The sequence below is a fragment of the Mucilaginibacter sp. P2_D11 genome, from assembly GCF_056404435.1.
On the sequence record NZ_JBFUEA010000012.1, the window covers coordinates 1 to 221,109 of the forward strand.

A 221,109-nucleotide genomic window follows, 5' to 3' on the forward strand; every position below is an offset into this window, starting at 1 on the left:
TGCGTAATGATCGATCTTAGTTGTAAGCGACAAATTTGCTATTAAGGCCTCGGGAATGAAGCCTAAGAGCTGTTTTACGGTGATACTATGATCTTTGAAAATGGCCATATCTCTTTGATTTACAGCATTAATATACTTAAAATCAACGATAAAAACAAATAAATAATTGACAATCAGATAGTTAAATAAAAAAAACAACACATCTCTAAACAAAAAAGTCGGAAGATTAATCTTCCGACCATTCGTGCCCAACCGGCGCCTTTTCCATTTTGAAAATTATTGAACATATATATAGAAGCCTCCATGGCTAGGAGACTGGTGGAGCCTCAGGGATTAGAATCAACCAATACGATTTTTACGTTGCCGCTGCCGGGGTTAGGGGTGGTTAAATTGCCGCTGTAGGCCTGGGCGTAAATGGTAAGCAAGCCGCGCTCGTGTATGTAGCTGTAGCTTACGCCGTTGAATACCTCGGGTATCTGTTCGTAAACACCATTGGTGAAGGATAGGTAAACCAGTACGCCGGCATTATCGTTGGCGTAGCTGTCCAGTTCGGGTACACTGATAGATTGTTTCCAGGTTTTGCCGTTATCAAGGGTTATCCAGCCGTTGGTGGTAACGCTTGTTTGGATGGTAAGGTTATTGTTGGGTGCAACTGAGTTATCCTTAACGCAGGATGATGCCGTCAATACAACGATTGCCAGGCATAAGATAGATAGAATTCGTTTCATATATTATTGTGGTGTTTATATCAGTAGGAATATTTTTAGGGCCGAAGGTTTAACAAGCCCGCAATTATTATATTTGGTAAAACCGCCCATCATGAAAAAGCTGCTTTACCTGCTGTTGCTCTTCGCCGTTTCTGCCCATGCCCAAACATTCAGGGTTACCATCGACCCGTCTTTGAAAGAGGCCGTGCTCGATGGCCGCCTATTGCTGCTGCTCTCGAATAATAACAAAGCCGAACCCCGTTTCCAGATTGGTGATAATGCGCAAACCCAGCAGGTTTTTGGCGTAGATGTGGAGAATTGGCAACCCGGTACCAGCCAATTGGTAGATGTGCAGGCCTTTGGCTACCCGGTAGAGCGGCTGAAAGACGTGCCCGCCGGCGATTATTACGTACAGGTATTGCTGCACAAATACGAAACCTTCCACCTTAAAACGGGTCAAACCGTAAAGCTGCCCATGGACAGGGGCGAGGGCCAGCACTGGAACATTGCGCCGGGTAACATTTACTCGCAGCCGGTAAAAATCCATATCAACCCAACGGCCAATAATGAAATTGCCCTCACCATCGATAAGATCATCCCGCCGATTGCCCAGGCGGCCGATACCAAATACATTAGGCACATTCGCATACAAAGCAAGCTGCTTACCGAATTTTGGGGCAGGCCGATGTACATCGGTGCCAATATTTTGCTACCTGGCGGTTTCGACGAGCACCCGAAGGTGAAGTACCCGCTGGCTATTTTCCATGGGCATTTCCCGGCTGATTTTGAGGGCTTCCGTACCGAAGTGCCCGACGCTAATTTAAAGCCCGATACCTCGGCCCGGTTCCATATCACGGGTTACAACCGTATAGAGCAGCAGGAAGCCTACGATTTTTACAGGCAGTGGACGGGCCCGAAGTTCCCGCGGGTATTGGCGGTAGAGATACAGCACGCCAATCCTTACTACGATGACTCGTACGCGGTTAACTCCGCAAACCTTGGCCCTTATGGCGATGCTATTACGTATGAGCTGATACCCGAGATAGAGAAACGTTTCAGGGGCATTGGCAAGGGCTGGGCAAGGTTTGTTTACGGCGGCTCTACAGGCGGCTGGGAAGCCCTGGCAGTGCAAGTGCTTTATCCCGATGAGTATAACGGCAGCTACGCCGCATGCCCCGACCCGGTGGACTTCCATCACTACACAACCATGAATATTTATGAGGATAAGAATGCTTATTTCCCCACCAGCGATTTTAAGAAAACGCCTCGCCCCGGCATGCGCGATTACCTTGGGCATGTATCGGCTACGCTGCAGGAAATAAACCAGCGCGAACTGGCCCTCGGCACCCGCAGCCGTAGTGGCGACCAGTTCGATATTTGGGAGGCCGTGTTTTCGCCCATGGATAAGGACGGCTACCCCAAACGTATTTATGATAAATACACAGGTGCTATAGATACCGCAGTAGCTGCTTATTGGAGGGATAACTTCGACCTTACCCACATCATTAAGCGCGACTGGCCCAAAATAGGCAACAAGCTGAAGGGGAAGATTCACATCTACGTAGGCGATATGGACAGCTATTACCTCAACAACGCAGTTTATACAGCCGAAGATATGCTGAAGAAGCTAAGCAACCCCACTTGCGGCTGCCAGGTAGACTACGGCGACCGCGCCGAGCACTGCTGGAACGGCGACCACACCCAGCCAAATTATATCAGCCGCCTGCGTTATCATCAAATGTTCATCAAAAAATGGGTTAGCGAAATTGCTTCGCGCGCGCCAAAGGGCGCAGATTTGAAGAGCTGGCGATATTAGGAGCGGCGATGTTCAGGTTGCCCAGCCCGGGCCTGTTTTTTCTATCACATCATCGTTGGTAACGATGTAATGCTCGTCTTGTTCGACAATTTGGATGGTATCGGTAATATTGCGGTGCATCTCCAGCAAATCGGTTAATACAATGGGGTTTAATACATTGTATTCGCGCCCCAATTTTAGAAGTGCAATGGCTCCCATTTCTAACGCTGCCCAAAAAAGTTGACGGTTAAGTTGAGTCAGGCCCCGCAAGTCGATACTCCTGAGTATCATTTCACCGCTTTCGTTGTAGAACAGGGCACCTCCCTCGTGGTCGCCTTCGTTAGGTACGCGCGTTTTCAGCCACGCCTGCAAAGCCGTGCCCCCATCTAAGCAATCCAGCTCCTTTATAGCAATCCTGATGACTTCGTCGTAGCCGGTCCACCTCACCGAGAAGTTTTTGCCATTTTCTAACGTAATGAAACCTAAAGCCATGCGGGTGCTAAATATTTTGTATGGCTAAAATGCTAAAAAGCCTTTAATAAGCGTTATGAAAACCCGATTTAAGTTACGCAAACATGCAAGACCTGGTAAACTATCAGATGTTGAACAGTGCCTTAATCATTATTATTCGCCCCGGCAGCTTATATGAGCTGGCTGTTAGTGCATTGGCAGAAAGGTAAAGCGCGTTGTAAGTTTTTACGTTCCCGAAATTTACAGCGCTGAGTTCGAAGTCAGTTTTCCATTTCATCGACCTGAATTTTACGTATGCATCTGCAAAAAAATATTTCAGATTGGGGTTGCCCTGCTGGCGGGTAAAATAATGTTCTCCGGATAACCTGAATTGCAGGGCATCTGAAGGGTCGTAGTTAATTGATGCCTGCTGTAGCAGCTGCTGTATGCGATGAGCCGATGCCGCCATTGAAGAATGGCTGGCCATTTGGGTTAGGGTGGCTTTGTAGCTAAAATTTACCGTGCCGCTTAGCTTGGTATCGGCACTCAAATTAAATGTTTCGGTTGTGCTGTTGAAGGGTAGCAACACATTATTCTGCAACAGTACAGAGCGGCTGCTTTGCCAGGTTATGGCGCTGCTGAAGGTAGTACTCAGCGCAAAGGAATATTTGCTGATGGAGCCGCTCAGTATCCACGAATCGGTACTGTTTGGATAAGGAAGCATAACCCCTTGCTGCAGGTTATTGGTGATTATGCTCGATGCGATGTTGTTAGAAGCCGTACGGCTGTAGAGCGCGCCCACGCTCCAAAATAACAGGGTTATCGCTTTGCGGTAGCTAAAACTACCGCCAATCTGCTGCATCTGCTTTTCGTTTAAGGGGGCATTGTTGGCTTGCAGCGTGCGGTAATCGGTAAGGATATAGCCCGGGTAAACATCCGCGATAGTACCGATGATATTGCGATAACTGTAATTAAAGTTGAGAAAGTTTTCTGCGCTTACCTGGTATTTCATGCTCAGCTGCGGATCGATATAATAGTGCTTCAGGTTCTTGCCTGAATAGTCGATCTGCTGGTACGTAAACGGTATGGCCAGGTGCGCTTTTAAAAACTCTCCGGGGAAATCGTACGATGCTTCGGCATAGATTTTTTTCCGGGTCCAGTCGAATTGATTGCGCGCACTGTCTGACAATAAATTAACGCTGTTGTTGTTTTGTACCACGTTCAGTTCAGAGGTCAGTTTTTGCGATTGCACGCTAAAGCCTGTGCGGTAGCTTTGGGTAAACAGGCCCGACGGGAGCCGGAACGCCATATAATTGTTGGTGTACCAACTGGGTATATTAACCTTTTGCACCAGCTGGGCGTAAGGCACATTGTTATTGAATATAGCCGCATTATACCCCGGATCAATCGACAGCTTTTCCGGCTCAGCAGAATGGCTGATATATGAATATGCCTGGATCATATGGCCCGACTTTAATGCTTGGATCAAATTGAGCTCATTTGAAAAGTTTAATAAATGATCCTGAAATAGCTGGTTAACCGGGGTGTTGTTTGTGGTTAGTGCAGAATAGCTGGCCGTATTTTGATGATCCAGCAGCAAGGCATCGTTCAGGTAATAGTTCGGGCGGTTCAAGTTCAGGGTAAACTGGGCGTGAAAGATATCAGGTACGCTGCGGTTGTGCTGTACCTCGTTGTACCTGATGGTATCGCCGGGCACGTATATGGTGCTTTGCTGGCTATACTCCTGCTTTTGCGTGTCGTGCACATAATAGGCATTAACCCTTAACTGCACATCGTTTTTGAGGTTGACGAGGTTGTTGATATTGAGGATGCCCGAGCGGTCGAATAAATACCGGTTTTGAGCGAGTTGCGGCGTGTTTGCGGCACCCAGCGAAAGCAGCGTTGCAGGCAATGCATTATCTATCTGTCGGTTGTATTCGCCCAGGTTATGCGATGCCAGGTCCTGCTGCACATCATAACCGGTATTGTTGCCCGCCAGGTAATTGATCGCTTTATAATTATGCTTAAACATCATGGCGTTCAAATTCACGTCGTAATTGCCCGGCAGCCCGGCACCGATGCTTTCCTGGCCCATCACATGCAGCTTTGCGCCCTTTTTGAAAGTAAGGTTCAGCGCCACATCCTCACTAGGCACCTTGTTTTGCAATACCCTGATCGGCTGGTTATTTTGGAGCACCTGCACCTGGTTTACCGCGCCTTGCGGGATGCTGTTGGAGGCAATGCTGTATTTATCGTCGAGCAGGTTATCGCCGTCGATATACAGCGCCGAGATGGGCTTATTATTATAACTGATGGTGCCGTTGGCGGCAACGGATACGCCCGGCAGCTTCCTGATAACCTCGCCTATGGTACGATCCTGCGGGTTGGCGAACTCAGATACTTTGTAGCTGAGCGTATCGCCATTGGTCTTTAAAAACGGGCGGTTGCTTTTGATTACCACTTCCTTTAACTCGTTTATTGCAGCCGCCAGCGTGAAATCCACAGCCGAATTTAACCCTGCAATATTTTTGATTGCTGCCTGATATCCGAAGCTCCGCACCTCAATGGTTAAGCTGTCCTTAACGCCTGCAGGTACTTGCAACATAAAGCCGCCTTTGCTGTCGGTTTGCGTGTAGACCACTATGGCGGTGCTGCGCTTTAGGTTTATTGTGGCAAAAGGAACCGCCTTACCAGCGGTATCCTTCACCGTACCCCTAATCGTTTGGCCGTAAATGCTAACGGGAAATAGGATGGCCGTCAGTATGAGCAACAGCTTACTCATTTCTTTTCCGGTAGTTCTATCGGGTTATTAGTTACCGGGCCGCGGGGGGCCGGGCCTGGTGCAATCCTGATGTTGTCAGTCTTAACGCCGGCCGCGCGATTGCCCGCCACCATCGCTTGCCCCACGGCGTTTGGGTTCTTCTTAATGGCTGCCTGTAGTTCGTCGAATTCTTTTTGCGTGGCTTTGATAGCCCTGGCCGGCGGCGCTATCAGATTGGGGTTATCATCCAAACCCCGCAATATCGGCGGCAAATCCTTATCGGGTACGCCTGCGCCGCCTATGGGTTTTACTTCTGCAAAAACCACTTTTTCCAATCCTTCAAACTGAAAGATTACTTCGTTTTTGGTATCATGGGCATCTACTATCACGCCCGGCAGGCCGTTCAGTTTCCAAGGGCCGACAGGTAACGGCAAATCAGGGCAAAACCATACGATGTAATCGCGGCCCTTAAAATGGCCGGTAGCTTTCTGGCAATGCAAACCGCCGAATGATGCCGTGTCGCTGCTTATCTGCCAGCTAATCGTCGGCATAGGGCCATCAACCAGGTACTCATTAATGGCCAGGTTGTCTTTAGTGAGCATTTTTTTGGCATTGGGGTATTGGTAATATTGCGTGCGCGAGCCCACGCCGCGTCGGTTTATACGCGGTTGCCCGTCCGGACTGCTGGCTACAGCGGCGGCCCAGGCATTCCTGAACTGCTGGTCTGCTATGAAGCCATCATAGCTTTTATAAGCGCTGGCGTTTTTGCCTACCAATAGTGCCATGTTTTCGGTGTAGGGATGCGCCCGGTCGGTGGTGTCCCCGATATGCGTAAATTTGTAATGGACAAGCACCCGCGCTGTGTCGGGCTTTTGGGCTTTGGCGGCCATAAACACCATTAACAAGGTGGTGGCCAGTAGTAATTGCTTCTTCATCATTCTTGATTTTTATGCAATACTATTTTCGGTACAGCGCTTCCTGAAAACTTTGGTGCCAACAAGGGTTAAGTGTGGCCAAAGCGGGGTTATTTGTTATCCCGGGATTTCAAAAATCCGGCGTTCGTACCAAATATTTCCCGAGGAGCGGCAGTCCGCTATATTTGTTCTATGCTTAAGAAAAGACTTTGGATAGAAATACTGCTGCACGTGTTGTTTTGGGTGGGCGTTTTTTTTGTGCTTACCTCATTGAATAGTTCTCACATACACATATGGGCTAAAAACGCTCGTATGGTGAGCGACCAGTTTGATGAAACCAACATCTCCGCGTACGTGTATTTGATATGGTTGTTCCTGGCGGTGCTGTTTTATGGCAATATCTTTTGGGTATTCCCCAAAGCGCTTAGATATAAGCGCGCTATTGTTAGCGTGGCTATTTGCGCCGCATGGTTTATCCTGATCTTTGGCGCGAACTACCTTGCGGCTGGTACCTTATTCGACCAGGCCAACCCAACTGTAGAACCACCGCCCCGACCGACCCCCAATGTCCTTGAAAAACAATATCACCCTAAGCTCGACCCCCAGATAAGACGAGATATTCCCCGCGGGCCCGATCCGAATAGTGTTGGCACCATTAACTTCATGATTCGCGACTGGCAGCACCTGCAACCGGTAATACTCATTGCTTTCCTGGTGATACTGGGGATATCGTTCGCTTACTTCTCCCTGAAGCAATGGGCCAAAAGCGAGATTATCCAGTTGAGCACAGAGAACAAATTCCTGCGCTCGCAGGTGAACCCGCACTTCCTGTTCAATACGCTCAACAACCTGTTCTCGATGGCACAGGCCAAAGGGAACGATGAACTGGCCGATGGCATTTCCAAGCTTTCGGGCATGATGCGCTATATGCTTTATGACAGCAATGCAGAAAGCGTTTTGCTCGGCACAGAGATTACGTACCTGGAAGAATGCATTACACTGAACAAACTGCGTTATGCCGACGAAGAGGCTACCGTAAGGTTCGATTATCCTGCGCAGGCCAATGGTGTCAGCATCGCGCCCATGCTGTTCGTTCCTTTCGTAGAAAATGCTTTCAAGCATGGGGTGGTCATTGGGCAAACCACAGCCATAACAGTCTCTATGCAGTTATCCGGAAAAACGCTGATATTTACCTGCGATAACGCGAACCATAACGCAATCAGGAAGATGGCTGGAGAAAAAAGTGGTATCGGGTTGGAAAATGTAAAACGACGGCTCGAATTGCTGTACCCCGGCAAGCATCGGCTGCACCTTTCCGAAACGGAGGAAAAATTTAGTGTGAACCTTGAAATTACCCTTGGATGATCAGCTGTATTGCTATTGACGATGAGCCGAAGGCGCTGGAAGTGATTGAGCGGTATTGCGGTAAAACCAGCCAAGTGAGCCTGAAGGCCTCCTTCCGCGAACCGGTAAAGGCTATCGAGTACCTGCAGCGCGAAAAGGTGGATTTGATTTTCTTGGATATCAACATGCCCGATATCAGCGGTATGGCTTTGCTCCAAACCTTATCACACAGGCCGTTGGTGATTTTTACCACAGCCTATAGCCATTATGCGGTAGAAAGCTATGAACTGAACGCGCTTGACTATCTGCTCAAGCCCATCACTTTCGAACGTTTCCTCATCGCCATAAATAAAGCCGCGGCCGCCCTGCCTTCCGAAGAAAGCACCATCTTCTTTAAAAGCGGGCCGCAAACCCACCAGGTTAAAGTAGCTGATATCCTTTATTTCGAAAAGGACGGCAATTACCTTACTGTCCATCTGAAGGATAAGCAGATCCTCATCCGCGAAAACATGAACAATGTTTTTGATATGGTGCCGGCCGCGGACTTTTTGCGGGTGCATAAGTCTTATGTGGTAGCCATCAGGCACATCACCATGATCGAAGTGCACCAATTAATTGCCGGGGGCGAAAAGATCTCCATCGGCAGCAGTTACCGCGAAGCGTTGCGCATGCGATTGCGGATGAGCTAATTTAGCGCGGGCAGGAAAATGGTCACCAGGAATTACGTAGCCGATGTAACGCATAAAACCTCTCGCGATCCATGCTGGTCCAAATAACAGTTTATTCATTCTTTTGCAAGTGTTCGCTTATTTGCCGAACTTCCTATTTATTTACAACCATCTTCAAAAGCATGAAAGACGCTAAAATCCAAACCTTACATCCCGATGCTGATAAAACAAACAAGCTTATTTCGTTGGAAAAATATGAAGTAATCAGGTCTGCTATTTTGGATATCCTGCAACAAGGGCCATTAAGTCATACCGACCTGATGGAAGCAATCCACCAGCACATAAACGGCCATTTTTCTGGAAATGCGCAATGGTACGGCGAAACCGTGAAACTCGATCTGGAAGCCAGGTGCCTCATACGACGAAGCAAAACCAAGCCACCCTTATACAGTTTGGTTTTACAGGATGATGCCGGATAAATAGAGGTCAAAACGAAAAGCCTCTCAGATTTCTCTAAGAGGCTTTCTTTTCGTGGTGGCAACTGTGCAAGTCTCGAACTACTTCCTGCGTGATTTGCGCCTAATACAGGTTAGACTGAAAACAATTTGGTTCAAATCGCATCCAATAATTTATATCTTTTTAATCAACAATAATTTATTTCATTTTTACAACTACTTTTCCTTTTGCGCGACCGCTTTCAACATATGCGATCGCTTCGTTGATCGACTCGAATGAGAAAACCTTGTCTATAACGGGTATTATATTGCCGGAGTTTATTAGAGAGGTGATTTCCTTTAACTGATTTCTGTTGGCTTTCATAAAAAGAAAAGAAAAGTACACTTTAAGCCGTTTTGCTTTCTTTCTTATTCCGGAACTCAGGAGGCGAATTATTAATTTCAGGAACCAGGATGCTCCGATCTCTTCCGCAAAATCGGAGTCTGGCGGGCCGGAGATCGAGATGATTTTGCCTCCTGGTTTTAACACGCGTAACGACTTTTCGAGTGTTTTCTGGTCTTGACTATTTAAAACCAAATCGTAATCTCTTAAAACCTCCTCAAAGTCGTTTTTTTTGTAGTCAATAATCACATCAGCCCCCAGGCTTTTCACTAAACCAATATTAGCTGCGCTGGTAGTTGTAGCCACAGTAGCGCCCAGGTATTTCGCCAACTGAATAGCAAACGTGCCTACGCCACCAGAGCCTGCCTGGATGAATACTTTATCCCCTTTCTTCACCTTTCCCTTTTCGATTAGTGCTTGCCAGGCGGTTAAGCCCACCACCGGGATAGATGCCGCTTCTACCATGCTTAGCTTGTTTGGCTTGATTGCTAAGTCAGCTTCATTAATAGCTATGAATTCTGCAAAAGTTCCAATGCGGTGATCTGCCGGCCGCGCATAAACTTCATCCCCAACTTTAAATTGTTTCACCGCCGTACCTACCTTAGTTATAACACCTGCTACGTCGTGCCCCAAAACGAATGGTGTTTTGTACGGCAAAATGAGTTTGAACTCTCCTTTCCTTATTTTAGAATCCAGCAGGTTTATACCGGCAGCATGCACTTCTACCAACACCTCGTCCGCTTTCAGTTCCGGAACAGCTATTTGCCCAATGCGCCCGCCATCCTTGCTTTTATATTTGTCTATAATGAATGCTTTCATTTTTTTATGTATAATGAGAATATTTTGTTAATTCTATTTTGAAGCGTTAACCGATTTCAGAATGGATTTCTCGAACACCTTATAGGAAAAATGTTGAAGCAAGAGTACGATTGATGACCCTTTTCCTACAGGGTAACTAAATTTTGGATTTTTTTCCTTCATTGCTTGCAGTACAGTAGCAACAACCGGCGCCGGTTCGGGTGCCTTATCCAATGTGCTTTTGGTATAGGCAGTGACCTTTTGCCGAAACGGGTTATAATCAGTGATATTTCCTGCTGCAACAGTTCCACCTTCGCCGATACTGGTTTTAAAACTCATCGGCTCAATCATGACAACTTTGATGTTAAACTGGTTTACTTCAAACCGAAGTGATTTGAAATAACCTTCGAGGGCATGTTTAGAGGCCGCGTAATAGGACACATACGGGAGCCCAACTAAACCCAGCAGGGAGCCAAGTGTAATTATTTTCCCATGTTTTTGCCTCCTAAAGTAGGGCAACAATTGGTTAGTTAATTTGATCGTTCCCCAAAAATTGGTCTCAAATTGCTGTTTACCTAACTCAATTGTGGTTTCTTCGGCAAGTCCGTTTAATAGGTAACCTGCGTTGTTAATCAGCACATCTAAAGTTTTGATCTCATTGAACAGCTGCTTGCCGAATGACGCTATGGAATGGTCATCATTCAAATCTAATGGCAGTAACTTAAATGGTAATTTTGCCTGGTGTTTTTCCGGATTCCGGCTTGTACCGATTACCTCGTAACCATTTTCGTGGAGCTTGCCGGCCACAAGCAGCCCGATGCCCGATGAGGCACCTGTTACTAACACTGTTTTTCCTTTTAATTGCATGATTTTTTATTTTAGACTTTTTAGTATATTTTATTATAATTCTTTATGTACTTAAGTATTGAGCTTTTTTGGCGAATCAGGATATAAAATATACTAAAAAGTATATTTTATATCAGAAAATTCACAACGCATAACTTTCTAACTCTTCTTTAAGGCTCTTGAGTAAACCAGTCATGGGTTTTGCAGTGTTCATGGCCCTACACATCACAACTGCACCTTCAACCGCAGCCACCGCCTTGAATGCATAAACAGCCGGATCGAGTTTGTCAGAGAATTCACCGCCTGCTATTCCCTGATTTAAAATACTAACAAACAACTCCTGTCCTTGTCGAATGATTCTCGCTATCTTTTCTTTAATGACGGGAAAGCTATCGTCAGATTCCACAGCCATATTTAACACAGGGCATCCGCCTTTAAGGTGGGTATTCAACGGGTCTTTATAAAAATCGAGATAAGCAAACACCTTAGCCTTGGCTGTTTTGCCCTTGCTGATAGTTGATAACATTTTCTCGCCGTTGGTATTCAGCATAAAATCAACAACCTGGAGGGCTAAATCCTCCTTGTTCTCAAAATGGCCATAAAGGCATCCTTTGGTCAGTTTGGCGGCAGCAAGTACGTCGTCTATATTAGCGCCGGATATCCCTTTTTGGTTAAAAATAGGGGCTGCCGTTTCTATGATGAATTGTTTTGTTCTTTCGGCTTTACTAAGCATGATTACGATTATCTTCGATGCAAAAATATACTAAAAAGTTTATTTTGGACTGATGAATCGATAAACTGACTGTTTATGACCCTAAAATGATTTTTATATAAAGTTTATTGTTGTGGGCAAAAGCACTGAACAAAGGATAAATTTTCATCTTGTTCAGTTACTTCGTGGCTGCTAAGGTTGAACCTGGGACACAAAGATTTTACTTTCTCTTGTGGAGGGAGGGGATATTACTTAAACCTGATCTTTCCGAAGCTTCCTCCAATTGGCAACTTTCGAACCAATTCCCGGAGTGAGTTGCACCGAATAGCAGACTTACATTTATAGTTTACTGGTTCAAATCACAAAACATTTTGATATATTCACTTGCCAGGTATTGCGTCGGTGAAGATTTAGATTTAATGTTAAAAGTTGTAATGGGACTATTCAATTTATTTAAGAAAAGCTCAACGGTAGCCCAAAATGAAGAGGCTAAAGACTTAGAAAATGGCCCTGAGGCGTTGATGTTCAAACTTCGTTTTTTAGAAAAACCTGAACTAGATATTGACGCAATTTCAACGGAGGTAAAGCAATACTTTACGGATTTTAAGCACTCTGAAGAGGAAAGTGTTTTCCTTTTTTCGTTCCCCGATTTTGAAGTGACCCTAATTGATGCAACGGGCCCGGCCCAATGTGCCGTTATTGTAAACGACGTTGCTGAATTACCTGAGGTGGCCTTTCAGCAAAATTGGCATTGGGACAGCGCAAATGAAACGGCAAAGAAATGCAAATATGAAGTTTTAGTTACCGACATGTTATCGCGAACGCTTCCGTATAAGCAACGATTAAAGCTCATTATGAATTTTTTAGTCGCGGTAGTCAAAGCGCTCGACCCAGATGTAGTTTATTCGATGCCCGGACAGAAAATAATTAACCCTCAGGAACTGATAAACAAATGGAGTCAATCGGAACCCGAGTTATTATATGGTATTTGTAACGTAAGGCTTTACAATATAACCGGAGGCGACAAAGAAGAACTTTTGATGGATACGATTGGCCTAAATTCACTTGGGTTGCCCGATTTTCAGATGAGGTTTTCTATTTTCGAAGCGCCCGTGATTGCCAATTTACTATGGAATAATGCTTACTACATCTACGAGCAAGGAGATATAATTGAAAATGGGAATACAATCGAAGGAATAGAAAACGGATCAAAATGGAAATGTGAAAAAACTATTGCACTGTGGACGCCTGAGAGAGTGGTTTTAGATATTCAAGCCAATTAAGAAACCGTAAGTAAAAAATCAGAAGCACTTATGTCAATAAAACCTCTCAGATTTCTTTAAAAGGCTTTTTTGTGGCTGCTGTACAAATTTCGAACTATTTTCGGTCTGATTGCGTTTAATCGCCGATTTGGATTTATAAATTTCATTCCAACATTGGAAGGATACCATAAAACTCATGTCATAAATTAAAGGTTAAACAATGATATTTTGCTTATCACATAAAGTCAATTTATTTAATAAGCATTATTCGTTCTTTCTCGCCGTGGATCGGTTATTGTGACGGCGATACCCATTGAACAGCAGCAAAGATGTCTCATGACAAGGGTGTAGATTTAGCGGCACCACCAGCGTTCAGCAGGTAATTACTGGAATCACATTTTACCTTAGAAAAAAAGCTTTTTTTTCTAAACATTTTCAAACACACATTGTTTGAAGAAACATTATATTGTTAAAACTCCCCGGACAACGCACATTTTCTTATAAGTAAATATATAATTAAATTTATAATTTAGGCACAACCATGAAATGGTATGTTAGCGCTCTTGCTGTTTAATTTTAATACTTAGTATCTGCTTTATTGAAAAAACTTTACTATCACAATTTATAAACCTAACTGTATGAAAGAAGATCTTTTAAATGAAGTTCTTGCCGGTACCCGGGTGATTAATGAGCACCAGACCGATGCGATTGATGTCAAGGAATTGCTCAAGGTATTGTCTCTGGTCAAAAATGGCAGATTGGATGTTCGAATGCCGGTTACGCAGGCGGGCATCAACGGCCGTATTTGCGAAGTGCTGAACGATATTATTGACATGAACGAGCGTTTTGTTGCCGAGATATCTTCGGCAGAAAGAACTATCGGTAAGCGCGGTAATCTGTCCAAACGCATTGAACTTTCTGATGCCAAAGGTGAATGGGCTAATGGCGTCAGTTCGCTAAACAACCTGATAGAAGACCTCACTTCCCCCACGCTGGAGATCGCAGGCATGATCAACTCTGTAGCAAACGGCGATTTATCTAAACATATTCCCCTGGAAATTAAGGGACACCCGCTAAAAGGAGAATTCCTGCGCATTGCTAAAGAATCTAACCAGATGCTATCCAAACTGCAATTGTTTTCGATGGAGGTAACGCGCGTGGCACGGCAGGTAGGTTCGGAAGGCAAGCTGGGCGAACAAGCCAAAATAAAAGGCGTGGCCGGCGTATGGGCTGAATTAACAGATTCGGTGAACCAAATGGCAGGCAACCTGACCGCCCAGGTGCGAAACGTAGCGGCAGTAACTACTGCCGTAGCCAAAGGCGACCTTTCGCGTAAAATCACGGTAGAGGCCAAAGGCGAGATATTGGAACTCAAGAACACCATTAATACAATGGTAGATCAGCTAAACTCTTTTTCTTCGGAAGTAACGCGTGTGGCGTTGGAAGTAGGTACCGAAGGTAAGCTGGGGGGCCAGGCCAAAGTGCCGGGCGTTGCGGGCACGTGGAAGGATTTAACTGACTCGGTAAACAGGATGGCGGGTAACTTAACTTCGCAGGTGCGGAATATAGCTGGCGTAACTACGGCAGTGGCAAACGGAGACTTGTCCAAAAAAATCACCGTGGATGTAAAAGGCGAAATGCTGGAACTGAAGAAAACTATCAATACCATGGTTGATCAGCTCAACTCCTTTGCCTCAGAAGTAACGCGTGTGGCGCTGGAAGTAGGTACTGAAGGTAAACTGGGCGGACAGGCGCGGGTGAAAGGGGTAGGTGGTGTGTGGAAAGACCTCACCGACTCGGTAAATCAGATGGGCAGTAACCTCACCGACCAGGTACGAAATATAGCCTGGGTAACAACGGCGGTGGCTAAGGGCGATCTTTCCCGAAAGATCACGGTAGATGCTAAAGGTGAGTTATTGGAGCTAAAGAACACCATCAATACCATGGTTGACCAGCTCAACTCGTTTTCTTTTGAAGTAACCCGTGTGGCGCGCGAGGTGGGTTCGGAAGGGCAGTTAGGCGGCCAGGCGAATGTGCCGGGTGTGGGTGGCACCTGGAAGGATTTGACCGACTCTGTGAACCAGATGGCAGGTAATCTCACCGGCCAGGTGCGTAACATCGCCGAAGTAACTACGGCAGTGGCGAAGGGAGACTTGTCTAAGAAAATCACAGTGGATGTACAGGGCGAAATGCTTGAACTCAAGATCACCATCAATACCATGGTTGATCAGCTGAATTCCTTTGGCTCGGAAGTAACCCGCGTGGCGCGTGAGGTGGGTTCTGAAGGGCAGCTGGGCGGCCAGGCAAATGTACCTGGCGTAGGGGGTACCTGGAAGGATTTAACCGACTCGGTAAATAAAATGGCAGATAACCTGACTTCGCAGGTGCGTAATATAGCAGAAGTAACTACCGCAGTAGCCAAAGGCGACCTTTCCCGAAAGATCACGGTAAATGCCAAAGGCGAATTGCTGGAATTGAAGGATACGATCAACACCATGGTGGATCAGTTGAGAGGTTTTGCCTCCGAAGTTACCCGTGTGGCGCGTGAGGTAGGTTCAGAAGGGCAATTGGGCGGCCAGGCGAATGTACCGGGTGTAGATGGCACCTGGAAGGATTTGACCGACTCGGTAAATAAAATGGCCGGTAACTTAACCGCCCAGTTAAGAAATATTGCGGATGTATCCATCGCGATAGCGAATGGAGACTTATCCAAAAAAATCACGGTGGATGTGCGTGGCGAGATCCTTCAATTGAAGGAAACCATTAATACGATGGTGGATCAGCTGCGTGGTTTTGCATCCGAGGTAACGCGTGTGGCACGTGAAGTAGGTACCGATGGTAACCTTGGCGGCCAGGCATTTGTGCCGGGTGTTGCCGGAACCTGGAAGGATCTAACGGATTCAGTAAACCAGATGTCGAGTAATCTTACATCGCAGGTGCGAAACATTGCCGAAGTAACGAAAGCAGTGGCGAGCGGTGACCTCTCAAAAACGGTAATCATCGATGTAAAGGGGGAGATAATGGATTTGAAGAACACCATTAATACGATGGTGGATCAGCTGAATTCCTTCGCATCAGAAGTAACCCGCGTAGCGCGTGAAGTAGGTACCGAAGGCAAGTTGGGCGGCCAGGCGCACGTAAAAGGTGTAGGTGGTACCTGGAAGGACCTAACGGATTCGGTAAACCAGATGGCCTCCAATTTAACCGGGCAGATTCGTGGTATCGCGAAAGTAGCCACTGGTATCGCCAAAGGCAATTTGAAACAGCGCTTATCAATTAATGCTTTGGGTGAGGTAGCCCAATTAACGGATACGATTAACGAAATGATTGATACGCTGGCGGTATTTGCGGATGAGGTAACCACCGTGGCGCGTGAGGTTGGTGTACAAGGGCGCTTAGGCGGCCAGGCCAGTGTACCGGGCGCTTCAGGCACCTGGAAGGATTTAACGGAGAACGTGAACCAGCTGGCGCAAAACCTAACGGTACAGGTACGTTCAATATCCGAAGTGGCTTCGGCAGTAACCAAAGGCGATTTAACCCGTACTATCCGTGTGGATGCTAAAGGTGAGCTGGAAGCTTTAAAAGATACCATTAACCAGATGATTGCTAACCTGAAAGGCACTACTTTGCGTAACCACGAACAGGATTGGCTCAAATCCAATCTGGCCAAATTTGCACAGATGCTACAGGGCCAGCGCGACAGGAATGCGGTGGCCAATAAGGTATTATCCGAATTGGCCGAACTGGTAAACGCCCGATACGGCGCTTTCTACATCTTAGAGCAACCTGAACTATCGGATGAACCAAAATTGAAATTATTTGCCGGTTACGCGCAAAAAAGCCGGAAGCTGATTGACCAGGAGTTTTCGCTCAATGAGGGGCTGGTAGGGCAATGTGCCACCGATAAGGAGCGTATCAGGCTATCTAATGTACCGAACGAATACCTGCAGATCAGTTCGGGCATAGGCAGTGCTGCGCCAATTGATTTGGTGATCTTGCCGGTATTGTTTGAAAACAATATCAAGGCAGTTATTGAGCTGGCTTCCTTTGAGAATTTCAGCGACACCCACATCGACTTTTTGGACCAGCTGACCGAAAGTATAGGTATCGTATTGAACAACATCGAAACCAATACCCGCACCGAAGAGCTGTTGGCACAATCGCAATCCCTGGCCAGTGAGCTCTCATCCCAGCAAGAAGAGTTAAGGCGCGCGAATGACGAATTGCATGATAAAGGCCGCTCTTTGGAAGAAAAAGCGGAGCAGCTAACCCTCACCTCTAAGTATAAATCGGAATTCCTGGCTAATATGTCGCATGAATTGCGTACCCCTCTGAATAGTTTACTGATACTGGCACAGCAGCTTTTTGAAAATCCGGAAGGTAATCTGACCGAGAAGCAACGGATGTTTGCCAAAACCATCCATTCCTGCGGGGATGACCTGATCCAGTTGATCAACGATATCCTCGACTTATCCAAAATAGAGTCGGGCGTGATTGCGGCAGACGTTATGCCGGTTAGTTTTAAAGAGATCACCGCTTTCGCCGAATCTACTTTTAAACCGATTTCTGAAGCCAAGAATCTTAAATTCGAGATTGAGATGGAGGATGGGTTGCCCGAACTGATGGAGACGGATATGCAGCGCCTGAACCAAATATTGAAGAACCTGCTATCTAATGCGTTCAAGTTTACCGAAAAAGGGCGGGTGAAGCTGGGTATTTTCAGGCCGGCACCCGGGCAGGAAAATCCGCTTAGCCCAAATGATTCTGTCATTGCCTTTTCTATCGAAGACTCAGGCATCGGCATTTCCAAAAATACGCAGGGTATTATCTTCGAGGCCTTCCAACAGGCCGAAGGTTCCACCAGCCGGAAATATGGTGGTACCGGCCTGGGGCTGTCTATCAGCAAAGGCTTTGCCGAGCTGTTAGGTGGCACCATTACAGTAGGTAGCGAACTGGGCAAGGGCAGTACCTTTACGCTTTTCCTGCCGCTCAAATATAAAGAAGAAAAATCGGCACAGGTTAAAGCAAAAGAAGCTTACCCCGTGGCGCATATACGAACCAACCTGATTGATAGTGCTGAACTGGCCATTGACGATGACCGTCATAACATTGTGGCGGAAGACAAAGTACTGTTGGTGATAGAGGATGACCTGCGCTTTACCAAGATCCTGATCGATAAGGCGCATGATCTTAACCTGAAGGTGGTCGTCGCGATCAGCTATCTGGAAATATTCGATAGTATCATTAAGTATAGCCCCGTTGCAATTACGCTGGATGTGAACATGCCCGAATCAAACGGCTGGAAGATACTGAAGCTTATAAAAGCAGACATTAATTTGAGGCACATCCCCGTACATGTCATATCGGGCGAAGATAATAAGCTCATGGCTTTGAAGTCGGGGGCCAGATCATTCAGTCTCAAACCGCTGTCCAATACTTCGCTGGATGAACTGATCTCCGGAATCGTTAACTTCCACCAGCAGGCCAAGAGAAAAGTATTGGTAATAGAGGATAACGAAGAAGAACTAAAGCGCGTATCAGAACTATTGACTAACGACCAAATAGAAATATTTAGTGCAACTACCGCCAAAAAAGCGCTGTCGGTACTGAAAAAAGATTTGTTTGATTGTATCGTGCTGGATTATGTGCTGCCGGATGCCAACGGTATGGAACTGCTACATAAGATTAATTCGCTGAAACAGGCGCAAACCAAGATCTTACTGCATTCCGCGCGTGATTTTACCCAAGACGAACTCATCCAGCTGAAACGGTTGAATCATAAGATCATTACCAAGACGGCTTCATCCCACCTCTACCTCCTCGAAGAGATTCTCGTGTTGCTGCATATCGATAAAAAATATATCAGCGAAAGTAAGCTGAAGATGATTAACAGCGTGCGGGATACCAAAGATGTTCTGGACAACAAAAAGGTGCTCGTTGTGGACGACGATGTCCGAAATCTGTTTGCCCTTACAGCCGTTTTTGAACGGTCAAAGATCGATGTAATAACCGCGGAAAGTGGCCGGGAGGCGCTGGAGATACTGAACAAGGATAAAGGCATTGATATCGTGTTGATGGATATCATGATGCCCGAGATGGATGGTTATGAAACAATTCAGATGATAAGGAAGGAACAGCGAAATAAAAGCCTGCCCATTATTGCTGTAACCGCCAAGGCGATGATCGGCGACCGGCAGAAATGTATTTCATCCGGCGCTTCTGATTATATCACCAAGCCAGTAAAAACAGACCAGTTATTAGCCCTGATGCGGGTTTGGCTGATCAAGTAATATTACACATAGCCCAATGCATGATGCGAGAAGAACCTGTGATTAAGATACTCCTGGTAGATGACAATGAGAATAACCTGCTTTCTATGGAGGTTGTGCTTGAAAAGGAAAAATATGCTTTTTCTAAAGCTACCTCCGGTAGGGAGGCGCTGCGGATATTATTGAAGGACGATGATTTTAGCTTGATTCTGCTGGATGTAAAGATGCCGATCATGGATGGCTACGAAACTGCCGAACTGATCTATCAACGGGATAAGTTGCGACATATCCCGATCATTTTTATTACCGCGCATGATTACGAGGAAGCCGCCATATTTAAAGGCTACAAGGCCGGTGCGGTGGATTTTATCCGTAAACCCTTTAATCCTGAAATGTTGCGGTCGAAGGCGGCTGTTTTTACCGACCTCTATCGTAAAAATCAATTGCTGCAAAGGCAGGAGGAAAAAATGCAGGCTATAAACCAGGACCTGATCCAACTAAACCAGGGTTTGGAACAGCGGGTTTTGGAGCGTACGATCGAGCTGGAGAGCCTCAACCAGGAGTTAAAGGCACTAAACTTGTCTAAGGATAAATTTTTGTCGGTGATCTCGCATGATCTGCGTAACCCGCTCACAGCACTGCTGGCCTCCTCCGAAAATCTAACCAGGAATGCTGAAACATTGCAGCCAGAAAAGATCAAGATGTTCGCGGGTATTATACAGCGAACATCCCATAAAATATTAGACCAGCTGAATGAATTGGTGGAATGGGCTAAGGAGCAACGCGAGAAGATAAATTTTGACCCCCAGGAACTGCACCTTCGCCGATGCATCAATGAATCGTTGGATCTGCTCCGGGAAATTGCGCAGCAAAAGGAACTAAGCCTGGAAAATCAGACGTCAGATGAACTGTATATTCACGCGGATGCACTAATGTTCCGCTCTATCTTACAAAACCTGGTTACTAACGCCATTAAATACACCCCGGCTGGCGGAGTGGTATCAGTAAGCGCTTCCGTAGTCGATGGCATGGTGGAGATATGTGTACAAGATACCGGAGTGGGTATGACGCAACAAACCCGGGCGATGCTTTTTGGAAATGCCAGCGCCGCTTCGCTGTTAGGTACCGCCAAAGAAAGAGGCAGTGGGCTTGGGCTATTACTGGTTAAAGATTTTGTTTACACGCATGGTGGCATGATCAGGGTCGACAGCGAATTGAAGAAAGGAACTTGTTTCCGTTTCACAATGCCAAAAATGAGGTAAGAGACGCTTTATCATTAATGATGTTTAGTTTATGACGCATTTTCAAAACAGAACGGTTGCGATTTTTGATGATGATGAAGATATACTCGCTATCTGTTCCTATATCCTTACCGAACTGGGTTGGACAGTACACGCTTTTAATGATTGCAACGATATTTTAAACAAACTGGCCGGTGTTCGGCCTGGCGTTATCTTCATGGATAATTGGATACCCGATGAGGGCGGGATCGTAGCAACACGCGTGCTAAAGGGTTCTGCCGATTTTAGGGATACGCCGGTAGTTTACTTTTCTGCCAACAGCGACATTGAAATATTGGCTCAACGTGCTGGTGCTGATGCTTACCTGGCGAAGCCTTTCGATATAGATGCACTTGAAAAAATGATCGCTAAAGTACAAAGGATCGATATGGCCGGATTGGGTTAATGAGGCCCCCTAAAAAAACGGTTTTGACGGATTAGAACATCGAACTAATCAATGAAACTGTGAGTGCTATTTTGTTGCTGTATCCACAGAGAAATTGGGTTGGTTTACACCAGGTTGATTTATAAAACCAAGCCAACGGGATTATCACGGATCGAGCACAGAAAAAGCCTCTAATCTTTCGACTAAAGGCTTTTTTATTTTGTGGTGAAGAGTAGTTTAATTATCATAAACCAATACTTATGCAAACAAGTATTGGTTTTATGATTGTCTACAAATTAAATTTCATCGGGATCGTATAAGAACAGTTTACTGCTTGTTCGCTTTGCATTCCAGGTATAAAGGCAGGACAATTACGCATTACTCGTAAAGCCTCCTCACTAAGGTCGTCATTAGGTGAACTTAAAACCATCAAATCAGTAAGCGAACCGTCTTTTCTTACTACAAAGGTCATAGCCACTGTGCCTTGTATGCCTTTGGCCTTAGCTGTTTTTGGATATACTATATATTTTTTAAAATATTCCGTTAATGCTTTAAATCCTCCCGGAAAAGACGGGGGCGATTGCACCGCGGCGAAGACCTTATCGGTGTTATTTGGATCACGAAGCTGCATTGGTGTAAAAGCAAAACCAATAGATTGTGCAGTCGGGTCATCCCAATGGACTTTCCCAAACCTTACTCCTACCACATAGTCCAATGATACACGGTGGCCATTGGCCTGAGCTGGCTTGATGGCCGGCAATGAATTCAAAAGGTGTAATACACTGCTATCTACAATCGGCGAAAAGCTTTTGACCAAACGTACATCATTTACTTGGCCATTGCTATCAATATGCATGCATGCTACGGCGTAATCAGGAGAATTGGAAGGTAGATTACCGGGTACAGCTATTTTTCCAGATATATAGTCACTTAGAAAACTGTCCTCCACGCGAGGTTGAAGTTCGTAGTTGATGTTGGATAATTTACCGAGTTTCGTAATTACCGAGTCTTGTTGCTGTGCTTTAGTGAAGCATGCCATTAATAAAAGTACAATTGATAATAAGGTTTTTTTCATTGAATTTACCGGTTGCTTACGCTTATTTGTATGTAGCCGGTAAAGACAAAAATAAAAAAAGCCCTCAGATTATTTCTGAAGGCTTACAAAACTTCTTGTGACATAGAGAGCATGTAGTCTTTTTTGTCCTATCAGTTGGGATCGAACGAGCGACAAGGGATTTCTGCTTCGTGTTTTTGAGTAAAGTAGTGTAAAGTAAAATATCGATCCTTTACCACTTTTGTTTTAACTATGCTACTGTAATTGTTTTAAATAAGGTGTAGCCATCGGTATTATTTCCTGTAATTGAATCAGCCATGTTTCCGTTTAGGCTATCTGAAAATATACTGTCCTGTGTGTTTGAGGTATCGGGAGCTCCGTTGTAACCATTTGTTGCATAAATCGCCGTGTAAGTGGAAACCGGAAAGGCAATTTGCGTTACTAAAAGTGAGCTTCCGCCCGGTGTTAATATTTCAACATGAATGTGTGGTGCTCTGCCCGGATACCAACCGGGGAATATGCTCAGGAACGACACCTGTCCATTTGTATTTGTGGTTTGCCTGCCGCGTAAATAATTCGCACTAGTTTGACTTGCATATTGAGAGTATAATCCGTCTTTATCACATTGCCAAACATCCACAAGTACGTTTGCAAGCGGAGCACAACCATTGCTTTGGTCATGTATAGTTAGGGTCATTAAAAGAGCAATACCTGTTCTGTCTCCAATGATACTTGCTCTTACATATTGAGCTGGAGTTTGTATGGGGAATGGCCCTTTGGTTTCGGTTGGCGAAATAGTACAATTACCACCGCCCGAAGTACCCGGATCGGTTGCATCTTCATCTTTTGAACAAGACGAAATAACAGTAGGTAATGCTATAATAGAACCTAACCCCCAAAGACTTTTCGTTAAAAAATGTTTTCTTTTCAAAGCTTTAATTTTCTATGTAGATATTAGTTTTTAAAACATGGGGTGTGGGTTGGCAGAAGTATCAGGAGCAGCCTGTATTACGTCCCAATGTTCAGCTATTTTGTTGTTTTCAACTCTGAAGAATTCCGCAATAGCTGATTATGCAAAGGTGCGACTACCCAATGCATAAAAATATTGAACAAGTTCAATAAATGGAATTTGCTTTATTTGTTGTGGATGAGTTTTTTACTTACAAACTCATGGCTGATACCCAGTTAATCTGCAATCTGATTGGTTTTTCCGGTTAACCATCAAATTTATTAAAAACTACATTTTTAGCTTCTAATGGCACTTTAACGCATAAAAAAGCCACTCAGATTTCTCTAAGAGGCCTTCGACTTTTTTTGTGGTACCAACTGGGATCGAACCAGCGACGCAAGGATTTTATTTTTTCTTTTGGAGAGACTCGATGTCACTTAAATCTTTTTGTCGTCCCGAAGCCTCCTTGTTCTTGATAAACTCTGAAACGTTGATGAATTTCACATCAAGCCCATCTACTTCTCCTTCGATTTTATTTGTGTATGCATCATCAAAGTCAACTCCGGAGATGGAATTTAAAATATCTATCCGCAATGGCGGGTACCCTAATTGCGTAACGTAATTATCTTTCAAAAAATCTGCCTTTGTAAGGCCTAACGATGCAAAACCAAAATCCTTTAACGCATCGACTAATTTGGCTGCATTTTGCTCACTTGGTTTAATCCAAATGTCCAGGTCGCCGGTATGCCTTGGTCTACCGTGGAACGCCAGAGCATGGGCATCAACTACCATGTAGTCTACCGAGTGTTGATTTAAGAGCGCAATAAAGTCTATAAAATCCTGTTCGAACATTACATTTTTCTTTGGCTAGCAACTTTATCCATTTTTTGAGGGAACGAACCATTGGCCCATGTAAAATAGTTTTTGCGTAGCCTAAAAACTTCGGCCAGTCTAGCGGCGGGCGTTTGCGCTAACCAAAAGGTTACGTCGAGCGTATCCTCATCTTCCATTTTTATATGGTTTGCTACCATGGCAATCTTACGGTTAAGCTTCATAGGATATTACGGTTATACCAAATTTACAAAAAAAGCACAACAAATGCTTGTTGCTCTGCTAACAAAAAAGCCTCTCAGATTTCTCTAAGAGGCTTTCGACTTTTTTTGTGGTACCAACTGGGATCGAACCAGTGACACATGGATTTTCAGTCCATTGCTCTACCATCTGAGCTATGGTACCGCGTTCCGTTTAAGGTTTGCAAATGTAGCGTTTTTTTTATTCCTGTAAAGTTTTTTTTCAATTTTTTGAGGAGACGGGTTGGAAGGTTGGAAGGTTGAAAGGTTGTAAGGTTGGTTTTCAGCGAATTAAAGGCGTAAGTTTTTTATTTTAACTTTCCAACACTTCAACTTCTATTCTAACCTGTGACATTTTTTTTAACATTGCAACTTTACAACTTTTAAACCTTTCAACATTTAAACAATCTTCACAAACTAATTTATACTTTAGCCTTTAATACTATGCATGCATAATGATTGGACAGGTAATTTTCATCATCATACTACTGGCGGCCGCTTACCTGTTTGGTAAGAACGTTGCAAAGGTAAGGCGCAATATATTGTTGGGTAAGGATACCGACAGGAGCGATAACCCCGGCGCCCGCTGGCGCATTATGGCCAAAGTAGCCCTTGGCCAAACCAAAATGGTAAAGCGCCCCACGGCTGCGGTGATGCACTTTTTCATATACGTAGGCTTCGTTATTATTAACCTGGAAGTGCTGGAGATTATGATTGATGGCATCTTCGGCTCGCACCGGATATTCTCCGGGCCGCTGGGCAGCTTATACGGGCTGCTGATCGGCAGCTTCGAGGTGCTGGCTTTGCTGGTGCTGGTATCTTGCGTGGTGTTTTTGGCGAGGCGCAACATCATCAAATTAAAACGCTTTAGCGGCACGGAGATGACGGCCTGGCCAAAATCTGATGCCAACTACATCCTCATTACAGAGATCCTGCTGATGACGGCCTTCCTCACCATGAACGCTGCCGACTATAAGCTGCAGGCCTTACATATTGGCCATTACGTTGCTGCGGGCAATTTTCCGGGGAGTGGCCTTATAGCGCCCTTGCTACCCTCCGGCGCAGCAGCGCTCGAATTCATCGAACGCGGTTGCTGGTGGTTCCACATCGTGGGGATACTGGCATTTCTCAATTACCTGCCCTATTCCAAGCATTTCCATATCCTTTTGGCATTCCCAAATGTGTATTACTCCAACTTAAAACCTAAAGGAGAGTTCAGCAATATGGCATCCGTTACCAACGAGGTTAAGGCCATGCTCGATCCATCTTTTGTGCCCGAAGCTACCGAAGTGAGCCGTTTCGGCGTAAAGGACGTTACCGACCTCACCTGGAAAAACCTGATGGAAGCCTACACCTGTACCGAATGCGGCAGGTGCACATCTGTTTGCCCGGCAAACATCACCGGCAAGCTGCTTTCGCCCCGCAAGATAATGATGGATACCCGCGACAGGTTAACTGAAGTGGGCAACAATATAGACAAACACGGCAAGGATTTCACTGACGATAATACCCTGCTGGATAATTATATCACCCGTGAGGAGTTGTGGGCCTGCACCACCTGCAATGCCTGCGTAGAGGCCTGCCCGGTAAACATAAACCCGCTGGAGATTATTACAGAGATGCGCCGCTACGTGGTGATGGAAGAATCGCAGGCACCGGCAAGCCTCAACAATATGTTCGGCAATATGGAGAATAACGGTGCCCCCTGGAAGTACAGCCAGGCCGACAGGTTGAACTGGGCAGAAAAAAGTTAGCAGTTCCCAGTGGGCACCGAGCAGTTTTAAAAGAGTAGATAAGAGTCGTTTACTCAGGGTTGGGCTGAGGTCTGAGTAAACGATGTGCGGATAAGAATTGATAAAGAAATTTTAAAATGGAAAAAGGTTACGAATTGTTTATCGAAAAAGTGGCAGCCTCTAAATTAGTATGGGGCTTAAAGGATAAGAAGGGCTGGGCAAATTCATCGTCGGCTGAGGATGAAGCCGTGGATGTGATCCCGTTTTGGTCGGACCGGGCATATGCAAAGGCTAGCGCTCGCGACGATTGGAAGGATTATACGCCTACGGAAATTCCCCTGGCTTTTTTCCTGGAGGAGTGGTGCGTGGGCATGGCCGAGAACGATACGCTGATAGGGACTAATTGGGACCCAAGGATGATAGGACAGGAGGCCCAGGCGCTGCAAATTGCGCTGGATATCCTCAACCAGCTAAACGTAATCAATTCGGCCATAAAATTTAGCAGTTACGCCAGCATCAACGAGTTTATTGCCGATATAAAGGAAGAAGAGTAATCGATTGCCGGTTTGCAGTTTTAAAATAGAAGATGGAAGAAACCCCAAATAAATCCGAGATCGAAATTTCGAAATCCGAAATATTAACTGTGCCCACCATGGCCCAAATGGCTGCCGAAGGCAAAACGCCCGAAATACTTTTTTGGGTAGGTTGCGCAGGCAGTTTCGACGAGCGGGCTCAGAAGATTACCCGCGATATCTGCAAGATACTGCAGCATACCGGCATAAGCTACGCCGTGTTGGGTACCGAAGAAAGCTGCACCGGCGACCCGGCCAAGCGGGCAGGCAACGAGTTCCTGTTCCAGATGCAGGCTATGACCAATATAGAGCTGCTGAATGCTTACGAGGTTAAAAAGATAGTAACAGGCTGTCCGCATTGCTTCAACACCCTGGCCAATGAATACCCCGGCCTTGGCGGCAAATATGAGGTGATACACCATACCCAGCTGATACAGGGCCTTATTGATGATGGCAAGCTGAAAGCCGAAGGCGGGGAAAGCTTCAAAGGCCGCCGCATTACCTTCCACGACCCATGTTACCTGGGCCGCGGCAACGGCGTTTACGAAGCCCCCCGCGCTGCTTTGGAGATTTTGGATACCGAACTGGTAGAAATGAAACGCTGCAAAAGTAATGGCCTTTGCTGCGGCGCCGGCGGTGCACAGATGTTCAAGGAACCCGAAAAAGGCAATAAAGATATCAACGACGAGCGCATGCTTGATGTGCTCGAAGCCAAAGCCGACGTCATCGCCTCTGGCTGCCCCTTCTGCATGACGATGCTAAGTGATGGCGTAAAGCATATGGACAAGGAGCAGGAAATAAAAGTGCTGGATATTGCCGAGATAACCGTGCGGGCTAACGGATTATAACTTGATAAAATGAAAAGAGTAAAAATCGCTTTTTTGTTGTTAACAATATTAAGCACACTTTTAGCAAACGCAAAAGTAAAGTCATCTGTTTCCACTTTTATACAAACTAAAAAAGAGGAAAAAGTCCTGATAGATAAAATACTTAAAATTGATGAGGCCAAACAATTAGCAAAAGGTCTGGGCAAAAGCAAAAAAACCGTCTTTGCGCTGATTACTGACAGAGTAACCTTGCCTAATTCAGACTGTGAAATATCTGTTGGTTATAAGGACGCTTCAGGGTATGATACCCAATACATTTTTCGTATCAAAAAAAAGTATATAACTAAATCCGAAATAGAACCGTATTTAGAGATATTGGATCTTGGTCAGGGCGCTTATGTGCCGCTATTTGTTTACCGGAAAAAGCAACATGCAGGAAGTTAGTTTAGAACTGCTTGGTTATAGGGAATGAGAACGCTTCGCCTGTTCATAACACTGTGTTTTGCGGCTACCACGTTAATGAATGCGGTTGGGAAGAGCGCGTCGGACAAAGGTCTTTCGCTTTATCAGCAAAGAAAACCCGAAGATTTTTTAGCTGATAAAATTTATCAGCTAAAAGAAGTACAGCAATTGGCGGCGGAATTTGACGCGCTAAATAAAAAGGGTATCAAAGTACGATTTGCTATTTTAGACCAAAGTGGCCCAACAAAAACTAATCCTTATTATTCCAGATTGGTTGGCAATAACGGCCAGTGGCGTTTTGAAACGCGAATGGATTTGCGCATTAAAGCCAATTTTTTAAAATACAAGAACTTTGAGGATGCCGTTGAAATATGGGCTTCAGTACAAGGTGTATATATGCCGCTTAGGCAGTGGCGGAGGCTTAAACAATAATTAGCCTATTACATCCCCTTCTTTTTCAAAAAAGTAATCGCCTCCTTCAAACTATCCAGCCTGCCCGGGCCCAAGTTGCTTACCGGGATCGTTAGCGATGTGGCTACCGAATCCAAATCGCCATTGGGGTCATCAAATGTTTGGATAATGATATCATCGGTAAGGGTGTGTATTTGGAGGCTGTCGGCCAGGGTATCGGCTGTAGCGCGCAGGTAATCCATGCCCCTGATGCGTTTGATATTGAAGGAATAATACTCCTGATTGCCCTGTTGATAAGTTTTCCGGATGCGGATAAAATGGTCGGTAGTGAGGGTTATTTCCCACTTGGCAATATCGGGTTCGCCCGATGGGTCATATGCTTCCGTTAAGGCCCTGTTGCTCCAGTTCACCCATGCCTGCTCATCCATAATAGCCACAAAGCCGTACAGCAGGGGCATTATGAGTAACGCGATACCAATAAAGGATGCTTTTTTCATCTTTGGTAGAAGTGATCTTAGCATGACAACAAACACTATCCCCAAGTTAATAAATTGAATAAATTTGCTTTATGGAATTTTCTTCACATTCGAGGGTTTGGGTGTACCAGTCCGACCGTAAACTAACCGATGCCGAAACCCTGCAAATACAGGTATTGCTGGATAATTTCACCACCGTATGGACGGCCCATAGCAACCAACTGAAAGCCAAAGCCGAAATCAGGTACAATCGCTTCCTTATTTTGTTTGTTGATGAAAGCCAGGCAGGCGCAAGCGGCTGCTCGATAGATAAATCGGTAAACTTTATGAAACAGTTGGAGCAGCAGTTCGGCATCAACCTGTTCGATAGGTTCAATCTGGCTTACCGCAGTGGCGAAGAAATAGTATCCGTGCCCCGCAATCAGTTTGAAGAGCTGCTGAAGCAAGGGAAAATCACCTCAGATACCATCGTTTTCAACAACCTGGCCCAAACCCTTGCCGATTTGCAAACCAAATGGGAAGTGCTGTTTAAAGATAGCTGGCATAAGCAGCTGTTTGGCGATTTGGTGGTAGCGTAAGCTAACTTACTTCGCCAGTATCTTCCTTATCCGCCCCGTCTCGCTCACATAAACATTCCCTTTGGCATCAACTGCAACGCCGTATGGCAATGCTGTAGAATAGGCGGTTGCGTGTATGCCATCGCCCGAGTAATTACCGAAACCGGTACCGCACACTTTGGATATCATCCCCGTGCCGCCATCTATTTTCCGCACCACGTTGCCTGCTTGCTCGGTAAAGTAAATGTCGCCATTGCTTATACATATACCTATCGGGTTGGCTACCCGTGCGGCAATAGCGTAGCCGCCATCGCCGCTGGTGGCCAAAACGCCATCCCCGCCTCTGGTAACTACGTTGCCCGAAATTGCCTCTATCTTACGGATGCGGTGAGTATAATAATCAGCAAAGTAGATATTGCCTCTTGTGTCCGTAGCGATGCCTGCCGGATTAATATCAGCAACCGATTTTTGTATGCCTTCGCCGTTGTATCCTATTACGCCGCTACCTGCAAAGGTGCTTATGTTACCATCGGCAGCGCTTATCATCCTTATCCGGTGGTTGCCCAAATCGGCCAGGTAAATGTTGCCTGCACCATCCAATGTTATGCCGTCCAGGCCATTGAATTGTGCGGCCACGGCAGGCCCGCCATCGCCGCTGAAACCACCTTGGGGTAAAATGGTGCAGCCTGCAATGCATTTAATTTTGCCGTCGGGCGTTACCTTGCTTAGCCTGCCGGGCGTTGCTTCTGTAATGTAAAGGTTGCCGCTTGCATCCTCTGCCAAACCCGTAGGGAAAGACAGCGCGACGGCAGTTGCATTAGAATTATCAGCGTACGTTGCAGTGAATTTATTATACTGGCCGGCCACAGTTGATGTGTTGCCATCGGCACTGATCTTGCGTACCACGCCGTTATATCGATCGCAAAAAATCACATCGCCATTTTTATCAACCAGCAGGCCACCACCAGCCGTTATCTTTGTAGTAGCGCCGGGCCCATCGGTAGAATACCCTGACACGCCTGTGCCCGCTAGGGTGCTTATTGGGGGTGAGGTTATAGCAGGAAGGCTGATTTTGATATAGGTTGCAACGGTGCCGCTTATATTGATCAGCAGGCTGTCCGCCGTTAATTTGCTCACCAAAAATACCGCATCCGCAGGGGCGTTAGGCACAAAGTAATTGTATATAACGGCATCGCGGTCGGTTCGCCAAAAGCCCGCCGCAGGTGCGACATTTTTGTTTAGGGTATCCCTGAAGAAAAAATGGTCGGCACCGAAATAAATATTGCCCGATGTATTGCTTGATGCGGGTACCCACCAGCCGGTAAGCAGGTTATCAGCTATGGGCGGTGGGGTGGTTACAGTGTCGGTACTTGCAGTGTCGGTAGCGGTGGTATCCGGATGGGTTGGCCCGCCTGGTTTATTCGGATATACTACCGGGTCCATCTTACATGCCGTAAAACAACATACTATGATAAACGCATACAACAGATGACAAACTTTGGCTGGCACGACGGTGTTAGGTAATTGGTAAACCAAGGTAGAATTTAATGTTTAACATATCAAATTTAATTTTAAATCGATTTAGCAAAATATTGAAATCTCGACCCAGATGGCAAGCCTAACCAGAATGGCAGTCTTAATTTAATCGTTACATCCCATTGCTTAGGAATTTGATGATTGCCTAATATTTTTTAAATTTGTTTATGACAACTTTCACCGTACAAGTAAAAGATAGCGACGCAGAGTTGGTATTAACTATTTTAAAGAAATTTAAAGCTAAAGTTATCGAGGCCCCTAAAGAAAGCGAACTTACTTTGGAGATAATTGATGCGTTGAAAGAAGTTAAGCAGATGCAGGAAGGTAAACTTAAGCCCTTAAGCCTTAAAGATATCTGATGCCTAATAAAATAATTTACTCTTCGCGGTTTATAAATAAAGCAAAAGATTTGAAAAAGAAGCATGCGTCCCTCGTAGCCGATTTGGAGATGCTTGAAACAAGTTTGCTTAATAATCCCTTACAGGGTGTAGCACTCGGGGCGGGCTTATACAAATTAAGGTTGGCTGTGACAAGCAAGGGTAAAGGCAAAAGCGGCGGCTATAGAATAATTACTTACCTCGTTAACGAAGCGGAAGACACTACCTTGATAAATATGCTTACGCTTTATGACAAAAGCGAAGAAAGCAGCATCAACAAACAGCTTTTACTAAAGTTCGTAAAAGAACTGTATTTATAATGTTCATCATCAACCTCCACTACATCGTGCCGCTGGAAGAACTGGACGCGCACATGACCGACCACGTAAAATACCTTAAAAAGTATTACAAGGCCGACGTGTTTATTATGTCGGGCCGTAAGGCGCCGCGCACGGGCGGTATTATCATCGCCCAGGCAGATTCGAAGGAGGCATTAGAAATGATAATTGCGGAGGATCCTTTCTACAAGCACGAATTGGCCGAGTTTACCATAACCGAGTTCCTTGCTTCGCAGGCTCATCCTGATATCAAAGAATTGCTGCGCGCTTAGTGCTTTACTGAGCGATATTGAAGGAGCCGACTACCAGGTGCTTGATGCCATCGGCATCATTGGTAGCCAGTACGCGGAAATAGCCCCTGATGTGATACGAGTCGCCTATCTTTTTAAAGGTGCTGGCTTTTACGGTTCCGCTGCCATCGTCGCTCAGTTTAAGGGTTTGGTACTCCATACCTAAAAGGTCGTTGGCGAACTGCCCCTCATTTATCGAGCTAAAATTTAGCTGAAAGGTCACTTCCGGGTCGGCCAGATTGGCAAGCAGGCTGGTATAACCCGAAGTTGCTACGCTGCCTATGGGCGTTACATCTGCGGTGGCTCCGGTAATCGTTACCGTTTCGCCGCCATCCACCTGGAAAACGATGGTATTAACCGCGCCGATAGGCACGGTGTAAGTAGCATCGGTAGGCGGGTTGCTACCATCATCCACTACTACCGGGGGCAAAACAACCGGGGGATCCGTCGTCACATCGGATTTTGGGTACACTGGCGCATCCAGTTTACAGCTGCTAAATAAAATGGTGGTTAAACAAAATATCGATAAAAACAGGGCGACGCGCTTTATCATAGGGTTAAACTGCTGGTCGAATTTACGATACTTTTTCTTAAAAGGAAATTTTCGGAGGCGAAGCCGCTGATTTAAAATACTTTAATGCCTGATAAATATTTGAAGGCGGTTTGTTTTTCGCAGCCTTTTTATACATTTACTTTTATCAACCCTAAATTATGGAAAAGTACGACAGCCGCGTTGATGCCTACATAGAAAAGTCGGCAGATTTTGCAAAACCTATCCTAAAACACCTGCGTGAGCTGGTGCATCGCGCCTCGCCCGGGATTACCGAAACCATGAAATGGAGCGCGCCGTTTTTTGAATATAATGGGGTGCTTTGCTTTATGATGGCTTTTAAGCAACATGCCGGTTTCGGCTTTTGGAAAGCCGACCTGCTGCCCGACCCGCACCAGATATTGCATACCGAGGGCGGCGAATCGGCAGGCAGTATAGGCAAGTTATTCACGGTTGCTGATATACCCGACGACGATATCCTCATTTGGTACATCCACCAGGCTATAGCTCAAAAAGGGGCCTTAAATGCTGCCAAACCCGCAGCGGCAAAAAAGGTTGCCACCAAACCCGCAGCCGTAGCCATGGATACCCCGGTTTACCTTGCCGAACTGCTCGGCCAAACCCCTGCCGCCAAAGAACACTTCGAAAAATTCAGCCCATCGCAAAAAAAGGAATACATCACCTGGTTTGAAGATGCCAAAAGCGAAGCCACCCGCGAGAAGCGTTTGAAGGAGGGACTCGAATGGATAAGCGAGGGCAAGACGAGGCACTGGAAATATAAGTAGTTAAACACTGTCCCATAACTGTCAGGGAAATTGAATATACCTGCTAAAAATAGGTGCGGAATGCTGCGGCCGAGGCCCGTCATTTTTTGCCGGAATTAATATGCATTACTTCAGTACAAAAAGCCGGGATATGCGCTGATTCCATTAAGATTTTTGAAGAAAAACACCGATTTTTCTCCGGTGATTTTGCGTAATGCTGTCTTAAAACTCCAGCGGCCCAAGCCTCCGCATGTTTTGCCGGATGAGGTATTGCCGGTGTTTTAAATAGGTACTCGGGTTGGTTGCCGACCATCTGAGCGGGCTTGGGAATATCACTGCTATGGCCGCCGCCTCGCGCGCGTTTAGCTGCGATGCCGGTTTATGGAAATAAGCCTGCGAGGCTGCTTCGATGCCGTAGATGCCATCGCCCATTTCTATCACGTTCAAATAAACCTCCATGGTGCGTTTCTTGCTCCAGAAAGCCTCTATCAGCACAGTAAACCATGCCTCGAAGCCCTTGCGTACGAAGGAACGTCCTGGATACAGGAAAACGTTTTTTGCAGTTTGCTGTGTAATGGTGCTGCCGCCGATAAGCTTTTTGCTTTTGGCGTTTTTTTGGATGGCCTTTTGTATGGCGTTAAAATCGAAACCGTGATTTTCCAGGAAAGTTTGGTCTTCCGCGGCAACGGCGGCACGTTTCATGGGGTCGGCAATATCCTCAAAATCAACCCATTGCTTATCTACTTTCCATGGTTTTCCTGCCGCTTTTTGTTCAAAACCGCGTTGTACCATGAGCCAGGTAAACGGCGGGTTTACGAAGCGGAAAAGGATAACGCCGAATAAGCTTAGGCCCACGAATGCTATAAATAAGAGCTTTACGATGCGGAATGCAAGACGAAGTATGCCTCCGTATTTCGATTTCGGATTCCGGAATTTCGATTTAGAGGGTTTGCTTTTTGCAGAGCGGGTATTAGGGGCCATTATGCTGTAAAGCTATGAAACAAAAAAGGTGTTCTGCAAATGCAAAACACCTTTTTGAAAAATTCGAAATTCTAAGTCCGAAATCCGAAATTGGAATTCCGAAATAAAAATTACTCAGCTACTACCTCGAAAGGCACCTGAACTTTTACTTCTTTATGCAGGTTTACGTTTGCAATGTACTCGCCAACGAATTTTGGTTCCTGATCGAAAGTGATACGGCGACGGTCAACTTCGAAACCTTCTTTCTTCAAGGCATCAGCTACCTGTATGGTATTGATAGCACCGAATATTTTGCCGGTTTCGCCTGCTTTAGCACCAATGGTAAGCTTAACGCCTTCCAAACGTGCAGCAATAGCGTCAGCATCTTTGCGTATTTTCTCTTGTTTGAATTGAGCCTGTTTCAGGTTCTCTGCCAATACTTTACGTGCAGATTCTGTGGCTAATATGGCATAACCCTTAGGGATAAGGAAATTACGGCCATAACCTGGTTTAACGTTTACTACATCGTCTTTATCGCCCAGGTTTTTAACGTCTTGTTTTAAAATAACTTCCATTTTGTAAACCTCCCGATTATTTTAATGAGTCTGTAACGTAAGGTAATAAACCAATGTGGCGTGCACGTTTAACGGCCTGGGCCACTTTACGCTGAAATTTCAACGAAGTACCGGTTAAGCGGCGTGGTAATACTTTACCCTGATCGTTGATGAATTTCAATAAAAAGTTAGCGTCTTTGTAATCGATATACTTGATACCGTTCTTTTTGAAACGGCAGTATTTCTTACGGTTATCCTCCACCTTTGGAGCGGTAACGTATTTAATTTGGTCGTTTGCCATTATTTGCTTTCCTCCACTTTAGCTGCAGGCTTTTTGTTGAAAGCGCCGCTGCGTTTTTTCTCGTTGTATGCTACTGCATGTTTATCCAGAGCAATGGTAAGGAAGCGCAAAACACGCTCATCGCGCCTTAATTCAACTTCCACTTTGTTAATTACTTCACCGGGAGCCTTGAATTCAGTTAAGTGATAGTACCCTGTAGTCTTCTTTTGAATAGGGTACGCAAGTTTCTTCAAACCCCAATTATCCTCCTGGACAATTTCGGCTCCGTTGTCAGTTAAAACTTTGCTGTATTTGGCAATAGCCTCAGCAGCTGTTTCTGTTGACAACAACGGGGTTAGAACGATCACGATTTCGTACTGTTGCATTGTTATACTTTGATTTTTAATTAAATACCCGCTATTACGGGGCTGCAAATGTAATGATATTAATTGGTTTTTAAAACGAATTTTAATTGTAATTTAATGGCCTGAAACAAACCGGCACTCAACACCAAACACAGCATGAAAAAACTTTTACTTTTATTAATAATAGCAGCCTTTTACACATCGGCAAAAGCACAAACGCCTGGCCAGGCCGAAAAAATAGTTACTGATACCATTTGTAGCTGCCTCTCAAAGGTAGACGTAAGCAAAATTACATCCAAGCAGGATGCAATTAACATATTTACCGAGTGCTTTGCCAAACGTACAGACCTTTTGATGGCAGTAGCCGACGAAAAGCACATCGACCCAACAGACCAAGTAGCTATGCGCCAGTTGGGTATTGATATTGGCAAAAACCTTTTGAAACAAAACTGCGATGCTTTTACCAAAATATCGGTGAAAATGGTGCAGAGTACTGCGCAGACCGAAGCTGGCGCGGGCGTAAGTTCGGGCGTGTTGAAACGGGTAGACTTGAAAGGGTTTAACTACATTGTGATAGCCGATAACAGCGGCAGCGAAAAATCTTTTTTATGGCTGCGGCAGTTTGCAGGCTCGGAAAAGCTAACTGTACCGGTTGCACAATTGGCGGGCAAAAAATTAAAAATCACCTGGCAGGAGATTGAAGTTTACCTGCCGCAGGCAAAAGGCTATTATAAGGTGAAGGAAATTACAGCAGTTGATTTTTTATAAACATTTGTTAACGCTTTTATCCGCGCTCAAAAAAAACTTATCGTCTGCTTAAGCGTATCTATGTTATAAGCAGTTTCAATTATGGAATTTTCTGAAAGCAGGTACCAACACGCAGGCACATTAGGGTTTATGTACGATAGGCTTTTCTTACAAAACCCAAACGAAGACGACGAAGTTTTAGAAGGCGACTGGAATGATGAAGAGGACGAAGACTTTGACGATGAGGTGGAAGCCAGGAACGACCTTAGCGAGATACGCGTAGGCGATGACGTGCGCGAACCCGACCCGGAAGACGATGACCACCTGCCGGATGATGATTTGCAATAGGCGACGGTATTAGATGCCATACCTGTTCAAAACCTCTTAGAAGGTTTAGGAACTCAACGCGCCTTTTTAATTTTTTCCAAAGCCCAGTATCCGATATTTACCGGAGAGTAAATAGATGCACCATTTAGTGGTGGCGTTAGTAAAAAATCGCGCCAGCCCACAATGATTTCTTTTAAATCGGCTGTCGGCATAGAAGAAACACCCTCACTCCATGTAGGATAGAAGTAAACAATATCTTTGTGAATTGTGATTAGCACCGGCGTGCTTCCGCTTTCTACTTCGCTATGGGGATTCGCTAATGCTTCCTCAATATCAGCTAATAATCCGCTATTAATATCTTCAACGGATTTCCATTCGTATAGTAGCCCGGTGATATCCATCGGCCCGTTTGAGCCCGGAAATTTATCTACTTCTCCGTCGTCAATCCTGTTTTGGAAATCAATCCCATATTTTCCGATTATCTCGTTAGTCATGATATTTGTCTGCATTAAAAATCCTATTCAAATATACCATTCCATTAAAATGTATCCTGGCTATTTTACTTAGCAAATTTCTTGCTACCTTTATACCTGTGGATAATTTTATTGTTTCGGCACGCAAATACCGCCCGGCTACTTTTGAAACGGTTGTTGGTCAGCAACATATCACCAATACGTTAAAAAACGCCATTAAAAATAATCAGCTGGCGCAGGCATTTTTGTTCTGCGGGCCAAGGGGCGTAGGCAAAACTACCTGTGCGCGTATTCTGGCTAAAACCATCAATTGTACCAACTTGCAACCCAATGGCGAAGCCTGTGGCACTTGCGATAGCTGCCGTGCCTTTACCAATGGCAACTCATTTAACGTTCACGAACTCGATGCAGCATCGAACAACTCGGTAGATGATATCCGCAGCCTGATAGAGCAGGTACGCATACCGCCACAAGCTGCACGTTATAAGGTTTATATTATAGATGAGGTGCACATGCTATCACAGGCAGCGTTCAACGCTTTCCTGAAAACGCTGGAAGAACCGCCTAATTACGCTATATTTATATTAGCCACTACCGAGAAGCATAAGATACTGCCAACCATCCTTTCGCGCTGCCAGATATTCGATTTCAATCGCATACGGGTAGAGGATATGGCCGGGCACCTGGCCAACATCGCGCAAAAAGAAAGCATCAGCTACGAAAACGACGGCCTGCATATCATCGCCCAAAAGGCAGATGGCGGCTTGCGGGATGCGCTCTCCATGTTCGACCAAATCGTGAGCTTCAGCGGCGGCAATGTTACCTACCGCTCGGTTATCGATAACCTCAACATACTTGACTATGATTATTATTTCAGCATAACTGATAGGCTGCTGGGCGAGGATAACGCCCAAACGCTGCTGCTGTTTGATGAGATATTATCTAAAGGATTTGATGGTGCGCATTTTATATCCGGCCTTTCCGAGCACTTCCGCAACCTGCTGGTGGGCAAGGATACTGCTACTATCAAATTGCTTGAGGTGAGCGAAACGATAAAAGCGCGTTACCTGCAGCAATCACAGGCGGCATCTGTTTCTTTCCTGCTATCCGCGATGAATATTGCCAACCAGTGCGATATCGGCTATAAGCAAAGTAAAAACCAACGGTTGCAGGTAGAGCTTGCGTTGTTGAAGATGTGCCACTTGCTTTCGGTATTCAACCTGGCCACCGCGCCAATGCCACAGGCAGTTGCTGCCCCGCAAGGGGAGCTAAAAAAAAAACCTGATACAGTAACAAAAAACGATACTTTACCGCCTGCAAACAACGATGAGGTGCCTTTGCTGCGCGATACCCCCGCTGTTTTTAACCGTATGCCGCCGCAGGAAACCGCTAAACCAGCGGTTGTCGCTTCACCTGTAGAGCTGGGGTCGCCCGCCGATAAACCCAAAGTATCTTTGATGGCCAATTTGCAATCGGGCGTTACAACCACCAAAATACCCAATTTCAAAGAGCTGGGTAAACAGGTGGAAGAGGCGCTGGCGATAGAAGAAGACCCCTATTTAAAAGGCGAGGACAAAGAGCCCTTTACCATCGACGAGTTTTTGCAGCTATGGACCAACCACGGCGCAAAGCTGAAAGCGGAGGGTAAATCGGCCAGTTTGTATAATATTTTTACATCGGTTACCCCCAGGGTACTATCGCCCGGCAACTTTGAGGTGCTTGTATCCAATAAAGTACAGGAAAAAGATTTCAGGGACGAGCGGCCCAACGTGCTTAATTTTTTGCGTACCACGCTGCGCAACTTCGATATAGAGGTAAACGCCCGTGTAGAAGAAACAACGGTAGTGCGCAAACCTTACACCTCGCTGGAAAAATTTCAGCACATGGCTGCCAAAAACCCGCAGCTGATGGATCTGAAGAATAAGTTTAATTTAGATTTCGATTAGATTGACATGAATTCCCACGAATTAAGCAAAAGGGACGGCTCTCTTAAAAGCCATCCCTTTTGTTCTCGTATTTTTGATTGGCAACCTTTTAATATTTCCAACCTTCCCCTAACTTACTTATCATTCTTAGGGTAACCTTCTTCGTCCAGGTCGTCGCGATCGTCTTCTGGCGTGTGGGCAAGTTTGGCATCCAACGGGCTTAGTTCTACTATTTTGCCGCTATCTATATGCATTCCGAGGCTTTCAGCGTCCGTCTCTATAGATCGCACAGCATCATATTCGCCCTTGGTATCGTAAGGGTTTGCCTCGTCGTAGCTGGAGTTGATATCGTCGCCGTTTTTCACGGCTGTGTCGTAGGGGTCGGGGTGGTCGTAATCAGGGTCGTCGCCTTTTACATCGTATTCAAAGCTGTCCTCGGCTTCGTTAAAATTAAGGTCGTCGCTATCGGCGGTATCCTCTGCGTTGTTTTCCAGATCTTCGTCCCTGTATTCAGGGTCGGTTTTCTGTCCGTTGTTTTCGTCGTTGGCTATCATAGGTTTTTGTTTTGTACACTATTATACATTAAAAACCCTGCCAAAAAGCCCGTGTTTACAACGCAGGGATCAATAATGTATTTGTTTGCGGTATGAGGTAACGCCGCCTATTGCAAATTTAAGAGATACGCTGTATTGTATCAGTATATCTTTGCTTTTGCCGGCTGCAAAGCCGTCCATATTATCGCCAAAATCGTGAATGTACGATGCGCCAAGATCCACCTTGAAAGATGGCTCGTTGTATTGGTTAAAGAATTTCAGTTCGTAACCCAGCCTCAAAGGCATCAGCAGTTCGTTGCTTTTATCAAGGCCATCGGTAAAAAAGCCGGGGGTGATTTCGGATGTACGGTGTACATATTTTAAATCATTGATGATATAACCTAAGCCGCCCGATACGTAAAGGTTCTTGATAGCGTTCATAAAGCCACTGCGCGAATAATCTATCAGCTCACCTGCCTGTAATTGCCCCCTGAATAAAAAGGCAGTGTAGCTGTTTTTAAAGGCCCTGCCCGATTTAGTATTTTCGTCCCCTCCCTCTAAATTCCCTGCCTGTATCTCTACTATATAATTTACAAACGGGGTTGAGTTGTATGTAAAGCCAACATTTACGCCTAATTTGTTTTTGAGGGTTTCGGCATCGCCGTAAACCTTGTTGACCGAACCGCCGAGGCTAAAATCGTACTGGGCATAATCGTAGCCAATTTGAGCTTTAGACAGGAGCGCGAAAGAGGTTAATAAAAGCGTAAAAAATGTTGTTTTGAAAAGCAACTTCATCATAATATAACAGCAGTGCTACAGGTAAAATAGCGGATAATAAATTTTTTATAAAACTTAGCGGCTACAACTTATACGGCAACACCGCCACTAAATTAATTGCCGGGGTTAAAATACACTATTTATTTTATTGTTTGCTTATCGGGAAAACGAATTTTCACAGCGGGCTATTGCAAATAATTTAAACAAAGCCCCTACATAACGCGGTTTTTTTAAAATTATGGCGGTATTGTGAAAATTTACAAATAAAATTTTATGTAAGTTTGAAACCGTTAAATCAAAATAATAACCATAGTAAGGTATGTCTAAAATTAAAGTACAAAACCCGGTAGTTGAGCTGGATGGTGATGAAATGACACGCATCATCTGGAAATTCATAAAAGATAAATTGATTATCCCTTATCTGGATGTGGATATAAAATACTACGATCTGGGTATCGAGTATCGCGATGAGACTGATGACCAGGTTACCATCGATGCTGCAAACGCCATTAAACAATATGGTGTGGGCATAAAATGCGCCACCATTACGCCCGATGAAGATCGAGTGAAAGAGTTTAGCCTTAAACAGATGTGGAAATCGCCTAACGGCACCATCCGTAATATATTAGATGGTACCGTTTTTCGCGAGCCGATAGTGATGAGCAACGTGCCGCGTTTAGTACCTAACTGGACAGCCCCAATATGCATTGGCCGCCACGCTTTTGGCGATCAGTACCGCGCTACCGACTTTTTAACAAAAGGCAAAGGCAAGCTTACCGTTAAGTTTACGCCCGAGGACGGTAGCCCCGAACAATCGTTCGAGGTGTTTAACTTTAAAGGCGATGGCGTGGCTTTAACCATGTACAACACCGACGAATCTATTATAGGCTTTGCGCATGCTTGCTTTAACCAGGCATTGATGAAGGGCTGGCCGTTATACTTGTCTACCAAAAACACCATCCTTAAAAAATACGATGGCCGTTTTAAAGATATCTTCGAAGAAATATACCAGGCAGATTACAAAACTAAATTTGCCGAAGCAGGTATTACTTACGAGCACCGCCTTATCGATGACATGGTTGCATCGGCCCTTAAATGGAACGGCAACTTTGTATGGGCTTGTAAAAACTACGATGGCGACGTACAATCAGACACCGTTGCGCAAGGTTTTGGTTCACTAGGTTTAATGACCTCTACCCTGGTTACTCCGGACGGAACCGTAATGGAAGCAGAAGCAGCGCACGGTACGGTAACCCGCCACTATCGCGAGCACCAGGCCGGCCGCCCAACATCAACCAACCCAATTGCATCTATTTTTGCATGGACACGCGGCTTAGAGTTCCGCGGTATATTGGATGGTAACCAGGAGCTTATCGATTTCTGCAAGGCTCTGGAAGAAGTTTGTATAGAAACTGTAGAAAGCGGCAAAATGACCAAGGATTTGGCCATCACCATAAAACCAAAGGTTGAACACGGTACCGATTACCTGTACACCGAAGAGTTTTTGGAAGCTATCGACGAAAATTTGAAAAAGAAGCTGGGTAAGTAATTATCCGCTTTAAATATTTGGAAGCCTGTCCTTGAAAAAGGATGGGCTTTTTTGATTGTAACCACTTTTTGTTACATGTCGTCTCAGCGGCATGAAAATCAACATCACGTGGCGGTATTGCCTCGCCTTTATGGCTTTTGTTTTTGTGTTTGGGCAATTGCACGAGATGGCGCACCTTACGGCGGCTTATTTTGTTTGCGGCCAGCCCGGCATCCAACTCGATTTTAATTTATGGACCTTGAGCAAGGATTGCGCGAACTCCCCATATGCTTACATACCAACCATATTTGGCCCGGTGTTTAGCTATCTGTGTATGTGGACCGGCTTTTTTATGTTACGGTCTGATAACAAAAACCTTTGGCCGGCTGCTTTTGTTTTGGTTATTGGTAACGTAGCCTTTGCACGCATACTTACCGCAGGCATGGGTGGGGGCGACGAAACAACTGTATTGAAAGTATTGCCTCAGGGCCAGCCCATTTGGCTTATAAAAGGACTTGGTTTTGCACTCGTTTTCTCTCTTGCTTTTCCGCCACTGTATGTAGTTTATAAAAGGCTGGCAAATAGACATCACGTTTGGGTATTGGTGGCTTTTTGCGCGCTGCCTTTAATTATAATGAAGGTTTACGAGTTTATACTGCTGGGCAAGGTTTTAAAAGCCGGCGTACTTACGCAAGCTCATTTTTTAGGCATAGCCGATTTTATTTACCTGCACACGGCCTTAATGGCTGTTATCGTACTTGTTTTTAGAAAAACCTTATTCGGGGCGTCACCAAAATCTTTAACTTAGCCGTCACTAACAAAGCATACCCATGTCAGCATTATATCCGCTAAAATTCAAAACCATCTACAAAGACAAAATTTGGGGTGGCCACAAAATAGAAACCTACCTGCATAAAGATATCGGCAGCCTGCCCAATTGCGGCGAAACCTGGGAAATATCGGGCGTAAAGTCTGATGTATCTGTAGTGGATGGCGGTGCGCTGGAAGGCCAATCGCTGGCTGCTTTGCTGGAGCAATACCAGGGCCAGTTGGTTGGCGATAAGGTGTACGCCCATTTCGGCAACATCTTCCCGCTGCTGGTTAAATTTATAGATGCTAACGACGACCTGAGCGTACAGGTGCACCCTAACGACGAACTGGCCAAAGAACGCCACAATTCTTTCGGTAAAACTGAGATGTGGTATGTGATTGAAGCCGACCCGGGCAGCACCCTTATTACCGGCTTCAACCGCGAAATGACCGAGCAGGAGTATGTGGATGCCTTAAATGGCGGCCACATTATGGATATATTGAATAAAGAAGATGTGGCCGCAGGCGATGTTTACTTTTTACCCGCCGGCCGTGTGCACACCATTGGCAAAGGCTTGCTTATTGCCGAAATACAGCAAACATCTGATATCACCTATCGCATTTACGATTTTGATAGGGTAGATGACAAGGGCAACAAACGTGAGTTGCACACGCAGGAAGCATTGGCAGCAATCGACTACAAGCATTACGACGAGTACAAAACGCTTTACATCCCCCAGAAAGACGAAACGGTGCGCGCAGTAAGTTGCCCTTACTTCACCACCAATATTATGGATTTTACCGAGGGGGTAACAAAGGACTATTCCTTCCTCGATTCGTTCGTGATACACGTTTGCGTGGCAGGCGAATACACCATTACGCACGATGGTGCCGCATATCCGGTAAAAATGGGCGAATGCATACTGCTGCCTAAAACCGTCGATTTAGTGGAACTGACCACTACTACCGGCTTCAAGATACTGGAAAGCTATATTGAATAAATTGACTTAATGGCAAGCACCTGCGCGCTTGCTTCTCATTACTTTACAGAGACGCGCTAACCCCCGCGTCTTTTTTTGTTTGGGAAGCACCCAAAACAAATTAGTTTAAACAGCCGAAGCCCGGCCTGGGCTGGTAAGAGTTGATGATTTCTGCAACGTGCGATTCGCTAATCGGCTTCAGGATATAATCTTTTATCATTGGATTATTTTTTGCACGGTTGATATCTTTAATATCAACTGAAGAGCTGATTGCGTACACGGATATTTTTTTCCCGATTAGGGATTTTATTTCCTCAAAATTTTGGGTAAACTCCCAACCATCCATCACCGGCATGTTGATATCCACGAATATCACATCGGGCAGGCTGCCGGCGTAGCTTGGGTCTTTAAGGTAGTCTATTGCCTCCTTGCCATTACTGAAATGAAGGATATGCGCAAAAACACCCTTTATTTCTATGAATTTTTTGAAGCCGTAAATGAAAATATCGTCGTCATCAATTATACAGGCTGTCACCATTTGTCGTTCAAAAATCATTCGTTATATAAATTTTATACCAGCCTTATAGTAAATTTTGTGCCAATATTTACAGTACTGTCTATGTCGATGGTGCCGCCGAGGGCTTCTATCTGGTTTCGGGTAATAAAAAGGCCAATGCCCTTGGCGTCTTTGTTTTGATGGAAGGTGCGGTACATGCCAAATAGCTGGTCGCCGTAGCGTTTCAGGTCGATACCTATGCCGTTGTCTTCAAATATCAGGTAAGTGTGTTTATCGTCTCTTTGCGTGTAGCAGTTTACTACAGGGGGGCGGTCGGGATGTTTATATTTAATGGCGTTGGTAAGCAGGTTCTGAAAAACACTCTCCAGGTAGGCCGGGATATAGCTTACCTCCGGCGCATCGTTAAAATCTGCGTTAATTTGTGCATTTGTGGCATCGATATTTGCCCTTAAGATGGCTTTAACGTTATCGAAGATAGTGCGGAACGCTACCAGTTTGCGTTCTTTACCAATTTCAGATTGTATCTTCACAATCTCATCCAGGTGGCCCATAGTGGCGCTGAGGCTATCGCTGATGGTTTTGATATGCGAAAATATCTCCTGCTTATCATTCTCCAGCCTGGTTTCTTCGAACAGGTTCACCATAAACTTAAGGTTACCCGCATGCGAGCGCAGGTTGTGCGATACGATGTAGGCGAAGTTTTGCAGGCGTTTGTTCTGGTCATCCAACAGGTTGATAGACGATTGCATGCTTAGCCCGCATTTCTTGATGATATCTATATCCTGGAAAATCCCCCTTACGGCAATGCATTTGCCATAGTTATCAATAACAGGCAAGCCTTTGGTACGTACCCAAATAACATTGTTTTTGGCCGTTTTGAAAAGCACCTCCAAATCGTAAGGTTTGCTTAGGTGTATAGCGTCTTCAATAGCTTTGGCAACAACGGGGCGATACTGCGGTTCAAAAAAGCTCAGGGCTTCCTCTATATCCAGTTTCACATCGCCATAAAGCTCGTAAATATTATAAATCTCGCGCGATAAATGCAGTGCCATGGTGGATGCATCAATCTCCCAGCCGCCCAGGCGGGCAATGCGGCCGGTTTCGGAGCACATGAATTCGGCTTGTGCAGCCTTAAATTCGGCAATTTTATAGTTATTGATATTATTCAACACACCGTAAACAAACTGGCCGTCGCCCTCATCGTGCTTAAGGGCCGAGCTTTCGAACCATTGGTATCCTCCTGCTTTGGTCAGCAGCCTGATATGTGCGATGGGGGTAGGGCCGGGGCCGGTGTAATGGGTGGCTTTTAAAAAGGTTTGCTTATCGTGGTAGTACAGGATGTTCTCGAAGAAGTTGTGGTATGAGCATTCGATTTCCCCGGGGGCGTATCCTAAAATAGCGTAGAACCCGTCAGACCATTTTGCTTTTTTGGTAACGGTGTTATACTCCCATACACCGGTATTAATATTGTTTATTAAACGCGCAAGATGAGCCGGGCTTTCTCCAAAGAAATTATGACACTCAAAAAAACTCATCTGTACTTAGTTCCCTGTTCTGTTTAAAATCAATAGTATCAATACGAATAAACATGCCAAAAAAGGGCCTTAGCCCTCAATACAACTCAGCGTTGTTGCAATCTCTTTATGTAATATAGACTTTACTTTAATTGGTATGATACTTATAGGGCTGCTAAATTATCAATTATATCATAATTTATATGCCTTATTATTAGCATTATATCACTAAATATAAACATACTTTAAAAAGTATGTAAAACACTTATACGGCGAAAAGTAATAAGAGTTGTAATTATTATGAGTGGTACTCATAGGCAATGTACCATTGCCAAATGGTTAAATATTTGCCGCGTAATTAACGTATTTAAAAGCAGGGCAACACCGGCAGCAGTAGGGGGCTCCCGTATATCGATTAGCGTATTTGTATCGTTTTTAAAAATGAGACTATAATGCGAAGCCAACTCTCAACTAAATTATATATTTAGCGGTGCCAATTATATTTTATGAAAAAGATACACTATAAATTCCTCTCGGCAATATTTATTGCCGCCCTACTTTCTGTTACAGCTTTCGCGCAAAAAGCGCCCGCCGGAAAAATATGGACACCTGCTAAGGCCAATGCCTGGTATGCGCAGCATAAATGGATGAGCGGCAGCGATTTTATCCCGAGCACGGCCATCAACCAGCTGGAAATGTGGCAGGCCGATACCTTCGATGCGGCTACTATAGATAAAGAGCTGGGCTACGCCGAAGGCCTTGGTTTCAATACCATGAGGGTGTTCCTCTACAGCCTTGCGTGGAAACAGGATAAACCGGGCTTTAAAAAGCGGATAGATCAATATCTGGCTATTGCCAATAAGCATCATATTCAAACCATGTTCGTTTTTTTTGACGATTGCTGGAACGCCGATGCCAAAATTGGCAAGCAACCTGCCCCAAAAACAGGCATCCACAATTCGGGCTGGTTGCAGGACCCCGGTAACAGGATTAAAGACGCAGGCATCTTCCCCGAACTGGAGGCTTACGTAAAAGATGTACTGACTACCTTTAAACACGATAAACGCATACTGCTTTGGGATTTGTTCAACGAGCCGGGCAACTCGGGCAAGCGCGAAGCGTCGATGCCTTTGCTGGTTAAGGTATTTGCCTGGGCCCGCGAAGTAAACCCTGATCAACCCGTATCTGCCGGCTTATGGGATTGGAGCTACGAAAAGCTGAACGCCTACCAGGCCCTTAACTCGGATGTGATCACCTATCATGATTATACCGACGAGAAATCGCACCTTAAAACAATACAATTGCTTAAAAGCCACGGCAAACCCCTCATCTGCACCGAATACATGGCCCGCACCCGCGGCAGCAAATTTGCCAACGTAATGCCCATGCTGAAGAACGAGAACGTGGGCGCGCTGAACTGGGGTTTTGTGATGGGCAAGACCAACACCATATACGCCTGGGACAACCCCATCCCCGATGGCAGCGAACCGAAAGAATGGTTTCACGATATCTTTAGGAAAGACGGAACGCCTTACCGCCAGGAAGAGGTTGACTTGATTAAAAAACTGAACGGCAAATAAAACGCTATGAAGAGGTTATTGGTTTGCTTTATCTTGATCTGCGCCGGGGAATACGCCCTGGCGCAGCGTAAACCGTAACGATTACGAAGTAGCCGACCGCCCGAGCGAGTTGGTAGATTTTTTCCAGTTTTTATTTTATAGAAATTCGGAAAATCAGGAGGAATTGACTGGCATGAACAATTCGCATCGCAGGTTTAAATTTGCCAAAATACCTTCAAAAACCTTCGTTTTTCTTCGATTTTTCGGTGTTTTTCTTACCTTTTCGGGTGTTTTTTGGGCTTTTTCGGGGAGGTATAAAAAAACGCCTTTATTTTAGCTTGTTTCGATAAGTATCTCATTTAGAGAAATTTATCTATTTTGTAGGTAATATATCAATTTCCAGCTTTTTCCAGTTTTTGCGCTGATTTTAGCTATAGATTTCCAGGAATTTCCAGCTTTGGAATTTCAAAATCAAGCTCATCGTTTAATCCGATGAATCATGGTTTAGACAATGCGCCAGGGATTGCAGTCCCCACAGCTGTGGGGAGCCATTGCGCGTAAGGCCTGCAGGCGTATAAACGGAAAGCCCGGCCCAAAGGGGGCGCCAAGCTGATCGATAAATGCGCGTCTGCCCGTCAGTAAAGCCGTAGTCAGTATTCCCGCACACCACTATCATGGCTTTCCCCTTACCACCAAGTGTTTGTCATATCAGCATAACAATTGCGCTTAAATGCCGCCGCGCCTAAACTTTTGAATTAAATTATCCGTTACTTTATATTCAAGAAAGGGTACAACATGCGCGGTTACGGATTTTCGAAGTTCACGCCCAACCAAATCCCCAAAGGCGGGTTTGAAGAATTACTGAAGTTATTTTTAGAATTGCTTAACTACACCGCCGGTGATGCAGGCGAAGCTTTGGCCTGGCTTAATGAGCTCGACAAGCAATACAACCTCACCAACGATGAGTATGGCATGGGCGATTTTATCGATGAGCTGAAGCAAAAAGGCTATCTGAATGAGGACAACCAAAGCGGCGAGATAAAGATCACCGCCAAAACGGAGCAAACCATACGGCAAGCTGCCCTGGAAGAAATTTTCGGCAAGCTGAAGAAATCGGGCAAGGGTAACCACCGCTCGCCGCAAAGCGGACAGGGCGACGAAAAGAACGCCGAGCGCCGCGAATTTGAGTTCGGCGACAGCCTGGACCAGATAGACATGACGCAATCTATTCAGAATGCGCAGGTGAACCACGGCATCGGCAACGATTTTATGATGACCGAGCGCGACCTGGAAGTGGAGGAGATGGACTACAAAACTCTCACCTCTACTGTGCTTATGATCGATATTTCGCACTCGATGATCCTTTACGGCGAGGATCGCATCACTCCTGCCAAAAAGGTAGCGATGGCCCTGGCCGAGCTTATCCGCACCAAATATCCTAAAGACACCTTGGACATCGTGGTATTCGGCAATGATGCCTGGCCCATTACTTTGCAGGATTTACCTTACCTACAGGTAGGGCCTTACCATACCAACACTTACGCAGGCCTGGAGTTGGCCACCGATATGCTTCGCCGCCGTAAAACGCACAACAAACAAATTTTTATGATAACCGATGGCAAGCCCACCTGCTTAAAGGAAGGCACCAAGTATTATAAGAATAGCATCGGGCTGGACAGGAAAGTGGTAAACAAAACCCTGAACATGGCGGCGCAATGCAAACGGCTAAAGATCCCTATCACCACGTTTATGATAGCGAAGGACCCCTACCTGCAGCAGTTCGTGCGTAAATTTACCGAAACCAATGGCGGCAAGGCCTTTTACAGCTCGCTGAATAACCTTGGCGAATACATTTTTGAGGACTACGCGAAGAACAGAAGGAAGAATGTGAGGTAAGCTCGAGAGGCAAGAGGTAAGCCCGAGAGTCAAGAGATAAGAATCAAGAGACAAGAAATAATAATCAAGTAAATATAATACTCATCGGTGAAATCATTTTAATCAAATGTAATCGGTGACAATAAAATCAAAAAGAAACGGTGTTATCGGTGAAATCAATTAAATCGGTGCAATCGGTGACAATAAAAACGAAGAATGAGTAAAAAAGATATAACAACACTTGGGCAGCTAAAGCAATCGGGCTACGTGAGCCGGTCGGTAAAGGATGAATTGCGGGCTAACCTGATTACCCAATTACAAAATAAAGAAGGCGGTTTTGAAGGCATCGTAGGTTTTGAGGATACGGTTATCCCCGATTTGCAGACGGCTATCCTATCGCGCCATAACATATTATTGCTGGGTTTACGCGGACAGGCAAAAACGCGTATTGCGCGGCTGTTGGTGAACCTGTTGGATGAGTACGTGCCGTATATAGCAGGCTCCGAATTGTTCGACGACCCATTGGCGCCTATCAGTTGGTACGGCCATAACACCATCGAAGCCCATGGCGACGAAACCCCCATAGCCTGGGTACACCGCAGCGAACGTTATACAGAAAAGCTGGCTACCCCGGATGTTACCGTTGCCGATTTGATTGGTGATGTTGACCCGATAAAGGCAGCCACCATGAAGTTGACTTATTCAGACGAGCGTGTTATCCACTTCGGTTTGATACCCCGCGCGCACCGCGGCATCTTCGTGATAAACGAACTGCCCGATTTGCAAGCCCGCATCCAGGTATCGCTGTTCAATATACTGCAGGAAAGGGATATACAGATACGTGGCTTTAAGCTGCGCCTGCCGCTAGATCTGCAATTCGTATTCACGGCCAACCCCGAGGATTACACCAACCGTGGTTCCATCGTTACGCCGTTGAAAGACCGTATAGAGAGCCAGATACTTACCCACTACCCACGCACGTTAGAAATATCGCGCAAGATAACCCAGCAAGAAGCCATGCTTACCAAAGAGCAGCGCAGTAATGTGGAGGCTGATGGGCTGGTGAAAGATTTGGTTGAGCAAATAGCTTTTGAAGCCCGCGCATCAGAATACATCGACAAGAAATCGGGCGTTTCTGCGCGTTTAACAATATCGGCTTACGAGAACCTCATCAGCAATGCCGAGCGCCGGATGATTATCAATGGCGAAAAATCGACCTTCGTGCGGATATCCGATTTCCTGGGCGTTATCCCGGCAATCACAGGTAAAATAGAATTGGTTTACGAGGGCGAGCTGGAAGGCCCGGGCAAAGTGGCCAATATCCTTATCGGCAAGGCCATCAAAACGTTGCTGCTGCAGTTTTTCCCCGATCCGGAGAAGACCAAGAAAGCAAAGGCACCAAACCCTTACGCCGAAATTATCAACTGGTTTGGCGATGGCAACAGCATTGCCTTAGTGGATGGCCTGCCCGCACAGGAATACAAAAAACTGCTGAACGCCGTACCCGGCTTGAAGGATATCGTGAAGAAATTCCACCCCAGCCTTAGCGAGAACCAATCCTTGCTTTTACAAGAATTTATTCTGCATGGCCTGGCCGAGTTTTCGCAGCTAAACAAAGGATTTTTAGATAATGGCTTTGCTTTCTCGGATATGTTCAATAGCTTGTTTAACTTGCAGCCCGACGACGATTTGGATATCGACGACGACCGCTACTAACCCGACTGTTTACCAGCTTTAAATTAATGCAGGGCCCGATTATTACCATTCTTATTATCATCGTTCTTTTAGCTATCGACTATTACATTTTGCGGGGGCTGCAAACGGCGTTCAAGAAAACAAAATTTATCCACAAGAGGTGGTTTAACCGTTTCTACTGGGGCTCATCGATATTTTTGGTTACGGCGCTGTTCTCGGCTATCTACGTGCAGATGGGCGGGGTGGGCGTACGCGGGGCGTTACTCTTCCTGTTCTTCATCACCTTTATCTTCAAGATATTTTACGTGCTGTTTATTTTGGTTGACGATGTACGCCGGTTTGTGGTCTACCTCATTCGCAAAAACAAAAGACAGGATACCACTACCGCCTCCCCTGATACTGCCACTGCTACCGTTACTGCCACTAACGAAGCCGCTGCAACTGCTACCGCTCCTGCAACTGCTACTGCCACACCCGAAGAGCCCACATTCAAATCCATCCCACGTTCGGAGTTTCTGATGAAAGCGGGTCTGCTTGCGGGCGCTATACCCTTGTATGGCATAAAGCACAATATGAGCAAGGGGCTGTACGATTACCAGCTGCAAAACGTAGATCTTTACCTGCCCAACCTGCCCAAAGCTTTCGATGGCATGCGCATAGGGCAGATATCAGACATACACTCGGGCAGTTTCCATAGCAAATGGCAAATGAAAGCCGGGGTAGAAATGCTGCTGAAACAAAAAGCCGATGTGATATTCTTTACCGGCGATTTGGTGAACAGCCAAACCTGGGAGGTTAAGCACTACATAGACGTGTTTAACAAAGTACGTGCGCCGCTGGGCGTGTACTCCATTTTGGGCAACCACGACTATGGCGACTATGGCGAATGGCCAACCCCTGCCGATAAAGTCAAAAATAACGCCGATATGATAGCCGCCCATAAAGAACTGGGCTGGGATTTACTGGTTGATGTAAACCGCCGCCTTAAAGTGGGCAACGAAGAAATCGGCATTTTGGGCATAGGCAACTGGGGCGAGATGAGCCGGTTCCCCAAATACGGACGCATGGAAAAAGCCGTAGTGAATACCGACGATTTGCCCGTAAAACTATTGCTCTCGCACGATCCTTCGCATTGGCGGGCTGAGGTAATACCCAAGTATCCGCAGATAGATGCCATGTTCAGCGGGCATACCCATGGCATGCAGTTTGGCGTGCGCACGCCCGATTTCCAGTGGAGCCCGATAGAATATGTGTACACCGAATGGGCCGGCCTGTATCGCGAAGCGCATCAGCAGATTTACGTAAACGTGGGTTATGGCTTTTTAGGCTATCCAGGGCGGATTGGAATATTGCCGGAGATTACTATTTTTACATTAAAAGCCGGGGCCGATCCATCTTTAAAAGCCTAAGAACTACCCCAGGGCCTGGCCTCAATGGTTGCCAATGAAAAACATTGCCCGTTCTGTATTTGATTTTATCCTGTTCAGTAACCTGTTCATGTCGCTTTGTGCGGTGGCGCAGGCGATGGTAACCTTCCACTTGATTGGTTCAAAACCCATACCGGCTGTTACCTGGCTGCTGTTTACCTCCACATTGGGCATTTACAATTTCAGCATACTGCTTACCAAACCCGCTAAACCCGAGGCTTCTCCCTACCGCCGCGTGCGCTGGTTCTTTGCGCATTATAGGTTAATGGTTACCTTCACCATCGTATCCCTGCTCTCACTTATCCCCCTGTTCTTCCTGCTTTCGATGGAAGCGAGGATATTGCTGGTATTCCTTTCCATCTTATCGTTTTGCTACAGCATACCGCTTTTTACTATAGGCGAGCATAAGTTCGGCTTGCGCAATATACCGGGTTTAAAACCGATATTGATTACCCTTGTATGGGCACTAAGCTGCGTTTTATTGCCGATTTTAGAAGCCGAAAACCTGCACCTTGCCGATGTATCCCTGCGTGATACGATGATTCTTATTGCCAAACGGTCGTTGTTTATCGGTGCGCTTACGGTACCATTCGATATCCGCGATTTGTTTCACGACAGGCAATCGGGCCTTAAAACCATCCCCGTTGCCTGGGGAGAGCGGAACGCCTACCTGTTTTGCCAGGTGCTGCTTGCCGGCTATGTGGTGCTGCTATTCATGTTCCGCAACAATGGTTTTAGTGTCGATTTCTTCGCGCTCAGCGCTACGGCTATACTCATGGGCTGGCTCATCTTCCGTTCTAAATGGGAGCGCAACGAGTACTACTATTTCTTTTACCTGGATGGGGTGCTGGTGCTGCAATATGTGATACTGGTGGCGTTTAATTTGGCGTTTGCAAATTAGATATTTTGTGATCTCGACGAACTGAAGCGTGAGGCGGTGAAAGAGGGCGAGGAGAAATCTTCTGCGTGCAACCGGTATAAACCAATGTTGACGAACAGAAGGGAGGGTCGTGAAAGGGCCCATGAATTGACAGGCCGATGAATCACCAAACGTTCCGATGGAACGTAATCGGTTTTTGGCGTTTTTCTACCAACCAAACATCCCGAAGGGATGAGGAAAGCAATTTCGTTCCATAGGAACGTGTGGTTGGTAGAAATAAAAAATGTCGGTTTGCTTACGTTCCATCGGAAAGTTTGGTGATTCTGTCTGTGATGGGCTATTGCTCGTGAAAGGGGGCGGGGCGAAGAGAAACTATCTCTTGAGCGATAGCGAAAAATCTTATACGGGACCCGAAAAAACAAGGGGCAAGCCTCTCGACTTACCCCTCTCTCTCAAAAGTATAACCAATTAACTGTGAAGCACAGGCTCTTTATTCCACGGGCTTGGTTGGCCGGGTTGCCGTTAGCGGCGTTAATTTCTTGAACATTTTGGCACCGTCGCCGGTAAGGCGCAGGTAGTAATCTGAAGAGCAGGGGGTGCCATCCTCATCCAGCGATTGAAAGCCGGAGCCTGTTGGTACAAATGCCTGGCTTTCGGCTGTTTTGGCTATCTGGTTACCCTCGTTGTATTCATCAAACATCGATATGTAGATGCCTTGTGCACCAAGGCGCGTCATGTTGTAAAACTGGCGCCACATAAAATCGCCGTGCGCGCGCTGGCGGGCGGATAGGTCGCCGGGTAATACGCAGGGCTGGTAATCGATACCGTTGGCGTTGCAATAGCCTTGGTCGGCGCGGTTGATGTTTGAATAGAAACCGTCGGACTGGTTGGCATTGCCAATCCTTCCCACCATCCATGGCGAAAGCATGTCGAATTGTTTATAGGCACTCAGGAACAATGGCCGCGAGTCGCTTTCCTGCTTTAACCAGTTGGTGGGGACGCCGCCAATAACGTAGCAGCCCTTGCTTTGGAACCATTTGATTACATCGATACATTGCGCAGCCGAAAAAGCGTGGTTGCTATCGTTAAAGCCGAAACCCCATATACATACCACGGGTTTGCCGTTCTGTTTAGCGTACATAGGCGAGGCCGTTAAGGCCGACATTTTGTTCGTCCAGTCTGTCTTCAGGTCGGTTTGCATACTGTTCCAGCCGCTTACATCGTACATGATGTAAAACTTAACGCCGTTTGCTTCGGCGGCAATCCTGGTTTTGGCGGCCATGGCATCGCGCACGGGGCCCTCTAAACCGCTTGGGTTAAAACGCTGCAGTGCCGCGCCATCAATGCCATAATCCTTCATCCATTTAAACTGCGTATTGATGGTTTGATCGCTAAACGACGAGAACAGCGTAGCAGGCTGCCCATTACCCAAATTGCCAAACTTGGTAGGGAAGGTGCTGGTATAATCGCGCACATCGGGCCAGGCCGAAATGGCTTTATTGGTTGTGGATGGCTGCTCCTCCCAGGTGTTGCTCCAGTGCCAGTAACGGTTTATGGGCGATCCATCGCCGATGGCGGCAAACCAGCCCTGGTAACCAACAATTACCTTGCCTACCACATCTCCCGGAGGCGATGGGGTAATATCTACCTTGGTGGTATCCTTTGGCGGGGTAACCGGCGTAGGATCGGGCTTGCTGCCTTTAGAGCAGCTGCTTACGGCGGCTATAAGGCCGGCCAGTATCAGGGTATTGAATGTGCTTCTTCTCATGGTTGCTTATTTATATTTTGGTTGATGATTTTGGCTAATTGATGTATTGCTAAAGCGCTGGCAGGCTGGTTAACCTGGTTATGGTGATGTTGCGGTAGTACGCCTCAGCGCCTTCTGATTGTATCTGTATTTTACCTTTCGAATAGCTTGTTTCAGGCCCTTCATTTGGCGATAGGCGCGAGTTTTGTAATACCAAAACCACATGCCCGTTAACCACATGGATGCTTTTATCGCCATAGCAATACAGCTCCAGGGTGTTCCACTCGCCGTTTGGCTTTTCGTAATTGCCGCTGTGCAAACAGGTGCTTGCAGGCGTACGGTTAGAGGTGAATTGCACCAGCGGACCGGCAGGGTCATAAACCCACTCCTTTTTAGCGAGATTTGGTTTTGTGCTTGCGTTGATATCCATCCCCACGCCAGCCAGCGAGTAATAGTCGCCCATATCACCTTCCTGCACCTGGAATTCGTGCCCACGCATCCAAACATTCCAAAACTGGCCATGCGGCCCGGTGGCGTGGTAAATAATGCCGTTGTCGCGTTTATCTTTCAAACGGGGTTCGTATTTTTGCTCTCCCCACTTAAATTCTACCTTAAGGTGATAGTTTTCAAACTCTTGCTTGGTGCTTAGGCCGCCGTACATCTGCCCGCTAATGTGCAATACCGGCTGCCCATCTATCATTTCTACCGTGAATACGTGCAGTGGGTCTTTATTCAAGCCTATTGGTGTGCCGTTCATGCCATCGCCCTTTCGGTAGCCGTCTAAAGCAACGCTGGTGTGCGGTACGCCTAAAAAGGTATCCCAGTATTTTAAGTCGGTTGTTAAAAGTGCCGTTGGCTTGCCCGATAATTTCTGTGCAAAAACGGGCGTGGCAATCACCTGCGAAACAATTACAAAAAGGGTTATATAGCGTTTCATGATTAATTTCCAGTTATTTTTTTGCGCCCGTAAGGTTGGTTTGTATCACCTTGCGGATGCTGCCATCGGCATTATAGTATAGTTTGTTTACACAGATGGAGCGCAGCCAATCGTTGCCGGATAGCGAGCTGTTATGGTAAAAGGCATACCATTGGCCCTTGAACTCTACGATAGAGCCATGGTCGGTGAAGCTATCCGTAGGGTCGATGTACACGCCGCGATAGGTCCATGGGCCAAGGGGGCTGCTGCTGGTAGCATAGCGCATGCGGTTATGCTTGCCCGCCTCGTTGAAGTTATCGGCGTAGGAGAGGTAATAAACGCCATCCTTTTTATGTACCCAACTGGCCTCGTGGAAATCGTTGAGGCCCTGCATGGTTTTCATTTCGCCATCTATCTCCATCATGTTATCCTTCAGCTTGCCGCCTTTGCAAACGTTGCCGCCGCCGTAATAGAAGTAGGCCTGTCCGTCGTCGTCTACAAACACACAAGGGTCTATCAACGATTCGAGGCCTTTGATGTAGCCCTGCGATTTAAAATCCTTTGCGGGGCTTTTGCTGGTAGCTACGCCAATTTTCCAGGTGGTGTTCCACTCATCGCCGCTGGGGTGCGGGTAGTAAAAGTAGTAAGTGCCGTTTTTATAGGCTGCATCAGGTGCCCACATAAAACCGCCATCCTTGCGGCCCCATTCTGCATCCGTAGCGCGGAAAATCTCGCCTTCATCGCGCCAGGTAAGCATATCGGCGGTGGAGTACACGTGGTACTGGTCCATCAGATCGCAGCCGCGGGGCGGGGCGATATCGTGCGATGGGTACACGTACAACCGACCATCGGCCCAAACATGTGCGGATGGGTCGGCAGTGAAAATATCGGTAACGAAGGGGTTTTTGAGGTCATCTCCCTTAGGGTCCTCTATCACCACCGGCGTTACCGGTTTATTATCTGTTCCGCCTTTTTTTGAGCAGGCTCCTAAGGCAAGGCCCGCCAGAAGGAGGGCGTTGATGAGTTTTTTATTCATTTTTAATTCATGTTATTTATGGGTTTTACAACCCCCTCTTTCACTTACATAGCCGTCAGACGAATCTGTTTCCTATCGCTCGCATATTTGACTCACCCCGACGGCCCGCATGCGCGGGCGTCGACCCTCTCTGCTTCGCAAAGAGGGTTGAAGAGAGAAAAAAATCTCCCCCATGTTTCCCCATTTCCCCATTTCCCCGTTTCCGCATAGCCGCCAGCCTAATCCGTTTCTTATCGCTCGCATATTTGACTCACCCCGACGGCCCGCATGCGCGGGCGTCGACCCTCTTTGCGAAGCAGAGAGGGTGGGGAAATGGAAAAGGGCAAAAAGCTTAACCTCAATGTCTCCCCTCCTGTTCCCGCAGGGTCTCTTTGAAAAAGGACCCTGCGGCACGAGGACATTCCCGCTCAGCATATCCGCCTGGCATACCCGCTCTGCAAGTTGCCGCAGGGTCCTTTTTCAAAGAGACCCTGCGGAGACTCATTCATGGTTTTTTAGTTGACCTTATTATCGGCCAATGTTTTTTTATAGGGACTGGGCACTACTTTTTGTATGGTGCCATCGGCATTGTAGAACAACTTGTCTACGCATATCGAGCGCAGCCAATCCTCCCCCGAAATAGCGCTATTGTGGTAAAACGAGTACCACTGCCCTTTGAATTTTACGATAGAGCCGTGGTTGGTGTAGCTATCGGTTGGGTCCATGTAAATGCCCTGATACGTCCAGGGGCCTAGCGGGCTTTTGCTGGTGGCATAGCGCATCTGGTTGTGCTTGCCGTCTACATCATGGTTATCTGAGTAGGAGAGGTAATACACCCCGTCTTTTTTATGCACCCAGGTAGCCTCGTGGAAATCTTCCAGGCCTTCCATTTTGCGCATCTCGCCGTCTATCTCCATCATATTGGCTTTCAGCTTACCGCCTTTGCTGGTGCCGCCGCCGCCATAATAGAAATAGGCCTGCCCGTCGTCGTCAACAAAAACGCAAGGGTCTATCAACGATTCGAGGCCTTTGATGTAGCCTTGCGATTTAAATGGGCCAATGGGGCTTTTGCTGGTGGCCACGCCTATTTTCCAGGTAGCGTTCCATTCGGTGCCACTTGGGTGGGGGAAGTAGAAGTAATAGGTGCCGTTTTTGTAAGCAGCATCCGGCGCCCACATAAAGCCGCCCTCTTTGCGGCCCCAGTCTACATCGGCGGCGCGTAGTACTTCGCCATGGTCTTTCCAATGCACCATATCATCGGTAGAATATACGTGGTACTGGTCCATCAGGTCGCAGCCGCGTGCTGGAAAAATATCGTGCGAGGGATATACGTACAGGCGGCCATCTTTCCATACATGGGCCGATGGATCTGCGGTGTACATATCGGTTACAAAGGGATTGCCTACGGCCGCTGCGGTTTTTTGCTGGGCCAGGCAATTTACGGTAGATATAATGCCGAAGCATGCGGCAAGGGCGGCTGCTTTAAACCACTTGCTTTTTTGCGGTGATGCTGTTAACAGGGTAGAAGTAGTCATTATACTATGGTTTATTAAAAAGCAGGGGGAGGGTTGCTCTCCCCTGCTTTTGTTTAAAAGGATTAGTATTAAGGTTGGGTAAGGTTATCTTTTCTCTTCGAAACGCAGATCATCTATCCCCGTGACCAGGTCGGCGTGATCTTTTGTTTTGGTGAAGAAGAAGATGCGGAAGTGATCTATCGCTTTATAATCTGCTCCGCCATCGCCGGTTTTATTGGCTTTATCAAAATCGAGCGAAATCTCGTTCCAACCGTTCTTTAAAGTTGGAATCAATGGAGCCACATCCCATGCCGATTCGTGGTCGTCTGATTTACCCGAGCTGGTAATCTCTATCGAGCCATCTTCTTTCAGCAAAGAAACATCGGAGATATACCACCAGAATTTGAATCTGCCGCTACCTTCGGTAAAGCTTGTGTTGATTGGCGTTGCCTGTTGTTTGATGAACTGCATAAAATCGTCGCCGTTTTTGATGGTGTTCTTAAGATAGCCGGTGCCTTCTTTCTTGCCCGAAGTTTCGAAGAAAGGCGTACCAACAGTTTCCCAGCCCGCAGGCTCGTCGGCATGGTCGAAAGAAACGGCCGGCGCAGGCGGCGCTATGCGGAAGCGCAGGTTATCTACGCCAGAAACCAGTTCCGCGTGGTCTTTGCCATCTGTAAAGAAGAAAATACGGAACTGTTTAAGGTTGGCCGGGTTAAAATCTCCGCCCGATTTGTTGGCTGTATTGAAGTTAAGCGCAATCTCGTTCCAGCCCGTTTTAAGCGTCGATTTGATATCAGCTATGTTCCATCCGTATTCTTCCTTATCGAAATCGCCCACGCTGTTGATCTCTATCTGGCCATCGGCTTTAAGCAACGATGGATCAGACAAGTACCACCAAAAAAGGAACTGGCCGTTTGTTGCGGTTAATTTGGTATCGAAAGCGGCAGCCGGTTTATAGATGAACTGCATAAAATCGTCGCCGTTTTTAATGCTGTTCTTCAGGTAACCGGCACCTTCTTTTTGGCCCGTGGTTTCTATAACCGGGTCGCCAACGGTTTGCCAGCCATCCTTAGCATCTACCGCCGTGTATTGTACTAATGAAAGATCTACCGGTACTACCGGCGGCGGTGGTGGCGGCGGCGGCGGTACCACACCAGATGTATCCCTTGATGTAAACTTCTCTTTTTGGCAGCCTGTTACCCCAAGCCCCATAACAAAGATGGCACATGCCATCGCAGTTTTTATTAGTTTCATTTCCTTTAAGTTTTAAAGTTTAAAAATTGGTTAAGGCCGGCCTGTTGTTATGCAGGCATGCCTGTTGTTCTTTTAAAAGCGCTGCTACCTCGTCGGCTTCGCGCCGGTGTATGTCCCCTCGCCATGGAACCATTTTGCACCCTGCCCGGTTAACCACAGGTAATAATCAGAAGCAAGCTCGTTCTCTATGCCTACGAATTTTAACCCTGTGCTCCCGTTAAGCGGTACATCGGCCGCCCTGGCTGCTTTAAAAATGGCAGTACCCTCATCTATCTCATCAAACATGGCTACGTACAAAGATTTTGCCCCGGTGTTTTTTGCCCCCGCAATCTGCTGCCATAAAAAGTCGCCTTTTAAGCGCGGGATGGCGTAGTAGATACTCGGATCTTTGTGCATATTGCCCCAGGTAAAACCGGGGAACACCAAGGGTACGTAATCAACCTTGTTGGCTTTGCACCATTGGATATCATCGTAAACGTTCTGCGCCTTGTAGCCTGCCGAATTGAAGCGGCCAACGGCCCAGGGCATCACCACATCGCATTTTTTGATGAGGGTGTGTAGCGCGGTCGATTTTTCGGTATCGTCGCCCAGGGTGCGCCAGTAGTATGGCACGCCCAGCATTACCGAGAACTTGTTGTCGCTGCCTTTCAGCTTGCCAACCAGTTTGCTTACGTCATCAATAGTGTAGCTGCGGCCATCGTTGAAACCCACGCCCCATATGGTAAGCATAGGTCTGCCGTTATGATACAGGAAGGTTGGGTTCTCCTTGTTATCGGCCAGTTTAAAGGTCGTCAGCAATTCGTTCCAGTCCTGCTCTACGTAGGCAACGTCGGCACTGCTGCATCCGCTCAGGTCGTACATTACACTTATGGCGCGGCCGTATTTCTTGGCGGCTTTCAGCGCATTGGCCAACACTTTGTTAAAGTGCCTTTTGCCTGCTGCGTTGGAGGGTTTTATCTCGCCCACGAAACGTTGCATATGCACGCCATCTATACCGTAATCTTTCATCCACTTAAAGTGCAGGTCTACGCTTTCTTCGTCGTAGGGGCTGTACAGGTAAGCATCCGAGCCATCGGCAAATTTGAATGGCGATTTGTAACGTTTGGTGTACTCGGTAATATCCGGCCAGAAATCTACATTGGTGTTGCCCGGGAAAAAGCCGCCGTTACCCTGGTAATGGTACCAGCCCCGGTGCGAGTCGTCGCCCTCGGCGGCAAACCAGCCCTGGTAGCCCGCCATCACCAAACCTGTGTAGCTTTTATATTGCAGACCGGTAAGGTCATAAACCTTATCGGTATTGGTAACCGGCGGCGTAACCGGCCCGGTTTCATCCGGCGTGCCCTTTTTGGAGCATGCCGATACAGCAACCGCTATGGCTATCACCGTGAATATTATGCTGAACTTCTTCATCCGTTGCGATATGTATTTGGCAAAAGGTTTATAAAACAGGCATGCGTTTTAGCATGCCTGTTTGCTTTTAATTATTGCGGAACGTTTATTTCTATGATGTCCGAAAAATTCGAGCTTTTGAAGCTGTCGTTCACACGAAGGCCCACCCTGGCGAAGAATTTTCGGCCCGGTACCAGGTTTGGCACTTCTATCGTAATCGATTTATCCGCCGCCGTCATATCGGCCCACTCTTTATTGATGCTCTTTTTGTACACATCAGAGTAGTCCCTGATAGAAGCACCCGCGCCCACCAGCTTAGTGGTATTGATATATGGTTGCGTTTCTATAATGGTGGGCATACCTGCACCTATGGGTGCCGTGATATCATACTTCAAGGTTAAAGTAGTACCGTTTAGCGTAGCCGTGAAGTTTTTGATTACGATGTACGGCGTAACGGTAAAGTCCTGCCTGGTGCCTTTGTTGATATCCACGGTGAGGGTATCATAAATTGGCCAGAAAGCGCCGCCCTTAGGTATAATCTTGTACTTGCCTTTGAACAGTTTGGTATCCTTAAACGTACCATCGAATTTGCTGGGTATCTCCTGCGGCGATGGCGTAGCGCTCCAGCTGATCTGCTCCAGCCTTATTTGGGTGCTGCCCTGCGAAGTAAGCAAATTGCCCCCTTCGGATGATATGATGTTGCCCTCTAGAGAGGCATCCGGCCCGTCGTAATTATCTATTTTAGTGCATGCTGTGGCCGCCACTACGGTTAAGCCTAACAACATCCTACTGATCAGTTTTTTCATATCTATCAATTTTAAGCGTTAGTAATTAGGGTTATTAGGGTACAGGTTGGGGTTTTTGCCCAGCTCGCCGCCCGGGATAGGCTCGTAATAGAAGCGCTTATCAAAGTTGTAGTTGCGCTGGTAAAGCTCCGGTTCGGCCAAAAAGATGTACTTGTTTTCGTTGAAAACGTAGTAAGGCATCAGGCCTTTGAAGCGGGCGTTGTTCAGCACCACGTCGGCAATTCTCCACCTTTTCAGATCCCAATAGTACTGGTTCTCGAACGCAAGCTCCATGCGGCGTTCTTTGCGCACTTTCTCCAGGTCGATAGAACCATAAGTTGCAGCGCCTGCTCTCGACCTGATGAGGTTGATAGAAGTCAATGCGTCGCCGGCGTTGCCCAACTCTATGGCTGCTTCGGCGCGGTTAAGCAATACTTCGGCGTAGCGCAGGTCCATCCATGGCTGCTCGCTGCGGTTAAGGTCTACCGCTGCCTGTGCTTTGGAGTAATCTACATATTTACGTACATAGAAGCCTGTACGGGTAAGCTCGTCGCCACCTGTCCACAAGCCGGTGAAACCGATAACCTGTTTGCCATTATAAAGGGTTTTGGTATCGCCAGATAGGATGTAGCTACGAGAATTGGTAGCTTTTGCCACCTCTGCAGCAGCCGTGCCGCTGAATGATGGGTAGATACCGCGCTGCATATCGAAAGTCAAGCCACGTAGTGTAGCGCCAGGGAAATATACAGTAGCCAATAAGCGAGGCTCAAGCCCGGCCATCAGTTCGGCGCGATCGTTGAAACGTTTTGGCGTGCCATCACCGTTGGTTATCGGCAAATCGCCCCAAAGCGAAACCAGATCAAGCGTAGGGTAGGAGCGCGAAAGCGCGTTAGCCGTCATATACCGGGGCGACATGGTAGCGTCCCAGCTATGGGCCGTATTGGTAGCAATAGAGTATTGCTTTACGAAGATAGACTCGGGGCTGTCGCCGGTTTTCAGGAACAGGTCGATGTAGTTTTGAACTTTATCTGGGTTTTTGTTGTAAAGCGAGTAATGCCCTTCTAACAGCTTGGCAGCCTCGAAAGCTTTGGTGAAGTAACCGTTTGCCTTGCCCGCATCTATGCCTACATAACCGCCTGAGCGTGCTGCGCCATCAACAAAGTTTACCGAACCGTATTTGGCTATAGTACCTGCATAAAGCATGGCACGTGATTTTAAGGCTGCCGCCACATATTTGTTTGCGCGACCGGCAACGCTGGTTTCGGCCATCATCTGGTAGCCTAAATCAAGCTCGGCACCAATGAAATCCCAAACTTGTTCCTCCGTGTTGCGGTGTACCTGTAATTCTTCCAGCGGTGCGCCCGGGTCTTGCGGCTCTGTAATAATAGGTACGCCACCATAGCGTTTAGCAAGGCCGAAGTAGTAATATGCACGCAGGAAGTGGCCCTCGCCCAAGATCTGGTCCACACGGGTTTGGGTAAGCTCGCCTGCATGGTTGGGGATTTCTTTAAGCAGGATGTTCACGCTGCGGATATCGCCGTATGGCCAGTAGCCGAAGCCGCCGCCAATATCGAAACCGCCGAAAGGCCCCACTTCTTCGCCCGTTACCGATGCGGAGTTATAAAAGTTCTCCCAATCGTTACCGCCATTGCGGAAACCACCATCGGGACGGTATTTGAAATCTTCGATGGGCAGACCGCGGTACACGGTAGCCAGGAAAGAGTTAACCCCCGCTTCGCTGCCGAAGATAACATCAGCGCCCACGATATTGGTTGGCGGGATATCTAATTTTTGGCACGAGGTTACTGACACCCCCGCGCAGATAGCTACCGCTGTGATTATTTTATGTATAATTTTCATATGTCAAATAATTAAAAGGAGATGTTTGCGCCCAGGTTAAATGTTCTGTTCATTGGGTAGGTGTACCCGCCTAAGGCCACGCCGAAATCTTCGCCCGGCCTTGGGCCCTGGTGCTCAGGGTCGTAGTTCTTAAGGCTGGTAAAGGTGAACAGGTTGTAGCTGTTTGCATAAACCCTCAGCCTTTTCACACCTACGCGTTTCAAAAGGTTTGTTGGCAGGGTGTAGCCCAGTTCAAGCGATTTTACCCGCAGGTAACTCGCATTCTGTATGGCCTTGGTGCCTTTTGCATCAGGCGAACCCATTGCAGGGTAAAAACCGGATACCCAAACGGTGTTAGGGTCGTAAATGTTGGCTGTTGGGTCGGCGGTGTGCCAGCTATCCAGGAAACGGGTTAACGCGCTGCGGTTGTACATCAGCGGAGACGCAAACTGTTCGCCGTATTGTACGTATATGCCACTGGCACCTTGCAAAAGAACATTGATATCGAAACTTTTGTAGTTTACGCCAATGTTTAGGCCGTAGTTATAAAGCGGGATATCCTGTGTAGCAATAGGGTGATCATCCTTGCCATCTATCTGGCCATCTTCGTTCCAGTCCTGGTAATAGTAATCGCCGGGAACTACGCCGTTGTTGCCACCACCGGTGTTTACAGGATAGTTGTAAATTTGATCGTAGTTGGTGAACTGGCCTTCGTAAGTAGGGCCCCACCATATATTGGTGTACCGGTTTGCCTGGTTGTTTTTCCAGTTTTCGTAAGCATTGCCAAAGTTGCCCTGTAAAATGGTGCGACGCTGTCCACGGGTGGCGCTCACGTTAGCTGCAAGGTTCAATCCTACCTGGCCAAATTTTTGGTGGTAAGCAATGTTGAAATCTAAACCCTGTACCCTATCGCTGTTAAAGTTTATCTGTGGTACATCGGCACCTACGGTACCAGGCAGGGCGGTAGCAGGGGTAGCCTCTAAGCCGGTACGGTCGCTGCGGAATACTTCGAAGCTGCCATCAACAGAACCTCCGAACAAGGTAAAGTCTACCGCGATGTTCTTTTTGGTGTTTACAGCCCAGCTTAGGCCGGCGTTACCCAATTTTTGCGTAGCGCCGTTAACCGCGCCACTGCCAAATATATAAGAGCCTACCGGGTAGTTGTACCCGTTAACATAGTTGAAAGGGTTACCGCGCTCATCACCGGTTTGGCCCCATGATGCTCGTAACTTTAAGCTCGTAATTATGTTTTCTGATACCAGTTGACGAAAGAACGGCTCTTTGGTAACAACCCAGCCCAGTGATACGCCCGGGAAAAATCCCCACTGATCTGGCCCCGGCTGGTATTTGTTAGAACCATCACGACGGAAAATGAACTCGGCCAGGTACTTTCCTTTGTAATCGTAATTAAAACGACCTATGATACTGCGGGTGCCAATATCATACAAGCCGCCGGTGTACATACCGCCTTGCTGGGCGTTGTTGGCTAAACCGCCAAAAAGGTAATCGATAGGGAGCTCGGTATCGCGCTGTGCGTAAAAGTCGTCACCTGTTTGGTGGCTTTGTTCGTAAACTAAGGCAGCCGATACGTTATGATCTGTAAAAAATGTGTTTACATAGTTTAATGATAATTGGCTTTGCGTGTTTTGCCTGGTGTAGTACTCGCGGTGTATTTGCGATGGGCTCTGTGCTATGGTTGGTATGTAGCTGTCGTTATCGGCTTTGTAGGTATAAAGCGTGTACGAACGGCGGATGATGTTATTGTCATCGTTACCATAATCAAGGTTGAACAACGCTTTGGCGGATAAGCCGGGAACGCCGGGTATCTGGTACTGCAGGTTCATCTGACCGGTAAAGTTCTTTTTCTTGAACTTGCGGAAGCCGCCCTTATCTGAGTCAGTTACTACACCGGGGTTCATGTTATCGTCTATAACGGCAGGGTACAGCGGGTTATCGTTAGCGAAAATCTGCTTGATAGGGATTTGGTTCCATGCGTATTTGTAGATGGTCCACTGATCCTGGTAGGGTTGATTTTTTTCATCCATCCAACCACTGGCAAGCACCTGGCCGGTTAGGCCTTTGGCAATGTTCATGGTAACGTTTGAGCGGAAGTTATATTTGTTGTAGTTAATATCGCCCGATTTAAACACACCATCCTGTTTCTGGTAACCGAAGTTGAAGAAGTAGCTTATCTTTTCGGTACCCCCGTTGATGTTGAGGTTGTGCTGTATTTGCGGCGCCCATTCTTTAAAGGCCTGGCCAATCCAGTCTGATGATTTGCGGGTGCCATCCAGGTATGGTTGAATATCGGCGTATGAATAAACCGGGGGGGCAACACTTACAAAGTTGTTATCAAAGTTGTGTTTGCCTTTTTCGTTGGTGAGCAGCATAAAATCAACCGCGCCAACGCCTTCTGGCATGCCAACGAATTGTTGGTATTGCTGGTTAACCGAATAGTTAAGATCGAATTTGCCCGATTTGTTGCCTTTTTTGGTTGTAACCAAAATAACACCACCAGATGCACGAATACCGTAGATAGAGGCCGCAGCATCTTTCAGTACCGATAAGTTCTCTATCTCGTTAGGGTCCATACGGCCTAAAATTGCCTGATCATTTCCGCTGATCACCCCGTCTATTACGATTAAAGGCGCTGTTTGAAAGCCGCGGATGTTTAAGTTGTTGGCATAACCGCCGGGCTCTGATGTACGTTGTACAATACGTACACCGGGTATTTTACCGCTAAGCATGTTTACAACGCTTTCGTTTTTGGTAAGTACCAGTTCTTTGCTTTTTAGGGTAGATACCGAACCGGTGATGGTTTCGCGTTTTTGTGTGGCGTAACCCACCACAACAACCTCATCGAGGTTATTGTTGCTGGTTTTTAGTGCAACCGTTCCGTCTTTAAGATCGCTTACCCGAATCTCCTGGGTGGTGTAACCTATATAAGTAAACTGCAGCACAGCGCTGGTGCTGGGCACGGTGATGGTATATTTACCATTCAAATCGGTAACGATACCTGTTGTGGTGCCCTTTACTTTTACACTTACCCCCGGAAGTGTGGCCCCGTCGGCAAGGTCTGTCACTTTCCCGCTAATAGTAGTTTGCTGGGCTAACAAACTAAGCGGTGAAAGGAGGAGAAGTACAATTAAGTATTTTAATTTTTTCATATTTTTCTCGTTAATGTTTAGGATTGATTGGGTTGGTTTGCCTGGCTGGGGCAATAAATTGTGCGTGCAGCAATTTACTTACGGGGGGTTAAGGTCGTAATTGTACATAGTTGTATAGTTGGTTTGATACATCGCCTGCTGCCAATGGTGGGGCTGCAAGCGCGATAATTGGTTTAATATTATGCTACAAAAGAATAGGCGTTCATTAATAAAAAATAAATAATAGATTAATTTCAGCTATAAAAAGGCCCGTTATTAGTGTTTTGAACTGATTTTTAGGGCTTGGTAGCTTTTTTTTGATAAAAGGCGATGAAATAAGCAGGGCGTAAAAATGGCTGTATAAACGACAAGTAAAAAGGCCCTCAGTGGGGTGGTGACAGGTGCGGGCATAGGTTACTTAGTGTATTGAATACGCAAAGGCTGCGGGTAATGGCATGCGGACCGGACAGCAAACAGCCCCATAACTGCCTGCTAATGCAAACGGTTACGGGGCTGTATGATATTTGTCTGAACTGAACCGGGATTAAACGGATTTAAAGGATTTTTCCGATTTTAAAAAATAGAATCAAAATCCTATAAATCGTATGAATCTGCTTAACGGCAAAGCCTTCTTGAGCACCGTTAAAAATAAACATCCGCGAAAAATCCCGGTTCAGACGCTTTTATGCCACGATATTCACTATCCTGCCTTTTACCACGATGACCTTTTTAGGCTCTTTGCCATCCAGGTATTTTAACACATCCGCATGCGCGCGTATGGTGGCCTCAATCTCCTCGTTGCCGAGGCTTAACGATAGCGGGATATTGGTTTTCATTTTACCGTTAATGGATATAGGGTAGCTAAACTCATCCTCTACCAAATAGGCCGGGTTGAATTTAGGGTATGCGGCGTAAGATATGGTACCTGCCGGGTTACCCAGCAAAACCCAAAGCTCCTCGCAAATATGCGGCGCATAGGGTTCCAGCGTGATCACTAAATCTTGCAGGATGGCGCGTTTGTTACATTTCAGGTCGGTTAATTCATTCACCGCAATCATAAAGCTGGATACGGAGGTATTGAACGAGAAACGCTCTACATCCTGCTCTACCTTCTGGATAATCTTATGCAAGGATTTTAGCTCTGCTTTGCTTGGCTCGGCATTGCTTACGTTAAAATTCCAATCCGCATCGTGGAAAAGCCTCCAGAATTTACGCAGGAATTTAAACACACCTTCAATGCCGTTGGTATTCCATGGCTTGCTTTGCTCCAGTGGGCCAAGGAACATTTCGTACATGCGCAAGGTATCTGCGCCGTAACGCTCAATCAAATCGTCAGGGTTAACAACGTTGTACTTGGATTTCGACATTTTTTCGACTTCCCAACCACAAATATATATGGCTCGATTCTCATCGTGAGGGTAAGAAATTGACTTATCTTCCAATATAATTATCGCTTCATTATATTCTTTACGCCACTCTCGAAATTTGTTAATATCTAAAACGTCCTTAGTAACAATATTTACGTCGACGGGAAGTCCATAACTCGAAAATGATGAAAGCCTACCTTTCAGTGTTATTTTTATGTTTAAAGCGTTCAGCGCTATTTCTACGGTTTCGTTTAAATTTTTATCCTTATCCTTACCCGATGTTAAATCTCTAAATTTATCAAAAAGGTTTTTTGATAAATAATACATCTCAACGGTATCATCTCTATAATCAAGTACTAAGCGATACACAAAGTTACTCCGGCCCTGTATCATCCCCTGGTTAATCAGCTTTTTAAACGGCTCTTCCTCGGGCGTCTTGCCGATATCCTTTAAAAACTTGTTCCAGAAACGGCTGTACAGCAAGTGGCCGGTAGCGTGTTCACTCCCGCCAATGTAAAGGTCGACTGCTTTCCAGTATTCAATGGCTTCTGCAGATGCAAACTCCTCATTGTTTTGGGCATCCATATAGCGGTACCAATACCAACTGCTGCCCGCCCAGCCGGGCATGGTGCTTAGTTCGTATTCACCTTCAGGGTGTTTCCAGTCGGTGGCACGTGCTAATGGCGGCTCGCCTGTTTCCGTAGGTAAGTATTTATCAATCTCGGGCAATATCAATGGCAACTCGCTTTCATCAATTAAGTAGGGCAAGCCATCCTTAAAGTAAACCGGAACGGGTTCGCCCCAGTAGCGTTGGCGGCCAAAAATGGCATCCCGCATCCTGAAGTTTACCTTTGCTTTGCCCAATTTTAGTCCTTCCAATGTCTTAATAATAGCGTAAGTCGCATCTTTGTAATCTAAGCCATTAACAAAATCAGAATTTACATATTTGCCTTCCTTGGTAGGATCAGCTTCAAGTTCGATGTTTTGTGTGTCGAGAATTTGCACTATCGGCAAATCAAAATGCTTCGCGAACAAATAATCGCGCTGGTCGCCGCTTGGTACGGCCATTACAGCGCCTGTGCCGTAACCGGCAAGCACGTAATCAGCAATCCATAGCTGTATCTTCTCACCGTTCAGTGGGTTCAATACATAGCTGCCCGTAAATGCGCCCGATACGGTTTTTGTATCGGCCATACGATCAAGCTCGCTTTTCTTTTTGGTTTTGGCAATGTATTCCTCTATATCTTTTTTCTGCCCGGGCGTGGTTAAAGCAGCAACCAATTCATGCTCGGGTGCTATTGCCATAAAGGTTACGCCGAAAATGGTATCAACCCTCGTGGTAAATACTTCGATGTAATTAGTATCAAGCTCTGCGAGGTGGGCAGATTTATCCAAGGGGAACTTCACACTCGCCCCAACGCTTTTGCCTATCCAGTTGCGCTGCATTTCTTTCAAGGGTTCCGGCCAGTCAATGGTGTCCAAACCATCCAACAAGCGCTGGGCGTATGCGGTGATGCGCATGCTCCACTGCATCATTTTCTTTTGCTCAACAGGGTAGCCGCCGCGCTCGCTAAAGCCGTCTTTTACCTCGTCGTTTGCCAACACAGTGCCCAAAGCGGCACACCAGTTTACGGTACTTTCTCGCAGGTAGGTGAGGCGGTATTTCAACAGTTCTGCTTGTTGCTCCTGTTCGGTGAATGCTTTCCACTCCTCGGCGGTAAAGCTCAATATCTCTTCATCGCAAACGGCGTTGATGCCCGCGCTGCCTTTGCTTTCAAAATGCGCAATTAGGTCGTCAATCGATGCCGCTTTATCCGCATCTTTATTATACCAGCTGTTGAACAGCTGCATAAATATCCACTGCGTCCATTTATAATAACCAGCTTCGCTGGTGCGCACTTCGCGACTCCAGTCGAACGAGAAACCTATCTGGTCCAGCTGGCGGCGGTAGGTGGCAATATTATCTTCGGTGGTCACCGCAGGGTGCTGTCCGGTTTGTATGGCGTATTGCTCGGCCGGCAGGCCAAAGCTGTCGTACCCCATAGGATGCAACACGTTAAAGCCCTTAAGGCGTTTGTAACGCGCAAAAATATCAGAAGCTATATAGCCCAGCGGATGGCCCACATGCAGCCCGGCCCCACTTGGGTAAGGGAACATATCCAGCACGTAGTACTTGGGTTTGTCGGTTTTATTTTCGGCTTTAAAGGTGTGGTTATCGGCCCAAAACTGTTGCCACTTTTTCTCTATATCCTTAAATTGATAGTCCATTTTATTAATTGCGCATGTGCGGGCACGAAAATAATAAAAATGAGCGGCTAAATGTGCAGATGTGCAGATTTCAGATGTGCAAATGAGCGGCTAAATATGCAGATGTGCAGATTTCAGATGTGCAAATGGGTAAGAAAGGCATGTAGATGTGCAAATTCTGATGCTCCCTTGATTGACAAAATCAGTAATGCTGTGGTGATGTTTCATCTGCACATTTGAAATCTGAAATCTGCACATCTTTCGGTTCAGACAAACACTACCTTTACCTTATGCAAAACAACCTGCAACAACTATACGGCAATATCGATATCTACCTGTTCGACCAGCTACTGAAAGGGCGCTTCGACGGCTGCCATAAGGTGCTGGATGTGGGCTGTGGCGGCGGGCGCAACATTGTTTACTTTTTGCAGAACGGCTTTGAGGTTTACGGTATCGACCCAAACCCGGATGCATTGACCGGGGCAAAGGCCTTATCAGCAATGCTTGCCCCGGCTAATTCCGCAGGGAATTTTACTTGCTGCCCGGCGGAGGATTTGCCTTTCGCCGATGCCTCCTTTGATTTGGTTATCTGCAGCGCGGTTTTGCACTTTGCGCAGGATAGCAACCATTTCGATGCCATGCTGCGCTCCATGTGGCGTGTGCTAAGGCCCGGCGGCTTCTTGTTTGCGCGACTGGCATCGGATATAGGCATAGAAAACTTGGTTATACCGCAGGGCAATAGCCGCTACTTGCTGCCCGATGGCAGCGAGCGTTTCCTGGTAAACGAACAAATATTATTGGAATACACCCAGGTACTCGGCGGGAAGCTATTCGAGCCGATAAAAACCACCAACGTACAAAACCTGCGATGCATGACCACCTGGTGCGTAAGGAAAAATGATGCAGGTGATGCACATATCCTATAGCGCTCGATACATAATATAGGTGTCTACCAAACCTAATTGCTGATGCCGAAAACCGTTTGGCGTTGTTCCGATGATGGAAAACCCCTGTTTTTGCCAAAGCTTTACCGCCGTTGCATTGGTTGATACCACGAAGTTGAACTGGATACCCACGTACCCCGCTTCCGTGGCCGTGTCTACAGAATGCCGGCAAAGCATGCCGCCTACGCCTTTTTCCCTTGCGCCGGGATGCACCATATAACCGCAATTGCCCGTATGGTTGCCCAGGCCAGGCTGGTTAGGCTTAAGGTAGTAAGTCCCCACAACCCGGCCATCCTCGATCGCTGCAAAAGTTTGCATATTGGGTGCAAGCCAGTATTCCATCATGCCGTCGCGTGTGGTTTCGGGGTCGAATGCGTAGGTATCGCCGGATTGTATTACTGTCGAGAATATTTCCCAGATGCCATCGTAATCTGCCGGGATGGCTTTCCTTATTTCTATTGCCATGGTTTGGTGTGTTACCGATGCTTCAAATTTGGGGTATTGCCGGCTTTAAATCAAGTTTGGCGAGGCAAACCATAAAAAAGCGACAGGCTCCCCAGCCCGTCGCTTTCTGAAAACTAAATTATCCACTTTTTATTTGACGCCGCGGGTAGATTCGAACTACCGTTGAAGGTTTTGCAGACCTATGCCTATCCTCTCGGCCACGCGACTTTATGCTTTTCCTGTTATTTATTCGGCTGTGGTGTTAAGCGTAAGTAGGGTTTCACCTCTACAAAGCCCTTGGGGAACTTGGCGGGGATATCCTCTGTTTTGATGGATGGCAGCACCACTACCTGCTCGCCATCTTTCCAATCGGCCGGGGTGGCTACGCTGTGGTAAGCAGTAAGCTGCAGCGAATCGATCACGCGCAGTATCTCCTGGAAGTTGCGGCCGGTTGATGCGGGGTAGCTGATGATCAGTTTTATCTTTTTATCGGGGCCGATGATGAACAACGAGCGCACGGTAGCCGTAAGCGATGCGTTGGGGTGTATCATGTCATAAGCGAGGGATATCTCGCGGCTTTCGTCGCCAATAATTGGGAAGGTCACTTCCACGCCCTGGGTTTCGTTGATATCGTTTATCCACCCCTTGTGCGATTCGGTGTTATCCGTGCTCAGCGCAATAACTTTTACGTTACGTTTCTCAAACTCATCTTTAAGAGATGCTGTTTTGCCTAGTTCGGTGGTGCAAACAGGGGTGTAATCTGCAGGGTGGGAGAATAATACGCCCCAGCTATCGCCCAGGTATTCGTAAAAATCAATGTCGCCAAGGGATGTTTGTGCTTTAAAGTTTGGGGCCTCATCGCCAATTCGTAAGCTCATAGTTGTAAGTTTTAATTTTAATATTTTTTATAGCAATATTACGCTATCGGTTAATCAATAGTAAAAACTTATCCAATAAAATTTGAGGAAGAAAGGGGAGCCGCCGGCAGATAACGGCATCATTACGAACGCCGTTTGTCTTTTAAATCAGCTTATCTGTCTCCGCATTGGCGGAGCAGGAATTAGCACCTTACACCAGGCGCGAAGCCGGTACAGGTTGCTAAGACATCATAGGGCCTTTCCCTCTGTCTTTCTGGATAAGTATTTTTAAAGAACGATTATATCACAAAAGTAGCTATAAAAACTACAATTCCTATAGATTTTGTTATTTATCTCGGGTGAATCTGTAACTAACTGAAAATCAAAACATAAAATGACTTATATTGTATCAAGCCCACACGTTATGAAAACTGCGCTACCACTTCATCAACATTATAAACCGGGTTGGCACCGCGCTGGGTAGTTCGGCTATGATATGCGTTTAATTTTCATCGAACGTATAGTTAGCGATTCGCCAATTTCTAAACCACCCGTATCACTTAGCTCAACGCCGGTCATAGCTTCTGACTCTGGGAATATAGCAAGGTCATCAACGAACTCTCTCATGGTAACTTGCTTTTCACCATTAATGTCAAATCGCCGGGCAAATAAATCTTCTACAAATTTTTGGACCCTGTTACGCCTTCGTTTCATTTGTAAATGGCACCTGAGCTATTATCTTACGAAAACTGTGCTACCACCTCATCAACATTATAAACCGGGTTAGCGCCGCGCTGGGTGGTTACATAGGCACCTACCGCGCAGGATTTTTCAAGCAGGGCTTGCATGGGGGTGCCGTTAAGCAAGCCCGTAATAAACGTTGCCAGGAACGAATCGCCCGCCCCAACGGTATCCACCACGCAAACTTTGCAGCCGGGGTGCTCGTAATATTGGTAATCGTTCCAAATGATGGCACCATGCTCGCCGCGGGTTACGCAAATGATTTTAGTGTGGAACTTGCTTTGGAACTCCTCTATCTTTTGTTTCAGGTCGCCGCTGCTGCCGTGTATAAGCAACTCGGCTTCTTCTTCGTTCATTTTGATTACGTCGGCACGGGCAGCCAGCGTTTCGATGGTGTTCATGGTAAAATGCGGCGGGCGCAGGTTCACATCGAATATTTTAAGCGCGTCGCTCTCATCAAGCACGTTGAGCAGGGTTTCGAAAGAAGCTTGCTCGCGGCAGGCCAGGCTGCCAAAAACGATGGCGCCTACTTTTTTAGATGTAGCTTCTAAAGGTTCGGTAAAGCCTATATTATCCCAGGATACAGGTTGCGGGATAATGTACGTGGCGGTGTTATTTTCATCCAGCTGTACAGTTACTTCACAGGTAGGCAGCTTTTCGTCGCGCTGTATCAAATCGCTGAAAAGGCCATTCTCCTGAAGGAAGCCCGTTAGCTCATTGCCCGAGGCATCGGTGCCTACGCTGCTGGCAAACCATACATTGTTGCCTTGCTGCACCAGGTGGCGTGCTACGTTCATAGGAGCACCGCCCGCTTTTTTAACATCGCCAAAGGCATCCCATAAAACTTCGCCGTAGCACAAGATTTGTTTGTTCATAAATTGATTGAGGGCTGAAAGATGAAAGCATAAAGCTAAAATATTTTTTGACACGATTTAGCGATTGAAGGATTTGACGGGATTTTTTTAATTGCCTGAACCATGATTTGCTTGATTACCGGATTATGGGACTATTCCGATTGCGAAATTTTATCGGGGTATCCCTTAAACAAGCAAATCATGGTTCAGAAAAAGGACAGCTGGATTGATTTTAATCCTGTCAATCCTTAAATCCTTTAATCGTGTTATCTTTTAATCATGGTTCGGAAGCGTTATATTAGTTGAATGAAAAAGCAAATTCTCTTCTCTTTTCTCCTGCTTCTGTGTTCCTGCTTCGCTATAGCGCAAAATAAAGATAAGCAAGCCATCGCCAAACTAATGGCCGACCAGCAAACCGCCTGGAGCAAAGGCGACCTGGAGGGCTTTATGCAAGGCTACTGGAAGTCTGATTCATTAATGTTCATTGGCAAGCGTGGCCCGGCTTACGGCTGGCAGGTTACGCTGGATAACTATAAAAAGGGCTACCCCGATAAAGCTGCAATGGGCGAGCTTACCTTTAGGCTGGATAAGATAGAGCTGCTGGGTAAGAACGATGCCTTTGTAATGGGTGCCTGGAGCCTCAAACGAGAGAAAGACGCACCCGGTGGGTATTTTACGTTATGGTTCAGGAAGATTGATGGTCAGTGGAAGATTGTGTGTGACCATACGAGTTGATAAAGATGGCGATCATTCAATAATACCGACAGTATGCTGCACCTGATTTTCGATAGCTGGATAGCTAGCCTCTTTAGGCTTATAGGTGTTTGCGTGCTTTTTACATTGGGATACTTCAAGCAAATAATCCGCCCGGGGGCTAAAGCTTATTCTTTCAGGAGTATTTACTATATGGAGTATGACAAGGAGGATGAATTCAAAAAAGGCATGGAGCGGGCAGGACAGCAAATGGCAGGGTTGATGTTCGTTCTGTTGCTATTGGCAATTTATGCGCTAATTTGATTGAGGGAAAAGCAGGTTTGTTAAACCGCCAGGTGAAATCGAACCGGCAGAAAAGAGATCCAGACATTGATGCCCGTGCCTTTTTTATATAGTTGTCAACCTATCTTCTGAATTTTTTGCGGGGACTTCGGCTGGTATGAAAGACGGCGTAAACTATTACGTCACGCTCTATAATTTCAAATACAATAACATAAGGGAAGGTCTGTAAAACTATCTGACGAAAGTCTTTTTTGATTTTTGCATATAACAATGGCCAGTCTTCAATTTTATCGAAACAGCGCTGCAATTCCTTTAAAAATAATTCGCCTAATCCTTGTTGCTGTTCTTCGTACCAATCGTATGCCTCCTGAGCCATTTTGATTGCCCGGGGTTTTATAATCAATTGAGGCATTACAATTCTCGTTGCCTTCTAATTATTTGCATAGCCTCGTCTCGGGTGTAAGATTTGGTTTTGCCTGTTAAATGTAATTCTTGCTCATGCTCTAAAATGTCGAATTGTTCTTCAGACAATAGAAAGGCATCTTCTTCATCGATATCTCTTTCTAATAAAGTATAAATAGCTTTTACTTTGTTGTCCTCTGCATCCGCCAGATAACTCATTAATTTTTGCCGCATGGTTAATGTAGTCATAATGTTATACCCTTTAAACAAAGCTACTTTTTTTTGAGCATAGCACAAAAAAAGCACCCCACAAAAAAGGCCCGAACATAAATCCGGGCCTTTTCAATATCAGTGTGAAAAACGATTACTTATGGGTAATGCCTTCTGCAAGTACAGTTACTTTATTGTTTAAAGCTTCTACTACGCCGCCTTTAATAAAAAAGGTATCTTCTTTACCGCCTTCCCTTACAACCAATTTGCCGTCGTTAAGGGTAGAGATGATAGGCGCGTGGTTATTCAGTATCTCGAAAGAGCCTAAAGTACCGGGCAGGCTTACCGAAGTAGCTTCACCTTCGAAAACTTTTTTATCAGGAGTAAGGATTTCTAATGTCATGTTGTGTTAGATTCAAGAATCAAGAGTCAAGATGCAAGATTTTTTTCCTGTCCTGATTCTTGATTCTTATTTCTTGATTCTATTAATTATTAGCTTCTGCTAATAATTTCTTGCCTTTTTCAATAGCGTCTTCGATGCTGCCCACAAGGTTGAATGCTGCCTCAGGGTACTCATCTACTTCGCCATCCATAATCATGTTGAAACCTTTGATGGTATCTTTGATATCAACCAATACACCTTGTAAACCGGTGAACTGCTCTGCCACGAAGAATGGCTGAGAAAGGAAACGCTGAACACGGCGTGCACGAGACACGGTTAATTTATCTTCTTCAGAAAGCTCGTCCATACCTAAGATGGCGATGATATCCTGAAGTTCTTTGTAACGCTGTAAGGTTTCTTTAACACGTTGAGCAGTGTTGTAATGCTCATCGCCCAGGATAGCTGCGCTAAGGATACGTGAGGTAGAATCCAGTGGATCCACCGCAGGGTATATACCAAGCTCGGCAATTTTACGCGAAAGTACGGTTGTAGCATCTAAGTGGGCAAATGTTGTTGCCGGTGCAGGGTCGGTCAAGTCATCCGCAGGTACGTAAACGGCCTGTACAGATGTAATTGAACCACGTTTTGTAGAAGTAATACGCTCCTGCATGGTACCCATCTCGGTTGCCAAAGTTGGCTGGTAACCTACCGCAGATGGCATACGACCTAACAAAGCCGATACCTCAGAACCTGCCTGGGTAAAGCGGAAGATGTTATCGATAAAGAAAAGGATATCGCGGCCTTTGCCTTCTTCGTCACCATCGCGGAAGTACTCTGCAAGGGTAAGACCTGATAGCGCCACACGTGCACGTGCACCTGGGGGCTCGTTCATCTGGCCGAAAACGAAGGTTGCTTTTGATTCTTTCAAAGCTTCAGCGTCGATTTTTGTCAAATCCCAGCCGCCAGCTTCCATGGAGTGCATAAACGCATCGCCATATTTTATAATGCCCGATTCAAGCATCTCGCGCAATAAGTCGTTACCTTCACGGGTACGCTCGCCTACGCCTGCAAATACAGATAAACCTGCATAAGCTTTCGCGATGTTGTTGATCAGCTCTTGAATTAATACTGTTTTGCCTACACCGGCACCACCAAACAAACCAATTTTACCACCTTTTACATAAGGCTCCAAAAGGTCGATAACTTTGATACCTGTAAACAGGGCTTCAGTTTCGGTTGATAGGTCCTCAAAACGCGGAGGCGTGTTGTGGATAGGGCGACCATTGGTTTTGTCAAGGTTAGGGATACCATCGATAGCATCACCAACTACGTTAAATACACGGCCTTTAATGGCATCGCCAACCGGCATTTTGATAGCAGCTTCGGTATCTAAAACATTCATACCGCGCAGTAAACCGTCGGTAGAGTCCATCGCAATTGCGCGCACACGGTCTTCGCCTAAGTGCTGCTGAACTTCTAAAATGATTTTTTGTCCGTTGTCTTTAGTGATCTCAAGCGCATCGTAAATCTTAGGAAGATGTGCGTCATTAGCGAAACTTACGTCAACTACCGGACCGATGATCCTTGATATTTTTCCAATGTTTGGCATATATTACCTGGTGTTTTAAAGAAATTTAAAATGAAACGGAACCCCTTTTATCAAATAAAGGCACTATTTCAGAGGCGCAAAGTTAAGGTTTATTGCCAAATATTTAAATAGTTATGGTAAGATTTTTTTGGTGTTTTTATTAATACTATTTCTGTAAGTTTGACGCCCAATTATAAACCAAATTTTCTGTACGCAAATTCTTAATTAATGAAAAAACTTTTACTGCTATTGATGTGGTGTGTCCCTGTTTTTGCTTATTCGCAGGGTTTCCAGGTGAACCTGGGCGGCCAGAAACAGATAGGCATGGGCCATACGGGCACCGGTCTGCTGCAGGATGGGGCCTCTATTTTCTTTAACCCGGGCGCGGTTGCTATGTTGCCCCAAAATTCAGTTTCTGCCGGTATCAGCCCGCTATGGTTTAAATCCGGCTTCAACCCATCGGGTACCAACGACAAATATTTTACTAAAGACCGCGTAGCTACGCCTATACAGGCTTACGCGGTTTGGGGGCCAAAATCGGCTAACTGGAAATTTGGCCTTGGCGTTTATACGCCATTTGGCGGCCTTACCGATTGGGGTACCACCTGGGCCGGTAAATATTCGGTGCAGAGCCTGGACCTGAAAGCAATATTTATCCAACCAACTTTTAGCTACAAATTAACCAATGCTTTAAGCATCGGCGCAGGCTTTGTTTACAACCATGCCAGTGTTGACTTGAGGAGGGCGATACCATTGGCAGATGCTAACGGAAACCCCGGCCAGGCGAAACTGGAAGGTACAGGCAAAGGTTACGGCTGGAATGCCGGGCTCTTCCTGAAAACAAAATCGTTTACAGCGGGGCTTGATTACCGCTCTAAGGTGAATACCAAACTAAAAAACGGCGATGCAGTATTTACCGTGCCATCATCGGTACAGGCAAACTTCCCGCAGCCTAATACCTTCAGCTCGGGCATACCGTTGCCGGGAACATTCTCATTGGGCCTCGGCTTTTATCCAACCCAAAAATGGACCGTTGGTTTCGATGCGAACTTTGTGGGCTGGAGCAGCTTTAAAGCGCTGGAATTTGATTATGCTGCCAACACTTCAACACTTGCAGACACTTATTCGCCACGTAACTACGAGAACGCGTTTGCGCTGCGTACAGGTGCCGAGTACAAGTACAGCAATAAACTGGCCCTGCGTTTTGGCGGCGGTTATGCTACCACGCCTGTTAAGGATGGCTATGTAACCCCCGAGGTGCCCGATGCCAACCGTTACTATCTTACCGGTGGCGTAGGTTACAAACTGGCCAAACGTTTGGATATCGATCTTTCCTTTGAGTTTGAGCACCTGTTTACCCGCACCCAAACCAATATCGAAACGCAATTATCCGGAACGTTCCACAGCAATGTGTACATCCCCGGCGTGGCCCTTTCTTATCATTGGTAACCTATAGTATCTAAGCACATGAAATCGATAAAAAATTACATATACATATCTGCGGGCTTGCTGTTGCTCGCTTCCTGCAAACCATCAGTAGACGTTCCCAAACCAACGTCAGGCGCGGCAGATTTTAGCCGTTATATTTCTGTAGGTAACTCCTTAACCGCAGGGTACGCTGATGGGGGTTTATATCTGGAAGGGCAACTAAATTCATATCCAAGCATCATTGCCAAGCAAATGGCACAGGTGGGCGGCGGTGCCTTTGCGCAGCCATTGTTCAACGCCGATCAATCGAACGGTTCGGGTTACATCAAACTAATGGGCTTTACTGCCACCGGCTCGCCCATTACTGCGCCGGTTACCACCAACCTTGCGGTGAGAGGGACGGCCACCATACCGGGTTTCGGTACGGTGGTTTTATACACCAAATACACCGGCGAAATAAACAACTACGGTGTGCCTGGCGTTAAAATACAGCAAATAACCTATGCCCCTTACGGTAACCTGAACGGCTATTTTGAAAGGATGTTGCCGGGCAACGCAGGTACAAATTCTACTACATACATAGATTTTGCCACCGCCAAGCCTTTTACGTTCTTCACCAACTGGCTGGGCAGTAATGATGCTTTGCTATATGCTTCTACAGGTGGTGCCGGAGATGTACTTACGGATAAAGCAACATTTACAGCTCTATACAACCTTTCGATATCGAAACTAACTGCAACTGGCCAAAAAGGTGCCGTAGCAACTATCCCAGACGTTACCTCGGTGCCTTACTTTACTACCGTAACTGTTGGCGCAATTTTAGCCAGCGTACAAAAGGCTAATCCTGCGGTTGCCGCTTTATATATCAATGCACGTGTCGATACTTTAACCACAACTTATGCTGCACGTGCTGCTACCGCAGCTGATTTGGTGGTACTGACTTTCCCTACCAGCAAAATAGGCCAGCCTGTAAGTTCGCCGGCTGGTACCGTGCCTTACGGCTTAACGCCATACGCGCCTATCGAAAACCAGTATGTGCTGGATGCTAATGAAATAGCTTTAACCAAAGGTTGCGTAAATTCGTACAATGCCACCATCAAAGCAGCAGCTGCATCAAAAGGCTTAGCGGTGTTTGATGCCTTTACCTTCCTTAATAATTTAAAGGCAAATGGTTTAGTGATAGATGGAGTAAACCTAAGCTCAAACTATATCAGCGGGGGGATATTTTCGCTGGATGGGATCCACCTAACGCCAAGGGGCTATGCTATTGTGGCCAATGAATTTATTAAAGCCATCAACACGAAATACGGATCAAATATCCCTAAGGCGAACGTATCGGCTTATAATGGGGTGAAGTTCCCTTAACCAGTTTGCAGTTAGCAGTTTGCAGTGGGCAGTAATATGTACCAACTGCAAACTGCCAACCAAATCTGCCTACTGCCAATTGATTACGATCTTCCCCATATGTTCGTTGCTTTCCATTAGTTCGTGGCCTTTGGCGGCTTCATTGGCGGGGAATGTTTTGTAGATAACAGGTTTTATTTGCCCGGATGCTAGTAGCGGCCAGATATGCTCCTCTAGCTTGCCGGCGATGGCGCTCTTGAATGCCACCTCGCGAGAGCGGAGCATAGAGCCCGTTATTACCAGCCGCTTCCGCATCACTTCGGATAGGCTGACTTCTACCTTGTTGCCTTTTATGGCGTTTATCATTACCAGCCGGCCATCGTTTGCCAGGCATTGTATGTTTTTGGCGGCGTAATCGCCGCCGACCATATCAAGTATCACATCTACGCCTTTGCCATTGGTAAGCTGATGGATGGTATCGCCGAAATTTTCTTTATTATATTCGATGGCCTTATCTGCGCCCAATGCCTCGCAGAATTTGCATTTCTCATCACTCCCTGCCGTTACATAAACTTTGCTGCCCAATGCCTTGGCCATTTGTATAGCAGTAACGCCAATGCCGCTGCTGCCACCGTGCACCAGCAAACTTTCGCCGGGCTGTAGGTTGCCTCTGTCGAACACGTTGCTCCAAACAGTAAAGAAGGTTTCGGGGAGAGAAGCAGCTTCGGCAAAGCTTAAGTTATCAGGAACGGGAAGGCATTGCCCTTCGGGAGCGGCGCAGTATTCGGCATAAGCGCCGCCTATAACGAGGGCGCAAACCTTATCGCCTATTTTCCATCGGCTAACTTCAGCACCAACCTCGGCTATTATGCCGGCAAGTTCCAACCCGGGGATGTCTTTTGGGGCACCATCAGGCGGCGGGTAGTTGCCTTTCCGCTGGAAAACATCGGGCCGGTTTATACCTGCAGCTATTACTTTTATCAAAATCTCACCAGCGGCATAAGTGGGTATCGGGCGCTCCGCAAGCTGTAATACTTCCGGGCTGCCGGGGCGGGTGATGATGATGGCTTTCATGTGTAAATTTGTTTCGCATGTAATTACATCATCAATACAGGTTTGTTTTGAAGATATAAAGTGCAGCTATTTTGGAGAATAGAGCTTTAAACCGGGAATGAACTTAAAGTCTTTTAGGTTGTAGGTGAACAATTCTACATTGTACATTACGCTCATTGCACCGATAATTGCATCGGGAATTTGCAAGTTGTGGGATAATTTGTATCTGTTTATCAATTCAATTGCATGCTTGGATACATCGTTGTCGAAATGCAAAATGTTGTAATTCTTAACTTTCTTTTGCATATCGGCCATTTCTTTTTTGTCCCGCATACCGCGATACAATTCCATAACCGTAACACTTGGCATAAGTATCTGATTGTTCCCAATTAAGTTAAGTTCGTGGATAGTATCAGGGGTGTTTTTGAATAGTGATATGAAAATATTGGTATCACAAATTACCGGGTTCAAATCCGGTCCCCCCAAGCTTCTTTCCGTAATTCCTCCAACGTGATATCCCTGCCTTCCCAAATACCAGCTAAAGCCATAAAATCCGGGCGTTCAGCATAGGTTATCGGAAGCTCTTTTGTAGTTGTAATAGACACGGTTTTTGCTGGCGTACTAATACTCATATTGAACACCTTAGCAAGATCTTGCAAAGCTTTAAATGCTTTTTCGCTTTTATATTTTATAATTACTTCGGGCATGGCGTAATCTTTATACACAAATGTAATTATTATTCGCCAAATGCTTATTTGCTGAGCGTAAAACTTCGGGGCCGCCGGGGTGGGTGATGATGATGGCTTTCATGGTTTTTTCTTTTCTTCGATTAAATCCCACAGATTGCCATAGAGGTCTTGAAATACCGCTACCGTGCCATACGGTTCGTCCCTTGGTTCTCTAACGAACATTATGCCCGCGCTTTGATACTGCCTGTAGTCGCGCCAAAAATCGTCTGTGTATAAGAAAAGGAACACGCGCCCACCGGTTTGGTTTCCAACCCTGGTTTTTTGTTCATCTCCCGCCGCCTTCGCCAGCAGCAAACGGAAATCCGAATTTGGTAGAGCCACCAATACCCATCTTTTTACCTCATTTAAAACGGTATCTTCTAATAAAACGAACCCGAGTTTTTGGCAATAGAATTCAATGGCTTCGTTGTAGTCTTTTACCAGTAAGGCCATTTGTCCAATTTTTTGTGCCATAGTAGCTTAGATCACCGCATTACTTATGCATCGCCTTTAAAGATTTCCCCGAAAGAATTATAGCCGAGCTATCAGCAATAGCTAAATCAGCCTTTTCAGCAAATCCGTGGCCAATGTCTAGTATGGTATAATCTTTAAGATTTGCTGCTACGTAGCCAAAGTGCATGTTTTTAGAACCCTTTAATTCTGGCGCCATTTCAAATAAAACCTGGCTGGAATCTGCCTGTGTTATCCGAAGTGTGTCGAAACTTTGATTATAACTTTCTACTTCCAGTCGCGATTTTCCTTTTAAATTTACGGATATGTTTGCCTGCCTTAATTTCTGCAGCTCAAAGTTGGTATCGGCACCATCTACAGATAACAGTTCGGGAGCAAACAACCGTACCAGCACCCGGTTTTGCATCCAGTTTTTTTCGCCCTCATTTTTGTATTTGTTAGGGAACACTAAGTGCAGCGTGTCGTTTTTTACATAAGCCTTAAACGTTACATCTTTTTTATAGGCGTCCCAATAGTTGAGCACCCTTACCGATGCGTGTTTGCTTTGTTGAAAAACTATTTGCGTGATATTGCCACCCTCAATCTTCAGGTGTTTAAAAGGCTGTTCCAGCACCTTGTTGTAATTCCAATAGGTATCGCTTTTATCAACTTTGTCGTACACGTTTTTAAATGCCAGATCGGACACTACGACACCTAACAACATCACGGCGAATAATACCCTCAGTATGATCGTACTTATTTTAGTCTTCATGTTTTTTTTCTTTAAAAGTTTCATCAATAAATTTCTCGTAACGTGTTTCAATTTCTTCCATCGGAATATCCAGCAAATACATGCTTCTTAAAAATAGGGGCAATTCATTTTCTAAAAATTGTTCTTTCCTGAAGGCAACTACTCGATGCATGGCTTCATTCTCTACAAAATACCCTACGCCGCGCTTATTGGTAATAATTTCGCGTTGCTGCAAAAAATCGTAGGCACGCTGAACCGTGTTAGGGTTCACTTGCATTGCCATGGCCAGATCGCGAATGCTTAATATTTTTGTTTCCAGCGGCCATTGCTTAAGCAATATTTGCTCGCAAACATATTCTGCTATCTGTAAATAAATTGCTTGTTTTTCTCTAAACTCCATTCTAAATTTCTTTTTCCCTTAGCCTTACATAAGCTGTTATCCACAAAGTGCCCGGCAATATGTATTGAAGAAAATTATTTGCGATAGCATATGCGTAATGCGGAAGCTCGATATTCCCAACTTCAGAATCTACTTTTATCAATACCGTAAAGTACGGGAACGCAATATCGACATTAGAAAATAATAGGCTAACAATGGCCAGGTTTAAAAAATAGATAACAGCCAGCACACCGCAAACCACCAGCGCCACCTTTACAAGAGCTACCCGGTTGAAGTATAACGTGCCTACCATCATGGCCCCAACAAAGTTGGTGTACAACACTGTTGCCTTAACAAATACATTATTATCTTCAAATGGGTACAAGTACACATGGTTGTACAAGGCACGGTACAGCGGGCTGGTTCGGTCTAACCCGTTATGATAGGCCGTTACAAAGGTGTAATCCATAAGCCGGAAGAAGCTTAAAAAAACAATGCAGAATAACAAGCCTGATATCAATATACCGCAGAGCCATTTCTCCAGCGAGGAGGCAGGCAATGTAAGATAGGCTGCCCCACCCGCATTAGTAGTAAAGTAGCTAAATACTACCGAAGATAAAACCACCCCGCCACCAATAAAGCCCCAAATAAAAGCGAGGTTTTGCGCCGGGCCCCAATCTAAAGCGTAAAGTATAAGCGTATAAAGTAAAAAAGTAAATGCCATTACAGCTACCAAGGCGCCAATTATTTGCATGGAGCGCTCGAGTATGGTTTTCTTTAACAGCAATCCAAATCTGCTGAGGCTAAAAGTATCATTCATGGTAATTAGTATTAATTTATCGGGAATAATTGTTTGGCCATTGCCGGGTTTTCGGTAATGCCGTTAAAAAGGTGCTCCAGGTTAAGCGCCGAGTCTTCACCATCTACGTTCTCTATAATAACCGATGTGCCGCGCAGCATTTTTTCGGAGTAAAGCACTTTTACGCCTGCAGGTATTTCGGTTACGGTTTTAAAGCAAAGCTTGTCGGCGATATCTGCAATTGAGGAGTGCAGCAACAGGTTGCCGTTATCTACAATCATTACCTTATCTATCATATTCTCCAGGTCGCGGATCTGGTGGGTGGAGATAAAAATAATGCGGTCTTCGTTCATCACTGAAGCGATGAGTTTTCTGAACTGTGCTTTGGATGGAATATCCAACCCGTTTGTTGGCTCATCCATCAACAGTACCTTGGTATTGCAGGCCAGCGCAAAAGCTATCACAAACTTTTTTTGCTGCCCAAAGGATAGTTTATTTAGCTTGCCATCTACGCTTACCTCAAGCTCAAGCAGGTATTTATAAAAGCTTTCCTTGTCAAAAAGCGGATAAAACGGCGCAAACAGGCTTTGATATTGTTTTATGGTAAGTGCAGGTACATAAACATCTTCGGCGATGTAGTAAATGGTTTGTAGGAACGACGGCTTGCGGCTTTTTGGTTCCATGCCGTCTATGAGTACCTTGCCTTCAACCGGGAACAGCGTGCCTACCATGTTTTTGAGAAGGGTACTCTTACCGGCACCATTTTTCCCAAGCAGGCCGTAGATGCTTCCATTTTCGATAGAAAGAGAAAGGTTTTTGTACAGCAACTTTTTGCGCGAATAACCAAAAGACAAATTGTTGAATTGTATCATAGTGTATTAGTTAAGTAGTACACTACAAATGTAGCTGTATATTTGTCATATCCAAACTTTTGGATAATTATTTTTTTGTAAAATTTCACCTTTTCAATCGGAGAGCAACGGACTTTCCGCAAAATGTCATTCATTTGCACAAAAACAAACAACATGGCTTTAACAACCGGCACAGTCGCTCCACAATTCAAACTCACTTCATCAGACCTTAAAGAGGTTTCCTTAGCCGATTTTAAAGGCAAGAAAGTTGTGTTACACTTTTTCCCTTTGGCTTTTACCGGTGTTTGCACCACTCAGCTTTGCACCATGCGCGATAGTTTTGGCTATTACGATGGGCTTAACGCACAAATTTTAGGCGTATCGGTAGATTCGCCTTTCACCCTGGGTAAGTTTAAAGAAGAGAACGCTTACCAGTTCCCGCTGCTATCTGATTTTAACAAAGATGTTTCTGAAGCTTACGGTGCCTTATATGAAACCTTTGCCTTCGGCATGAAAGGCGTATCTAAACGCGCTGCTTTTGTGATAGATGAGGCGCAAAATATCATTTATGCTGAAGTACTTGAAAACGCAGGCGACCTGCCCGATTTTGCGGCCATTGCAGAAAAGGTGAAGTAATTGATAAAAAATTTGCACTCAATGCAAGAAAATCCTATTTTTGCAGTCCGTTAAAAAAGGGGAATATATCGGTTTCGATATATAAAACCCGATACGGAAAATGCACTTGTAGCTCAATTGGATAGAGCATCTCACTACGGATGAGAAGGTTTGGGGTTCGAATCCCTACAAGTGCACATATATCAACCACTTGTCCCGGAACTGCGACATCCGCCAGGTGCCCAAAAAATTAAGCCTTTGAGTATAGTGTTCATAGGCTTTTTTAATTTAAACATAAGGGATGCTTAACTTAGTACTGTTTGGTCCCCCCGGAGCAGGGAAGGGTACTCAATCACAAAATCTTATTGAGAAGTTCGGCTTAATTCATCTGTCTACGGGTGATTTACTGCGTGCTGAAAAAGCCCAGGGTACTGAGCTGGGGCTTGAAGCCAAAAAACTGATGGATGACGGAAAATTAGTTCCTGACGCGGTTGTGATTGGAATGATCAGTAATAAGCTTGATGCCAACAAGGACGCCAAAGGCTTTATTTTTGATGGGTTCCCCCGCACGGTAGCACAGGCAGAAGCATTAGACGCTTTGCTTTCCTCAAAGGAATCAGCCATATCGGGCATGATAGCCTTACAGGTTACCGATGAAGAATTGGAACATCGCCTGTTGTTGCGTGGTAAAAGCTCGGGAAGGCCCGATGATGCCAACCTCGAAGTGATACGCAAGCGCATTAAGGTATATAACGATGAAACTGCACCTGTTGCCGGTTTTTATCAAAGTCAAAATAAATATACAAGCATAAATGGTATAGGCACGGTAGAAGAGATTTTCGATGCTATCGTTACCGTTATTGAAACTTATTAATTAGTCCGTAAGTCGGAAAGTTGGTAAAGTCCGAAGGAAGGAAGCTTATGTTTCTTAACTTTCGGACTTTCCGTATTAAAGGAAAAGATTATGTCGCAGGGTTCGAATTTTGTTGATTACGTAAAGATATGCTGCCGTTCCGGCCACGGGGGGGCAGGTTCTTCGCATCTGCACAGGGATATATTAACCTCTATGGGCGGCCCCGATGGCGGCGACGGCGGCCGTGGCGGGCACGTCATCGTTAAAGGTAATGCCCAGTTGTGGACACTGCTTCACCTTAAGTTCCGCAAACATGTTATAGCCGGCGATGGCGATGCCGGTGGCAGCTCGCAGCGTAGCGGCAAAACCGGGCGCGACGAAATACTGGAAGTGCCTATTGGTACCATCGCAAAAAACGCCGAGACAGGCGAAATCCTTTTCGAGATAAACCACGACGGCGAAACTAAAATATTAGCCAATGGCGGCCGCGGTGGCTTAGGCAACTGGCACTTTAAAACGGCAACCAGGCAAACCCCCCGCTTTGCCCAACCAGGCGAAGAGGGCCAGGAAGACTGGAACATCCTCGAACTAAAAATACTGGCCGATGTTGGTTTGGTGGGCTTCCCAAATGCGGGGAAATCAACACTGCTTTCGGTTGTTTCTGCCGCTAAGCCGGAGATAGCCGATTACGCCTTTACAACGCTTGTGCCTAATTTAGGCATCGTTGGTTACCGCGGTAACCAATCGTTTGTGATGGCCGATATACCTGGTATTATAGAGGGTGCATCGCAGGGCAAGGGATTGGGAATCCGTTTCCTTCGCCATATCGAACGCAACTCGGTGCTGCTATTTATGGTGCCTGCCGATACAGCAAGGACCATAAAAGAAGAATACGAGATCCTGCTGAATGAATTGAGCGAATACAACGAGGAACTGATGCACAAACCACGTGTACTGGCCATTACCAAAAGCGATTTACTGGATGAGGAATTGCAGGCAGAGATGGAGAAGGAAGTGCCGGAGGGCATCCCTTACGTGTTCATTTCGTCGGTAGCGCAGAAGAATATTACCGAACTGAAAGACCTGCTGTGGAAAGAGATAAACCGGTAATACCTACCGTTTCATATCGGTGTGATACACCACATAATCGTCGCTCGGCTGTGTAAAGGTAAAACCTTTATAAGTCGGGAAACATTTAAGGATTACCGATGCCCTGATGCCTACGTAGTAGGAGGGTAGCAGGATGTAAACGGGGCCCATAAAATCTTTATGCTGGTACTCGTTCAAATCGATGCTGAGGTCCTGATTTAAGGGTTTCAGGATGATGCTGCGGTTGCTGAGTTTCTTAAACTCGGGGAAATCTTTAGTGAATACGAACACTACCCCCTTGTGTTCTTTATCCAACTTTTTGATATAGGCCATGCTTGGGCTATCTATTACCCTGTTAGCCTCCCGTGGGTCGGCATTGTTGGTAGCGGTTTTGTTTTTGCAGCCCGCCAACAGCATAGCAGCCATTAGTGCAAAAATGCATAAGGGTAAAAAAGTATTCTTCAACATCATTCGTCAATCTCCCTGGTACGTACCCTTACTGCGGGGTTACCCTGGTAAATTCCATACGCTTCTAAATTTTTTGTAGCAACCGAGCCACTGGTAAGCACCGCATGGCTCCCTGCTGTAATACCTTGGTTGATAATCGCTCCGCAACCAATCCATACGCCATCTTCCAATATAATACTGCCGGTTATCAAATCGAACGTGCTCTTTTTATAATTATGGCTGCCGGTTTGTAATATAGCCCCTTGCGAAAGGCACACGTTGCTGCCTATGTTTACCATCAGCAGGTTATCTATCCATACGTTTTCGCCTAGCCAGGTATGGTTGCCTATGGTTAAAAACCAGGGCGATTTGATATTTACAACGGGCTTTACTACCACGCCCTTCCCAAGCCGCGCGCCGAATAATTTCAGCAGGCCGGTTTTTAAGCCATTGATGGGGAACAACGCGCTTTTGAAAACCACGGCATTCACATAATACCAAAGCAGCCGTTTAAACGCATTGCCCCCCGGATGGTAGGGATAGTTGTTATATACGGCCAGGTTAGTTTGCGGCATCGGTATTAGTGGCTTTATTGTTTACCCATTTGTACAGTGCCGCAACAATAAGGATATAAATGATTACATCAAAGATAATATGATGATCGATGATGCGGTTGCGGCTTTTGTTCCAATAGAGGGCCAGCAGCATCAGCCGGATGATGTTGAGCACCTGTATGCCAAACAACCCAGTGATGAGGAATATCACTTTCGGCTTCAGTTTTTTTGGATAGGCGATTACGAATGCGGCGAAAAAGCTCATTACGCCAAGCCCCAGGCAGGTGTATATCAGATCGATGATACCATGACCCGCTACCAGTAATTGGTTGTTGCCCACTATAGAAGTGAAGCCCAACGCATTGAGGATGGCACTGCAGGCGTGCAACAGCAGCCAGCGCAGCCACTCGATATAATTGAGGTGGTGGTCTAAAAACGCGCTGTAGTTATTAGCGGGGGAAATAAGGCCAAAATAGAATATATTGAAATAATAAAACACCAGGAACAAGCCCGCAAACTTAATGCTGAACCATAAGGCGGTATTTTCCCTAAGCTTATTTAGCATCATCCCGTTGTTTAATAATCTCGTCTATTTTTATGTCCACAATAAGCCTAAACCAAAAGGCCTGCAAAAAATGGAATATGATGCCGGTGCGGCCATCCAATATTCCCAATTTGAATAGTATGCGGTACGTAAAATACAACATCGGCCTAACATAACGCGGCAAACGCCACCATAATTGTTTCAGCCAGGCGGTACGTTCATCGGGCGAGCCCCAGAAACGCGGTTTAATGGTTTGGTTGCGTATGCCCAGTATGCGCTCCGTTTCTTCTACGGCAAGTTGGTCGCTGTATTTGTTGTGCTTCTCTATCCAGAAACGGATGTTGTTTTCCTTTAAGTTTTCCTCCAGTATGTGCCCCTTTTTCCAGATGATGGTATTGCCCGGTACGATGAAGCGATGGTCCATATTCTCGTTCAGGTCCGAGTAGCCCTTGCCATAGCGTATCATCTTTAACAGGTAGAACGGGTAGTAACCGCCATGTTTTATCCATCGGCCCTTAAAGAAGTTCTTGCGGTTGAAGTAAATACCGTCCATGCCATCGTAATCGTTGGTATCGAATTTTTGCAGCTGTGCAAACAACTCAGGCGTTACCACCTGATCGGCATCCAGGCAAATTACCCAGGGCGTTTTAATATCGAAGTTTTTCAGGGCAAAATCCCATTGTTTTGGGTGATTTTCGAAGGAATTTTGCAAAATTACAGCACCTGCCGATTCGGCTAGGTTAACGGTGCCGTCCGTACTAAAAGAGTCCAACACAAAAACAGCAGCATCCAGCCCGGCGATGGAGGCCAGCAGCCGGGGCAAATGAATTTCTTCATTAAAAGTGAGTACAATAATTGAATATTGGGTATTCAATTGAGCCTGGCTTTAATAATCATCGATTTCCAAATATACGGAATGCGTCCGCAGCCTTCAAACCGGGTTACGGTGAAGCCTTTCGCAGTGAGCAGGCCGCTTAAGGTTTTGGCCGACCACATTTTGATGTGCCCACCAAGCCAAACCGGGTTCAGGTGCTTATCCCATTTGTTGCCCAGGCTGATGAGCAGGTTTTTGAGGTAGCCATGGTAAGGGGTAGAGATAATGATTTCCCCACCGGGACTTAGGGCCTGCCTGCAAAAATCTATGAAGCCCTCCGGGTCGTAAAGGTGCTCTATCACCTCGGTAGAGATAACGGTATCGAAAGATAGCCCCTGCAGCCCTTCGGGCAGTTTATCAGTAGAAAGGTCCTGCACAAAGAACCTGCCGGCGTTTTGCTCGCGGGCAATGGCAATACCTTTTTCAGATGCATCGGTACCGTAGGCATTATATCCTAAGGATAGGAGGTAGTTTACCAGGTAGCCGTTGCCGCAGCCCAAATCTATGATGCAGCGGTTCTTATCCTTATCCAGCATGCTGAGCAACGGTTGCAGCATATACTTAAAGTTATGCGTTATGGCGCTGCTTTGGTAGTTGTACTCTTTATAATCGCTCATGCGTTTATTATTTGCCGGTAAAGGTTAATGTATTTTTGCGTTAATGCGTAGCCGGTAAAGTCGTGCCTTATAACAGCCGGAGCCGTTTCTCCTATTTTTTCCAGTCGCCCGGTATCTTCCAGGCTTATGGCGGTTATGGCATCCGCTACCGAAGCAGCGTTGGTTTGGCATATCCAGCCGAAGCCGTTATCGCGTACGTAATCGGCCAGGCCAACATGTTCGCTAATCAACACCGCTGTGCCTACGCTCAGGCTTTCAATTACCACGTTGCCGAAATTCTCGTCGTGCGAGGGCAGCACCATTACATCATGCTGTTGCAGCATGATAAATTTATCTTCGCCATAAAAGCCGGCCCAGGTTATCTTATCTTCCAAACCTGCGGCCAGTGCCTTTAAACTTTCTACGTAACTGTCTTCGCCGCTGCCGGCAATGGTTAAATGGAAGGGTACTGTGAGCAACCGAAGGGCCGCTATCAGTATGTCCAACCCCTTTTTCTCTTCGATGCGCGAAAAGAATAGCAATTTCAGGACTTCTCCGCGTGGGCCGGGGGTAACGATATCAGCACCGCCCAGCTTCACAAAATTGGGGACCGCCGTTATGCCAAGCGGCTGCACCAGTTGTGTAACCGCCCGGCTCTCGTGCGCCGATGTGGCGTGGATATGGCTTTTTTGCAGCAAGCGTTTTCCGAAGACTTTATGGATGATGCTTTTTGCACCGATATTCTTGTTGTTGAAAGAGTAGGGGCTAAGCATCCCGCGTGGAGAAATGATTACCGGCACCTTACGCGCAATAGCAATGGCTGCTGATAGTACCGATACCAAATTCCACCAGGCGTGTATATGTACCGCATCGTAAGCCCGCACCTGTTTCCATACCGCTTTGAGCAATGCCGGCGAAAAATGGGTATGGTCTTTAGTAACGCGCTTAAAATACGTAACCTGAACGCCATCCACCATTAATGCAGTATCAGGCACTACAGGGAGTTCTTCGGGACCGTTTGCAGTGGTGGTAAAAACTTCTATAACTACGCCTGCTTTGGCCAGCTCTTCGCACAAGGTAGCTACAGACATGGTTGGCCCGCCGTAAATGTAGGCAGGTTTATAAGCCGGGGTAATGTGCAGTATTTTTAAACCGGTTGTAATATGCGTTGTTTTTTTAGTATCGCGAAAATGATGAGCATGCTTATGTAGCTCCAGAATACGGCGTTGATGATAAACTCGAAGCTAAGCCCGCGCCAGAATATCTGGAACAAACCACTGAATATCAGTGCTGTGCCCAATATATACCCGCCGAAGAGTTCCTCGGCTTTTATAGATATGAGTTGCGCTATCGCGCCGTATGCAAATAAGGCTATGAAAATACCCGGCACGCCGCCGGAAAGGTAGGCATCTACGATATATGCAGGCTTGGCCGATACGTTGGATAAGCGGTTTACTACGCCCGCATCGTACACCCGCTCCATCACCAGGGCTTCGGTAATGGGCTTGTTGGGCCAAAATATACGGGGTATCACCACAATGAGCGACTGGCTGAGCAATTTGGTGCCGTAGTAGGGTATGGTTGAGGGGGTAGATTGCGTAAACGTGATGAACATATCTATCTCGCTTAAGCGCAACGTAAGGAAGTCCCAGTTATCGTTTTGGCCATCAAGGGCAACATCAATGGATTGTTGTGCTGCAGCATCGGTATCCAAATCGTCTGACCAGGCAACCGCCCTGAAGCTGTTAACGTACGCTGGCAGCACCATAAAGCAGAAAAAGAGCAGCGGTGCGAACGTAATAATCACAAATTTTTTGTAGTTTGGATATAAAAAGAGGCCCAACACCAGTATACTGATGATAATAGGTTCCTTAAAGCCCGATACCAGGGCCGAGTAAAAGTTGAACGCATACAGCAGCCCACAAATAATAGTGTTTGCAGGTTTCTTTAGCGGTATGGCAAAGGCCAATGCCAAGGTGCCTGCTATAAAACTAAGCGAACTTAATTGAAATGAAAGCTGCGAAAGCCCGGGAGTGCGCATGAGTATATTGGATACCGGCAAAGAAATCAGGGCAACTTTCATCAGCAAATCGGCCAGTACGGTATTTTCTATACGGTATTTCTTTTTGGCAGGGTATTTCATAAAAATCAGCACACCGGTTATGAATGCAGCATGGCCAAGGCAATAATAACGCTGGCACTGTGCTATAGCCGCTATTTTTTGGGCATCAATAAGCACTACCGCCGATTTGACGAAGTTTTCGTAACCCAAGGCATTCAGCATGTAAAATACCGATGTACACGCCATGTAGCCCGCAAAAATAATGTGCATGATAAACATGGGCCGCATCAACTGCTCGGTCATAGGCCTGTCGGTTGGTATCGACTTAACCCAGCCGGTAAGCGTAAGGAAAAATATAAGCAACGAGCCACCCCAGGCCACCCAATAAGACAACAGCGCATCCGACTGGAGTATGCTTGCCAATATCCAGGGGATAAACAGGACTATAAATCGTTCTAAGCCCTTATTTTCGTTCATGCTTTTGCATCAATTTTTTGGTTTTGCCGCAAGGTATTCTATCGCTTCGGCAATTTTCGTAAAATTCCAGTCTTTTATTTTTTCGCCGGAATTTTTGCCCAATACAGTTAATGTTATTTTTTGCCCGGTGAGTGCTTCCAGGGCATTTAACAGCGAGCTCTTATCGCCGCTTTTAAAAATGGCGCCGTTTTGCCCGGGATGCACCAAATCTGCTGCGCAGCCTACTTTGTTTGATACCAAGATAGCCTTGCCGCTGGCCATTGCTTCGTTTACGGCAAGTCCCCAGGTTTCGTTGGGACCTTTGCTGGGCAGGCAAAATAAATCGCAGGCCTGGTAAAGTACCGGCATATACGTTTGGTTCTGGAAATCCATAAAATGGATGTTGGGGTTACCGGCTGCGTTTTGTTTCAAAATCGTTTCCAACTCGCCGTTGCCTACCATCAATAAATGGCAGTTCGGGTTTTGTAATTCGATAAACGCATCCGCCAGCAGTGCCGGAGCCTTTTTTTCTTCGAACTTACCTGCGTAAAGTATCAGCACATCATTCGCCGTTAATCCTAGCCGGGACCTTAGTAATTGCGCCTCCTCGGCACGGCTTGCGGCAAAGCGTTCGTTATCTACAGCGTGCGGCGCAAAAATAAGCTGTTCTTCGCTAAAGCCGTATTTTTTAAAATAAGCCTTGTTGTTACTGCCCGGGTAAAGGGCGTAATCTGCAAAGCGGTAGACCCATCGCAAAAACAAAAAACGTAGCATGCTTTTGATGCCTGGCTTCTCATCCAGAAGAGTAGAGTCGCCGCGGAAGAGCACCGGTATCTTATTTTTAAAATGGCGCATGGCTTTCAGGTGGCTATCATACAGCCAGCCGAATACCAGCACCGAATCCGGTTGCCAATCGGTTATCCTTGCTATGAGCGTGGGGTTGACGATGCCCTTGCCATGGTGCGAGCCAGGCTGCGCTGAGGTGTTCTCTATGAATTCGTAGGGGTAGCCATCCAGCAGGGGGATGTCCCATTCTATAGCCTTACCAAAACCAGGGTCGTGCTTTGGCAGTGCGGACTGCCCCCAGGTGTAGAAAACTTTTATGGCGATATGGTTGCGCTGTTGCAGCAACTGGAACAGCGGCGCGTAGTATTGTATGGGGTGGGTGGTTATGATAGCCAGCCTGCGCATTTTATATAGTTTCTCCCATAATGGTAAAGCCCGGAGCCGTTTTTAATCGGTTACCAACAAATTCCGGCTGTCGGATGTAAATAGTATTGTAACTGCCCCATGCTTCCACTTTAGTAGTCGCTCGGGTAAAAGCATCGTAAGCGTAAGGCGCAAAACCATGGGCAAGCAGAGCCTCGTGTATGTCTGCCTCGTTGAAACCGTACCTGCCGCCGCTGCCGTTCAGCTCTATGATGATGGCTTTTAACTGCGGGTGGGCAAGGGTAAGCGGCATCCCGCGCAATACTTCGGTCTCGAATCCTTCCACGTCTATTTTCATCAGCGAGGGCGGGTTGGTTGTGGACAGCGAATCCACTGTTACGATTGGCACCTCTACGGCATTCGCCCCTGCTTCGTCATCTGCAAGCACGTGGTTGGTGGTATCTTCATTAACCGAAAATTTGAGCATGCCCGGCTTTGCCCCAGCCCCGGCATTTATCAAGGTTACGTTTGCTTCGAGGGCGTTCAGCTGTATATTTTTAGTTAATATCTCGAAGGTGGACGGTGCCGGTTCCAGGGAAATGGATTTTGCTTTGCACGCCCCCGATGCCAAAAGCGTGTAGGAACCCACGTTTGCTCCTATATCGAAAAAGACATCGTCTGCTCTTAGGAAATGCAGTAGGAAAGCCATGTCGTTGAATTCGTGCAGGCCGGTATAAATATTGCCGGTAATGCCGGTGAGGCCTTTGCGGGCGTAGAACTTAACGGGGCCCAAAAATGGTTTCACGATGAGCTTGCCCGGGGACGACCGCGATTGCAGCTGCCATTGTACGAAATTGAAGAACGCACGGTAAGGATGCCTTTTAGCAAGCGGGTGGCCAAGTATAAAGCCGAAAGTGCGTTTAAAGCTGTTCATATTGTATGGCCTGGTTAAAAATGCTGCATTGCAAGCCTGTTTTTGTTTGTGCCGAATGCTTTGCCATGGCACGTGGTGATAATGCAGGCGTTACCGATGTTTTATCAATTACGCCCACTATAAACCGATGGATATCGGCTGCGGTTACCGCATCGTACCCGTAAACGGTATCGATGCCGAATTCTTTGATAATATTTATCGCAGAGCTTTCCGGGTTGAATATGCCTAGCAAAGGTTTCCCGGTGAGGATGTAAGGGTAAATTTTGGATGCCGTGTATTTGGCATCGTCGGATCCGGGGATGAACAGTGCATCTGCCCGCATCAGCGTCGCCAGGGTATGGTAATAACTAATACGGTCGGTTATCTCGGTTACTAAATCTGCTACGCCGTAATGTTCTGCCAAGGGCATGATGCTGTTTTTGCCCTGCCCAAGTGGTGCATAACTTGTGCCGATGAAATGGAATTTAAGCAGCTTTTTGTTGATGGCACCGTCATCGGGCATAGCTTTCAGGGCCTCGAATACCGGCGCAATAGCTTTATGCATATCACTGCCGCCACGGCCAATGTAAACGATATTGGTAAAGCCTGGGTTAAGCAAGGGCGCAAACCCTTCGCGGTGTGCGTCCGCTATATCCATATCCGGCGCAAACATGCCGAAGGTGATAGTAGCTGCCGGGATGTTTTGTATTACCGGGTAGCGTGCCTTTAGGTCGTTTATATAATCCTGCGATACGCTGATGAGGCCTGAAGCTTTTTTAAGCGCAATAGGTTCGAGGTATTTGTTGAGGCGGTAGGAGAACCAATATTTGGGCGGCTGCTGGTCTTTTGGCTTATCACGATAGTAATCAGAATGCCAGGGGTCCTGCATATCTATTACGTAGGGCACACCATGCTTTTTCTTCCAGTGCGCGCCGAGGACCAAAACCGGGAACTGGGTGGTAGAGAAATAAATCAAATCGAAATGCTGCGTGGCCAAAAGCTTATCCACGTATTTGCGGTAATACCAAAGCGAACGCAGGGCGATGCTGCCCAAACCGATTTTGGCGGTGAGCGTTTTGCTGAACGCTTTAACCCAATGTATCTTGATGCCTTGCGGGATGCTTTGTAGCAATAGTTCGTCGCGGCCCATATCCGCATATGCCGGGTCAACGGTCACTACTTCGGCCTCCCAGCCCTCTTCGGCAAAATAGGGCAGGCTGGTACGCACACGGTGCATGTCGGCAGCGTTTACCGGGGGGAAGTAGGGCGATATGATAAGCAGCTTTTTCACCTTTTATTGATGGATGCGGGCAAAGAATTTAGGGTAGCTACCCATAGTCATGTGCAGGCCATAGCATTTGTTTATTAGCTTTCTGTTCCTGCTGAAAGGGTTCAATAACGATGCATAATACAGCATGCGGTAAAGCCTGCTTTGCTGCCACTTGTCCCAACCTTGGCCGCGATTGGCATAATAATCTATCACGGCCTGGTAATTCCAGCGCCAATCGAGCTGGTGGGCGAGGCCTTTACTGAAAAGCACGTCGTTCACTGCGCCCTGGTCAAAAGGCCCCCAAATACCCCGCCCGCCCACATCCGACCACCCATACGGGTATTCCCCGTTTTCGAAGGCTTCTTCCAGAAGAGGAAGAGCCTTTTCTCCGGCTACGATGAAACCGGTGTTGCCGGTCCAGCTTACATGGGCCGCCTGCGTGTTGAATTGTATGGCATCGAGGCATAAGCCTACCATGCCATCGGGCACGGGTTCCATAGGCGGCGCGCCCGCTTTCATAATCAGGTCATCGTCTATAATAATGTAGCGTTTAAAGCCGGGTGCAGCACGGTGCGCGATAAGCTTGTTAAAATGCGGTGCAAGGGGCTTATCGGTAAGGCTTTCTTTGATAAGCAAGCTGGCGTAGCCATGTGCCGAGGCCCATTGCTTAGCACGACTATAGGTGATATCCGTTAGGTGGCTCCTGTTGCCTATCGATACCATCAATACAATGGTGTCTTTATTATCGTCGGCTGTTACCAACGGTTGTTCCTTTTCCACCATCTGTTTGTCCTTAGTTTTTCGCGGGCTTCTGTCCAATCGCAAACTTCGTCTATAATATCGTAAAAGCCTTGCTGTTGTTGCGGCAGGTCGTTACGCGCTATCCTTTGTATCAATTCGGGTAAACCCCTGTAAAAATTATCGGTGCGATACGGCGGATGCAAGGACCATATGCCTTTCCCGCTGCCAAGGAAGTCGACTCTTATCAAATCGTGCTCCAGCATGTAATCGGCTAATAAAATCTCGGGCAGTTGAGCGTTGGCGTTGCCCTGTACTATCGCTTTTAGCTGGCTGCGTAAGTTAGGCTTCGTTAGCGCCAATTTCTTCGATTGAAACTTTGCCTTGTCCATCATAAATAAACGCGTACTCATGCCTTCTAATTGATAGGCATACGGCGATATTTTTTTGATGATGCGCTGCCCAAGCAACGTTTCCTGCGGGTGAGGCGGTCCCGGCAGGGGCGAGGTCACAAAGCAGTCCGGATACTTCTGAAACAAATCAACCGATTCTGCCACCCAGGTTTGGCTGCTGCCGCCGAGGAATATATCCGAATCCAGATGAAAAACGTAGTTGTTTTTAGCCATAAACAACCCGAAGAAATACGCGTAGAACGGCCCGCCCCGGTAGTCCTTAGCCGGGATATGTAGCCCGCCGAAAAAGTAATCGGCAACTTGCTGTTTAACCGCTGTGCCATAATCAACAGGGATTATCTTTACCGGATAGGCTTGTTTTATCTCTTGCAACAGCTCATCCATCAAGCCCTTGTTTTCTTCCCAATTGGCTGCGAACCGGCCTTTGCTTGCCTTAGTATCTACAATCAGCAGTATTTCATCTACCTGACCTACCAGTACCTTAAGCTGATGGGGGAGGATGTGCCTCGCATGCGGATAATCGCCCGGGGCAAGGTTTATTTGCAGGCTTACTTTATTACTTGATGGCATCGGCTACTAGTTCTAATAATTTTACCGATTCGGTTTCCCAGTTGTATTGCAATGCTGCTTCACGGGCTTTTTGGGCGGCTGCAGCCAGCCAGGCGGGGTTGTTCAACCACGATTCCAAGGCAGATGCGTTGTCCGCTAAAGTTTGCTCATCAAGCATAATACCCGGATTGAATTCCGCGAAAGCCTCGCGCTGCCCTGCGGTTTCGGTAGCTATTACCGGCAGGCCCGCCTGTAAGTATTGGAAGAATTTATTGGTGATGGTGTAGTTGCGGCTTGGCGCTTGGGAATCTTCCAGTGCCAGTCCTATATCGTACTGGGCTATTTTTTCTATCAGTTCATTCTCCGGAACCAGAGAATGGAAGTATAATTTATGCTGCGGTGCCAGCAGGTTGCTCAGATGTTCCTGATATGTGGCGGTTACTGCTCCTAATAAATGAAGCTCGAGGCCTGTTTTAAAACTGGTAACTAGCGCGATGAATGCCTCCAGCCCGCGGCCCGGCCCAATGGTTTGTGAAAACCAGAACAGTTTTACCGGAGCGGTAAAAGCTTTTTCGGCAAAGGGCAGGTTTGGCGATGGGAACACGTTATAAATTACCTGCGGCTTGCGGCCACCATAATTTTGGTGCAAGGCATCTGCAAGTGCATTGGATGTAGTAACCACATATGCTCCTTTATCCAAAGCCAACTTTTCAACCTGTTTCAATAGCCGTATGGGGCGTTCCTGCCGCGCCTGTGGGAGTAAGTCTTCAGAATACCAATCTTCCAAATCGAAGGCCACTTTGTAGCCTTGCATTATTAAAACCGCACCTACGCAGGTAGCCAGTTCCTGGTGGCATATATATAATGCGGCTTTTAACGCTTTGCTTTTTTTGATGTATTGCCGATAGCCATGCCCAAGCGCAGCAGGTGTTTGCATCAGCCCGAACTTGACCAATAATTTAGCCGCCCTGTTGACAGCGCGATGAATGAGCGACGGCATATCGCTTCGCGAATTATCGGCAATGATATGTAGGTTTATGCCCGTGTTGGTAATGGCCAGCTTATCCTGCTCCAGTAAAGTGCCTGAATAAATGGAGGTTAATATATGTACATCGTAGCCATTTTGTGCCAAAGTCACCGCCTCCTTCAATACCCTAGGGTTGCGGCAAAGGTGCGATTGGGTAATGATGCAAATAAGGGGTTTGGCAGTCTCCAATTGGTTATTTGAAAATAGCGGCTTTTAGTTTTTGCAGCGAGGCTGGTATCGAATGCTCGGATAAAGCCCTTTTTTGGCCGGCAGCCCTTAGTGCATCGCGCGTGGGTTTGTCGGCTAGCAGGCGTTTGGCCTGGTGCACCAACTCGTCGGCTGTTTTATACGTGTAGATTTCTTTTTCAGGCTCGTACAGCAAATCCAAACCCTCGCAATGCTCGGTTAAGTAACAGGCGCCCAGCATGGGGGCCTCAATATCGCGCAAGCGCGAATAGGTAAGCGGGTTGTTATCGAGCCGCTTAAAAGTAGGCACCCGGTTGATACCCAATGTTATTGCGCTGCTCTGTGTAATCAAGATATACTCGTCGTGGCCGGGTTTTGCTTGTATATACGTTTCATCAACAGCGTAAGCGACCGGCCGGTTAAATTGTTGTAGGTTCTTGATGGCATAGCCCTTTACGCCATGCTGCTGTATAAAACTGAACTGGTTGGCGATTTTTTTTGATAGCGTGCTTTGAGCCGCCGTTTGCGAGGAGCGCTCGGACAGCCATCCGGCACCGCGCACGGTAATATCAAGCCCCTTGCTTATGGCTTCGCCCAATAAGTTTTGGCGCAGGATATCTTTTGAACCGATGAATGTAACCAGGTTTGGATGCTCATAAATAACGCTTTCGCGATTTTTTTTCTCTACCCACATGGGCATTGGTAAATTGATGTAGTTTATGCCGGCTTGTTTATACATCATGAGGGCCTCGTACTCGGGCACCCAAACCCAATCGAAAACTTTAAATTCGCTCGGCACTTTTGTAAACTGGCGCACATTATCGCAATAGAAATTTATGCAAGGGATGCCGAGCTGTTTTATTTCGGCGATTGCCGTCTCGTTAATTTGTTGCGGGTACAAATAGCAAAGAAAAACGCCGATTTTCTTCCGATTTTCTTTGATATACAGCAACGTTTTGTCCCATATTTGATTGCTCCAACTAGTCAATTCAGCTGAGCCTTGCGGATGCACCAAACCTGCCGCCCAATCTGCATCCGGCACCTCCAACCATTGCATGCCCGCCTCTTCTATGCCGTTTTTGATGTAGTGCTGCCAAAAACGGTAGGCCGGAATATCATGGGGCTGTTGGCCAGTATCCTGCAAAAAGGAGAGGAGGATTTTCAAAGGGTATTCAGTTTTAACCTTAGGCGCATTGTTGAGAGAGGAACGTATTATCTAAAAACATGCTATTGCTGTAGACGCCGGTTTATGAAGCGTGGTTGTGGTTAGCCGATACATTGGCTATGCTTTTATCTTTGCCGCCGCGGTAGCTTGTTTAAACAAGACGTCTATCTGGTTAAGCTCGGAACCCGTTGGCGTATTATGGCTAAAGGCAAGAATTTGTAAATTATACAGGGCCAGGTAATTGGCTATTTCTAAAAACAAGGGTTGGTTTTGATAATAAGACTTAAAGGAAACCTCACAAATAACATACTGTAACGAATGGAGGTAATCGGCCATCCCTTTCAGGGCCTCTAATTCGAAACCTTGTATGTCGAGCTTGATCACATTGGGGCAAGGAAGTTTTTTTGCTTGGATAAGGTTATCCAGCCTCTTTATATGCACCTGTTCTTCTTTTAGCTTTTTTATCCCGAAATGTTCGTACTCTAATGAAGTTGCTTCCAGAATGCTCGATGCATCTGAATAGCTGGATACGTTGATTACACCGGTTGTGTTTTCGGCGCCAACGCAATACTGGTGCAAATGGACGTCTGTTAAGGTGCTGCAGTTTTTCTGAAAAGCCAGTATATGTTCGGGTAGCGGCTCAAAGGCGTGTATGGTGGCTAATGGGATGACCGATTTGGCAAGCGTTGTCCAGGTGCCAATATTGCTTCCTATATCAAATATAACAGGGCTGGCTATTGCAACGTCATTGCGGATTATTTGAAGGAATTCCAAAGAATCGATATGCGGGTGCTTAAGCCATCTTCCGGGCGTTTGTTGTAAGGTTTTAAGCCTTCGCGCCTTGCCAATTCTTTGAGCCAGCTTCTCTATCAGTTGGTATGGTTTAAATAGTACAGCAAAATTCATTAGCGGTTTTTAAAGCGAAGATATGTGTTTTTAGCCTTGTACAGCACTGTTTGTTTGTGAACCGTTCATAACTACTGCGCAATTTTTGAATGCCATAACTGCATTTTTTTTGCGAAACGCCAGCCGAAGATACCGGCGATTGTATTGATGACGCGCCCGCCTAAAACCACTGTATAATCATAAGTTGGAAGATAACTCAACTCCCGGCAAGCCTCTGCATATACCGCCGCATCCGTTTGGTAGCACATAACGCTCAATTCGGTAAACAATCGGTAAAACGTTTTTTTTGCTGGTTCGCTGTTTGTATAGCTGAATAAATATTGTTTTTTAAGCTGTAGTGCTTTGAGTGCACTTTGCAAATCCTCTCTTTTTTTTTGCGATGATAAATTTTGTTTCGATGACGGATACTTTCGGTAATAATTTAATCCACCGGTTTTGATTATGCCTTTAGAGTTTAAAATCATCCGGGCAAAAAATTCGCCATCATCGTTTAAAGTCAGTTCCTCATTCCAGGGCCCGTTGCGCTCTATAATATCGCTGGGAGTAAGCCAAGCGTTAGGTTGTATCATACCCGCCTTGAAGTTGTTCCCCCCCCAAAGATTAATCAAGAAATCAACTACATTGTTCGTGGTGTAAATAAAGGCATCGTCGTTGGCGGAAGGAGTGGCAAGCTTATGGGTGCCGCCATCTTTGAAATGTACGGTACTGCAAACAGCTATTGCACCCGGGCTTTGCTCAAGTGCTTCAGCCTGCACAGCAATCTTGTCCCGGCTTAAGATATCGTCGGCATCTAAGAATTGAATGTATTTACCGGCTGATTTGCTAAAGCCCAAATTCCGTGCTGCACTGGCGCCTTTATTTTCCTGGGTAAAGACAAACACGTTGGGCCCAATGAATTGTTGCGCAATTTCAACGGAGTTATCCGTGGAGCCATCATCTACAATTAGTATCTCGGTGTTTGGCCATGATTGGTCAATAGCCGAGAGAATGGTTTGCTTCAGGTATTTCCCTGCGTTGTAAACAGGGATGATGATAGATACCAGCGGCTTCATTTCACAAATGATTTCCAGGCGAAGTTGAAGTATAGTTCTTTAGACTTATCTACGTAATGAAGCAATATCCCTGTTGATAAAGTTGTGGGATTAACAATATAGTTGTTCTTGTTCAGTTCCAGGGTATCGGTCGTGCTTATAATCATTGCACTCAAAGCCTGTTCCAGGTAATAAGATCCGCCTTCTTTTGTTTCGAGTTCATGCACCCAGCTATCCACATCGCTCCATGGGATATTATCGCTATTCAAGCCAATTGCCCCTACATTTATCAGTTGTTTTATTTTATTGCCGGCCAGTTGCTCCATCAGGGTGGATGAATAGCCATAACTTTCTGCACAATCAATCATGTGGATAGGCTTATCCGGATTTTTTAGCCAGCCGAGCATTTCTTTAGGTTCAGCCCAAAAAAGCATATCCGAATCTAAAACCAGTTTCCAAGGCTTGCCGGGAATAGTGTGTACATCGGTAAGCTTTTTTATGTGTGGATAAACTTTCCGTTTATGGTGCAGTGAAGGGTAGTCTGCTAATGGTAATTTCTCCTTTAGGTTTTGTTCGATTTGCAATTTGGTAACCAGCTTTACGCCGGGCAGCCCTGTGTTTATTTGATGTATTAGCTGGTCATCAAATGAGCCGTCATCAACCAAAATAAATTGGAATTTCTCAGTAGTAGTTTTTTGCAACGATTGAATGCAAAAAAGCGTTTGATAAAGATATTTTTTACCGGTAAGGAAATAAACAGGCAAGCCGTTGTCGTTCGATTGAACCGGCGGCAGTTTTGCGGCAGCTTTTTCCATCTGTACGCTGCTAAGTAACATTGCCCTGTACTTAAAATACCCTCCAAAACGTTGATAAGTTTTGAATCTGGATTTTGGATAACGATAAATTAGGTTTACCAGTTTTTGTAGCATCATGCGTTAAGGTTCCAATCCTGCGAGTGCATCGGTGGTACCACAGTATCCTCTCCATTTAATATAGTTGACGCGGCCGGCAAACGCCTGATGTGCAAACCAGCCTTTTGCTTTTCTAAGCGGTACAGTCCAACCCGGAATTTTTTTCCACGGGTTTATACCGTGGCTGTGCAATAGCTTAATCCAGGAGTGGTTGGTGTTGTTTAGCAGTTTAGCAAGGTAAGCCACGGCCATCCGTTCTTTAGGGATAATATGATGAAGCACTAGTTGCGGGAAATACCCCACCTGCCAGCCGCTTTTTAATATTTCCAAAACGATATCGTTATCCCCGCCCGATGCCAGCGAAGTACCGGAGCGGTCGGCAATCACATGCTGCCGAGTTTCTCCTTTTTTTATATAAGAAGCAAGTGCCACTTTGCGTATGGCCATGCCCGCACCTATAGGTGCATATGCGGGATATAGGTTTTGCCAGGATTGGGTTTTTTCTTCATTTCCCAAATCGCGAAGGGCAAGATTACCATAAAATTCCTTTAGCCACGATGGAGGGGTAGTTTCAAATTCGGGAAGGGATTTACCGCCTATTGCACCCAGGCCGGTATGCTTACCGAAGATTGAGGCAACGTTTTGCAGGTAGCTTTCGTGGAGCAAATTATCATCATCTACCAAAACTAATAAGCCGTTTTTTGCAGCGTTGAACCCGCTTAGGCGTGCATAGGTAAGGCCTTGCACGGGTTCGCGCAGAATAACGGCATCAGGATGCCAGCTTACATCGGCCTTAACAGGCGGGGTGGAGTTATTATCTACGATAATAAGTTCCCATTGAGTTAAGGCCAGCGTTTGGGCCTTCAAAGCCGATAACGTTTTGTTTAACCTAGCCATATTTGGATTATAGGTTGGGATAATGACTGATATAAAAAAGCTTGGCCCCACTTTATTCTTCATCCTGTGCCATTTGTTTCCGCATTCCTTTATTAGAGAACAATGGCGAAGCGAACAGGGCATCTGTTTTCTTTCTTAAGTCTATAAATGGCCGTTCAATCAATACAAAGCTTAAGAAAGCTAACGCAATTGACAATACAAAGCTGGTTAAAACGAATTCCGGTGCATTTAAGCGATTATCCGTCAACTGAAACAGCAGGTGTTGCACCGGGAAGCTATAGATATAGATACCATAAGATAAATCATACTTAAGCGTGAGCTTAAATTGTTGAAATATGTTTATCAGGACAATTGCTATAAGAAGCGGCGATACTAAGTGAAAACCACCAAATTTTAACAACAGCAAAGCGAATAATAACGCAAATAAAGAGCCTCTTAGGTCGAATTTAAACTGATCTTTAAATACATAAATCAAAGATCCTGCAAAATATGAAACATAAACTTTTAACGCCGGGGATAAGATAATTAAGGTTGGGCCGTAATTTTTGATAAAATTAAAACTGATGGCAAAGTAAGCCAGGACGCTGACGAACGTAATCAAATAAAGCATTTTATTTCGGCCAAATAAACCAAACCAGCCGGCTATAACGGTGAAGAGGTAACATTGTACCTCAGGGTACAAACTCCAGAGACTTCCATTGAGCGAACCCTTGTATGCTGCATTGGCCAATACATCATTAATACTCCATTGGTTTATCTTTAACATGAAATTATGGAAAAAGAAGCTTACCGCCCCTTTCTCGCCGGTAAGGCCGAAACTGCTTAACGGCCCAGTTTTAATGGTATAAATAATTGGAGCTAAAACAAATGATGTGATAAAGAGGCATACCCAAAAGCCCGGCAAAATCCTCAAAAGCCGATGGCTGATGAACTTGCCGATATTTGCGGTATTTTCAAAGCTTGCCGTAATCAGATATCCGCTTAAGGCAAAAAAGCCCATAACCCCTATTTCTCCAAAATTGGTTTGCCCCTTAGATAGATAACTAACAGGATCCAGTGATTGATAATTCCCTAACAACAAGCTATGCGTTATCACCACGCTTAAGGCCAAAAGCAATCGTAATAAATCAAAGGCGTTTTCTTTACTTTTCATTTATAAAGTAAGGAGTAAGTACCACTGAAGGATGCCAGTTATCAATTACAAAGTGTGTCAACAGGTAATGGTGTGTTAATGCTTTCCAATTCTTTTAAAACTTCGCTTATAACCATTTCAACTGATATTTCTGTCATGCACATCCGGTTGTAATTGCATCGGTTGTTGAGCCAGCATGGCGAACAATGAACCGCTGAATAAATATTCCGGAAGCTGTTGTAGCCGGTTTGCGCGGGCGTTTCCCGGCCACCGTATACGATAACGCTCCTGCAATCTACCGCGCGCGCAAGGTGCATGGTAAAACCTGCATACGCAATCAATAAAACAGAATTTTTTAATATAGCCGCGCTTTCCCGAAGGGTTGTTTTCCCCCTAAGGTCGGTTACGTTTTTCAAAGCGTAGTCGTTGTGCGCGCCGATCTGTACAAAATCATATTCAGCTCTAAACCTGTCGACAATTTCCTGATAACGCTCGTCAAACCATTCTTTGTTTTTGACAGGTATTTTTGCGCTGGTATTTGAAACGGTAATTGCAATTTGCTTTTTCGAGATTATGCCCTTTTCCGATTCGTCGCCTGTAAGGTAAAAATCCGGCTTATTTTCAATGGCACCGTTTAGGCCAATCGTGTCGGCCATTTTTAGCACAATATGTTTTTCCGGGATCTTGTTTTGATCAGTTAAGGGGTCATAGGCGGTATATTTTAACGGAATTATTTTTGCGCCCATCAAATTAAGCAGCGTGGTAGATAACAAGGTATTGTAGGGTATAACTGCCACAAAGGGGTTATGCTGGTAAAGTTGAGGGTAGTCGCATTTTATCCATGTTTTTTTTTGATGCTTTTTATGGAGTTCTTTCGCGAGGATAGTAAGGAGCAAATTGTCGCCCAGAGATTCTCCAAAAGATAGCACATATGCCGGAACACCCAATCGATAGAGTTTGCTTATTGTAGACAGTATAGTCTTAACTGCGCTAATCATTTACTTGGTAATAGGCAATGTTTGAATCCAGTTGAGCACGGGTTTTCCTTTGCCGGCGCACCTAATGCTCTTGCCTCGTTAGATTTTGCTGCATTATCATATTTGCTTTGGTTACCCAAACATCTAAACCCAAAGGATTCCAATGCGCATCGCTCAAATAAAAGAGGTTGTTTTTGCTCGCCTTGTAATCATTATAAACGCTTATTACAGGTAAGGTGCTGCCAAGCTCAACCCGTTCTAACAAATGATTATAAGGCCCACGTTTGGGGTCATAAATAGAAACAGCGTTGGGTATTACGGCTAAAAACACACTTTTGAAGCCTAAGTTTTTATAGTAGTCGCCTGCTTTTTTAAGTTGATGATTAATTTCATTTACTTGTTTGTTTGTGCGGATTGTGAAGGCTGACTGGGCACTGCTGGTATCTACCGAAATATTCAAAAGCAGGCGCTGTTTATTTGAGCTTACTGCAACCTCAGGAGCAACACGGCCAAAAAGCCTATAGTTTAACCACGCCTTGGCCTCCTTTATGGGCGTGAATATTTTATCGTCAAACAACAGTAATTCTACGTTTCGACTAAGATCTTTGTTAAACAATATTTTACTTGCACGTGTTGGCAAGCTAACCGGTTTTGCCGCAATTGGTAACAATGTCATGTTTTTTTGCCAAGGCTGTTTGTCGGTTTCGCTAAAAGTAAAACCATTTAAATTTCTTTCGGCAAATTCCAACATCAGGTAGTTTTGTTTGGTAGAATCCAAAGCTGTAGTTGGCAACGGAGAGCGCCTGTCTAGAAAAATCACATTGTCGAAAGCGTCAAAAGCCCCGCTAAGCGTTTTATCTGCCAGGAAGCTGTCTCCAATAATGTATAATACACGGCTGCTTGCAGGGGTGCCATTGCGTATATATTGTTTAAATGGCTCTAATGGATGTTTATACATGGGCAGGTAGCAAAGCCCGTAAAGGTCGCCATAGCGCCAACGGTCCGATCGGATGAAGAGTCGGTGGTATAAGGATAGTTTATTGTTAGCGGTGAGGTGGTCAAAGTAGCGGTCTTGTTTTACCCTGTTAATAAACGACTGGTTCATGGCTGCGACTAACAATGTCACGCTCAATGCCAAAAGAATAACGACAATTAGTTTATGCTTCAAAATTGAAAGTAAATAAATTGCGAATTATTAAACACGCCAAGGAAATAGCAAGCAACGCCCAAAGCGAGGGCTGCAGTTATCTTTTTATTATCCGGGAATTCTGCTGAACGGTTTAAATACCATTCACCAACCAGCAAGGAAGCAATTATGAACGCACAATAATAAAGTTCGCCTACTTGCATTATACCGCTTGCGCCATAACTATAACTCGGCCCCGAAAACACGGTGCGTAATATGTAAATAGCATCTGTGATGGTATTTGCCCTGAAAAACACCCAGGCAAGGCATACTAAATTAAAGGTGACCAGCCAACCTAACCAGCCAGCTTTTGGCAGGTTTATTTTTAGTTTTTTTGTTGCTTGATAAATAATTAACAACACACCATGTATGCCCCCCCATACTAAATATTTCCAGTTGGCCCCATGCCACAGGCCGCTTATCATAAAAACAATCATGATATTTACGCAAGTGACAACAAAACTAACCCTACTGCCGCCAAGCGGAATGTAAACGTAATCGCGAAACCATGTAGAAAGAGAAATGTGCCACTTACTCCAAAATTCTGATATGTTTTTTGACAGATAGGGCATATGAAAGTTACGCATCAGGTTTATCCCCAGCGTCATCGCGGCCCCGACGGCAATATCAGAGTACCCGCTGAAATCGCAGTATATCTGGATAGCAAAAAGGTAGATAGCAAAAAGTAAGTCGAGGCTGGTGTGACGGTGCGGGTCGGAGAAAACAGGGTCGACGTAAAGGCCTAACCTATCGGCAATAACTACCTTTTTAAATAACCCAACCATTATTAAAAATACACCTGCAATAAAAGTACTTTTAACAAATTTGTGGGTAAGATGCAATTGGGGCAAAATATGTTGCGGGCGCTCAATGGGGCCTGCCACCATTTGCGGGTAAAACAACACGTAAAGCGCATATATTCCAAAATGACGTTCGGCCTTTTGATTGCCGCGATACACCTCTATAGTATAACTCATCGCCTGGAAAGTGTGGAACGACAGGCCGATAGGTAAGATAATATTTAATAAAGGAATTTGCGGCCCTTTTGCCAAAGCCGATAAGAAGTTGATGTTTTGTGCTAAAAAGTCGAAATATTTATAAAAGGCTAATACGCCTATATTGGCAATAAGGCTTATAATAAGGAATAGTTTTCGTTTGCGTCCTTTTGCGGCCTCAATACCCAACCCGGCTGCATAATCAACAACTATAGTAAATAGTATAATTAATATGTAAACCGGCTTAAAGTACATGTAAAAATAACAGCTTGCTATCAACAGCCATGCCCAGCGGAACTTACCAGGAACAAGGTAATACCCGCAAGTGACTATTATAAAGAACAGCAAGAACAGTAAGGAATTAAAAAGCATTATATAATATTAAACGGGCAGTAGTTTGTGGGTATTTTATGGGGATATAGGGCGGTTCCATTCCAAGTTCTGAATTTCGTGTTTAAATTAGTTTGCAGGTAAACGGTGTTGCTCTTCTACTGCTATCAGCTCATCGGCCACTTTATCGTCGTCAGCGTGGAATGCAATAATATCCATGTAATAAATTTTGGCGTTTTTGCCATCGACATAATCAAACAGCTGTTTCATGAATTTTTGATTGCTTAGTGTAGAGGAGAACATAAAACGCCCGTCGCTTTCGTAGAACAAGACAGTTTTATAGGTATGGTTAAGCAACCATGGGAAAATGCTGAATGGGTCGGTTTCCACAACTTCCAGGTTTTCTCTGTTAAATTCAAAAAGGATTGCTGGTTTTACACATGTGATAAATTTATCGCCGCCGCGGATAATCTTCAGGTCGAAGCCTTCGGTATCTATCTTCAATAGTTTGCATGAATCGTTTAACACCTTGTTTTGATACAGATAATCGATGCTGGAAAATTTGGTGAGGGTAGAGCCACTGCTTTTTTTGGATGGCACTATGGTAAGGTTGTGCCCCACTTTTGTAAAAGTGCAATCCATTTCCACGTCCTGATCAGACAGGAAGGTTTTTATCAATTGTACATTGTTAAATCGCGCGGTGTTGCTGGCGTATGATTCGGCCAGCGTGCCGTCGCCTTCAACGCTTATTACTGGCACATCTGCGCCAGTTTTTATCAGTGCTACGCTATCACCCTGGTTGGCACCAATATCAACAGCCGAAAGGTTGGCGAAGTGATTATTTAAAACTGAAGTAAGCCTGGTAAGCGATGCGCCGTATTCTTTGGAATACCAATAGCACTCTTTAAGCCCGTTGCCATTAGCTAGTTGCAGTTCAAAATTACCCACTTTTACGGTACTTGTACCCTCGGTAAGGTGTTTGATGTTCTTTACTAACGAGTAACCAAGCAGGTTGAAAGCTTTTCTGATTAATTGTTTCATTTATTTGGTTAGATGTGATTAGATAAGGTTTAACAAGCGGTATAATTTCATGCGGATACGGTTTAGGAAATTGACTCTTTTCCACTCCGGCACCGGCCCGTGGGCATCTGCCGACCACATTTTTACGTGGTCTTCCTGCCATTTGGCAGCCATAGCCGGATTGCTTGTTTTTGCGTTTTGGTGTACATGGGCTACTGAAAGTGGCTGCCTTAGCCTAAAACGTTTCTGGCCCCTTACCAGGCGCAGCCATAGCTCGTAATCGAGCGCGCAATGCATTTCTTCCCATATCGGCTGATGGATGGCGGCCCGCCAAAAGCACGATGGTTGGGCAAGCGTAGGTATTTTGATGAAGTAGTCGGGGAAGGGGGCTACTTTAATTAAGCTGAGTTTATGGTACTCGTCCAAATCGTAGGCATAGCCATAAACAAAGGCTGGCTTTTTGCTGCCGCCGAAAGTGGTGGCTACCGAATGGAAAACACTCTCCAGGTAATAATCATCGCTGTTTATCCAGGCATAATATTCGCCCGATGCGAGGCTGAAACCCATGTTGACGGCATGGCTTTGGCCCCTGTCGGGCATGCTATGCCAGTAGCTTAGCCAAGGGCTGTATTTTTTGATGATGGATGAACTTTCATCTGTACTGCCGCCATCGATAATGATATACTCAAGGTTGGGATAATTTTGCAGCAATACCGAGCGGATGGTTTTTTCGAGATATGCTGCCTGGTTGTACGATGGCGTAACGATAGTAATCTTAGGCCAATCGATATCCTTGCTGTACATTTTGGGACTGGTTTCGGCATCGAAAGGCCAACCTATCCCATCTGCTTTTGGCAATCGGGCCAACAGCCCTTCAGCCGCCGCTGGCGAAGTGGGCAGGGGATAAGCAATTCCTTTATCAGCAAACTCCTGTCGGTATAATTTAAGGTCGGGCAGGATCATGATTTGCAGATGGTTAAAAAATCGTGGCCGAATTTTTCGATATGGCTTTGATAAGCATCGCTTTTATATAATGGGGCCAAGGCTGCTTCATTGGCTGCCTTGTTTAGTAGGGTGGCCAGTTCATCCGTATCGTTAGGGTCGAAGAACTGCGCGCTGCTACCGGCGAGCTGTTCTTTATGTACGTTAATGGCCGATGCCAATAGCGCTTTGTTCATAGCTTTGGTATCTTCTACAACGGTGCTCCAGCCTTCGAAAAACGATGGCTGGATAATGGCGATAGACTCCGCCATCAGTTTCAGTTGCTCCCGCCTATCTATAAAGCCCAGGAACTTGATGTTGTTTCCCAAATCATTCTCGGCCACATATTTTTCTAATGAAGCAAAATAATCGGGATGCCGGTAATCACTCGTTTTACCGGTGAAAGCAACCGTGATTTCTGTGCCTTGCTTTTTTAGTTTATCTACCGCCTTAAGTACCGTAAGCTGATTTTTATGTTTCCAGAACTGGTTCGGGCACAGGAAAAATCGAGCAGGTAATTGGTGTTCAGCAAGCAGCAATGCAACATCTAATTCCTGATAAGGCGGATGGGTAACCGCAAAAGGTAATACATGCAATTTTACAGTATGGGCAGGGTAAAGGGCCTTAAAATGGGTCAATGCATCATTGCTGCTCAAAATCAAAGTTTCTGCCGATGATTGTATGGTATGCTGATGTTTCTGGATGGTATCTATTGCTTCGGGCGTAAAAAATTCCGGTGCGAAACTTTCCTGGAAATCGGCAATCCAGTATATTTTTTTGGCAGCGAGCGACTGCTGCAGGCAATCGTAGTAAGGGAAGGCAGCATCGAGCTCTTTTATCTTTTGATTGAATATGGTTTTCCTGAACAACCTGGTTGTAACCTTATTCATGAACCTGAAAAGCCCGTTGCTTTCGCCTGAACTTAACTGGAAACTGATGAACGGATACGCTAGCTTGTTTTTTGCGAAGCGGGCATCTGCCTGGTTGCCTACAAGTAACACGATATGCGGCTTTTCTACATCTGGCAGGGTGTCTAAAGCACTGATTAAATTCTCGATATAGTAGGAGCCGCCTATCCAAAGCTCGTTGTAGGTGTAACTTAAAGCTATCCTTATTCTTTTAGCCAATTGCAGTAATCTGTAAGGCCGTCTTCAAAGCTTATGCTTTGTTGATAGCCCAGGTTGTTCAATAATGTGGTATTGGCCTGCCAGTAAAGCGGGTCGCCCTCTCGGTTTTCGCCGCTAAAGTTTAGCGTACCGCCGAACCCCATATTTTGGAGGAACAATTCGGCGGCGTATTTTATGGAAGTGGCGTAGCCGTTGGCAACGTTAAAAATCCGTTGCCCGGTTTGCGGGTGTGCAATCAATGCCCAAACAGCGTTGGCGATGTCCCGTACGTGTATGAATTCTCTTGTTTCGGTCCCTGTTCCGAATAGTACCAGATTTTGCGTTGCTGCTGATTTTCTGTGCAAATCCCAAAACAGCTGCTTTTTAAGCCCCCGCCCATAAGCCGAAAACAGGCGCAGCACATACGTATTTAAGCCAAAGTATTCGCTATATAATGCGCACAGCTCTTCAGCCTGTTTTTTATGGGTGCCATAGGGCGATAGCGGGGCAAGCACATGTTCTTCTGTTATGGGTAGCACCTGCGGGTTGCCGTAAACAGCCGCGCTGGATAACTGAATGAATTTGCAGGCGGGGGCATCGTCTTTTATCGCGTTCAGCAGGGTTACCACAAGTTGCACGTTGAGCAGGTAATCTCTTAGGGGGTGTTTGAAGGAATCGGGCACGGAGGCTGCACCGGCGCAGTTGATACACCAATCGAATTGATGGTCGCCAAGTATTAGCTTGAAATCGGCATTGCTGGCATCAATCAGGAAATATTTTTCTTCATCGTACACGGCGGTTACGTCGGCGCCGTAAACATCTGCGCCAGGCTGTTTCCTCAGGAAATTTGCGCAGGCTTTGCCAATGAACCCCATGCTGCCTATTACCAGTATCTTCATTATTTATTGAGGGTTTTGATAACTTTTGCCGGGTTGCCGACTACTAGGGTATAGGCAGGTACGTCTTTGGTAACCACGGCGCAGGCACCTACAACGGCTCCTTCGCCAATGGTAACGCCCTTTAAAATCGTGGCGTTGAAGCTTATCCAGGCATAATCGTGTACAATAATCGGGGCGGTGAGCACATTGCCTTTGTCGACCCAGGCCCCGTGCTGCATCAGGTCTACGTATCGCTCTGCCCGCTCCAGGGCATCCAATTCGTGCGCGTTGGTATCTATGATATTCACGTTATGCGATATCTGCACGAAATTGCCGATAATAACCGATTCGCCCGACCATATACGCGAATGATCGCCAACGTAACAGTTTTCGCCAATGGATATTTTGCCTCCATACTTAAATACATTGAGCATGCCGCGTATGTGCGTATTGTTGCCAATTACTATTTTGGTTTTGTCCTGCCCGTTTACCACCGTTGCTTCGGGGTAAAAGGTTGCGCCGTTGTTGGTAATGTTATATTGGATATTTTGCACCTGTTTGGCTTCTTTTACCTGATCTATGATGTGATGCAGGTTGGTTTTATCAACAAACCAAACCAGTATTGTCTTGATAAGCTTTTTCATGATTGTGCAGGCATTGTTTTTTTGGGAGCGATGACCTTAAGCAGGTTGCGAATAATCCTGCCCGGCGAAAAACTTTGCGTAACCGGCTTCCCGGCAACTACCTTGTAAATCAGTTTCAGGTACGCAACATCTGCTTTTTGCTCGCGGGGTGGTACCAGCGGAAAAGCTATCGATTGGCTCTTCAGCCTGGCAATGGCGTTATCATCAGAATTCAGATGCGTGCCGCTGGCGAAACCGATATTCCTGACCAGATTTACAGCCGGATTTATGGCCAGCCCGTTTTGGATAAGGATGGTATAAAACCACTGGATATCCCACGTATCCAGCGTGCCGTTATGCGACGCCTCGAACATAGGCAAATAAAACTTATACCAATCTTTTGTTCGAATGCTTTGCCTGACTGCTTTTTTAGTTTCAGCCATCGGCCAATCTTTCATAGCTATATCGTAAAGCATCCAGGCGCGTTTCCAGGTGGCCCAGCCCCATATGCCGCCGTGGGCAAAAAAATAAGATTGAGTATCGCGTTTCCAAGGCTTGCTCAGCAGGTTAGAACCCGAAACAGACATCACCTTTTCATCATGCCTATACCTGTTTAGCAACTCGGTGCAATAGGGGAAAAAGGTTATATCCGGCAGGCAGTCGTCTTCCAGTATAATGCCTTCTTCTACGTGTTCAAAAAACCAGCTGATAGCTTTGCTCACTGCGGTTTTGCAGCCCAGATTTTCGCCCCTGAAGAGTTTCTTAACTTCGCAATCCCAATCTATTTCACCTACTATCGTGTGCACCCGGGCACATAGTACCGCATCTGCAGGGTTTGAAGCCCTGGGCCCATCGGCCGCTATGTAAAGGTACTTGGGCTTAGCTTGCCTGATTACATCGAATACCCTTTGAGTAAGTTCGGGACGGTTGAATACCAAAAAAAGGACAGGCGTTTGCAATACTATTTCTCTGCGTTTATTTTAGCTAAAACCTCTTTGACGTGATAGTGTTGCCTGATTACTTTGTTTCTGTTGCGCAGGAGCGAATGTAGGGTCCCCAATTGCGTTTGAAATTCATTGGGCCGCGTGGTATAAATTGTATGTATTCTCAACAGAGATAAAACCCTATGCTTTATCACAGATTTTGCTGCCGAGATGAGCCAATTGTGGGTAACTTTTTCGGGCGTTCCATGCTCCTTGTTTGTTAGTGAAAAGTAACTATATAATAATACGTTGGTATATCCCAATGCGTATTGCAACTTGGTAATGTAATCGTTTTTTTGCCTTTTTAGCGGTACAAAATGCTTAAAGATAAGCCGGTCATTAGCAACTATTTTGTAGCCGGCCAGATAAATCATCAGGCATATCTCAACATCTTCTCCTGCCACTAGCGAAGCGCCTTTCCTGCCTGTGGTTATTTGCTCCCAGCCATAACTGGCTAATTTATTTAAAATACTTTTACGGTAAAGGGCTCCAGCACCGTAAACCCAATGTTGTGTTTGCGCCCAGGTTTGGGAGCCGCAAGCTACAACTTGCTTAATAAGATCGCCATTAAACAAGGCGGGTTGTTCTGCTTCGGCAATCCCCATGCCCCCTAGCGCACCTATGCTTGCATCGTTAACTAATATTTCAAAGGCGGTGGCTAAATAATGCTCATTTAGCCAGTTGTCGTCGTCGCAAAAAAGAAGGTACTCATATTTTGCTGCATCGAAGCCCATTTTGCGTGCGTATATCAAACCCGCAACGGGTTGTTTAACTACCTTGAAACCAACAGCGTTTACCATATATTTTTGCCACTCGCGGGTAGCTGCACTATGAGTATTATCCGTAGAAGCATTGTCAACTACGATAACTTCCCAAGGGATATTTGGGGGTACCTGCTGCGCAGCCAGGTGCTTTAAGGTTTCGGGCAGCCGTTCTGCACTATTGTAACAGCAAACAATAACCGACACACCTATCGCCACGCTTTCAGAAATAAATCAAGCATATGCCTCGTCCATTTTGTGTTTGAACGCATCGTAGGTGAAATTCTCCAGGTACTTAGCACGGGAGTTTCGGCCGTATTCATGGCTAATTTCGTCGCTGTCGATTAAACTTATTATCGCATCGACGTGCCCGTCAACATCTGTCATATCTACTAATATACCGTTCCATCCGTTTTCTACAGATTCCGGGAGCCCACCTGCGTTGGATACCACGCATGGTAGGCCAAAACACATTGCCTCCACTACAGCGATGCCATGAGTTTCGTACAAACTGGGCTGATAATAAATGGCCGTGTGTTTTAAGTATACGGCGGGCTTGGCAACTAAGCCACGGAACGATATTTGTTCATGATGCAGGGTAGCTTGCGCGTAATAATCGAACAGCGGGCCGTTGCCCAACCATTCGAAAGCTGTGTGCGGACGGACTGCAACTACCCGTTTTGCTGTTTCGAGCCAGATGGCTGGGTTTTTATATTCTATTACCTGCCCTAGCGTAGTAATGATTTTTTTGCCCGGCTTATTTTCGGTGCCATCATACAGCGGGGTATAATCGGCAGGCAGGCAATTGTAAACTACCTTTATAAATGCCTGTTTTTGGCGTGCTATGCTCCAGTTACCGCACAATGTTTCTTTATTGGCCTTAGATACCGTAATGATTTTTTTCCGTTTGCCCAGCGTGTGGTTGCAAGTAAATGGTGTAAAAGATGTATGGTGTTTTACCGGCGTAGTATGTAAAATATAATATACTTTGCAAAAAGGCATCCATAGCAAGTATAGGTGTTTCTCGGGCTCGGTAGCGCAGATGGTAATATCGGCAAAGCCATTAATAGCACTTAATGCTTGCAGAACGATTATCGACCGAAGGATAAAAAAAAGCTCTTTTAGATTGGTAGTAAACTTATACTGTAAATGCGCATGAGGATGGATACCTGGCTGTATTTTTATCTTTACCTTGTTAGTTCCCCCTATGTTTTGCAGGTGAACAAGTTGGCTTTCGTCTTCTACTAACAACAGCACATTCTCTGCCCCCAGGTATGCTATAAGCGTTTTCAGGTGGGCGTTGCTGCCTCCAAATTCATAAAGCTTAGTAAGGACAATATGTTTTTTCAACCTGGTTGGAGGGTATTGTTGTATAGCGAGGCTAATACAGCCTGATGACGATTTTCCTTAATTGGTGCATCGGCAGTAAATAGCTAAGGGTATAAAATAAGGCAGCAAGATAGGAGGGGAAAACTTCCTTAATCAATACCCTGAATTTCTTTGGTGTCCGGTCGTAGCCGTTGTAAAGCCAGTATTTGATTTTTTCTCCGGCTATTTTTCGTGCTTCATTTGCATATTCCTGATTCTTGCTGCCAAAATCCTTTATAATCTGTATTATCTCGAAAGTAGCGTGCCTGTCTTTTGCAGTGATAGAATTATCATGCATACGATAGAGCGACAATGGGGCAGCTATCGATTGGAATGTATGCCCCATGCCCAACATCCGCAGCCACATTTCATAATCTTCGGCCACTTTCATGTCGGTAAATTTACCTGCACTGATTACAGCTTCCCGTTTAGCCAATACGGTTAGGTTTGGGATTTGGTTATAGTTGAGGAAAGTAATGATACTCTCCCTGCCTTTATAGATAGTATTGCCAACCTGCATAGTGGTAGTTTTGCTCACATCCAGTTCGTTATTGAAAACGGCATAGTTGGTAAATAAGAGCTCTGCGTTAGCAGCCTTGATAGCGCCAACCGAAACTTCAAGTTTTTCCTTCAGCCACAAATCATCTGCATCCAAAAAAGCTATATATTCTCCCGTGCTTATTGCTATGCCCGCGTTTTTTGCGTTTCCCTGCCCGCTGTTATCCTGAGAAATGGATTTGATACGTGCATCCCGTTGCTCGTACTGCCTGATTATGGCACCTGTATCATCGGTAGAGCCATCGTCTATTACAATTAGCTCCCAATCAAGATAGGTTTGCGCTATAACGCTTTCTATGCTTTCGGTGATAAATTTTTGTGCGTTGTAGGCAGGCATTATAACCGATACCCGCCCCTTATTCATATCGTAAAACCGTCCAGTGCCTGGGTACAATGTCGTTGATCTCGAACTCGAAAGGCGATACAAACCAGTTGTACGGAGCAAACACATCGCCTCCGCGTGTTGAAAGCCATGCACCCCACCAGCTGAAACTGCTGTTTGCAATTATATGGTGCCTGCAGTGGGTCATCAATGCCATGTCCTTCCAGCTATCGTCTCCATGGTTATTGTCTAGAAAGTGGGCGCTTAATCCGCCTGTGTTCAAATTTTGTTTAGCCCATTCAATGTCGTCGGAAAAGACGAAGATTTGGAGGCTTTCGTACCTGCCGCGTAATATACTCAGCGCCTGATGATGGTAATTTAGCGAAAGAATGCCATGGATGCTATTGATATTAGGTATTAGATAGTCGCCACGGCGGATATGTACACTTACAGCGTTTAATGCGCTGTTGATTTTCATTACGGTCAGTTTATTTTCCTCATCCAATGGCGGGAATTTGAATTCCGATAAAATAAAATCTCTTTTATCGCTAAAATATTTTTCCGATTGAAAGTACCCGTCGAGGTACACATGCCTGCTTTTCGCATAGTGGATAAGTGGTATATAGCTGGTACCTGGATGGTGCAAGTATTGAAAAAGCGGTTTGAGCCTAGCCCGAATTGCCTTCGTAAGGAAAGACTTTCCAGTAAAAATAGCGTAGCGTAAGCCACTTGCCTTGCGGCTTTTGAGGTTTTTAAATATGCCGAGTTCATAATTCCTGGCAACAAAAGAGTCAGTGTCACTGGCGTTTTCTTCATAGAACTTTGTGTCGAGGAAAACCGTTTCTTTTTGCTTTGCCAAGCTGCGGGCAGCACAGTACTGAAACATTTGGTTCCCTAAACCACCATATAGTTTTGCGACTATCAACAGACTCTTCTAAATGATTTAACTAGCAAGGGGATCGTGCTCGCCCGGGGCAAAAATTATATTACTTAATTTATTAAAGTGGAAATCTCGCTGCAGTATAAGCCTAAAATCCTTTTCGTCCTCGGGGATGCCATAAATATTGTAGTCGTGCAATTCGAGTACCGTTAGCAAATCTTCTTTTGCATAACCGGCATCGTTAGATGTAGCTTCAGAGTATTCCAATAAAATGGTGGGCCGGTGTTTTAAAATGGTCTGTTCTGCGCCTTTCAATACGAGCAGCTCCGCGCCTTCTACGTCAATTTTGATAATATCGGGCGGGGCAACCTTATCGTTTCCTATGAGGTTGTCAAGCGTGTCTAATTTTATTTTCTCAGTGCCCGTTTTCTTAAGGTTATGCCCTGCGGGCAATACCCTTTCAAAAATAGAGTTGTTGCCGCTGGAGTTGTAGATGTTGATGCAGATTTCGCCGGCCTTATCTGACAACCCAAGGTTAAAAGGAGCGGCATTGCGTATACCGTTTCTTTTTATATTACCTTTTAGCAGCGAAAACGTGCCTTTTACAGGCTCGAACGAAAATACTTTCTTGCATTGGGCCGCGTACCGCGTGCTGAAATAGCCGCAATTTGCGCCAACATCTATCAGTACCGGCTGATGATAGTTCTTTACCACTTCATCTAAAAAGTGGATTACATTGGTTTCGTAATAATCTCCTGAAGAATAAGCCCAGATTAGGTCATTTGCCACAAGAAATCTTAAGTTATTAGATGGAATTAATATTTCTGTGCAGTTTTTATTTAAAAGGTTAAACTTTATAGCGTTTGCTTTTTTTAAACACCTGTGGTAAAATTTCGAAATCATTAAACTTGTATTCATAAAGTTTTAACTGGATACAGCCTGGCGAATTTTGCCTTTAATCCTTGAAAAAATGTGATTCAATTTATCAATTACAGGAATTTTGATATCTATTATTTGGAATAACTCAGTTATCGATTTATAATACGACAAACCGAATTTTTTGTTATAAAGGGCAAATAGCCGAAAAGTTGAATTAATATTGAAGCCTTTATAGTGGCAAGCAATGACAATCTTCAAATTACTGCTCAACGCCTCTTTAATCATGTCATAAGTAATAACTGATTTGGATGTTTTTAGGTAGTTAAAGTGGTTTAGTACCCATTCAACAAAATGCAAATGCCCAATAATCATTTTATTTTTTTGACTAGAGGCTGTTGATGAAATATTTAAACCGCTATAACGCCAATATACTTTTGCCTCGGGAATAATTTGAATTCCTTTTTCACTTGAAAATAAAATTGAAGTGGCCCAATCTGCGCCTTGTGCAAACTCTGTAAATACGAAACCACCGTATTTGTCGTAAACGTCCCTCGAAAAAATGTGGTCGGGCATAGAATTTCCACGTTTGCCTTTTAATAAATAAAAAGCCATAGACTCGGAGCTTTCTTTTTCCGGGCCGATTGGACAGTGATGAAGCACTAAGTCATTTTTATCAATTGTAACAGTGTTGAATCTGCAAACATCAAAGTCGTTGTTTTTATTTTCTAAGATGCGGTAAAAATTCTCGACGCAATTTTCATCCATGATGTCGTCATCAGAAAAAAGACAAATCCATTTTTCATCTTTTGTGAGACTTACACACCTATTCCACTGCATTACCAAATTTTCCGCGCCGATATTGTTTTCGAACCGGGTATAATAGATACATAGCGAATTCTTGTATCTGTTTACAATTCCTAACAAGTCAGAAGGGCTGCAATCATCCCCAATGTAAACCGTGAAATTTTTATTGGTTTGGCGAGCAAGCGAGTTTAATGTTTTATCGAAAAACTGCTGTTTGTAAGCTGGAATTACAATAGCTAATTCGCTCATTTGGGTGTTGCTATAACTATTTGATAGCCATGTCGTAATGTGCCTAGTTCTTCTTCGGCATATTGTTGCGTAAATTCTTCTATTGCTGAAAAAAATGTTGTTGCCGGAGAGTCACTAATAAGAACGGGGGCGTCTGTACCCAAAAATGCTCTTTTAATTTTGTTAATAATTCGTCGGGAAAGACTGTTGTTCTGATATGTTGAGGGCTTATTTATTGGGGGATAAAGTTGTACATAAACTTTTTCAATGTTGAAGAGCTCTTCCAATATTGCTTGAAATGCAGTAAACCCCCATTCCTGCACATGATGGGGGTTGTCCGGATGCTCGTTTAAGGGCAGTGATGAAATTGGCGTTGATACTATGAACAGTCCTTCGCTTTTTAAACACTTACTTACATTTACGAGGAATGCTTTATAATTCGTTAAATGTTCTATCGTTTCAAAACTAACTACCGCGTCGAATTCATTGGTAAGTTCGAGCGTTTGTACATCGGCAACTTGAAAGTTAATGTTGTTGGCCCCATTGCGGTGATTAGCATATCTTAGTGCTTCTGGTTGGATATCAAGGCCCGTAACATGCATTGCAGCACCATCAGTAGCCATTATGTTACTCCCTTTGCCTGTACCACAGGCCATATCAAGAACTTTTTTGCCTTGTATATATTTGCAGGCGAGCTTGTATCGTTCGGAGTGGGAGAATTCTGTTATTTCTCTCAAAAAACCAGGCACCCATCGTTCCGACTCGCCTCTTAGTAATAAGTTTGCAAGGGTGTTTAGTTCGTATTGTAAGCAAAAAACCTCTTCAGCTAAATTGTTTTTTTCAATCATTTGCCCAAATTTGATTTATGAATATACTCCCTTGGCTAGCGTCGGGAAGTAGGTAGTCTGCTTTTGTGGACAAATAGATTTCAAACTGTAAACCGTTATCGTAATAATCTAATGTTTCATAATCATTACCGATAAATACTTCTGTTTTATAAATGCCTGGTTTCAAATGCATTTGCCCTACCTGGCATTTTATATGATTGGGGCCGGGTTTTAAACAAAATCCTTTGTTATAAAATCTGCTGAACAAAGTAAGAACTCTCACGTCGTTAATGTCATTTATCCCTACCCCAATAAAAACGTTATCCATATGTACTGTTGAATCTATCGTCAAACGCACGACTTTCGAAGTTTCCATTTGAATATAGTCGTTCCTATCCTCATCCGTTATCGAAAAGTCTGATAACCATGCTTTTTTGCCCTCGCTTAATATTTTTATATTTTTTGTATACTTAATGCCCCTGTCATTTGAGTATGCTAACATTGCCTCCTCAATTGTGCCGTTCACTATCAATTGGCCATTCTTAAGATAACTGCCCTTGTTGCAAAGAGCGATAACGGCTGTCATATTGTGGCTGACAAATAGTACCGTTCGCCCCTGACCCTTTCTCACGTCGTTCATTTTACCCAGGCATTTTTTCTGAAATTCAGCATCACCAACGGCAAGAACTTCATCAACTATCAAAATTTCGCTTTCCAGATGGGCGGCTACAGCAAATGCCAATCTTACATACATGCCTGAAGAGTACCGTTTCACCGGCGTATCAATATATCGCTCAACACCCGAGAACGATACGATTTCATCAAATCTTGTTTTGATTTCAGACTTTCGCATACCAAGAATAGCCCCGTTCAGAAAAATATTTTCCCGTCCGCTTAATTCCGGATGAAAGCCGGTTCCTACTTCTAATAGACTTACCACCCGGCCTTTCATCTTGATGGTTCCCGCTGTTGGCGATGTAGTTCTGCCAAGGAGTTTGAGTAAAGTGCTTTTGCCGGCTCCGTTACTGCCTATTATCCCTACCGCATCTCCTTCTTCCACCTCTAAATTGATGTTTTTCAAACTCCAAACAATGTTGCTGGTGCCTTTTTGTGTCCTGTCGTTTACTTCACCCACTTTTAAAAATGGGTCTTCTTTGCCGCGCAGGCGCGCCCAATAGCGCTCCAGATCGTGTGATATGGTGCCTGTGCCGAAAGTGCCTAACTGGTAGGCTTTAGATAAGTTCTCTACCTGTATTACCTTAGGCATCCGTTATGTATTTGAATTGTTGTGTATGCCATCAATCTGACAGTAATTTTTGCAGGCTTTCTGCATAAGCTTGCTCATTGAAATATTGCAGGCATTTTTGCTGAAGCGCCTTACGGGCAGCCACCGTTAAGGGCTGCAATAAATGCTCTGCTATTTGCTTTTCAAGTTCCAGGTTGTCATCGGGGTCTATAGCGGTTCCCAGTTCGCCGTTTTTAACGGCATCCACGCTGCCATCGGCATTGCCGCAAATTACAGGCAGGCCGCAGGCAAGGGCTTCGATGAACACTATGCCGAAACCTTCCTTTTTGCTTGGCAAAACAAACACATCGGCCAGCAGGAAATGATTCGCCAATTCTGCGTCGTCTATAAAACCGGTGAGCAGCACATTGTCGGTTACGCCTTGTGCCTCAATTAGGCTTGTAACGCGCCGGCCTTCCAATTCATCGTACTTGCCGGAGATGATGTACTTAATGCCGGGGAACCGATGCTTCAATTTTGCTACAGTAATAATTACGTTATCGTATCCTTTATATTTTTCAGTAGATGCCAGGCGCGTCAGCGTATAAATAACGGGGGTTGCATGGGTAAGTTCGTAGCGTTTTAACAGGCTATCGGGCTTGGCCAGGTTGGTGGGCAATTCTATAAAAGGGTCTATAGCGTTATTCAATACCTCGCATTTACTCCCATCGGCACCATGCAGGCCTATTAATTTATCTTTGGTAAACCGGCTTACGCAAATTATCTTATCGCAATGCTTCAAAAGCATTTTTTTATGGAAACCAAGGGGGCGCCAAACCTCTATGCCATGGGCTATCAACCAAATCTGGCATTTAGGTTTTAGGGTTTTTATAAGCAATCCAATTACAGCAAAGTTTATATGACTCAAAATAACCGTGTCGTTCTTGCTGGCATCGAGCAGAACGCTTAAAACAAAAGATGCTTTGTTTTTATCAAAACCTTTGAAGTTTTCGGCCCGGATATATTGCCGTTGCAAATCGGCATCGGCATCGTAAAGCGAGTGGAGTTTTAGGCCCCAACCATTTTTTTGACATATATGCTGCAGCGAAAAAGCAAGCGTGCGCGCCATTTTTTGTATGCCGCCCGTGGCACTAAAAGTTTGTAAAGTTAAAAGGTGGATGTTTTTAGGCATTCTTTTGTATTTGATAAAGAGCGTATGCCTTTGACCAATGCCCCTTACCTTGTTTGAAATTGTTGATTATTGCTTTGGCGAATTTGCCTTGATAAGAACTTTCATCCGCAATATACTCATTATTTTTCATCCACTGCTGCAGCGGGAAGGTAAAGCCCATTTTCGGCCGGTTCCACACGGGCTCGGGCAATAGTGCTTTAAAACTATCAATCAATATCTTTTTTGGCCTATCGCCCGCAAAACGTAATTCAGGGTTTATCTGCTGTGTAAAAATACCCAGGTCCTCATCCAGGAAAGGCACCCTAACTTCCAGCCCATGGCTCATGCTCATTACATCGGTATCCCGCAGCAACTGATTCTGCATATACATGTTTGTTTCAAACCACGACGCATGCAAGCCATCGTATTTGCCGATAGCAGGTAATGGGCTTGAACCGAATAAAATGGTGTTTACCTGTCCTTCGCTCATGTTGAGTATTTGCGCAATATCTGCCGTAGTATAAAGCCCGCGCAGGAACAGGTAATCTGCCGCCGGGTGTTCGTGCGCCAAATATGCCAGTCGTTTGTAATTATTTGCCGGGATATGGCTTGCCTTGGCTAGCATGGCTTTGGGAAGCATCCTAAGATATCTTATCCATTTTATCCTTTCGAAAGACGGGTACCCCCCGTAAAGCTCGTCGGCCCCCACGCCGGATAGCACGGCTTTCAACCCGTTGTCGTGTGCGTATTTACTGATGAACCACGAATTGATGCCATCGGTAGTAGGCATATCCATTGCCGCAAGGATATTGGGGAAATATTCTTCAAAATCCTGTTTTTTAACCAAATGCTTAAAGTTCTCCCCATTAATATGGTGTGCTACTGTGTTTTGATACAAGCGCTCATCGTAAGATTTTTCGTCAAAGAATATCGAAATGGTTTTAAGCTCCGGTTTTTGCGCATTGGCCAGCAATGCGATGATGGCAGAATCGATACCGCCGCTTAAGAAAACACCGAGAGGAGCATCGGCTATCAGCTGCCTTTTAACCGCACTTTGTAAATTTTGGTAAATGCCTTCCTGTGCAGCGTGTTTGTCTGTTATGCTAAAGGCTGGCTTATCTGCAACAAATTTGTGCAGAGTATAGTTGCCATTTTTTTTTCTGTGCAGGTAATGCCCCTTTGGCAGGCTTGATACATCTTTTAAGGTGGTATGGGGTTCTGGTATATGCCCGTAGGCCAATAGCCAAACAGGCCACCTGGGGTCAGTTTCGGGTGAGATGCCGGCTGCCTTAAATGCTCTTATTTCTGATGCGAACGCCAGCCCGCCGTTTATGGTGGAATAGTAGAGCGGTTTTATCCCGCCCGAATCGCGCACCAGGAAAACCTCTTCCCCGGCAGTATCATACAAAACGAACGCGAACATGCCCCTTAATTTATCGAAAGCGGCTACGCCCCAATATAAATAAGCTTGTATGATAACCTCCGTATCCGTTTCGGAGATAAATTGGGCGCCTAGCTTTTTAAGCTCCTGCTTCAGCTCCGGGTAGTTGTAAATTTCTCCGTTAAAGACTATCCATGCTTTTTTGGCGCTATCGGCCATTGGCTGGTGGCCGTTCTTGCTTAAGTCTATTATAGAAAGCCTGCGGTGCCCCAAAACCAGGCTTGCATTTTCATCCTCAAAAATGCCCGCATCATCGGGCCCGCCGTGTAGCATAGCGTTGCACATGGTGTTTACCAGTGCTTTTGATTGCCCTTTACCGGCGTTGGTTGAAACTATTCCTGCTATACGGCACATATTTTATCCGGTCGGGCACAGCTTCGCCCCGTAAGTCACATTGTTTATTTGTAACTTATTGATAATTATTGTTTTATTTATTTGTGCATTATTAAACTTGCACTGCTATTGTTGCTTACGTCTCTATGCCCTGTTAACCAACGAGGCTGCCATGTTTACTACTATGGAGCAGCCCATGCTTTCTAACCGAAGCAATAACTGCTTTTGCGAGCGGTAGGCAATCATCTCGCCGGCTAAGCCTTTTAGGGGGCCCGCCTTTATCCTTATTTTTTCTCCGGGTTGCAAGTGCTCTTCGGTTACTTCCAGTTCTAAGGCGCTTGCCAGCAATAACTTCAGGTCTTCAATTTGCTTATCGGGCATGGCGCTTACCCGGCCCGAAAAATAAATAAAACGGGCTATGCCTTTTGTCATCAAAACTTCGGCTTGCTGGTTTTCTGCAATATGTACAAATAGGTAAGATTTTAGCAGTGGCTCCTCCACCCACTTCTTGCGATCGCTCCACTGCTTTAAGCGTTTCTGCAGCGGCAGATAAGCTTCTACACCTTTGCTTATTAGAGAAGCGTAGGCCTTTTTTTCTGCCCGTGGGTTTGTGTATACCGGGAACCATCGTTGCTTTCCGGCATCGTTATTTAAAACCATGTGTGTAAAAAACGAAATATTTATTTAAACCAACGTTTTATGTTCCACCATTTTTTCTTTTCATCATCTATGTAATAGCCCGAAGATTCGTAATTGCCGCTATAATCTGAGTAATAGTAATAACGGTTGCTGTAGTCGCCGGTGAATCTGGTGGTGTAATACCGGGAGTGCAGCAAATCTTCGGCAAAAGCATTCAAAACAATTACTGTGTTATCCAGGTGGTACTCTTGCGCAATGCGTTGCGGTATAGTTGCCGAGTAGTATTTAGATTTGCCGGAACGTATTACGAATATATTGATATCGCTCATACGGATAAGCGGGATAGAATCTGAAACCAGGCCGATGGGGGCTGTATCTATCATGATAATATCATACTTCAGGTGTAGCGCGGTGATCATTTCTTTCATCCGTTCGGAGTGCAGCAATTCTGATGGGTTTGGCGGCACAGGCCCCGATACAATGAAATCGAGGTTCTCCTGTTCGGAATGGGAAATAATATCTGCCAAAGCAGTTTGGTGCGCAAGGTAACTGCTAAGCCCGGTATCATTGGGTACTCCAAAGGTGCGGTGGAGTTTAGAGCGGCGCAAATCGCCGGCTATTAAAATAACTTTCTTATCTATAAGCGATAGCGTACTGGATAAATTTACCGCCACGAAAGATTTCCCTTCGCCTGCTACTTCTGATGTGATGCAGATGATTTTACTTTTCTTCTCGGACGCGATAAAACTAAGGTTGGTGCGCACCGAACGTACCGATTCGGCAAATATCGATTTTGGCTTGCTTATAGCCAGCACTTGTGTATTATCTTCGTCCAGTGTGTCGGGGAATTTCCTTATTACACCGATGATGGGTATGGTGGTAAGGCTCTCAATGGTTTCTTTATCGTAGATGTAAGGGTTTAATACCCTAATCAGGATAATGAGGCCCAAGCCCACTGCTAAACCAAAAATGATGGCCGTGCGGTGGATATCATGCTCGTCCGGAGATACGGGCGAGAAATTAGGTTGCGCCCTCTCGATGATAGTTGCTCCCGGCAATATGCCGGATCGTGTGATTTGCGCCTCCAGCTTTTTCTCGGATAAGAAAGAATACACCTTTTCGCTTATCTCAAAATCGCGCCTTAAGCTAATCATGTCGCGCTCGGCACCGGGAAACATAGATATTTGTTTATTTACCACAGCAAGCTGCGAGGAAAGGAAGTCCATATTCCTTTTAACGGAAGTATATGTGTTAGTAAGGCTGGTTAGGGCAGAGGCTTTTATCTCCAGTATGTTTTTGTTGATAGCTTGAATAGGTTGTGAATTGTTATTGAAAGTTTTCAATAACTCCGTACGCTGGTTCAGTAAATTATCTAACCGGGTAATCAAAATTGGGAGGTTGGGATCTACCTGCCCGCCGCCGGCATCGAAATTCAGGTTCAGATTGTCCTTTTCCTTGCTGATTTTGTCTTTTACATCGTTTATGGCTATTAACTGCAGCTTCAAGATAGATTGCTGAGTTTCCAGATCTTTTGCCTTGCCCAAGGCTGCATCGGCAGCTGCGCTCACTTCCATTAGCCTATTTTTTTGCCTGAAGGCTTCTATCGATTGTTCGGAGCCTTTTACTTCGCTGGAAAGATATTTTAGCTGGCTGTCTATAAAATCGATCATCTGCGTGGCGGATTGCGTTTTGCGGCTGCGATCGTATATCAAATACTCGTTCATAACCGCGTTGAGTGCATCTGCAGCAAATTGGGGGTTGGCATCGGTAACCTGAATAGCCAGTACGTTTGAGTTTTTTGCGGTTTCTGCAACGCGCAAGCCGCCGCGTATCCGCCATACGAAGTCTTCGGGCGAATTGAATTTGAACAGGATAACCGAGCTTTTATTGATATCTCCCGGGTATCTTATCAGGAAAGTAGTAGGCCCCAGGGTTACGGGCTTATTATAGCTGTAATTTTTTACGGTTTCTTTCCCCGCTATTTTGTAGGTAAGCGAAAACTCAGTTTGGTTTAAATGCTTATACGATATGATATCGTGGTAAAAATTAAGGCTGTCGAAATTAACTTTTTCTATATCGAGCGGTTTCTGCGGATAGAGTTCGCTGGTACGCACACGACCTTCTACAAAAAAGCTGATGGGGTAATTGAGGTCGTTTACGGCGTTTAAGATAACGGCGTGGCTTTGCAAAACAGAAGTTTCGCTTTGTATGCGGGAGGGGCCTCGGTCAGATGTGGCCAGCACGTTAGAAAGGTCGGCGATTTCTGATTTCTTTTCCTCCAACTTCATAATACCGCCGGTGGCAAAAGTTTTTGGGGTGTACCATACGTAAATGTACGACCATAAAACAAAAACAGCCAGCGATCCGGCCACCCAATACCACCTGCTTATTAATATTTTGCCAATCTTAAAATAATCCACTTCCTGGTTAGGAAGTTTTTTCTGGAGATTTTCTGTTTCTTCCATTATAACCTGCTAAGCGTAAGTAAAATTAACGCCGTATTCAGTACAATTAAGGCCGGCTGTATTATCGTATTTAAATTTTGAAGCTTATCAGCGCGAATGGCTCGTTTGTTTTGGGCAACGTATATCACGTCGCCATTTTGTAGTATGGCGCGTGGATTCGATATTGAATTTACATCGCCCAAGTCAACTTCAATTACGGTTTTTTGCGTGCCGGTGGTTCTGATGATTTTGATGTTTGTTTCGTTAGCGCCCGAGGTAAGTCCCCCTGCCTGGCCAATAAGCTCAACCAGGGTTGTATTATCTTTCAATAGCGGGAAATTGCCTTGCGATGCGGCCTCGCCAAAAAGGGTCACTTTTAGGTTCACCACCTTTACGTCGAATATAGGGTCTTTCAGTAACGTGGCGCGGTAAAGACCTTCGATTTTTTTTGCTGCCTCGGGCCGGGTAAGGCCGGCAATAAGTATATGCCCTAAAGCAGGCATAGCTACAGTGCCATCTTCGTCCACCTCAAAGGTTTGCCCCGCCGAGCCCCCGCCGCCGGAAGCTGTTGCCGAAGTGGGCACTTCATCAACTATATATTTAATGTTTTGCAGGTTGCGTATTTGCAGTACATCCCTTGGCTGTATGCGATAGGTACTTGCAACCGGGAAGTTTTTTAAAATGGCGGTATCTGTAGCAGCGCTGGTTACCTTTGCGTTTTTAAAAAGCATATGGCTTTGCTTATACGAGCACGAGGAAGCAAAAAACAGTAAACCAACTATGCAAACAGAATATATTACACGCATACACATTGCCGCCAATGTTATTGATATATTAGACGACGATGTCAAAAATACATATTTTGCGCTTAAATAATTGTTTTTTTCCAAAGTGGGCGAATTAAAAATATCAATCATAACGGTTTGCTACAACGCCGCAGACACTGTAGAGCGCTGCATAAAATCGGTTATCAGCCAATCGTACAATAACATCGAATACATCGTAATCGACGGAGGGTCTACCGACGATTCGTTAACTATTATCAATAGTTTCAAACACAAAATCAACATTTTGGTTTCTGAGCCCGACCACGGCATATACGATGCCATGAACAAGGGTATTGCCCTGGCAACCGGCGATGTGGTGGGAATGTTGAATGCTGATGACGTGTTTGCCGGCGAATGGGTAATAAGCGAGATAGCGGCCGCATTCGAAGAACATAAAACAGATATTTTATATGCCGACCTCGATTATTTGAAACAAAATAGGGATATTTTACGTAAATGGAGATCAGGGGCTTATAAACACGGTTTGTTTAATAAAGGTTGGATGCCCCCTCACCCTACCTTTTACTGCAAGAGAGGCTTGTTTGGCCGTTTTGGGGATTATAGCCTCGAATATGGTACAGCTGCCGACTACGAATTGATGCTTAGGTTTATACATGTAAACAAAGCGAACGTTTTTTACCTGAAAAAGGTAGTTGTTAACATGTTTGCGGGCGGTGTTAGTAACAATAGCCTTATCGGGCGCGCTAAAGTATTATTTGGGGATTTGAAGGCGATGCGAGAAAACCAGATAAATTTTCCAATTATTGCTTTGATTTACAAACGGTTAAAAAAAATAAAGCAATTTTTATAATTTATAAGATATATAATGATATTTGCAGCAATGCAGCGATAATTAAGTGCCCCCTCACTAACTATACATGCCAGAATATATAAATACATATTTTATTTATTACGCTTTGATAGCCTTGTTCTCAATTTTGATAACATGGCTGTCAATCCCTTCAATTTTACATGTTGCGCGCACCCGCCATTTGTATGACGATGTGGGTCATTTCCGCAAGCAGCATGATCATGGTATCCCGCGTTTGGGTGGCGTAGCCATATTTGCCAGTTTTACCATCACCCTGTTGCTATTTAGCATGATTGATAAAAGCTTGCCACTTAGTGATTTGCTCACCTCCAGTATCGTACTATTTGCAATGGGGCTTAAAGACGATCTTTCGGGCGTTAACTCAAGCACCAAGTTTTTAATACAATTTTTTGTGGCAGCCATATTGGTGCTGCTTGGCGACATACGCTTTACCAGTATGTATGGCATTTTTGGCGTGTACGATATCAGCTACATAGCAAGTGCCATTATATCTATCTTATTCATTGTGCTCATTGTAAACGCTTTCAATTTAATAGACGGTATAGACGGCCTCGCCGGTACCACCTGCATAGTGGTAAATGGTACGTTTACAATCTTGTTTATCTACATTAAGCATTATGAATTAGCGGCTATTTCGCTGGCGATAGTGGGCGCAGTTATAGGTTTTTTGCGCTACAACATAACACCCGCCAAAATATTCATGGGCGATACAGGCTCGCTGCTCATCGGCCTTATATCGGCTATCATGGCGGTTAGGTTTATAGAAGTAAACAAAATAATTACGCACAATAACTTAGCTGTTTACTCGGCCCCGGCCTTAACGTTTGCAATCCTCATCGGGCCGATATTTGATACTTTGAGGGTTTTTATCCTGCGCATCATTAAAGGGGTATCGCCCTTTACAGCCGACCGCAACCACATACACCACCGCGTATTGCGCTTAGGTTTTACGCATTTGCAAACTACCTTGATATTGGTGGGCTTCAATATTCTGACTATCGTTATTGTGCTGTTTTTTACCAGCATGGGCAATTTTGTGTTGATGACCTTGATATTGCTGAACTCGCTGGTATTTAACTGGGGCATAACCATTTGCCTGCGCAGCAAAGAACGCGAAGGCTTTGCCCTGCGTAACCTGTTTGCCTAAAATGGCATTCGCCCGATTTTCCCCGCTTTAATTTTGCTTAGTTTTGTATCCCTAATCATACAATTATGAGGATAGCAATTAACGGTTTTGGCCGTATCGGTCGCGTTTTTTTAAGAGCCATACTCCAAAAGCAAAATATAGAGGTTGTAGCTATAAATGACCTTGCCGATACCCCAACCCTTGCGCATCTTTTTAAATACGATTCTGTGCACCCAGGCTTTAAGGGTACGGTTAGCCATACTGCCGATAGCCTTACCATCAACGGCAGCTCCATAAAAACATATCAGGAAAAAGACCCGGTAAACCTGCCCTGGGCACAACTTGGAGTGGATTTGGTTATAGAATCTACAGGTAAGTTTATTTCCGCCGAGGGTGCGGGCAAGCACTTGCATGCAGGGGCAAAGCAGGTTGTCATATCTGCTCCGCCTGCCGATAAAAGCATACCCACGGTAGTATTGGGCGTAAACGATGGCGAGGTTGATTTGCGCTCGCCTATATTATCTAACGCATCCTGCACCACCAACAACGTTGCTGCCATGGTGAAGATATTAGATGATAACTGGGGCATTGCTGACGGATACATCACTACCGTACACTCTATGACGGGCGACCAGAACCTGCACGATGCCCCGCACAAAGATTTGCGAAGGGCCAGGGCGGCATCGGCGTCTATCATCCCAACAACAACCGGGGCGGCAAAGGCTATCACCAATATATTCCCGCATTTAGAGGGGCACCTGGGCGGGGCAGGCATACGCGTACCCGTATTGAACGGCTCGCTTACCGATTTTACCTGCAGCCTGAAGAAATTACCCACCGTGGAAGAAATAAACACCGCTTTTAAAGCCGCCGCAAATGGCCCCATGAAAAGTATTTTAGAGTACACCCAAGATCCTATCGTGTCTGTTGATATATTAGATAATCCGCATAGCTGCATATTCGATGCGCAGCTAACCTCTATAGTGGGCGGGCTGGTAAAAGTGGTTGGCTGGTACGATAACGAGAGCGGTTACTCGGCGCGCCTGGCCGATTTGGTAGAGGAAATTAGCCTCTTGCCCCAATGATAAAGTTTATAAGCCCTGATGATGTGCTGCCACTGCGAAACGAAGTATTACGCGAAGGCAGATTGACGCTAGACGAATGCCGTTTCCCAAATGATGATGCCGACGATGCTTTCCATTTGGGCTATTATGCAGGCGAGGAGCTGGCTTGCGTGGCATCTTTCCACCCAAAAGGTTACGAAGGGTATGATGGCCAAGCCTACCAACTGCGCGGTATGGCCACTGCGGCGCAGCATCGTGGTAAGGGTATGGGCAATATGTTGGTGAATTTTGCTATTACCTACCTGCGTGGGCAAAAGGTGAATTATTTGTGGTGCAACGCCCGTAAGGTAGCCGTGCCGTTTTATATGGGTACTGGTTTCGAGGTAATATCGCCGGTGTTTGATGTGCCAGGCATAGGGCCGCATTATGTAATGTATGTTAAGATACAATGAAGTTTTAAGCCGATGCGTAGCCCTTTTTAACTTTAAGGTTGGCATTTCTAATAAAAATGTTCAATTTGCGCCCCATTCATCAAATCATACTTTAACAATATGAAAACAGTAGATCAGATAACGTTCAACGGTAAAAAAGCCCTTATCCGCGTAGATTTCAACGTCCCTCTGGATAAAGACTATAACATTACCGATGATAACCGGATGACCGCAGCCTTGCCAACCATCAAGAAAATCTTGACCGATGGTGGCGCCGTGATATTGATGTCGCACCTGGGAAGGCCGAAGAATGGCCCTACCGAAGAATTCTCTTTGAAACATATCGTGCCCCATCTGTCGGATTTGCTGGGCCAGCAGGTTCAGTTTGCTGATGACTGCATCGGTGCCGAAGCCATTGAAAAGGCGAAAGCATTAGATAAAGGTGAGGTTTTGTTGTTAGAGAACCTGCGTTTTTACAAAGAAGAAGAAAAGGGCAACGTTGAGTTTGCCGAAAAGTTATCCAAACTAGGCGATATATATGTTAACGATGCATTCGGCACCGCTCATCGTGCCCATGCTTCAACAGCAGTAATCGCTCAGTTTTTCCCCGATGCCAAATTTTTCGGCTACTTGATGGCTGCCGAACTAACCAATGCCGAAAAAATACTAAATAACGCACCAAAGCCGTTCACGGCTATTATGGGTGGCTCTAAGGTGTCTGATAAAATTGAACTGATAGAAAAACTGCTGGATAAGGTAGATAACCTGATTATTGGTGGCGGAATGGCTTACACATTTGCCAAGGCAGATGGCGGCAACATCGGGACCTCTTTAGTAGAGGCTGATAAACTGGAACTTGCGCTTAGCCTGCGCCAGAAGGCAAAAGATAAGGGCGTAAACTTGTTACTACCTGTTGATAATGTAATTGCCGATAAATTCGGTAACGACGCCAATACCGATGTAGCTAAAACCGGCGAGATACCTGACAACTGGATGGGCCTGGACATCGGCCCCGAGACCGTTAAGCTGTTCAGCAAGGTGGTAGAAGAATCGAAAACCATCCTTTGGAACGGACCGATGGGCGTTTTCGAGATGGAGAAATTCCTGATAGGTACAAAAGCTATCGCCGAAGCAGTGGCCAAGGCTACCGAAAACGGCGCGTTCTCGCTTATAGGCGGTGGCGACTCAGCAGCAGCGGTGGCCAAATTTGGCATGACAGAGGATGTAAGCTATGTATCTACCGGCGGCGGTGCCTTGCTGGAATATATGGAAGGCAAAGAACTGCCCGGCGTAAAAGCCATAAACGAATAAGCAATTATTCTTTGAATATACGAGCGGCGGGTTTTACCTGCCGCTTTTTTGTTTATATTGAGGGCACAATATAAAACGATGAAAAATTTAAACAAGCTGCTTTGTTTTTTTGCCTGCCTGTTATCGCTGCCCACTGTTGCGCAGGATTTCCCTTCGGCAGATTCTGTTTTAGCCAGGTATGTTGAAGTGATTGGCGGCAAAGGGCGTTGGGCAACTATCAAAACATCGGAATTTCATGTAAAAACTACTTTCGAGGGGCAATCCATGGATGTGTTGATTATCAAATTAGGGCCAGGGAAGTACTACCAGAGCCTTATTGGTAGCGGCATAGAAATAAAAGAGGTTTACAACAACGGCAAAGCCTACAATATCATTAATGGCAAACAAGAGGAGGTTACTGATATAGAGCAACTGGACCATTACGAACTGCAATCGCAGATATTGCCCGACGCGAGTTATGCGCTGTTGAACTATAAGCGGGAGATGTTCGGCATAGACACGATAAACGGGGTGGAATATTATGTGGTAGTGCTTACTTCAAAAAATGGCTCGCGGAATATAAATTACTATGAAAAAGCAACAGGCTTGCTGAAGATTATCGACAAAAACGGGCGCAAGCATTATATGGACGATTACAAGCCTTTTAATGGCTGCCTGGTACCCATGGTAATGGTGTCTGACATGGGCGAGGGGCGTACGATGAAATCGAAAGTGGTAGATTGGCTCATCAACCAAAAAACAGACATCTCGGTGTTCGATGTAAAACACGGTACAAGCATCGCGCAGTAAGCAAATCAGGCAGGCTAGATAGATAATGATAGTAAAAACAGTTTTGAAAGAGGAGGATTATTTAACCTACCTGCTTTATTCGGCATCGAGAAGTAAACGCAGCAGGGCCAATCGAAGGCGGTCCTGGTTGGTTATTACGGGGGCATTTTTGGTAATCGGCTACTTTTTTTACGGAAAAGATAGCTTTTACAGCTATTGTTTTTTTGGCTTAGCGGCATTGAATTTATTTCTGTACCCGCTTTACCAGCGATATACTTACAAGAAACATTATCGCAAATTCGTAGCAGATAATCTGTCTCATCGCATAGGCAAAGAAAGTACTATCGATTTCGGCAGCGATGTTATCGAAACAAAAGACGTTACCGGGGAGAGCAAGTTCAATGTAAGCGAGGTTACAGAGATAATCGAAATCAATACCCACTATTTTGTGAAACTAAAAAGCGATGATGGCTTAATTATTCCCAAAACCGCTATTGATAATCCCGGCTTTGGAGAAGAGCTGCTGGCCATATTCGATAGGCCGGATATTGCCCTCATCAGGGACTTGGATTGGGAATGGAAATAAGCATCGCCATCCGTGACTATCTCCCTGCCGACCATGACGCGCTAGCCGGCCTCTATCTGCAAAGTCGTATCGAAACCTTTCATTGGCTAGATACCAAGGCGTATAGTCTGACAGATTTTGATACCGATACGCTAGACGAAAAAATCATAGTTTCCTTTGTGGATGACGAACCGGCAGGTTTCCTTTCCGTTTGGGAGCCCGACAGTTTTATCCACCACCTGTACGTCCATCCCCGGCATGTCGGCAAAGGCATAGGTAAATCCCTGCTTAATATGGCCGCCTCACTTTTTGATGTCGCCCTGAAATTGAAATGCCTGAAACAGAATGAGCATGCTTTGGCCTTTTATAAATCGCAAGGCTGGGCGATAAGGGGAGAGGGCGAGGATGAGAACGGTGTTTACCTGGAACTGAATGGCCCAACGTAACATATTTGTATCAGCTCCTATCTTTAAGGGGCTTTTTTATTTTATTGCTTACTTTTAAAGCATCGAAATTGCACCTGATGAAAAAATACGCCCTCATAGCTTTATGCTTTACCCTGTCTGCCTTATCCGCCTTTGCGCAGGGCGATGCAGCATACATTAAAGATAACTACACCAAGTACGAGTACCAGATATCCATGCGCGACGGCGTAAAACTGTTCACCTCGGTATATGTGCCGAAAGACCAGACCAAAAAATACCCCATCATGATGGACCGCACGCCTTATAGCGTAGCGCCGTATGGGGCAGATAAATATAAAACCAACCTTGGCCCATCGCCGGCTTTTTTGAAAGATGGCTATATTTTTGTTTACCAGGACGTGCGCGGTCGTTGGATGAGCGAGGGCATCTATGAAGAAATGATGCCCGAAAAGGAAGTTCACAAAACGAATAAGGATGTAGACGAAGGCACCGATACCTACGACTCTATCGACTGGCTATTGAAGAACCTGCACAACAATAATGGTAAAGTAGGGGCGTGGGGCATATCCTATCCCGGTTTTTATACCACTACGGCACTGCTTAGTCGCCACCCTGCGCTGGTGGCAGCATCGCCGCAGGCCCCCATTGCCGACCTGTGGCGCGACGATGGCTGGCACAATGGCGCGTTTTTCCTGGTGGCCAACTTTGGCTTTTACCCGGGCTTTACCAACCGGCAGGACGATAAACCCACCCAGCGCCGCGGCGGTCGCTTTAACCCCGGCACCAACGATGGTTATAAGTTTTTTATGGATATGGGGTCCATGAAAAACACAAACGATAAATATTTTAAGGATACCATCCGCCTGTGGAACGAGATGATGGACCACCCCAATTACGACCAGCATTGGAAAGACCGTAACGTATTGTCCCACCTGCACGATATTAAGACCGCCGTGCTGGTAACTGGTGGTTGGTACGATGCCGAAGATTTGTATGGTGCCATAAATACTTATAAAACACTGGCCCAAAAGAACCCCAAAACGCCTGTTTACTTTGCCATGGGTCCATGGGTGCATGGCGGCTGGGCACGCGGCAATGGCGACCATCTTGGTGATGTCAGCTTCGGCGGGCCGACAGGGCCGTATTATAGGGATAAAGTTGAATTCGCTTTTTTTAGCCATTATCTAAAAGGTACGCCGCTGGATATCCCTAAGGTATCAACCTTTCAAACAGGCACAAACCAATGGAAAAGCTTTAACACCTGGCCACCAAAAGAGGCGGAAGACAAGAACCTTTACCTGCTGCCAGGCGGCAAACTTTCTTTCACCGCGCCAACATCTGCTACAGATGATTACAAGGAATGGGTATCAGACCCCATGAATCCAGTGCCTTTTATAGATGGTATCGACTTTGACATGAAGCGCGAGTATATGACTGCCGACCAGCGCTTCGCCGAACGCCGCCCCGATGTACTTACTTACAAAACCGATGTGCTGGATGCCGATGTAACCATCGCCGGCAACATATGGGCGAACCTTAAATTCAGCACCACAGGTACCGATGCGGATTTGGTGGTGAAAGTGTTGGATGTGTACCCCGATACCGCCGCCAACAATCAGTTCACAGGCAAGGATGTAAACATCGCCGGTTACCAGCAAATGGTGCGCAGCGAACCTATCCGTGGTAAATACCGCAATGATTTTTCAAAGCCTGAGCCATTTGTACCCGGCAAGGTAACCCCGGTAAACTTTGAGCTTCAGGATGTACTGCATACCTTTAAAAAGGGACACCGTATAATGATACAGGTACAAAGCACCTGGTTCCCGCTGATAGACCGGAACACCCAGCAATTTCAGGATATTATGAAAGCTAAGGACACCGACTTTACCAAACAAACGCACCGGCTGTACACCTCAAAAGCGCATCCAAGCTTTTTGAAGGTGCGGGTAATGTAAGGGTTTACAATACTGCCCCTTTTGTTCCTTTTTTGGGCTGCCTGTAACGCGCCAAAGCCCCGGCAAGTGTTCACGGTGTGGCGCGTGAACATCGTGAACATTTGCAACTAGTTATTAATCAGTTGTTTGTAGGTTTTAAATTGGTGTCAAAATACTGCCACCACTACTGCGGTTACTATCTGCTACATTGGCGCAAAAAGGTTGCTGCTTCAACCCGCAACTTTTGCACCCTACATCCATACCAATACCGCCATCAAAGCAATCGCCGCGGGCAACAACTGCTTTATTAAAATCCCCTTGCTGGCGGTAAGTCCGCCATAGAGGCCGGCTACTACAACGCAGCTCAGAAAGAAAGTCGCCACGTTTTTACTCCAAACAACGTCGCCGATTAGCAATGACCATATCAACCCTGCCGAAAGGAAGCCATTGTAAAGCCCTTGGTTGGCGGCTAGTGTTTTGGTAGGTTCGAATAGATGTTCTGGGAAGCTTTTAAAGGTGGTTTTGCCTTTGGTGGTCCACGCGAACATCTCTATCCATAAAATATAAATGTGCTCTATGGCTACCAGGCCTATCAGTATCTGTGCAATAAGTTTCATACGTTTGGGTTTATTTGTCTAAGTTATAAAAATAGGCCAACCTTTATTATCCATCGTTATGCAAACAGCCACTAAGCTAAAAATCAATGCTATCCAACATATTGGCATCCCGGTAACTGATATTGCCAACTCGCAGGCTTTTTATGAACGCCTTGGCTTTGCCAACGTAATGCAGGCTGGCTTTGGTACCGAAGGCGCAAGCGGTACTTGCATCATGATGAAGCGCGATAGCATGGTGATAGAACTTTACCAATTGCCAGAAAGCGAATTGGCAGAGATAAAAACAAGGGGCAACGGCCATATCGACCATGTGGCGTTCGATGTTTCGGATATCGACGCAACCTATGCGATTATTAAACAAGCAGGTTTCAACATCATCGAGCCTGAACCCGTTTTCCTGCAATTTTGGGAGCGGGGCTGCAAGTATTTCAACATTACCGGGCCCGATGGCGAGCGGCTGGAGTTTAACCAGGTATTGTAGCCGCTTTAATAGCGGGCGGATGTAGCACTTTGCCAGGCTGCAGCGTAATGATAATAAAATAGATTGTATGCTTAAGAAAGTAACCCTGCTGCTATGCTTATCGACCTTTGGCATAGCCGCCTGCACCAAAAACAGCAAAAATACCGCTTGCAATATCCAACAGGCCTGCACCGAGGAATTTAGGTCATTCGGAATCCAATTTGTTAATAGTGCAGGCGATAACGTTGCAGTAAAGGATGTTACTGTTGTCAACTTACGCACAAACAAACCGGTTGTGGCCAGGAACGTGCTCGACCCCGGCTTCTCGCCAAATATTTATTTTGTTGCCACCGATAGCAATAAGGACGATTTTTCTGCCGAAGGCGATGAGGTGAAGATAACGGCTACCAGCACTGCTACCAATAAAACGGCATTCGCCATTGTTAAAATCAGTGGCGGAAGCTGCAATTGCCACATCAGCAAAATATCAGGTCCGGATAAAATAGTATTCTGACGGGCTTGCATTTAGTTCCAACATTTACGGCGTTCTGTATCGTTTTCGTATACCAATCGTAATACCTGTAAAACCCTTTGTCATGCTAAAAAAAATACCCCTGATATTGCTGTTATTAACCGCTGCGAGTTTCTCCGCCTGCGAAAAAAATAGCAGTTCTGATTGCGGCACGCAAACCTGCACTGCAGTTTACGCCTACGTTGGCGTTCAGTTTCGGGATGCAAGCGGAAGTTTCGCGCCCGTTAAGGACGTGAAACTGCTAAACCTGCGCACCAATAAAGAAATGCCCTCGCCGCCTTATCCACCGGGCGTTGATTTTTTTGCGGGCTTCACTATCGTAGCCTCTGATGATACCAAAAGTGAATTTTCTACCAATGGCGACGATATACGTATTACAGCAACCAACAGCGCTACAGGGCAGGTTAAATCGGGCGTGGTAAAAATATCCGGCGGCTGCAATTGCCACGTTAACAAAATATCCGGCCCGGATAGTATTGTTTTTGATTAAGCACTAAGTTGCGGCCAACAATTGCCGTGTTTTGGTGTTGTGCCTAAAAAGCCGATGCCGATGAAACGCACCCTCTACCTAAAAATACTTGCAGCAATAATTATTGTAGCAGGCTTTACAGCCTGCAGCAAAAAGCTTAAACCGGCTGGTTGCCCTACCGACCAGGTATGTACCATGATATTTACCACACTCAGCGTGAATTTTGTGGATAAGGCCGGGAACCCCGTTACGGTAAAAGATGTAAAGGTGCTCAACCTGCGTACCAACGTGGCAATTTTAGCGCAGGGGATGGGTAGCATGGTGAGCCAGCCCGGCAAATACACCTTTGTTACCGATGCCAACAAAAAACAATTAAGCACCGAAGGCGACGACCTCAGGATAACCGCTACCAACGCCGCCAACAACAAAATGGTAACCGCAATTATCAAAGTATCGGGCGGGTGCAATTGCCACGTGAGCAAAGTGTTTGGCGCGGATAATATCGTGTTTGAATAAATGGTGCCGTGCGCTCAATAATATGCGCAATCCTTTTTGTGGTTCAATTGTTAAACCGTAACATTACCATAGTAAACCGCTATTCATGAATACTTTTAAAGGAATGCTTTTTGCCTGCTGTATTTTGGCAGCCCTTACTGCCGACGCGCAAAAATCAAAACTATACCACGAACCATACCGCCCACAATTCCATTTTTCGCCGGCCGCCAAATGGATGAATGATCCTAACGGTATGGTGTATTATAAAGGCACTTACCACTTGTTCTTCCAGTACTACCCAAAGGACATCGTTTGGGGGCCTATGCACTGGGGCCACGCCACCAGCAAGGATCTTATCCATTGGAAACAGCAGCCCATCGCTCTATATCCCGATAAACTGGGCTACATCTTCAGCGGCAGCGCTGTGGTTGATGTAAACAATACCTCCGGCTTCGGCAAAAAGGGGCAGGTGCCCATGGTGGCCATCTTTACCCATCATGATCCGGTGGGCGAGAAAGCCAATACCGATAACTTCCAGAACCAAAGCATCGCCTACAGCCTGGACGAAGGAAAGACCTGGACCAAGTACGCAGGTAACCCCGTAGTGAAGAACCCCGGTATCCGCGATTTTCGCGACCCGAAAGTAAGCTGGTATGCCGCGCAACATAAATGGGTGATGACCCTGGCCACCAAAGACCGTATTACGTTTTACAGTTCGCCAAACCTAAAGGACTGGAAAAAGGAAAGCGAGTTTGGCGAAAAACAAGGCAGCCATGGCGGCGTTTGGGAATGCCCCGATCTGTTCCCCCTTAAACTGAATGGCAAGGAGTATTGGGTGCTTATAGTAAGTATAGGCTCCGGTGCGCCGAACGGCGGCTCGGGCACGCAGTATTTCATAGGGCAATTCAATGGCAATACTTTTACGGCTATCGATGATAAAACCCGCTGGATAGATCAAGGGCCCGATGATTACGCGGGCATCACCTGGTCAAACACCGGAGCGCGTAAGATATTTTTGGGTTGGATGGCCAACTGGCAATATGCCAACCAGGTGCCAACGGCAACCTGGCGCAGTGCCACCACCATCCCGCGAGACCTGGCCCTGAAACAAGTTAATGGCGATATATACATGGCTTCTACACCCGTTAAAGAATTGGCCGGTATTGCCGCGAAAGCTATCGATGTGCCCGCGGCGGCCTTGAAAGGCGGCAGGGATATTGCCTCGTCTATTAAACTCCCGGCGCTTTACAGCCTTAAATTCAAGAGGGATGCTGCGGAGGACTATTTCATTACCCTGAGTAACGATGTCGGCGAATCCCTGGTAATAGGCTACAATAAAAAAGCCGACCGCTACTTCATCAACCGCGACAAGTCGGGCAAGGTGGATTTTAACAAGGAGTTTGCCAGATGGAGCTTCGCGCCGAGGTTGGCCGCAGGTAAAGGTTCTTCGGTAGAGTTGATAGTAGATGCATCATCCGTAGAGTTATTTGCCGATGGCGGTTTGAGCGTGCTTACCAGCACCTATTTTGCCACCAGGCCATACAATCACCTCAGCATCCTAACCGCAAAAGGGGAGATAAAGGACGTGAAGGTAACGCCGCTGAGGTCGATTTGGTGAAATTGTCATCTTCGCTGCCGCAAGCGTCCCCGCTTGTGGCCAGTTAGCAGAGCGGGATTGCCTTTCAACTTGCATTGTTTGCATAATGGCTACCTTGCATGCGGGCCACAAGCGGGGACGCTTGCGGCAGCGGCGAGCCGTGTGGGGTACCGAAATAAATTCGGCATGACGTGTTGGTTTAATTTTCTTAGCCAAGTAACTGTTTACTCCAACACCACAGTCCTGTTCTTATAAACAAACACCCTATCGTCAAACACCAGCTTAAGGGCTTTAGCTAATACGGCTGTTTCTATTTCTTTACCGGCTTTTACCATATCCTGCACGGTATGCGAGTGGCTGGCCGGGATAATTTGCTGGGCTATGATGGGGCCTTCGTCCAGTTGGTCGGTTACGTAGTGCGCGGTAGCGCCTATCAGCTTTACGCCGCGCTCGTGCGCCTGGCGGTAGGGGCTGGCACCTGCAAAAGCGGGCAAAAACGAATGGTGGATATTGATGATCTTTTTATCGAACCTGCCCACAAAACCGGCCGAGAGTATCCGCATGAATTTCGCCAGCACTAGGTAATCATATTCGTAGCCCGCAATACAATCGAGCATGCTTTCCTCAAAGCCTTGGTTATCCCCAACAAAGGGGATGTAGATGAACGGGATATCGAAACGGAGGCAGATATCCTGCAGGATGGTATGGTTGCCAATTACGCATTGCACGCTTGCCCCAAGGGTTTTAAAATAGTTGCGTACCAGTATATCGGCCAGGCAATGATACTCTTTAGTAACCAGCACGATGATCTTCTTCTCGGCATCGGGGTTTATCTTGATGATGGCACCATCGGGCAATAGATCCCGCAAATCATTTTCCAGTTCGATGGTATCATCGGTACGGTCGACTTCAATGCGCATGAAAAAGAGCTGCTCGTTCTTATCCACGTGCTCCTGCATAGAAATGATATTGAAAGCTTTTTGCGAAAGCAGTCCCGAGATGGCCGCCACCAACCCGATGCGGTCGGCGCATTGTATTACTATGATCATTTAAGAGTCTACTTTAATTAAGCCGCCCCGCCTTATCCTGCCCGCTCCGAATTACGCTATTTTTTGGGATTAATGGAATTGTTATCACAGCTAAATTATGCTGCCGCTCCATAAAATCGATAAAACCGTGTCCAAATCGCCAAATCCCTTCCCACTATCTCCCACCTGTCGAAATAACCCGGACCTATTGCTTTTTAAAAACCTTTACCGTGATAGCGCTTCCACCCAGGGTTATGGTATCCCTTAGCGTTAGCTGTAGTTTCCCGTCTACAGTGGCAACCTCGCCGTTTTGCTTGCCGCGGAAGAAAATTTTGTTGTTTTTGATGCTCCAGATGGATTTTATGGTATCCGCAGTGCCTATGGTAACACCGCTTGATACAGTGCAAGGAGATGAGCCTTTATAAAAAGCCCAGGAGGCGTTATCAGCCTTTAAAATCAATAAATTATCTGCCAGGCAGGGATTGACTGCAGTTGTGAAAGCACTGGCGCCAATGGTCTGATAGGAAGATAATGTGTAGGTGCCAACTGCATCAATTTCAGCTGTTTTCTCTTTTTTACAGGTGCTAAGCAGGGCAATTGCTAAAACGCTTAGTATTAGTCTTTTATTCATATCGATTTAGGTTTCATAAACTCAAATATAGGCGAAAAAACGCCACAAAAATGTTGAAAACTTTTTGGTGGGAAAAAGTGTTAAGAAGTGGAGAAAACTCTACTTTTACATTACTAAAATAGTTTACCAATAAGAATGTCCTATTTAACAGGTGAGTACGAATGCAAGTTAGACGCCAAAGGGCGGCTGATGATCCCTGCGGGCCTCAAAAAGCAGCTTCCGGAAGCTGATGCTGAGGGCCTTGTGATCAATCGCGGCCTGGAGAACTATCTTGTGATATACACCAAAAAAGAATGGGACAATAAATTGGATGAACTAAGCAAACTTAATCAATTCGACAGGAAAAGCATCCAGTTCGTGCGTTATTTCACGGCGGGCGCTACGGTAATGATGCCGGATAGCGCAGGGAGGGTGAACCTGCCGAAGAATTTGTTTGAGCATGCCGGCATCAGCACCGATATAGTGCTTACCTGCATGCTGAATAAGATAGAGGTTTGGGACGCTAAAGCGCACAAAGTGATGATAGCCAACGAACCCGAGAATTTTGCCGAATTGGCCGAGGAAGTAATGGGTACTAAAAAAAGCGCGTAGATGAGTAATTACCATACCCCCGTTATGCTGCAGGAATGTATCGAGGCTTTAGAGATAAAGCCCGGCGGAACTTATGTAGACGTAACTTTTGGCGGTGGCGGGCATTCGCGCGAAATTATGAAGCACCTGGGCGAGGATGGGCAACTGCTGGCCTTCGATCAGGATGCCGATGCGCAGCAGAACAGGATAGCCGATGACAGGTTTACTTTCATCGATCAGAATTTCCGTTACCTGAAGAATTTTTGCCGCCTGCACGGGGCTATACCTGTGGACGGTATACTGGCAGATCTGGGGGTATCGTCGTACCAGTTTGATCAGGCCGAACGCGGTTTTTCTATCCGCTTTGATGCCGAACTGGACATGCGCATGAACCAACAATCGGACCTTAGCGCCAAAGAGGTAGTAAATACCTATAGCGAGGCTGATCTGCACCGCATATTCGGCATGTATGGCGAGATACAAAACGCCAAATCATTGGCCAATACCATCGTAACCGCAAGGCTTAACGGCCCCATAGTAACCGTGGCCGATCTGAAGAACGCCATCAGCAATCGCATCCCTAAAGGGAAAGAGAATAAGTATCTGGCGCAGGTTTTCCAGGCGCTGCGGATAGAGGTGAACCAGGAGCTGGAAGCCTTGAAAGATTTCCTGGTACAATCGGCAGAGGTGCTGGCGGTAGGAGGCAGGCTGGTAGTAATGAGCTACCACTCGCTGGAAGACAGGCTGGTGAAAAACTTCATCGCCAAAGGCAAGTTTAGCGGCGAGGTGGAGAAAGATCTTTATGGTAACGATAACAAACCGCTGGATGCCGTGAGCCGTGGGGCCATCATTGCATCGCCGGAAGAGATAGCAAATAACAACAGGGCACGTAGCGCCAAATTAAGGATAGCTGTAAAAAAATGAGTAACCGTTTCCGCACAGAAATTCAGGAAGAAGAAGCTGAGAAGGAGCTTATCGTTGATGACAAACCCGCACAGGGTTTGCCCGATAACTTCTTTACCAGGTTCCTGAGGAATGGGGTCATCACTTCAGATGACGCTATAAGTGCGTTACCTTTTGTTTTTTACATTGCTTTTTTGTGCATGGTGTATATAGGTGCCAGGCACTTAACAGATAATAACATCCGCGAGATAGACAAGGTGGGCAACGAAGTGAAGAAACTGAGTGCCGAATATAAAAGCATACAAGCCGCGATGGCGTTTAAAACAACGCTTAGCGAGGTAGCCAAGCAGGCCGAGACAGATTCGCTGGGCATACATGCATCTGAGCAGCCGCCGCAGAAAATTACAGTAAAGGAGGGGGATGAGCAATGAGTATAAAGAAAAGCATACTGTTAAATGTGTACATCGCTTTCGGGTTCATCCTTTTGTTCGCCGGCGCGGTGGTGGTGCAGCTTTGCCGCGTGCAGCTGGTGCAGGGCGATAAGTGGAAGGCCATGGCGCATGAGAACTCTACCCGCGTAAAAATCATAGAAGCCGACAGGGGGAACATATTCTCTGCCGATGGTAGCTTGCTGGCAACATCGGTGCCCGAGTATGAACTGCATATGGATATGATGGCCGCAGGCATTGCCGATGATAAGACTTTCGACGAGCAGATTGAGCTGTTATCAGCACAGATGTCCAGATTCTTCAAAGATCAGCCGGCCAGCACCTACTCGCGTATTTTCCGCCAGGCGCGTAAAGAAAAATCGCGTTACCAGTTGGTAAGGCGAAATGTTAGTTTCCAGGATTTGGCGGCCATACGCAAGTTCCCGGTATTCAGTTTGGGCAGGTATAAAGGTGGTTTGATTGTAGATCTGCATAACAACCGTATACTGCCATACCGTTCGCTGGCTGCGCGTACCATCGGTTATCATAACGAGAATATCAAGAACCCGGTAGGGCTTGAAGGGGCATACGCCAACTATATAAAAGGCGAAAGCGGCAAGCGGCTGGAGCAACGATTGGCCGGGGGCGTTTGGATACCCGTAGACGAGGACCAGGACGTACAACCAAAGGAGGGTGCGGATATCATATCCACCATCGATATTAATTTTCAGGATGTGGCGCAGAACGCCCTCAAAAAACAGTTGATAAAAGCGGATGCCGAGCATGGTACCGTTATTTTGATGGAAGTGCAAACCGGCGCCGTTAAGGCCGTGGCCAATTTTACCCGTATGCCTGATGGTACTTTTAAAGAGAAGTACAACTACGCCATAGGTGGCAATCAGGACCCGGGCTCAACTTTCAAAGTGGCATCATACATGGCACTGCTGGAGGATAGGATGGTGGATACTAACACCCTGGTAAATACAGGCGAGTATAAAGTGCCGGGCAATAGTCACGTCATAAAAGACTCGCACGGCAGTATAGGCGTAGTTACGGTAAAAAGGGCGTTCGAAGAATCGTCTAACGCGGCGGTGGCTTTCCTGGTAAACAGGGCATATACCGGCAACCAGGCCAGGTTTACCAATCACCTGTACAACTGGCACCTGAACGAACCACTGGGCCTGCAGATACCCGGCGAGGCTACACCGGTAATAAAAAACCCAAAAAATGCCAGCTGGAACAAAAACCTTACGCTGCCGCAGATGGCCTATGGTTACGAAATGCAGATGACACCTTTGAAGATGCTCAGTTTCTACAACGCTATAGCCAATAACGGCAAGTACATATCGCCCATCTTCGTAACAGAGATAAGGCGTTTGGGCAATACCATAGAGCGTTTCCATGCGCGCACCATCAGCGATAAGATATGCTCAGACCTCACCCTCAAAAAAATGCGCGAAATGCTGGAAGGTGTAGTAAGCGAGGGTACCGGCAAAAACATCATCCGCAGCGATGTGTATAAAATTGCGGGCAAAACAGGTACGGCCCAGGTGGCAGATAATGCCAAAGGCTATAAAACCGATAAAAAACAATACCAGGCATCGTTTTGCGGGTACTTCCCGGCAGATCATCCAAAGTATTCGCTCATAGTGGTAATAAACGACCCCAAAAACGGATACTATGGCGCGCAGGTAGCGGGCCCGGCTTTTAAAGAAATTGCCGATAAAGTTTACGCCAGCACATTGGGTATAGACCGTGCGCCGGTGCGTTACGTAGGTAACACTACCCTGCCCAAAACAAAGGTGGGGAACATCAAGGCGCTTAAACAGGTGTATGGACAGCTTAACCTTAAGCCATTATACGCATCCCTGAATAACAGTGTAGACACCAGTAGCGGCATTGCTTTTGAGGATAATAAAACAAAGGCCGGTACGGTCCCCAACGTGGTGGGGATGGGCCTTAGCGATGCCTTGTATTTTATGGGCAATGCGGGGTATAAGGTCACCGTTCACGGCAGCGGCACGGTGAGCAGCCAAAGTGTTACCGGCGGCAGCCTGATACCAAAAGGATCAAAAATAACAATTGAACTGGAATGAGATACCTGAGCGATATATTGGAGGGAGTGGCATTTACCGAATTACAGGGTAGTGCCGATGTGGAGATATCTGCCATTGTGTTCGATTCGCGGCAGGTGGTGCCGGGTTCGTTATTCGTAGCACTTAAGGGTACCGTGGTAGACGGCCACGATTATATAGAGCAAGCCGTAAAAGACGGTGCTATTGCGGTTATATGCGAAGAACTGCCCGCCCATGTTACCGGCGAGGTGGATTTTTTGATGGTGAACAATTCTGCAAAAGCTTTGGGCACGCTTGCCGCCAATTTTTACGAAAACCCGTCATCCAACTTAAAACTGGTTGGTGTTACGGGCACCAACGGCAAAACAACCATCGCTACGCTGCTTTACAAACTGTTTAGGGATCTGGGCTATAAATGCGGGCTGCTCTCTACCGTAGAGAACCAGGTAAACGGTCGCATTATCCCATCTACCCATACCACACCAGATCCGGTGGCGCTGAACAAGCTGCTGGCCGATATGGTAGAAGAGGGTTGCGACTATTGCTTTATGGAGGTAAGCTCGCATGCTATAGCGCAATTCAGGATAGAGGGGCTGAAGTTCTCGGGCGGGATATTCTCGAATTTAACGCACGACCACCTGGATTACCATAAAACGTTCGACAGCTACCTGAAAGCCAAGAAAACTTTCTTCGATAACCTGCCGAAAAGTGCCTTTGCGCTAACCAATGCCGACGATAAGAACGGCAGCGTGATGCTGCAGAATACCGCGGCGCATAAAAAGAACTACGGTTTAAAAAGCATGGCCGATTACCGGGCACGCATCATAGAAAATCAGTTTGGCGGCTTGCTGCTGAATATAGATAACGAAGAGGTTTGGTTTAAGCTGGTGGGTACTTTCAATGCTTACAACCTGCTGGCGGTTTATGCTGCTGCATTATTGCTGGAGCAGGACAGGAGTAAAGTACTTATCAGCCTGAGCAAATTGACAGGTGCCGAAGGCCGTTTCGAGTACATCGTTTCGCCGAACAAGGTAATTGGCATTGTTGATTATGCGCACACGCCCGATGCTGTACAGAATGTGCTGAGCACCATACACGATATACGCAAGGGCAAAGAAAAGGTAATAACGGTGATAGGCTGCGGCGGCGACAGGGATAAAACCAAACGCCCCGTAATGGCAAAAGTTGCAAGCGAGTGGAGCGATAAGGTGATACTGACATCAGACAACCCGCGCACCGAGGACCCCGCCCAGATCATCAAAGATATGGAAGCAGGTATCGACCCGGCCTTCAAACGCCATTGCGTAAGCATAGCCGACAGGCGCGAAGCGATAAAAACCGCCTGTATGTTTGCCCAGCCCGGAGACATCATTCTGCTGGCAGGCAAAGGCCACGAGAAGTACCAGGACATCGGTGGTGTAAAGAACCATTTTGATGATATGGAAGAGATTTTAACCCAATTCAAAGAATTGAGTTAAAAGTGCAAAGGAAAAAGACTAAGAATAGGATAACCGATTAATATAAACAAGAATAATTAAAACATAAACAGCAAATCTGCACATCTGCAATCTGCACATCTGGAATCTATCTTCCTCATCTGCACATCCGCACATCTGCATATCTGCACATCAAGCGAAGCGCATGTTATATTACCTGTTTAGCTATTTAAATAAAAATTACAGTATCCCTGGTACAGGTGTGTTCCAGTACATCACCTTCCGGATGGCTATGGCGGTAATTGTATCGTTGTTGATTACCACCGTTTACGGCCGGCGGTTGATAGATTACCTGCGCTTTAAACAAGTAGGCGAAACCGTACGTAACCTGGGCCTGGAAGGGCAGATGCAGAAGTCGGGCACGCCTACTATGGGCGGCATCATCATATTGCTGGGCATACTGGTACCGACCCTGTTATTTGCTAAGCTGGAAAACATCTACATTATCATGATGCTGGTAACCACCGTTTGGCTGGGTGCCATAGGTTTCCTGGATGACTATATTAAGGTATTCAAAAAGAACAAAGAAGGACTGGCGGGCAGGTTCAAGATAACCGGGCAGGTAGGGCTGGCACTTTTCATTGGGTGGACGATGTACTTCAACACCAGCATTACCATACGGCAGGAAGTAACGCCGGCTAAATTATATGATGGGCGCGTTAATTATCATCTACGTGGCGATAAGCAGGTGCTTACGCAGGATATCAAATCTACCAAAACCACCATGCCGTTCTATAAAAACAACGAGTTCGATTACGGCAAGGTGTTGAAATTTATTGGTCCGGGTTACGAGTATTATGCGCTTGTAGTATTCATGTTCTTTACCATTATCATTATTACGTTTATCTCCAACGGGGCGAATATAACGGATGGCATAGACGGGTTGGCGACGGGTACATCGGCCATTATCGGGCTTACGCTGGCCATTTTGGCCTATGTATCGGGTAACACGCTCATTGCCGATTACCTCAACATCATGTACATCCCCGACTCGGGCGAGCTGGTGATTTTTGCCGGTGCGTTTGTTGGGGCCTGCGTAGGGTTCTTATGGTACAACGCTTACCCGGCTCAGGTTTTTATGGGCGATACCGGCAGTTTGGCCATCGGTGGCATCATTGCGGTATTTGCGATCATGATACGCAAGGAATTACTAATACCGGTGCTGTGCGGCATTTTCGTGGTAGAGAACATGTCGGTAATTATACAGGTGGGCTGGTTCAAATGGACCAAGAAACGCTTCGGCGAGGGGCGCAGAGTATTTTTGATGGCACCACTGCATCACCACTACCAAAAGAAAGGCTTCCACGAATCGAAGATTGTGACCAGGTTTTATATCATCTGTATTATGCTGGCCATTATAACGGTGATAACGCTGAAGCTGAGATAGAGGAAAGAAATTAGAATCAAGAGACAAGACAAAAGAATAAAGACAGAAAATTAAAGTGACTGAACAGGATAACATATCAACCCAAAGGCTCGCCATTCTTGGCGCAGGCGAGAGCGGTGTGGGTGCGGCATACCTGGCGCAGCAGCAGGGCTACGATGTTTTCGTGTCGGATTTTGGGGCGATTGCCGATCATTATAAGAAGCAACTGCAGGACTGGGGTGTCCGCTTTGAAGAGAACGGGCATACCTACGAGGAAATACTGAAAGCAGCAGAGGTGGTGAAAAGCCCGGGAATACCGGATAAGGCACCAGTAGTGAAGAAGCTGGTAGAGGCCAATATCCCGGTAATATCCGAGATTGAGTTTGCAGGCCGTTACACTAAAGCTAAAATGATATGCATTACGGGCAGCAATGGTAAAACTACTACCACCAGCCTTACCTACTTCATATTGAAAAACGCGGGGCTGAACGTGGGGCTGGCAGGCAACATAGGCAAAAGCTTTGCTTACCAGGTAGCTACCGAAAACTATGATTACTACGTGCTGGAGATCAGCAGCTTTATGCTGGATAACATGTACCAATTTAAGGCAGATATCGGCGTACTGCTAAACATTACGCCCGACCACCTGGACAGGTACGATTACAAACTGGAGAACTACGCAGCATCTAAATACAGGATTACGCAGAACCAAACCGCAGCAGATTATTTTATCTACTGTGCCGATGATGCCGAAACCCTTAAGATAATGGGTGGTAAAACGATAGCCGCGCAGCAGCTGCCGTTCTCTATAGAAAAAACGATTGAAACGGGAGCGTATCTCGATAAAGACAATATTGTCATAAACATACACCAACAACATTTTACAATGTCGATCACCGAACTAGCCCTGCAGGGTAAACACAACATTTACAATTCAATGGCTTCGGGTATTGTAGCAAAAGTGCTGGAGCTGCGCAACGAAACCATGCGCGAGAGCATGGGTACGTTCCCCAGCATAGAGCATCGGCTGGAGTTCGTGGCCAAGATATCGGGCATCGCCTTCATTAACGATTCTAAGGCTACCAACGTAAACTCTACCTGGTATGCGCTGGAAAGCATGAGCACGCCGGTAGTATTGATATTGGGCGGCGTAGACAAAGGCAACGACTATACCATGCTGAATGAACTGGTACGGCAAAAAGTAAAAGCCATTGTATGTTTAGGTAAAGACAACAAGCGCATCCACGATGCATTTGAGAATGATACCGAAATCATCGTAAACACAGGCTCGGCTGCCGAAGCTGCCCAGGTAGCTTACCACCTGGCCACAAAAGGTGATACGGTATTGCTGTCACCGGCTTGTGCAAGTTTCGACTTGTTTAAGAATTATGAAGACCGTGGTCGTCAGTTCAAAGAAGCGGTTAAAGAACTTTAAAAGATGTGCAGGTGTGCAAATATGCAGATGTGCAAATGGTGAATAAAAAGAGACAAAAGAAGTAATCGGTGAAAATCGGTGGAATCATAGAAAACATGGAAACGGAATCAAACAATACAGCTACTCAAAAACTCCCCCTTCAGGGACTTGGGGGGATTCTCGCCAACGTGAAAGGCGATCGCTGGATATGGCTGATTGTGATTATGCTTTCGGTAATTTCTACGTTGGCTGTGTATAGCTCTATAGGTACTTTGGCTTATACCAAGGGTGTAGGGGTAGAATCTATCCTGGCCAAGCATGTGTTCATGATAGCGATGGGTATCGTGCTGATGTATATTTCGCATCGTTTAGATTACCGGTATTACGCCGGCATATCAAAACTGTTGATGATTATTACCATCCCCTTGTTGATATATACGCTTTTCTTTGGTTCGCACATCAACCATGCAAGCAGATGGCTACCCATACCGGGTACGGGCTTAAGCTTCCAAACGTCGGATTTGGCCAAGCTGGCTTTGATAACTTATCTGGCACGCATCCTATCGCGCAAGCAGGAGAATATAAAGGATGTAAAGGAATCGTTCATCCCTATCATGGGCTCGGTATGCCTGGTGTTCGCGCTTATCGGTCCGGCCAACTTATCAACCGGGCTGATGCTGTTCGGCGTAAGCATCTTGCTGCTCATTATGGGCCGTATCAGTGTGAAGCAGATATCGGTAGTATGCCTTATTGGCGCTGTTTTGCTGGCGGGGATGCTGTTTTTAGGCGGGAGGCGGGCAACGCATATCTCCAGGGTGAAAGCTTTCTTCCACCCCGAGCTGGCAGATCAGGATAAGCTTTTTCAGGGCAACCACGCTAAGATAGCTATAGCATCAGGCGGCTTCTTTGGCAAAGGCCCCGGCCGCAGTACAGAGCGTAACTACCTGCCCGAGGCATTCTCGGATGAGATATTCGCCATCATAGTAGAAGAATATGGCCTGTTTGGCGGCATAGTAGTGATCAGTATTTACCTTTTCCTGTTGTACAGGTGCATCAAGATAGTAACCAAAGCGCCGAAAGCGTTCGGGGCGCTGCTGGCGGCGGGGCTAAGCTTTAGCCTCACCATACAAGCCTTTGCCAATATGGCGGTGGCGGTGGGCCTTGGCCCGGTAACGGGCGTACCGCTGCCGCTGATAAGCATGGGCGGTACATCTATATTGTTTACCAGCATTGCGTTCGGCATCATCCTATCCGTAAGCCGCGATATTGATGAACCGAAGAAAGTGATGGTAGGGGAGATAACTGAGTAGCAAAGCCCCCCGGCCCCCTGAAGGGGGAGCAGGAGTTAGAAGCAAGACGGTAAGAGATAAGAAGCAAGACAAAAAAAACAAATCGGTGCAATCATTTTAATCAATGAAATCGGTGAAATAAAGTAAATAGATGAGCAGGAACCAAGACATAGCAGCCAATCCAAAACTCCCCCTTCAGGGAGTTAAAGATGCTAAGCGCCCACTCGATGGAGCGGGGGGCGCTCGTGCTCGCCGCATCATTATCAGCGGTGGCGGCACGGGGGGGCATATCTTCCCGGCTATTGCTATTGCCAATGCTTTAAAGAAGCTAAATCCTGCTACCGAAATATTGTTCGTGGGCGCCAGCGGCCGTATGGAAATGGAAAAAGTGCCCGCAGCAGGTTATGAGATCATCGGTTTGGATATACAGGGCATCCAGCGTAAATCCATCATGAAAAACCTGATGTTCCCCATTAAACTGCTGGGCAGCGTGCGCAAGGCCGTCAAGATTATCAAAGATTTTAAGCCCGATGCCTGCGTGGGCGTGGGTGGCTATGCAAGCGGCCCCCTGTTGTACGCAGCTGGTGTAATGGGCATACCCACATTAATACAGGAGCAAAACTCCTATGCGGGAGTAACAAATAAATGGCTGGGCAAAAAGGCAAAAAAGATATGCGTGGCCTTCGATGGGATGGATAAATTCTTCCCCAAGGCCAGGATAATCAAAACCGGGAACCCGATACGCAAGGAGTCGGTAGATATAGCAGGCAAGCAGATGCAGGCGCTGGAGCTGTATAAGTTATCATCGCGTAAGAAAACTATACTGGTAACCGGCGGCAGCCTTGGTGCGGGTACTTTGAATAAAAGCCTGCTGGCCGGTCTGGATAAAATAATAGCAGCTGATGTGCAGGTGATTTGGCAAACAGGCAAGTTCTATTACAAAAGCATAATGGAGCAACTGGGCGATAACATACACCCTAATGTGTGCGTGGTAGAGTTCATAAGCCGTATGGATTTGGCCTTTGCCGCTGCAGATGTGATTATTTCCCGCGCAGGTGCCGGTACTATTGCCGAGCTCTGTGTGATAAAGAAACCGGTAATACTGGTGCCATCGCCAAACGTGGCCGAGGACCATCAGACCAAAAACGCGCTGGCCCTGGTAACAGAGAACGCGGCCCTGTTCGTAGCCGACCGCGATGCCGAGGCCAAACTGGTTGATAAAGCGATAGAGCTATTGAACGATAAAGATTTGAAAAAGAAATTAAGCGATAACATAGGCAAGCTGGCCATGCCCAATGCCGATGAAGTTATAGCGAAAGAGGTTATCCAAATAACAAACAACAGTTAAATCGGCTAATCCCCGCAGAACGCGGGGATAGCCTTTTTTTAAATGAAGACAATGGAACTAAAGAACATACAGCGGGTTTACCTGGTAGGCATAGGCGGCATAGGCATGAGCGGCCTGGCGCGTTATTTCCATCATTTGGGTTGCGTGGTGTGTGGATACGATAAAACGAGCACGCCTTTAACCGATGCTTTGCACAACGAAGGCATCCGCGTGGTGTTTGAAGACCGTACAGACTGGATTCCCATGAGTTTCCAGCAGCCGGGCGACGGTACGCTGGTGATTTTTACGCCTGCCATCCCCAAGGATTCGGCTATTTTGAATTACTTTAAAAACAAAGGGTTCGATTTGCAAAAACGCTCGCAGGTGCTGGGTATCATCAGTCGCGGCATGTTCACCATTGCGGTGGCGGGCACGCATGGCAAAACCACCACCTCGTGCATGATAGCGCATATCCTGAAAGATTCGGGCAAAGATTGCTCTGCATTTTTGGGCGGTATATCATCCAATTACCAAACCAATGTGCTGTATGGCAAAAACGATATCGTGGTGGTAGAAGCTGACGAGTACGATCGCTCGTTCCTAACGCTGAACCCCGATACGGCTATCATCACCTCCATGGATGCAGATCACCTGGATATCTACGGCGACCACTCGCACCTGGAGGAATCGTTCCGTTTGTTTGCCTCGCAGATAAAGCAGGGCGGCATATTGATATACAAAAAAGGTTTGCCGCTGGCCGAGGGTTTTACCTACACGGTAAATGGCGAAGCAGGCGCAATGGGTAGCAATATTCGTATCGAAGATGGCAACTTTCATTTCGATTTCGATAACGGTTCGACAGCCATCCCCAACATCAGAATGGGTATAGCAGGGCTGCACAATATAGAGAATGCCGTTGCGGCTATCGAAGCGTCGTTAAGGCTGGAGATTTCCGCAGATGCCATCCGCGAAGCGCTTGGCTCTTTTAAAGGTGTGAAACGCAGGTTCGAGTATATCGTAAAGAATACCGGGCATATATATATCGATGATTATGCGCACCACCCCGAAGAGTTGCGGGCGGCCATTACATCGGTAAAAAGGCTTTATCCGGATAAGAAACTCACGGTGATGTTTCAGCCGCATTTGTTTACCCGCACCCGCGATTTTGTGGACGGCTTTGCCGAAGTGCTGGATATGGTCGACGAATTGTTGATGCTGGAGATATACCCCGCCCGCGAGTTGCCGATACCGGGGGTAGATAGCAATATGGTGCTGAACCTGATGAAGCTGGAAAACAAGCGCCTGGTTGGTAAACAACAGGCCCTGGAAATAGTTACGGCCGAAAAGCCGGAACTGTTGTTAACTGTTGGCGCAGGCGACATAGATACATTAGTGAACCCGCTTAAAGAGATATTGGAGCATGTTTAAGAAACGCATTTGGAAACCATTGTTAATTGGATTAGGCTGGACCATCAGCCTGGCCGGTTTGGTGGTGCTGATGAGTTTCATATCCATAAAAAAATCAGAGGTGGTGTGTACGGCCATTAAGGTGTATATACCAGGCAGCCATTATTTTATAAACAGGCAGGAGGTTGATCATATTTTGCAGATGGACAGCCACACGCTGATTGGCCGCCGCATAGAAAATATAGACTTGTACGCCCTGGAGCAGCGGCTGAAGAATAACCCGTTCATCGAATCGGCCAATGTGTATGCCGATATGGATGGCGTAATACAGGTTGAAGTGAGCCAGCGCCAGCCCATATTGCGGGTGATGAACCGTTTCGGGCAGGATTTTTACGTAGATCAGCATGGCCTCAAGATGCCGCTATCACAGAGTTTTACCGCGAGGGTAATTGTGGCCAATGGTTTTATCGACGAACTTTTTGCCAACCGCGTAGACTCTTTGCATAACGCACTGGCAATTGACTTATACAAAACGGCCGAATATATACGCAACGATTCGCTATGGGATGCGCAGATATCGCAGATATATGTAAACCAGGCGCACGAGATAGAATTGATACCACGCGTGGGCAGCCAGCGGATATTGCTGGGCAACGCCGACTCGCTCGATCTTCGTTTCAGCAACTTGAAGGCTTTTTACAAAAAAGCCCTGCCGTTGGTTGGTTGGGATGCTTATAAGGTAATCAACATTAAATATGGCAACCAGGTAATCGGCGTAAAAAACCAAAGCCTGGTCGATTCGTTGGCTGCAGTGAAAGCCCAGGCAAAAAAGGCGGCGGCAGATTCGGCGCTTGCAGCCGGCACCACCAGGGTACGCCGCGATTCGACAGCCGCGCCCGCCATAACAGATGATGCAGAAAGGCCGATTGACGAGCACCCGGTGGTAGTAAAGCCTACAGTTGCGAAGCCGCAAGCGGCAAAACCCCAGGCAGTAAAACTGCTTATAGCGAAGCCGGTTACCGCGAAGCCAACCGTGCGTGCAGTGGTTAAGCCTGCGGCACATAAGCCAACGCCGGAGGATGTTATCGCGGGGTACGTGGCCAACAAAAAAGCGGCGCATACAGCTGCCGCTAATAAGCCTGTCGATAAAAAGCTAAAAACGGGCAAGCCTCCGGCAAAGCCGGCTGCTAACAAAAAAACTGCCGGCAAGAAACAGGCAGAGAAGAAGAAATAAGGGGAAGAGACATCTATTAAAATCAAGGGATATGGACAAAAGTTCAACACAAGAAAAAAGTTCGCCAATTGTAGTGGGGCTGGATATTGGCACAACAAAAATTTGTGCTATTGTTGGCCGCCGCAGCAAAAACGGCAAGATTGAAGTGCTGGGTATAGGCAAGGCCGAATCGGCAGGGGTAACGCGCGGGGTGGTATCAAACATTGATAAAACCGTGCAGGGCATTACGCAGGCGGTAGATGTAGCCGGCGCGCAATCAAACGTAGAGATAAGGATTGTAAACGTAGGCATAGCCGGGCAGCACATCAAAAGCCTGCAGCACCGCGGGCTGATAACCCGTAAGGATCTGAACAGCGAAATAGGCCGAAAGGATATAGATAAACTGGTTGAGGATATGTACAACCTGGTGATGCCTCCGGGTGAGGAGATAATTCACGTGTTGCCGCAGGAATTTACTGTGGATAGCGAGCCGGGTATCAAAGACCCAATAGGCATGGCAGGCGTGCGTTTAGAAGCCAACTTCCATATCATATCGGGCCAGGTTACGGCTATCAAAAACATCGTAAAATGCGTAACCAAGGCGCAGTTGGAAAGCCAGGAACTGATACTGGAGCCATTGGCATCCTCAGAATCGGTACTGAGCGAGGAAGAGAAAGAAGCCGGCATAGTGCTGGTTGATATCGGCGGCGGTACTACTGATGTGGCCATCTTCCACGAAGGCATCATCCGCCATACGGCGGTTATCCCTTTCGGTGGTAACAGCGTTACTGAGGATATCCGCGAAGGCTGCTCGGTGATGCGCAACATTGCAGAGCAACTGAAAGTAAGGTTCGGTTCGGCACTGGCAGAAGAGAACAAAGAAAACGAGATAGTTTGCGTGCCCGGTTTGCGTGGCCGTGAGCCAAAGGAAATATCGGTTAAGAACCTTGCCTTCGTAATACAGGCTCGCATGGAGGAGATCATAGAGCATGTTTACTACGAAATAAAATCATCGGGCTACGAAAAGAAACTGATAGGCGGTATAGTTGTAACCGGCGGCGGTGCGCAGTTGAAGCACTTAACCCAGCTGATAGAATTCGTTACCGGGTTAGATTGCCGCATTGGTTACCCCAACGAGCACCTGGCCAAGAACGAAACGCTGCCGAAGGCTGTTTACGAGGATCTGCAGAGCCCAACCTACGCAACAGGTATAGGCTTGCTGATAAAAGGGATACAAAAGGCAGAATATAATGGCTTAACGCAGGCAGCGCCGGTGCCTGCCAAAATAGAGAAAGCTAAATATACCGACGACCGTAAGTTTGGCCTGTTGGGCAAGATACTGGAATCGGGCAAGAAATTTATTAAGGATGATATAAAAGATGAGGACTATTTGAAATAGGGAACTCACCCCCTGCCCCCTCTCTGCTTCGCAAAGAAGGAGTAGCTTCTCCTCACCCTCTTTGCGAAGCAGAGAGGGTCGACCAGCGAAGCGTAGTCGGGGTGAGTAAACTCGCAAGCTGAAAGGCTCCGGGTTAATTTTTATTCACATGAGTTAACTTATCCACATTATGCACAAATGTGGATAAACTATGTGGAAAAACCCCTATTATTACATTAGTAAAATCTATCTAATCATCAAACCACAAACAACTGAAAAACAAGGATTATGCAGTTTGAGATGTTAAAAGAAAAATCGGCAATCATCAAGGTAATTGGTGTTGGCGGTGGTGGCGGCAACGCGGTAAACCACATGTACAGGCAAGGTATCAAGGGTGTCGACTTTATTATATGTAATACCGATGCGCAGGCATTGGAGCTTAGCCCAATCCCCAACAAGGTGCAATTGGGTGCCAGCTTAACCGAAGGTATGGGCGCAGGCTCTATACCCGAAGTGGGCAAAAACTCGGCTATCGAGAATATCGACGATATAAAACAAATGCTGGGCGCAAACACAAAAATGCTGTTCATTACGGCAGGTATGGGTGGCGGTACAGGTACAGGCGCAAGCCCTATCATAGCCAAAGCTGCGCGCGAACTGGATATCCTGACTGTAGGCATCATTACCACCCCGTTCTCGTTCGAAGGCAAACGCCGCCGTATGCAGGCCGAGGAAGGCATGGAAGAACTGAAGAAATACGTAGACTCGTTTTTGGTAATCTCTAACGACAGGCTGCGCCAGATATTCGGCAACTTAACCATGAGTTCGGCATTTGGGCAGGCCGATGATATTTTAACCACGGCTGCAAAAGGCATCGCGGAAATTATCACCTTACCAGGTTATATCAACGTAGATTTTAAAGACGTGCGCACCGTTATGAAAGATAGCGGCGTATGTATAATGGGTAGCTGCACCGCCGAAGGCGACAACCGCGCTTTAAAAGCGGTGGAAGGCGCTTTGGCTTCGCCATTGTTAAAAGACAACGAGATTGAAGGGGCACGCTATATCCTGCTGAACATCACTTCGGGCGAGAACGAGGTAACCATGGATGAGGTAACCGTAATTACAGATTACATACAGGAAGAAGCCGGCCTGGCTGCCGACCTGATATGGGGTAATTGTAAGGATGAAAACCTGGGCGAAGGACTATCGGTAACCATTATTGCTACCGGTTTCCAAACTAAAGACGAGCGAGAGAAAGAGCATAGCAACAAAAAGGTGGTAAGCATGCTTATGCCCGAGCCAGCCCCTATGGTGAAGCCGGTGAACGAGTTTATTAACGCCGTTAAACCAGAGGCCGGTATGGCTACTGCGCAGCCTTACATGAAAATGAAGGATGCGCCTAAACAAACCGGCTTGTTCGATTTGTTTGCCAAGGCAGAGGAACAAGACAAAGCCGAACAGCGCGAAGTGGTACGTTTTAATCTTACCGAAGAGGAGCCCAAAGTGGAAGAGGAAGAACCGGAAGATGACGGCGGTTTTGTATTCAAGGTAAGCGAAACCATAATGGATTTTACCCCGCCACCTGTTGTTGAAGCAAAACTACCCGAGCCGGAACCAATAGTGAACGCGGACGAAAACAAAACCGACGAATCGATAGAAGAGCAATTGCGTAAATCGCGCGAGCGCATCATGCGGTTGAAAGACCTTAGCATGAAGCTGCGCAACGGCAACATACAGGAGATGGAGAACGTACCGGCCTACAAACGTAAGGAAGTAGCGCTGCAGCAAACCCCACAATCGGACGAGAGCCAGATATCGAAATTCTCTTTGACTATAGATAGCGACGGCAAAACAGAAATAAAGAACAACAACTCTTTTTTGCACGATAACGTAGACTGATTTAGATACAAGACGTAAGAGTCAAGAACCAAGACAAAAGGAAGCAGAATAAATTTATTCTGCTTTTTTTATGCGCGATTATGTGTCTTGTCTCTTGTCTCTTAACTCTTGAATCTCGTTAGAGTTATAAACTATCATAAAAAGTAATAACGTTTGTTGGGGGTCGTTTTATAGGTATATTTGCAATAATATATCACGAACATTAAAAGATTTGCAATTTGGATCTGTTTGATAAAATAAATAAGAATATGGGCGGCCCTATAGGGCAGCACCAGAAATGGTCGCACGGGTATTTTTCATTCCCGCGCCTTGAGGGGGAGATTCATCCGCATATGATGTTCAACGGTAAAGAGCATTTGGTTTGGAGCCTTAACAATTACCTCGGCTTGGCCAACCACCCCGAAGTACGCGAAGCCGATGCGCAAGCTGCTGCCGATTACGGCATGGCTTACCCTATGGGTGCCCGCATGATGAGCGGAAATACCAGGCATCACGAAGAACTGGAAAACGGCCTGGCCGAATTCGTGGGAAAAGATGCCGCCTTTTTATTGAACTACGGCTACCAGGGCATGGTATCCATCATAGATGCATTGGTTGACAGGAATGACGTGATTGTTTACGATGCCGAATCGCACGCGTGTATTGTAGATGGCGTGCGCCTGCACATGGGCAAGCGTTTTGTTTACCAGCACAACGATATCGAAAGCTGCGAGAAACAACTGGAACGCGCCGCAAAGCTAACCGAGCAAACCGGTGGCGGCATATTGCTAATTACGGAGGGCGTTTTCGGCATGTCGGGCGCGCAGGGCAAGCTAAAAGAGATTATCGCATTAAAAGGCAAATATAACTTCCGCCTGCTTATTGATGATGCGCATGGTTTTGGTACCATGGGCCCAACCGGCGCCGGTACGCACGAAGAGCAGAACAGCATCGAGGGGGTGGATGTGTACTTCGGTACCTTTGCCAAATCGATGGCGGGGATAGGTGCTTTCGTGGCGTCGGATAACGAAATTATCAATTACCTGCGCTATAATATGCGCTCGCAAACCTTCGCCAAAGCGTTGCCTATGCCGATGGTGCTGGGACTAAAGAAACGTTTCGAACTGCTAAAGTCAAATCCCGAGCTGCGTGAGCAATTATGGGTAATTGCCAAAGCCCTGCAAAACGGACTGGTTGAGCATGGTTTCGATATAGGCATTACCGATACTATGGTTACCCCGGTTTTCCTGAAAGGCGAATTGAACGAAGCTACCAGCCTTACTATGGACCTTCGCGAGAACTACAGCATATTTTGCTCTATCGTGGTTTACCCGGTTATCCCTAAAGGCCTGATAGAGCTTAGGCTAATACCTACTGCGGTGCACACCCTGGAGGACGTGGAGCGTACGCTGGATGCCTTTAGTGAGGTAGCCGAAAAACTGAAAGCCGGTTACTATAAGGAGAACAAAATGGCGATTGCCTAAGCAATAGGCAAACGGATTTTTCGCCATAGATGAGCCCTGCGGACACCGTGGGGCTTTTTCGTTTTATTTTATGCCCGTAGCTATAGCAAGTGGATAAGGCATAGCGACGGCAATATTGTTGAAATAATGAATGATTTCGAGTCGTTTGAATTAAATGTAATTTAATTATTAACTAAATACTAAAAACGACTAATTTCTTCGTTTGTGAGTTGCTTGCATTTTTAAAACTCAGAGGGCGAAAATGTGGAAAAAAACCAGTTTAAAGCCACTTTTTTTGTTATTTAAAAGTTCTTAATTAAAAAAAAACAAGTTAGATTAGCTTTAATTAAAACAATAAGCCTCAATAAACTAAAAAAAGTTCACAATGAAAAAATTTACTGAAGTAAAGGAACTGATCGCATCGCTGGAAGCCGACGCCGACAAATTTTACAACAAGGGCAACAGTGCCGCCGGCACCCGTGTCCGTAAAGGTATGCAAGACCTTAAAAATTTAGCGCAAGCCATCCGCCTGGAAGTTCAGGAAGCCAAAAACAAAGAGTAAGTCCCCGGGGCAAAATTATTTACTTCATTAAAAAAACCCGGTGCAGCCACACCGGGTTTTTTGTTTGGGTATATTTTAACCCATTTTAAGCCGTCTGCGATTTTAAAAACCATCGCGTCATTGCGAGGAACGAAGACAACCGACCGAAGGGAGCTCATTGATTCCTTGAGAAAAAAACAAAACATCAATAATCTCTACGCAGGACAAGCCGCTTTGCAAATCCGCCCTGCTAATCGGGAGATTGCTTCGTGCCTCGCAATGACGTTGTGGGATAAGGGTTTATCCAATTACCCCTATCTGCTCCTTTATCTTCTCCGCAGTGCTTTCACTAACCTGCACCAGTGGCAGGCGCAGCGTATCGCCGCAAATATCTAATTGCTTCAAGGCTGTTTTTACGCCTGCCGGGCTGCCTTCGGCAAACATCAGGCGGGTAAACTCTATCAGGCTGTAATTGGTGGGTAGGGCCGCCTTGAAATCGCCTTGCAGGCATAACCTCACCATATCTGATAACTGGCGCGGCAATGCGTTGCCAATTACCGATATCACGCCAACGGCACCCATGGCTATCATGGGCAGCGTAATAGGGTCGTCGCCGGAAATCAGCAGGAAATCCTCCGGTTTATCGCGCATCAACTGGTTCATCAAATCGAAATTGCCCGATGCTTCTTTGATGCCGATGATATTCTTGAAATCCTTCGCCAGCCTTACGGTGGTTTCGGCACTTACTGTGCTGCCGGTACGGCTGGGTACGTTATACAGAATTATTGGCAGGGGCGATGCCTCTGCTATGGCTTTATAGTGCTGATAAATACCTTCTTGCGTTGGTTTGTTGTAATGCGGGCTCGCCGATAGGATGGCATCGTAGCCATCGGTATCGAATGCTTTAATTTCGGCAACAACCTCCAAGGTGTTATTGCCTGCTATGCCGGCCACCAGGGCCACGCGTTTATTTACGGTTTTGGCGGTAAAGGCAAATACCTGCTTCTTCTCGTCCTTACTCAAAGTAGCGCTTTCGCCGGTTGTGCCTAACGACACTAAATATTCCACACCACCATCAATGAGGTGGTTGATGAGCCTCTCGAGCGCGGGGTAATCTACCTCGCCGTCGGGCTGAAAAGGAGTTACCATTGCTACCCCTGTCCCGTAAAATCTGTTCATAGCTTTAATAAAAGGATGCTAAGATAGTAAATGTGTTTAGATGTGCGGATGTGTCCCGAAATTTCGGGATGCAATTGTGCAGATTGTTGAATTGTAGCGGCAAGGGATATGCTTTTAATTATCAAATCTCCGTGGCGTTATTTATATTTGTGTATGGGCAAAGTAATTGAAGTAAACAAAACGACTACACGCAGCGAACTTGATAAAGAGTTGGCTAAGCTCCCCAAAAAGAAAAAGCCGATTGAACTGGATAAATATTTCGGGAAAATAAATTTCGGCGTTGACGGGTTGGAATATCAGTTAAAGATACGCAATGAGTGGAAGTAGCATCTTGCTTAATCTCTTACACCAGCTTCCTCAAACCCATAATATACCCCACATGCAGCCCTTCGTGGAAAGGCAAAAACGCTATTGCGTCGTTAATATCGCGTATCTCTGCGCCGTAGCGGGTTGTCCAGGCGGGGTAGTTGGTAAAAACACCGGCTTGCAGGTCGGCTTGTAATTGGTCCAGGCTGGTCATCAGCAATTCCTTTATTTCGTCTAATTGCTCCTGGCCAATGTAACCTTCGGGTTTGGTACCGGGTTTATACGCTTGAAAAAAGCTATCGGCAACCCAGGTATCTAAACCGGCGCGTTTGTAGCAAACACCTTGTTGGGCGGCTATCATGTGGCCGAGGTTCCACAAAATGTTGTTGTTAAATCCGGCGGGGATGGTGTTCAACTGATCCAGGCTGAACGTTTCCAGTACACTCAATATTTTGATGCGGGGCTGCCGCATAATTTCTATTTGTTTGGCTATCATGGTTCAAATATTCATTTTTTTATATGAATTGGAGGCGTCTTTCTTAAAATAATGATGCCTGCCTGCATCGCCTGCCTTAATGCTTTTATCATACCTTTGCAGCTTTGATTATTAAATGGCCAACACGATAAGCAAGCCCTCGCAAACCGACAAACCCATCTGGTATTTCATAGCCTGCTGGACGGTGCTGAACCTGCTGCAGGCCTATCTACTTGAGCTGCATGGCGACGAGGCTTACTACTGGCTATACGCCCAAAAGCCCGATTGGGGGTACTTTTACCACCCGCCCATGATGGCCGTATTCATCAAAATCGGGTATTCACTTTTCCAAAACGAGCTTGGCGCAAGGCTGGTTACCGTGCTTACCAACGGCCTGGCAATTTACCTGTTGTGGCTCATCCTCAAAAAATATGCGGTTAATGCCAAATGGTTCATATTGCTGGTATCCGGCGTGTTGGTTTTCCATGTGTACGGTTTTACGACCACGCCCGATGCACCGCTGTTTTTCTTTGCCGTGCTGTTTTATTATTGCTACCAAAAGTACGCCGGGCAAGATAGCTGGCGGATGGGTTCTATCATCGGTCTGGTAGTCGCCTGCCTGCTGTATAGCAAATATCACGGGGTGCTGCTGGTGGGTTTCACCATATTATCCAACCCAAAATTGTTTACGCGGCCATCGTTTTACGTGGCTATTATCGTTGGGTTTATTTGCTATGTGCCGCACATCTTATGGCAATCGCAGCATGGCTTCCCGGCTGTAAATTACCAACTGTTCGAACGGTCGTCTGATAAGATTTACAGCATTTCGGCCACTATTGAATACCTATCGGGGCAGTTACTGCTGGGCGGCGTGCTTATCAGCTGGTACCTGTTTTATAAAGGATTTACAACCAAAATTACCGATGTGTTTACGCGTGCGCTGGTGTTTAATGCTATCGGTACCTTCAGTTTCTTTTTGGTGAATACCGGCTTTGCCAATGTGCAGCCGCATTATACGCTAATTGCTTTTATACCGCTGGTTTCGCTGGTGCTCATCAACCTGCAACGGAATAATAACTACCCACAGTGGCTTTTCCGCCTGGGTATTGCCAATATCGTGCTGATATTGATATTGCGGCTTTCCCTGGCGCTCGGCTTGCCCTTCGTTAAGAAAGTAATCGCCTTGCGCACTTATTTCGGCTTCCGCGATTGGGCTGCCAAAGTTCACGAGAAAGCCGGCGATGCCTGGATGGTGATGGACGATGGGTTCCAGAATCCATCCAAATATGATTTTTATAACCATACGCTGAAGGGTTTCGCTTACGATTCGCGGTATTACGGGCGCACTATGTTCGATATATGGCCCATGGAGGATAGCCTGCAGCACAAAAAAGTGTACCTGCTGCTGAGCGAACCCTTGCAGGGTTACAAAAGCGATACCATTAAAAACGAACAGGGCGATTGGTATGGCGCCTGGGTAGAAGATGCGCGCACCTATCAAAAAATCGCCATCGATACCAAAACGACTGCGGTTACTGCGCATCCCGGTCAAAAAATACAATTTGACCTCAATATTGCCAACCCTTACGAATACGATGTTAATTTTACCAACGTTGGCTATAAGCACCCTGTGTATTTAGAAAGCTGCTTTTTTACCGGGCCCACGGATATTGCGGAAGTGCAGCAGGCTGGCACCGATTTTAATAAAATCAGCCTGCAGTCCGGCGAAAGCAAGGCGTACCAAACTGAAGTGACCGCACCGAAAGAGAAGCGCACGTATTACCTGATGTTCTCCATACGTACAGAGCCTTTCCGCGGGAGCAAAAACAGCCGCCTGATAAAATTTATAGTTGAATAATAGTTTCATACGATGCACAAAAAGATATACCTGTTCCTGATTACTGTTTTAATTGCCCGCGCTGCCGCTGCCCAAACCATAGATACGCATTTTAACGGGTCGGTGTTTTTTGATAACCGGGAGTATAAGGAGTCGCTGATACGCTCGCGGACTTACTCCGGCACCCGCCTGGCTTTAGATTTTGGTTTGAACCTGGATAGTGCTAACCGATTCATCGTTGGGGCAAACGGCCTGCACGAGTTTGGCGCCAAGCCATACTTTTTAAAGGTGAACCCCGTGGCTTATTTTAACCACACCGGCAAACGCTGGCTGTTCAATGCGGGCGAGTTTCCGCGCGAGGGCTTGCTTACTGATTATCCCCGCGCTCTGCTGAACGATACGCTGCGCTATTTCCGCCCCAATATTGAGGGCTTGCTGGCCAAATATCATACCGATAACTTTACCGAAACCATTTGGATTGATTGGACAAGCCGCCAAACCGATACCGAGCGCGAGCAGTTTTTGTTCGGCTTTTCGGGTAAATATCAGCCATTTGAAAAGGGGCCATTCTACCTTTCGCACTATTTCTTTTTGCTGCACGATGCCGGGCCGGCAATTCCCATCCCCGACGACCACATTCGCGACAATGGTGCGATTCAGGTAAAGCTTGGCGCTAATTTCAGCCACAAAACCTTCCTCGATTCATTGAGCATCGAAGCCGGCGGTATGATGTCCTTCGAGCGGGAGCGCAATGTATCTGGTTTTAAAAAACCCACCGGCTTTGTGGCCAATGCCTTTTTAAGCTACAAACGCTTTGCCCTGTACGATGAATTTTATAAAGGCGATGGGCACAATGTGACCTACGGCGATGCTTATTACCAATACAAAACCTACAATCGTCTGGATATCATCTACACCCCCTTCTTATACAAGGGCTTAACCGGGCAGTTCGTCCTCAGTTTCCACCAAACGCCCCTCAACAGCGGCAGCAACCAGGAAGCGTTTAGGTTGATGTACGATTTGGGCCGGAAACGGATAGCAAAATTTAAGGAGTAATTATTGCCCAAATTGCTATTTTTGCGCCGTTAGCCATTAAAAAGCTGTGCCCCCCACGCTAAGGTTGACCATTTTCATTAACGCACTTTATAGTGCATAGCTATCATTTATGAAGAAAAAATTCTTTCAGCTTTTGCTGCTTTCAACTTTTTTGGTGCCCTGCAAATTATTGGCGCAGGATAATCAATTCTCCGGTTGGGCAGCATTATTTCATACACAGCGCTTCTCGCAGCATTGGGGCATGTCGTTCGATGGGCAATTGCGCTCGGCAGATGAGTTCGGTTATTTGCGTAACGTGCTGTTGCGCCCGGCGGTTAATTATTACTTCGCCAATAACAAAATAGGCGCATTGGGGTATGCTTATGTGGCTACCAATGGCCGCTCGGCAAGCGGGGCATCCACATTCCGCCCCGAAAGCCGGATATGGGAACAGTTTATCATCAACCAAAAATTGGGGAAGAACATATCCTTGCAGCACCGTTTCCGGTTAGAGCAACGCTTCCTGGGCAATACTTCCGCAACCGCTAATGACCATTACTTTGCACAGCGCCTGCGTTATTTTGCCCGGTCGGTTATTCCATTCAAAAGCGATTCGGTATTCAAGAAAGGCCCCTTCCTGGCTTTGCAGAACGAAATTTTTGTGAATATACAGAACAAGAATAAAGTGAATAAGCACTTCTTCGACCAGAACCGTGCTTACGGTGCTATCGGCTTCCGTTTCAGCAAAAAGTTCGATGCCGAGATTGGCTACCTTAATCAATACAGCAAGCAAGCCACTACCTACACCGTAAACCATGTTTTGCAAACGGCTTTTTATACTAGGTTTTAAGGCTTTCTCTGAGCTTGACAACTATGCCACCTTCCGTCACATGAATGTGATGGCAATGGAGGTGGATTGCTCATTGATTAGGTGGAATTTAAGCCAATCCACCTTCAATGCCGTCGGTTTAAACCGACGGTAGAGTAATAGTATGCTGAAATAATTCGCCCCGTCGTACGTTTATATTTAGCGTTTACCCCGAAATTGCTACCTTGCCCTATGCCTCAATTAAACAACAACCAACATGTGCGCCAGCTGGCCAACCTGGAACTGCTTGCCAGGCAGGTTGTTGAGGGCTTTATTACCGGGCTGCACCAAAGCCCTTTTCACGGTTTTTCGGTAGAATTTGCGGAGCACAGGCTGTATAACAACGGCGAATCGGTAAAGAATATCGACTGGAAACTGTTGGCGCGGACCGATAAGTTGTTCGTAAAGCAATTTGAGGAAGAAACCAACCTGCGCTGTTATCTGCTGTTGGATACTTCTTCGTCTATGAATTTCCCGGCAGAGGGTGCCAACAAGCTACAGTTTTCGGTATATGCTATTGCCTCGCTCATGTACCTGTTCAAAAAGCAGCGTGATGCGTTTGGGCTTTGCCTTTTTTCGGATAAGATGGATTGGATGAGTCCGGCCCGCTCTACCTCGGCGCATTTGTTTTATCTGTATGCACAGTTAGAGAAAGCTTATAATAACCCGAAAGCCAATACGGCCACTAATATATCGGGCGTGCTGCACCATTTGGCGGGCGAGATACATCAGCGCTCGATGGTTATCATCTTTAGCGATATGCTGGAGAACAGCCTCAACCCGCAAAAAATGCAGGAGCTTTTTGCCGCTATACAGCACCTTAAGTATAAAAAGCACGAGGTGGTTATCTTCAATATCACCAGCAGGCAACAGGAGGTCGATTTTAATTTCGACAACCGGCCGCACCATTTCGTTGATATGGAAACCGGCGAGGAGGTACGCGTGCACCCCAACAAAATCCGCGACAGCTATATCGCCTCGCTTAAAGAATACCGCCACCAACTGGAACTTAAATGCGCCCAGTACCACATCGACCTGGTGGATGCCGATATTGCGCAAGGTTACAACGGTATCCTGAACGAGTACCTCATCAAACGCAACCGCATGTTGTAAGCCCCGGGAAATTCACATTTACTAAACAATTCGCGGTTCTAACGCTTTTATTAAGAGTTTCGCCGAGGCAATATCGCCCGGCCCCGCCCGTTATAGGGCCTTGTGGCTTTTGTGAAATTGCCCAAATCAATTTAACAGCACAGGTGTTAATTATAAAATATCCATAGATGAGACTTTCGATAGAGCGAAAACCAATAAGAGTAAATCCGGACCCGAGGCGCGTTATCGCAAGGTTCTTTTTTAACGGGAACGACAGGGCTAAGGAAGTTTTACAGCGCGTAATGGCTATCACAGAGGAGGAGGCATTCGGCATTGTATCGCCCCTGTTGCAAGAGTATTCTAAACGCCACCGCAATATTACCCGGGTACTTAACCGCCATTGCAGTAAGCTGAAGCCGCTTTTTGAAGAATTAGGTATCGATTTCGACAGCCTAACTGTTTACCGTAAGCTCCTGATAGGGTCATATTTTACGCACGAATATTCTATCGAGTCTGCTGCGTTTTTTAACCCTTCCATCGTAGCGGATCCCGACCAAACCGAGATGGAAGACGGGCAACGCCGCGTAATCATCAGCTTTAGGGCGGTGGGCGAGGGACATATCTCCTCCATCACCTTTCGTCGGGCCTTGATAGATAAGTACAATAATATCAGTGTTTTACCAGCTGGTAATTACATCGATGAGGCAGAGATAGTGCGCAACGCCGTTTATAATAAAAAGCTTTTTTTCGATAAGGCGGCCATCACCCAAATCAACATCGATGTACTGCACGAGCTGGAAAGCAAGCTGGATCATCATTTCGAATACTCTAACCTTCGCCGCATCATCCTCGATTCGCAACGGCTGCAGGAGAGCGATATGAAGAAACTTGAGTACGATAAAGTGCTTTGGCTGGCCGATTCATACTACGAGATCGTGTTTTCGCTGGATACCGATATCTCCGATAGGGTTATCTTCCCCATCTCGGAGTACGAACGCAAGGGGATAGAGGATGCCCGTTTCGTACAGTTCGTAAATGAGGACGGTACTTCGGTTTATTATGCCACTTATACCGCTTACGATGGTGCGCTGATTATGCCTAAACTGCTGCAAACCAACGATTTCTATAACTTTAAGATAATGCCCCTGTACGGTGCCGGTGCCCAGAACAAGAACCTGGCGCTCTTTCCCCGTAAGGTGAACGGTAAGTATGTGATGATCAGTCGAATAGACGGCTGCAATAACTACATCATGTACTCGGATAAGATAAACATTTGGGAGAAACCCGTGCTGTTGCAGCAACCTAAGTTTACCTGGGAATTTATACAGATAGGCAATTGCGGATCGCCTATAGAGACCAGCGAGGGCTGGCTGATGATTACCCACGGTGTTGGTCCTATGCGCCGCTATGTGTTGGGTGCCAGCTTGTTACAGCTTGATGACCCGACGATAGAAATCGGCCGCCTGAAAGAGCCTTTACTAATTCCCAATAGCGACGAGCGCGAAGGTTATGTACCCAACGTGCTGTACTCCTGCGGGGCTATCGTACATAACAACAAACTCATCATCCCATACGGCGTATCCGATTCCTCGACCGCTTTTGCGGAGGTATCCCTCGACGAATTACTGAACAAATTAAAGGCCGACGGCGTAGACTAAATCAAAAAAGACCGTAAAAAACCTTTAAAAATCTGTGTTTTTCGGAGGTTTTTCGGTCTTTTTCTTTGCCTTTTTTTAAGCTTTCTTGGCGAATGAATGATTGCGGTAAAAAACGCGGATCATGCTGGGCAAAACGATCAGCAATAAAGGCAGCGCAGCCAGGAAACCACCGATGACGGCGATGGCCAATGGCTGGTGCAACTGAGCCCCGGCACCTATCCCGAGGGCCAGCGGAGCCAGGGCAATAATGGCACCCAGGGCGGTCATCAGTTTGGGGCGGAGGCGGGTAGAGATGGAATAGATAATCGCTTCATCTATGCTACTGGTTTTTGCACTCTCGCGGAATTGCCAGAAGGTGAAGATGGCATTCTCGCCGATAATCCCTACAATCATAATGAGCCCGGTATAGCTACCTACATTTAGCGGGGTATTCGTTAGGTACAGGGCCAGTATGCTGCCGCCGATACCCAGCACGGCAACCACCAAAATCAGCAAAGCTATCCTGAACTGCCGGAACAGGAATAGGATCACCCCGAACACCAACAGGCTGGAGGTAATCAATATCATCAGCAATTCCTTAAACGATTGCTGCTGCTCGGCATAGGCGCCGCCATATTCCACATGATAGCCGGGTGGCAGGTTCACCTTATCGCGGATGCCTTTTTGTATGGCAGGCATCACGCTGCCCAGGTCGGCGTTTTCTAAACGGGCGCTGATAACACCCATGGCCTGCAGGTTTTCGCGCTCTACTTCCGCATCGCCGGGGTGCAACTCAACGGTGGCCAGCGAGGTAATCGGTACCAGTCGGCCATCAGCCAGAAATACGTTGAGATTTTTGATGCCCGCCACATCCTGCAGGCGGCTGCCGGGGTACACCATGCGTATGGGCGACTGCTGCTCCCGCTCGAACAGGTTGCCAATTACGTTCCCTTCCAGGGCCGATTGTACCTGTGTTTGCAGGGCAGCGGGCGTAAGGTTGTACTGCGCCAGTTTGCTATAATCGGGCACGATATTTACCGATGGCCCGGCGATAACGATACCGTCGAACACATCCGCAGTGCCTTTTACGTTGGTGGTAATATCGGCTATCTGTTTGGCAAGCACTTGCAGCTTGGCCTGGTCATCGCCAAAAACTTTTATTTCGATGGGTTGGGTAGAGGTCATCAAATCGCCCAGCATATCGCCAATTACCTGCCCAAAATCAACCCGCAGGGCGGGCTGCGATGCTTCTATCTGCTGTCGTAAATCGCTGATGACCTCTTCAGACGTTTTCTCATGCGCTTTTTTCAGTTGGATGAGGTAATCGCCGGTGTTCGGTTCGGTAATAAAGAAGCCCATTTGGGTACCTGTGCGGCGCGAGTATGCAGCCACATCCGGTTCTTTGATGATCAGTTTTTCAATCTCGCGCAGCATCCGGTCGGTTTCTTCCAGCGAGGTGCCGGGCGGGGAGGTATAATCCAGCACGATGCTGCCCTCGTCCATATCGGGCAGAAAGCCGGTCTCCAGTTTGCCGGGGATGAATACGATAACCAGCACCAGGCCCGCAATGAGGATGATACTGATTAGGGGATTAAGGATAAAGAACGATACCCAGCGTTGCCGTTTAACCTCGTGCACTTCCTCTTTGGCCTGTTTGTCTGCGGGTTTCTCTTTGGTGAGCAGCAGGTATATTACCGGCAGGCCGACCCAGGTTACCAAAAAGGAACAGGCGAGGGTAATGATCATGGTATTGGTCATCACCTTAAAGTAAGCGCCCGCAACGCCCGTCATCATCAGGAAAGGGATAAATATTACGATGGTACTGATGGAAGAACCTATCATGGCCGGCAACAGGTAATCGATGGCCTTTTTCAGTAAGGTGAGGGTTGGCTCTTCGGGATGTTCCTCATGGGTGCGGTGTATCTGCTCTACCACCACAATGGCATCGTCTATAATTAAACCGATGGCTGCCGCAATGGCCCCTAGCGTCATGATATTGAGCGTATAGCCCCAGGCGTATAAAACAATAAGCGTAAGGCAAAGCGTTATGGGGATGGTAATCAAAATCGTCGCGCTGGCCTTTAGCGAACGCAGGAAGATGATAGCCACGATGATCGCCAAAGCAAGGCCTATCCACAGGCTGTCGCTTACGCTCTTTACCGATTCGTTCACGAAATCGGCCTGTACGTAATAGGGCTTAAGGCTTACGCCTTTAGGTAGCACCTTTTGCAGCTCGGCCACCTTGGCCGTCATGGCGGCAGATAAATCTACCAGGTTGGAGTTGGGTTGTTTGATAACCGCTATCAGCACGCCCTCGTGCCCATTGGCGTTTATTTTGGTGTATTCTACGCCGGGGTTCACCTGTATCTCGGCAATATCCTTTAGTTGTATTACCCGCTTGCGGTTGTTGCTCAGCACCAAATCCTTTAATTGCTCGCTGGTGTTTACGCTGGCATCGGTAACGGTAAGGTACAGCATCTTATAATCGGCCAGGTACCCGTTAGATTTAATGAACGCCGTTTGCGCAAGCGTGTTGCTGATCATGTCGGGCGTAAGGCCAAGCGCGCTCATCTTCTGCCTGTCAAGCACCAGCCAGTACTCTTTGCTTTTGCCGCCAATAACCCTTATTTCCGATACGCCATCCACTTGCGATAGGAAGGGCTTCACCGTGTAAGTAGCCAACTGCTTCAGCTCTATAGGCGATAGGTTATGGCTCTCCAGCGTGTAACCGCTTACCGGTAGGATGGAAGGGTTCATCTTCTCCACCGAAACGTTTACATCGGGTGGCATATCGTTCTTTATTTGGGCTATGCGGCTTTCTATGCGTTGCTGGCTAAGGTCGATATCGGCGTCCCAGTTCATATAGGCCGATATTTCGCAGCTGCCGCGGCTGGTGGTGCTACGCACATAATGCAGATCGGGCACCTGTTTAATGGCGTTCTCTAGTGGCTTGGTCACCGTTACCATCATCTTGTTCACAGGTTGCAGGCCCGCATCGGCAATGATCTTTATTTTGGGGAAAGTAATCTCGGGGAAGAGCGAGGTTTGCAGCCGCGAGTAGGAAAATATACCGCCCAGCAGCACGATAAAAAGCACCAGGCTGATGGGCTTTTTATGGGTGATGAAGTAGTTTTCCAGCTCGTTCATGGCTTAACTATTTTAACCTTGGCGGTATCGGCCAAACCATAGTTGCCGCTTACGGCTATCCTGTCGTTTGGGTCGAATTTAGGTGAGAGTATCTCTACCCTGCCGCCTGATTCGATGCCTTTTTTTACAGGTGTTTTTACTGCGGTGGTATCGTTAATCAGCTTCATCACCCAAAACTCATCCTGCGTTTCGTTAGACAGGATGGCCGATTTGGGCAGAGCTGGCGCGTTGCTTTTGGATGTTTTGATGATGAGTGCGCGGGCCACCAGGTTTTCGGGGATAGGGTGGCTGCTACCAACTTTTATGACGATGCCCTGTGTTTGCGAAAGGGTGTCTACCGATGGCATGGAGGATGTTACGTGCCCAATCAGTTTTTCGCCGTCGGGCAAGGTTAGCGTAAGCGTTTGGTTGGCGGCCATTACGCGCTTCAATTCGTAGGGTAACTGCATCACAAAGGCGAAGCTCTCCCTGTCGCTGATAGTGGCCAGTTGTTCGCCATCTTGTACATAATCGCCTACCTGGTGCGCTAAATCGGTTACATAGCCGCTGCGCGATGCCCTGATGCGGTTGATGCCCGAGAAATGGAAGGTGGTATCCAACACGTTGATGGTGTTGCCTATGCTTTGCGCCTCCTTGGTTTTTATCACGAACATCAGCTGCCCTTTCTCTACATAATGCCCCGGCTGTATGGCAACCTGTTGTATGTAGCCGATGGCGTTGGCCTTTACGTAATTCTTTTGCATAAAGGTAGATGTAGCGTTCAATTCGATGGAGTCGGCCAGGGCGCTGTTGGCGATGGTGGTAACGGTTACCGGTGTTTGTGGATTGGCAACCTCCTCTTCATCGTCTGCCGGGGCACCACCGCCGCAGCTGTATGCCGCCATGGCTACCACGCAGGCCAATAAAACGGTAACGGGTTTTAAATATCGTTTCATCATCATCTGCTCCAGTAATTGAGTTGGTTTATGAGTTGCAGCCGGCTTATTACGTTTTGCGCCAGCTGGTTTTTTATGCTGAGGTAGCTGTTTATGGCCAGTATCAGGTCGGCAATTTTCAGGTCGCCGGTTTGCATCAACTGAGTGTTTACTTTGATCAGGCTCTCGGCGTATTTAAACTGTTCGTTTATCTCGTTAATCAGTTTGTCGTATTCGTCAATCTGCTGGTTAAGTTGGTTTATCTGCTGCCGGTATTGGTTAAAGTAAAAGGCTTTGTACACCTGCTGCGTTTCCTGTTCCAGGGCCAGCTTTTTGTAGGCCAGCTTTTTTTGGCCGCCATCATAAATAGGCATGGTAAGGCTAAAGCCCACGCTGGCACCCAGGTTTTTGTAGTACTGGCTGGTCAAATCAGAGTTGTAGCCCCCATCGGCAAAGGCACTCAATTTGGGGCGATAGCTGTAATCGATCAGTTTACGGCTGTTGGCCAGGCGCAGGCTGTCCAGTTGGTATTGCTTAAAAAAGATGCTGTTGCTACGGTCGTAAATCACGGCACGCTGCAGCTCGGGTTTGGTAATTTCTACGATGCTGGTATCGGCAATACCGCTGAGGTAATTGAGCGTAGCGTAATCTGTTTTGTATTGCAGCTTGCTTTGCGATAGCTGCAACTGCGCGCCTTTAAGCGTTACCAAAAAGGCCAGGTAATCGGTTTGGCGATACACGTTGCTGCGGGTGAGCTTTTTAAGCAGGTCCTCTTCGCCCTTCAGCAGGTCTACCACTTCCTGGTTGAACTGCTGCTGCTGCAGGCTGCCGTAGGCAGTTATATATTGGCCGATGATGGTGCGCCGCAGATCCTGCTCGGATAGCTTGATGCTGTTGCGCAGCGAATCCTGGCTGAGGCCGATAGCTGCGAATTGGCTGCCCAGGTAATCTTTACCGATAAAAGTTTTGCTAACCGTGAGCAGTCCGTTGAGGGAATGTTCGTTGGTGATGGCCGGTGCATAGCCGTAGCCTTTTATAACGGGGGCGTAGAGTCCGCCTGCGTTAAGGGAAACCTGCGGTTTAAAGCCCGCCCGGATGCGTACGCTATCTATTTGCGCCGAGAGCACCTGGTTGTTGAGGTCTTTGATCAGCGGACTGTTCTTAAGCGCCTGCTGTAAGTATCCATCCAGCGTTTTGGTTTGCCCAAAACAGCTGCTGCCGATGGCCAGGAAAGCAAACAGGTAGAGTAGGTGTTTCATTATAGGTGAAATATACGGCTTTTGCCCAATGTGCTACGGGCGTAAAGATGTAATACAATTCTGTGGGAATTTTGTGCGGGGGGGATTGGATTATCGCATTGCGAGCTGACTCACCCCGACGGCCCGCATGCGCGGGCGTCGACCCTCTCTGCTACGCAAAGAGGGTGAAGGAATGGGAGAAAAATATAACCCCAATGTCTCCCCATCTTTGCGTAGCAGAGAGGGGGCGGGGGGTGAGTCGACTCGCAACGCGGACACAACCGTTTGCAGAATTTACTCACCCCGCATGCGCGGGCGTCGGCCCTCTCTGCTGCGCAAAGAGGGTTTAGAAAAGAAAAATAAAACCCCAATGTCTCCCCTTCCTTGCGCAGCAGAGAGGGGGCGGGGGGTGAGTCAACTCGCGACGCGGACACAACCGCCAGACGATTAAACCAATCTTTCTTTTATCTTCTCTAATACCTGTTCCAGGTTGTTTTCTATCTCCGTATTCTTAAATCTTATGACCCTTAACCCTAAGGAAGTCAATACTTCATCCCTGTTCTTATCGTATTGTTTTTTAAACTGATGGACAGGGCCATCCGCTTCAATTACTAGTTTGGCTTCGTCGCAATAGAAATCAGGAATGTAATATAAATTAGTGTTAAAATTAGACAGAACACAAATCGGATGTTGCCTTAAGAATTTCTTACCATAAAAATTCCGATTACGGAGGCGTTCCCACAAGATTTTTTCTGCCGGAGTTTGCTTTTTCCGAAGCTCCCTGCATAATTCGATAATAGATGGCATTTAGAAAGATAAATAAGTTTTGGATAAACTTAAATACATTATTGAAATTAAAGGCTGAGGCTTATCGCTTCGCTATTTGACTCACCCCGACGGCCCGCATGCGCGGGCGTCGACCCTCTCTGCTGCGCAAAGAGGGTTTAGAAAAGAAAAATAAAACCCCAATGTCTCCCCTTCTTTGCGCAGCAGAGAGGGGGAGGGGGGTGAGTCGACTCGCGACGCGGACATGGCCGCTCGCAATGCCTCACGACCTTTAAACCCCTACATCGCGTCATGAAAAATCACCCCCAGCGTATGCCGCTCGCCGCTGCGCAGTTCGCTTACGCCGTGGCGCATGTTTACGCGGTGATAGCCCTTTGCGCCCTGCGCCGGCCGGTAATTGGTGGTGAAGATGAGCATATCGCCCTTGCCGGGATTTAATACGATGGCTTTTGATTGCATGCGCGGACGTTGCTCTACCAATACGAATTCGCCGCCTTCGAAATCCCGGCCCGGCTGGTTAAGGCATACCACCGCCTGTATCGGGAAGAAAACTTCGCCATACAAATCCTGGTGCAGGGCGTTATAGCCGCCCACGCCGTACTTTAATATCAAGGGCGTTGGGCGGTTTTGGCCCTGCTGATGGCACAGGACGGTAAGCTCATTTAAGCTACCGGGGAACGATTTTTCTATCCCTAAAGCTTTCATCCAATTATTGGCTACCGGGGCAATGTTGGGGTAGATGCCTTCGCGCAGTTGCTGCACAACGCTGGGCAATGGGTAGTTGTAATATTTGTACTGCCCCAAGCCGTAACCGTGTTTCTCCATCTGGATGGTTTTGCGGTAGAGGCTATCTTCGCCGTACTCTGCTACCAGCAAATCGCACTCATCGGCAGACAAAATATTGGGGACGGTGGCGTAGCCTTTATTGTTGAGGCTTTCGGCTGTGGCCGACCAATCGGCTTGGGCTATCCTTTGTTGCAGTTCCATATTTACACGATGCTTAAATGGGTCGTTTTTGCGGCTTCCCAGCCGATGATGGCCGATTTGCGGTCGGCACCCCAGTGGTATTGGCCAAATTCGCCGGTTGATTTGATAACCCGATGGCAAGGTATCAAAAATGCAACAGGGTTTGCACCGATGGCACTGCCCACGGCGCGACTGGCAGTCGGTTGCTCTACCGCATGGGCAACCGTTTGATAAGTATTCAAACCGCCCATAGGTATCTTTAGTAGGGCCTCCCATACCTTCAACTGGAAGCTGGTGCCTTTGAGGTGCAGTTTGATGGACGACAATTGTGACCAGTCCCGCGTAAAGATATACAGTGCATTCTGCTGTGCCATATCTACCACCTGGTAGTAGCTGGCGTTGGGGAATTGGGCGTAAAGCTGGTTGAAGGCCTCGTCCTTATCGTCGGCAAAGGCTATATGGCAGATACCTTTTGGAGTAGATGCCACGATGATATTGCCGAAAGGCGTTTCGGCATAACTAAAGTTGATGCTGAGTTCTTTACCGCCGTTTTTGTATTCGGCGGGCGTCATGCCTTCTATGTTGACGAACAAATCGTGCAGGCGACTGGTGCCGGATAGGCCGGTTTCGTAAGCGGCATCGAACAGGGTGGCTTGTTGTTCTTTAAGGATGCCTTTGGCGTAATCGAGGCTGAGGTATTGCAGGAACTTTTTGGGACTGATGCCCGCCCAATCGGTAAACATGCGCTGGAAATGGAAGGGACTGAGGTTTACCTTTTCGGCTACTTCATCCAGGCTAGGCTGAGCTTTAAAATTGAGCCTGATATAGCTTATCGCCTCGGCAATGCGCTGGAAGTTGATGTTGTTTTGTGTTTCCATGATAATGAATATTATGACACAAATGTACCTTGGTGGCGCAGGCTAAAGAACCCGAAACTTGCGAGGTTTTCACCGATTACACCGATTTTTTTGATTTCACCGATAGCCCCATCGTCATTGCGAGCGATAGCGCGGCAACCATCGGCAAGTAGAGCGGCTTTGTGAGTTCGTTTGTTCTATGAGATTGCCAGATCTCGCCCTCGCCATTCCCCTGCGGCGGCTCCTCGCAAGGGCATAAGGTTCTATCAATTATATCGATTTCGTCCAATCCTCGTGCCCAGGAAAACCATAAAAATCATTAACAAGGCCTGTACGCTAGTTATCACTAAAGATACCATCGGCGATTCCCCATAAAAAAGGCCGGTGACAGGCGGAGAATCTGTGCTTTGTGTAGTCGACGTTATCGAAGGAGTTGGTTTATCGGGCGGAAATTCGAAAGTCGATAAATTTACGGTTGTTCTTTGTAAGCTAAAGATAATCAATATGCAACAGGCAGCCAGAATATAAAGCGTTGGATTATTGCCGAACCGCGTAACGATGGCCCGTATCGAAAACACCATAAAAATCAGCTTTACCCAAATCGAGAAAATTAGGGTGGACAAAGATGGCCTGCCGCCAATATAGTAAGTATCGTGCGCGTTGATATCGTCTATCATGAGTTTGTCGCGCACAAAAACGTAGATGCCGGCCAACAATAGAAGAGCGCCCAGCCAGTAGATTTCTTTTATGATGCTGCTTTTCATTTCGACGAATTAATGCGGGTTAAAAAATCAAAGCGGCAATAGGTTCTTTAAACAAATATAGTATAGTGACGATTAATCCTGTTATGACGTATGATTTCGCCCTGGCGAAATCTTTGTTCCCGATGCTCAGGCCGGTGAGTATGGCGATAATCAAGAGCGCTATGATTAATGCGCCGTATTGAAAGAGGAAAGCATTCAAGGGCTCTTCGGCGATACGATCGCCACCGGCACCTTCCCCAAGTATACTCCAATATATAAGCGGAACCACGAGTATATAACCCAAGCCCACGCAAAAGCAAAACAGCACCAGCCTGATGACCAGGTGCCAGTACAGCATTTTGGCAGCGAATATGCTTTTTATGGTATTCATTGGGTTATTAATTTTTGTTCCCCCTTCAGGGGGCTAGGGGGCAACTCCTACTTCATCTCATTCAGCACCGCAAACATCTTCGCCCGTATGCCGCTGCCGGGGCCGTTGTAGTTGTTCACCATAATAGAGAAGCAGAGTTCGCGCCCGTTGTTGGTTTGGAAACCGGCATAGGCTTGTACGCCGCTGATGCTGCCGCTTTTCATCTTCATGTCGTTGTAAACGGGCAGGCTTTCATAAAAATCGCCGAACCATTTTTCCTGGTGGGCGGCCTGCAAAATGTGGGCGATGGTAGATGAAGTTATCCTGTCCTCAGGCGATAGGCCGCTGCCATCGTATATATTCATAGCGCGGTGGTCGATGCCTTTGGCTTCCCAAAATTTTTGCATGGCTTCTACGCCGTCGCCGGTAACTGCACCCTTGCCCAGCTTAGTGGATATCGTAGCCAGCAATTGTTCGGCATATAGGTTTACGCTTTTTTGGTTGAGCCAGTAAACGATTTTGCTCAACTCGGGCGATTTAATAACGGTTAAGCTGCTGGTGGCCGCAGGCACCACTAAGGCCTTTTCTTTTAAGGATAGCGAAGAGGCTGGTTCGGTACTTACTGTTATGCCTATCTTCTTTAGGGTATCGCTCAAGCGCAGGGCTGCATCGTAGGCAGGGTCGGGGATGGCGGCAGAGATGGTTTTCTTGGTTTGGTCGATAGCGTAGGTACCGCGCAGGTACATGGTTTTGCTGTTAAAGCCCGGCAGGTAAGGGTAGGCTTGGTCGCCGGTATGGGCGGCACCTGTGGTGAGTTCGCTTTTGTATTGCAGGTAATAAGTATCGGGTACGGTGCCGGCTACCGTTATCGCCTCGCCAACGCTGCCGGTGTTCAGCTTAATATCGAACTGGTTCTCGCGCCAGCAGAGGCCGGCAATGCCCGCGCCGTAGTAGGTGCCCAGGTCCTGCCATATCCAGCCATCGGGGATGCTTTGGTGGTTGAATTGCCCGTCGTCGCCGATGATCTTGCCCTGTATTTTTTTGATGCCTGCTTTTTTGATAGCTTCTACCATGCAGTTCAAAACATAGCCCTCTTTGGTAGTAGCATAACGCCAGCTGCCCAGGGTAGGGTCGCCGCTGCCTTTGATGATGATATCGCCGGCGAGGGTGCCTTTATTATCGATGCTGCCGGTGTAACCTACCGTTGTCTCGAACTGGAAATCCTTCCCCAGAACAAAAAACGAGGTGATGCTGGTAACCGTTTTAAGGGTAGAGCCGGGCGCCAGGCCCATATCCGGGTTGGCGGCGAATACCTGCTCGCCGGTTTTGGCATCAAGCACGGTTAGAGACAGCGTGGCGTATTTGCACTGGCTATCCTGCTGCAGCTTGTTAAATGCCGTTTGCAGTTTTTGCTGAAGGGTTTGGGCACGCAGTTGACCGGCGGCTAACAACAAGCTGAATATGGCTATCGATTTTACTTTACTGATGGTATTCAAATCTCTAATAAGTTAAAACCCGGCTGCGTGTACAGCCGGGTGTGTTTCTTAATATTAAACTACTGCGTCGCGCTCGGGTTTAACACCGGCCTGCGATATAAAGTAGATGGGTATGCCTATCAGCACGATAATTAAACCGTAAACCGGGTATTGCCATTTGTAAATGCAAAGCAGCACGCAAAATGCAGCACCCATTAATATATAAATAGCGGGCAGCACCGGGTAACCGAAAGCTTTGTATGGCCGCTCGGCATTGGGCAGTTTGCGGCGCAGTATGTAGATGCCCCCAATGGTCATGATATAAAATATCACCACCACAAAGGATATCATATCCAGCAGGTCGCCATAACGGCCGCTCAGGCAAAGCAACGAGGCTACTACAGCTTGTATCCACAAGCCAAACTCGGGCACGGCGTTCTTGTTTAGAGTGCCGGTACGTTTAAAGAACAAACCATCCTTGGCCATGGTGTGGTAAACCCTTGCACCGGCCATAATGAGGCCATTGTTGCAGCCAAAGGTAGATATCATGATCATCACGGCGATGATGATGGTACCCTCCTTGCCAAATATTACGCTGGAAGCTGCCACGGCAACACGGTCTTTTTCGGCGGTAGCAATATCATGCAGCGAGAGCACGCCTGTGTAAACCACGTTGGCCGAAACGTAAATAATAGTAACTATTATAGTACCCAGGGCCAGACTCAATGCCACATCCCTTTTTGGATTTTTCATTTCGCCTGCTATAAAGGTAACGCTGTTCCACGAATCGCTGCTGAAGATAGAACCCACCATCGCGATAGATATAGCGCCCAGGGCCGCAACCATGGTATAATTAGTGCCGGTGCTTACGCCTTCGGCAGTCAGTTGGTGCAGGTTCCAGGCATCTGTCCAGTTGGCGCTCCATATTTCGGGTTTGAATGCTAAAAATCCAAATATGATCAATCCGAATAAGCTCAGCAGCTTGGTTAAGGTAAAAGTGGTTTGGATAATTTTCCCGCTTTTTACGCCTTTTGTATTTACGAAGGTGAGGAAGAAGATGAGCACGATAGAAACCACCTGGGCTGCGCTGATGCTCAAAGTTTCGCGTACCTCGCCTTTTGCCAGGTAATGGTTGTAAGGGAAGAGGATATGGTCTTCGCTAACGGGCTTATACAAATAAGCCGCAAATTTAGAGAAGGCCACACCCACCGCAGCAATCGTACCGGTTTGTATAACCGCGAAGAAGCTCCAGCCATATAAAAACGCCACGAGTTTATTGTACGATTCTTTAAGGTAAACGTACTGCCCGCCTGCTTTGGGGAACATACCGCTAAGTTCGCCGTAGCTAAGAGCTGCAGTAAGCGTCATGAAACCGGTGATGAGCCAAACGGCAATGAGCCAGCCGGCCGAGCCTACGTTGCGGGTGATATCGGCGCTTACGATAAATATACCGGAACCGATCATAGAGCCTGCTACCAGCATGGTGCCGTCGAGCAGGCTCAGTTCGTGTTTCATTTTAGGTTGGGAAGTATCAGATGCCATTAAGATTTGGTTTAAGGGCTTAAAATAGGAATAATAATTATTATTGACAATGCAATTCATCAAACTTAACGCCGATTTGAATGCATAGGCAAACTTACCGGAAGAGAAGATAGAGATAGCTGGCGATATTGATTTTACCTCAATTGCTTTGTGTATAACGGGCTTAAGAAAGTGCTAAAAAGGGGGGCTAACTTTCAGGGGATGCCATATCCGCTTAAGTCGCATGCGATGCCGGCGGGCTGATGAGCAAACAAATAAGCAGGTAACAAAGCCTACTTTCAATTCAATGATTTGTAGTACTTGTTATAAAGTTCTAAAGCTTCCGCATCTTCATTAATCACAGTTACCCAGTGTTTGCAAGCCTCTTTTATGTTTCCCGCCTCAAAATAGATAAGCGCCGAATTCATTACTGCTTTTACGTTGGTTTTTTTAATAAAATCGGATGCTACGAAATCAAGTGAGGGGTTATATGTCTCCGTCGAGGCTATGTAATTAAAGAGCCGCGCGCACTCTTTGTAGCATATAAGTGCTTTGCTTTTATCTCCCGATTTATGATAATCACTGCCCATTGTGAATAGTGCCGTAAGTAATTCCTGGTAGTTCTTTGCTTTTAAACTCCGGACAAATGCCGACATCCTATAGATGTCCAATTCTACTATCATCTTCTTTTTTACGCCATTCAATTTTCCCGGCCTCCACTTTTTTGCAGTTGCCAAAACCAAAACTTCAATTGCCTTATATACTGAATCATGTATGGTGATATTTTTAACAGCCATGCTGTCAAGCGCTCCGGTTTCATCAATTCTAAAAGAAACCCGATAAGTTTCCGAGGTGTCATTTGCCGGAAAGGACAACAAGGCTTTATCAATGGATTCCCGCAAATTACCTTTAAAAACGGGCGGCTCAAGGTGTTTGGGACTTACATCTTTTAAACTTTTTACGCTTTGTATTTTAGTAAAAAGATAATTCTTCCCTCCAGATGTTAAACCAAGCTGTGTATCAGTCAATAAGGTTATTGCATACGCCTTTGAAAAAAAGTTATTTTGGATGCGCAGCGTACTATCTTTTATCTCGTATTTATCATCTTTAAAACGTATGTCTCCGTTAATAATAAACCATTCGTACGCCCTTACAGTGGAATCGTTGGAATTGCTGAACTCTAACCGGGAATATCCCATGTCATACCTCATAGGAATCCCTGAAATAGATTTTGTTTCAACCGGTATCCAAATACCTTTTACACTTAACGTGCCTTGGCTATATGAGCGCAATGCGAAGAAGAGTGGTAATAAGAATAGGATTTTTAACTTCATGTTTACAATGCTGATAATAGTTTAGGAATTAGGCTGAAGATTTAAGAGACTTGATAATATGGCACTTCGAATCAGTTACTTAATTCGTGTTTCATTTTAGGTTGGGAAGCATCAGATGCCATTAATTTTGGTTTGTGGTTAATATAAGGGAATAATCGTTAATTTAGAAATTAAATAAATCTAAGCCTTTGCTGCCAAAAGTAACAACCTTTTATAATGCGTAATAAAATTATCATAATCCTGTTGGTTTTTTCGTCGTCGGTCGTTCTGGCACAAAATCTCGAAATTGATATCCATGGGCGTAAACTAGGCTATTTTATAATGATAGAAAATAAGCTGAAGAGCGAAGTTTTTACGAGCAGGCATCCTTTTTCTTCAGACCCCGATTTGCCGCCGCCGGTGATTTATAGGCGGAAAGAGAAAAACATCCCCGATCTTTTAGTTTATTATTTTTACAACGGAGCAGATTCTACCATCAATCGAATTATTTATGTATGGGACACAAATAATTTCCCTACTGATAATCTAACTGATAACAAGATTGCGCCAAAAAGTAGAGCGGCACTGGTAGAGCGATACCGGCAAATTTGCAGGCAAATTGAGCTCAAATATGGAGCAAGTAAAAGTAGCGGGAATGTTAAAGACTTATCAAAAGTTAATTTAACATCCGCGTCTCGGTCGGACGATTGGCTTCCGACTGATTATACGCGGATAACGGCATATCTCCGCTTATCAGATAAGGATGAAAAGCATGGGAATCTAACTATCCCCGCAACAAATAGCGTAACGCTTTTTGTTTATGACTTTACGCCTTAACGTCTACAGGTTTTTAAACCCGGCAAAGGCAGTAGCAAGGTAGCCGACGGCTTGTTAAAAACATTGGTAAAAGCGCTCCAGGCGGGCGATTTTGCTTCTGCTCGCCGGATGTTTGCGCTTCAATCTTCAGGGTGCGTTACTGATGAGCAATTACTTAGTTTTGCCAAAACTGTAAAAACCGATGAACTTGTCTTATATGTTGAGGGTAAAGAAGCGGGTGTAAAAGATTATGTCCAACACTTAATGCTTCAGTACGCTTTTAAATCACATATCGGTCATCCGCCCTTTGAAACTGTTAAGATAATATTTGATGCCTCCAATAGGATATTATCGGTGCGACGAATTAGGCCAGGACAGGAGTTTTAAATTCCCCTTAAAACTTTATAATAATACATGCTATTGTAAAGAAATTAAATTTACTATTTTGCGCTAACCAATTATAGCACGCTCCTGCGTGTAATTTTAAAAAACACACTTATAACCAACTATTGAATATGGATTTTTTGAACAATTACTTAATTTATTTAATTCCCATTTTTGGCCTTGTGGGGATACTCGTTATGGCCATCAAATCGGCCTGGGTAACCAAACAGGAAACCGGCGACGCTTCTATGAACGAGCTGGCGGGCTACATTGCCGATGGGGCAATGGCATTCTTACGCGCCGAGTGGAAAATACTGGGCTACTTTGTAGTAGTAGCGGCAATATTGTTGGCCTGGAGCGGCACAACGGTAGCCACATCCGACCCGATTATCGCCATTTCGTTTTTGATTGGTGCGTTCCTCTCGGCCTTTGCCGGCTACCTGGGTATGCGCATCGCAACCAAATCTAATGTGCGTACCACACAGGCCGCAAAAACCAGTTTGGCGCAAGCGCTTAAAGTATCGTTTACAGGCGGTACTGTTATGGGCCTTGGCGTTGCGGGTTTGGCCATCATAGGCTTAGGTTCGTTATTTATCGTTTTTTATACCATGTATGTGACCAACGTTACCGGTTCATCCGTTAACGGCGAAGCGATGGCAAAAGCGCTTGACGTATTGGCGGGCTTTTCGCTGGGTGCAGAGTCGATCGCTTTATTTGCCCGTGTTGGCGGCGGTATATATACTAAAGCGGCCGACGTAGGTGCCGATTTAGTGGGTAAGGTAGAAGCAGGCATCCCCGAGGATGACGTGCGCAACCCCGCCACCATTGCCGATAATGTAGGTGATAACGTGGGCGACGTAGCAGGTATGGGTGCCGACTTGTTCGGCTCGTATGTGGCTACTATGCTGGCTACCATGGTTTTGGGTAGAGAAATCGTTTCGCACGATAAATTCGGTGGCATAGCGCCAATATTATTGCCGATGGTTATAGCCGGTTTAGGTTTGATATTTTCTATTGTAGGCGCTTCGCTGGTTAAAATCAAAAACGAAACCGATAGCGTACAAAAAGCGCTTAACATAGGCAACTGGGCTTCTATCGTATTAACGGCGATAGCTACTTACTTTTTAGTGCAATGGATGTTGCCAAACGACAGTTTCCACATGCTGCGCGATGAGGATGCCGACCATGCTGTTAAGGCAGGCTCATTGGTGTTTACCAAAAACGGTGTTTTTGGGTCGATAATGGTGGGCTTGGTTGTGGGTACTTTGATGAGTATCATCACCGAATATTATACCGCTATGGGCAAACGCCCGGTGATGAGCATCATCAGGCAATCGGCAACAGGGCATGCTACCAATATTATCGGTGGTTTAGCCGTCGGTATGGAATCGACCGTATTGCCGATTTTGGTGTTAGCTGCCGGTATTTATGGTTCTTACTTTTTTGCAGGTTTATACGGTGTGGCTATTGCCGCAGCAGGTATGATGGCTACTACGGCCATGCAATTGGCTATAGATGCATTCGGCCCTATTGCCGATAACGCCGGTGGTATTGCCGAAATGAGCCGTTTACCCGAAGAAGTACGCCACCGCACGGATAACCTGGATGCTGTGGGTAATACCACTGCTGCAACCGGTAAAGGTTTCGCAATCGCTTCTGCGGCGCTCACTTCGCTGGCCTTGTTCGCGGCCTTTGTGGGCGTAGCAGGCATCGAGCATATCGATATTTATAAAGCAAACGTACTGGCAGGTTTGTTTGTGGGTGGTATGATACCGTTCATCTTCTCGGCATTGTGTATATCGGCTGTGGGCCGTGCAGCAATGGCGATGGTAGAGGAAGTTCGCCGCCAGTTCCGCGAGATACCGGGCATTATGGAATACAAAGCCCGCCCCGAGTATGAGAAATGCGTGGAGATATCTACCAAGGCTTCTATCCGCGAGATGGTTGCACCGGGACTTATCGCTTTGATTACCCCGATTGTTGTGGGCTTTATCTTCGGCCCGGAAGTGTTGGGCGGTTTATTGGCCGGTGTTACCGTAAGCGGCGTGTTAATGGGTATATTCCAAAGCAACGCAGGCGGTGCATGGGATAACGCCAAAAAATCATTTGAGAAGGGCGTGGAGATAAACGGCGAGATCTACTACAAAAAATCAGAACCACACAAAGCCTCTGTAACCGGCGATACCGTAGGCGACCCATTCAAGGATACATCGGGCCCGTCGATGAACATCCTCATCAAGCTGATGTCTATCGTTTCGTTGGTTATCGCACCGCATTTGAATGTGAACCACGGAGGCGTTAAAACCGCCCAGCACCAGGATAAAGCGAAAACCATCATCGTGCAGGTAGATAAGAAATTGTAATTGAACCTTTGAGTTTTGAAAAGCCCCGATGAAAGTTGGGGCTTTTTTTGTGGCACGATATTTTAAACCCGACGGCTGCTAATTGCAGGTAAAAATCAAAATAAAAAGTAAATCAGTTCTATTTCACCGGTTTGCGTATCTTTCGTTATTCCCCCTTGTATAATGTGCCTAATTATTTAAATAGATTATTCGGGAACAATATGTGTAAGGTTTACAATGAAATTGGTTGTTTAACAGAAATAAAATCTCGTTTGCGTGCGCACAATATCCATGAGTACAAATCACTAAATGAGGTAATAAAATTCCGTGATAACTATTCTTCCTCGCGAAAACAAATTGTTTTAAATCATGAGCTTTTGATTGAGCAGGAAAAGGTTACACTTAGTGAATCAATCGTTCAATTGGAACATGCTATTAAGGAGCAGGAGATAGCAGTTAAGGAAAAGCACCAGAAGGTGCTAGATAACTTGAATAGTCAGTTAATCAACATGCTTTCGCTAAATTCCAGTGGCGTAAACTCAATTGTTATTTACATCAAGAGTCTTATTCTCAAGCTAAGAATCCGGTACTCCAAGATTACTGTCAATACCAAGATTGACTATTCGCTCAAACAGTTAACAAACGACTATGGCAATAAGAATGACCGTTATAGACATATCGTTTCGCGTTTTGAAGATGCAGTGCGGGAAAGTAGTTCGCCTCAACTAAATGAACTTGACAGGAAAAAGCAAGTAGTTGACGAAATCAATGCTTTTATTTATGGAGCGCTGGGCGAGCATAAGGTTGTTAAAGAACTGGAAAAATTATCTGACGACTATATTTTAATTAATGATTTTACCTGTGAATTTAATCCCCCTATTTATCGTCGGCAACAAAATGATTACATAAAGTCTATTCAAATTGACCATATCCTGGTAGCTCCCTCCGGGGTTTTCCTGATAGAAGCTAAAAATTGGAGTAAGGATTCATTGAACAGTCTAAGTCTTTATTCGCCCGTTGAGCAAATCAAGCGGACAAACTTTGCTTTATATAAGCTATTGAATAATGAAATTTCCAATGCCGGGTTTATGCTAAATAAACATCACTGGGGTGACCGGAAAATTCCAGTAAAAAATCTGATTGTTTTAATAAACCACAAACCAATCGAAGAATTTCAGCACGTAAAAGTTTTGACTTTAAACGACCTTCTGAAGTATGTCAACTATTTTAAGCCCTGTTTTTCACTCGACGAAACACATAAGATAGCTGATTATTTGCGTAGTTTCTGAGGAAGTAGCAAAGCGAGCGAAATTATCAACCATGCCATTTTATATTCGCACATTCCTAATAGGCAACCCCGAACATGTTTTTTTATAATTAAAAGATATGAGTAGCTTTATAGCCATGCGTCGGCTTGTTACCTTAACCATTCTTTATCTCCTTTGCCTGTACGATATGTACCTATACCTGCCTGATGTGCTGGGCCTGTTCAAGATAGATTTTTACCCGCCCGATCCGGATGTGCTCACTTACTTCGATGCGGCGATGATGCTATTCGGCGGGATAGCGCTGGGTGTTTTCCTGCAAAAGGCCGGCGGAAGGTTCAACAAGGTCTTAAGCATCCTGATGATATTATTGAACGTGGTATTTACGCCGCTGTTTTTGTTTAAAGCGATGCCGTAGAATGGGGGAATTCTAATCTAAATTACCACTTTGTCATTTCGATGAGCAGCGGGAGGGATGAGATTCGGCGCGAAGAGAAATCTTCTACGTGCAGCCGGCGACTAAGCAAATTGATATGCAAAGTGCAATTGCTTGCCGCATAAGTTTTCTCACCCGCCTGCGCTCAACCCGCGCTTCGGGGTTCGAAATGACATTGTTTTTTATTGTTTCGTGACAATCGGCGTTATCTAACCAACGTTACTGTCTTTCCGGTATCCCCCAACAGAACAACATAGGCCCCACGCTCCATCACTAAATTCCCCGCCGGTTTATACACCTCTCCTTTTATAGTTTGCTGTATGCGTAAATAGGCCTTTGGCGTATACCCATCGGCTGCGTTCAAGGTTAGCAGCACCTTGCCTGTAGCAAGATTGTAGTTAATGCTTTTAAAAGTACCGGCATCCAGCGTGAGCCAAAGGCCAGCCGGGGCGATAAATACCCGCGATGCGGAGGCCGTGGTAATATCAACCTTGACGATATCCTTAGCGCGGCTAAGGGTCCCACCAAATGCCAGCCAGCCAAAGTTAGTATCATGCGTGATATAGGTTGCGGTGTTTACGGCATAGCCAAAAAAGTTAGGGCCGTAATCGCCCGAGAGGCCGTCAATTTTGAGGGTGGATGGGTAGGAGTGGAAGGCCGCGGGGCCAAAGCCATCCTGCGTAATATTAGCTATCGACCCCATCAAGCCGCCGTAACCTACGCGCAACAAGTAGAGATCCGTGGGGTGCTTGCGGTACTCGCTTAGTACCGGGATGGCGTTCAGTCCTGAGCCGTAGTGGTGCAGCTGCCGTTCGATGCGCGAGAGCTTGCCGCCGTATAAAAAATCCCAATAACGGCGTGCCGAACCGTTATAGCCCCAATGCGGTACGGTTGGCATATAACCCAATATGGCGTTGATGGTTATCTCGGCTTTATCGGTGTACCCAAAGTAAGCCGACCAGTTATACACTTCTTCCTGCCCGGTACTATCCCATGGCATCTCACTACCGAAGGGGTATTGCAGCGTATGCCAGTGCTCGGCGCGCTTGCGCATTTCGGTTTCCAGCGAGAGAGCCTTATCGCTCCAGCCCTCGGCTTTCAGGTCCATCAGCAAAAGGTAATATATCGTTCCCTCCATCTGCCCGAACTGCGCGTAGTACGGTGCCTGTTTTACCATGGCCATGGCGGTTTCGTAGGAATTGTTGAGGTAGAATTGCCAGTCGCCCTGCGTAACCAGGCCGGTATAATTGCGCGCCAGCCGGTACATTACCCAATGCGCGGCGGTAACGTGCGGATAATTATAAGAGCGACCCACATCATTGGCAGCTTGATGGCTCCAGGCCGCCCATGTTTTCCAGTTGAGGCTGTCGCTGTAAGTGCCTTTGGGGATACTGTCGGGCTGATAGTAAAATACGCTTTTCTTCACCCCGTATTTTTGTGGTCCTTCGGCGTGCTGTATATTGCCGAACAGGGTGTGGTTCACAAACTCCTGCAGTTTGGCAATTTCGGCTTTATCGGGTTGCACCAGTTGTTTCATCATAGCCCCCAGCCAACTACCCGCTCCGCCCTCATCGCTAAGGCCGGCAATCCAAACGCGGCTATCCTGGGTAACCTGTTGTTTTTTGTCGTAATCGTACGTAATTACCGATGGGTTTCGGTGGAAGGTGTCGGGCTTGTTAAACCATTGTTCGGTGGTCAGGAAATGGCCGAAATCCTTCACCAGTTCGCGTTCCGGTTTTATTACTTTATAGCTGATGGTTTGGCTTAACCCATCGGTATAGGTGATGGTTAACCGTGCGCGACCCCATTGCAAGCCTTTTACGTTATAGGCTTGCAGCGCCTTGTTTTCGGCAGTTGTAGGCGTAATGCTTAGGACGCCTGCAGGTTCTACGGTTAATGCCTTTACTTTTTTGCCATAGTTTAAAAATAGTGTGGCATCGGTACCTTGCGGCAATACGTACCCCGGTATGCCTACCGCAACGGGGCGATGCTGCGCGATGAGTGTTTGTTCGATGCCTTTGATGGTAGGCGACAACACAAACTGAACGCCATATTCAACGGTTTGCCCGGGTTTCACTATTACGGATGTTGGCTTATTCCACGGTTCGGCTTTTTTCCATTCGTTTTCGGCGTAGGCCTTGCTGTGCACCATCCACTCGTAAAAGCCCTCAAAATCTATTCCTTTCGGGGTTGGGTCGGCAAGCAACGGGTTGTACGCCTCAAAAGGCGATTTGCCATAAGGCAGCACCAGCAGGGCAGGCCCCTTCCCGCTGAGGCGGGTTGCTTGTAAATAGCCGGCATCGCGGCCAATGTATGGGTCGTAAAATACATTGCGGGCGTGAGCCTGTTCAAGTTCTTCGCCTTGTAAGATATTATTGAATATCATGGGCATACCCAGCGAGCCGATCTCCACGGCGCGCTTACTGTTGTTTTTCAACTTGAATAACAGCACCAGGTTGCCCTTTACCACTTGCCAGTAACGTCGCACTTGCAGCGGGATGTTGGCCGGAAGCGTAGGCGAAAGGTCGGCAGCCTCAAGCAGGCGGGGGTCTTCAGTTTGGAATGGAAGTACATCCGCACGGTTAGCGGCAGTGGAGTAGCTGGTCCATGCGGTATCGCCCGCGCTTTTAAGGCGCAGGTTGATATCTCCCAGGTGATATAGGCCATTGCTGCTGCGCTGGGCAAGGCGGGCGGAGGGGGTAAAATCAAAATCTTTTTCGGTATTGGGCTCGAGCGCAGCAACGGTTTGCGATGCTTTGACCAGCTTTAGGCGGAAGGCCGGCGTGTTGATTGTTAACAGCCCTTTTTCTAAATGCAGCGTAGATGGCCTTTTCTCGAGGTTCTTCCACGGGTCCTGTGCGCGGGATGGCGAAACGCTAAATAGCGTCAACATAAAAAAGAAGACTACGGATAAACGGCAGGCACTACGAATGTTGGTTTGCATATTACACGCGAACGCTAAGTTCGCTGAAGTAAATGTATGAGATTATTGCGCAGAAAATGCTTGTAATTTGCCTGATTATGGCAGTATATTATCCTGCCACCAAGCAATTTTTGGCAAAATTGGGATAATTTGTTTCAAATGCACAAACTAAAGATATATTATCCGGAACGTTGTAATAATCAGCAGTATGATGCTGCCATGCAGGTAACCCGCTAAGCGTTTATGCTTTTTATTTGCCAAAGCTCGCAAATAAACAGGGATTTTTCACCAGATAATTGTTTTTAATGGCGTTCAAGAGGGCTTCGCCGTTAAACAGATTTATGCGATTTGGGGATTTAATTGCATAGCTGTGAATGTGGTACTACCTTTACCGCCATGCCTCAAAAAAAAGCGATTATTATTGGTGCGGGTATTGCAGGCATTGCTGTTGCCATCCGCCTGGCGGTTAAAGGCTATGGGGTGGAGGTTTTTGAGGCGAACGCCTATCCAGGTGGGAAGCTATCAGAAATCGAGCTGAAAGGCTACCGCTTCGATGCCGGGCCGAGCCTGCTTACCATGCCGCAATACATCGATGAGCTGTTTACGCTAGCCGGTAAAAATCCTGCCGACTACTTCCGCTATCAAAAGTTGGATGCGGTTTGTAATTACTTCTACGAGGATGGCACGCGCATAAAGGCCTATGCCGATACACAGGAATTTGCCGGGGAAATTAACCACGCCACGGGCGAGCCTTCGGCGAACATATTGAAATACCTGGCCAATAGTGCAGATATCTACAACATTACCAGCCATGTTTTTTTGGAGCGTTCGTTGCACCGACTGCAAACCTTTGCCCGTTGGGATACGCTCCGTTCCATTTTCAGGCTGCCAAAAATAGATGCCATGCGTACCATGCATAAAGCCAATGAAGCCTACTTTAAAGATAATCGCGTAGTGCAATTCTTCGACAGGTACGCCACTTACAATGGCTCTAACCCCTACCAGGCCCCCGCCACGCTGAACGTTATCCCGCATCTGGAGCATCACTTCGGTGCGTATTTCCCCGAGGGCGGTATGTACAGCATCACGCAATCATTGGTAAAGCTGGCTGAGGAGCTGGGCGTAAAGTTCCGCTATAATGCCAGGGCAGATGAGATAGTGATCATCAATAAAATAGCAAAAGGCATAAGGGTGCGGGGCGAGAATATCGTCGGGGATATGGTAGTATCCAACATGGATATTTGGCCTACATACAAAACCCTTTTGCAAAAACATCCGGACTTGCATCCTGAGCGGATATTGGGACAGGAACGGAGCAGTTCGGCATTGATATTTTATTGGGGGATTAAAAAGGCATTCCCGCAACTTGACCTGCACAACATATTTTTTAGTGCCGATTACCGGGCAGAGTTCAACCACATCTGGCAGGAGCAGGACATATACCACGACCCTACCGTTTACATCAATATCAGCTCGAAGCTGAATCCGGCCGATGCCCCCGATGGTTGCGAGAACTGGTTCGTGATGATTAACGTCCCTGCCAATAAGGGGCAGGATTGGGATAAACAGGTAGATGATGCCCGGCAAAGCATCCTACAAAAGCTTTCCAAAATCCTGGGCGAGGATGTTATCGGCTTAATCGCATGCGAAAGCATTTTAGATCCACGTAGCATCGAAAGCAAAACATCGTCATACAAAGGCTCTATTTACGGCACCAGCAGCAATAGCCGGTTTGCAGCGTTTTTACGGCATGCCAATAAATCATCGAAAATTAGTGGTTTATATTTTTGCGGTGGTAGCGTGCACCCGGGCGGGGGGATACCGCTTTGTTTGCTATCGGCGAAGATAGTGAGTGAGATGATTGCGAACCCTGCATAACCATCGTGTCACTGCATAACCATCGTGTCACTGCGAGGAGCGGCGCGGGGCTGAGAGGTGGGGCGACGCGGCAATCTCATAGGACGAGCCGGCATACATAGCTTTCTTTGCGTAACCGAATGTCCTATGAGGTTGCCACGCTTCGCTCGCAATGACAAATCGGTTATGAGCCGCGCTTTTTCATCTTCTTTCTTGTGTCTTGGTTCTTGATTCTTTCTACCCTTCCAGCACCATCTTTTCCAATGCATCAATCCACTTCGGCTCTGCATTCAAACTTTCTACCAGTTGTACGTGCTCGCCGCCTAAGGCTTTGAACTCGTCGCCATACTCGGTAGTAACTTCGTAAACGGTTTCGAGGCAGTCGGCTACGAAGGCGGGGCAAAATACCAGCAGGCGTTTTTTGCCTTCGGCGGCCATCTGTTTAATTACCTCGCTGGTATAGGGTTGTACCCATGGGTCGCTGCCGAGGCGGCTTTGGAAACACACCGTATATTTATCCTTGGGCAAATTCATCTTGGCTGCAATGAGGCGCGCCGTATCGTACGATTGTGCCGAGTAGCAGAATTTATTGGTATCGTTCAGGGTGTTGCAGCAGCCTTCCACCTTTAGGCAATAATTACCGGTATGATCGCATTTCATCAGCTGGCGTTGCGGTAGGCCGTGGAAACTGAACAGGATATGGTCGTATGTTTCGGGCTGATGTTTAGCGGCATTGTCTGCAAAGGTTTCAATCATCAGCTCATTATCGTGGAACGAGTTAGTGAAAGTAATATCAGGCACGGTTTGCCATTCTTTTACGATGCGCATCACTTTCTCGTGCACAGACCCTGTACTAGCCGATGCATATTGCGGGAACAAGGCGATAACCTGTATCTCGCTCACCAGCGCTTCTTTCAAGCGCGCCAATGCCGATTCGATAGAGGGGCTTTGGTAGCGCATAGCCAGCTCTACCATATAGCCATCACCAAGGCGTTTCTGCAGGGCTTGCTGTTGCAACATGCTGTAATGCTTCAATGGCGAGCCGGTTTTATCGTCCCAGATGGCCTTGTACAATTTAGCGGATTTTGGTGCCCTAAAAGGAACGATAATGGCTTTCACCAAAAATGTACGCAGTGCTGCATTCACATCTATCACCCTTGGGTCCATCAAAAATTCATCGAGGTATTTGCGTACATCCGCAGTAGAAGGACTATCCGGCGTACCCAGATTTACCAGTAAAACTCCCTTTTTCGCCATAATTTAAAAGTCAGCAAAAATAAGATAATTTATAGCTGCGCCTCATTACAGAGAGGACAAATTACAAATTAATGATAAGGATCATATTTGGATGGCTGGTCGCCGAAGAAGCCTCACCCTGCCCTCTCCAAAGGAGAGAGTCCTTTATTTTAACTATGTTAATCAAAAGCTCCCCCTTCAGGGGGTGGGGGGGTGGCGCTGGGGATTACCAGAACTTCCACCATGGTTTTATAAATTCTTTATAGATTCCGCCGTTCAGTACCCTTGTATCAATATTATAACTAAAAGGCAGCCCCTTTTTTGATCCGGGCAGCCCGTCAATAGCCTGCCCGGTAAGGATGTTGTTTTTTAGCGCCAGGTTCTCTAAGCCGCCCAGGGAGAACTTTTCCGATAGCCAATGCTGCCCGTTTGCTTCCACAACGGCCAGCCCGTTTCTTCCGGCAAGCACAAGCCTGCCGTCGGCGTTATAAAGCACGTCGTCATAGTCTCCGCCAAATTTGCTTACAGGCTGTTCCGACTCCGGGTTCACCAGGTAACATTGGCCGCCGGCCAATACGAATATATTGCTGGTTCCGGGTAGCTCTGCCACTTCATCCCAACCATCGCCGGCTTCAAAATTAGCCACCCAGGCGGTACCATCTTTTTTATAAAAACGCACAACAAGGTCCACCGTGTCATCATCCTCCGGCGAAAAACGCTCATTATGCGGTGCTGCCGAGAAATATGTTGCCCCTGGAGGCGCTAATTCGTTTAATATTTCATACCTGTCCATGGTATAAAGCTATGATTAATAATGGATTAAAGGAAGGATTTTATCCCCTCTGCCTTCTGAACTGGAAACTTTGAAGAAGCCTCACCCTGCCCTCTCCAAAGGAGAGGGTTCTCTATACTGTTTTTAAAGTCCTCTCCTTTGGAGAGGATTTAGGTGAGGCTCCAGAAGGTGCCGGGCTTCGCCACAACTTCCACCACGGCACCCATGGCGCATCATGATGCTCGTAATGATAGCCGAAGAAATAGCAACTAAAAAAAGCCAGGAAATGGTTGCGGTGCTGGCTGCGGCTTTGGTGCTTGTTATCATGCTCGCCTTTATGCGGCAGGTAAGTACCGAAGTAAAATAACTGCAAGGTGCTCAATAGCGATGGTACTACCCAAAACATAATAAGGTTGGGCTGAGGCACCCCTAACTTAAATATATTGAAAAGGATGGCCATCGCCACAATTTGCCAGATGGAGAGGTAATTACGGATGAATTGCACGTACCATGCAAAAAAGTTGCCGTTGTGGTAGTCCGGGTCACCCGCCGTATGTACATGGCTGTGGTGTTTGTGGTGCTTGGTATAAAGCTGCGGGTACAAAAAAGCGGCATAAAGAAAGGTGCAGATGTAACCCACCAGGTTGTTGATGGCCTTGTTTGGCGCAACCGTGCCGTGCATAGCATCGTGCGCGGTGATGAATAAGCCGGTGTACAAGTGCATCTGCACCAAGATAAACAAGTATAGTAGCGGATTTGCGAAATCAACCTGCCATTGCATCAGTAACAAAGTGCTGCTAACCCAGCTGCCGATAACCAACAGGGCTACTAATAAACCGGTATATGATGGTGCTTTTTCCAAGGGAGATGAATCTGAGCTAACGCTGTGCAAAACCCGTTCCTTATTTAACGCGTTTGCCGGTTTTATCTATATAATACCAGTTATCGCTTTGCCAGGTGGAGTGTTCGCCGTCGGCAATGGTTTTGCAACTGTCGCTCACTTTTGCCCTGCCGTGTTCAAAAGGGAATGCGCAGCCGAACCTGGCTGCAATGGCCACCTTGCCGGTGGTATCGGCATAACCAATTTTATCGCCATCCTCAATGCGGAAATATCCATCCGAGATATAGTCGGGTCCGTTATCGAAAGGGAACACCTTATATAATATTTTTTGGTTACGATCTATCGCCACGAAGCCTGTCTGCGGGTCGGTAACTACCGCGAAGGTTTTAAAGGTGTCTGTAAAGCACATGGGGTATTTGCCCATGGGGATAAGGGTATCGCCTTTGGCATTTACATAGCCGTAATTATCGGCAGTGTCGGCAATCTTGTAGAGGTAATCGTTTGCATCATGCTTTTGCCGGCAGGCGCTTAAAAAAAGTAAAACAATGATTAGCGCCTTTTTCATAGGATGATTTAGTAGGTTTCGAGCTCGGCTTTTACCATCTGCATCAGCCACATGGGGCTCGATGTGGCGCCGGCAATGCCTACCTTATCGCCTGGGGCAAACATGTTCTTGTCCAGCTCGCTCACGCTCGATATAAAATAAGTATTAGGATTATGCTTGCGGCAAACCTCGTAAAGCACCTTGCCGTTGCTCGATTTTTTGCCCGATACGAACACGATTTTATCAAACCTGGCCACAAAGGCGGGCAAATCCTTATCGCGGTTGCTTACCTGGCGGCAAATGGTATCGTTTGCTTTCACCTCGTAACCACGGCTCAGCAGTTCATCCTTTACATGGTAAAATTTCTCCATGCTTTTGGTGGTTTGGCTATATAGGGTAAAATTGGCGGGCAGGTCGGCGTTATCCAGTTCGCTAATGTCCTGAAAAACCAGCGCGTTGCCATTGGTTTGGCCCTCAAGGCCCACTACTTCCGCATGGCCATGCTTGCCAAATATGAGTATCTTCTCGTTGTTATCGTACGATGTTTTGATGCGATTTTGCAGCTTAAGCACCACCGGGCAGCTGGCATCTATCAGGGTAATGTTGTTTTCTAAAGCAATTTTATAGGTTTCGGGTGCTTCGCCGTGTGCGCGAATAAGCACCTTTTCATCGTGCAAACCTACCAGGTCGGCATGTTCTATAATGCGCAGACCCAGGGCCTTCAGGCGGTCAACCTCTTCATCGTTGTGCACAATATCGCCCAGGCAATACAAATAGCCATCCTCGGCCAGTATCTCCTCGGCCATATCTATAGCATACACCACCCCGAAGCAAAAGCCCGAGTCCTGATCTATCGTAACCTTTAATTGATAATCACCCATTTGATGGCAAATTTACGGTATTTATTTTAGTTGGGGAAAGTTGGAAAGGTTAAAAAGTTGGAAGGTTGGAAGGGAATCCCTACTTCGAAGGTTTGTTTTAGAATTCTGGAAATTCTTTTAATTCCATAAAATTCGAGTTTAGACAAATTCTTTCAATTCCCTAAATTAGAGTTCAGACAAATAATAATGGCGCCCCCTTCGGGCTGGGCTTTGCAGGGCTGCGCTGCGCTCCGGCCCTTCGGGCTAAACCCTTTCCCTGGCGCAATTTCTGAACCGCTGATTTTAATGATTAAATGATTCCGCTGAAGTTTGAATCTTGATTAAAGAACTACCTGGCAGACCACGTATCAACGAAATCTAAAAATCATTAAAACGGCGTAGCCCTCTTGAGTGCAAGTTAAAAACAAATTATCAACGAAAAATCAACGGTTCAGACAATCACCAGCACCCCAAAAAACACAAATTCCGTTGCCAGCAGCACCGGCGCGGCAATGCCTTGCTTTTTAAAGCCGAACTTCTCGAACACGAAAAGCATCGCAGCGCTTACCAAAAACCAGCAATAGTAATTTTTAAAGGGGATGATGTTGCCTGTCCAATGCCAGTAATCAAAGCGGGTGGCTACGGGTTCTATCAACAGATCAAGCAATACCAGCAGCAATGCGCCGGCTACTACCCGGGCCGTTATGCTTTTTAGCCGGCTGCGCTGCATGGTAACCCCAGCGCCATAAATAAGCAAAAACCAATTGATGCCGATGGTGAGGGGGATATCCAATATTTTAACGCCAAGTGTTTTGCCGTACGCATAATCGCCGAAAACCCATTTTTTGTGTACGCCAATCCATTCCAACACAATGCCGGATACGAAAACCAGGACCATAAACGAGAGGAATTTTTCGTCAAAATTCTTATGCGCCAGTATGATAACCAACAGCATCAGCAGGATGTGCCAAGGCACTATCTGCAAAAATAAAGGACGCGTAAAAGGCACCAACAAGCCCACCAGGCCCACAACGTGGAACAAGATAATAACGATGATGGCCGTACGCGGACTTATACTGAGATTTTTCGGCCTTTCCATTCGGTGGTTTTGCTAAGGTGTTTTTGTATTGAGGTAATGCCGATAAGTAGCAAGCTAAACATTTGTACCGGGTGCAAAAATAAATTCGTTAAAGCGTTTTGCCCTGCGGATAAGGATATCATCACCCTGCCCAGCAGTATCAGGCCCAGCATAATAAATATTAAATTGAGGTTCATGGTCATTATGATGATGGCCGGCCCGCCGATGATGAGTAGCAGGTATATCAAAAAGCCAATGATGTTATAATTGAAAGCCGCCAAAAAATTCTTGCCGAAGCCATTAATGGCTTCGTTATACCCTTTATACATGCGGCAGCTGATCATGCCGTTGGCCAGCAGGGCTTCACCGTTTAGTTTGGTTGCTTTTACCAGTTTCATTATCTCCACATCTTCTACCACTTTGTTTTTTACCATTTGGTGCCATTGGTATTGTTTGTAACCGGCAGCATCAAATAACATGAACTGCCCGCTGGCGGCAGATAGGGCCGCGGTTTTTAGCAGGTAGACTAATCGCAGGGGCAAAAGGTTTAAAAGGATGTAATGCATCAGCGGCACCACCATTTCTTCGCCCGCGCTGCGCATGGTTTGGTTGGTAAACAGGCTAAGCAGTGCCAGGCCGCGCAGTTTCATACGGTGCACCGCGCTGTTGATGAGTCCGTTTTGCACCTGTTCGTCGGCATCCAAAAACAAATAATAATCTCCTGTGGCATGTTGCGCCAATTGGTGGCAGGCGTAGTTTTTGCCAAGCCAGCCTGCAGGCAGGGCCTTGCCTTTAATTACACTAAAACCAGGGTGTTTTGCGCAAAAAGCAGCGCAAACTTTATAGGTGTCGTCTGTAGAATTATCGTCCAGTATTAGTACTTCATAATTACCGTAATCTTGTTGATGGATGGAAGTAAGCAGCGACACAATGTCTTCAGCCTCATTGCGGGCAGGTATCAGGATAGAAACCTTATCGGCATAATGCTTGCCTATGCGCGGCAGTTTCGGGTTCGAGAGGAAATTGAACAGGGTTACCGTAAAGCGCAGTATCAAAAACGTGAAAACAATAAGCAGGACTATAATCACTTTATATCGATTTCGGTTTGGCGTAATTTGCTTGCCTCGTAGTGCTGTTGGTAAGCGCTTTGCAGCGCATCGATGGTTTTATCGGCATAGATCTGGTTATCGGTTTTTAAGTAAACAGTTACCGAGGGCTTTTTATGTTTAAAGTACTGAATAAAAGTTGCAGCAAACAATAGCTGGTATTTCCCTTCGGCTTTTTTGATGATTTTGAGCAGGCCCTGCTCAAAATTCACCTTCTCAACAAAGTTTGAGTACAGCTTCCCCTGCGGAAACATCAGCACCAGGTTACCGGGCTCATCCAGTAATTGGGCTGCATAGTCCAAAGATTGCAGAATATCGCGGGAATTTTTGCTTACCGAGAACGCCCCGGCGTAGCGCAGCATACCCTCGCGCTTTGCAGTATCTTCCAGTATCATCACATGGAATTTCTTGTGCAGCAACCCGTCGTTCAATATATATAGTATCAGCCCATCCCAAAAACTGAAGTGGTTTGCTACCAGCAGTACAGATTTGCTGCTATCCAGCTCCACCCTGTTATAAAAAAACTCATGGAAAGTTTTGCCCACCTGCCACTTTACGTAGGTGTCGAAAATCCATTTCATCAAGAGGTTCTTTTTTGGGTAGATCATGGTTAATGCGATACGTTTACCTGATCCTTCAAGGCCTGCCGGTGGAAAGTGTTTATCTTCTCCGTAAGTTCTTCGAAGCTCAATTCTCCGGCCACGCCCAAATCCAGCAGGTGGAAGTACACCGATGGCTTCAGGCTCTCGAAATACTCTATCAATGCGCAGTTATAGATAATATGGCAAGGACCTTTGATGTTTTTGATGAGCCGCTCGATACCTTTCTCTACCTTGATTACATCAGTATGGTTGGAGATGAGTTCGCCCTGCGGGAAAACGATGACCATGTTTTCGGCATCGTTCAGAATATCGGCCGCATGCTGCAGGGATTTAATCATCTCGCGCGAGCTGCGGCTGATGGAGAACGCCCCGCAATGGTTTAGCCACATGCGTGCTTGCAGGTGGTCTTCCTGCATCATGATGTACGATTTACGTTTAAGGTGCCAATAGGCCAGGTAGTTGGCCCAAAGCCCGTCCCACCAGCCGAAGTGGTTGCACAGCAGCAGTACCGAGTGGCCTGACTTCGGCTGTATCATGTTCACCACCTCCAGCCTGTTAAAAGCCTTGCGCATGCGGTAATACATGTATTTGGCAAAGGCATCAGCCAGGAATTTTTTGCGGCGGGCGGCTATCATTGCGGTAAATTTACTAAATACTCGTCCAATTGCTTCACCACCAGCCAATGGCCCAGGGGTACTTCATGCACTTCAGGGTTATCTAATGCACCTATAAATGGCATCGCAGCTTTCATAGGGAACAGGTTATCGCTCTTGCCGAATATCAGGCGGCATTTGATATGGTGCCGGTTAATCAATTGTGCAACTTTGGCGATATCGGGTTTTAGCAAGCGGATGAGGTTTAGGGTATAATATACATCCTGCCGTTTTTGTTCGGTATCAATCTCATTATAGGCGATGTTGAAGAGGCTCTCATCTATAAAACCTATTTTTTTGAGTGCTTTGATTAATCCCGGTGCCAACCATTTGCTTTTGGTAACTGTTTTAAAAAACAGCCTGCCAACCGGTTTATTGGTAAGGAAATCGAAGCCCTTGTAAACCGATAACCCATCAGGTGCCATCAGTATAACTTCGTCTATCAGGTCGGCGTATTCTTCAAGCAATAGCAGCGCGATATTGGCCCCGATGGAATAGCCCATCACCGAGAAACGCTGCCGGCCACGGGCCTTAAACCATTCTTCGGCGTAGGCTTTTACCATAGCTTTGGGCATACCGGCAACGATTTGAGCCTCGCTCCAGCCTTCAACTTTGCTTTCGCCATGAAAAAAATGGTCGAAACCGAAAACGTGGTATTCTTTCAGGATGGATTTCTCCAGCACATGGAACTGCCTGCCCGTCATCCCGTACCCATGAAAAGCCAGCAGGGGTTTGGTGCCGCTGCCGTATTCATGATAATGTGCCTTGCCCAAGCCGGGGATATCCAGAAAACCCATGGCGGCAATATTAAGGAAAATTGTAGAGACACAATATTAGCTTCTCTACGGGTAAGAAAATTTACAATTCAACCGAACCAAACATCTACCTTTATACTAAATCAATGGACAACATCAAAATTTACAATAGCAGGTACCTTAATTACAAAGTATTAGTTCCCTTTATAATTTTGACGGCGTTACCCTGCCTAAAACTTTATAAGCCTGGGTTTGATTGGTTTTGGTTTATGGCTTTGTTAGTTTACCTCATTAGTGGGTCTATAGTTTTTTACCGGTTTTTTTCTTTCAAAACAAAGGTGCTCCTTGAAATAAGTGAGGAAGGAATTGATGACCGCTACCGCAAAAGAGTTATTAAATGGGCTGATGTGTATAATTTAACACTCATCGAGGGTGCTATAATTGTTATCCTTCACAACCCCGAAACGCTGCGTCCAAAATCCTGGTGGGGCAAAATCAGGTTTTGGTGGCACAATTGGTGCTATGGAAGCCCTGTCTTTATCTATACCGACGTGCTTAAAGGCAAGGAACTGGATAATTACAATATCCTGTATGATTATATGGAAGCGGTGGAAAGAAACAAACCGGCCGAAACGCCCATCAATGCTTCTCCTTAATATATTTCACAATAGCCTCCGTTGCCCCAATATGATCCTCCACGTATTTTTTTGCGGTCCTGCTCGTTCGGTAACGGAATATCTCATCGTCCATCAAACTGTCCGCCGTACTCAATAACTCCTCCTCACTGTTGATGCTAAAGGCGGCCTCCAGAGCGATCATATCCTTAGCCTCTTTGAATTTATCATACTTCGGGCCGAATATCACCGGCATACCGAATGCGGCGGCCTCCAGCGTATTGTGAATACCTGCGCCGAAGCCGCCGCCGATGTAAGCAATATCCGCATACTGGTAAAGCGACGAAAGCATACCAATGTTATCGATGACAAGATTTGAGACGTGATATTTGAGATTTGAGATTTCGGAGTACCGGATGCTTGATTCCTTTGGCAAGAGGCTCAGCACATGGCCGATTTTATCCTTCCCAATCTCGTGCGGGGCTATGATGAATTTCCAGCCAGGGTATTTAGCTATCAAAGCTGCAAGCAGTTTTTCGTCGGCCGGCCAGGTGCTGCCTGCAACAAATAGCTTTGCGTCGCCCTTAAAGGCGGCAATCTCAGGCAGCTCTTTTGGTTGTTGCGCATTGGCCCAAACCCTATCAAACCGGGTATCGCCGCTGATTGTTATATTCGATTTGCCCAGCCCCTGCAGCAAGTGCTTACTGTCTGCATCCTGCACAAAAAACCAGGTTACCATTTTCAGCATCCTGCTGTGCAAGCCGCCATACCATTTAAAAAACACCTGCCCCGGCCTGAATATGCCGGATATGATGTACAGCGGCACGTGCTGTTGATGCAACCGGTTAAAATAATGGTACCAATACTCGTATTTGGTAAAAATAGCCATCTCGGGCTTTATGGCTTCCACAAATTTTCGGGCATTGCGGTGGGTGTCCAACGGCAGGTAATAAACGGCATCCGCAAGCGGTGTGTTCTTGCGCACCTCGTAACCTGAGGGCGAAAAAAAAGTAATAACGATAGGCTTCCCGGGATATAACTGCCGCATCCGCTCCAACACAGGCCTGCCTTGCTCAAACTCGCCCAGCGATGCAAAATGGAACCAGACGCTCGCTGGCAGGGGCTGTACCTGTTGGCGTTGCCGTCCTTTTATCCACAATTTTGCTTTATTATTAAAAATGGACACAATATATAGCAGGCAATAGTATAAAGTGATTCCAAAGTTATATAGTAGAAGCATTTTAAGATCGTAATTATTATCTTCGTCGGGCAGTAAAAGTAACAACATAAATGCAAGTTCGTGCTATATTGCCCTTATCATCTCCCGTAACACATTGGCAACGGGGTTTTTAAAACACAACAAATAAAATAATATTGATGGCAAAGCGTAAACGTATCTTAATTACCGGTGCAGCCGGCTTCCTGGGTTCGCATTTGTGCGACAGGTTTATCAGCGAAGATTTTCATGTTATTGCGATGGATAACCTTATCACAGGCGACCTGCGCAACATTGAGCACCTGTTCAAGCTGGAGAACTTCGAGTTTTACAATCACGATGTATCTACCTTCGTATATGTAGCCGGCGAACTGGATTACATCCTGCACTTCGCCTCGCCTGCAAGCCCGATAGATTACCTTAAGATACCTATCCAAACCTTAAAAGTAGGCTCTTTGGGTACGCATAACCTGCTGGGTTTGGCCAAACATAAAAACGCCCGGATGCTTATCGCATCTACCTCAGAAATTTATGGCGACCCAAACGTGAACCCGCAGCCCGAAGAATACTGGGGCAACGTAAACACCGTTGGCCCGCGCGGCGTGTATGACGAGGCCAAGCGTTTCCAGGAATCTATCACCATGGCCTACCACACCTTCCATGGTTTGGAAACCCGCATCGTGCGTATATTCAACACCTACGGCCCGCGTATGCGCCTTAATGATGGCCGCGTGCTGCCTGCATTCATAGGCCAGGCTATCCGCGGCGAAGATTTAACCGTATTTGGCGATGGTTCGCAAACCCGCTCGTTCTGCTACGTAAGCGATTTGATCGAAGGCATTTACCGCTTGCTCTTTAGCGATTACGCGCAGCCCATGAACATTGGCAACCCAAGCGAAATAACCATCAAGGAGTTCGGCGAAGAGATCATCAAGCTTACCGGTACCTCTCAAAAAATGGTTTATAAAGACCTGCCGATGGACGACCCCAAACAACGCCGCCCCGATATTACCAAGGCCCGCGCAATTTTAGGCTGGGAACCTAAGGTATCGCGCGAGGAAGGCCTCAAGATTACTTATGAATATTTTAAATCGCTCCCGCAGGATGTGATAGAAAAAGTGGAACACAAAGATTTTACAACCTATAATAAATAATAAAGACAAGGCCCGTAATGTTTTGGCAATACGGGCCTTGCTCAATACATACAAAAGCCTTATACATGAAAATATTAGTTACAGGAGGTTTAGGTTTCATAGGCTCGCATACCGTAGTGGAGCTGGTAAATGCAGGTTACGAACCAGTAATTATAGATGACCTCTCTAACTCCAACATCAAGATATTAGATCAACTCGCCAAAATCATCGGCTACAAACCCGCTTTTTACAAACTGGACCTTTGCGACGACGCTGCCGTAAAAGATTTTGCCCGGCAAGAGCCGGAGGTTGGCGGCATTATCCACTTTGCGGCTTTCAAAGCCGTTGGCGAATCGGTAAGGGAACCGCTGAAATACTATCGCAACAATTTCTTCTCGCTCATAAACGTACTGAATGCCTATGAAGGCAAAGCGCTGAATTTTGTATTTTCATCAAGCTGTACCGTTTATGGCCAGCCCGATGTTTTGCCGGTTACCGAAGATGCGCCCGTAAAAGCGGCGCAATCGCCCTATGGCAACACCAAGCAAATAGCCGAAGAGATATTGCAGGATGTGATTGCTGCGGGCAGCGTATATAAAATAATATCGCTAAGGTATTTTAACCCGGTTGGCGCACATGACAGCGCACTGATAGGCGAACTACCCATCGGCGTGCCGCAAAACCTGGTGCCCTTCATTACCCAAACAGCCATTGGCAAACGCGAAAAGCTTACTGTATTCGGCGATCAATACAACACACCGGACGGCAGTAACATACGCGATTATATCCACGTAGTAGATTTGGGAAAGGCGCATGTTGCCGCCCTAAAGCTGGCAGAAAAGGAGAGCTTTAAAGGCTACGATATGTTCAATATCGGCACGGGTACAGGCACATCGGTACTGGAAGTGATCAAAGCTTTCGAAAGCAGCACCGGTGTAAAACTCAACTACCAGATCGGCCCGGCGCGCGCCGGCGATGTAGAACAGGTTTGGGGTGATGTTACCAAATCTACCAACAAGCTTAACTGGAAAACAGAGTTGGATATCAACGTCATGATGTCCTCCGCCTGGGCCTGGGAAAAGTACCTGGCAGAAAACCCATTATAATACACAATTTTAAGATAGGCCCCTGCCGCAAGCTGGCTGAGCCCTCAATTGAAAAAGCTTTCAGATGAAAAAAATTATCATTACCGGTGGCGCAGGCTTTATAGGATCGCACGTAGTGCGCCGTTTTGTAAAAACGTACCCGCAGTACCAAATTGTAAACCTGGATAAGCTTACTTATGCAGGCAACCTGGCCAACCTGAAGGATATCGAAAACGAGCCTAACTACCGTTTCGTGAAAGGCGATATCGTGGATCTGGCTTACATCAGTAACCTGTTCGAGATAGAGCAGCCCGACGCGGTGATACATTTGGCTGCAGAATCGCACGTGGACCGCTCCATTACCAACCCGCTGGAATTTGTGATGACCAACGTAGTGGGTACTGTTAACCTGCTCAACGCCGCAAAAACCATATGGAAAGATGATTATGCATCTAAACGTTTTTACCATGTATCTACCGATGAGGTTTACGGCACCCTGGGCGATACCGATATGTTTACAGAAACTACCGCCTACGACCCGCATTCCCCGTATTCGGCATCCAAGGCAAGCTCGGATCATTTTGTGCGCGCCTACTATGACACTTACGGCTTGCCAACTGTTATATCTAACTGTAGCAACAACTACGGTTCGTTTCACTTCCCAGAGAAGCTGATACCGCTGGCTATCAACAATATAAAACAACAAAAACCCGTGCCGGTTTATGGCAAAGGCGAGAACATACGCGATTGGCTGTGGGTAGAAGATCATGCCCGCGCTATAGACGTAATATTCCATAATGCGGCTACCGGCACTACTTATAACATTGGCGGCCACAACGAGTGGAAAAATATCGACCTGATTAAATTACTTTGTAGTATATTAGATAAAAAACTGGACCGCGAGGAGGGCGAATCGGCTAAACTGATTACCTATGTTACCGACCGCGCGGGGCACGATCTGCGTTACGCTATTGACGCTACCAAATTAAAAAACGAACTTGGCTGGGAACCATCCATCACTTTTGAGGAGGGGCTGGAAAAAACCGTTGACTGGTACCTGGCCAATGAGGCATGGCTGAGCGATGTAACATCGGGCCATTACCAGGAGTATTACAGCGACCAATATAATAACCGTTAAAGGATGTTTGGATTATTCAAGAAAAAGGAAGTAAAGAAAGTACGGACGCTCGACTATGGGCCTATTGTGGTAGATATGCACTCGCATGTACTGCCGGGGATTGACGATGGCGCGCAAACGCCGGAGGAATCTGTAGTGCTCATCAAAAAAATGATAGAGCTTGGCATCAAAAAAGTAATTGCCACGCCGCACGTTATGGTTGATTATTACCGCAACGACCGCGACAGCATCATGAATGCCCTTGCCGTATTGAAGGCCGAATTGATAAACCAAAACATCGATATCCCCGTTGAGGCCGCTGCAGAGCATTACTTCGACGAAACCTTTGAAAAGCGGATAGAAGAGCGCAGCCTGATGACGATGGGCGCAGATAATTATGTACTGTTCGAGCTATCTTTCATCAATGAGCCGCCAAACATTATCCAAACCATCCAAAAAATGCGCGATGCCGGCTACAAGCCTATCCTGGCCCACCCGGAGCGATATGCCTATATGGACATAGAACGCATGATGATGATACGCAGTTGGGGCTGCGCCTTGCAGATAAACACCATCTCGCTTACGGGCTACTATGGCAAGCCAACGAAAAAAATGGCCGAGGATATGGTAGATAACCAGATTGTAGATTTTATATCGAGCGATATGCACCACCCGCGTCACGCCCAGGCTTTCGAAGATGCCCTCACTACCGATTACGTAGAAAAACTATTGAAAGATTATCCGCTGAAGAATAAGTTGCTTTTTTAGAGGCTAGAGGGGAGAATCAAGAGACAAGATTCAAGAGTTAAGATATAAAATAGGAACGGGAATAGAGCTAAGCTTATATTCCCGTTTTGCTATAATGTATGTTTGGCAACCATGCCGTTTTCTTGATTCCTGGCCGTCGCAATTCCTATTCTGTCTTGAATCTTGTCTCTTGATTCTTAACTCTATTCGTATCGCAGCGCTTCAACCGGATCCAATCGGGCTGCTTTTTTTGCCGGGTAGTAACCCGATGATAAACCGATAGTGGTACAAAGCATAATGGCCACGAAGAGCCACAGCCATGGCACGATGAACGTACCGCTGATGGATACCGCTATGAGGTTGCCGCCCAATATACCCAGTATGATGCCGCCGATGCCGCCCAACAGGCATATTACGATAGCTTCTATCAAAAATTGCTTGCGTATTACCGATGGCGTTGCGCCGATGGCCTTGCGCAGGCCAATTTCGCGCGTACGTTCTGTTACCGATACCAGCATGATATTCATGAGACCTATGGCAGCTCCTATAAGTGTAATAAAGGCTATCGCGAAGCCCGCTATGGTTACGTAGCCAAGGTTATTCATCAGTTCGGCTTGTATGGAGTCGGCACGGAATATCTCGAAGTTATCATCCTGCCCCAGGTGCAGGCTGCGCACGTTTCTGAACAGCGATGTAGCCTCGCCTATAGTAGCATCCAGCGCTTCCGGGCCGGCAACATTTACCGTGATAGAAAACGATGGTTTGTTGCTTTGTGCTATCTGCCGGGCCTTTTGCACCGGTATAATGCAGAATCTGTCGCCGCCAAAACTATTGGCGCCTTTAGCAGCAATAACGCCTATAATTCTGAATTTGCTGCTGCCCAGCAATATGGTTTTGTTGATGGGGTCGGTTTTGGGGAAAAGCTTGTTCTTCAGCTCATCGCCAATAATTACCACGTTGGTACCGTGATCTATTTCGGAGGCCGAAAAGTTGCGGCCCAATGCCAGCTTATGCCCCTTTATAGCCAGATAGTTCTCGTTGCTGCCGATAACTTGCAGGTTGGGGTTGGTCTTTATGCTTTCGTATTTGGCTATAGCGGTACCGGTTACCGTAAAATCTATACTGATGCGCACAGGCAGCTTAAACAGCTTCTGAAAGCGTTCGGCTTCCTGGTAGGCAATGGCGGGATAACGCTTGCGGTGCCCGCCGTTACCGAAGCTGATGCCCGATCCGCGGTTTTGTATAGTGAACGAGTTGGCACCCAGCCCCGCGAAGGCATCGTTCGTTACCTGTTTTATCCCTTCAATAGAAGTCAAAATCCCTACCAGCGCGGTAATGCCTATGGCAATAATCAACGCCGTAAGCGATGTGCGCAGCCTGTTGCCTGCGATGGATTGTAAGGCTATAGCTATGTTTTCTCTGTAGGTAGTTTTTACCGGCATGGGATAGTTTTAAAAAGACTCGTTTGCTTTTGACTATGGTACGGCGCAATTTGTTACAAGCAGGCAAATTAATAAAACAGATAATTATTGCGTATTGCAGGGCTGCCATACAAGCCGTACTTTCGTTATCATCAACATTCGCCATCATGAAAAAATACTTATTGCTTTTAACAATCATTGTTGTATGTGTGCTGCAAGCTGCTGCACAACAAACCACATCCGTAACCCGCGTGGTAACAACGTCGCGCGCGGATATGGAGAGCAAGGTAATAAAAGATTCTGCCGGTACAATATACCCTTACGCAGCATGGCAAAAACTGGTCACATCGGGCGACTATATGTTACGGGGAAAGAGCAGGGATGCCGATACACTTACCCTCGTAAAGATGACCGCCGAGGACAAAGAACGCCGCAATAACTCAATGCCCGCGCTGCCGCCCAGCCCCGCTTTCCCTATCGGCCAGAAAAAGGAATTGTTCAACGCCCGCGACGTAAACGGCCAAAAGGTAGATTTCAAAACACTCCAGGGGAAAGTTGTGGTATTGAATTTTTGGTTTATCGCCTGTGCGCCCTGCCAGCAGGAAATACCCGAACTTAACCAACTGGTGGCCGACAACCCCGACGTGGTATTTATCGGTTTCAGTACCGACCTAAAATACGAGGTAAAAGATTTCCTAAAAGCTACGCCGTTCAGCTACCGTCAAATTTACGATGCCCGTGATGATTGCAATCGCTATGGCGTTGCCAGCTACCCTACCAATGTAGTGATAGATAAAAATGGCATCACCCGTTTCAGTTCCAGCGGCTACGGCACCGGTAGCCTTTTGTCTCTCAAAAAAGCCATCGCGCAGGCGAAGGCCGAAAATTAACCATAGCCCAGGCGCAAAACCGCATTTTTTTGCCTTTTACCTCAAAGCGAATTTTTACATGAAACGATATATACTGCTGCCATGCCTCGCGTTACTGACCCATTTTTGCGCGTACGCGCAAACCACGCTTACCAAACCTGCAGAAGAGTACGGCTTTAACCAGAACACGGTGGTAACCAGCGCTAATGGCTTGAAATATGAATACTCCGATTGGAGCAGGTTGATAGCCACCGGCAATTACCAATTAAAGCCCGTTGATGCCGAAAGCGACAGCACCGCCTTTGTACTCACACTCAGGGATACCTCAAAAGGGCTCGCGGCTATCGGTGTGCCAAAATCTACTTTGTTTTTTAAGAAAGGGAATCATATGATATTCCTGAACATGACGAACGTGAACGGCAAACTGATTGCAGGCGAAGATCTGAAGGGCAAAATTGTGGTGGTAAGTTTTTGGTTTATAGCCTGCCCGCCATGCCGGTACGAAATGCCCGAACTGAATATCCTTGCAGATAAATATAAAAACGACAAGAACGTAGTTTTTTTAGCACTAAGCATCGATAAAAAAGAGGACCTGCAACGTTTTTTAAAAGTATCGCCCTTTAAATACAATGTAATTGGCGATGCAGAAGCCTACTTCAGCTTTTACGGTGTAAAGGAATGCCCGGTAAACCTGGTGATAAGCCCAAAAGGGAATATCGCTTTCCAAAGCCAGGGGTATAACAATGGCATGGTTCCGCTTTGGATAGACCGCACCATAAAAGATATCAAAACCGAAGAAATAAAGGCTTTGCTCAAATAAAAAACCCCATCCTTTTTGAGGATGGGGCCAAGTACAATATATAAAAGGGGTCGATTACACCGAGAAGGATGTGCCGCAACCGCAAGTGCTGGCAGCATTAGGGTTATTGAAAGTAAACCCGCGGGCGTTCAGGCCGTTCTGGAAATCTATCTGCATGCCCGCTAAATACAAGCCATGCGCTTTGTGCATAAACACAACCAAGCCATCAATAATGTACTCCTGGTCGCCGTCTTTTTTCTGGTCGAAACCCAGCACATAGCTCATACCCGAGCAGCCGCCGCCTTCAACGCCAATACGCAAGCCAAAATCGTTGTTCAGCTCTTGCTGATCCCTCAGTTTAAAAAGTTCTTTTACGGCACCCGGCGTAAACGTTACGGGGGCAATCATGGTTTCAGCAATGGCACTCATCTTATTTTTATGATTAACTACACAAATATAAGGTAAAATGCGGATTTTTGCAGCCGTCGTATTATTTATGACCTCTGCCTAACATTTAAAAACCATGGATCTTTACAGCACTTTAATGGCCATATTAAAATATACCGTAGCCGGCATTGGCGTGGTATATGTAGCCTTTTACCTGTTTAAACCTTACCTGGAAAAAAGCCAAACCCTGCAAACGCTCGAACTAAAAAAAGGCTTAAGCGCGCAAACGCTGCCGCTTAGGTTGCAAGCCTACGAGCGGTTGGTGTTGTTTGTTGAGCGGGTAAACCCTGCCAATATGCTCATCCGCCTTGGCGCAAACCAAATGCCGGCGGCCGAAGTACACATCATCATCGTAAACGAGATACGCAACGAGTATCAGCACAACGTAACCCAGCAAATTTATGTAACCGAGCGTGCCTGGGCCGTTATCAAACGCGTAAAAGAAGACACCCTTGCCGTGGTGAACAGTGCCGTAAAAGCCCTGCCGGAAGGTGCCAACGGGCTGGATCTGGGCCGCATTACCCTTAATCACCTCAGCAAACTGGAGGATAACCCTTATGATATCGCCATCACGCTGTTGAGGCAGGATCTGGAGGATTTATTTTAACCACTATGGCCGGCAAAAAGATCACCAACAGCTCGGGCATTGAAGTAAAGGAGGTTTATACCGTACCTTCGGGCATGGCCGAGCTGCCCGGCGAATTCCCCTATACCCGCGGCATACAGAAGGATATGTACCGCGGCAAACCCTGGACCATGCGCCAGTACGCCGGTTTCTCTACCGCCGAAGAAAGCAACAAGCGTTACCATTACTTACTAAGCCAGGGCACTATGGGCCTCTCCGTAGCATTCGACCTGCCTACGCAGATAGGGTACGACAGCGACCACGAGCTTGCTGAAGGCGAGGTAGGCAAAGTAGGCGTAGCTATAGATTCGCTGATGGATATGGAGGCATTGTTCGACGGCATACAGCTGGAGAGTATCACAACCAGCATGACGATTAACGCCACCGCCCCCATCCTGCTGGCTATGTACATCGCGCTGGCAAAAAAACAAGGGGCTGATCTGAAGCAAATATCCGGCACCATCCAAAACGACATATTAAAGGAGTACGCAGCAAGGGGTACCTATATATATCCGCCCACGCCGTCGATGCGACTGATTACTGATATTTTTGAATATTGCAGCCAGGAGGTGCCCAAGTGGAACACCATCTCTATATCCGGATACCACATCCGCGAAGCCGGCTCAACCGCTGTACAGGAACTGGCCTTTACCCTGGCCAACGGCAAAACCTATTTAAAGGCTGCGCTTGATAAAGGGCTTGATATAAACGTATTCGCCAAAAGGCTCTCGTTCTTCTTTAACTGCCACAACAATTTCTTCGAGGAGATAGCCAAATTCAGGGCGGCGCGGCGTATGTGGGCACACATCACCAAAGAACTCGGTGCAACAGATGCGGGGGCGCAAAAGTTGCGTTTCCATACGCAAACAGGTGGCTCTACCTTAACGGCCCAGCAGCCCATGAACAATATCGTGCGGGTGGGCATGCAAGCTATGGCCGCAGTGCTTGGCGGCACGCAGTCGTTGCATACAAACGGCTATGATGAGGCGCTTTCGCTCCCTACGGAAGCGGCAGCAAAAATTGCGCTTCGCACCCAGCAAATCATCGCTTTCGAAAGCGGAGTTACCGATACGGTAGATCCGCTTGCGGGATCGTTCTTTGTAGAAGAGCTCACCAACCAGATGGAAGCCGCAGCACAGACCTATATAGATAAGATAGATGCGATGGGTGGGTCGGTAAAAGCCATCGAAAACGACTACATGCAACAGGAGATTGCAGCGGCAGCTTACCAATACCAAAACGATATTGAAAGCTGCGAACGTGTGCTGGTTGGCGTAAATAAATTTATTCAGCCTGAGGCTGTGGCAGATAATGTTTTTCGTATAAATGATTCTATCCGCCTCAAACAAACAGAGCAATTATTGTGTTTAAGAGAACAAAGAAATAATGTTGAAGTAAGCCTGGCTTTGCAAAATTTAGCAAGCGCCGCCCATGGCCCCGAAAACCTTATGCCTTACATTTTAACTGCCGTAGAAAGCTATGCCACCTTGGGCGAAATAGCTGATACACTCCGCGATATTTTCGGGGAATACTAATAAAATATCACCGCTGGCTAAAATTTATTTAGAGTAATTTGGAGTAGGGCAACTGCATATCTTTGCGGAGAACGGGTGAAAATTGCTGTTTAAACTTATAAAACTGCCAATACGCACTGTAGGGGCAGTTAATGCCGTGGTCATGCGAAAAATAAACATTTAATATGAATTATACATTAAAAAATGGTTCGATTTGCATAAATATATTTCATAAAAATTGTTAAATTTTATTTTTTAATTGGCTTTTTTTATGAATATTCGATGTTCCGAAACGGCCTGAATTGTTGCTTGTTGGGACGTTGAAAATCAAAGAATTACTGAATCTACTATGGAAAAAACTTGTACTGCCGTTTGGAATAGCTGCCTCCTCATCATAAAGGACAACATACCGGCCCAGAGCTTCAAAACCTGGTTTGAGCCGATAAAAGCCCTAAGAATGGAAGGGAGCGTGCTAACCATACAGGTGCCGAGTTTATTCTTTTACGAATGGCTGGAAGAGCACTACGTGGGCCTTTTGCGCAAAACGATCAAGAAACAACTGGGCGATGAAGGCAGGCTGGAATACAACATTGTTGTTGAGCAATCTACCAGCAAGCCGTACACCACCAACATGCCATCTAACGGCAACGGCGCCGAGGCTAAAAACCAATCGATGCCGATACCGATCTCTATCAATAAGGACATCAAAAACCCTTTTGTGATACCGGGATTGAAGAAGCTGAATGTAGACCCTCAGCTTAACCGTAACTACACTTTCGAGAACTTTGTAGAGGGCGATTGCAACCGATTGGCACGTTCTGCAGGCTATGCCGTTGCAGCCAAACCGGGCGGCACATCATTCAACCCCTTAATGATATACGGCGGCGTAGGCCTGGGCAAAACCCACCTGGCGCAAGCCATAGGCAACGAAATAAAACGCAGCCTGCCCGATAAGCTGGTGCTGTACGTAAGCTGCGAAAAATTCACCCAGCAATTCGTAGATGCGCTGAAGCATAACAACATTAACGATTTCGTGAATTTTTACCAGGCCATAGATGTGCTCATTATGGATGATGTGCACAACTTTGCCGGCAAAGAAAAAACACAGGATTTCTTCTTCCATATCTTCAACCACCTGCACCAAAGCGGCAAACAGCTGATCATCACATCAGATAAAGCACCTAAGGACCTGGCCGGTTTAGAAGAGCGTTTGCTGTCGCGTTTCAAATGGGGCCTTTCTGCCGATTTGCAGATACCTGATTTGGAAACCCGCATGGCTATCCTGAAGAACAAGATATACCAGGACGGCATTGAACTATCCAACGATGTAATCGAATACGTTGCCCACAATATTGATAACAACGTGCGTGAGCTGGAAGGTGCCATGGTTTCGTTATTGGCACAATCAACCCTTAACCGCAAGGAGATAGATTTGAACCTGGCCAAGCAGATGCTGAAGAACTTCGTAAAGAATTCGGCCAAGGAAATTTCGATGGAATATATCCAAAGCCTGGTTTGCGAATATTTTGAGGTGCCGATAGAGATGGTGAAATCGCAAACCCGCAAGCGCGAGATTGTACAGGCACGCCAGATATCCATGTACCTGGCCAAGGCCCACACCAAAAGCTCATTGAAATCGATAGGCCACTTCTTTGGCGGCCGGGATCACTCTACCGTAATCTACGCTTGCCAAACCGTTGAAGATTTAATTGATACCGATAAAAAATTCAAAGGCTACGTAGCCGATATACAAAAGAAACTGAAGATGTCGTAATGGCATTTAAGATAATGGGAAGCCTCGCGGATGCGGGGCTTTTTTGTTTTTAGCCTTTTTACAATTTTGTCATTGCGAGGCGCGGCATAGGGCTGTGTGTGTGGGCGACGTGGCAATCTCCGGCAAGCAGGTCGGATCTAGAGAGCGGCTCTGCTAATTCGCGATTGCCGCGCTGTCGCTCGTGACATATCAAATAAATTGCATAAATTGCCTACACCAACAAAACGCCATCATGAAAAAACTATTCCTCCTGGCCATACTGATAAGCCTTAGCGCCACCAAAGCTTTTTGCCAAACCGATAAGGAGGATATCAAGAAAGCTATCAACACTATGTTCGACGCTATGCGCAAAGGCGATAGCACTCTGCTGAAATCGGTATTTGCTGATGGGATGGTATTGCAGGGGCTAAAGCCTAATACTGACGGCAGTTACACGCTCGAAAATGAAAAACCGGCGGGTTTCCTGAAAGCCGTTGGCACCCCACACAAGGATGTTTATGACGAGCGTATTACCTTCGGCGATATTAAAGTGGATGGGCCACTTGCCAGCCTATGGACACCCTACAAATTCTACCTCGGCAAAACCTTCAGCCATTGCGGCATCAATTTTTTCCAGCTGATGAAAACCGCCAACGGCTGGAAAATTATCTATGTCGTAGATACCCGCCGCAAGGATAACTGCCCGGAATAGATTTAATAAAACATCACAACAACATCGTCATTGCGAGCGAAGCGCGGCAATCATCGGCATGCAGAGCCGCTTTGCAGGTCCGCTCTGCTCTCCGATGATTACTAATGTGTTTATTGTCTTTTAAAGGAATTAATGAGCTCCCTTCGGTCGGTTGTCCGCGTCGCCCCACCTCTCAACCCAAGCCGCTCCTCGCAATAACGCGATGGGAAGCTCTTCTGTCTTGTCTCTTGGTTCTATCCTCTTGTCTCTCTCCCTCTCCCTTTGTAACATTTTAAATATCAGCCGGAGATAGGGTTACTATTGCGAGCTAAGGGGTATCAATATAAAACCAATCAAATAATCGCAACGGACTGAGTTCCTGAGCGCTTAGCAACTGCTCCAAAATATCAATATATCATCCATCGATACTTCATTAGCCGTCGGCACATAAGCCGATGGCTTTCTGGTATGGTATTAATTAATTGATAGTCAATATTTTATACAAATTAAATCCGAAAATACTGGGTTACTTTTTATTGGTGCCGGGTATCAATACTAAACCAATAAATCAATCATGAAAACAAAAATCTTAGTGGTGCTGGCGGCTGTAGCTTTGCTGGCTGCTTGTAAAGGGAAAAATTACGAATACTCCAGTGCCGATAAAGCAGCGGCGGCGGCGGATACCGCCGGCATAGTCGCCGACACCGTGCTTAACGGCCCCGATAAACTGGTAAAAACGGCCGATATGGCTTTCAAGGTAAAAAACGTACAGCAAACCGGTGATTCGGTATCGGCGCTTACCAATAGGCTAGGCGGCATGGTCATGCACCACCAAATGCGTTCCGAAGCGGTAAACAGCCAGGATATCCGCGTTAGCGACGACTCTGTGATGCATGTTTCGGCCTTTAGCACCTCGGCAGATATGACCGTTAAAATACCTTCCGAAAAACTGGAAGGTTTTATGATAAAAGTAAGCCACATGGGCATGTACATTACATCGCGACAGATGGATATTCAGGATAAATCGCTCGATTATCTATCCGAGCGGATGAAAACAAACAACCGCCGGGAAATGATTGCCCAACAAAAAAACGGGAAAATAAACATCAAGAACCCGGATGCCGTCCTCTCCCTAAAAGATGACCTGGTTGATGGCCAGATAAACAACCAGCGGATAGACGCTGCCGTAAAATACAGCAACATTAGCCTTAACTTCCAGCAAAGCAATACCATCGTGAAAGAAATGGTTGCTAATGACGATCCATCAGCCTACCAATTACCCTTCTTTAAACGCCTGTTTATGGCCATCGCCAACGGTTGGGCAATGTTTACCGAATTTATTATCGGCCTGGTAAACCTATGGGTATTCGTATTGATTGGTATTGGTTTATGGGTTGCGTATAAGGCATATAGGAAAAGACACGTAGCAGTGGCCCAATCCGGCGGCGCTGCATAATATCCATGTGACGCAGAAGGGCGAATAATTATATGCTGTATATTTGATACCTATTAGGTCTCCTAATCATGAGAAGAATATCATTATTAATTTTTATTGGGTTGTTAGTGGGCTCTTGTAAAAGCAAAAGCCAGAATCACCCACCCACTATTAAACAATTTAAAGGCTTTGTAACCAGTAGCGTACCCAATGCCGGCTACGTTATATCAATCCCTGCAGATTATAAAATAACTGAAAGTAATGGGCCAGACTTTTCAGTTTACTACATTCATCGTAAGGATTCAACTGTAAAGGCAGGCTTTTCGGCTACGATGTACCTGGGAAATGCCCCATCGCTATTTTCAACGGATAAGGGTTGCGAGCCTACCCATTCAACCTCAACGATATTAGATGACTATGCGCAATGGGATGTTTATGGTTGTAACAACCGCTTTTTTGTACAAACAATTGTTAAGAACAAAAAAAATAATGGATGGGACAGCACGGTCCATGCTGCGGGACGCGCAAAATCAAAAGCCGGTATCGATACAGTTTTATACATCTTTTCTACCCTGAAGGCAGAACCGAATAAATAAAATCGTAGGCATTGTTAATGGTTTACAGGAAATGTATTGTTGCATTTACGCAGGCCTATAACATTCAATTCCTCTCACCGCCGTAATTGCGAGCGATAGCGTGGCAAGCATCGGCAGGCAGGGGGCCTGTGTAGGTCAGTATATATCCCTAGCCACCGCGTCATTGCGGCACGAAGCAATCTCCCGATTAGCAGGGCGGATTTGCAAAGCCGCTTGTCCTGTGTAGAGATTGCTTCGTTCCTCGCAATGACGATGGGGTTATCTTAACGAAAGAAGCCCGGCAAAGCCGGGCTTCTTTCGTTATTATTTTTTCTTGACTCTTGATTCTAAAAGTCTTGATTCTAAATTCTACCCCACCAGCTTCTTATACCTTATCCTTTTCGGCGCCACATCGCCCAAACGTTTTTTACGGTTTTCTTCGTAATCGCTGTAGTTGCCTTCGAAGAAGTAAACCTGTGAGTTGCCTTCAAATGCCAGGATGTGGGTACAGATCCTGTCCAGGAACCACCTGTCGTGGCTAATCACTACCGCACAGCCGCCGAAGTTTTCTAAAGCTTCCTCTAAAGAACGTAAAGTATTTACGTCTATATCGTTGGTAGGCTCATCCAGTAATAAGACGTTGGAGCCTTTTTTAAGCGTGATGGATAAATGCACCCGGTTGCGCTCTCCGCCCGATAGCACGCCCACTTTTTTCTGCTGATCTGCACCATTGAAGTTAAAGCGCGATACATAGGCCCGGGAGTTTAACGGACGACCGCCCACCATAATGGTTTCCAGGCCGCCGGTTACGTTTTCCCAAACAGATTTGTTGGGGTCCAGGTCGTCGTGCATCTGGTCAACATATCCTAATGCAACGGTTTCGCCCACACGGAAAGTACCTGCATCGGGCTGGTCCTGCCCGGTGATGAGGCGGAATAGGGTGGTTTTCCCCGCACCGTTGGGGCCAATGATACCTACGATACCTGCAGGCGGCAAAGAAAAGGTCAAATTCTCGAACAATACCTTATCACCATAGGCTTTGGTAACGTTGTTGGCCTCTATCACGATATTGCCCAGGCGAGGGCCTGGCGGGATAAACAACTCTAGCTTTTCTTCCCTATCCTTTGTTTCCTCGGATGCTAATTTATCATAGTTGGATAATCGCGCCTTGGATTTGGCGTGGCGGCCCTTTGCCCCCATGCGCACCCATTCCAGCTCGCGTTCCAAAATCTTCTGGCGTTTACTCTCGCCTTTCTCTTCCTGGGCAAGGCGTTTTGATTTCTGATCGAGCCAGGAGGAGTAATTCCCCTTCCATGGCAAACCTTCGCCACGGTCGAGCTCCAGTATCCAGCCCGCTACGTTATCCAGGAAGTACCTGTCGTGCGTTACGGCAATTACGGTTCCTTTATATTGTTTAAGATGTTGTTCCAGCCAGTCGATAGACTCTGCATCCAAGTGGTTGGTAGGCTCATCCAGCAGTAAAACATCCGGTTCTTGAAGTAACAAGCGGCACAAAGCCACGCGGCGGCGCTCACCACCCGATAGTACGGAGATTTTGGCATCCGGGTCGGGGCAGCGCAGGGCATCCATGGCGCGTTCCAGTTTCACGTCAAGTTCCCAGGCGTTCACGGCATCTATCTGATCCTGCAATTCGCCCTGGCGGCTCATCAGCTTATCCATTTTGTCGGCGTCGCTATAGTATTCTTCCAGTCCGAATTTTTCGTTGATGTCTTCGTATTCTTTAAGCAAGGCTGTGGTTGCGGCAACGCCCTCCTCCACAATTTCCTTTACGGTTTTGTTGGGGTCAAGCTCCGGCTCCTGACTCAGGTAGCCCACGGTATAGCCCGGAGAGAAAACCACCTCGCCGATGTTGGTTTTATCGATACCGGCGATGATTTTGAGCAAGCTCGATTTACCCGAGCCGTTTAAACCGATAACGCCGATTTTGGCGCCGTAAAAAAACGACAGGTAGATATTTTTGAGTACTGTTTTTTGCGGGGGATAAACTTTGCTTACCCCTGCCATAGAAAATATGATCTTTTCGTCGGCCATTTTATACAGAAATTGGTTTATGATGTATGAGGTTCCAAATATCTCGTAAATAAGGTTTGCAGCAAAATATAAAACGCATTTTAAAGGATTTATCGGAGGCTCGCCGGGCTGCTGCGAGATGCGCAGCGCTTTATCATTTTGGTTGCTACATCTCCAAAAAAATAATATGCCGTAACACAAAAAAAAGCGCTCCCTTCCCGGGAGGGCACTGAAAAAGCACCTTCTTTCATAAAGGCAATAATTAGAAGCGATCAAGTAAGGCATGATTTTACTTGGTCGCTTTTTTTATTTCTGCATTCGCGATGGTTAGCTGTTTATCAGCGGGTGTTCAAAAAGGGCTGAATGGAAGAATTTGAGTCTTTTTTTCTCTGAGTTTACAGAGTTAGGCGATTAGTTTGATGATTCTTTTAAGATTAACTGTGAAGATCGCCAACGCTCCCTGCATCTG

210 protein-coding genes, 3 tRNA genes, 1 pseudogene and 1 riboswitch are annotated in these 221,109 nt (G+C 46.4%); of the genes and pseudogenes, 92 read left to right on the plus strand and 122 right to left on the minus strand.

Annotation, left to right across the window (positions count from 1 at the left end; all coding sequences use genetic code 11):
- Positions 1–326: 326 nt before the first annotated feature.
- Complete coding sequence (locus AC1DXC_RS18705; RefSeq protein ID WP_477460699.1) at positions 327–728, minus strand: hypothetical protein; 402 nt, start codon at positions 726–728, stop codon at positions 327–329.
- 91 nt (positions 729–819) lie between these two features.
- Here AC1DXC_RS18705 and AC1DXC_RS18710 point away from each other — a divergent pair, with 91 nt between their 5' ends.
- Positions 820–2,523 carry an alpha/beta hydrolase gene (locus tag AC1DXC_RS18710; RefSeq protein ID WP_477460700.1) on the plus strand — a complete coding sequence of 568 codons (1,704 nt, stop codon included), beginning with the start codon at positions 820–822 and terminating at the stop codon, positions 2,521–2,523.
- A 12-nt stretch (positions 2,524–2,535) separates the two neighbouring features.
- Here AC1DXC_RS18710 and AC1DXC_RS18715 read toward each other — a convergent pair whose 3' ends face one another.
- The 3 genes from AC1DXC_RS18715 to AC1DXC_RS18725 all read right to left on the minus strand — a co-directional run bounded on the left by AC1DXC_RS18715 (position 2,536) and on the right by AC1DXC_RS18725 (position 6,651).
- A complete protein-coding gene (locus AC1DXC_RS18715; protein WP_477460701.1) occupies positions 2,536–2,994 on the minus strand; it encodes a hypothetical protein in 459 nt (152 codons plus the stop codon).
- Between the two features lie 103 nt (positions 2,995–3,097).
- Entirely contained in the window at positions 3,098–5,734 is a 2,637-nt protein-coding gene (locus AC1DXC_RS18720) for a carboxypeptidase-like regulatory domain-containing protein (protein ID WP_477460702.1), read from the minus strand.
- On the minus strand, positions 5,731–6,651 hold the full coding sequence (locus AC1DXC_RS18725) for a GLPGLI family protein (protein ID WP_477460703.1): 921 nt from the start codon (positions 6,649–6,651) through the stop codon (positions 5,731–5,733). The genes AC1DXC_RS18720 and AC1DXC_RS18725 overlap by 4 nt, the downstream gene beginning before the upstream one ends.
- Positions 6,652–6,819: 168 nt before the next feature.
- Between AC1DXC_RS18725 and AC1DXC_RS18730 the strand changes: the two genes are divergently transcribed.
- The 3 genes from AC1DXC_RS18730 (at position 6,820) to AC1DXC_RS18740 (ending at position 9,118) form a co-directional block, all read left to right on the plus strand.
- A complete protein-coding gene (locus AC1DXC_RS18730; RefSeq protein WP_477460704.1) occupies positions 6,820–7,992 on the plus strand; it encodes a sensor histidine kinase in 1,173 nt (390 codons plus the stop codon).
- The gene (locus AC1DXC_RS18735; protein WP_477460705.1) at positions 7,989–8,660 is read left to right on the plus strand and encodes a LytR/AlgR family response regulator transcription factor; all 672 of its coding nucleotides are present in this window, start codon (positions 7,989–7,991) and stop codon (positions 8,658–8,660) included. The genes AC1DXC_RS18730 and AC1DXC_RS18735 overlap by 4 nt, the downstream gene beginning before the upstream one ends.
- Positions 8,661–8,821: 161 nt before the next feature.
- Complete coding sequence (locus AC1DXC_RS18740) at positions 8,822–9,118, plus strand: DUF6958 family protein (RefSeq protein WP_477460706.1); 297 nt, start codon at positions 8,822–8,824, stop codon at positions 9,116–9,118.
- Positions 9,119–9,293: 175 nt separating this feature from the next.
- Here the strand turns inward: AC1DXC_RS18740 and AC1DXC_RS18745 are convergent, their stop codons facing one another.
- The 3 genes from AC1DXC_RS18745 to AC1DXC_RS18755 all read right to left on the minus strand — a co-directional run bounded on the left by AC1DXC_RS18745 (position 9,294) and on the right by AC1DXC_RS18755 (position 11,853).
- The gene (locus AC1DXC_RS18745; protein ID WP_477460707.1) at positions 9,294–10,295 is read right to left on the minus strand and encodes an NADP-dependent oxidoreductase; all 1,002 of its coding nucleotides are present in this window, start codon (positions 10,293–10,295) and stop codon (positions 9,294–9,296) included.
- A gap of 33 nt (positions 10,296–10,328) precedes the next feature.
- Positions 10,329–11,141 carry an SDR family NAD(P)-dependent oxidoreductase gene (locus AC1DXC_RS18750; RefSeq protein WP_477460708.1) on the minus strand — a complete coding sequence of 271 codons (813 nt, stop codon included), beginning with the start codon at positions 11,139–11,141 and terminating at the stop codon, positions 10,329–10,331.
- A gap of 121 nt (positions 11,142–11,262) precedes the next feature.
- The gene (locus tag AC1DXC_RS18755; RefSeq protein WP_477460709.1) at positions 11,263–11,853 is read right to left on the minus strand and encodes a TetR/AcrR family transcriptional regulator; all 591 of its coding nucleotides are present in this window, start codon (positions 11,851–11,853) and stop codon (positions 11,263–11,265) included.
- A gap of 350 nt (positions 11,854–12,203) precedes the next feature.
- On the opposite strand from AC1DXC_RS18755, the gene AC1DXC_RS18760 reads away from it, so the two are divergent.
- From AC1DXC_RS18760 to AC1DXC_RS18775, 4 genes are all read left to right on the plus strand, one after another.
- Complete coding sequence (locus AC1DXC_RS18760; protein WP_477460710.1) at positions 12,204–13,115, plus strand: DUF4261 domain-containing protein; 912 nt, start codon at positions 12,204–12,206, stop codon at positions 13,113–13,115.
- Between the two features lie 617 nt (positions 13,116–13,732).
- Positions 13,733–19,384, plus strand: a complete 5,652-nt coding sequence (locus tag AC1DXC_RS18765; protein WP_477460711.1) for a HAMP domain-containing protein — start codon at positions 13,733–13,735, stop codon at positions 19,382–19,384.
- Positions 19,385–19,407: 23 nt separating this feature from the next.
- Entirely contained in the window at positions 19,408–20,625 is a 1,218-nt protein-coding gene (locus AC1DXC_RS18770) for a hybrid sensor histidine kinase/response regulator (RefSeq protein ID WP_477460905.1), read from the plus strand.
- A 31-nt stretch (positions 20,626–20,656) separates the two neighbouring features.
- Positions 20,657–21,049, plus strand: a complete 393-nt coding sequence (locus AC1DXC_RS18775; protein WP_477460712.1) for a response regulator — start codon at positions 20,657–20,659, stop codon at positions 21,047–21,049.
- A gap of 268 nt (positions 21,050–21,317) precedes the next feature.
- On the opposite strand, the gene AC1DXC_RS18780 is transcribed toward AC1DXC_RS18775, so the two are convergent.
- The 5 genes from AC1DXC_RS18780 to AC1DXC_RS18800 form a co-directional block, all read right to left on the minus strand.
- The gene (locus AC1DXC_RS18780) at positions 21,318–22,103 is read right to left on the minus strand and encodes an energy transducer TonB (protein WP_477460713.1); all 786 of its coding nucleotides are present in this window, start codon (positions 22,101–22,103) and stop codon (positions 21,318–21,320) included.
- A 229-nt stretch (positions 22,104–22,332) separates the two neighbouring features.
- Positions 22,333–23,013 (minus strand): dioxygenase family protein, encoded by a 681-nt coding sequence (locus tag AC1DXC_RS18785; RefSeq protein WP_477460714.1) that lies wholly within the window; start codon positions 23,011–23,013, stop codon positions 22,333–22,335.
- A 423-nt stretch (positions 23,014–23,436) separates the two neighbouring features.
- A complete protein-coding gene (locus AC1DXC_RS18790) occupies positions 23,437–23,883 on the minus strand; it encodes a hypothetical protein (RefSeq protein ID WP_477460715.1) in 447 nt (148 codons plus the stop codon).
- A complete protein-coding gene (locus AC1DXC_RS18795; RefSeq protein ID WP_477460716.1) occupies positions 23,883–24,086 on the minus strand; it encodes a hypothetical protein in 204 nt (67 codons plus the stop codon). Before AC1DXC_RS18795 ends, AC1DXC_RS18790 begins: the two co-directional genes overlap by 1 nt.
- A 108-nt stretch (positions 24,087–24,194) precedes the next feature.
- Positions 24,195–24,267, minus strand: a tRNA-Phe gene (locus tag AC1DXC_RS18800).
- 289 nt (positions 24,268–24,556) lie between these two features.
- On the opposite strand from AC1DXC_RS18800, the gene AC1DXC_RS18805 reads away from it, so the two are divergent.
- The 5 genes from AC1DXC_RS18805 (at position 24,557) to AC1DXC_RS18825 (ending at position 28,127) form a co-directional block, all read left to right on the plus strand.
- Positions 24,557–25,855 carry a 4Fe-4S dicluster domain-containing protein gene (locus AC1DXC_RS18805; RefSeq protein ID WP_477460717.1) on the plus strand — a complete coding sequence of 433 codons (1,299 nt, stop codon included), beginning with the start codon at positions 24,557–24,559 and terminating at the stop codon, positions 25,853–25,855.
- A gap of 116 nt (positions 25,856–25,971) precedes the next feature.
- The gene (locus AC1DXC_RS18810) at positions 25,972–26,388 is read left to right on the plus strand and encodes a DUF2750 domain-containing protein (RefSeq protein ID WP_477460718.1); all 417 of its coding nucleotides are present in this window, start codon (positions 25,972–25,974) and stop codon (positions 26,386–26,388) included.
- A gap of 32 nt (positions 26,389–26,420) precedes the next feature.
- Positions 26,421–27,254 carry a (Fe-S)-binding protein gene (locus AC1DXC_RS18815; RefSeq protein ID WP_477460719.1) on the plus strand — a complete coding sequence of 278 codons (834 nt, stop codon included), beginning with the start codon at positions 26,421–26,423 and terminating at the stop codon, positions 27,252–27,254.
- A gap of 9 nt (positions 27,255–27,263) precedes the next feature.
- Entirely contained in the window at positions 27,264–27,677 is a 414-nt protein-coding gene (locus tag AC1DXC_RS18820) for a hypothetical protein (protein WP_477460720.1), read from the plus strand.
- Positions 27,678–27,701: 24 nt separating this feature from the next.
- Entirely contained in the window at positions 27,702–28,127 is a 426-nt protein-coding gene (locus AC1DXC_RS18825; RefSeq protein WP_477460721.1) for a hypothetical protein, read from the plus strand.
- 8 nt (positions 28,128–28,135) lie between these two features.
- Here the strand turns inward: AC1DXC_RS18825 and AC1DXC_RS18830 are convergent, their stop codons facing one another.
- A complete protein-coding gene (locus AC1DXC_RS18830; RefSeq protein ID WP_477460722.1) occupies positions 28,136–28,603 on the minus strand; it encodes a hypothetical protein in 468 nt (155 codons plus the stop codon).
- Positions 28,604–28,674: 71 nt separating this feature from the next.
- Between AC1DXC_RS18830 and AC1DXC_RS18835 the strand changes: the two genes are divergently transcribed.
- Positions 28,675–29,160 carry an ABC transporter ATPase gene (locus AC1DXC_RS18835; protein ID WP_477460723.1) on the plus strand — a complete coding sequence of 162 codons (486 nt, stop codon included), beginning with the start codon at positions 28,675–28,677 and terminating at the stop codon, positions 29,158–29,160.
- Positions 29,161–29,166: 6 nt separating this feature from the next.
- Here AC1DXC_RS18835 and AC1DXC_RS18840 read toward each other — a convergent pair whose 3' ends face one another.
- Positions 29,167–30,582, minus strand: coding sequence for an NHL domain-containing protein (locus tag AC1DXC_RS18840; protein ID WP_477460724.1), 1,416 nt, complete (start codon positions 30,580–30,582; stop codon positions 29,167–29,169).
- A 260-nt stretch (positions 30,583–30,842) separates the two neighbouring features.
- On the opposite strand from AC1DXC_RS18840, the gene AC1DXC_RS18845 reads away from it, so the two are divergent.
- From AC1DXC_RS18845 to AC1DXC_RS18855, 3 genes are read left to right on the plus strand one after another with little or no spacing between them, the layout of a single operon-like run.
- A complete protein-coding gene (locus AC1DXC_RS18845; RefSeq protein WP_477460725.1) occupies positions 30,843–31,034 on the plus strand; it encodes a hypothetical protein in 192 nt (63 codons plus the stop codon).
- Between the two features lie 50 nt (positions 31,035–31,084).
- Complete coding sequence (locus AC1DXC_RS18850; RefSeq protein ID WP_477460726.1) at positions 31,085–31,372, plus strand: type II toxin-antitoxin system RelE/ParE family toxin; 288 nt, start codon at positions 31,085–31,087, stop codon at positions 31,370–31,372.
- On the plus strand, positions 31,372–31,662 hold the full coding sequence (locus AC1DXC_RS18855; protein ID WP_477460727.1) for a YciI family protein: 291 nt from the start codon (positions 31,372–31,374) through the stop codon (positions 31,660–31,662). The genes AC1DXC_RS18850 and AC1DXC_RS18855 overlap by 1 nt, the downstream gene beginning before the upstream one ends.
- A 4-nt stretch (positions 31,663–31,666) precedes the next feature.
- Here the strand turns inward: AC1DXC_RS18855 and AC1DXC_RS18860 are convergent, their stop codons facing one another.
- Positions 31,667–32,233, minus strand: a complete 567-nt coding sequence (locus AC1DXC_RS18860) for a hypothetical protein (protein ID WP_477460728.1) — start codon at positions 32,231–32,233, stop codon at positions 31,667–31,669.
- Positions 32,234–32,391: 158 nt separating this feature from the next.
- Between AC1DXC_RS18860 and AC1DXC_RS18865 the strand changes: the two genes are divergently transcribed.
- The gene (locus AC1DXC_RS18865; RefSeq protein ID WP_477460729.1) at positions 32,392–33,015 is read left to right on the plus strand and encodes a YdeI/OmpD-associated family protein; all 624 of its coding nucleotides are present in this window, start codon (positions 32,392–32,394) and stop codon (positions 33,013–33,015) included.
- 201 nt (positions 33,016–33,216) lie between these two features.
- Here AC1DXC_RS18865 and mtgA read toward each other — a convergent pair whose 3' ends face one another.
- From mtgA to rpsF, 4 genes are all read right to left on the minus strand, one after another.
- On the minus strand, positions 33,217–33,975 hold the full coding sequence (mtgA, locus tag AC1DXC_RS18870; RefSeq protein ID WP_477460730.1) for a monofunctional biosynthetic peptidoglycan transglycosylase: 759 nt from the start codon (positions 33,973–33,975) through the stop codon (positions 33,217–33,219).
- Between the two features lie 110 nt (positions 33,976–34,085).
- Entirely contained in the window at positions 34,086–34,529 is a 444-nt protein-coding gene (gene rplI / locus AC1DXC_RS18875) for a 50S ribosomal protein L9 (protein ID WP_477460731.1), read from the minus strand.
- 16 nt (positions 34,530–34,545) lie between these two features.
- Positions 34,546–34,809, minus strand: a complete 264-nt coding sequence (gene rpsR / locus AC1DXC_RS18880) for a 30S ribosomal protein S18 (RefSeq protein WP_067054791.1) — start codon at positions 34,807–34,809, stop codon at positions 34,546–34,548.
- Positions 34,809–35,174, minus strand: coding sequence for a 30S ribosomal protein S6 (rpsF, locus tag AC1DXC_RS18885; RefSeq protein WP_477460732.1), 366 nt, complete (start codon positions 35,172–35,174; stop codon positions 34,809–34,811). The genes rpsR and rpsF overlap by 1 nt, the downstream gene beginning before the upstream one ends.
- A gap of 135 nt (positions 35,175–35,309) precedes the next feature.
- On the opposite strand from rpsF, the gene AC1DXC_RS18890 reads away from it, so the two are divergent.
- Positions 35,310–35,921 (plus strand): hypothetical protein, encoded by a 612-nt coding sequence (locus tag AC1DXC_RS18890; protein ID WP_477460733.1) that lies wholly within the window; start codon positions 35,310–35,312, stop codon positions 35,919–35,921.
- 81 nt (positions 35,922–36,002) lie between these two features.
- Complete coding sequence (locus tag AC1DXC_RS18895; protein WP_477460734.1) at positions 36,003–36,248, plus strand: hypothetical protein; 246 nt, start codon at positions 36,003–36,005, stop codon at positions 36,246–36,248.
- A 53-nt stretch (positions 36,249–36,301) separates the two neighbouring features.
- Here the strand turns inward: AC1DXC_RS18895 and AC1DXC_RS18900 are convergent, their stop codons facing one another.
- Positions 36,302–36,721 carry a hypothetical protein gene (locus AC1DXC_RS18900; RefSeq protein ID WP_477460735.1) on the minus strand — a complete coding sequence of 140 codons (420 nt, stop codon included), beginning with the start codon at positions 36,719–36,721 and terminating at the stop codon, positions 36,302–36,304.
- 98 nt (positions 36,722–36,819) lie between these two features.
- Between AC1DXC_RS18900 and AC1DXC_RS18905 the strand changes: the two genes are divergently transcribed.
- A complete protein-coding gene (locus AC1DXC_RS18905) occupies positions 36,820–38,646 on the plus strand; it encodes a DNA polymerase III subunit gamma/tau (RefSeq protein ID WP_477460736.1) in 1,827 nt (608 codons plus the stop codon).
- A gap of 113 nt (positions 38,647–38,759) precedes the next feature.
- Here the strand turns inward: AC1DXC_RS18905 and AC1DXC_RS18910 are convergent, their stop codons facing one another.
- Positions 38,760–39,179, minus strand: coding sequence for a hypothetical protein (locus AC1DXC_RS18910; RefSeq protein WP_477460737.1), 420 nt, complete (start codon positions 39,177–39,179; stop codon positions 38,760–38,762).
- 69 nt (positions 39,180–39,248) lie between these two features.
- Complete coding sequence (locus AC1DXC_RS18915) at positions 39,249–39,956, minus strand: hypothetical protein (protein WP_477460738.1); 708 nt, start codon at positions 39,954–39,956, stop codon at positions 39,249–39,251.
- Positions 39,957–40,254: 298 nt separating this feature from the next.
- Between AC1DXC_RS18915 and AC1DXC_RS18920 the strand changes: the two genes are divergently transcribed.
- The 3 genes from AC1DXC_RS18920 (at position 40,255) to AC1DXC_RS18930 (ending at position 43,274) form a co-directional block, all read left to right on the plus strand.
- Positions 40,255–41,484: an NADP-dependent isocitrate dehydrogenase gene (locus AC1DXC_RS18920; protein WP_477460739.1), complete on the plus strand. Its 1,230-nt coding sequence runs from the start codon at positions 40,255–40,257 to the stop codon at positions 41,482–41,484.
- A 91-nt stretch (positions 41,485–41,575) separates the two neighbouring features.
- Entirely contained in the window at positions 41,576–42,271 is a 696-nt protein-coding gene (locus tag AC1DXC_RS18925) for a hypothetical protein (protein WP_477460740.1), read from the plus strand.
- Between the two features lie 22 nt (positions 42,272–42,293).
- Entirely contained in the window at positions 42,294–43,274 is a 981-nt protein-coding gene (locus AC1DXC_RS18930) for a type I phosphomannose isomerase catalytic subunit (protein ID WP_477460741.1), read from the plus strand.
- A 100-nt stretch (positions 43,275–43,374) separates the two neighbouring features.
- Here the strand turns inward: AC1DXC_RS18930 and AC1DXC_RS18935 are convergent, their stop codons facing one another.
- The gene (locus AC1DXC_RS18935) at positions 43,375–43,809 is read right to left on the minus strand and encodes a response regulator (protein ID WP_477460742.1); all 435 of its coding nucleotides are present in this window, start codon (positions 43,807–43,809) and stop codon (positions 43,375–43,377) included.
- A 14-nt stretch (positions 43,810–43,823) separates the two neighbouring features.
- Positions 43,824–45,305: a PAS domain-containing sensor histidine kinase gene (locus AC1DXC_RS18940; RefSeq protein ID WP_477460743.1), complete on the minus strand. Its 1,482-nt coding sequence runs from the start codon at positions 45,303–45,305 to the stop codon at positions 43,824–43,826.
- Positions 45,306–45,790: 485 nt separating this feature from the next.
- Between AC1DXC_RS18940 and AC1DXC_RS18945 the strand changes: the two genes are divergently transcribed.
- The 5 genes from AC1DXC_RS18945 (at position 45,791) to AC1DXC_RS18965 (ending at position 52,741) form a co-directional block, all read left to right on the plus strand.
- The gene (locus AC1DXC_RS18945) at positions 45,791–46,864 is read left to right on the plus strand and encodes a glycoside hydrolase 5 family protein (protein WP_477460744.1); all 1,074 of its coding nucleotides are present in this window, start codon (positions 45,791–45,793) and stop codon (positions 46,862–46,864) included.
- Between the two features lie 774 nt (positions 46,865–47,638).
- Positions 47,639–48,739 carry a vWA domain-containing protein gene (locus AC1DXC_RS18950; protein ID WP_477460745.1) on the plus strand — a complete coding sequence of 367 codons (1,101 nt, stop codon included), beginning with the start codon at positions 47,639–47,641 and terminating at the stop codon, positions 48,737–48,739.
- 195 nt (positions 48,740–48,934) lie between these two features.
- Positions 48,935–50,434, plus strand: a complete 1,500-nt coding sequence (locus AC1DXC_RS18955; RefSeq protein WP_477460746.1) for a sigma 54-interacting transcriptional regulator — start codon at positions 48,935–48,937, stop codon at positions 50,432–50,434.
- Between the two features lie 26 nt (positions 50,435–50,460).
- Positions 50,461–51,822, plus strand: a complete 1,362-nt coding sequence (locus AC1DXC_RS18960) for a metallophosphoesterase (RefSeq protein ID WP_477460747.1) — start codon at positions 50,461–50,463, stop codon at positions 51,820–51,822.
- 34 nt (positions 51,823–51,856) lie between these two features.
- Entirely contained in the window at positions 51,857–52,741 is an 885-nt protein-coding gene (locus AC1DXC_RS18965; RefSeq protein ID WP_477460748.1) for a UbiA prenyltransferase family protein, read from the plus strand.
- A 469-nt stretch (positions 52,742–53,210) separates the two neighbouring features.
- On the opposite strand, the gene AC1DXC_RS18970 is transcribed toward AC1DXC_RS18965, so the two are convergent.
- The 10 genes from AC1DXC_RS18970 to AC1DXC_RS19015 all read right to left on the minus strand — a co-directional run bounded on the left by AC1DXC_RS18970 (position 53,211) and on the right by AC1DXC_RS19015 (position 69,960).
- Complete coding sequence (locus tag AC1DXC_RS18970) at positions 53,211–54,488, minus strand: glycoside hydrolase family 99 protein (RefSeq protein ID WP_477460749.1); 1,278 nt, start codon at positions 54,486–54,488, stop codon at positions 53,211–53,213.
- A 49-nt stretch (positions 54,489–54,537) separates the two neighbouring features.
- On the minus strand, positions 54,538–55,404 hold the full coding sequence (locus AC1DXC_RS18975; protein WP_477460750.1) for a 3-keto-disaccharide hydrolase: 867 nt from the start codon (positions 55,402–55,404) through the stop codon (positions 54,538–54,540).
- A gap of 13 nt (positions 55,405–55,417) precedes the next feature.
- The gene (locus tag AC1DXC_RS18980; RefSeq protein ID WP_477460751.1) at positions 55,418–56,419 is read right to left on the minus strand and encodes a family 43 glycosylhydrolase; all 1,002 of its coding nucleotides are present in this window, start codon (positions 56,417–56,419) and stop codon (positions 55,418–55,420) included.
- Between the two features lie 494 nt (positions 56,420–56,913).
- Entirely contained in the window at positions 56,914–57,933 is a 1,020-nt protein-coding gene (locus AC1DXC_RS18985) for a family 43 glycosylhydrolase (protein ID WP_477460752.1), read from the minus strand.
- Positions 57,934–58,017: 84 nt separating this feature from the next.
- On the minus strand, positions 58,018–59,166 hold the full coding sequence (locus AC1DXC_RS18990; protein ID WP_477460753.1) for a hypothetical protein: 1,149 nt from the start codon (positions 59,164–59,166) through the stop codon (positions 58,018–58,020).
- Between the two features lie 84 nt (positions 59,167–59,250).
- On the minus strand, positions 59,251–60,576 hold the full coding sequence (locus AC1DXC_RS18995) for a glycoside hydrolase family 99 protein (RefSeq protein WP_477460754.1): 1,326 nt from the start codon (positions 60,574–60,576) through the stop codon (positions 59,251–59,253).
- A gap of 71 nt (positions 60,577–60,647) precedes the next feature.
- Positions 60,648–61,361 carry a DUF3823 domain-containing protein gene (locus tag AC1DXC_RS19000; protein WP_477460755.1) on the minus strand — a complete coding sequence of 238 codons (714 nt, stop codon included), beginning with the start codon at positions 61,359–61,361 and terminating at the stop codon, positions 60,648–60,650.
- An 18-nt stretch (positions 61,362–61,379) separates the two neighbouring features.
- Positions 61,380–63,200, minus strand: coding sequence for a RagB/SusD family nutrient uptake outer membrane protein (locus AC1DXC_RS19005; protein ID WP_477460756.1), 1,821 nt, complete (start codon positions 63,198–63,200; stop codon positions 61,380–61,382).
- Positions 63,201–63,211: 11 nt separating this feature from the next.
- Entirely contained in the window at positions 63,212–66,346 is a 3,135-nt protein-coding gene (locus AC1DXC_RS19010) for a SusC/RagA family TonB-linked outer membrane protein (RefSeq protein WP_477460757.1), read from the minus strand.
- Between the two features lie 662 nt (positions 66,347–67,008).
- The gene (locus tag AC1DXC_RS19015) at positions 67,009–69,960 is read right to left on the minus strand and encodes a leucine--tRNA ligase (RefSeq protein WP_477460758.1); all 2,952 of its coding nucleotides are present in this window, start codon (positions 69,958–69,960) and stop codon (positions 67,009–67,011) included.
- A gap of 269 nt (positions 69,961–70,229) precedes the next feature.
- Between AC1DXC_RS19015 and AC1DXC_RS19020 the strand changes: the two genes are divergently transcribed.
- On the plus strand, positions 70,230–70,865 hold the full coding sequence (locus AC1DXC_RS19020; protein WP_477460759.1) for a class I SAM-dependent methyltransferase: 636 nt from the start codon (positions 70,230–70,232) through the stop codon (positions 70,863–70,865).
- Here the strand turns inward: AC1DXC_RS19020 and AC1DXC_RS19025 are convergent.
- The 5 genes from AC1DXC_RS19025 to AC1DXC_RS19045 all read right to left on the minus strand — a co-directional run bounded on the left by AC1DXC_RS19025 (position 70,860) and on the right by AC1DXC_RS19045 (position 73,800).
- Positions 70,860–71,348: an N-acetyltransferase family protein gene (locus tag AC1DXC_RS19025; RefSeq protein ID WP_477460760.1), complete on the minus strand. Its 489-nt coding sequence runs from the start codon at positions 71,346–71,348 to the stop codon at positions 70,860–70,862. The two genes, AC1DXC_RS19020 and AC1DXC_RS19025, sit on opposite strands and share 6 nt — an antisense overlap.
- Before the next feature lie 136 nt (positions 71,349–71,484).
- Positions 71,485–71,555, minus strand: a tRNA-Cys gene (locus AC1DXC_RS19030).
- Between the two features lie 14 nt (positions 71,556–71,569).
- On the minus strand, positions 71,570–72,205 hold the full coding sequence (locus tag AC1DXC_RS19035) for a peroxiredoxin (RefSeq protein WP_477460761.1): 636 nt from the start codon (positions 72,203–72,205) through the stop codon (positions 71,570–71,572).
- A gap of 149 nt (positions 72,206–72,354) precedes the next feature.
- Positions 72,355–72,469, minus strand: a riboswitch (SAM riboswitch).
- A 204-nt stretch (positions 72,470–72,673) separates the two neighbouring features.
- On the minus strand, positions 72,674–72,898 hold the full coding sequence (locus tag AC1DXC_RS19040; RefSeq protein ID WP_477460762.1) for a hypothetical protein: 225 nt from the start codon (positions 72,896–72,898) through the stop codon (positions 72,674–72,676).
- Positions 72,899–72,924: 26 nt separating this feature from the next.
- The gene (locus tag AC1DXC_RS19045; RefSeq protein ID WP_477460763.1) at positions 72,925–73,800 is read right to left on the minus strand and encodes a carbohydrate kinase family protein; all 876 of its coding nucleotides are present in this window, start codon (positions 73,798–73,800) and stop codon (positions 72,925–72,927) included.
- Between the two features lie 285 nt (positions 73,801–74,085).
- Here AC1DXC_RS19045 and AC1DXC_RS19050 point away from each other — a divergent pair, with 285 nt between their 5' ends.
- Both AC1DXC_RS19050 and AC1DXC_RS19055 read left to right on the plus strand, forming a co-directional pair.
- Entirely contained in the window at positions 74,086–74,514 is a 429-nt protein-coding gene (locus AC1DXC_RS19050) for a YybH family protein (RefSeq protein WP_477460764.1), read from the plus strand.
- 33 nt (positions 74,515–74,547) lie between these two features.
- Entirely contained in the window at positions 74,548–74,796 is a 249-nt protein-coding gene (locus AC1DXC_RS19055; RefSeq protein ID WP_477460765.1) for a hypothetical protein, read from the plus strand.
- 100 nt (positions 74,797–74,896) lie between these two features.
- Here the strand turns inward: AC1DXC_RS19055 and AC1DXC_RS19060 are convergent, their stop codons facing one another.
- From AC1DXC_RS19060 to atpD, 4 genes are all read right to left on the minus strand, one after another.
- Complete coding sequence (locus tag AC1DXC_RS19060) at positions 74,897–75,187, minus strand: type II toxin-antitoxin system RelE/ParE family toxin (RefSeq protein ID WP_477460766.1); 291 nt, start codon at positions 75,185–75,187, stop codon at positions 74,897–74,899.
- Entirely contained in the window at positions 75,187–75,426 is a 240-nt protein-coding gene (locus tag AC1DXC_RS19065; protein WP_477460767.1) for a hypothetical protein, read from the minus strand. Before AC1DXC_RS19065 ends, AC1DXC_RS19060 begins: the two co-directional genes overlap by 1 nt.
- A gap of 115 nt (positions 75,427–75,541) precedes the next feature.
- Positions 75,542–75,790, minus strand: a complete 249-nt coding sequence (gene atpC / locus AC1DXC_RS19070) for an ATP synthase F1 subunit epsilon (protein WP_477460768.1) — start codon at positions 75,788–75,790, stop codon at positions 75,542–75,544.
- An 82-nt stretch (positions 75,791–75,872) separates the two neighbouring features.
- The gene (gene atpD / locus AC1DXC_RS19075) at positions 75,873–77,378 is read right to left on the minus strand and encodes a F0F1 ATP synthase subunit beta (protein ID WP_477460769.1); all 1,506 of its coding nucleotides are present in this window, start codon (positions 77,376–77,378) and stop codon (positions 75,873–75,875) included.
- 207 nt (positions 77,379–77,585) lie between these two features.
- Between atpD and AC1DXC_RS19080 the strand changes: the two genes are divergently transcribed.
- Positions 77,586–78,806: an OmpP1/FadL family transporter gene (locus tag AC1DXC_RS19080; protein ID WP_477460770.1), complete on the plus strand. Its 1,221-nt coding sequence runs from the start codon at positions 77,586–77,588 to the stop codon at positions 78,804–78,806.
- 18 nt (positions 78,807–78,824) lie between these two features.
- Positions 78,825–80,150, plus strand: coding sequence for an SGNH/GDSL hydrolase family protein (locus AC1DXC_RS19085; protein ID WP_477460771.1), 1,326 nt, complete (start codon positions 78,825–78,827; stop codon positions 80,148–80,150).
- Positions 80,151–80,219: 69 nt separating this feature from the next.
- On the opposite strand, the gene AC1DXC_RS19090 is transcribed toward AC1DXC_RS19085, so the two are convergent.
- The 8 genes from AC1DXC_RS19090 to AC1DXC_RS19125 all read right to left on the minus strand — a co-directional run bounded on the left by AC1DXC_RS19090 (position 80,220) and on the right by AC1DXC_RS19125 (position 85,161).
- Positions 80,220–81,203, minus strand: coding sequence for an NAD(P)H-quinone oxidoreductase (locus tag AC1DXC_RS19090; RefSeq protein WP_477460772.1), 984 nt, complete (start codon positions 81,201–81,203; stop codon positions 80,220–80,222).
- A gap of 66 nt (positions 81,204–81,269) precedes the next feature.
- Positions 81,270–81,713, minus strand: a complete 444-nt coding sequence (locus AC1DXC_RS19095; RefSeq protein WP_477460773.1) for a PIN domain-containing protein — start codon at positions 81,711–81,713, stop codon at positions 81,270–81,272.
- The gene (locus AC1DXC_RS19100; protein ID WP_477460774.1) at positions 81,650–81,907 is read right to left on the minus strand and encodes a hypothetical protein; all 258 of its coding nucleotides are present in this window, start codon (positions 81,905–81,907) and stop codon (positions 81,650–81,652) included. Before AC1DXC_RS19100 ends, AC1DXC_RS19095 begins: the two co-directional genes overlap by 64 nt.
- A gap of 81 nt (positions 81,908–81,988) precedes the next feature.
- Complete coding sequence (locus tag AC1DXC_RS19105) at positions 81,989–82,384, minus strand: VOC family protein (protein ID WP_477460775.1); 396 nt, start codon at positions 82,382–82,384, stop codon at positions 81,989–81,991.
- Positions 82,385–82,403: 19 nt separating this feature from the next.
- Positions 82,404–83,132, minus strand: a complete 729-nt coding sequence (locus tag AC1DXC_RS19110; protein ID WP_477460776.1) for a hypothetical protein — start codon at positions 83,130–83,132, stop codon at positions 82,404–82,406.
- The gene (locus tag AC1DXC_RS19115) at positions 83,122–83,511 is read right to left on the minus strand and encodes a GntR family transcriptional regulator (protein WP_477460777.1); all 390 of its coding nucleotides are present in this window, start codon (positions 83,509–83,511) and stop codon (positions 83,122–83,124) included. Before AC1DXC_RS19115 ends, AC1DXC_RS19110 begins: the two co-directional genes overlap by 11 nt.
- A 1-nt stretch (position 83,512) precedes the next feature.
- The gene (locus tag AC1DXC_RS19120; protein ID WP_477460778.1) at positions 83,513–84,310 is read right to left on the minus strand and encodes a hypothetical protein; all 798 of its coding nucleotides are present in this window, start codon (positions 84,308–84,310) and stop codon (positions 83,513–83,515) included.
- Positions 84,311–84,321: 11 nt separating this feature from the next.
- Positions 84,322–85,161 (minus strand): ABC transporter ATP-binding protein, encoded by an 840-nt coding sequence (locus AC1DXC_RS19125; protein WP_477460779.1) that lies wholly within the window; start codon positions 85,159–85,161, stop codon positions 84,322–84,324.
- A gap of 153 nt (positions 85,162–85,314) precedes the next feature.
- On the opposite strand from AC1DXC_RS19125, the gene AC1DXC_RS19130 reads away from it, so the two are divergent.
- From AC1DXC_RS19130 to obgE, 4 genes are all read left to right on the plus strand, one after another.
- Positions 85,315–85,776 carry a redoxin domain-containing protein gene (locus AC1DXC_RS19130; protein WP_477460780.1) on the plus strand — a complete coding sequence of 154 codons (462 nt, stop codon included), beginning with the start codon at positions 85,315–85,317 and terminating at the stop codon, positions 85,774–85,776.
- A gap of 102 nt (positions 85,777–85,878) precedes the next feature.
- Positions 85,879–85,952: transfer RNA gene (locus AC1DXC_RS19135), tRNA-Arg, on the plus strand.
- 104 nt (positions 85,953–86,056) lie between these two features.
- Positions 86,057–86,629, plus strand: coding sequence for an adenylate kinase (locus AC1DXC_RS19140; RefSeq protein WP_477460781.1), 573 nt, complete (start codon positions 86,057–86,059; stop codon positions 86,627–86,629).
- A gap of 90 nt (positions 86,630–86,719) precedes the next feature.
- Positions 86,720–87,718: a GTPase ObgE gene (obgE, locus tag AC1DXC_RS19145; protein ID WP_477460782.1), complete on the plus strand. Its 999-nt coding sequence runs from the start codon at positions 86,720–86,722 to the stop codon at positions 87,716–87,718.
- 3 nt (positions 87,719–87,721) lie between these two features.
- Here the strand turns inward: obgE and AC1DXC_RS19150 are convergent, their stop codons facing one another.
- The 40 genes and pseudogenes from AC1DXC_RS19150 to AC1DXC_RS19345 form a co-directional block, all read right to left on the minus strand.
- Positions 87,722–88,123 carry a hypothetical protein gene (locus AC1DXC_RS19150; protein ID WP_477460783.1) on the minus strand — a complete coding sequence of 134 codons (402 nt, stop codon included), beginning with the start codon at positions 88,121–88,123 and terminating at the stop codon, positions 87,722–87,724.
- Between the two features lie 41 nt (positions 88,124–88,164).
- On the minus strand, positions 88,165–88,719 hold the full coding sequence (locus AC1DXC_RS19155; protein WP_477460784.1) for a WcaF family extracellular polysaccharide biosynthesis acetyltransferase: 555 nt from the start codon (positions 88,717–88,719) through the stop codon (positions 88,165–88,167).
- A pseudogene (gene xrtY, locus AC1DXC_RS19160) lies at positions 88,706–90,116 on the minus strand (exosortase Y). Before xrtY ends, AC1DXC_RS19155 begins: the two are co-directional and overlap by 14 nt.
- Complete coding sequence (locus tag AC1DXC_RS19165; RefSeq protein ID WP_477460785.1) at positions 90,113–90,733, minus strand: class I SAM-dependent methyltransferase; 621 nt, start codon at positions 90,731–90,733, stop codon at positions 90,113–90,115. Before AC1DXC_RS19165 ends, xrtY begins: the two are co-directional and overlap by 4 nt.
- On the minus strand, positions 90,730–91,932 hold the full coding sequence (locus AC1DXC_RS19170) for an XrtY-associated glycosyltransferase XYAG1 (protein ID WP_477460906.1): 1,203 nt from the start codon (positions 91,930–91,932) through the stop codon (positions 90,730–90,732). The genes AC1DXC_RS19165 and AC1DXC_RS19170 overlap by 4 nt, the downstream gene beginning before the upstream one ends.
- Entirely contained in the window at positions 91,860–93,251 is a 1,392-nt protein-coding gene (locus AC1DXC_RS19175; RefSeq protein WP_477460786.1) for an exosortase Y-associated Wzy-like protein, read from the minus strand. Before AC1DXC_RS19175 ends, AC1DXC_RS19170 begins: the two co-directional genes overlap by 73 nt.
- A 9-nt stretch (positions 93,252–93,260) precedes the next feature.
- On the minus strand, positions 93,261–94,421 hold the full coding sequence (locus AC1DXC_RS19180; protein WP_477460787.1) for a glycosyltransferase family 4 protein: 1,161 nt from the start codon (positions 94,419–94,421) through the stop codon (positions 93,261–93,263).
- A 1-nt stretch (position 94,422) separates the two neighbouring features.
- Entirely contained in the window at positions 94,423–95,313 is an 891-nt protein-coding gene (locus tag AC1DXC_RS19185) for an FkbM family methyltransferase (RefSeq protein ID WP_477460788.1), read from the minus strand.
- Positions 95,300–96,583 carry a glycosyltransferase gene (locus tag AC1DXC_RS19190; RefSeq protein ID WP_477460789.1) on the minus strand — a complete coding sequence of 428 codons (1,284 nt, stop codon included), beginning with the start codon at positions 96,581–96,583 and terminating at the stop codon, positions 95,300–95,302. The genes AC1DXC_RS19185 and AC1DXC_RS19190 overlap by 14 nt, the downstream gene beginning before the upstream one ends.
- Before the next feature lie 3 nt (positions 96,584–96,586).
- Positions 96,587–97,345 carry a hypothetical protein gene (locus AC1DXC_RS19195; RefSeq protein WP_477460790.1) on the minus strand — a complete coding sequence of 253 codons (759 nt, stop codon included), beginning with the start codon at positions 97,343–97,345 and terminating at the stop codon, positions 96,587–96,589.
- On the minus strand, positions 97,318–98,283 hold the full coding sequence (locus AC1DXC_RS19200; protein WP_477460791.1) for a hypothetical protein: 966 nt from the start codon (positions 98,281–98,283) through the stop codon (positions 97,318–97,320). Before AC1DXC_RS19200 ends, AC1DXC_RS19195 begins: the two co-directional genes overlap by 28 nt.
- Positions 98,270–99,478, minus strand: a complete 1,209-nt coding sequence (locus AC1DXC_RS19205; RefSeq protein ID WP_477460792.1) for a glycosyltransferase family protein — start codon at positions 99,476–99,478, stop codon at positions 98,270–98,272. The genes AC1DXC_RS19200 and AC1DXC_RS19205 overlap by 14 nt, the downstream gene beginning before the upstream one ends.
- 4 nt (positions 99,479–99,482) lie before the next feature.
- A complete protein-coding gene (locus AC1DXC_RS19210) occupies positions 99,483–100,640 on the minus strand; it encodes a glycosyltransferase family protein (RefSeq protein WP_477460793.1) in 1,158 nt (385 codons plus the stop codon).
- A gap of 117 nt (positions 100,641–100,757) precedes the next feature.
- Positions 100,758–101,546 (minus strand): FkbM family methyltransferase, encoded by a 789-nt coding sequence (locus AC1DXC_RS19215; protein ID WP_477460794.1) that lies wholly within the window; start codon positions 101,544–101,546, stop codon positions 100,758–100,760.
- Between the two features lie 71 nt (positions 101,547–101,617).
- Complete coding sequence (locus AC1DXC_RS19220) at positions 101,618–102,598, minus strand: glycosyltransferase family 2 protein (protein WP_477460795.1); 981 nt, start codon at positions 102,596–102,598, stop codon at positions 101,618–101,620.
- On the minus strand, positions 102,595–103,392 hold the full coding sequence (locus AC1DXC_RS19225; protein ID WP_477460796.1) for a hypothetical protein: 798 nt from the start codon (positions 103,390–103,392) through the stop codon (positions 102,595–102,597). The genes AC1DXC_RS19220 and AC1DXC_RS19225 overlap by 4 nt, the downstream gene beginning before the upstream one ends.
- Before the next feature lie 120 nt (positions 103,393–103,512).
- Positions 103,513–104,508 carry a glycosyltransferase gene (locus AC1DXC_RS19230; RefSeq protein WP_477460797.1) on the minus strand — a complete coding sequence of 332 codons (996 nt, stop codon included), beginning with the start codon at positions 104,506–104,508 and terminating at the stop codon, positions 103,513–103,515.
- Positions 104,438–105,538, minus strand: coding sequence for an acyltransferase family protein (locus AC1DXC_RS19235; RefSeq protein WP_477460798.1), 1,101 nt, complete (start codon positions 105,536–105,538; stop codon positions 104,438–104,440). Before AC1DXC_RS19235 ends, AC1DXC_RS19230 begins: the two co-directional genes overlap by 71 nt.
- 41 nt (positions 105,539–105,579) lie before the next feature.
- Entirely contained in the window at positions 105,580–106,515 is a 936-nt protein-coding gene (locus AC1DXC_RS19240) for a glycosyltransferase family 9 protein (RefSeq protein ID WP_477460799.1), read from the minus strand.
- Between the two features lie 61 nt (positions 106,516–106,576).
- Positions 106,577–107,452, minus strand: coding sequence for a hypothetical protein (locus tag AC1DXC_RS19245; protein ID WP_477460800.1), 876 nt, complete (start codon positions 107,450–107,452; stop codon positions 106,577–106,579).
- A 206-nt stretch (positions 107,453–107,658) separates the two neighbouring features.
- Positions 107,659–109,047: an MBOAT family O-acyltransferase gene (locus tag AC1DXC_RS19250; protein WP_477460801.1), complete on the minus strand. Its 1,389-nt coding sequence runs from the start codon at positions 109,045–109,047 to the stop codon at positions 107,659–107,661.
- 87 nt (positions 109,048–109,134) lie between these two features.
- Positions 109,135–110,046: an FkbM family methyltransferase gene (locus AC1DXC_RS19255; protein WP_477460802.1), complete on the minus strand. Its 912-nt coding sequence runs from the start codon at positions 110,044–110,046 to the stop codon at positions 109,135–109,137.
- An 18-nt stretch (positions 110,047–110,064) separates the two neighbouring features.
- Positions 110,065–110,988 (minus strand): glycosyltransferase family 2 protein, encoded by a 924-nt coding sequence (locus AC1DXC_RS19260; RefSeq protein WP_477460803.1) that lies wholly within the window; start codon positions 110,986–110,988, stop codon positions 110,065–110,067.
- Positions 110,985–112,133 carry a glycosyltransferase gene (locus AC1DXC_RS19265; protein WP_477460804.1) on the minus strand — a complete coding sequence of 383 codons (1,149 nt, stop codon included), beginning with the start codon at positions 112,131–112,133 and terminating at the stop codon, positions 110,985–110,987. The genes AC1DXC_RS19260 and AC1DXC_RS19265 overlap by 4 nt, the downstream gene beginning before the upstream one ends.
- A complete protein-coding gene (locus AC1DXC_RS19270; protein ID WP_477460805.1) occupies positions 112,118–113,011 on the minus strand; it encodes an NAD-dependent epimerase/dehydratase family protein in 894 nt (297 codons plus the stop codon). Before AC1DXC_RS19270 ends, AC1DXC_RS19265 begins: the two co-directional genes overlap by 16 nt.
- On the minus strand, positions 113,011–113,634 hold the full coding sequence (locus AC1DXC_RS19275) for an acyltransferase (RefSeq protein ID WP_477460806.1): 624 nt from the start codon (positions 113,632–113,634) through the stop codon (positions 113,011–113,013). The genes AC1DXC_RS19270 and AC1DXC_RS19275 overlap by 1 nt, the downstream gene beginning before the upstream one ends.
- Complete coding sequence (locus AC1DXC_RS19280) at positions 113,631–114,572, minus strand: nucleotide-diphospho-sugar transferase (protein ID WP_477460807.1); 942 nt, start codon at positions 114,570–114,572, stop codon at positions 113,631–113,633. Before AC1DXC_RS19280 ends, AC1DXC_RS19275 begins: the two co-directional genes overlap by 4 nt.
- 2 nt (positions 114,573–114,574) lie before the next feature.
- Positions 114,575–115,576 (minus strand): glycosyltransferase, encoded by a 1,002-nt coding sequence (locus AC1DXC_RS19285; protein WP_477460808.1) that lies wholly within the window; start codon positions 115,574–115,576, stop codon positions 114,575–114,577.
- Between the two features lie 15 nt (positions 115,577–115,591).
- The gene (locus AC1DXC_RS19290) at positions 115,592–116,707 is read right to left on the minus strand and encodes a glycosyltransferase family 4 protein (protein ID WP_477460809.1); all 1,116 of its coding nucleotides are present in this window, start codon (positions 116,705–116,707) and stop codon (positions 115,592–115,594) included.
- Between the two features lie 31 nt (positions 116,708–116,738).
- Positions 116,739–117,647, minus strand: coding sequence for a glycosyltransferase family 2 protein (locus tag AC1DXC_RS19295; protein WP_477460810.1), 909 nt, complete (start codon positions 117,645–117,647; stop codon positions 116,739–116,741).
- Positions 117,640–118,251 (minus strand): alpha-1,2-fucosyltransferase, encoded by a 612-nt coding sequence (locus AC1DXC_RS19300; protein ID WP_477460811.1) that lies wholly within the window; start codon positions 118,249–118,251, stop codon positions 117,640–117,642. Before AC1DXC_RS19300 ends, AC1DXC_RS19295 begins: the two co-directional genes overlap by 8 nt.
- Positions 118,252–118,548: 297 nt before the next feature.
- Positions 118,549–119,274, minus strand: a complete 726-nt coding sequence (locus AC1DXC_RS19305; RefSeq protein ID WP_477460812.1) for an FkbM family methyltransferase — start codon at positions 119,272–119,274, stop codon at positions 118,549–118,551.
- Positions 119,275–119,409: 135 nt separating this feature from the next.
- A complete protein-coding gene (locus AC1DXC_RS19310) occupies positions 119,410–120,417 on the minus strand; it encodes a glycosyltransferase (protein WP_477460813.1) in 1,008 nt (335 codons plus the stop codon).
- The gene (locus AC1DXC_RS19315; protein ID WP_477460814.1) at positions 120,414–121,244 is read right to left on the minus strand and encodes a class I SAM-dependent methyltransferase; all 831 of its coding nucleotides are present in this window, start codon (positions 121,242–121,244) and stop codon (positions 120,414–120,416) included. The genes AC1DXC_RS19310 and AC1DXC_RS19315 overlap by 4 nt, the downstream gene beginning before the upstream one ends.
- A complete protein-coding gene (locus AC1DXC_RS19320) occupies positions 121,237–122,490 on the minus strand; it encodes an ABC transporter ATP-binding protein (protein WP_477460815.1) in 1,254 nt (417 codons plus the stop codon). Before AC1DXC_RS19320 ends, AC1DXC_RS19315 begins: the two co-directional genes overlap by 8 nt.
- Positions 122,491–122,521: 31 nt before the next feature.
- Complete coding sequence (locus tag AC1DXC_RS19325) at positions 122,522–123,640, minus strand: glycosyltransferase family 4 protein (RefSeq protein ID WP_477460816.1); 1,119 nt, start codon at positions 123,638–123,640, stop codon at positions 122,522–122,524.
- Positions 123,633–125,414 carry an asparagine synthase (glutamine-hydrolyzing) gene (gene asnB / locus AC1DXC_RS19330; RefSeq protein ID WP_477460817.1) on the minus strand — a complete coding sequence of 594 codons (1,782 nt, stop codon included), beginning with the start codon at positions 125,412–125,414 and terminating at the stop codon, positions 123,633–123,635. Before asnB ends, AC1DXC_RS19325 begins: the two co-directional genes overlap by 8 nt.
- Positions 125,415–125,537: 123 nt before the next feature.
- Positions 125,538–126,053, minus strand: coding sequence for a UpxY family transcription antiterminator (locus tag AC1DXC_RS19335; protein ID WP_477460818.1), 516 nt, complete (start codon positions 126,051–126,053; stop codon positions 125,538–125,540).
- 20 nt (positions 126,054–126,073) lie between these two features.
- Positions 126,074–128,497, minus strand: a complete 2,424-nt coding sequence (locus tag AC1DXC_RS19340) for a GumC family protein (RefSeq protein WP_477460819.1) — start codon at positions 128,495–128,497, stop codon at positions 126,074–126,076.
- The gene (locus AC1DXC_RS19345; RefSeq protein ID WP_477460820.1) at positions 128,497–129,207 is read right to left on the minus strand and encodes a polysaccharide biosynthesis/export family protein; all 711 of its coding nucleotides are present in this window, start codon (positions 129,205–129,207) and stop codon (positions 128,497–128,499) included. Before AC1DXC_RS19345 ends, AC1DXC_RS19340 begins: the two co-directional genes overlap by 1 nt.
- 160 nt (positions 129,208–129,367) lie before the next feature.
- On the opposite strand from AC1DXC_RS19345, the gene AC1DXC_RS19350 reads away from it, so the two are divergent.
- From AC1DXC_RS19350 to AC1DXC_RS19390, 9 genes are all read left to right on the plus strand, one after another.
- Positions 129,368–130,114, plus strand: coding sequence for a glycosyltransferase family 2 protein (locus AC1DXC_RS19350; protein WP_477460821.1), 747 nt, complete (start codon positions 129,368–129,370; stop codon positions 130,112–130,114).
- 67 nt (positions 130,115–130,181) lie between these two features.
- A complete protein-coding gene (locus tag AC1DXC_RS19355) occupies positions 130,182–131,282 on the plus strand; it encodes an MraY family glycosyltransferase (RefSeq protein WP_477460822.1) in 1,101 nt (366 codons plus the stop codon).
- Between the two features lie 65 nt (positions 131,283–131,347).
- The gene (gene gap / locus AC1DXC_RS19360; RefSeq protein ID WP_477460823.1) at positions 131,348–132,346 is read left to right on the plus strand and encodes a type I glyceraldehyde-3-phosphate dehydrogenase; all 999 of its coding nucleotides are present in this window, start codon (positions 131,348–131,350) and stop codon (positions 132,344–132,346) included.
- Complete coding sequence (locus AC1DXC_RS19365; protein ID WP_477460824.1) at positions 132,343–132,777, plus strand: GNAT family N-acetyltransferase; 435 nt, start codon at positions 132,343–132,345, stop codon at positions 132,775–132,777. The genes gap and AC1DXC_RS19365 overlap by 4 nt, the downstream gene beginning before the upstream one ends.
- A 99-nt stretch (positions 132,778–132,876) precedes the next feature.
- Positions 132,877–134,067 (plus strand): phosphoglycerate kinase, encoded by a 1,191-nt coding sequence (locus AC1DXC_RS19370; RefSeq protein ID WP_477460825.1) that lies wholly within the window; start codon positions 132,877–132,879, stop codon positions 134,065–134,067.
- 78 nt (positions 134,068–134,145) lie between these two features.
- Complete coding sequence (locus tag AC1DXC_RS19375; RefSeq protein WP_477460826.1) at positions 134,146–134,856, plus strand: hypothetical protein; 711 nt, start codon at positions 134,146–134,148, stop codon at positions 134,854–134,856.
- A 25-nt stretch (positions 134,857–134,881) separates the two neighbouring features.
- On the plus strand, positions 134,882–135,421 hold the full coding sequence (locus AC1DXC_RS19380) for a hypothetical protein (protein ID WP_477460827.1): 540 nt from the start codon (positions 134,882–134,884) through the stop codon (positions 135,419–135,421).
- The gene (locus AC1DXC_RS19385) at positions 135,412–135,846 is read left to right on the plus strand and encodes an N-acetyltransferase family protein (protein ID WP_477460828.1); all 435 of its coding nucleotides are present in this window, start codon (positions 135,412–135,414) and stop codon (positions 135,844–135,846) included. The genes AC1DXC_RS19380 and AC1DXC_RS19385 overlap by 10 nt, the downstream gene beginning before the upstream one ends.
- 77 nt (positions 135,847–135,923) lie before the next feature.
- Positions 135,924–137,780, plus strand: coding sequence for a CocE/NonD family hydrolase (locus AC1DXC_RS19390; protein WP_477460829.1), 1,857 nt, complete (start codon positions 135,924–135,926; stop codon positions 137,778–137,780).
- A 230-nt stretch (positions 137,781–138,010) separates the two neighbouring features.
- Here the strand turns inward: AC1DXC_RS19390 and AC1DXC_RS19395 are convergent, their stop codons facing one another.
- The gene (locus AC1DXC_RS19395) at positions 138,011–138,376 is read right to left on the minus strand and encodes a DUF1304 domain-containing protein (protein ID WP_477460830.1); all 366 of its coding nucleotides are present in this window, start codon (positions 138,374–138,376) and stop codon (positions 138,011–138,013) included.
- A gap of 58 nt (positions 138,377–138,434) precedes the next feature.
- Here AC1DXC_RS19395 and AC1DXC_RS19400 point away from each other — a divergent pair, with 58 nt between their 5' ends.
- From AC1DXC_RS19400 to AC1DXC_RS19420, 5 genes are all read left to right on the plus strand, one after another.
- The gene (locus AC1DXC_RS19400) at positions 138,435–138,857 is read left to right on the plus strand and encodes a VOC family protein (RefSeq protein ID WP_477460831.1); all 423 of its coding nucleotides are present in this window, start codon (positions 138,435–138,437) and stop codon (positions 138,855–138,857) included.
- Between the two features lie 67 nt (positions 138,858–138,924).
- Positions 138,925–139,350, plus strand: coding sequence for a hypothetical protein (locus tag AC1DXC_RS19405; RefSeq protein WP_477460832.1), 426 nt, complete (start codon positions 138,925–138,927; stop codon positions 139,348–139,350).
- A gap of 82 nt (positions 139,351–139,432) precedes the next feature.
- Complete coding sequence (locus tag AC1DXC_RS19410) at positions 139,433–139,858, plus strand: hypothetical protein (protein ID WP_477460833.1); 426 nt, start codon at positions 139,433–139,435, stop codon at positions 139,856–139,858.
- Positions 139,859–139,918: 60 nt separating this feature from the next.
- Positions 139,919–140,353 (plus strand): hypothetical protein, encoded by a 435-nt coding sequence (locus AC1DXC_RS19415; RefSeq protein WP_477460834.1) that lies wholly within the window; start codon positions 139,919–139,921, stop codon positions 140,351–140,353.
- 85 nt (positions 140,354–140,438) lie between these two features.
- Positions 140,439–141,950 carry a glycoside hydrolase family 32 protein gene (locus AC1DXC_RS19420; protein ID WP_477460835.1) on the plus strand — a complete coding sequence of 504 codons (1,512 nt, stop codon included), beginning with the start codon at positions 140,439–140,441 and terminating at the stop codon, positions 141,948–141,950.
- 203 nt (positions 141,951–142,153) lie between these two features.
- Here the strand turns inward: AC1DXC_RS19420 and purU are convergent, their stop codons facing one another.
- Both purU and AC1DXC_RS19430 read right to left on the minus strand, forming a co-directional pair.
- Positions 142,154–142,978, minus strand: a complete 825-nt coding sequence (gene purU / locus AC1DXC_RS19425; RefSeq protein ID WP_477460836.1) for a formyltetrahydrofolate deformylase — start codon at positions 142,976–142,978, stop codon at positions 142,154–142,156.
- A gap of 184 nt (positions 142,979–143,162) precedes the next feature.
- Entirely contained in the window at positions 143,163–143,588 is a 426-nt protein-coding gene (locus tag AC1DXC_RS19430; RefSeq protein WP_477460837.1) for a hypothetical protein, read from the minus strand.
- A 135-nt stretch (positions 143,589–143,723) separates the two neighbouring features.
- Between AC1DXC_RS19430 and mraZ the strand changes: the two genes are divergently transcribed.
- The 15 genes from mraZ to AC1DXC_RS19505 all read left to right on the plus strand — a co-directional run bounded on the left by mraZ (position 143,724) and on the right by AC1DXC_RS19505 (position 162,360).
- On the plus strand, positions 143,724–144,179 hold the full coding sequence (gene mraZ / locus AC1DXC_RS19435) for a division/cell wall cluster transcriptional repressor MraZ (RefSeq protein WP_477460838.1): 456 nt from the start codon (positions 143,724–143,726) through the stop codon (positions 144,177–144,179).
- Positions 144,180–145,082, plus strand: coding sequence for a 16S rRNA (cytosine(1402)-N(4))-methyltransferase RsmH (rsmH, locus tag AC1DXC_RS19440; protein WP_477460839.1), 903 nt, complete (start codon positions 144,180–144,182; stop codon positions 145,080–145,082). It abuts the gene before it with no gap.
- Positions 145,079–145,492, plus strand: a complete 414-nt coding sequence (locus AC1DXC_RS19445; protein WP_477460840.1) for an FtsL-like putative cell division protein — start codon at positions 145,079–145,081, stop codon at positions 145,490–145,492. The genes rsmH and AC1DXC_RS19445 overlap by 4 nt, the downstream gene beginning before the upstream one ends.
- A complete protein-coding gene (locus AC1DXC_RS19450; protein WP_477460841.1) occupies positions 145,489–147,585 on the plus strand; it encodes a penicillin-binding protein in 2,097 nt (698 codons plus the stop codon). Before AC1DXC_RS19445 ends, AC1DXC_RS19450 begins: the two co-directional genes overlap by 4 nt.
- Entirely contained in the window at positions 147,582–149,042 is a 1,461-nt protein-coding gene (locus AC1DXC_RS19455; RefSeq protein WP_477460842.1) for a UDP-N-acetylmuramoyl-L-alanyl-D-glutamate--2,6-diaminopimelate ligase, read from the plus strand. The genes AC1DXC_RS19450 and AC1DXC_RS19455 overlap by 4 nt, the downstream gene beginning before the upstream one ends.
- A gap of 163 nt (positions 149,043–149,205) precedes the next feature.
- Complete coding sequence (gene mraY / locus AC1DXC_RS19460) at positions 149,206–150,447, plus strand: phospho-N-acetylmuramoyl-pentapeptide-transferase (protein WP_477460843.1); 1,242 nt, start codon at positions 149,206–149,208, stop codon at positions 150,445–150,447.
- Positions 150,448–150,502: 55 nt separating this feature from the next.
- Positions 150,503–151,861 (plus strand): UDP-N-acetylmuramoyl-L-alanine--D-glutamate ligase, encoded by a 1,359-nt coding sequence (murD, locus tag AC1DXC_RS19465; protein WP_477460844.1) that lies wholly within the window; start codon positions 150,503–150,505, stop codon positions 151,859–151,861.
- A gap of 95 nt (positions 151,862–151,956) precedes the next feature.
- On the plus strand, positions 151,957–153,150 hold the full coding sequence (locus tag AC1DXC_RS19470; RefSeq protein ID WP_477460845.1) for an FtsW/RodA/SpoVE family cell cycle protein: 1,194 nt from the start codon (positions 151,957–151,959) through the stop codon (positions 153,148–153,150).
- A gap of 130 nt (positions 153,151–153,280) precedes the next feature.
- On the plus strand, positions 153,281–154,477 hold the full coding sequence (gene murG / locus AC1DXC_RS19475; RefSeq protein ID WP_477460846.1) for an undecaprenyldiphospho-muramoylpentapeptide beta-N-acetylglucosaminyltransferase: 1,197 nt from the start codon (positions 153,281–153,283) through the stop codon (positions 154,475–154,477).
- Between the two features lie 51 nt (positions 154,478–154,528).
- Positions 154,529–155,884, plus strand: a complete 1,356-nt coding sequence (gene murC, locus AC1DXC_RS19480; RefSeq protein WP_477460847.1) for a UDP-N-acetylmuramate--L-alanine ligase — start codon at positions 154,529–154,531, stop codon at positions 155,882–155,884.
- Positions 155,877–157,097, plus strand: a complete 1,221-nt coding sequence (locus AC1DXC_RS19485; protein WP_477460848.1) for a cell division protein FtsQ/DivIB — start codon at positions 155,877–155,879, stop codon at positions 157,095–157,097. Before murC ends, AC1DXC_RS19485 begins: the two co-directional genes overlap by 8 nt.
- A 31-nt stretch (positions 157,098–157,128) precedes the next feature.
- Positions 157,129–158,475, plus strand: a complete 1,347-nt coding sequence (gene ftsA, locus AC1DXC_RS19490) for a cell division protein FtsA (RefSeq protein ID WP_477460849.1) — start codon at positions 157,129–157,131, stop codon at positions 158,473–158,475.
- A gap of 267 nt (positions 158,476–158,742) precedes the next feature.
- A complete protein-coding gene (ftsZ, locus tag AC1DXC_RS19495; protein ID WP_477460850.1) occupies positions 158,743–160,356 on the plus strand; it encodes a cell division protein FtsZ in 1,614 nt (537 codons plus the stop codon).
- Between the two features lie 218 nt (positions 160,357–160,574).
- A complete protein-coding gene (locus AC1DXC_RS19500; RefSeq protein WP_477460851.1) occupies positions 160,575–161,819 on the plus strand; it encodes an aminotransferase class I/II-fold pyridoxal phosphate-dependent enzyme in 1,245 nt (414 codons plus the stop codon).
- A gap of 364 nt (positions 161,820–162,183) precedes the next feature.
- Positions 162,184–162,360: a histone H1 gene (locus tag AC1DXC_RS19505; protein WP_133229478.1), complete on the plus strand. Its 177-nt coding sequence runs from the start codon at positions 162,184–162,186 to the stop codon at positions 162,358–162,360.
- A gap of 279 nt (positions 162,361–162,639) precedes the next feature.
- On the opposite strand, the gene dapA is transcribed toward AC1DXC_RS19505, so the two are convergent.
- Positions 162,640–163,518, minus strand: coding sequence for a 4-hydroxy-tetrahydrodipicolinate synthase (gene dapA, locus AC1DXC_RS19510; RefSeq protein ID WP_477460852.1), 879 nt, complete (start codon positions 163,516–163,518; stop codon positions 162,640–162,642).
- 153 nt (positions 163,519–163,671) lie between these two features.
- On the opposite strand from dapA, the gene AC1DXC_RS19515 reads away from it, so the two are divergent.
- Positions 163,672–163,845 (plus strand): hypothetical protein, encoded by a 174-nt coding sequence (locus AC1DXC_RS19515; protein ID WP_477460853.1) that lies wholly within the window; start codon positions 163,672–163,674, stop codon positions 163,843–163,845.
- 16 nt (positions 163,846–163,861) lie between these two features.
- Here AC1DXC_RS19515 and AC1DXC_RS19520 read toward each other — a convergent pair whose 3' ends face one another.
- The gene (locus AC1DXC_RS19520; protein ID WP_477460854.1) at positions 163,862–164,320 is read right to left on the minus strand and encodes a DinB family protein; all 459 of its coding nucleotides are present in this window, start codon (positions 164,318–164,320) and stop codon (positions 163,862–163,864) included.
- Positions 164,321–164,435: 115 nt separating this feature from the next.
- Between AC1DXC_RS19520 and AC1DXC_RS19525 the strand changes: the two genes are divergently transcribed.
- From AC1DXC_RS19525 to AC1DXC_RS19545, 5 genes are all read left to right on the plus strand, one after another.
- Positions 164,436–166,157 carry an ArnT family glycosyltransferase gene (locus AC1DXC_RS19525; RefSeq protein WP_477460855.1) on the plus strand — a complete coding sequence of 574 codons (1,722 nt, stop codon included), beginning with the start codon at positions 164,436–164,438 and terminating at the stop codon, positions 166,155–166,157.
- 12 nt (positions 166,158–166,169) lie between these two features.
- Positions 166,170–167,192: a hypothetical protein gene (locus AC1DXC_RS19530; RefSeq protein ID WP_477460856.1), complete on the plus strand. Its 1,023-nt coding sequence runs from the start codon at positions 166,170–166,172 to the stop codon at positions 167,190–167,192.
- Positions 167,193–167,301: 109 nt separating this feature from the next.
- The gene (locus AC1DXC_RS19535; RefSeq protein WP_477460857.1) at positions 167,302–168,021 is read left to right on the plus strand and encodes a DUF2490 domain-containing protein; all 720 of its coding nucleotides are present in this window, start codon (positions 167,302–167,304) and stop codon (positions 168,019–168,021) included.
- 210 nt (positions 168,022–168,231) lie between these two features.
- Positions 168,232–169,152 (plus strand): DUF58 domain-containing protein, encoded by a 921-nt coding sequence (locus AC1DXC_RS19540; RefSeq protein ID WP_477460858.1) that lies wholly within the window; start codon positions 168,232–168,234, stop codon positions 169,150–169,152.
- 167 nt (positions 169,153–169,319) lie between these two features.
- A complete protein-coding gene (locus tag AC1DXC_RS19545) occupies positions 169,320–170,789 on the plus strand; it encodes a glycoside hydrolase family 130 protein (RefSeq protein ID WP_477460859.1) in 1,470 nt (489 codons plus the stop codon).
- Between the two features lie 75 nt (positions 170,790–170,864).
- Here the strand turns inward: AC1DXC_RS19545 and AC1DXC_RS19550 are convergent, their stop codons facing one another.
- The 11 genes from AC1DXC_RS19550 to AC1DXC_RS19600 form a co-directional block, all read right to left on the minus strand.
- Positions 170,865–173,915: an efflux RND transporter permease subunit gene (locus AC1DXC_RS19550; protein ID WP_477460860.1), complete on the minus strand. Its 3,051-nt coding sequence runs from the start codon at positions 173,913–173,915 to the stop codon at positions 170,865–170,867.
- Complete coding sequence (locus AC1DXC_RS19555) at positions 173,912–174,856, minus strand: efflux RND transporter periplasmic adaptor subunit (RefSeq protein WP_477460861.1); 945 nt, start codon at positions 174,854–174,856, stop codon at positions 173,912–173,914. The genes AC1DXC_RS19550 and AC1DXC_RS19555 overlap by 4 nt, the downstream gene beginning before the upstream one ends.
- Positions 174,853–176,088, minus strand: coding sequence for a TolC family protein (locus tag AC1DXC_RS19560; protein WP_477460862.1), 1,236 nt, complete (start codon positions 176,086–176,088; stop codon positions 174,853–174,855). Before AC1DXC_RS19560 ends, AC1DXC_RS19555 begins: the two co-directional genes overlap by 4 nt.
- 426 nt (positions 176,089–176,514) lie before the next feature.
- Positions 176,515–176,874 (minus strand): endonuclease domain-containing protein, encoded by a 360-nt coding sequence (locus tag AC1DXC_RS19565; protein WP_477460863.1) that lies wholly within the window; start codon positions 176,872–176,874, stop codon positions 176,515–176,517.
- A 258-nt stretch (positions 176,875–177,132) separates the two neighbouring features.
- On the minus strand, positions 177,133–177,840 hold the full coding sequence (locus tag AC1DXC_RS19570) for a 2OG-Fe(II) oxygenase (RefSeq protein ID WP_477460864.1): 708 nt from the start codon (positions 177,838–177,840) through the stop codon (positions 177,133–177,135).
- A gap of 2 nt (positions 177,841–177,842) precedes the next feature.
- Positions 177,843–178,697: a bifunctional helix-turn-helix domain-containing protein/methylated-DNA--[protein]-cysteine S-methyltransferase gene (locus tag AC1DXC_RS19575; protein ID WP_477460865.1), complete on the minus strand. Its 855-nt coding sequence runs from the start codon at positions 178,695–178,697 to the stop codon at positions 177,843–177,845.
- A gap of 245 nt (positions 178,698–178,942) precedes the next feature.
- Complete coding sequence (locus tag AC1DXC_RS19580; RefSeq protein ID WP_477460866.1) at positions 178,943–179,440, minus strand: hypothetical protein; 498 nt, start codon at positions 179,438–179,440, stop codon at positions 178,943–178,945.
- 19 nt (positions 179,441–179,459) lie between these two features.
- Positions 179,460–179,810: a hypothetical protein gene (locus AC1DXC_RS19585; RefSeq protein ID WP_477460867.1), complete on the minus strand. Its 351-nt coding sequence runs from the start codon at positions 179,808–179,810 to the stop codon at positions 179,460–179,462.
- 47 nt (positions 179,811–179,857) lie between these two features.
- A complete protein-coding gene (dacB, locus tag AC1DXC_RS19590) occupies positions 179,858–181,285 on the minus strand; it encodes a D-alanyl-D-alanine carboxypeptidase/D-alanyl-D-alanine endopeptidase (RefSeq protein WP_477460868.1) in 1,428 nt (475 codons plus the stop codon).
- 54 nt (positions 181,286–181,339) lie between these two features.
- A complete protein-coding gene (locus tag AC1DXC_RS19595) occupies positions 181,340–182,779 on the minus strand; it encodes an APC family permease (RefSeq protein ID WP_477460869.1) in 1,440 nt (479 codons plus the stop codon).
- Between the two features lie 305 nt (positions 182,780–183,084).
- Positions 183,085–184,119 (minus strand): hypothetical protein, encoded by a 1,035-nt coding sequence (locus AC1DXC_RS19600; RefSeq protein WP_477460870.1) that lies wholly within the window; start codon positions 184,117–184,119, stop codon positions 183,085–183,087.
- Positions 184,120–184,335: 216 nt separating this feature from the next.
- On the opposite strand from AC1DXC_RS19600, the gene AC1DXC_RS19605 reads away from it, so the two are divergent.
- The 5 genes from AC1DXC_RS19605 to AC1DXC_RS19625 all read left to right on the plus strand — a co-directional run bounded on the left by AC1DXC_RS19605 (position 184,336) and on the right by AC1DXC_RS19625 (position 189,323).
- Positions 184,336–184,935 (plus strand): hypothetical protein, encoded by a 600-nt coding sequence (locus AC1DXC_RS19605; RefSeq protein WP_477460871.1) that lies wholly within the window; start codon positions 184,336–184,338, stop codon positions 184,933–184,935.
- Positions 184,936–184,998: 63 nt separating this feature from the next.
- Positions 184,999–185,301, plus strand: coding sequence for a hypothetical protein (locus AC1DXC_RS19610; protein ID WP_477460872.1), 303 nt, complete (start codon positions 184,999–185,001; stop codon positions 185,299–185,301).
- A gap of 128 nt (positions 185,302–185,429) precedes the next feature.
- A complete protein-coding gene (locus AC1DXC_RS19615) occupies positions 185,430–187,661 on the plus strand; it encodes a sodium-translocating pyrophosphatase (RefSeq protein WP_477460873.1) in 2,232 nt (743 codons plus the stop codon).
- A gap of 200 nt (positions 187,662–187,861) precedes the next feature.
- The gene (locus AC1DXC_RS19620) at positions 187,862–188,929 is read left to right on the plus strand and encodes a nuclease-related domain-containing protein (protein WP_477460874.1); all 1,068 of its coding nucleotides are present in this window, start codon (positions 187,862–187,864) and stop codon (positions 188,927–188,929) included.
- 97 nt (positions 188,930–189,026) lie between these two features.
- Positions 189,027–189,323 (plus strand): hypothetical protein, encoded by a 297-nt coding sequence (locus AC1DXC_RS19625; protein ID WP_477460875.1) that lies wholly within the window; start codon positions 189,027–189,029, stop codon positions 189,321–189,323.
- Positions 189,324–189,546: 223 nt separating this feature from the next.
- Here AC1DXC_RS19625 and AC1DXC_RS19630 read toward each other — a convergent pair whose 3' ends face one another.
- Positions 189,547–192,285 (minus strand): DUF5695 domain-containing protein, encoded by a 2,739-nt coding sequence (locus AC1DXC_RS19630; RefSeq protein WP_477460876.1) that lies wholly within the window; start codon positions 192,283–192,285, stop codon positions 189,547–189,549.
- A 375-nt stretch (positions 192,286–192,660) separates the two neighbouring features.
- Here AC1DXC_RS19630 and crtD point away from each other — a divergent pair, with 375 nt between their 5' ends.
- The gene (crtD, locus tag AC1DXC_RS19635; protein WP_477460877.1) at positions 192,661–194,142 is read left to right on the plus strand and encodes a 1-hydroxycarotenoid 3,4-desaturase CrtD; all 1,482 of its coding nucleotides are present in this window, start codon (positions 192,661–192,663) and stop codon (positions 194,140–194,142) included.
- Positions 194,143–194,358: 216 nt separating this feature from the next.
- Here crtD and hemH read toward each other — a convergent pair whose 3' ends face one another.
- From hemH to AC1DXC_RS19685, 10 genes are all read right to left on the minus strand, one after another.
- Complete coding sequence (gene hemH / locus AC1DXC_RS19640) at positions 194,359–195,378, minus strand: ferrochelatase (RefSeq protein ID WP_477460878.1); 1,020 nt, start codon at positions 195,376–195,378, stop codon at positions 194,359–194,361.
- A 205-nt stretch (positions 195,379–195,583) separates the two neighbouring features.
- A complete protein-coding gene (locus tag AC1DXC_RS19645; protein WP_477460879.1) occupies positions 195,584–196,150 on the minus strand; it encodes a hypothetical protein in 567 nt (188 codons plus the stop codon).
- A 112-nt stretch (positions 196,151–196,262) separates the two neighbouring features.
- Positions 196,263–196,991, minus strand: a complete 729-nt coding sequence (locus AC1DXC_RS19650; protein WP_477460880.1) for a fatty acid desaturase — start codon at positions 196,989–196,991, stop codon at positions 196,263–196,265.
- 40 nt (positions 196,992–197,031) lie between these two features.
- Positions 197,032–197,535 carry a WG repeat-containing protein gene (locus AC1DXC_RS19655; protein ID WP_477460881.1) on the minus strand — a complete coding sequence of 168 codons (504 nt, stop codon included), beginning with the start codon at positions 197,533–197,535 and terminating at the stop codon, positions 197,032–197,034.
- A gap of 8 nt (positions 197,536–197,543) precedes the next feature.
- The gene (locus AC1DXC_RS19660; protein WP_477460882.1) at positions 197,544–198,395 is read right to left on the minus strand and encodes a 4-hydroxy-3-methylbut-2-enyl diphosphate reductase; all 852 of its coding nucleotides are present in this window, start codon (positions 198,393–198,395) and stop codon (positions 197,544–197,546) included.
- A 430-nt stretch (positions 198,396–198,825) separates the two neighbouring features.
- Positions 198,826–199,473: a carotenoid biosynthesis protein gene (locus AC1DXC_RS19665; RefSeq protein ID WP_477460883.1), complete on the minus strand. Its 648-nt coding sequence runs from the start codon at positions 199,471–199,473 to the stop codon at positions 198,826–198,828.
- On the minus strand, positions 199,446–200,540 hold the full coding sequence (locus tag AC1DXC_RS19670) for a glycosyltransferase family 2 protein (RefSeq protein WP_477460884.1): 1,095 nt from the start codon (positions 200,538–200,540) through the stop codon (positions 199,446–199,448). Before AC1DXC_RS19670 ends, AC1DXC_RS19665 begins: the two co-directional genes overlap by 28 nt.
- Positions 200,537–201,166, minus strand: a complete 630-nt coding sequence (locus AC1DXC_RS19675) for a 1-acyl-sn-glycerol-3-phosphate acyltransferase (protein WP_477460885.1) — start codon at positions 201,164–201,166, stop codon at positions 200,537–200,539. Before AC1DXC_RS19675 ends, AC1DXC_RS19670 begins: the two co-directional genes overlap by 4 nt.
- Positions 201,167–201,168: 2 nt before the next feature.
- Complete coding sequence (locus AC1DXC_RS19680; protein WP_477460886.1) at positions 201,169–201,795, minus strand: 1-acyl-sn-glycerol-3-phosphate acyltransferase; 627 nt, start codon at positions 201,793–201,795, stop codon at positions 201,169–201,171.
- The gene (locus AC1DXC_RS19685; protein WP_477460887.1) at positions 201,792–202,610 is read right to left on the minus strand and encodes an alpha/beta fold hydrolase; all 819 of its coding nucleotides are present in this window, start codon (positions 202,608–202,610) and stop codon (positions 201,792–201,794) included. The genes AC1DXC_RS19680 and AC1DXC_RS19685 overlap by 4 nt, the downstream gene beginning before the upstream one ends.
- 296 nt (positions 202,611–202,906) lie before the next feature.
- On the opposite strand from AC1DXC_RS19685, the gene AC1DXC_RS19690 reads away from it, so the two are divergent.
- Positions 202,907–203,224 (plus strand): hypothetical protein, encoded by a 318-nt coding sequence (locus AC1DXC_RS19690; RefSeq protein ID WP_477460888.1) that lies wholly within the window; start codon positions 202,907–202,909, stop codon positions 203,222–203,224.
- On the opposite strand, the gene AC1DXC_RS19695 is transcribed toward AC1DXC_RS19690, so the two are convergent.
- Positions 203,208–204,470, minus strand: a complete 1,263-nt coding sequence (locus tag AC1DXC_RS19695; RefSeq protein ID WP_477460889.1) for a 3-deoxy-D-manno-octulosonic acid transferase — start codon at positions 204,468–204,470, stop codon at positions 203,208–203,210. The genes AC1DXC_RS19690 and AC1DXC_RS19695 overlap by 17 nt on opposite strands.
- Before the next feature lie 89 nt (positions 204,471–204,559).
- Here AC1DXC_RS19695 and AC1DXC_RS19700 point away from each other — a divergent pair, with 89 nt between their 5' ends.
- The 4 genes from AC1DXC_RS19700 (at position 204,560) to AC1DXC_RS19715 (ending at position 208,501) form a co-directional block, all read left to right on the plus strand.
- Positions 204,560–205,552, plus strand: coding sequence for a UDP-glucuronic acid decarboxylase family protein (locus tag AC1DXC_RS19700; RefSeq protein WP_477460890.1), 993 nt, complete (start codon positions 204,560–204,562; stop codon positions 205,550–205,552).
- A gap of 65 nt (positions 205,553–205,617) precedes the next feature.
- Positions 205,618–206,637: a UDP-glucose 4-epimerase GalE gene (gene galE / locus AC1DXC_RS19705; protein ID WP_477460891.1), complete on the plus strand. Its 1,020-nt coding sequence runs from the start codon at positions 205,618–205,620 to the stop codon at positions 206,635–206,637.
- Between the two features lie 64 nt (positions 206,638–206,701).
- Positions 206,702–207,754 carry a dTDP-glucose 4,6-dehydratase gene (gene rfbB / locus AC1DXC_RS19710; protein WP_477460892.1) on the plus strand — a complete coding sequence of 351 codons (1,053 nt, stop codon included), beginning with the start codon at positions 206,702–206,704 and terminating at the stop codon, positions 207,752–207,754.
- Between the two features lie 3 nt (positions 207,755–207,757).
- Positions 207,758–208,501 carry a tyrosine-protein phosphatase gene (locus AC1DXC_RS19715; RefSeq protein WP_477460893.1) on the plus strand — a complete coding sequence of 248 codons (744 nt, stop codon included), beginning with the start codon at positions 207,758–207,760 and terminating at the stop codon, positions 208,499–208,501.
- 182 nt (positions 208,502–208,683) lie between these two features.
- On the opposite strand, the gene AC1DXC_RS19720 is transcribed toward AC1DXC_RS19715, so the two are convergent.
- Entirely contained in the window at positions 208,684–209,922 is a 1,239-nt protein-coding gene (locus AC1DXC_RS19720; protein WP_477460894.1) for an ABC transporter permease, read from the minus strand.
- A gap of 146 nt (positions 209,923–210,068) precedes the next feature.
- On the opposite strand from AC1DXC_RS19720, the gene AC1DXC_RS19725 reads away from it, so the two are divergent.
- Both AC1DXC_RS19725 and AC1DXC_RS19730 read left to right on the plus strand, forming a co-directional pair.
- Positions 210,069–210,791 (plus strand): TlpA family protein disulfide reductase, encoded by a 723-nt coding sequence (locus AC1DXC_RS19725; RefSeq protein WP_477460895.1) that lies wholly within the window; start codon positions 210,069–210,071, stop codon positions 210,789–210,791.
- A 58-nt stretch (positions 210,792–210,849) separates the two neighbouring features.
- Positions 210,850–211,590: a TlpA family protein disulfide reductase gene (locus AC1DXC_RS19730; RefSeq protein WP_477460896.1), complete on the plus strand. Its 741-nt coding sequence runs from the start codon at positions 210,850–210,852 to the stop codon at positions 211,588–211,590.
- Between the two features lie 54 nt (positions 211,591–211,644).
- Here AC1DXC_RS19730 and AC1DXC_RS19735 read toward each other — a convergent pair whose 3' ends face one another.
- Complete coding sequence (locus AC1DXC_RS19735; RefSeq protein ID WP_477460897.1) at positions 211,645–211,998, minus strand: HesB/IscA family protein; 354 nt, start codon at positions 211,996–211,998, stop codon at positions 211,645–211,647.
- 94 nt (positions 211,999–212,092) lie between these two features.
- On the opposite strand from AC1DXC_RS19735, the gene AC1DXC_RS19740 reads away from it, so the two are divergent.
- The 6 genes from AC1DXC_RS19740 (at position 212,093) to AC1DXC_RS19765 (ending at position 218,630) form a co-directional block, all read left to right on the plus strand.
- On the plus strand, positions 212,093–212,623 hold the full coding sequence (locus AC1DXC_RS19740; protein ID WP_477460898.1) for a DUF7935 family protein: 531 nt from the start codon (positions 212,093–212,095) through the stop codon (positions 212,621–212,623).
- A 5-nt stretch (positions 212,624–212,628) separates the two neighbouring features.
- Positions 212,629–214,176 carry an acyl-CoA mutase large subunit family protein gene (locus tag AC1DXC_RS19745; protein WP_477460899.1) on the plus strand — a complete coding sequence of 516 codons (1,548 nt, stop codon included), beginning with the start codon at positions 212,629–212,631 and terminating at the stop codon, positions 214,174–214,176.
- A 328-nt stretch (positions 214,177–214,504) separates the two neighbouring features.
- Positions 214,505–215,929, plus strand: a complete 1,425-nt coding sequence (dnaA, locus tag AC1DXC_RS19750) for a chromosomal replication initiator protein DnaA (protein WP_477460900.1) — start codon at positions 214,505–214,507, stop codon at positions 215,927–215,929.
- 232 nt (positions 215,930–216,161) lie between these two features.
- A complete protein-coding gene (locus AC1DXC_RS19755) occupies positions 216,162–216,620 on the plus strand; it encodes a nuclear transport factor 2 family protein (protein WP_477460901.1) in 459 nt (152 codons plus the stop codon).
- 553 nt (positions 216,621–217,173) lie between these two features.
- Positions 217,174–218,055 (plus strand): DUF4349 domain-containing protein, encoded by an 882-nt coding sequence (locus AC1DXC_RS19760; protein ID WP_477460902.1) that lies wholly within the window; start codon positions 217,174–217,176, stop codon positions 218,053–218,055.
- Between the two features lie 68 nt (positions 218,056–218,123).
- A complete protein-coding gene (locus tag AC1DXC_RS19765; protein ID WP_477460903.1) occupies positions 218,124–218,630 on the plus strand; it encodes a hypothetical protein in 507 nt (168 codons plus the stop codon).
- A gap of 348 nt (positions 218,631–218,978) precedes the next feature.
- On the opposite strand, the gene ettA is transcribed toward AC1DXC_RS19765, so the two are convergent.
- Positions 218,979–220,661, minus strand: coding sequence for an energy-dependent translational throttle protein EttA (gene ettA, locus AC1DXC_RS19770; RefSeq protein ID WP_477460904.1), 1,683 nt, complete (start codon positions 220,659–220,661; stop codon positions 218,979–218,981).
- Between the last annotated feature and the right edge of the window lie 448 nt (positions 220,662–221,109).

Excerpts from the sequence above, each read along its gene's own strand:
- AC1DXC_RS18705 (WP_477460699.1), bottom strand. The coding sequence starts at position 728 with ATGAAACGAATTCTATCTATCTTATGCCTGGCAATCGTTGTATTGACG.
- AC1DXC_RS18710 (WP_477460700.1), top strand. The coding sequence starts at position 820 with ATGAAAAAGCTGCTTTACCTGCTGTTGCTCTTCGCCGTTTCTGCCCAT.
- AC1DXC_RS18715 (WP_477460701.1), bottom strand. The coding sequence starts at position 2,994 with ATGGCTTTAGGTTTCATTACGTTAGAAAATGGCAAAAACTTCTCGGTG.
- AC1DXC_RS18720 (WP_477460702.1), bottom strand. The coding sequence starts at position 5,734 with ATGAGTAAGCTGTTGCTCATACTGACGGCCATCCTATTTCCCGTTAGC.
- AC1DXC_RS18725 (WP_477460703.1), bottom strand. The coding sequence starts at position 6,651 with ATGATGAAGAAGCAATTACTACTGGCCACCACCTTGTTAATGGTGTTT.
- AC1DXC_RS18730 (WP_477460704.1), top strand. The coding sequence starts at position 6,820 with ATGCTTAAGAAAAGACTTTGGATAGAAATACTGCTGCACGTGTTGTTT.
- AC1DXC_RS18735 (WP_477460705.1), top strand. The coding sequence starts at position 7,989 with ATGATCAGCTGTATTGCTATTGACGATGAGCCGAAGGCGCTGGAAGTG.
- AC1DXC_RS18740 (WP_477460706.1), top strand. The coding sequence starts at position 8,822 with ATGAAAGACGCTAAAATCCAAACCTTACATCCCGATGCTGATAAAACA.
- AC1DXC_RS18745 (WP_477460707.1), bottom strand. The coding sequence starts at position 10,295 with ATGAAAGCATTCATTATAGACAAATATAAAAGCAAGGATGGCGGGCGC.
- AC1DXC_RS18750 (WP_477460708.1), bottom strand. The coding sequence starts at position 11,141 with ATGCAATTAAAAGGAAAAACAGTGTTAGTAACAGGTGCCTCATCGGGC.
- AC1DXC_RS18755 (WP_477460709.1), bottom strand. The coding sequence starts at position 11,853 with ATGCTTAGTAAAGCCGAAAGAACAAAACAATTCATCATAGAAACGGCA.
- AC1DXC_RS18765 (WP_477460711.1), top strand. The coding sequence starts at position 13,733 with ATGAAAGAAGATCTTTTAAATGAAGTTCTTGCCGGTACCCGGGTGATT.
- AC1DXC_RS18770 (WP_477460905.1), top strand. The coding sequence starts at position 19,408 with ATGCGAGAAGAACCTGTGATTAAGATACTCCTGGTAGATGACAATGAG.
- AC1DXC_RS18775 (WP_477460712.1), top strand. The coding sequence starts at position 20,657 with ATGACGCATTTTCAAAACAGAACGGTTGCGATTTTTGATGATGATGAA.
- AC1DXC_RS18780 (WP_477460713.1), bottom strand. The coding sequence starts at position 22,103 with ATGAAAAAAACCTTATTATCAATTGTACTTTTATTAATGGCATGCTTC.
- AC1DXC_RS18790 (WP_477460715.1), bottom strand. The coding sequence starts at position 23,883 with ATGTTCGAACAGGATTTTATAGACTTTATTGCGCTCTTAAATCAACAC.
- AC1DXC_RS18795 (WP_477460716.1), bottom strand. The coding sequence starts at position 24,086 with ATGAAGCTTAACCGTAAGATTGCCATGGTAGCAAACCATATAAAAATG.
- AC1DXC_RS18805 (WP_477460717.1), top strand. The coding sequence starts at position 24,557 with ATGATTGGACAGGTAATTTTCATCATCATACTACTGGCGGCCGCTTAC.
- AC1DXC_RS18810 (WP_477460718.1), top strand. The coding sequence starts at position 25,972 with ATGGAAAAAGGTTACGAATTGTTTATCGAAAAAGTGGCAGCCTCTAAA.
- AC1DXC_RS18815 (WP_477460719.1), top strand. The coding sequence starts at position 26,421 with ATGGAAGAAACCCCAAATAAATCCGAGATCGAAATTTCGAAATCCGAA.
- AC1DXC_RS18820 (WP_477460720.1), top strand. The coding sequence starts at position 27,264 with ATGAAAAGAGTAAAAATCGCTTTTTTGTTGTTAACAATATTAAGCACA.
- AC1DXC_RS18825 (WP_477460721.1), top strand. The coding sequence starts at position 27,702 with ATGAGAACGCTTCGCCTGTTCATAACACTGTGTTTTGCGGCTACCACG.
- AC1DXC_RS18830 (WP_477460722.1), bottom strand. The coding sequence starts at position 28,603 with ATGAAAAAAGCATCCTTTATTGGTATCGCGTTACTCATAATGCCCCTG.
- AC1DXC_RS18835 (WP_477460723.1), top strand. The coding sequence starts at position 28,675 with ATGGAATTTTCTTCACATTCGAGGGTTTGGGTGTACCAGTCCGACCGT.
- AC1DXC_RS18840 (WP_477460724.1), bottom strand. The coding sequence starts at position 30,582 with ATGGACCCGGTAGTATATCCGAATAAACCAGGCGGGCCAACCCATCCG.
- AC1DXC_RS18845 (WP_477460725.1), top strand. The coding sequence starts at position 30,843 with ATGACAACTTTCACCGTACAAGTAAAAGATAGCGACGCAGAGTTGGTA.
- AC1DXC_RS18855 (WP_477460727.1), top strand. The coding sequence starts at position 31,372 with ATGTTCATCATCAACCTCCACTACATCGTGCCGCTGGAAGAACTGGAC.
- AC1DXC_RS18860 (WP_477460728.1), bottom strand. The coding sequence starts at position 32,233 with ATGATAAAGCGCGTCGCCCTGTTTTTATCGATATTTTGTTTAACCACC.
- AC1DXC_RS18865 (WP_477460729.1), top strand. The coding sequence starts at position 32,392 with ATGGAAAAGTACGACAGCCGCGTTGATGCCTACATAGAAAAGTCGGCA.
- mtgA (WP_477460730.1), bottom strand. The coding sequence starts at position 33,975 with ATGGCCCCTAATACCCGCTCTGCAAAAAGCAAACCCTCTAAATCGAAA.
- rplI (WP_477460731.1), bottom strand. The coding sequence starts at position 34,529 with ATGGAAGTTATTTTAAAACAAGACGTTAAAAACCTGGGCGATAAAGAC.
- rpsR (WP_067054791.1), bottom strand. The coding sequence starts at position 34,809 with ATGGCAAACGACCAAATTAAATACGTTACCGCTCCAAAGGTGGAGGAT.
- rpsF (WP_477460732.1), bottom strand. The coding sequence starts at position 35,174 with ATGCAACAGTACGAAATCGTGATCGTTCTAACCCCGTTGTTGTCAACA.
- AC1DXC_RS18890 (WP_477460733.1), top strand. The coding sequence starts at position 35,310 with ATGAAAAAACTTTTACTTTTATTAATAATAGCAGCCTTTTACACATCG.
- AC1DXC_RS18895 (WP_477460734.1), top strand. The coding sequence starts at position 36,003 with ATGGAATTTTCTGAAAGCAGGTACCAACACGCAGGCACATTAGGGTTT.
- AC1DXC_RS18900 (WP_477460735.1), bottom strand. The coding sequence starts at position 36,721 with ATGACTAACGAGATAATCGGAAAATATGGGATTGATTTCCAAAACAGG.
- AC1DXC_RS18910 (WP_477460737.1), bottom strand. The coding sequence starts at position 39,179 with ATGATAGCCAACGACGAAAACAACGGACAGAAAACCGACCCTGAATAC.
- AC1DXC_RS18915 (WP_477460738.1), bottom strand. The coding sequence starts at position 39,956 with ATGATGAAGTTGCTTTTCAAAACAACATTTTTTACGCTTTTATTAACC.
- AC1DXC_RS18920 (WP_477460739.1), top strand. The coding sequence starts at position 40,255 with ATGTCTAAAATTAAAGTACAAAACCCGGTAGTTGAGCTGGATGGTGAT.
- AC1DXC_RS18925 (WP_477460740.1), top strand. The coding sequence starts at position 41,576 with ATGAAAATCAACATCACGTGGCGGTATTGCCTCGCCTTTATGGCTTTT.
- AC1DXC_RS18930 (WP_477460741.1), top strand. The coding sequence starts at position 42,294 with ATGTCAGCATTATATCCGCTAAAATTCAAAACCATCTACAAAGACAAA.
- AC1DXC_RS18935 (WP_477460742.1), bottom strand. The coding sequence starts at position 43,809 with ATGATTTTTGAACGACAAATGGTGACAGCCTGTATAATTGATGACGAC.
- AC1DXC_RS18940 (WP_477460743.1), bottom strand. The coding sequence starts at position 45,305 with ATGAGTTTTTTTGAGTGTCATAATTTCTTTGGAGAAAGCCCGGCTCAT.
- AC1DXC_RS18945 (WP_477460744.1), top strand. The coding sequence starts at position 45,791 with ATGAAAAAGATACACTATAAATTCCTCTCGGCAATATTTATTGCCGCC.
- AC1DXC_RS18950 (WP_477460745.1), top strand. The coding sequence starts at position 47,639 with ATGCGCGGTTACGGATTTTCGAAGTTCACGCCCAACCAAATCCCCAAA.
- AC1DXC_RS18955 (WP_477460746.1), top strand. The coding sequence starts at position 48,935 with ATGAGTAAAAAAGATATAACAACACTTGGGCAGCTAAAGCAATCGGGC.
- AC1DXC_RS18960 (WP_477460747.1), top strand. The coding sequence starts at position 50,461 with ATGCAGGGCCCGATTATTACCATTCTTATTATCATCGTTCTTTTAGCT.
- AC1DXC_RS18965 (WP_477460748.1), top strand. The coding sequence starts at position 51,857 with ATGAAAAACATTGCCCGTTCTGTATTTGATTTTATCCTGTTCAGTAAC.
- AC1DXC_RS18970 (WP_477460749.1), bottom strand. The coding sequence starts at position 54,488 with ATGAGAAGAAGCACATTCAATACCCTGATACTGGCCGGCCTTATAGCC.
- AC1DXC_RS18975 (WP_477460750.1), bottom strand. The coding sequence starts at position 55,404 with ATGAAACGCTATATAACCCTTTTTGTAATTGTTTCGCAGGTGATTGCC.
- AC1DXC_RS18980 (WP_477460751.1), bottom strand. The coding sequence starts at position 56,419 with ATGAATAAAAAACTCATCAACGCCCTCCTTCTGGCGGGCCTTGCCTTA.
- AC1DXC_RS18985 (WP_477460752.1), bottom strand. The coding sequence starts at position 57,933 with ATGACTACTTCTACCCTGTTAACAGCATCACCGCAAAAAAGCAAGTGG.
- AC1DXC_RS18990 (WP_477460753.1), bottom strand. The coding sequence starts at position 59,166 with ATGAAACTAATAAAAACTGCGATGGCATGTGCCATCTTTGTTATGGGG.
- AC1DXC_RS18995 (WP_477460754.1), bottom strand. The coding sequence starts at position 60,576 with ATGAAGAAGTTCAGCATAATATTCACGGTGATAGCCATAGCGGTTGCT.
- AC1DXC_RS19000 (WP_477460755.1), bottom strand. The coding sequence starts at position 61,361 with ATGAAAAAACTGATCAGTAGGATGTTGTTAGGCTTAACCGTAGTGGCG.
- AC1DXC_RS19005 (WP_477460756.1), bottom strand. The coding sequence starts at position 63,200 with ATGAAAATTATACATAAAATAATCACAGCGGTAGCTATCTGCGCGGGG.
- AC1DXC_RS19010 (WP_477460757.1), bottom strand. The coding sequence starts at position 66,346 with ATGAAAAAATTAAAATACTTAATTGTACTTCTCCTCCTTTCACCGCTT.
- AC1DXC_RS19015 (WP_477460758.1), bottom strand. The coding sequence starts at position 69,960 with ATGGACTATCAATTTAAGGATATAGAGAAAAAGTGGCAACAGTTTTGG.
- AC1DXC_RS19020 (WP_477460759.1), top strand. The coding sequence starts at position 70,230 with ATGCAAAACAACCTGCAACAACTATACGGCAATATCGATATCTACCTG.
- AC1DXC_RS19025 (WP_477460760.1), bottom strand. The coding sequence starts at position 71,348 with ATGGCAATAGAAATAAGGAAAGCCATCCCGGCAGATTACGATGGCATC.
- AC1DXC_RS19035 (WP_477460761.1), bottom strand. The coding sequence starts at position 72,205 with ATGAGCTTACGAATTGGCGATGAGGCCCCAAACTTTAAAGCACAAACA.
- AC1DXC_RS19040 (WP_477460762.1), bottom strand. The coding sequence starts at position 72,898 with ATGAAACGAAGGCGTAACAGGGTCCAAAAATTTGTAGAAGATTTATTT.
- AC1DXC_RS19045 (WP_477460763.1), bottom strand. The coding sequence starts at position 73,800 with ATGAACAAACAAATCTTGTGCTACGGCGAAGTTTTATGGGATGCCTTT.
- AC1DXC_RS19050 (WP_477460764.1), top strand. The coding sequence starts at position 74,086 with ATGAAAAAGCAAATTCTCTTCTCTTTTCTCCTGCTTCTGTGTTCCTGC.
- AC1DXC_RS19055 (WP_477460765.1), top strand. The coding sequence starts at position 74,548 with ATGCTGCACCTGATTTTCGATAGCTGGATAGCTAGCCTCTTTAGGCTT.
- AC1DXC_RS19060 (WP_477460766.1), bottom strand. The coding sequence starts at position 75,187 with ATGCCTCAATTGATTATAAAACCCCGGGCAATCAAAATGGCTCAGGAG.
- AC1DXC_RS19065 (WP_477460767.1), bottom strand. The coding sequence starts at position 75,426 with ATGACTACATTAACCATGCGGCAAAAATTAATGAGTTATCTGGCGGAT.
- atpC (WP_477460768.1), bottom strand. The coding sequence starts at position 75,790 with ATGACATTAGAAATCCTTACTCCTGATAAAAAAGTTTTCGAAGGTGAA.
- atpD (WP_477460769.1), bottom strand. The coding sequence starts at position 77,378 with ATGCCAAACATTGGAAAAATATCAAGGATCATCGGTCCGGTAGTTGAC.
- AC1DXC_RS19080 (WP_477460770.1), top strand. The coding sequence starts at position 77,586 with ATGAAAAAACTTTTACTGCTATTGATGTGGTGTGTCCCTGTTTTTGCT.
- AC1DXC_RS19085 (WP_477460771.1), top strand. The coding sequence starts at position 78,825 with ATGAAATCGATAAAAAATTACATATACATATCTGCGGGCTTGCTGTTG.
- AC1DXC_RS19090 (WP_477460772.1), bottom strand. The coding sequence starts at position 81,203 with ATGAAAGCCATCATCATCACCCGCCCCGGCAGCCCGGAAGTATTACAG.
- AC1DXC_RS19105 (WP_477460775.1), bottom strand. The coding sequence starts at position 82,384 with ATGGCACAAAAAATTGGACAAATGGCCTTACTGGTAAAAGACTACAAC.
- AC1DXC_RS19110 (WP_477460776.1), bottom strand. The coding sequence starts at position 83,132 with ATGAAGACTAAAATAAGTACGATCATACTGAGGGTATTATTCGCCGTG.
- AC1DXC_RS19115 (WP_477460777.1), bottom strand. The coding sequence starts at position 83,511 with ATGGAGTTTAGAGAAAAACAAGCAATTTATTTACAGATAGCAGAATAT.
- AC1DXC_RS19120 (WP_477460778.1), bottom strand. The coding sequence starts at position 84,310 with ATGAATGATACTTTTAGCCTCAGCAGATTTGGATTGCTGTTAAAGAAA.
- AC1DXC_RS19125 (WP_477460779.1), bottom strand. The coding sequence starts at position 85,161 with ATGATACAATTCAACAATTTGTCTTTTGGTTATTCGCGCAAAAAGTTG.
- AC1DXC_RS19130 (WP_477460780.1), top strand. The coding sequence starts at position 85,315 with ATGGCTTTAACAACCGGCACAGTCGCTCCACAATTCAAACTCACTTCA.
- AC1DXC_RS19140 (WP_477460781.1), top strand. The coding sequence starts at position 86,057 with ATGCTTAACTTAGTACTGTTTGGTCCCCCCGGAGCAGGGAAGGGTACT.
- obgE (WP_477460782.1), top strand. The coding sequence starts at position 86,720 with ATGTCGCAGGGTTCGAATTTTGTTGATTACGTAAAGATATGCTGCCGT.
- AC1DXC_RS19150 (WP_477460783.1), bottom strand. The coding sequence starts at position 88,123 with ATGGCTGCTATGCTGTTGGCGGGCTGCAAAAACAAAACCGCTACCAAC.
- AC1DXC_RS19155 (WP_477460784.1), bottom strand. The coding sequence starts at position 88,719 with ATGCCGCAAACTAACCTGGCCGTATATAACAACTATCCCTACCATCCG.
- AC1DXC_RS19165 (WP_477460785.1), bottom strand. The coding sequence starts at position 90,733 with ATGAGCGATTATAAAGAGTACAACTACCAAAGCAGCGCCATAACGCAT.
- AC1DXC_RS19175 (WP_477460786.1), bottom strand. The coding sequence starts at position 93,251 with ATGAACGAAAATAAGGGCTTAGAACGATTTATAGTCCTGTTTATCCCC.
- AC1DXC_RS19180 (WP_477460787.1), bottom strand. The coding sequence starts at position 94,421 with ATGCGCAGGCTGGCTATCATAACCACCCACCCCATACAATACTACGCG.
- AC1DXC_RS19185 (WP_477460788.1), bottom strand. The coding sequence starts at position 95,313 with ATGAACAGCTTTAAACGCACTTTCGGCTTTATACTTGGCCACCCGCTT.
- AC1DXC_RS19195 (WP_477460790.1), bottom strand. The coding sequence starts at position 97,345 with ATGGTGGAAAAGGAACAACCGTTGGTAACAGCCGACGATAATAAAGAC.
- AC1DXC_RS19200 (WP_477460791.1), bottom strand. The coding sequence starts at position 98,283 with ATGCCATCAAGTAATAAAGTAAGCCTGCAAATAAACCTTGCCCCGGGC.
- AC1DXC_RS19215 (WP_477460794.1), bottom strand. The coding sequence starts at position 101,546 with ATGAATTTTGCTGTACTATTTAAACCATACCAACTGATAGAGAAGCTG.
- AC1DXC_RS19220 (WP_477460795.1), bottom strand. The coding sequence starts at position 102,598 with ATGAAGCCGCTGGTATCTATCATCATCCCTGTTTACAACGCAGGGAAA.
- AC1DXC_RS19225 (WP_477460796.1), bottom strand. The coding sequence starts at position 103,392 with ATGGAAAAAGCTGCCGCAAAACTGCCGCCGGTTCAATCGAACGACAAC.
- AC1DXC_RS19230 (WP_477460797.1), bottom strand. The coding sequence starts at position 104,508 with ATGCCCTGTTCGCTTCGCCATTGTTCTCTAATAAAGGAATGCGGAAAC.
- AC1DXC_RS19235 (WP_477460798.1), bottom strand. The coding sequence starts at position 105,538 with ATGAAAAGTAAAGAAAACGCCTTTGATTTATTACGATTGCTTTTGGCC.
- AC1DXC_RS19240 (WP_477460799.1), bottom strand. The coding sequence starts at position 106,515 with ATGATTAGCGCAGTTAAGACTATACTGTCTACAATAAGCAAACTCTAT.
- AC1DXC_RS19245 (WP_477460800.1), bottom strand. The coding sequence starts at position 107,452 with ATGTATAAACATCCATTAGAGCCATTTAAACAATATATACGCAATGGC.
- AC1DXC_RS19250 (WP_477460801.1), bottom strand. The coding sequence starts at position 109,047 with ATGCTTTTTAATTCCTTACTGTTCTTGCTGTTCTTTATAATAGTCACT.
- AC1DXC_RS19255 (WP_477460802.1), bottom strand. The coding sequence starts at position 110,046 with ATGAAACAATTAATCAGAAAAGCTTTCAACCTGCTTGGTTACTCGTTA.
- AC1DXC_RS19260 (WP_477460803.1), bottom strand. The coding sequence starts at position 110,988 with ATGATCCTGCCCGACCTTAAATTATACCGACAGGAGTTTGCTGATAAA.
- AC1DXC_RS19270 (WP_477460805.1), bottom strand. The coding sequence starts at position 113,011 with ATGAAGATACTGGTAATAGGCAGCATGGGGTTCATTGGCAAAGCCTGC.
- AC1DXC_RS19275 (WP_477460806.1), bottom strand. The coding sequence starts at position 113,634 with ATGAAAAAGCTTATCAAGACAATACTGGTTTGGTTTGTTGATAAAACC.
- AC1DXC_RS19295 (WP_477460810.1), bottom strand. The coding sequence starts at position 117,647 with ATGAATAAGGGGCGGGTATCGGTTATAATGCCTGCCTACAACGCACAA.
- AC1DXC_RS19310 (WP_477460813.1), bottom strand. The coding sequence starts at position 120,417 with ATGAGCGAATTAGCTATTGTAATTCCAGCTTACAAACAGCAGTTTTTC.
- AC1DXC_RS19315 (WP_477460814.1), bottom strand. The coding sequence starts at position 121,244 with ATGATTGAAAAAAACAATTTAGCTGAAGAGGTTTTTTGCTTACAATAC.
- AC1DXC_RS19320 (WP_477460815.1), bottom strand. The coding sequence starts at position 122,490 with ATGCCTAAGGTAATACAGGTAGAGAACTTATCTAAAGCCTACCAGTTA.
- AC1DXC_RS19325 (WP_477460816.1), bottom strand. The coding sequence starts at position 123,640 with ATGCCTAAAAACATCCACCTTTTAACTTTACAAACTTTTAGTGCCACG.
- asnB (WP_477460817.1), bottom strand. The coding sequence starts at position 125,414 with ATGTGCCGTATAGCAGGAATAGTTTCAACCAACGCCGGTAAAGGGCAA.
- AC1DXC_RS19335 (WP_477460818.1), bottom strand. The coding sequence starts at position 126,053 with ATGGTTTTAAATAACGATGCCGGAAAGCAACGATGGTTCCCGGTATAC.
- AC1DXC_RS19340 (WP_477460819.1), bottom strand. The coding sequence starts at position 128,497 with ATGGAAGAAACAGAAAATCTCCAGAAAAAACTTCCTAACCAGGAAGTG.
- AC1DXC_RS19345 (WP_477460820.1), bottom strand. The coding sequence starts at position 129,207 with ATGCTTTTTAAAAACGCAAAGGTAACCAGCGCTGCTACAGATACCGCC.
- AC1DXC_RS19355 (WP_477460822.1), top strand. The coding sequence starts at position 130,182 with ATGCCAGAATATATAAATACATATTTTATTTATTACGCTTTGATAGCC.
- gap (WP_477460823.1), top strand. The coding sequence starts at position 131,348 with ATGAGGATAGCAATTAACGGTTTTGGCCGTATCGGTCGCGTTTTTTTA.
- AC1DXC_RS19365 (WP_477460824.1), top strand. The coding sequence starts at position 132,343 with ATGATAAAGTTTATAAGCCCTGATGATGTGCTGCCACTGCGAAACGAA.
- AC1DXC_RS19370 (WP_477460825.1), top strand. The coding sequence starts at position 132,877 with ATGAAAACAGTAGATCAGATAACGTTCAACGGTAAAAAAGCCCTTATC.
- AC1DXC_RS19375 (WP_477460826.1), top strand. The coding sequence starts at position 134,146 with ATGAAAAATTTAAACAAGCTGCTTTGTTTTTTTGCCTGCCTGTTATCG.
- AC1DXC_RS19380 (WP_477460827.1), top strand. The coding sequence starts at position 134,882 with ATGATAGTAAAAACAGTTTTGAAAGAGGAGGATTATTTAACCTACCTG.
- AC1DXC_RS19385 (WP_477460828.1), top strand. The coding sequence starts at position 135,412 with ATGGAAATAAGCATCGCCATCCGTGACTATCTCCCTGCCGACCATGAC.
- AC1DXC_RS19390 (WP_477460829.1), top strand. The coding sequence starts at position 135,924 with ATGAAAAAATACGCCCTCATAGCTTTATGCTTTACCCTGTCTGCCTTA.
- AC1DXC_RS19395 (WP_477460830.1), bottom strand. The coding sequence starts at position 138,376 with ATGAAACTTATTGCACAGATACTGATAGGCCTGGTAGCCATAGAGCAC.
- AC1DXC_RS19400 (WP_477460831.1), top strand. The coding sequence starts at position 138,435 with ATGCAAACAGCCACTAAGCTAAAAATCAATGCTATCCAACATATTGGC.
- AC1DXC_RS19405 (WP_477460832.1), top strand. The coding sequence starts at position 138,925 with ATGCTTAAGAAAGTAACCCTGCTGCTATGCTTATCGACCTTTGGCATA.
- AC1DXC_RS19410 (WP_477460833.1), top strand. The coding sequence starts at position 139,433 with ATGCTAAAAAAAATACCCCTGATATTGCTGTTATTAACCGCTGCGAGT.
- AC1DXC_RS19415 (WP_477460834.1), top strand. The coding sequence starts at position 139,919 with ATGAAACGCACCCTCTACCTAAAAATACTTGCAGCAATAATTATTGTA.
- AC1DXC_RS19420 (WP_477460835.1), top strand. The coding sequence starts at position 140,439 with ATGAATACTTTTAAAGGAATGCTTTTTGCCTGCTGTATTTTGGCAGCC.
- purU (WP_477460836.1), bottom strand. The coding sequence starts at position 142,978 with ATGATCATAGTAATACAATGCGCCGACCGCATCGGGTTGGTGGCGGCC.
- AC1DXC_RS19430 (WP_477460837.1), bottom strand. The coding sequence starts at position 143,588 with ATGAATAAAAGACTAATACTAAGCGTTTTAGCAATTGCCCTGCTTAGC.
- mraZ (WP_477460838.1), top strand. The coding sequence starts at position 143,724 with ATGTCCTATTTAACAGGTGAGTACGAATGCAAGTTAGACGCCAAAGGG.
- rsmH (WP_477460839.1), top strand. The coding sequence starts at position 144,180 with ATGAGTAATTACCATACCCCCGTTATGCTGCAGGAATGTATCGAGGCT.
- AC1DXC_RS19445 (WP_477460840.1), top strand. The coding sequence starts at position 145,079 with ATGAGTAACCGTTTCCGCACAGAAATTCAGGAAGAAGAAGCTGAGAAG.
- AC1DXC_RS19450 (WP_477460841.1), top strand. The coding sequence starts at position 145,489 with ATGAGTATAAAGAAAAGCATACTGTTAAATGTGTACATCGCTTTCGGG.
- AC1DXC_RS19455 (WP_477460842.1), top strand. The coding sequence starts at position 147,582 with ATGAGATACCTGAGCGATATATTGGAGGGAGTGGCATTTACCGAATTA.
- mraY (WP_477460843.1), top strand. The coding sequence starts at position 149,206 with ATGTTATATTACCTGTTTAGCTATTTAAATAAAAATTACAGTATCCCT.
- AC1DXC_RS19470 (WP_477460845.1), top strand. The coding sequence starts at position 151,957 with ATGGAAACGGAATCAAACAATACAGCTACTCAAAAACTCCCCCTTCAG.
- murG (WP_477460846.1), top strand. The coding sequence starts at position 153,281 with ATGAGCAGGAACCAAGACATAGCAGCCAATCCAAAACTCCCCCTTCAG.
- murC (WP_477460847.1), top strand. The coding sequence starts at position 154,529 with ATGGAACTAAAGAACATACAGCGGGTTTACCTGGTAGGCATAGGCGGC.
- AC1DXC_RS19485 (WP_477460848.1), top strand. The coding sequence starts at position 155,877 with ATGTTTAAGAAACGCATTTGGAAACCATTGTTAATTGGATTAGGCTGG.
- ftsA (WP_477460849.1), top strand. The coding sequence starts at position 157,129 with ATGGACAAAAGTTCAACACAAGAAAAAAGTTCGCCAATTGTAGTGGGG.
- ftsZ (WP_477460850.1), top strand. The coding sequence starts at position 158,743 with ATGCAGTTTGAGATGTTAAAAGAAAAATCGGCAATCATCAAGGTAATT.
- AC1DXC_RS19505 (WP_133229478.1), top strand. The coding sequence starts at position 162,184 with ATGAAAAAATTTACTGAAGTAAAGGAACTGATCGCATCGCTGGAAGCC.
- dapA (WP_477460852.1), bottom strand. The coding sequence starts at position 163,518 with ATGAACAGATTTTACGGGACAGGGGTAGCAATGGTAACTCCTTTTCAG.
- AC1DXC_RS19515 (WP_477460853.1), top strand. The coding sequence starts at position 163,672 with ATGGGCAAAGTAATTGAAGTAAACAAAACGACTACACGCAGCGAACTT.
- AC1DXC_RS19520 (WP_477460854.1), bottom strand. The coding sequence starts at position 164,320 with ATGATAGCCAAACAAATAGAAATTATGCGGCAGCCCCGCATCAAAATA.
- AC1DXC_RS19525 (WP_477460855.1), top strand. The coding sequence starts at position 164,436 with ATGGCCAACACGATAAGCAAGCCCTCGCAAACCGACAAACCCATCTGG.
- AC1DXC_RS19530 (WP_477460856.1), top strand. The coding sequence starts at position 166,170 with ATGCACAAAAAGATATACCTGTTCCTGATTACTGTTTTAATTGCCCGC.
- AC1DXC_RS19535 (WP_477460857.1), top strand. The coding sequence starts at position 167,302 with ATGAAGAAAAAATTCTTTCAGCTTTTGCTGCTTTCAACTTTTTTGGTG.
- AC1DXC_RS19540 (WP_477460858.1), top strand. The coding sequence starts at position 168,232 with ATGCCTCAATTAAACAACAACCAACATGTGCGCCAGCTGGCCAACCTG.
- AC1DXC_RS19545 (WP_477460859.1), top strand. The coding sequence starts at position 169,320 with ATGAGACTTTCGATAGAGCGAAAACCAATAAGAGTAAATCCGGACCCG.
- AC1DXC_RS19550 (WP_477460860.1), bottom strand. The coding sequence starts at position 173,915 with ATGAACGAGCTGGAAAACTACTTCATCACCCATAAAAAGCCCATCAGC.
- AC1DXC_RS19555 (WP_477460861.1), bottom strand. The coding sequence starts at position 174,856 with ATGATGATGAAACGATATTTAAAACCCGTTACCGTTTTATTGGCCTGC.
- AC1DXC_RS19560 (WP_477460862.1), bottom strand. The coding sequence starts at position 176,088 with ATGAAACACCTACTCTACCTGTTTGCTTTCCTGGCCATCGGCAGCAGC.
- AC1DXC_RS19565 (WP_477460863.1), bottom strand. The coding sequence starts at position 176,874 with ATGCCATCTATTATCGAATTATGCAGGGAGCTTCGGAAAAAGCAAACT.
- AC1DXC_RS19570 (WP_477460864.1), bottom strand. The coding sequence starts at position 177,840 with ATGGAACTGCAACAAAGGATAGCCCAAGCCGATTGGTCGGCCACAGCC.
- AC1DXC_RS19575 (WP_477460865.1), bottom strand. The coding sequence starts at position 178,697 with ATGGAAACACAAAACAACATCAACTTCCAGCGCATTGCCGAGGCGATA.
- AC1DXC_RS19580 (WP_477460866.1), bottom strand. The coding sequence starts at position 179,440 with ATGAAAAGCAGCATCATAAAAGAAATCTACTGGCTGGGCGCTCTTCTA.
- AC1DXC_RS19585 (WP_477460867.1), bottom strand. The coding sequence starts at position 179,810 with ATGAATACCATAAAAAGCATATTCGCTGCCAAAATGCTGTACTGGCAC.
- AC1DXC_RS19595 (WP_477460869.1), bottom strand. The coding sequence starts at position 182,779 with ATGAAACACGAACTGAGCCTGCTCGACGGCACCATGCTGGTAGCAGGC.
- AC1DXC_RS19600 (WP_477460870.1), bottom strand. The coding sequence starts at position 184,119 with ATGAAGTTAAAAATCCTATTCTTATTACCACTCTTCTTCGCATTGCGC.
- AC1DXC_RS19605 (WP_477460871.1), top strand. The coding sequence starts at position 184,336 with ATGCGTAATAAAATTATCATAATCCTGTTGGTTTTTTCGTCGTCGGTC.
- AC1DXC_RS19615 (WP_477460873.1), top strand. The coding sequence starts at position 185,430 with ATGGATTTTTTGAACAATTACTTAATTTATTTAATTCCCATTTTTGGC.
- AC1DXC_RS19620 (WP_477460874.1), top strand. The coding sequence starts at position 187,862 with ATGTGTAAGGTTTACAATGAAATTGGTTGTTTAACAGAAATAAAATCT.
- AC1DXC_RS19625 (WP_477460875.1), top strand. The coding sequence starts at position 189,027 with ATGAGTAGCTTTATAGCCATGCGTCGGCTTGTTACCTTAACCATTCTT.
- AC1DXC_RS19630 (WP_477460876.1), bottom strand. The coding sequence starts at position 192,285 with ATGCAAACCAACATTCGTAGTGCCTGCCGTTTATCCGTAGTCTTCTTT.
- crtD (WP_477460877.1), top strand. The coding sequence starts at position 192,661 with ATGCCTCAAAAAAAAGCGATTATTATTGGTGCGGGTATTGCAGGCATT.
- hemH (WP_477460878.1), bottom strand. The coding sequence starts at position 195,378 with ATGGCGAAAAAGGGAGTTTTACTGGTAAATCTGGGTACGCCGGATAGT.
- AC1DXC_RS19645 (WP_477460879.1), bottom strand. The coding sequence starts at position 196,150 with ATGGACAGGTATGAAATATTAAACGAATTAGCGCCTCCAGGGGCAACA.
- AC1DXC_RS19655 (WP_477460881.1), bottom strand. The coding sequence starts at position 197,535 with ATGAAAAAGGCGCTAATCATTGTTTTACTTTTTTTAAGCGCCTGCCGG.
- AC1DXC_RS19660 (WP_477460882.1), bottom strand. The coding sequence starts at position 198,395 with ATGGGTGATTATCAATTAAAGGTTACGATAGATCAGGACTCGGGCTTT.
- AC1DXC_RS19665 (WP_477460883.1), bottom strand. The coding sequence starts at position 199,473 with ATGGAAAGGCCGAAAAATCTCAGTATAAGTCCGCGTACGGCCATCATC.
- AC1DXC_RS19675 (WP_477460885.1), bottom strand. The coding sequence starts at position 201,166 with ATGATCTACCCAAAAAAGAACCTCTTGATGAAATGGATTTTCGACACC.
- AC1DXC_RS19680 (WP_477460886.1), bottom strand. The coding sequence starts at position 201,795 with ATGATAGCCGCCCGCCGCAAAAAATTCCTGGCTGATGCCTTTGCCAAA.
- AC1DXC_RS19685 (WP_477460887.1), bottom strand. The coding sequence starts at position 202,610 with ATGGGTTTTCTGGATATCCCCGGCTTGGGCAAGGCACATTATCATGAA.
- AC1DXC_RS19695 (WP_477460889.1), bottom strand. The coding sequence starts at position 204,470 with ATGTTGTTACTTTTACTGCCCGACGAAGATAATAATTACGATCTTAAA.
- AC1DXC_RS19700 (WP_477460890.1), top strand. The coding sequence starts at position 204,560 with ATGGCAAAGCGTAAACGTATCTTAATTACCGGTGCAGCCGGCTTCCTG.
- galE (WP_477460891.1), top strand. The coding sequence starts at position 205,618 with ATGAAAATATTAGTTACAGGAGGTTTAGGTTTCATAGGCTCGCATACC.
- rfbB (WP_477460892.1), top strand. The coding sequence starts at position 206,702 with ATGAAAAAAATTATCATTACCGGTGGCGCAGGCTTTATAGGATCGCAC.
- AC1DXC_RS19715 (WP_477460893.1), top strand. The coding sequence starts at position 207,758 with ATGTTTGGATTATTCAAGAAAAAGGAAGTAAAGAAAGTACGGACGCTC.
- AC1DXC_RS19720 (WP_477460894.1), bottom strand. The coding sequence starts at position 209,922 with ATGCCGGTAAAAACTACCTACAGAGAAAACATAGCTATAGCCTTACAA.
- AC1DXC_RS19725 (WP_477460895.1), top strand. The coding sequence starts at position 210,069 with ATGAAAAAATACTTATTGCTTTTAACAATCATTGTTGTATGTGTGCTG.
- AC1DXC_RS19730 (WP_477460896.1), top strand. The coding sequence starts at position 210,850 with ATGAAACGATATATACTGCTGCCATGCCTCGCGTTACTGACCCATTTT.
- AC1DXC_RS19735 (WP_477460897.1), bottom strand. The coding sequence starts at position 211,998 with ATGAGTGCCATTGCTGAAACCATGATTGCCCCCGTAACGTTTACGCCG.
- AC1DXC_RS19740 (WP_477460898.1), top strand. The coding sequence starts at position 212,093 with ATGGATCTTTACAGCACTTTAATGGCCATATTAAAATATACCGTAGCC.
- AC1DXC_RS19745 (WP_477460899.1), top strand. The coding sequence starts at position 212,629 with ATGGCCGGCAAAAAGATCACCAACAGCTCGGGCATTGAAGTAAAGGAG.
- dnaA (WP_477460900.1), top strand. The coding sequence starts at position 214,505 with ATGGAAAAAACTTGTACTGCCGTTTGGAATAGCTGCCTCCTCATCATA.
- AC1DXC_RS19755 (WP_477460901.1), top strand. The coding sequence starts at position 216,162 with ATGAAAAAACTATTCCTCCTGGCCATACTGATAAGCCTTAGCGCCACC.
- AC1DXC_RS19760 (WP_477460902.1), top strand. The coding sequence starts at position 217,174 with ATGAAAACAAAAATCTTAGTGGTGCTGGCGGCTGTAGCTTTGCTGGCT.
- AC1DXC_RS19765 (WP_477460903.1), top strand. The coding sequence starts at position 218,124 with ATGAGAAGAATATCATTATTAATTTTTATTGGGTTGTTAGTGGGCTCT.
- ettA (WP_477460904.1), bottom strand. The coding sequence starts at position 220,661 with ATGGCCGACGAAAAGATCATATTTTCTATGGCAGGGGTAAGCAAAGTT.